Source organism: Stenotrophomonas maltophilia complex sp. Om-AH-Sm3 (assembly GCF_059337855.1).
Genome location: NZ_JBYBLQ010000001.1, coordinates 397,522 through 574,858 on the forward strand (window position 1 = coordinate 397,522; position 177,337 = coordinate 574,858).

The 177,337-nt window shown below is 66.9% G+C and carries 162 protein-coding genes, 1 tRNA gene and 1 pseudogene (1 of these 164 cut by a window edge); 91 read left to right on the plus strand and 73 right to left on the minus strand.

Annotated elements, in window-relative coordinates; translation table 11 throughout:
• Together AC10QF_RS01850 and radA are read right to left on the minus strand one after the other, a co-directional pair.
• Positions 1 to 1,664, minus strand: partial view of an ATP-binding protein gene (locus AC10QF_RS01850; RefSeq protein ID WP_494541638.1) — the 5' portion only. 193 nt of this gene lie to the left of the window's left edge; 1,664 of the gene's 1,857 nt are visible here — the first part of the coding sequence; the start codon lies at positions 1,662 to 1,664; the stop codon falls past the left edge of the window.
• A 112-nt stretch (positions 1,665 to 1,776) separates the two neighbouring features.
• A complete protein-coding gene (radA, locus tag AC10QF_RS01855) occupies positions 1,777 to 3,153 on the minus strand; it encodes a DNA repair protein RadA (RefSeq protein ID WP_005408586.1) in 1,377 nt (458 codons plus the stop codon).
• A 150-nt stretch (positions 3,154 to 3,303) separates the two neighbouring features.
• Here radA and AC10QF_RS01860 point away from each other — a divergent pair, with 150 nt between their 5' ends.
• Entirely contained in the window at positions 3,304 to 5,361 is a 2,058-nt protein-coding gene (locus tag AC10QF_RS01860) for a putative bifunctional diguanylate cyclase/phosphodiesterase (RefSeq protein WP_494541639.1), read from the plus strand.
• Between the two features lie 115 nt (positions 5,362 to 5,476).
• On the opposite strand, the gene cyoD is transcribed toward AC10QF_RS01860, so the two are convergent.
• The 4 genes from cyoD to cyoA are packed head-to-tail and all read right to left on the minus strand — an operon-like array spanning position 5,477 to position 9,493.
• Positions 5,477 to 5,818, minus strand: a complete 342-nt coding sequence (cyoD, locus tag AC10QF_RS01865) for a cytochrome o ubiquinol oxidase subunit IV (RefSeq protein WP_005415725.1) — start codon at positions 5,816 to 5,818, stop codon at positions 5,477 to 5,479.
• Positions 5,818 to 6,456 (minus strand): cytochrome o ubiquinol oxidase subunit III, encoded by a 639-nt coding sequence (cyoC, locus tag AC10QF_RS01870; protein ID WP_005408583.1) that lies wholly within the window; start codon positions 6,454 to 6,456, stop codon positions 5,818 to 5,820. The genes cyoD and cyoC overlap by 1 nt, the downstream gene beginning before the upstream one ends.
• On the minus strand, positions 6,453 to 8,450 hold the full coding sequence (cyoB, locus tag AC10QF_RS01875; protein ID WP_061479143.1) for a cytochrome o ubiquinol oxidase subunit I: 1,998 nt from the start codon (positions 8,448 to 8,450) through the stop codon (positions 6,453 to 6,455). The genes cyoC and cyoB overlap by 4 nt, the downstream gene beginning before the upstream one ends.
• Positions 8,451 to 8,452: 2 nt before the next feature.
• Positions 8,453 to 9,493: a ubiquinol oxidase subunit II gene (gene cyoA, locus AC10QF_RS01880; RefSeq protein WP_005415723.1), complete on the minus strand. Its 1,041-nt coding sequence runs from the start codon at positions 9,491 to 9,493 to the stop codon at positions 8,453 to 8,455.
• A 353-nt stretch (positions 9,494 to 9,846) separates the two neighbouring features.
• Here cyoA and AC10QF_RS01885 point away from each other — a divergent pair, with 353 nt between their 5' ends.
• Together AC10QF_RS01885 and AC10QF_RS01890 are read left to right on the plus strand one after the other, a co-directional pair.
• On the plus strand, positions 9,847 to 10,482 hold the full coding sequence (locus tag AC10QF_RS01885) for a GyrI-like domain-containing protein (protein WP_494541640.1): 636 nt from the start codon (positions 9,847 to 9,849) through the stop codon (positions 10,480 to 10,482).
• Between the two features lie 13 nt (positions 10,483 to 10,495).
• Complete coding sequence (locus tag AC10QF_RS01890; RefSeq protein WP_494541641.1) at positions 10,496 to 10,828, plus strand: hypothetical protein; 333 nt, start codon at positions 10,496 to 10,498, stop codon at positions 10,826 to 10,828.
• A 63-nt stretch (positions 10,829 to 10,891) separates the two neighbouring features.
• Here AC10QF_RS01890 and AC10QF_RS01895 read toward each other — a convergent pair.
• From AC10QF_RS01895 to AC10QF_RS01905, 3 genes are all read right to left on the minus strand, one after another.
• Positions 10,892 to 10,967: transfer RNA gene (locus AC10QF_RS01895), tRNA-Thr, on the minus strand.
• Positions 10,968 to 11,430: 463 nt separating this feature from the next.
• The gene (locus AC10QF_RS01900; RefSeq protein ID WP_494541642.1) at positions 11,431 to 12,441 is read right to left on the minus strand and encodes a 2-hydroxyacid dehydrogenase; all 1,011 of its coding nucleotides are present in this window, start codon (positions 12,439 to 12,441) and stop codon (positions 11,431 to 11,433) included.
• A 97-nt stretch (positions 12,442 to 12,538) separates the two neighbouring features.
• Positions 12,539 to 15,412 (minus strand): autotransporter domain-containing protein, encoded by a 2,874-nt coding sequence (locus AC10QF_RS01905; protein WP_494541643.1) that lies wholly within the window; start codon positions 15,410 to 15,412, stop codon positions 12,539 to 12,541.
• Between the two features lie 236 nt (positions 15,413 to 15,648).
• Here AC10QF_RS01905 and AC10QF_RS01910 point away from each other — a divergent pair, with 236 nt between their 5' ends.
• The 5 genes from AC10QF_RS01910 to AC10QF_RS01930 are packed head-to-tail and all read left to right on the plus strand — an operon-like array spanning position 15,649 to position 21,657.
• The gene (locus AC10QF_RS01910) at positions 15,649 to 16,176 is read left to right on the plus strand and encodes an RNA polymerase sigma factor (protein WP_080352916.1); all 528 of its coding nucleotides are present in this window, start codon (positions 15,649 to 15,651) and stop codon (positions 16,174 to 16,176) included.
• Positions 16,173 to 17,141 carry a FecR family protein gene (locus tag AC10QF_RS01915; protein ID WP_494541644.1) on the plus strand — a complete coding sequence of 323 codons (969 nt, stop codon included), beginning with the start codon at positions 16,173 to 16,175 and terminating at the stop codon, positions 17,139 to 17,141. Before AC10QF_RS01910 ends, AC10QF_RS01915 begins: the two co-directional genes overlap by 4 nt.
• A gap of 11 nt (positions 17,142 to 17,152) precedes the next feature.
• Positions 17,153 to 19,951, plus strand: a complete 2,799-nt coding sequence (locus tag AC10QF_RS01920; protein WP_494541645.1) for a TonB-dependent receptor plug domain-containing protein — start codon at positions 17,153 to 17,155, stop codon at positions 19,949 to 19,951.
• Positions 19,952 to 19,996: 45 nt separating this feature from the next.
• Entirely contained in the window at positions 19,997 to 20,953 is a 957-nt protein-coding gene (locus AC10QF_RS01925; protein WP_494541646.1) for a hypothetical protein, read from the plus strand.
• The gene (locus AC10QF_RS01930) at positions 20,950 to 21,657 is read left to right on the plus strand and encodes a hypothetical protein (RefSeq protein ID WP_494541647.1); all 708 of its coding nucleotides are present in this window, start codon (positions 20,950 to 20,952) and stop codon (positions 21,655 to 21,657) included. The genes AC10QF_RS01925 and AC10QF_RS01930 overlap by 4 nt, the downstream gene beginning before the upstream one ends.
• A 91-nt stretch (positions 21,658 to 21,748) precedes the next feature.
• Here the strand turns inward: AC10QF_RS01930 and AC10QF_RS01935 are convergent.
• The 7 genes and pseudogenes from AC10QF_RS01935 to murJ all read right to left on the minus strand — a co-directional run.
• Positions 21,749 to 21,991, minus strand: a pseudogene (locus AC10QF_RS01935) (lysoplasmalogenase family protein); the annotation flags it as partial.
• Positions 21,988 to 23,871 (minus strand): M61 family metallopeptidase, encoded by a 1,884-nt coding sequence (locus AC10QF_RS01940; RefSeq protein WP_494541648.1) that lies wholly within the window; start codon positions 23,869 to 23,871, stop codon positions 21,988 to 21,990. The gene AC10QF_RS01940 and the pseudogene AC10QF_RS01935, both read right to left, overlap by 4 nt.
• A gap of 181 nt (positions 23,872 to 24,052) precedes the next feature.
• The gene (gene ispH, locus AC10QF_RS01945) at positions 24,053 to 25,003 is read right to left on the minus strand and encodes a 4-hydroxy-3-methylbut-2-enyl diphosphate reductase (protein WP_005415710.1); all 951 of its coding nucleotides are present in this window, start codon (positions 25,001 to 25,003) and stop codon (positions 24,053 to 24,055) included.
• A 27-nt stretch (positions 25,004 to 25,030) separates the two neighbouring features.
• Positions 25,031 to 25,555 (minus strand): signal peptidase II, encoded by a 525-nt coding sequence (lspA, locus tag AC10QF_RS01950; protein WP_005408564.1) that lies wholly within the window; start codon positions 25,553 to 25,555, stop codon positions 25,031 to 25,033.
• A complete protein-coding gene (gene ileS, locus AC10QF_RS01955) occupies positions 25,555 to 28,386 on the minus strand; it encodes an isoleucine--tRNA ligase (protein WP_494541649.1) in 2,832 nt (943 codons plus the stop codon). The genes lspA and ileS overlap by 1 nt, the downstream gene beginning before the upstream one ends.
• Complete coding sequence (locus AC10QF_RS01960; RefSeq protein ID WP_069139084.1) at positions 28,383 to 29,330, minus strand: bifunctional riboflavin kinase/FAD synthetase; 948 nt, start codon at positions 29,328 to 29,330, stop codon at positions 28,383 to 28,385. The genes ileS and AC10QF_RS01960 overlap by 4 nt, the downstream gene beginning before the upstream one ends.
• Positions 29,331 to 29,405: 75 nt before the next feature.
• Positions 29,406 to 31,010, minus strand: a complete 1,605-nt coding sequence (gene murJ / locus AC10QF_RS01965; RefSeq protein WP_088496456.1) for a murein biosynthesis integral membrane protein MurJ — start codon at positions 31,008 to 31,010, stop codon at positions 29,406 to 29,408.
• 117 nt (positions 31,011 to 31,127) lie between these two features.
• Between murJ and rpsT the strand changes: the two genes are divergently transcribed.
• Positions 31,128 to 31,397: a 30S ribosomal protein S20 gene (rpsT, locus tag AC10QF_RS01970; RefSeq protein ID WP_005408560.1), complete on the plus strand. Its 270-nt coding sequence runs from the start codon at positions 31,128 to 31,130 to the stop codon at positions 31,395 to 31,397.
• 194 nt (positions 31,398 to 31,591) lie between these two features.
• Here rpsT and cgtA read toward each other — a convergent pair whose 3' ends face one another.
• The 3 genes from cgtA to rplU form a co-directional block, all read right to left on the minus strand.
• Positions 31,592 to 32,644, minus strand: a complete 1,053-nt coding sequence (cgtA, locus tag AC10QF_RS01975) for an Obg family GTPase CgtA (RefSeq protein ID WP_069139083.1) — start codon at positions 32,642 to 32,644, stop codon at positions 31,592 to 31,594.
• Between the two features lie 177 nt (positions 32,645 to 32,821).
• A complete protein-coding gene (gene rpmA, locus AC10QF_RS01980; RefSeq protein ID WP_005415704.1) occupies positions 32,822 to 33,085 on the minus strand; it encodes a 50S ribosomal protein L27 in 264 nt (87 codons plus the stop codon).
• Between the two features lie 18 nt (positions 33,086 to 33,103).
• The gene (gene rplU / locus AC10QF_RS01985) at positions 33,104 to 33,412 is read right to left on the minus strand and encodes a 50S ribosomal protein L21 (RefSeq protein ID WP_005408557.1); all 309 of its coding nucleotides are present in this window, start codon (positions 33,410 to 33,412) and stop codon (positions 33,104 to 33,106) included.
• Between the two features lie 317 nt (positions 33,413 to 33,729).
• On the opposite strand from rplU, the gene uvrA reads away from it, so the two are divergent.
• The 3 genes from uvrA to AC10QF_RS02000 all read left to right on the plus strand — a co-directional run bounded on the left by uvrA (position 33,730) and on the right by AC10QF_RS02000 (position 37,946).
• Positions 33,730 to 36,723, plus strand: a complete 2,994-nt coding sequence (gene uvrA / locus AC10QF_RS01990; protein WP_494541650.1) for an excinuclease ABC subunit UvrA — start codon at positions 33,730 to 33,732, stop codon at positions 36,721 to 36,723.
• A complete protein-coding gene (locus tag AC10QF_RS01995; protein ID WP_065178106.1) occupies positions 36,723 to 37,130 on the plus strand; it encodes an acyl-CoA thioesterase in 408 nt (135 codons plus the stop codon). Before uvrA ends, AC10QF_RS01995 begins: the two co-directional genes overlap by 1 nt.
• 90 nt (positions 37,131 to 37,220) lie before the next feature.
• On the plus strand, positions 37,221 to 37,946 hold the full coding sequence (locus tag AC10QF_RS02000; RefSeq protein ID WP_111175470.1) for an enolase: 726 nt from the start codon (positions 37,221 to 37,223) through the stop codon (positions 37,944 to 37,946).
• A gap of 72 nt (positions 37,947 to 38,018) precedes the next feature.
• Here AC10QF_RS02000 and AC10QF_RS02005 read toward each other — a convergent pair whose 3' ends face one another.
• Positions 38,019 to 38,465 (minus strand): copper chaperone PCu(A)C, encoded by a 447-nt coding sequence (locus AC10QF_RS02005; protein ID WP_494541651.1) that lies wholly within the window; start codon positions 38,463 to 38,465, stop codon positions 38,019 to 38,021.
• Between the two features lie 34 nt (positions 38,466 to 38,499).
• On the opposite strand from AC10QF_RS02005, the gene AC10QF_RS02010 reads away from it, so the two are divergent.
• The 4 genes from AC10QF_RS02010 (at position 38,500) to AC10QF_RS02025 (ending at position 42,182) form a co-directional block, all read left to right on the plus strand.
• Positions 38,500 to 39,276: an enoyl-CoA hydratase/isomerase family protein gene (locus tag AC10QF_RS02010; protein WP_005415699.1), complete on the plus strand. Its 777-nt coding sequence runs from the start codon at positions 38,500 to 38,502 to the stop codon at positions 39,274 to 39,276.
• Positions 39,277 to 39,363: 87 nt separating this feature from the next.
• Positions 39,364 to 40,284, plus strand: coding sequence for an acyl-CoA thioesterase II (gene tesB, locus AC10QF_RS02015; protein WP_428993228.1), 921 nt, complete (start codon positions 39,364 to 39,366; stop codon positions 40,282 to 40,284).
• A 3-nt stretch (positions 40,285 to 40,287) separates the two neighbouring features.
• Positions 40,288 to 40,782, plus strand: coding sequence for a pathogenicity-like protein (locus AC10QF_RS02020; RefSeq protein ID WP_111175476.1), 495 nt, complete (start codon positions 40,288 to 40,290; stop codon positions 40,780 to 40,782).
• Positions 40,783 to 40,964: 182 nt separating this feature from the next.
• Positions 40,965 to 42,182 carry an RNA polymerase sigma factor gene (locus AC10QF_RS02025; RefSeq protein ID WP_069139079.1) on the plus strand — a complete coding sequence of 406 codons (1,218 nt, stop codon included), beginning with the start codon at positions 40,965 to 40,967 and terminating at the stop codon, positions 42,180 to 42,182.
• A 59-nt stretch (positions 42,183 to 42,241) separates the two neighbouring features.
• Here AC10QF_RS02025 and AC10QF_RS02030 read toward each other — a convergent pair whose 3' ends face one another.
• Positions 42,242 to 42,802: an EF-hand domain-containing protein gene (locus tag AC10QF_RS02030; protein ID WP_494541652.1), complete on the minus strand. Its 561-nt coding sequence runs from the start codon at positions 42,800 to 42,802 to the stop codon at positions 42,242 to 42,244.
• Between the two features lie 156 nt (positions 42,803 to 42,958).
• Here AC10QF_RS02030 and AC10QF_RS02035 point away from each other — a divergent pair, with 156 nt between their 5' ends.
• Complete coding sequence (locus AC10QF_RS02035; protein WP_171958125.1) at positions 42,959 to 43,714, plus strand: arginyltransferase; 756 nt, start codon at positions 42,959 to 42,961, stop codon at positions 43,712 to 43,714.
• Positions 43,715 to 43,751: 37 nt separating this feature from the next.
• Entirely contained in the window at positions 43,752 to 44,957 is a 1,206-nt protein-coding gene (locus tag AC10QF_RS02040) for an endonuclease/exonuclease/phosphatase family protein (protein WP_111175482.1), read from the plus strand.
• Positions 44,958 to 45,042: 85 nt separating this feature from the next.
• Here AC10QF_RS02040 and purT read toward each other — a convergent pair whose 3' ends face one another.
• Positions 45,043 to 46,230 (minus strand): formate-dependent phosphoribosylglycinamide formyltransferase, encoded by a 1,188-nt coding sequence (purT, locus tag AC10QF_RS02045; RefSeq protein WP_494541653.1) that lies wholly within the window; start codon positions 46,228 to 46,230, stop codon positions 45,043 to 45,045.
• A 137-nt stretch (positions 46,231 to 46,367) separates the two neighbouring features.
• On the opposite strand from purT, the gene AC10QF_RS02050 reads away from it, so the two are divergent.
• The 5 genes from AC10QF_RS02050 to AC10QF_RS02070 are packed head-to-tail and all read left to right on the plus strand — an operon-like array spanning position 46,368 to position 49,066.
• Positions 46,368 to 47,249 (plus strand): SPFH domain-containing protein, encoded by an 882-nt coding sequence (locus AC10QF_RS02050; protein WP_061480381.1) that lies wholly within the window; start codon positions 46,368 to 46,370, stop codon positions 47,247 to 47,249.
• A 45-nt stretch (positions 47,250 to 47,294) separates the two neighbouring features.
• Positions 47,295 to 47,474, plus strand: coding sequence for a type II toxin-antitoxin system antitoxin (locus AC10QF_RS02055; protein ID WP_005415691.1), 180 nt, complete (start codon positions 47,295 to 47,297; stop codon positions 47,472 to 47,474).
• On the plus strand, positions 47,471 to 47,650 hold the full coding sequence (locus tag AC10QF_RS02060; protein ID WP_005415690.1) for a DUF4177 domain-containing protein: 180 nt from the start codon (positions 47,471 to 47,473) through the stop codon (positions 47,648 to 47,650). Before AC10QF_RS02055 ends, AC10QF_RS02060 begins: the two co-directional genes overlap by 4 nt.
• 3 nt (positions 47,651 to 47,653) lie before the next feature.
• The gene (locus tag AC10QF_RS02065) at positions 47,654 to 48,247 is read left to right on the plus strand and encodes a PH domain-containing protein (protein WP_111175484.1); all 594 of its coding nucleotides are present in this window, start codon (positions 47,654 to 47,656) and stop codon (positions 48,245 to 48,247) included.
• 9 nt (positions 48,248 to 48,256) lie between these two features.
• A complete protein-coding gene (locus AC10QF_RS02070) occupies positions 48,257 to 49,066 on the plus strand; it encodes a M15 family metallopeptidase (protein WP_111175486.1) in 810 nt (269 codons plus the stop codon).
• Between the two features lie 409 nt (positions 49,067 to 49,475).
• Here AC10QF_RS02070 and AC10QF_RS02075 read toward each other — a convergent pair whose 3' ends face one another.
• The 4 genes from AC10QF_RS02075 to AC10QF_RS02090 all read right to left on the minus strand — a co-directional run bounded on the left by AC10QF_RS02075 (position 49,476) and on the right by AC10QF_RS02090 (position 53,098).
• Positions 49,476 to 49,847 carry a DUF423 domain-containing protein gene (locus AC10QF_RS02075; protein ID WP_061480384.1) on the minus strand — a complete coding sequence of 124 codons (372 nt, stop codon included), beginning with the start codon at positions 49,845 to 49,847 and terminating at the stop codon, positions 49,476 to 49,478.
• A 104-nt stretch (positions 49,848 to 49,951) separates the two neighbouring features.
• A complete protein-coding gene (locus AC10QF_RS02080) occupies positions 49,952 to 51,025 on the minus strand; it encodes a polyketide cyclase (RefSeq protein ID WP_005415686.1) in 1,074 nt (357 codons plus the stop codon).
• Between the two features lie 235 nt (positions 51,026 to 51,260).
• Complete coding sequence (locus AC10QF_RS02085; RefSeq protein WP_006424175.1) at positions 51,261 to 51,902, minus strand: response regulator; 642 nt, start codon at positions 51,900 to 51,902, stop codon at positions 51,261 to 51,263.
• Positions 51,902 to 53,098 carry a sensor histidine kinase gene (locus tag AC10QF_RS02090; RefSeq protein ID WP_111175488.1) on the minus strand — a complete coding sequence of 399 codons (1,197 nt, stop codon included), beginning with the start codon at positions 53,096 to 53,098 and terminating at the stop codon, positions 51,902 to 51,904. Before AC10QF_RS02090 ends, AC10QF_RS02085 begins: the two co-directional genes overlap by 1 nt.
• Positions 53,099 to 53,249: 151 nt before the next feature.
• On the opposite strand from AC10QF_RS02090, the gene AC10QF_RS02095 reads away from it, so the two are divergent.
• Genes AC10QF_RS02095 through AC10QF_RS02115 form a run of 5 tightly spaced genes read left to right on the plus strand, consistent with a single transcriptional unit; the run spans position 53,250 to position 56,271 of the window.
• Entirely contained in the window at positions 53,250 to 53,846 is a 597-nt protein-coding gene (locus AC10QF_RS02095; RefSeq protein WP_111175490.1) for a GNAT family N-acetyltransferase, read from the plus strand.
• Complete coding sequence (gene minC / locus AC10QF_RS02100; protein WP_111175492.1) at positions 53,792 to 54,637, plus strand: septum site-determining protein MinC; 846 nt, start codon at positions 53,792 to 53,794, stop codon at positions 54,635 to 54,637. Before AC10QF_RS02095 ends, minC begins: the two co-directional genes overlap by 55 nt.
• A 35-nt stretch (positions 54,638 to 54,672) precedes the next feature.
• Complete coding sequence (minD, locus tag AC10QF_RS02105) at positions 54,673 to 55,482, plus strand: septum site-determining protein MinD (RefSeq protein WP_006424120.1); 810 nt, start codon at positions 54,673 to 54,675, stop codon at positions 55,480 to 55,482.
• 2 nt (positions 55,483 to 55,484) lie between these two features.
• Complete coding sequence (gene minE, locus AC10QF_RS02110; RefSeq protein ID WP_005408532.1) at positions 55,485 to 55,745, plus strand: cell division topological specificity factor MinE; 261 nt, start codon at positions 55,485 to 55,487, stop codon at positions 55,743 to 55,745.
• Between the two features lie 46 nt (positions 55,746 to 55,791).
• Positions 55,792 to 56,271 carry a hypothetical protein gene (locus AC10QF_RS02115; protein ID WP_005415681.1) on the plus strand — a complete coding sequence of 160 codons (480 nt, stop codon included), beginning with the start codon at positions 55,792 to 55,794 and terminating at the stop codon, positions 56,269 to 56,271.
• Between the two features lie 71 nt (positions 56,272 to 56,342).
• Here AC10QF_RS02115 and AC10QF_RS02120 read toward each other — a convergent pair whose 3' ends face one another.
• The 3 genes from AC10QF_RS02120 to AC10QF_RS02130 all read right to left on the minus strand — a co-directional run bounded on the left by AC10QF_RS02120 (position 56,343) and on the right by AC10QF_RS02130 (position 62,004).
• Positions 56,343 to 57,587: a DUF819 family protein gene (locus tag AC10QF_RS02120; protein ID WP_005415680.1), complete on the minus strand. Its 1,245-nt coding sequence runs from the start codon at positions 57,585 to 57,587 to the stop codon at positions 56,343 to 56,345.
• 140 nt (positions 57,588 to 57,727) lie between these two features.
• The gene (locus AC10QF_RS02125; protein ID WP_069139070.1) at positions 57,728 to 59,806 is read right to left on the minus strand and encodes an alpha/beta hydrolase family protein; all 2,079 of its coding nucleotides are present in this window, start codon (positions 59,804 to 59,806) and stop codon (positions 57,728 to 57,730) included.
• 233 nt (positions 59,807 to 60,039) lie between these two features.
• Complete coding sequence (locus AC10QF_RS02130) at positions 60,040 to 62,004, minus strand: OPT family oligopeptide transporter (RefSeq protein WP_494541654.1); 1,965 nt, start codon at positions 62,002 to 62,004, stop codon at positions 60,040 to 60,042.
• A gap of 199 nt (positions 62,005 to 62,203) precedes the next feature.
• Between AC10QF_RS02130 and AC10QF_RS02135 the strand changes: the two genes are divergently transcribed.
• On the plus strand, positions 62,204 to 63,352 hold the full coding sequence (locus AC10QF_RS02135) for an acetyltransferase domain-containing protein (protein ID WP_111175494.1): 1,149 nt from the start codon (positions 62,204 to 62,206) through the stop codon (positions 63,350 to 63,352).
• A gap of 79 nt (positions 63,353 to 63,431) precedes the next feature.
• Positions 63,432 to 65,186 carry a peptide MFS transporter gene (locus tag AC10QF_RS02140; protein WP_111175496.1) on the plus strand — a complete coding sequence of 585 codons (1,755 nt, stop codon included), beginning with the start codon at positions 63,432 to 63,434 and terminating at the stop codon, positions 65,184 to 65,186.
• Between the two features lie 56 nt (positions 65,187 to 65,242).
• On the opposite strand, the gene AC10QF_RS02145 is transcribed toward AC10QF_RS02140, so the two are convergent.
• Both AC10QF_RS02145 and AC10QF_RS02150 read right to left on the minus strand, forming a co-directional pair.
• The gene (locus AC10QF_RS02145) at positions 65,243 to 67,231 is read right to left on the minus strand and encodes an alpha/beta hydrolase family protein (protein ID WP_111175498.1); all 1,989 of its coding nucleotides are present in this window, start codon (positions 67,229 to 67,231) and stop codon (positions 65,243 to 65,245) included.
• A 163-nt stretch (positions 67,232 to 67,394) separates the two neighbouring features.
• Entirely contained in the window at positions 67,395 to 68,030 is a 636-nt protein-coding gene (locus AC10QF_RS02150) for a LysE/ArgO family amino acid transporter (protein WP_005415673.1), read from the minus strand.
• A 138-nt stretch (positions 68,031 to 68,168) separates the two neighbouring features.
• On the opposite strand from AC10QF_RS02150, the gene AC10QF_RS02155 reads away from it, so the two are divergent.
• From AC10QF_RS02155 to AC10QF_RS02215, 13 genes are all read left to right on the plus strand, one after another.
• Positions 68,169 to 69,074, plus strand: coding sequence for a LysR family transcriptional regulator ArgP (locus AC10QF_RS02155; RefSeq protein ID WP_005415672.1), 906 nt, complete (start codon positions 68,169 to 68,171; stop codon positions 69,072 to 69,074).
• Between the two features lie 183 nt (positions 69,075 to 69,257).
• A complete protein-coding gene (locus AC10QF_RS02160; RefSeq protein WP_494541655.1) occupies positions 69,258 to 69,704 on the plus strand; it encodes a GNAT family N-acetyltransferase in 447 nt (148 codons plus the stop codon).
• A 193-nt stretch (positions 69,705 to 69,897) separates the two neighbouring features.
• A complete protein-coding gene (mqo, locus tag AC10QF_RS02165; RefSeq protein ID WP_005415670.1) occupies positions 69,898 to 71,589 on the plus strand; it encodes a malate dehydrogenase (quinone) in 1,692 nt (563 codons plus the stop codon).
• Between the two features lie 355 nt (positions 71,590 to 71,944).
• Positions 71,945 to 74,137 (plus strand): TonB-dependent siderophore receptor, encoded by a 2,193-nt coding sequence (locus AC10QF_RS02170; RefSeq protein ID WP_494541656.1) that lies wholly within the window; start codon positions 71,945 to 71,947, stop codon positions 74,135 to 74,137.
• Between the two features lie 189 nt (positions 74,138 to 74,326).
• On the plus strand, positions 74,327 to 75,970 hold the full coding sequence (gene mdcA / locus AC10QF_RS02175) for a malonate decarboxylase subunit alpha (RefSeq protein ID WP_494541657.1): 1,644 nt from the start codon (positions 74,327 to 74,329) through the stop codon (positions 75,968 to 75,970).
• A gap of 10 nt (positions 75,971 to 75,980) precedes the next feature.
• Positions 75,981 to 76,301, plus strand: coding sequence for a malonate decarboxylase acyl carrier protein (gene mdcC / locus AC10QF_RS02180; protein ID WP_065178127.1), 321 nt, complete (start codon positions 75,981 to 75,983; stop codon positions 76,299 to 76,301).
• A complete protein-coding gene (locus AC10QF_RS02185; RefSeq protein WP_069139062.1) occupies positions 76,298 to 77,206 on the plus strand; it encodes a biotin-independent malonate decarboxylase subunit beta in 909 nt (302 codons plus the stop codon). The genes mdcC and AC10QF_RS02185 overlap by 4 nt, the downstream gene beginning before the upstream one ends.
• Before the next feature lie 2 nt (positions 77,207 to 77,208).
• On the plus strand, positions 77,209 to 77,913 hold the full coding sequence (gene mdcE, locus AC10QF_RS02190) for a biotin-independent malonate decarboxylase subunit gamma (protein ID WP_065178163.1): 705 nt from the start codon (positions 77,209 to 77,211) through the stop codon (positions 77,911 to 77,913).
• The gene (gene mdcG / locus AC10QF_RS02195; protein ID WP_494541658.1) at positions 77,906 to 78,547 is read left to right on the plus strand and encodes a malonate decarboxylase holo-[acyl-carrier-protein] synthase; all 642 of its coding nucleotides are present in this window, start codon (positions 77,906 to 77,908) and stop codon (positions 78,545 to 78,547) included. The genes mdcE and mdcG overlap by 8 nt, the downstream gene beginning before the upstream one ends.
• A complete protein-coding gene (gene mdcB / locus AC10QF_RS02200; RefSeq protein WP_494541659.1) occupies positions 78,544 to 79,401 on the plus strand; it encodes a triphosphoribosyl-dephospho-CoA synthase MdcB in 858 nt (285 codons plus the stop codon). Before mdcG ends, mdcB begins: the two co-directional genes overlap by 4 nt.
• A complete protein-coding gene (gene mdcH / locus AC10QF_RS02205) occupies positions 79,398 to 80,318 on the plus strand; it encodes a malonate decarboxylase subunit epsilon (protein WP_494541660.1) in 921 nt (306 codons plus the stop codon). The genes mdcB and mdcH overlap by 4 nt, the downstream gene beginning before the upstream one ends.
• Before the next feature lie 104 nt (positions 80,319 to 80,422).
• On the plus strand, positions 80,423 to 81,790 hold the full coding sequence (locus AC10QF_RS02210) for an SLC13 family permease (RefSeq protein ID WP_072168675.1): 1,368 nt from the start codon (positions 80,423 to 80,425) through the stop codon (positions 81,788 to 81,790).
• 105 nt (positions 81,791 to 81,895) lie between these two features.
• Positions 81,896 to 82,615 carry a GntR family transcriptional regulator gene (locus AC10QF_RS02215; protein WP_111175516.1) on the plus strand — a complete coding sequence of 240 codons (720 nt, stop codon included), beginning with the start codon at positions 81,896 to 81,898 and terminating at the stop codon, positions 82,613 to 82,615.
• A 92-nt stretch (positions 82,616 to 82,707) separates the two neighbouring features.
• On the opposite strand, the gene AC10QF_RS02220 is transcribed toward AC10QF_RS02215, so the two are convergent.
• Positions 82,708 to 83,034, minus strand: coding sequence for a hypothetical protein (locus tag AC10QF_RS02220; protein WP_494541661.1), 327 nt, complete (start codon positions 83,032 to 83,034; stop codon positions 82,708 to 82,710).
• Between the two features lie 442 nt (positions 83,035 to 83,476).
• Positions 83,477 to 84,217, minus strand: coding sequence for an SMI1/KNR4 family protein (locus AC10QF_RS02225; protein ID WP_258391579.1), 741 nt, complete (start codon positions 84,215 to 84,217; stop codon positions 83,477 to 83,479).
• On the opposite strand from AC10QF_RS02225, the gene AC10QF_RS02230 reads away from it, so the two are divergent.
• Positions 84,216 to 85,163, plus strand: coding sequence for a nucleoside hydrolase (locus tag AC10QF_RS02230; protein ID WP_494541662.1), 948 nt, complete (start codon positions 84,216 to 84,218; stop codon positions 85,161 to 85,163). The two genes, AC10QF_RS02225 and AC10QF_RS02230, sit on opposite strands and share 2 nt — an antisense overlap.
• A 4-nt stretch (positions 85,164 to 85,167) precedes the next feature.
• Here the strand turns inward: AC10QF_RS02230 and AC10QF_RS02235 are convergent, their stop codons facing one another.
• The 5 genes from AC10QF_RS02235 to AC10QF_RS02255 all read right to left on the minus strand — a co-directional run bounded on the left by AC10QF_RS02235 (position 85,168) and on the right by AC10QF_RS02255 (position 90,063).
• Positions 85,168 to 86,427 carry an MFS transporter gene (locus tag AC10QF_RS02235; protein WP_494541663.1) on the minus strand — a complete coding sequence of 420 codons (1,260 nt, stop codon included), beginning with the start codon at positions 86,425 to 86,427 and terminating at the stop codon, positions 85,168 to 85,170.
• A gap of 184 nt (positions 86,428 to 86,611) precedes the next feature.
• Entirely contained in the window at positions 86,612 to 87,925 is a 1,314-nt protein-coding gene (locus AC10QF_RS02240; RefSeq protein WP_065196563.1) for a sensor histidine kinase, read from the minus strand.
• The gene (locus AC10QF_RS02245; protein WP_005415664.1) at positions 87,922 to 88,662 is read right to left on the minus strand and encodes a response regulator; all 741 of its coding nucleotides are present in this window, start codon (positions 88,660 to 88,662) and stop codon (positions 87,922 to 87,924) included. Before AC10QF_RS02245 ends, AC10QF_RS02240 begins: the two co-directional genes overlap by 4 nt.
• A gap of 57 nt (positions 88,663 to 88,719) precedes the next feature.
• On the minus strand, positions 88,720 to 89,265 hold the full coding sequence (locus AC10QF_RS02250) for a redoxin family protein (RefSeq protein WP_069139054.1): 546 nt from the start codon (positions 89,263 to 89,265) through the stop codon (positions 88,720 to 88,722).
• 3 nt (positions 89,266 to 89,268) lie between these two features.
• Entirely contained in the window at positions 89,269 to 90,063 is a 795-nt protein-coding gene (locus AC10QF_RS02255) for an alpha/beta fold hydrolase (protein ID WP_111127863.1), read from the minus strand.
• A 342-nt stretch (positions 90,064 to 90,405) separates the two neighbouring features.
• On the opposite strand from AC10QF_RS02255, the gene AC10QF_RS02260 reads away from it, so the two are divergent.
• The 5 genes from AC10QF_RS02260 (at position 90,406) to AC10QF_RS02280 (ending at position 93,971) form a co-directional block, all read left to right on the plus strand.
• Positions 90,406 to 91,050 (plus strand): HvfX family Cu-binding RiPP maturation protein, encoded by a 645-nt coding sequence (locus tag AC10QF_RS02260; protein WP_494541664.1) that lies wholly within the window; start codon positions 90,406 to 90,408, stop codon positions 91,048 to 91,050.
• 100 nt (positions 91,051 to 91,150) lie between these two features.
• The gene (locus AC10QF_RS02265; protein WP_069139051.1) at positions 91,151 to 91,627 is read left to right on the plus strand and encodes an HvfA family oxazolone/thioamide-modified RiPP metallophore; all 477 of its coding nucleotides are present in this window, start codon (positions 91,151 to 91,153) and stop codon (positions 91,625 to 91,627) included.
• A 56-nt stretch (positions 91,628 to 91,683) separates the two neighbouring features.
• Positions 91,684 to 92,523 carry an HvfB family MNIO-type RiPP peptide maturase gene (locus AC10QF_RS02270; RefSeq protein ID WP_069139050.1) on the plus strand — a complete coding sequence of 280 codons (840 nt, stop codon included), beginning with the start codon at positions 91,684 to 91,686 and terminating at the stop codon, positions 92,521 to 92,523.
• Complete coding sequence (locus AC10QF_RS02275) at positions 92,516 to 93,250, plus strand: HvfC family RiPP maturation protein (RefSeq protein ID WP_069139049.1); 735 nt, start codon at positions 92,516 to 92,518, stop codon at positions 93,248 to 93,250. The genes AC10QF_RS02270 and AC10QF_RS02275 overlap by 8 nt, the downstream gene beginning before the upstream one ends.
• Before the next feature lie 82 nt (positions 93,251 to 93,332).
• Positions 93,333 to 93,971: a ferric reductase-like transmembrane domain-containing protein gene (locus AC10QF_RS02280; protein ID WP_494541665.1), complete on the plus strand. Its 639-nt coding sequence runs from the start codon at positions 93,333 to 93,335 to the stop codon at positions 93,969 to 93,971.
• A gap of 137 nt (positions 93,972 to 94,108) precedes the next feature.
• Here the strand turns inward: AC10QF_RS02280 and AC10QF_RS02285 are convergent, their stop codons facing one another.
• From AC10QF_RS02285 to AC10QF_RS02310, 6 genes are all read right to left on the minus strand, one after another.
• Positions 94,109 to 95,245: a metallophosphoesterase gene (locus AC10QF_RS02285; protein ID WP_494541704.1), complete on the minus strand. Its 1,137-nt coding sequence runs from the start codon at positions 95,243 to 95,245 to the stop codon at positions 94,109 to 94,111.
• 101 nt (positions 95,246 to 95,346) lie between these two features.
• Positions 95,347 to 96,888, minus strand: coding sequence for a TerC family protein (locus AC10QF_RS02290; RefSeq protein ID WP_494541666.1), 1,542 nt, complete (start codon positions 96,886 to 96,888; stop codon positions 95,347 to 95,349).
• Between the two features lie 43 nt (positions 96,889 to 96,931).
• Positions 96,932 to 97,156, minus strand: a complete 225-nt coding sequence (locus tag AC10QF_RS02295; RefSeq protein WP_061479178.1) for a helix-turn-helix domain-containing protein — start codon at positions 97,154 to 97,156, stop codon at positions 96,932 to 96,934.
• Positions 97,156 to 97,623: a DUF2975 domain-containing protein gene (locus AC10QF_RS02300; RefSeq protein ID WP_032954010.1), complete on the minus strand. Its 468-nt coding sequence runs from the start codon at positions 97,621 to 97,623 to the stop codon at positions 97,156 to 97,158. The genes AC10QF_RS02295 and AC10QF_RS02300 overlap by 1 nt, the downstream gene beginning before the upstream one ends.
• 204 nt (positions 97,624 to 97,827) lie before the next feature.
• Entirely contained in the window at positions 97,828 to 98,409 is a 582-nt protein-coding gene (locus tag AC10QF_RS02305) for an NMCC_0638 family (lipo)protein (protein WP_005415652.1), read from the minus strand.
• A 94-nt stretch (positions 98,410 to 98,503) separates the two neighbouring features.
• Positions 98,504 to 98,935 (minus strand): pyridoxamine 5'-phosphate oxidase family protein, encoded by a 432-nt coding sequence (locus AC10QF_RS02310; protein WP_053497616.1) that lies wholly within the window; start codon positions 98,933 to 98,935, stop codon positions 98,504 to 98,506.
• Between the two features lie 285 nt (positions 98,936 to 99,220).
• Here AC10QF_RS02310 and AC10QF_RS02315 point away from each other — a divergent pair, with 285 nt between their 5' ends.
• Both AC10QF_RS02315 and AC10QF_RS02320 read left to right on the plus strand, forming a co-directional pair.
• The gene (locus tag AC10QF_RS02315) at positions 99,221 to 99,658 is read left to right on the plus strand and encodes a hypothetical protein (protein ID WP_494541667.1); all 438 of its coding nucleotides are present in this window, start codon (positions 99,221 to 99,223) and stop codon (positions 99,656 to 99,658) included.
• A gap of 36 nt (positions 99,659 to 99,694) precedes the next feature.
• Positions 99,695 to 100,201, plus strand: a complete 507-nt coding sequence (locus AC10QF_RS02320) for a PaaI family thioesterase (RefSeq protein WP_494541668.1) — start codon at positions 99,695 to 99,697, stop codon at positions 100,199 to 100,201.
• A gap of 9 nt (positions 100,202 to 100,210) precedes the next feature.
• On the opposite strand, the gene AC10QF_RS02325 is transcribed toward AC10QF_RS02320, so the two are convergent.
• From AC10QF_RS02325 to AC10QF_RS02340, 4 genes are all read right to left on the minus strand, one after another.
• Positions 100,211 to 101,953: a GGDEF domain-containing protein gene (locus tag AC10QF_RS02325; RefSeq protein WP_494541669.1), complete on the minus strand. Its 1,743-nt coding sequence runs from the start codon at positions 101,951 to 101,953 to the stop codon at positions 100,211 to 100,213.
• Positions 101,954 to 102,115: 162 nt separating this feature from the next.
• Entirely contained in the window at positions 102,116 to 103,141 is a 1,026-nt protein-coding gene (locus tag AC10QF_RS02330; RefSeq protein WP_053497611.1) for an AI-2E family transporter, read from the minus strand.
• A 116-nt stretch (positions 103,142 to 103,257) separates the two neighbouring features.
• Entirely contained in the window at positions 103,258 to 104,310 is a 1,053-nt protein-coding gene (locus tag AC10QF_RS02335) for a sensor domain-containing diguanylate cyclase (RefSeq protein ID WP_111127856.1), read from the minus strand.
• 147 nt (positions 104,311 to 104,457) lie between these two features.
• On the minus strand, positions 104,458 to 105,462 hold the full coding sequence (locus AC10QF_RS02340; protein ID WP_494541670.1) for a LacI family DNA-binding transcriptional regulator: 1,005 nt from the start codon (positions 105,460 to 105,462) through the stop codon (positions 104,458 to 104,460).
• A 95-nt stretch (positions 105,463 to 105,557) separates the two neighbouring features.
• On the opposite strand from AC10QF_RS02340, the gene AC10QF_RS02345 reads away from it, so the two are divergent.
• The 5 genes from AC10QF_RS02345 to AC10QF_RS02365 are packed head-to-tail and all read left to right on the plus strand — an operon-like array spanning position 105,558 to position 110,193.
• Entirely contained in the window at positions 105,558 to 106,610 is a 1,053-nt protein-coding gene (locus AC10QF_RS02345; RefSeq protein ID WP_111175532.1) for a sugar phosphate isomerase/epimerase family protein, read from the plus strand.
• A 27-nt stretch (positions 106,611 to 106,637) separates the two neighbouring features.
• Positions 106,638 to 107,855, plus strand: coding sequence for a nucleoside permease (locus tag AC10QF_RS02350; RefSeq protein ID WP_494541671.1), 1,218 nt, complete (start codon positions 106,638 to 106,640; stop codon positions 107,853 to 107,855).
• A gap of 12 nt (positions 107,856 to 107,867) precedes the next feature.
• Complete coding sequence (locus tag AC10QF_RS02355) at positions 107,868 to 108,992, plus strand: Gfo/Idh/MocA family protein (protein WP_494541672.1); 1,125 nt, start codon at positions 107,868 to 107,870, stop codon at positions 108,990 to 108,992.
• A 19-nt stretch (positions 108,993 to 109,011) separates the two neighbouring features.
• Positions 109,012 to 109,878, plus strand: a complete 867-nt coding sequence (locus AC10QF_RS02360) for a sugar phosphate isomerase/epimerase family protein (RefSeq protein WP_111175534.1) — start codon at positions 109,012 to 109,014, stop codon at positions 109,876 to 109,878.
• Positions 109,879 to 109,896: 18 nt separating this feature from the next.
• The gene (locus AC10QF_RS02365) at positions 109,897 to 110,193 is read left to right on the plus strand and encodes a c-type cytochrome (RefSeq protein ID WP_005415640.1); all 297 of its coding nucleotides are present in this window, start codon (positions 109,897 to 109,899) and stop codon (positions 110,191 to 110,193) included.
• Between the two features lie 10 nt (positions 110,194 to 110,203).
• On the opposite strand, the gene AC10QF_RS02370 is transcribed toward AC10QF_RS02365, so the two are convergent.
• The 5 genes from AC10QF_RS02370 to AC10QF_RS02390 all read right to left on the minus strand — a co-directional run bounded on the left by AC10QF_RS02370 (position 110,204) and on the right by AC10QF_RS02390 (position 114,930).
• On the minus strand, positions 110,204 to 110,962 hold the full coding sequence (locus tag AC10QF_RS02370) for a 3-keto-disaccharide hydrolase (RefSeq protein ID WP_494541673.1): 759 nt from the start codon (positions 110,960 to 110,962) through the stop codon (positions 110,204 to 110,206).
• Complete coding sequence (locus AC10QF_RS02375; RefSeq protein ID WP_005415638.1) at positions 110,962 to 111,537, minus strand: gluconate 2-dehydrogenase subunit 3 family protein; 576 nt, start codon at positions 111,535 to 111,537, stop codon at positions 110,962 to 110,964. Before AC10QF_RS02375 ends, AC10QF_RS02370 begins: the two co-directional genes overlap by 1 nt.
• A complete protein-coding gene (locus tag AC10QF_RS02380) occupies positions 111,537 to 113,222 on the minus strand; it encodes a GMC oxidoreductase (RefSeq protein ID WP_005415637.1) in 1,686 nt (561 codons plus the stop codon). Before AC10QF_RS02380 ends, AC10QF_RS02375 begins: the two co-directional genes overlap by 1 nt.
• 27 nt (positions 113,223 to 113,249) lie before the next feature.
• A complete protein-coding gene (locus tag AC10QF_RS02385) occupies positions 113,250 to 114,155 on the minus strand; it encodes a hydroxypyruvate isomerase family protein (protein ID WP_494541674.1) in 906 nt (301 codons plus the stop codon).
• Positions 114,156 to 114,357: 202 nt separating this feature from the next.
• Complete coding sequence (locus AC10QF_RS02390) at positions 114,358 to 114,930, minus strand: single-stranded DNA-binding protein (protein ID WP_043034165.1); 573 nt, start codon at positions 114,928 to 114,930, stop codon at positions 114,358 to 114,360.
• 291 nt (positions 114,931 to 115,221) lie between these two features.
• Between AC10QF_RS02390 and AC10QF_RS02395 the strand changes: the two genes are divergently transcribed.
• The 3 genes from AC10QF_RS02395 to AC10QF_RS02405 all read left to right on the plus strand — a co-directional run bounded on the left by AC10QF_RS02395 (position 115,222) and on the right by AC10QF_RS02405 (position 120,882).
• Positions 115,222 to 116,253 (plus strand): LacI family DNA-binding transcriptional regulator, encoded by a 1,032-nt coding sequence (locus AC10QF_RS02395; RefSeq protein WP_053496894.1) that lies wholly within the window; start codon positions 115,222 to 115,224, stop codon positions 116,251 to 116,253.
• 129 nt (positions 116,254 to 116,382) lie between these two features.
• The gene (locus AC10QF_RS02400; protein WP_447900785.1) at positions 116,383 to 117,285 is read left to right on the plus strand and encodes an ABC transporter ATP-binding protein; all 903 of its coding nucleotides are present in this window, start codon (positions 116,383 to 116,385) and stop codon (positions 117,283 to 117,285) included.
• A gap of 12 nt (positions 117,286 to 117,297) precedes the next feature.
• Positions 117,298 to 120,882: an ABC transporter permease/M1 family aminopeptidase gene (locus tag AC10QF_RS02405; RefSeq protein ID WP_494541675.1), complete on the plus strand. Its 3,585-nt coding sequence runs from the start codon at positions 117,298 to 117,300 to the stop codon at positions 120,880 to 120,882.
• 115 nt (positions 120,883 to 120,997) lie between these two features.
• Here AC10QF_RS02405 and AC10QF_RS02410 read toward each other — a convergent pair whose 3' ends face one another.
• The 6 genes from AC10QF_RS02410 to AC10QF_RS02435 form a co-directional block, all read right to left on the minus strand.
• Complete coding sequence (locus tag AC10QF_RS02410; RefSeq protein WP_065177907.1) at positions 120,998 to 121,291, minus strand: hypothetical protein; 294 nt, start codon at positions 121,289 to 121,291, stop codon at positions 120,998 to 121,000.
• Positions 121,288 to 121,752: a GNAT family N-acetyltransferase gene (locus AC10QF_RS02415; protein ID WP_494541676.1), complete on the minus strand. Its 465-nt coding sequence runs from the start codon at positions 121,750 to 121,752 to the stop codon at positions 121,288 to 121,290. Before AC10QF_RS02415 ends, AC10QF_RS02410 begins: the two co-directional genes overlap by 4 nt.
• A gap of 140 nt (positions 121,753 to 121,892) precedes the next feature.
• On the minus strand, positions 121,893 to 122,279 hold the full coding sequence (locus AC10QF_RS02420; protein WP_494541677.1) for an SseB family protein: 387 nt from the start codon (positions 122,277 to 122,279) through the stop codon (positions 121,893 to 121,895).
• A gap of 121 nt (positions 122,280 to 122,400) precedes the next feature.
• Positions 122,401 to 124,116 carry an alpha-amylase family glycosyl hydrolase gene (locus AC10QF_RS02425; protein WP_494541678.1) on the minus strand — a complete coding sequence of 572 codons (1,716 nt, stop codon included), beginning with the start codon at positions 124,114 to 124,116 and terminating at the stop codon, positions 122,401 to 122,403.
• A complete protein-coding gene (locus AC10QF_RS02430; protein WP_494541679.1) occupies positions 124,116 to 125,603 on the minus strand; it encodes an MFS transporter in 1,488 nt (495 codons plus the stop codon). The genes AC10QF_RS02425 and AC10QF_RS02430 overlap by 1 nt, the downstream gene beginning before the upstream one ends.
• Positions 125,600 to 127,789, minus strand: a complete 2,190-nt coding sequence (locus AC10QF_RS02435; RefSeq protein ID WP_494541680.1) for a glucosidase family protein — start codon at positions 127,787 to 127,789, stop codon at positions 125,600 to 125,602. The genes AC10QF_RS02430 and AC10QF_RS02435 overlap by 4 nt, the downstream gene beginning before the upstream one ends.
• A gap of 237 nt (positions 127,790 to 128,026) precedes the next feature.
• Between AC10QF_RS02435 and AC10QF_RS02440 the strand changes: the two genes are divergently transcribed.
• The gene (locus AC10QF_RS02440) at positions 128,027 to 130,081 is read left to right on the plus strand and encodes a glycoside hydrolase family 97 protein (protein WP_494541681.1); all 2,055 of its coding nucleotides are present in this window, start codon (positions 128,027 to 128,029) and stop codon (positions 130,079 to 130,081) included.
• Between the two features lie 225 nt (positions 130,082 to 130,306).
• A complete protein-coding gene (locus tag AC10QF_RS02445) occupies positions 130,307 to 133,075 on the plus strand; it encodes a TonB-dependent receptor (RefSeq protein ID WP_181452168.1) in 2,769 nt (922 codons plus the stop codon).
• A 278-nt stretch (positions 133,076 to 133,353) separates the two neighbouring features.
• Here the strand turns inward: AC10QF_RS02445 and AC10QF_RS02450 are convergent, their stop codons facing one another.
• Positions 133,354 to 134,967, minus strand: a complete 1,614-nt coding sequence (locus AC10QF_RS02450; RefSeq protein ID WP_111175552.1) for an alpha-glucosidase family protein — start codon at positions 134,965 to 134,967, stop codon at positions 133,354 to 133,356.
• A 214-nt stretch (positions 134,968 to 135,181) separates the two neighbouring features.
• Between AC10QF_RS02450 and AC10QF_RS02455 the strand changes: the two genes are divergently transcribed.
• Positions 135,182 to 136,180 carry a polyprenyl synthetase family protein gene (locus AC10QF_RS02455; protein ID WP_061479203.1) on the plus strand — a complete coding sequence of 333 codons (999 nt, stop codon included), beginning with the start codon at positions 135,182 to 135,184 and terminating at the stop codon, positions 136,178 to 136,180.
• A 253-nt stretch (positions 136,181 to 136,433) separates the two neighbouring features.
• Here AC10QF_RS02455 and AC10QF_RS02460 read toward each other — a convergent pair whose 3' ends face one another.
• Positions 136,434 to 137,225: a dienelactone hydrolase family protein gene (locus AC10QF_RS02460; RefSeq protein ID WP_134955622.1), complete on the minus strand. Its 792-nt coding sequence runs from the start codon at positions 137,223 to 137,225 to the stop codon at positions 136,434 to 136,436.
• A 133-nt stretch (positions 137,226 to 137,358) separates the two neighbouring features.
• Here AC10QF_RS02460 and AC10QF_RS02465 point away from each other — a divergent pair, with 133 nt between their 5' ends.
• Positions 137,359 to 137,955, plus strand: coding sequence for an SMI1/KNR4 family protein (locus tag AC10QF_RS02465; protein WP_494541682.1), 597 nt, complete (start codon positions 137,359 to 137,361; stop codon positions 137,953 to 137,955).
• 60 nt (positions 137,956 to 138,015) lie between these two features.
• Here the strand turns inward: AC10QF_RS02465 and AC10QF_RS02470 are convergent, their stop codons facing one another.
• The 4 genes from AC10QF_RS02470 to AC10QF_RS02485 all read right to left on the minus strand — a co-directional run bounded on the left by AC10QF_RS02470 (position 138,016) and on the right by AC10QF_RS02485 (position 144,061).
• Positions 138,016 to 138,549, minus strand: a complete 534-nt coding sequence (locus AC10QF_RS02470) for a hypothetical protein (RefSeq protein ID WP_494541683.1) — start codon at positions 138,547 to 138,549, stop codon at positions 138,016 to 138,018.
• A gap of 98 nt (positions 138,550 to 138,647) precedes the next feature.
• Positions 138,648 to 140,057, minus strand: a complete 1,410-nt coding sequence (murD, locus tag AC10QF_RS02475) for a UDP-N-acetylmuramoyl-L-alanine--D-glutamate ligase (RefSeq protein WP_494541684.1) — start codon at positions 140,055 to 140,057, stop codon at positions 138,648 to 138,650.
• Complete coding sequence (gene murL / locus AC10QF_RS02480) at positions 140,038 to 141,390, minus strand: UDP-N-acetyl-alpha-D-muramoyl-L-alanyl-L-glutamate epimerase (RefSeq protein WP_494541685.1); 1,353 nt, start codon at positions 141,388 to 141,390, stop codon at positions 140,038 to 140,040. Before murL ends, murD begins: the two co-directional genes overlap by 20 nt.
• 76 nt (positions 141,391 to 141,466) lie before the next feature.
• Complete coding sequence (locus AC10QF_RS02485) at positions 141,467 to 144,061, minus strand: bifunctional aspartate kinase/diaminopimelate decarboxylase (RefSeq protein ID WP_061479209.1); 2,595 nt, start codon at positions 144,059 to 144,061, stop codon at positions 141,467 to 141,469.
• A 75-nt stretch (positions 144,062 to 144,136) separates the two neighbouring features.
• Between AC10QF_RS02485 and AC10QF_RS02490 the strand changes: the two genes are divergently transcribed.
• Both AC10QF_RS02490 and AC10QF_RS02495 read left to right on the plus strand, forming a co-directional pair.
• Entirely contained in the window at positions 144,137 to 145,012 is an 876-nt protein-coding gene (locus AC10QF_RS02490; protein ID WP_494541686.1) for a PhzF family phenazine biosynthesis protein, read from the plus strand.
• Positions 145,013 to 145,125: 113 nt separating this feature from the next.
• Positions 145,126 to 146,004, plus strand: a complete 879-nt coding sequence (locus AC10QF_RS02495; protein ID WP_494541687.1) for a PhzF family phenazine biosynthesis protein — start codon at positions 145,126 to 145,128, stop codon at positions 146,002 to 146,004.
• Positions 146,005 to 146,091: 87 nt separating this feature from the next.
• On the opposite strand, the gene AC10QF_RS02500 is transcribed toward AC10QF_RS02495, so the two are convergent.
• Positions 146,092 to 146,523 carry an OsmC family protein gene (locus AC10QF_RS02500; protein WP_494541688.1) on the minus strand — a complete coding sequence of 144 codons (432 nt, stop codon included), beginning with the start codon at positions 146,521 to 146,523 and terminating at the stop codon, positions 146,092 to 146,094.
• Between the two features lie 372 nt (positions 146,524 to 146,895).
• Between AC10QF_RS02500 and AC10QF_RS02505 the strand changes: the two genes are divergently transcribed.
• The 4 genes from AC10QF_RS02505 to AC10QF_RS02520 all read left to right on the plus strand — a co-directional run bounded on the left by AC10QF_RS02505 (position 146,896) and on the right by AC10QF_RS02520 (position 149,170).
• Positions 146,896 to 147,294 (plus strand): HU family DNA-binding protein, encoded by a 399-nt coding sequence (locus AC10QF_RS02505; protein ID WP_005415606.1) that lies wholly within the window; start codon positions 146,896 to 146,898, stop codon positions 147,292 to 147,294.
• A 293-nt stretch (positions 147,295 to 147,587) separates the two neighbouring features.
• A complete protein-coding gene (locus AC10QF_RS02510) occupies positions 147,588 to 147,896 on the plus strand; it encodes a DUF3861 family protein (protein ID WP_069139020.1) in 309 nt (102 codons plus the stop codon).
• Positions 147,897 to 147,952: 56 nt separating this feature from the next.
• Positions 147,953 to 148,492, plus strand: a complete 540-nt coding sequence (locus tag AC10QF_RS02515; protein WP_065177922.1) for a hypothetical protein — start codon at positions 147,953 to 147,955, stop codon at positions 148,490 to 148,492.
• Positions 148,493 to 148,573: 81 nt separating this feature from the next.
• Positions 148,574 to 149,170, plus strand: coding sequence for a YceB family lipoprotein (locus AC10QF_RS02520; RefSeq protein WP_005415603.1), 597 nt, complete (start codon positions 148,574 to 148,576; stop codon positions 149,168 to 149,170).
• 73 nt (positions 149,171 to 149,243) lie between these two features.
• On the opposite strand, the gene AC10QF_RS02525 is transcribed toward AC10QF_RS02520, so the two are convergent.
• Both AC10QF_RS02525 and AC10QF_RS02530 read right to left on the minus strand, forming a co-directional pair.
• Entirely contained in the window at positions 149,244 to 149,786 is a 543-nt protein-coding gene (locus AC10QF_RS02525) for a type 1 glutamine amidotransferase domain-containing protein (protein ID WP_005415602.1), read from the minus strand.
• 122 nt (positions 149,787 to 149,908) lie between these two features.
• On the minus strand, positions 149,909 to 150,376 hold the full coding sequence (locus AC10QF_RS02530; RefSeq protein WP_012479369.1) for an SET domain-containing protein: 468 nt from the start codon (positions 150,374 to 150,376) through the stop codon (positions 149,909 to 149,911).
• A gap of 211 nt (positions 150,377 to 150,587) precedes the next feature.
• Here AC10QF_RS02530 and AC10QF_RS02535 point away from each other — a divergent pair, with 211 nt between their 5' ends.
• The 5 genes from AC10QF_RS02535 (at position 150,588) to AC10QF_RS02555 (ending at position 155,891) form a co-directional block, all read left to right on the plus strand.
• Positions 150,588 to 151,043, plus strand: a complete 456-nt coding sequence (locus AC10QF_RS02535; protein ID WP_049414161.1) for an SUF system Fe-S cluster assembly regulator — start codon at positions 150,588 to 150,590, stop codon at positions 151,041 to 151,043.
• 18 nt (positions 151,044 to 151,061) lie between these two features.
• The gene (sufB, locus tag AC10QF_RS02540; RefSeq protein WP_005408435.1) at positions 151,062 to 152,537 is read left to right on the plus strand and encodes a Fe-S cluster assembly protein SufB; all 1,476 of its coding nucleotides are present in this window, start codon (positions 151,062 to 151,064) and stop codon (positions 152,535 to 152,537) included.
• A 74-nt stretch (positions 152,538 to 152,611) separates the two neighbouring features.
• Positions 152,612 to 153,376 (plus strand): Fe-S cluster assembly ATPase SufC, encoded by a 765-nt coding sequence (sufC, locus tag AC10QF_RS02545; RefSeq protein ID WP_005415598.1) that lies wholly within the window; start codon positions 152,612 to 152,614, stop codon positions 153,374 to 153,376.
• The gene (sufD, locus tag AC10QF_RS02550) at positions 153,376 to 154,638 is read left to right on the plus strand and encodes a Fe-S cluster assembly protein SufD (RefSeq protein WP_494541689.1); all 1,263 of its coding nucleotides are present in this window, start codon (positions 153,376 to 153,378) and stop codon (positions 154,636 to 154,638) included. Before sufC ends, sufD begins: the two co-directional genes overlap by 1 nt.
• On the plus strand, positions 154,635 to 155,891 hold the full coding sequence (locus AC10QF_RS02555) for a cysteine desulfurase (RefSeq protein WP_005415596.1): 1,257 nt from the start codon (positions 154,635 to 154,637) through the stop codon (positions 155,889 to 155,891). The genes sufD and AC10QF_RS02555 overlap by 4 nt, the downstream gene beginning before the upstream one ends.
• A 54-nt stretch (positions 155,892 to 155,945) precedes the next feature.
• Here the strand turns inward: AC10QF_RS02555 and AC10QF_RS02560 are convergent, their stop codons facing one another.
• Entirely contained in the window at positions 155,946 to 156,437 is a 492-nt protein-coding gene (locus AC10QF_RS02560) for a hypothetical protein (protein WP_065196581.1), read from the minus strand.
• A 68-nt stretch (positions 156,438 to 156,505) separates the two neighbouring features.
• On the opposite strand from AC10QF_RS02560, the gene AC10QF_RS02565 reads away from it, so the two are divergent.
• The 13 genes from AC10QF_RS02565 to AC10QF_RS02625 all read left to right on the plus strand — a co-directional run bounded on the left by AC10QF_RS02565 (position 156,506) and on the right by AC10QF_RS02625 (position 169,921).
• Positions 156,506 to 157,045: a GNAT family N-acetyltransferase gene (locus tag AC10QF_RS02565; RefSeq protein WP_065177925.1), complete on the plus strand. Its 540-nt coding sequence runs from the start codon at positions 156,506 to 156,508 to the stop codon at positions 157,043 to 157,045.
• Complete coding sequence (locus AC10QF_RS02570; RefSeq protein ID WP_005415593.1) at positions 157,042 to 157,374, plus strand: non-heme iron oxygenase ferredoxin subunit; 333 nt, start codon at positions 157,042 to 157,044, stop codon at positions 157,372 to 157,374. The genes AC10QF_RS02565 and AC10QF_RS02570 overlap by 4 nt, the downstream gene beginning before the upstream one ends.
• A 173-nt stretch (positions 157,375 to 157,547) precedes the next feature.
• The gene (locus AC10QF_RS02575) at positions 157,548 to 157,952 is read left to right on the plus strand and encodes a hypothetical protein (protein WP_005415592.1); all 405 of its coding nucleotides are present in this window, start codon (positions 157,548 to 157,550) and stop codon (positions 157,950 to 157,952) included.
• A 149-nt stretch (positions 157,953 to 158,101) separates the two neighbouring features.
• Entirely contained in the window at positions 158,102 to 160,393 is a 2,292-nt protein-coding gene (locus tag AC10QF_RS02580; protein WP_494541690.1) for a TonB-dependent receptor, read from the plus strand.
• Positions 160,394 to 160,463: 70 nt separating this feature from the next.
• Positions 160,464 to 161,183 (plus strand): tetratricopeptide repeat protein, encoded by a 720-nt coding sequence (locus tag AC10QF_RS02585; RefSeq protein WP_494541691.1) that lies wholly within the window; start codon positions 160,464 to 160,466, stop codon positions 161,181 to 161,183.
• Between the two features lie 10 nt (positions 161,184 to 161,193).
• Positions 161,194 to 161,871: a Fe2+-dependent dioxygenase gene (locus AC10QF_RS02590; RefSeq protein ID WP_494541692.1), complete on the plus strand. Its 678-nt coding sequence runs from the start codon at positions 161,194 to 161,196 to the stop codon at positions 161,869 to 161,871.
• A 164-nt stretch (positions 161,872 to 162,035) separates the two neighbouring features.
• Positions 162,036 to 162,437, plus strand: coding sequence for a hypothetical protein (locus tag AC10QF_RS02595; protein ID WP_053496847.1), 402 nt, complete (start codon positions 162,036 to 162,038; stop codon positions 162,435 to 162,437).
• A 145-nt stretch (positions 162,438 to 162,582) separates the two neighbouring features.
• Complete coding sequence (locus tag AC10QF_RS02600; RefSeq protein WP_494541693.1) at positions 162,583 to 165,003, plus strand: TonB-dependent receptor domain-containing protein; 2,421 nt, start codon at positions 162,583 to 162,585, stop codon at positions 165,001 to 165,003.
• Positions 165,004 to 165,169: 166 nt separating this feature from the next.
• Positions 165,170 to 165,808 carry a PepSY-associated TM helix domain-containing protein gene (locus AC10QF_RS02605; protein WP_069139011.1) on the plus strand — a complete coding sequence of 213 codons (639 nt, stop codon included), beginning with the start codon at positions 165,170 to 165,172 and terminating at the stop codon, positions 165,806 to 165,808.
• A gap of 40 nt (positions 165,809 to 165,848) precedes the next feature.
• On the plus strand, positions 165,849 to 166,367 hold the full coding sequence (locus tag AC10QF_RS02610; RefSeq protein WP_005408420.1) for a DUF2271 domain-containing protein: 519 nt from the start codon (positions 165,849 to 165,851) through the stop codon (positions 166,365 to 166,367).
• 121 nt (positions 166,368 to 166,488) lie between these two features.
• Positions 166,489 to 167,292: a DUF4198 domain-containing protein gene (locus tag AC10QF_RS02615; RefSeq protein WP_494541694.1), complete on the plus strand. Its 804-nt coding sequence runs from the start codon at positions 166,489 to 166,491 to the stop codon at positions 167,290 to 167,292.
• Positions 167,293 to 167,348: 56 nt separating this feature from the next.
• On the plus strand, positions 167,349 to 168,320 hold the full coding sequence (locus AC10QF_RS02620; RefSeq protein ID WP_053496839.1) for an FAD:protein FMN transferase: 972 nt from the start codon (positions 167,349 to 167,351) through the stop codon (positions 168,318 to 168,320).
• Positions 168,317 to 169,921, plus strand: a complete 1,605-nt coding sequence (locus tag AC10QF_RS02625; RefSeq protein WP_494541695.1) for a sulfite reductase subunit alpha — start codon at positions 168,317 to 168,319, stop codon at positions 169,919 to 169,921. The genes AC10QF_RS02620 and AC10QF_RS02625 overlap by 4 nt, the downstream gene beginning before the upstream one ends.
• 50 nt (positions 169,922 to 169,971) lie before the next feature.
• On the opposite strand, the gene AC10QF_RS02630 is transcribed toward AC10QF_RS02625, so the two are convergent.
• The 4 genes from AC10QF_RS02630 to AC10QF_RS02645 form a co-directional block, all read right to left on the minus strand.
• Positions 169,972 to 170,580 (minus strand): HutD/Ves family protein, encoded by a 609-nt coding sequence (locus tag AC10QF_RS02630; RefSeq protein ID WP_494541696.1) that lies wholly within the window; start codon positions 170,578 to 170,580, stop codon positions 169,972 to 169,974.
• Between the two features lie 34 nt (positions 170,581 to 170,614).
• The gene (locus AC10QF_RS02635) at positions 170,615 to 171,340 is read right to left on the minus strand and encodes a murein L,D-transpeptidase catalytic domain family protein (RefSeq protein ID WP_069139006.1); all 726 of its coding nucleotides are present in this window, start codon (positions 171,338 to 171,340) and stop codon (positions 170,615 to 170,617) included.
• 17 nt (positions 171,341 to 171,357) lie between these two features.
• Positions 171,358 to 172,443 (minus strand): L,D-transpeptidase, encoded by a 1,086-nt coding sequence (locus AC10QF_RS02640; protein ID WP_494541697.1) that lies wholly within the window; start codon positions 172,441 to 172,443, stop codon positions 171,358 to 171,360.
• A gap of 352 nt (positions 172,444 to 172,795) precedes the next feature.
• Positions 172,796 to 173,122, minus strand: coding sequence for a ComEA family DNA-binding protein (locus AC10QF_RS02645; protein ID WP_032953992.1), 327 nt, complete (start codon positions 173,120 to 173,122; stop codon positions 172,796 to 172,798).
• Positions 173,123 to 173,323: 201 nt separating this feature from the next.
• On the opposite strand from AC10QF_RS02645, the gene AC10QF_RS02650 reads away from it, so the two are divergent.
• The 4 genes from AC10QF_RS02650 to murU all read left to right on the plus strand — a co-directional run bounded on the left by AC10QF_RS02650 (position 173,324) and on the right by murU (position 176,953).
• On the plus strand, positions 173,324 to 174,817 hold the full coding sequence (locus AC10QF_RS02650; RefSeq protein ID WP_069139004.1) for a M20 family metallopeptidase: 1,494 nt from the start codon (positions 173,324 to 173,326) through the stop codon (positions 174,815 to 174,817).
• A gap of 69 nt (positions 174,818 to 174,886) precedes the next feature.
• Positions 174,887 to 175,156, plus strand: a complete 270-nt coding sequence (locus tag AC10QF_RS02655) for a GlsB/YeaQ/YmgE family stress response membrane protein (protein ID WP_005415577.1) — start codon at positions 174,887 to 174,889, stop codon at positions 175,154 to 175,156.
• Between the two features lie 64 nt (positions 175,157 to 175,220).
• Positions 175,221 to 176,246: an aminoglycoside phosphotransferase family protein gene (locus tag AC10QF_RS02660; protein WP_494541698.1), complete on the plus strand. Its 1,026-nt coding sequence runs from the start codon at positions 175,221 to 175,223 to the stop codon at positions 176,244 to 176,246.
• Positions 176,243 to 176,953 carry an N-acetylmuramate alpha-1-phosphate uridylyltransferase MurU gene (gene murU, locus AC10QF_RS02665; protein ID WP_494541699.1) on the plus strand — a complete coding sequence of 237 codons (711 nt, stop codon included), beginning with the start codon at positions 176,243 to 176,245 and terminating at the stop codon, positions 176,951 to 176,953. Before AC10QF_RS02660 ends, murU begins: the two co-directional genes overlap by 4 nt.
• The last annotated feature ends 384 nt before the right edge of the window (positions 176,954 to 177,337 follow it).

A 177,337-nucleotide genomic window follows, 5' to 3' on the forward strand; every position in this document is an offset into this window, starting at 1 on the left:
GCCGGGTTGTCGAGGTTGAGGTAGAGCCGCGAGGGTGCGCGTGATTCGATGCGCGCGGTGAACTGGCGCGCCAGGCGCAGCGCGGCCATCGAGACGCGCTTGTCGTTCTCGTCGTCTTCCAGCCGTTGCTTCAGCTCGGCCTCGCGGTCGGGCACTACCACCACCGGCAGCGCCTCCGGGCTGAAACGTGCGGGCAGCAGCTGCTCGCCGTCGCCCAGCTGTTCGCGCAGCCACGCCAGCTGCGCCTCGTCGAGGCTGTCATCACTGCGGAACAGTGCGCGGTTGCCCTGCTCGGTGCCGAGCTCGACCAGGCGCAGGCCCTTGGCCTGGGCCCAGCGCCGCAGGAACGGCACCACCGCGTAGCGATGGCCATGCGCGACCGGTACGCCCATCGCGCGGAACAGCATCTCTTCAAAGCCGCCGCCGTTGTCGAGGATGACATGCACGGCACCGCGCGCCGGCAGCGCACTGGCCGGCAGGTCGCCCTGCGAGGTCGGTACCCGCACATGCTCCATCAGCAGTTCGAACAGGCGCTCATCGCACAGTGCCGCACCCAGCAGGGCCTCGTTGTGGCGGGTCAGCACGCGCCGCCAGGCTTCCGGTTGCTGCTTCGCAACGTCGGCCAGGCCGTCGATCAGCGCCTCCAGCAGTGCATGCTGCGCCGCGCGGTACTGGTCATCGCGCTGCAGGTCTTCGCGGCTGGCGGTGGGCGTCAACCGCGAGGATTCGATCACTCCGCCGATGAATCCGGCCCACGGCGGCAACAGGTCGCGCGCGTCGTCATCCAGCAGCATCCCACGCACGAACACCGACAGGTTGCGGTTGTCGCTGGTGCCATAGGTGGCGCCATCCTGCACCCACAGCAGGCCAGTGGCATCGCTGTTGCCATCGGCGCGCAGCGGCACGGTGACGATCGGTTCGAAATCGTGCTCGAACCGCGCGGCGAACTGCAGCGCCTGCCGACGCGCCTGCACCGGATGCACGGCGACATCCCCCTGGCCGCGCCACGGCGGCGGCTCGGGATTGAGCGCCTCGCCCGCAGCACCGATGAAGATCGGTTCGGACAGCAACGCGCAATAGCGGCCCAGCACCTCATGCAGGCGCGCCTCGTTGGCCAGCGGCAGGAAGTCCGGATGCAGCTCCAGCTCCACCTCGGTGCCGACCGCGCGTGCAGGCACTTCGCTGACGGTGTATTGCTCGGCGTTGCTGGATACGTACAGATGGCCCAGATCCGGCGTCTGGTACGAGGTGGTTCGCACACTGACCCGGCGCGCCAGCACGAAGGCCGACAGGAAGCCGAGGCCGAACATGCCGATCAGCCCTTCATCGTCCTCACCGCCCTGGCGCAGGCCACGGGTGTAGCCGACGCCGACGGTGGCCAGGTAATCGTGGATCTCCTGGCGGGTCAGGCCGGCCCCAGTATCGGTGATGCGCAGCACGCCGGCACCGGCATCGACCTGCACCGAAATGCGCGAAGGCACGTCAACACCGGGCTGCTCGATGCGGCGGCGGATGATCGAGTCATGCGCGTTCTGCACCAGCTCACGCAGCGCCACCACCGGGGTGGAATACAGGTGCTTGCCCAGCACCGTCATCAATCCATTGAGATCGACCCCGGCGCGACGGATCTCGGCGTTGGGGGCGGTGAGTGCGGTGTCCTGCATGTAATCGTTTACTCCTGGGCACGGAAAGACGCCAGAGGGCGTCTTCGTCGAGCGGGAAAAACTAGCACAAGGAAGCTGACCGTTGCCGTGATTGACGTTTGTAGAGCCGGCCTCACGCCGCGTCGATGGCCTCGGACAGGCGTTCCACCGCGATCACCTCCATGCCTTTCACCGAACCGCCCTTGGGCGCATTGGCCTTGGGCACGATGGCGCGCTTGAAACCATGGGTGGCGGCCTCGCGCAGGCGGTCTTCGCCATTGGGCACCGGGCGGATCTCGCCGGACAGGCCCACTTCACCGAAGGCGATGGTCTTCTCCGCCAGCGGCCGATCCTGCAGCGACGACAACACCGCCAGCAGCACCGGCAGATCGGCGGCAGTCTCCTGCACGCGGATGCCACCGACCACATTGACGAACACGTCCTGGTCGCCGACCAGTACGCCGCCATGGCGATGCAGCACCGCCAGCAGCATCGCCAGGCGGTTCTGCTCCAGGCCGACCGCGACACGGCGCGGGTTCGACAGCGGCGATGCATCGACCAGCGCCTGTACCTCCACCAGCAGCGGCCGTGTGCCCTCGCGGGTGACCATCACGCAGCTGCCCGGCTGGTGGGTGCTGCCGCCGGAGAGGAAGATCGCCGAAGGGTTGGAGACCTCCTTCAGGCCCTTGTCGCCCATCGCGAACACACCCAGCTCGTTGACCGCACCGAAGCGGTTCTTGAACGCGCGCAACAGGCGGAAGCGGCTGCCGCTCTCGCCCTCGAAGTACAGCACCGCGTCGACCATGTGTTCCAGCACGCGCGGGCCGGCGATGCCACCCTCCTTGGTCACGTGGCCGACCAGGAACACGGCAGTGCCGGTCTCCTTGGCGAACCGCACCAGCCGCGCCGCACTCTCGCGCACCTGGCTGACCGAACCCGGCGCAGCGGTCAGGCTCTCGGTCCACAGGGTCTGCACCGAATCGGCCACGATCAGCCGCGGCCCAGCCCTGGAGGCATGCTGCAGGATCGACTCGACCCCGGTCTCGGCCAGCGCGTTGACCCCGTCCAGTGGCAGCTCCAGGCGGTGCGCGCGGCCGGCCACCTGGGCCAGCGACTCTTCACCGGTGACGTACAGCACCGGCAGTTCGGCCGCCATCTTCGCCACCGCCTGCAGCAGCAGCGTCGACTTGCCGATACCCGGGTCGCCGCCCACCAGCACCACCGCGCCTTCGACCAGGCCACCACCCAGCACGCGGTCGAACTCGCCGATGCCAGTGGAGACCCGGCGATGCTCGGTCTGCTCCACGTCCTTCAGCGCGGTGATCTTCGGCGGATCGATCTTGCCGGCCCAGCCCGCCCGCCGCGACGCTGGTGCCTTGGCCGCCGCCGCGCTCTCCAGCACGATTTCAGACAGCGAGTTCCAGGCGTTGCACTCCGTGCACTGGCCCTGCCACTTGCTGAATTCGGCGCCGCATTCATTGCAGACGTAGGCGGTGCGGGCTTTGGCCATCGGATGATTTCCAGCAACGGGAACAGGCGTGGCAGGATAGCCGAGCCCGGTCGCAGCTGCTGCGACCGCTCAAGTCCTGCCCACCCGCGCCGATAGGGGTCGCGGGCGTGCGCCTTGCGGGCGCCCCCTTCCTCCCCCACTGGATTCAACATGACTGGCAGTTACAGTCAGAGCCTGGTCATCATCTCCCTGCTGGTGGCCATTCTTGCTTCGTACACGGCGCTGGACATGGCCGGGCGCCTGGCCACCGCCGAGGGGCGCGTGGCGCGCTGGTGGCTGGCCGGAGGCGCGGCGGCCATGGGCCTGGGCATCTGGTCCATGCACTTCATCGGCATGCTCGCCTTCGACCTGCCGATTGCGCTGGGCTACGACCTCGGCATCACCCTGTACTCACTGGCGGTCTCGATCGGCGCCTCCGCCTATGCGCTGTGGCTGGTGTCGCGCCCCACCCTGCCGTGGCGCCGGCTGTTGGCCGGGGCCGTGCTGATGGGCCTGGGCATCGCAGCCATGCACTACCTGGGCATGGCTGCGATGCGCATGCAGCCCGGCATCGACTACCACCCGGGCTGGTTTGCCGCCTCCATCGCGGTGGCCATCGGTGCCGCTGGCGCCGCACTGTGGATCGCCTTCCGCCTGCGCGCCGAGCAGCGCCACACCCTGCTCCTGCGCGTGCTCGCATCGCTGGTGATGGGCCTGGCCATCGTCGGCATGCATTACACCGGCATGGCGGCGGCGCGCTTCCCCGAAGGCAGCATCTGTGGCGCCGTCGGCAGTGGCGGCATCGACACGCGCTGGCTGGCCGTGCTGGTGATCGTCACCACCGTGGCCACGCTGGGCATCGCCCTCGTGGCCTCGCTGTTCGACCGGCAGATGCGCGTGCGCACCGGGCTGCTGGCCGAGTCGCTGGCGCACGCCAACGACAAGCTGATCCAGGCCGCGCTGCACGATCCCTTGACCCAGCTGCCCAACCGCATGCTGCTGCAGGACCGCATCGAGCAGGCCATCGAGAAGGCGCGGCGCCGCAATCATGCGGTGGCGGTGATGTTCTGCGACCTGGATGGTTTCAAGGCGGTCAATGATGCCTATGGCCATCAGCTTGGCGACCGCCTGCTGGTGGCGGTGGCACAGCGCATCGGCGGCCTGCTACGCCCGCAGGACACGTTCGCCCGCCTCGGCGGCGACGAGTTCGTGATCGTGCTGGCCATCGACATTCCCGACGATGCGGTCGTGGTGGCCGAGCGCATCATTGCCGCCGCCGGTGAGCCGTTCACGCTGGATGCGGCCGAACTGCAGGTCAGCGCGAGCCTGGGCATCGCCCTGTACCCGGATGACGCCAGCAACGAGCGCGAGCTGATGGCGCACGCCGATGCGGCGATGTACCACACCAAGGAAACCGGGCGGAACGGCTATACCTTCTTCACGCCCTCGATGCAGCTCAGTGCCAATCGCCAGCTGCGCCTGCTGCAGGACCTGCGCAAGGCCATCGCCCGCAACGAACTGATCCTGCATTACCAGCCCAAATTTTCGGCCGCGGGCGCACCGGCCACCGGCGCCGAGGCGCTGCTGCGCTGGCAGCACCCGGAGCTGGGGCTGCTGGCGCCGGATGTGTTCATTCCGATCGCCGAACGCAGCGGCCTGATCCTGCCGATCGGTGACTGGGTACTGGACCGGGCCTGCGCGCAACTGCGGGCATGGCACGATGCCGGGCATGCGGAATGGACAATGGCGGTGAATCTATCGCCGCTGCAGTTCGCCTCGCCGGCACTGCTGGACAGCGTGCGCGAGGTGCTGGAGCGGCACCGGATCGAACCGGCACGGCTGACCCTGGAGATCACCGAGACCACGGCGATGAAGGACGTCGATGCCAGCTTGGCGATCCTCAGCGACCTGACCGCAATGGGCGTGCACATCGCCATCGATGATTTCGGTACCGGCTACTCCAGCCTGCTCTACCTCAAGCGGATGCCAGCCACCGAACTGAAGATCGACCGTGCGTTCGTGCACGACCTGGAGCGCAATGACGAGGACGCCGCCATCGTCTCGTCGATCATCGCGCTGGGCCGCACCCTGCAACTGCAGGTGGTGGCCGAAGGCGTGGAGACCCAGGCGCAGCGCGAGTACCTGAGCGAGCTCGGCTGCGACCAGCTGCAGGGCTACCATCTGGGCCGGCCGATGGAGGCCGAAGAGTTCCTGCGCCGGGTGGGGTGAGGCCCCGGTTTCGGGGTCAGAGCCCTGCCCTGCGGACAGGGATCCGACCCCATCCATCCGCCAACAGAAAGGCCGCCCGAGGGCGGCCTTTCTGCGTGGCAACGTCGCGAGGACGTCAGTGCATCATGTGCACGTTCATGTTGTGCATGACCCACAGGGTGCCGATCACGATGATGCCGATCACCACGACGGTGAAGGCCGCAGCGTTGACGTTCCAGCGGCTTTCCGAAGAGCGGTCCAGGTGCAGGAAGAACACCAGGTGGACCAGCATCTGCAGCACCGCGGTGACCGCGATCACCACACCGTTGACGGTGCGCGAGAAATCGCCCGACATCACCATCCAGAACGGGATGACGGTCAGCACCACCGCCAGCACGAAGCCGATCAGGTACGACTTCACGCTGCCGTGGCTTTCGCCGCCGGTGCCGTGGTCGTGTGCATGGTTGTCATGTGCCATTACAGCGCTCCATTGAGGTAGACGACGGAGAACACGCCGATCCAGATCAGGTCCAGGAAGTGCCAGAACAGGCTCAGGCACGCCATGCGGGTCTTGTTGGTCGGGGTCAGGCCGTACTTCTTCAGCTGCACGAACATCACCAGCAGCCACAACAGGCCGGCGCTGACGTGCAGGCCGTGGGTACCGACCAGGGCGAAGAACGCCGACAGGAAGGCACTGCGATCCGGACCGTAGCCCTGATGGATCAGGTGCTGGAACTCCCACACTTCCATGCACATGAAGCCGAAGCCCAGCAGCCAGGTGATGCCCAGCCACAGGTACATCTGGCCCATCTGCTTGCGGTGCATGGCAATCATGCCCAGGCCGAAGGTCAGCGACGAGGTCAGCAGCAGCGCGGTTTCCCACGCCACGAACGGCAGCTCGAACAGGTCCTTCGCGGTGGGACCACCATCGGTACCGCCCGCCAGCACCACGTAGGTGGCGAACAGCGAGGCGAAGATGAGGCAGTCGCTCATCAGGTACACCCAGAAACCGAAGACGGTGTTGCCGCCGGTATCGTGGTGCTCGTGGTCGTCATGGCCATGGGCCGCCGCATGCGCGGCGTGCCCGTGGCTCAGGGTCGAGGTATTGGTGCTCATGCCTTCAGCTCCGACTTCACCAGGCCCTGGGCTTCCAGGTGCTTGCGGTGTTCGTTCTCGATGCGTTCCACCTCGGCGGCCGGGACCCAGTAGTCCACGTCCTGGTCGAAGGTGCGGTAGATGAACGTGGCGATCATGCCGACGAAGCCGACGATGGCCAGCCACCAGATGTGCCAGATCATCGCGAAGCCGAACACCAGGCTGAAGGCACCGATGACAACGCCCGTGCCGGTGTTGCGCGGCATGTGGATGTCGGTGTACTTGGCCGGCTTCGGCCAGGCTTCACCCCGCTGCTTGCGCTCCCAGAAATCGTCCAGCTCGGTGACTTCCGGCAGCGTCGCGAAGTTGTAGAAGGCCGGCGGCGAGGAGGTTTCCCACTCCAGCGTACGGGCATCCCACGGGTCGCCGGTCAGGTCGACGGTCTTCTTGCGGTCGCGGATCGACACGGCCACCTGGATGATCTGGCACAGGATGCCGGCGCCGACGATGAACGCGCCGCAGGCGGCAACCAGCAGCAGCGGCTCGTAGGCCGGGTTCACGGTGCTCTGCAGGCGGCGGGTCATGCCCATGAAGCCCAGCACGTACATCGGCATGAAGGTCACGTAGAAGCCGATGAACCAGCACCAGAACGCGCACTTGCCCCAGAACTCATTGAGGCGGAAGCCGAACATCTTCGGCCACCAGTAGGTGATGCCGGCGAACATGCCGAACACCACGCCGCCGATGATGACGTTGTGGAAGTGGGCGATCAGGAACAGGCTGTTGTGCAGCACGAAGTCGATGGCCGGAATCGCCAGCATCACGCCGGTCATGCCGCCGATGACGAAGGTGACCATGAAGCCGATGGTCCACAGCACCGGGGTGGTGAAGTGCACGCGACCGCGGAACATGGTGAACAGCCAGTTGAAGATCTTCACGCCGGTCGGGATCGAGATGATCATCGTCGTGATGCCGAAGAAGGCATTGACGTTGGCACCCGAACCCATGGTGAAGAAGTGGTGCAGCCACACGATGAACGACAGCACGCCGATGCAGGCGGTGGCGTAGACCATGCCCTTGTAGCCGAACAGCGCCTTGCGCGAGAAGGTCGCGATGACTTCGGAGAACACACCGAACGCCGGCAGGACCAGGATGTACACCTCCGGGTGACCCCAGATCCAGATCAGGTTGATGTACAGCATGGCGTTGCCGCCACCATCATTGGTGAAGAAGTGCGTACCCAGGTAACGATCCAGGGTCAGCAGCACCAGGGTGATGGTCAGCACCGGGAAGGCAGCGACGATCAGCACGTTGGTCACCAGGGCGGTCCAGGTGAACACCGGCATCTGCATCAGCTTCATGCTCGGGGTGCGCATCTTGAGGATGGTGATGAAGAAGTTGATACCACTGAGCGTGGTACCCAAACCCGCCACCTGTAGGCCCCAGATGTAATAGTCCATGCCGACGCTTGGACTGTATTCGATGCCCGACAACGGCGGGAACGCCAGCCAGCCGGTGGCAGCGAACTCACCGATCCACAGCGACAGCATGATCAGCACCGCACCGGACACGAACAGCCAGAAGCTGAGCGAGTTGACGAACGGGAACGCAACGTCGCGCGCACCGATCTGCAGCGGCACGGCCAGGTTCATCAGGCCGGTGATCAGCGGCATCGCCACGAAGAAGATCATGATCACGCCGTGGGCGGTGAAGATCTGGTCGTAGTGGTGCGGCGGCAGGTAACCCTCGGAACCACCGACGGCGATGGCCTGCTGGGTACGCATCATGATGGCGTCGGAGAAACCGCGCAGCAGCATGACGAAGGCGACGATGAGGTACATCACGCCGATCTTCTTGTGATCCACCGAAGTGAACCACTCCTTCCACAGATAGCCCCACAGCTTGAACTTGGTGATCAGGGCGACGACGCCCAGGCCACCAAGAACCGCGCCGACCAGGGTGGTCAGCACGATCGGATCGTGGGGGATCGACTCAAGAGAGAGTTTTCCCAACATGTTCATTCTCCCGAACCCGCGTGGCCGGCATGGCCTGCGTGTTCGTGTTCGGTGGCATCCAGGTTTTCACCCGATTCCTTGGAATCATGCGCGTCACTCGGGGCGTGGCCCTCGTGCGCTTCATGGGTGGCGGCATCGGCAGCGGCGGCACCAGCATGCGAGTGCTTCATGCCGTAATGCTTGTTGTCGCCCATGTGCTTGGCGATGACCCAGTCGAACAAGCCTTCTTCGGTCTTGCCGAAGTAAGTGACCGGATACCACTCGGCGTTGCGTGCTTCACCCAGGGCCTTGAACGAGGCCTTGTCCAGGGTCTGCTCGCCGGCGCGGACCTGGTCCAGCCACTGGCGGTACTCGGCATCGGTGACCGAGTAGGCGGTGAAGTGCATCTTGGCGAAGCCCGCGCCGCTGTAGTGCGAGGACATGCCCGGGAATTCACCGGTCTCGTTGGCGATCAGGTGGAGCTTGGTCTCCATCGCAGCCATCGAGTAGATCATGCTGCCCAGGTGCGGGATGAAGAATGCATTCATCACCGAATCGGACGTGATCTTGAAGTTCAGCGGCGTGTTGACCGGGAACTTGATTTCGTTGACGACTGCCACCTTCTCTTCCGGATAGATGAACAGCCACTTCCAGTCCAGCGAGATCGCCTCGATGGTGACCGGCTTGACGTCCGAATCCAGCGGACGGTACGGGTCCAGTGCGTGCGACGAGCGCCAGGTCAGGACCGCCAGCACCAGCACGATCATGCACGGGATCGACCACACCACCACCTCGATCGCCGTCGAGTGGGACCACTTCGGCTCGTAGCGGGCCTTGGTGTTGGAGGCGCGATACTTCCACGCGAACGTCAGGGTCATGATGATGACCGGGATGACGACCAGCAGCATGAGCACGGTGGCCGTGATCAGCAGGGTCTTCTCATCCTGGCCGATCTGGCCCTTCGGACTGAGGATGGCCACGGCATCGCAGCCGGTGAGCATCACCAGCAACGACAGCAGCAGGCCCGGGCGCAACCAGCGCCCAAGGGTTTTCAACGGAATCATCGGTCGATCCAATTGCGAGGGAATGCCGTTCCCCGTCCCTGCCTGTTCCGGCCAAAGCCGGTCCCACCGGTCCGGAAGACAGGCAGGGAGGTGGGGTCGAGTCAGCCTTTCAATTTTAGGCCGTCACCCACCATTTAAGAAAGACATTGACAATGATCGAACGCAGGAAAGGCCCGATTCTGGCTGCGACACGTTGTCGCACCGCGCAGGCGCGGCGGGCAGAACAGCCGGGGGCGGCATCCTAGCATCGGGCGGTGGCCGGCGCTTCGCCCTCGTTCGGCAAAGTCATCTGAACCTGTTCAGGCGTGCTCGCAGGTCAGCGGCATGGGATGCTCGGCGCAGGAGGAACGCCCATGGACAAGATCGACTTCAAGAAGCGCGACCGGGCGCTCTATCAACCGCCCGCCGGCAAGTTCGTACGGGTCGATGTACCGCCTCTGCCTTACGTGATGGTCGATGGTCGCGGCGACCCGAACACCGCCCCCGACTACCTGCAGGCCGTGCAGTGGCTGTATTCGGTGAGCTATGCACTGAAGTTCGCGCTGAAGGCCGAAGGGCGCGACTACGTGGTGCCACCGCTGGAGGCGCTGTGGAGCGCCGAGGACCCGGCCAGCTTCGTCGCGCGGCGCAAGGATGAGTGGGCCTGGACCGTGATGATCCGCACACCCGAGGGCATCGGCCCTGCGCAGTGGCAAGCGGCGATCGGAAAGGCGCGCGCGAAGCTGGGAGAGGCGCCGCCCAGCCTCCGCCATGAAGTCCTTGCCGAGGGCCCCAGCCTGCAGACCTTGCACGTGGGCGCCTACGACGACGAGGGACCCGTCCTGGCGCAGCTGCATGACGAAGTGATGCCCGCACTGGGATACACCTTTGCCGGCCCCCATCATGAGATCTACCTGAGCGACCCGCGCAGGACCGACGCAGCGCGGTTGAAAACCGTGCTGCGGCAGCCGGTGCGGCCGATCGGGCCTGATGAGGATTCCCGCAGATGACACGAGGAATGCCGTGCGCCTGAACAACCGCCTGATGCACTGGACCACCCTGCCCGCCGGGCGCCGCCTGATGGCCGTGCTGGGTGCTGCACTGGTGATCGTGCTGGCCTGCAATCCGGATCTGCTGCCGTTGTTGCCGGTGGTGGATGCGCTGGGGCTGGACGTGCTGATGCTGTTGCTGGGTGCGCAGGTGGTGGCGGTACTGCCTTGGGTCCGGGAGCGGGCCGCGCGCGGGATCAGAGTGCTTGCACGCCTGATGATCGGCGCATCGGCTGGAGCCGCGGGTGGTTATCTCCGGCAGCTGGCGTGGTGGCTGGCACGGGGTGCGGTGATGGCAGGCCGTTGATGGAATCCCGCTGCTAGACGCCCAAACAAAAGCCCCGACCTGAGCCGGGGCTTTTCATGCAACTGGTGCCGGAAACAGGAGTCGAACCTGCGACCTACGCATTACGAATGCGCCGCTCTACCAACTGAGCTATTCCGGCGTAGCTGGGCATTGTAGGACTACAAGCAACATGCGGTCAATGGCCGCGCATCTACCCTCTTCATGGGCCAACAAGCGGCTATCAGCTACTGAAAGTGGCTTTCACGGATGACCCTGGAACATCGCAGGTCGAGATCAACATGAAATGACTTCAGTCCGCCTTCTGGCAGCAGAACCCTGTCATGGACGTGCTGGACTGAGAAGCCAATATCTGCGGTGCCGGAAGACTCCTCCGCAATCCGATACATCTCCCGTTTCCATCCCCTCGTCTCTTGAACGTAAGTCTCGATTGTTGTCACGCATCGTTCTAGCCCTTCCCACCCCTTCTCGCCTCGGGACTCCTCCGCTGCACAGCCGCCCGCCATCAGCAATGGAAACAGCAGCCCAACTCTCAAGGTGACTAAGCGTTTCATCTGCGCCCCTCAATGATAGGTATGAAAACGCACACCCCTCATGACTTCCAATCATCTCAGCGATGTCTCCACCCGGTTCGCACACACCCGCCCCTCGGCGAAATCCCGCAGGTTCCCCAGCGTGATTGCCGAGATCTCCTGCAGCGCCTCTACGGTGAAGAAGCCCTGGTGGCCGGTCACCAGCACGTTGGGGAAGGTCATCAGGCGCTGGAAGGCCTCATCATCGATGATCTCGCCGGACAGGTCCTGGAAGAACAGCGCGCTTTCCTGCTCGTAGACGTCGATGGCCAGATGACCCAGCCGCCGCGACTTCAGCGCGCGGATCACCGCATGGGTATCGACCAGCGCACCGCGCGAGGTGTTGACCAGCATCGCGCCGGTCTTCATCCGCGCCAGCGAGGCGTCGTTGATCAGGTGTTGGGTATCGGGCGTCAGCGGGCAATGCAGCGACACGATGTCGGCGCGCGCCAGCAGTTCATCCAGCCCAACCATGTCGCCCACGCCGGCGAAGGCCGGCGATGGATACGGGTCATGCCCCAGCACGGTGCAGCCCATGCCGTGGAAGATGCGCGCGGTGGGCAGGCCGATCTTGCCGGTGCCGACGATGCCGACCGTGCGCCCATGCAGAGTGCGGCCGAGCAGGCCATCGAGCATGAAGTTGCCCTCGCGCACGCGATTGTAGGCGCGATGGGTCTGCCGGTTGAGCGTCATCACCAGCGCCAGCGCGTGCTCGGCCACGGCTTCGGGGGAATAGGCCGGCACCCGTGCGACGAACAGCTCCAGCGCTTTCGCGGTGGCCAGGTCCACATTGTTGAAGCCGGCGCAGCGCAGCAGGATGGCGCGTACGCCCAGCGCATGCAACGCGTGCAGAACCGGCGCGTCGAGGCGGTCGTTGACGAACACGCATACCGCGGCGCAGTCCTGTGCCAACGCAGCGGTATGCACGTCCAGCGCGGCATCGAAGTACACGAATGCAAAGCCCTGCCCGGCCGCATCGCGCTGGTTGGCCTCGTCGAGGAAGCGACGATCGTAGGGGCGGGCACTGAAAACGGCGGTCTGCATGGACAGGCCTGGCTGGAATTCCCTGCCGACCATACCGCAGCACCTGCCCTGATGGGATGGTCCCGGCGATACGGATATCGCCGGGACCGAGTGCCCCTTAGAACCGGTAGCCCAGGCCCAGCATCACGCCGTTCTGGATCTGCCCGTCGCGGCGCTCACCCACGTAGTCGGCCATGATCGACAGGCGCTCGCTGGCGCGACTGGTCACGCCGACGTTCCAGGCCAGCACCTGCTCGCCCACGGCCTGGCTGCTGGCACCAAACACCAGGTCCGGGGCCGCAGCAAAGCCGGTGCTGTAGCGCGCCTGCGAATCGCCCAGCTCCTTCTGCCAGACCACGCGGGCACGCGGGGTAATGCGCTCACCGTTGTTGCCTTCGAAGGTCTTGAACAGCTGCAGGCCGGCACCCACACGAATGCTCTCCAGGCTGCCGCTGCGGCCCACCAGCGCACCGGCGCCCTGCCCTTCATTGAAACGGGTGACCGAGGTCCGTGCGTAGTCCACCACCGGCAGCAGCGGCTGGATCACCAGACCCTTTCCAGTGGTGAAGGAGAACGCATGCTCCACCCTTGCCGAGATGGCATCGTTGCTGTACTTCGCGCGCAGAGGCTGCTGCAGCCCATCAATGCCGCCGACACTGCGGCGGGTGTCATGCCGCAGGTCGGTGTAGCGCACGGCCGCCGACAGGTAGCCCCGCGAATAGGTCGCATCCAGGTGGCCGCCCACATCCAGCGCGCGTACGTCGCCACTGAAGCCGGAGCCGTCGCTGGCCTTGGTCGACATGTCGGCGGCGGCCACGCTCACGCCGAGGGTCACGCGGTCATCGGCCACGCGGGTATCGGCACCGATCACGATGCCGCCGACAGTGTGGCTCAGGCCGGCCACACCACCGTCGGCGTCGATGCGGCCATGGCTGGCGAAACCGCGCGCCCACAGGCCATGGCTGCGCCCCGCCACGCGGCTGTCGCCAGCAGCCTCGCCGGCCGGTTCAACCAGATGCATGGCCAGCTGGTTGAACAGGCTGCCATGGCGCATGCCCGGCTGCGCCGACACCGACTGCGCCGCCTGCGAAGCCAACCCGTCTGCATCGCCGCCACTGCGCATCGCTGCCTGGTGCTGCTGCACCACGTTGCCGATGCTGCCGATCAGTGCATTGTCGGCCAGGCGCAGGCTGGCATGCGCATCACCGCGCAGGGCGCCAGCCTGCTGTGCGATCACATCGCGGTCGCTGAACTGCAGCGCGCCGAGCAACGACTTCAGGCCGCTGTCCTGGCGGTCCGCTGCAGCGGCCAGCGCGCGCCCCAGGCCGTCGCCGGAGGTGCCGTTGGCGAACAGGCCCAGCTGATCGAAGCCCGGGTTGGCGGTCAGCCACAGGCCGTCGGCGGTCTGGTTGACGTTGAAGCTGAGCAGCGAATTGTGGCGCGGGCGAAACACTTCACCGGTCGTGATGCTGGCGCTGTAGCCGGCATCGCCCAGCCGCACGGCATCCTGGAAGCCCCCCTGGTAGATCGGTCCTTCCACCAGGTCGCGACGGTAGGTGCCGGCATAGAAGCCCTGGGCCACGTTCAGCGCCAGATGTGCGCCCTGCGCGATCACCAGCGCGCCCTCCTCGGAGCCGCCATCGTAGAAGCTGCCGACGCGCAGGCGGCCACTGCCGGTACCACCGGTTTCGGTAACATCGAACAGCACCTGCCCGCCGGGCATGATGTTGACGTAGCCGTGGGTCACCAGATCACCACCACGCGGCATCAACGTACCGAACACGCGCAGGCGGTTGAAGCCGTCTTCGCGGTAGGACGGGCCGGTGGCATCCAGCAACGCATCGCTGTCGGTGCCGACCGATGCGATATCACCGTGGCCGACCACGATGCTGCCCGGCATCACCCGCAGCTCTGGGGTGCGCAGTGCACCGCCCTCCAGTGCGATGGTGCCGTTGTCCACCAGAATGAAATCGGCGCCGGTGGTTTCGGCGGTGCGCCAGGTGGCGCCATTGCTGACACGGATCACGCCCGCCGAACTTGCCAGGGTCGAGGCATCCAGATCGGCCAACCGCAACTGGCCGCGCAGCTCATCCTGGAGGTCGGGATCGGCGAGCATCTGTTGCAGCGACTGCGTGCCGATGCCGTTCGGCCCCCGCGTGGAGACGTTGTACAGGCTCACCGCGTAGTTGATGTAGGTGCTGGCCCAGTCGGTGTTCCAGCGCGCGAAATCGTCGTCGACGAAGGCCTGCAGCTGGCGCGCGGTGCGCAGGTAACCCGGGTTGATGTCGCCGCTGACGTTGCTGGTGACACGGAGGGTGTCGCCCGGATCGCGATAGCCTGCCGTGTTGATGATGTTGTTGCCGCGGATGTCCTGGCCCGGGAACGACTCCAGCTTGCTGCCGCTGCCATCCGGATCGAAGGTGACCGACGTACCCGTGGTGCGCGCCGGGTCGCGGAATACCAGCAGGCCATTGGGTTGAACCACTTCATACATCGCCTTGTGCAACAGGCCCGCATCCATCCCGCCGCCGTAGTTGCCTGTGTAGATCTGGGTCATGCGCGCTGACGGCGCATAGGTGATCTTGCCGCCACTGCTGGCGGCATGGATCTGCACCGAGTCGACCAGTGGCAGATCGCCGCCGAGGTAACGGTTGACGCCACCGGACTGCATGATCGAGCAGGACGAGATGCAGTGGCCGGACACGATGGTGTCCAGGCCCTGGGTGCGGATCACCGCCTGCAGCCACTCGCCGGCGATCAGCGCGCCACCATTGGATGTGCGCAGCACGACCTCGCGGATCGGACGGCCTTCAGCCTGTGCCTTGGCCAGCAGCGCGGGCAGCGCCACCACGTCGGCGACGGTCACGCCGCCGCTGAGGAAGACGCGATCGTCCCGCACGTGATAATTCATTGCCATGACGTCATCAACCGCCGCCATGGCGGTGATGCCCATCAGCCCGGCCAGGGCCAGGCTCAACTTCGAATGCTTCATGTGTTCTCTCTCCACCCGCAACACACGGGTCAGGAGTTCAACGTCCGGGCGGCGCAAACTCCCCCAGCGCACCAGGCCCCGAAACATGAATGCATTCACAATGAAATCAGGGGCCATGCACACTCTTCCCCATCCGGTCATCGTCGCGTAAAACTCGAAGACGCACCCGCCACCGACGCCCGAGGCCAGCCCTGTCCGCCCCCTCTCCTCTGATCCATCGCGCGCCGGACCTGTCCGTGCCGACGGACGCGTTCATTGCGTTCGTACGGGAAGAACGCGCGCCGTTGTGCGCTTTCCTGCGCACGCGCGGCGTTGGGCCGGAGGATGCCGAGGACATCGCGCAGGACTGCATGGAGCGGCTGATCCGCTATCGCGCGCACAGTGCCGACGAGCTGCGGTTGCTGCTGTATCGTATCGCCCGCAACCGCCTGGCAGACCGTGGCCGCTCGTCGCAGTCGCGGCCACACCTGTCCCTTGCCGAACACGATGGCGGCGACGAGCCCTCCAGCACGTCGCCCGATCCATTGCGCCAGGCCGAGTCCGGGCAGATGCTGTCCCTGCTGCGGCAGGCCCTGTTCAAGCTGCCCGAGCGCGCGCGCGAGGTGTACCTGCTCAACCGGATCACCGGCATGAGCTATACGCAGATCGCGCGGCACTGTGGAATCACCGCCAAGACCGTGGAAAAACATATCGCCCGCGCCCTGCAGGGCCTGCGCCAGGAACTCGGATCGGATCCGCTGCACAACGACAGGGACAACGGATGAGTCACGCCAGACCCAGGGAAGACACCCTGCTGTTTGAACGCGCCAGCGCCTGGGTGGCGCGGCTGGAAGCTCCGGACTGCACGGCGGGCGAGCGCGAGGCGTTCGAGGACTGGCTGGCCGAGGACCCGGCCCATGTCAGCGCCTGGATCCAGGCCGAGACCCTGTTCCAGCGGGGCGAAGAACTGGCCGCCGACCCGTGGCTGCGCACCGCCGCAGCACGTGCGGCACGGCCGGCGCAGCGTCGCTGGCTGCCGGCAGTGGCCGCCGCCGCAGGCGTCTGCCTGGCCATCGGGATCGGCTGGATGGTCGCCATCGACGGCAACCCCACACCGCTGCGCTATGCCAACGATTCCCACCAGCCCCGGCAGCAGACGCTGGCCGATGGCAGCGTGGCCACGCTGGATGCGGGCACCACGCTGCACGCCCGATTCGGTTGGCGCCATCGCAACCTGGTGCTGGAACGGGGCCGCCTGCAGCTGCAGGTCGCACCGTCGAGCAAGGCGCTGCAGCTGCGCGCCGGCGACAGCACCATCCGCGACATCGGCACCACCTTCCAGGTGGAGCGCCTGAACGACGGCCTGGTCGAAGTCGCACTGCTGGAAGGTGCGGTGGAAGTCAGCAATGGCGGGGCCCAGCACACCCTGGCACCCGGCCAGCAGCTGCAGGTGCTGCCCTCGGGCCGCTTCCAGCCCGGCCCGGCGCTGTCGTCCAATGCCGCTGCCGAAGGCTGGCTGCAGGGACAGCTGGTGTTCGATGCCACGCCGCTGTCGATCGTGGTCGAGCGCATGAACCGCTACGGTCGCACGCCGCTGGTGATCGCCGATCCCGAGATCGCCAGCCTGGCCGTGAGTGGCACCTTCCGTGCCGGCGATGCGCAGGAACTGCTGTCGGCGCTGGAACTGGGCTGGTCGGTAGCTGGCCAGACGCGACCGGATGGCGCGCTGGAACTGCGCCGCACGTACTGAGGAGGCCTGCAGTGAAGGCAGTACCGGGCGCGCTGCGGGAGGGGCTGCTCTGCACCCTGTTCTGCTTCGCGCTGAGCATCGCCGCGCTGCCCTCTGCCGATGCAGCCGAACAGGCCGGCACCCTGGAGGTCCATGTGGGTTCAGGCCCACTCGCACCGGCCCTGCAGCAATGGGCGCGCCAGAGTGGCATCGCCCTGCTGTTCGATGCGCGTGAACTGGATGGCCTGCGCACGGCCGGCACCCATGGCCAAAGCGATGCGGCCGCGGCCCTGAAGGAACTGGTCGCCGGCATGCCGGTGACCATCCTGCGCACGCCTGCCGGTGGATTCGTCGTCCGCCGCACCCGGCCAGCACCGCCATCGCCCCCGCCGGTCGCGACGCGTGCGATGCCCGCGGTACCGTCGCCGGGCGGGGTGCCCGAGACGCCACCGCAGGTGGAGCTGGCGCCGATCCATGTCACCGGCAGCCGGCTGCCGCGCACCTCCGTGCAGACCACGCTGCCGGTGACCATCATCGACCGCGATGACATCCTGCGCAGCGGTTACGGCAGCCTGTTCGACCTGCTGCGGCACTTGCCGGGCATGAACGGCCACCCGGCGATGAGCACCTCGCGCAGTGGCGATTCGCAGTACCTGCCGGTGGGTGCGGCCACCACCACCAGCCTGGACGGCATGGGTCCGCGTGCGACCTTGTTCCTGGTCAATGGCCGGCGCCTGCCACGCTATCCGATGGTGTCGCTGGAACAGGGCGGGCTCACCGACCTGGGGGGCATCCCGCTCAGCTTCGTCGAGCGCATCGAACTGGTGCGTGGCGGTGCGTCGGCCATCTATGGTGCCGACGCGATGTCCGGCGTGGTCAACATCATCCTGCGTGACCAGGCCGATGGCCCTGAAGCCATGCTGCAGACCGGCCTGAGCGGGCGCGGCGACGCCGGCCAGTATCGCCTGCAGGCGGCCACCGGTGGCGTGCGTGACGGAGGGGACCGCTGGTTCGCTGGCGTCGACCTGCATCGCATCGACCACGTGGCCGGCGATCGCCGCGAATGGCATGCGGAAACCTCGCAGTACCTGATCGGCGCGTTCCGCGATGGACGCTACTGGCCGGCAAAGCGCTGCGAAGGGCCATTGAAACGGCGCGATGGCGCCTGCTGGTTTGACAGCGCACGCCCGCGTTCGCTGCAACCGGCCTCGGACACCGCCTCGGCCTACCTGCGCTATCGGCATGAGCGCGGCGAAGGTCGCTACGCCTACGCCGAGGCGCGGGCCAGCCACAACCGGCAACGCTTCGACCTCGGCCCGACCGCCGTAGCCATCGGGCTTTATGGGTTCACCTTCAACAGCGTGCTGCGCGAAGCCGGCAACGTGCGTCCGCATGTACGTGCCACCGATGCCGACGTCACCTTTGGCATGGGCCGCGACCAGGGCCGCCGCAGCTGGGATGCCGGCATCAGCGCACAGCGCAGCGATGTCACCCTGACGACGTCCGGCACCGTGCGCGCCCAACCACTGCTGCGCGCTGCCGAGACGCTGGATTTCCTGCCCGGCTTCACCTCGTTGCCGGCAGAGACCGCCGCGCAGTTGTTCCCGTCGATCCGCAACCGCGGGCGCACCGAGCAGTGGCAGGGCTGGTGGGGCATGCAGCGCGAGTTGATGCCATTGGCCGGCGGTGCTGCACAAGTGGCCACCGGCATCGACCTGCGCCAGGAACGCTGGACGTCGCATCCCGACGCGCTGCTGAGCCAGGGCGACCTGGCGCTGGGCCTGCCACAGGAACAACGCCACCTGTCACGCCGCAGTGGCGGTGCCTACGCCGAACTCGGCCTGCCATTGGCGCGCACGCTGCGCATGGACCTGGCAGCACGCTGGGACCGCGATGGCGATTACCAGGCTTTCTCGCCGCGCGTGGGCGTACGCTGGAGCCCGACACCGCAGTGGTCATTCCTGCTTGCCACCGGGCGCGGCTACCGGGCCCCCAGCCTGTTCGAGCAACGGCGGCCGCCGGGCTATTTCGGCGCGATCGAACTACCCGCCTCCAGCGCACTGCCCAACTGCGCGCAGAGCAACGGCAACGGACGCTGCAGCGTAACCGTGGACGTGGTGGAGAACGATGCGCTGAAAGCGGAGCGGTCGCGCAGCCATTCCCTGGGTGCGACCTGGACACCGACCGATGCGTTTTCACTGTCGCTGACCCACAACATCGTCGAACTGCGCAACGAGATCCTGGCCCTGCAACCGGCCGACGCAGTGTGGAATTCAAGCACGTGGGAGTTGGACGAGGACGGCAACCTGCACAACCTGCGCCTGTCCTTCGACAACATCGGCCGCACCACGTCGCGCAACCTTGTTCTGCGCGGGGAGTACCACATCGACACCGGCAGCACCGGCCAGTGGCTGTTCTCGCTCGATGCGCTGAAGCAGCAGGAACTGCGCCGCGAGCGTGGCCATGAAGCGACGGTGGACCTGCGTGGCCATGTCACGCCAGCGATGGCCGCCGTGCTCAATGTGCAGTGGCAGAACAGCAACTGGGACATCGCCCTGCGCGGCAACCAGGTAGGGCGCACGCGTGCCTGGCTGCCCGGTGCGGAATGCCCGGAGGAACAGCGCGAGCAGAACCATTGCATGAATCCGCGGCAGCTGCGCTGGAACCTGCACCTGGCAAGGCGGCTGGGGCCGCGCGTGGTCGCCGCGCTGGACGTGCACAACGTGCTCGACACGCAACCGGTGAACTACCTGGTCGGCAATGGCGGCCAGATGCCGGGGCTGGACGATCCACTTGGCCGCTACTTCCTGCTGACCCTGCAGATCCGCTGAGCGTAGTACCCTACGCGCCCTGTTCCATCGGTCCCCCACCACCCCATGAAGGCCTATCTCTGGTTCTGGGGCGCGTTCCTGCTGTTCTTCGCGTTGCCCTTCCCCTGCATCCTCTACTTCGGCACGTCGTGGCCGGTGCCACTGGCCGACCGCAGCGCGCCATGGCTGGCCCTGCTGCTGCTCGCCCTGTCGCTGGCCCTGTGGCTCGCGTTGCTGCTCGCCTTCCTGCACTACCTGCTACTGGGCCCGCCGCGCGCGCTGCATCGGGTGCGCACCATCCTGGCCGACGGTGAGCCGCGTGATGCGTTGATCGAACAGGCCGAGCAGACCGGCGTGCACGTGCGCGGCTTCGCGCAGTGGAGACTGAAGCTTGGCTTCCAGAACCTGTCCGGCACGCCGATCAATGAACAGATGCTGGTGGTGGACAGCAAACCGCAGCTGCAGCGTTTCGTGGCCGGCCAGCGCATCGAGGTTCGCCTGAGCCGGACGCCGGGTGCGTTCCCCAATGTGGTGCTGGAGGGCGCCCAGCCCGAACTTGATGTCGCCAGCCTCTGGCGCCGCGGCGCCGGCGTGGTCATCGGCATCGTCGTGGTTGCCAGCGCCTACGTGCTCGCCTATCGGCTGCAGAGCGAGGGCCTGGGCTGGACGTTCATGTCCTTCGGCCACCCACTGCTGGTGTGCCCGCTGGTGTTGTGCGGCTACGCCCTGGGCCTGCGCGTCCTGGGGCGCCTGCTGCAGGCTGATGCGCGCGGCGACGCGCTGAAGTACCGCGGCATCGGCGTGGATGCGAAGGTGCTGAAGCTGCGCCAGACCGGCACCTACCTCAACGAGCAGCCGCAGGTGGAGTTCCAGCTGGAGTACACCGACCGCCAAGGTGGCATACAGCAGGTGAGCGTGCGCCGCTTCATCCCGTTGATCGAGCTGGCCAACCTTCCACGCGAGCAGGTCACGCTGCTGTACGACCCGGAAGATCGCGGCAACGTTCGCCTGGAGGGTGTATGAAGCAGCCCCCCTCGACGCGACTGGTATTTTCGATGGTGCTGCTGTTGCTGGCCGGCGTCGCCGTTGCCGGCGGGGCACTGCAGACCCTTGCCGAAACGATGGGCCATTCGGTGCAGGATGACCGCGCAACCACGCCGATCACCACGCCTCCACCGCGCGAGCGGCCTGCTTCGCTCGCACCGATTCCCGAACCGCGGTCGATGCCGATGCCCGAACGCAGCAACCGCTTGTTCGATGCGGACTACCTGCTGGCCGCCCGCCAGGCACTGGAACAGATGCCAGCCCTGGCCGGGCACCGGTTGATGGTGTTCCACAGCATCCACTTCTACGATGATGGCCGCATCAATCTGGACCTGGTCGATCCGCAGCAACCTACGCACGTGGACAGCTACCACTTCGAGCACGGCCAGTGGCGCAAGGGCGACCCGGTCGATCCGCAGCGCTTCGCGCCCACCATCACCCTGCGCCGCAGCAGCACGGCGCTGGCCAACATCGATTTCGAGGCGGTGCCACGCGTCGCCCAGGCGCTGCAGGCACAGCGCAACGCATTGATGGGCACACCCGGTGAAGTCGGCCACGTCTATGTGATCGTGCGCAAGGGCGGCAGGCTGGTGTGGCTGCCGGACGAGGTCGCCGGCGATCGCCAGTCCGCACGACTCTCGTTCGACGCACAGGGGCGTTCCGGCCACGCGAACCGACGATAGTCAACGCAAAAAGGGGACGGAGGGGATTAAGTCGCAGACCGCACCAAGGCACATACGACTTAATCCCCTCCGTCCCCTTTTTCTATTTCAACGCGTCCATCGGCAGCATCAGCGCGATGTCACCCACGCACGACAGCAGCATGCCGGCCAGCACCGCGCGCCGGTAGGACGGCTGCGCAGGATCACGCACCCGCCAGGCAATGGCCGCGATCAGCAAGGTGGTCGCCGGCTTCGCCAGCCAATGCAGCCAGCGCCCGTCACCGGGCAGGAACGCGCCGATGATGGCGAGGATTGCCATCGACAGGATCACGCCATCGCGGGCGCGCGGTTTCATCGCGCCTTCCACAGGTCCGCCAGGCGGTCAGGCTTGCCGGCGATACGCTCCAGCACCGGATACTGCAGGCCACCGTGGTAGTCGATGTTCATCGTCTCGATGCGGTCGAACTGCTTCACCAGCAGGACGATCGGCGCCTTGTCCTTGGCCGCCGTCGCCACCGCATCCTTCAAGCGCTGGCTGCTGTACTCGCGCCCGCCAACCGCAATCACCTTCATGCCGGGTGCAAGACCGGCGTTGAACGCCGGGCTGTCCCAGATCACGTCGCCGACCACGCCGCTGTCGAGCACGGTCGCGCCCAGCGAATAGGCCAGCAGTGCGGCCTTGGCACGCTTTTCCTGCGCCTTGTAGGCGTCGTTCGGGGTATCGCGGTAGACCAGCTTCCAGCCCGCCAGTTCCAGCCCCCCGGTCAACGAACCGTGGCCGTCCAGGCGCCCGCGCAGGAACGTCGCCCAGTCGTACGGCACGATGCCGTTCAAGGTCGCAACCACGTCGTCGAAGGTGTAGGGGTTGACGTCCCAGTCACCGTTGCCAACCCCGAAGAAGGCGCGCGCGAAGTCATCCAGGCTGCGGCGGTTGCCGCTCAGTTCGCGCAGCTTGCCCTCCACTTCCAGCCACAGCATCTGGCCACCGGAGTAATAGTCTTCGCTCATCTGGTAGTTGCGGTACGGCAACGTCCGGCGCTGGGCGATGGTCGGGTCGTTGGTGGTGTCCTGCAACGGCCGCCAGGCTAGGCCAGGGCGGCCGCGATCATAGGTCGCGGCCACATTGGCCAGCATGTCGCGTGCCTGCGCGACCGACCACAGCCCAGAGCGCGCCGCCAACACCTGCCCCCAGAACTGGGTCTGGCCTTCGTACACCCACAGCAGGCTGTCGCCCATCGGCGTGTTGAAGTTGGCGGTGGTCAGGTCAGCGCCACGGCGGTACTTGCCGTTCCAGGAATGGGTGTACTCGTGCGGCAGCAGATCGCGCATCCAGGCGTTGTCGTCCCACTCGGTGAAGTAACCCGGGGCGGCGCTGTTCTCGCTGGAACGGTGATGCTCCAGGCCGATGCCACCAAGACGGTCGGTCAACGCCAGCAGGAATTCATAGTGGTTGTAGTGGCGCGCGCCGTAGAGCTTGTCGGCCTGCTGCACCAGTGCGCGGTGCAGGGTGATCTGTGCCTCGCTCGGCTTCAGCGACTTGGCCTCGTCGGCAAACACATTGAGGTGCACCGGCACCTTCGCGCCCGGATCGAGATCGATGCGCTGGTAGTGCTCGCCGGCAAACAACGGCGAATCGACCAGGTGATCATAGGAGATCGGCTTGAACACCACGGCATCGCCGTCGCGGCGCGCGGTTTCCAGCGCAGTGGCAAACGACCAGCCCTTGGGTAGGATCACGCTGGCCTGCGCCTGCAGGTCGCGTGTATCGACGCCGGCCGGATACAGCGAGTTGGCATTCCACTGCAGGTTGAGCATCTCCGGGGTCATCACCACCCGGCCCTGGCTGCCGCCCTGCGAGGACAGGAAGTCGAAGTGGGCGACGATCTCGCTGACGCCCTCGGGCACGTCTACCTTGAACGCATAGACGTTGTACTGGTCGCGCTGCCAGGCCAACGGCTTGCCGTTGGCGGTCACGCGCAGGCCGGCCAGCTTGTCGATCGGGCCGGTGGGCGAATGGTTGCCGGGAATCCACTGCGGGTACAGCAGGGTCATCGGACCGGGTTTGACCGGTACGGTGGCGGTCACCTTGAAGATGCGGCGAGCGAGATCGCGCGCATCCACATCGATGCGCAGCAGGCCGGGCGCCGTGGCGTTGGCCGGCGGCGAAATCTGCGCCAGTGCAGGCGAAGCAGCCAGCGCGAACAGCACGGACATCACCAGGGCTCGGGTCTTCATCGGGCAGCATCCAACAGCGGAGAATCCTCCGATGCTAGGCCTGTAAAGTGCCCTGCCCCATGGCCAAAGGTCATGGGCGGGCCGGCCATCCGCGCATGACAAAAAGCGTGCGAACCAAGGTTCGCACCCACCAGAGCAGTTTCAGTAGATCCACGCCATGCGTGGATGAGGCGCTTCCCGGTCAGTCGACCAGGCGCAGACGCAGTTCCTTCGGCAGCGCGAACACCATCGATTCCGGTTCGCCTTCCAGCTCGCCCACGCCGGTTGCACCCAGCTCGGCCAGGCGCGCCAGCACGCCATCGACCAGTACCTGCGGCGCCGAGGCGCCAGCGGTCACGCCGATGTGCTGCTTGCCCACCACCCACGCCGGGTCGATCTCGTGCGCACCGTCGATCAGGTACGACTCCACACCTTCACGGCGGGCCAGTTCGCTCAGACGGTTCGAGTTGGAGCTGTTCGGCGAACCGACCACCAGCACCAGGTCGCAGCGCTTGGCCAGGTCGCGCACGGCGTCCTGGCGGTTCTGCGTGGCGTAGCAGATGTCGTCGTTCTTCGGGCCCTGCATCGCCGGGAAACGCTCGCGCAGCGCATCGATGATGCCGCGCGTATCGTCCACCGACAGCGTCGTCTGGGTGGTGTAGGCGAAGTTGTCCGGCTGGTTGATGTGCAGCGTGGCAACCTGCTCGACATCCTCGACCAGGTAGATCTGGCCGGTACCGGCTTCGCGGTTCCACTGGCCCATGGTGCCTTCCACTTCCGGGTGACCGGCATGGCCGATCAGCACCACGTCACGGCCGGCACGGCAGTGGCGCGCGACTTCGAAGTGGACCTTGGTCACCAGCGGGCAGGTGGCATCGAACACCTTCAGGCCACGGCGCTCGGCTTCCTGGCGCACGGCCTGCGAGACGCCATGTGCGCTGAAGATCACCGTGTTGTTGTCCGGAACCTCGTCGAGCTCTTCGACGAAGATCGCGCCGCGCTGCTTCAGGTCGTCGACCACGAAGCGGTTGTGCACCACTTCATGGCGGACGTAGATGGGCGCGCCCAGCGTTTCGATCGCGCGCTTGACGATCTCGATCGCACGATCGACACCGGCACAGAAACCACGCGGGTTGGCGAGCAGCACATCCATCAGTTCAATCTCCCGGCAGCGGCCGGCTTACGGTTTCGGATTGGCATTATCCGCCTTTTTGGCGGACTTGCCGTCGAACAGGCCAAACAGGGCGATGCCGATGGCACCCACCACGATGGCCGAATCGGCGATGTTGAACGAGGGCCAGGTATAGCTGCCCACATACCACTGGATGAAATCGACCACATGGCCGTGCACCTGGCGGTCGATCACGTTGCCGATGGCACCGCCGATGATCAGCGCATACGGCACCGCGGCCTTCCAGTTGCCACGGGCGGTGCCGCGCAGCCACCAGGCCATCAGGCCGCTGATGGCGATCGCCAGCGCGGTGAAGAAGTACTTCTGCCAACCACCGGCGTCACTCAGGAAACTGAACGCCGCACCGGTGTTGTAGGTGCGGTACCAGTTCCAGAAGCCGTCGATGACCACCACCGGCTGGAACTCCGGCAGGCTCGACAGCACCCAGGCCTTGGACCACTGGTCCAGGCCGATGATGGCGGCCGACAGCAGCAGCCAGACCAGGGCGTTCGGATGCGGACGGGGCGCGGCCATCAGAACCAGCTCCGCACTTCACCGGCACCGGTGATGTTGCTCACGCAGCGGCCGCACAGTTCCGGATGGTCGGCGTTGCTGCCGACATCGGCGCGATGGTGCCAGCAGCGCACGCACTTGGTCTTGGTGGTCGGCTGGGCGCTGACGAACACCTCGTCGGTGGTCGCCGGCCGCACCTGCACGTCGCCGCTGATGAACAGGAAGCGCAGTTCATCGGCCAGCGGCTGCCACTTCGCGGCCTGCTCTTCGCTGGCGGCGATGGTGATTTCCGCTTCCAGCGCGGCACCGATCGCGCCGTTTGCACGCATCGGCTCGAGCACCTTGGCCACCTGCTCGCGCACAGCCAGCAGCTGGTCGAAATCGGCGGCGTTGAGCTGGGCACCGGCCGGCAGCGGCGCCAGGCCGTCGTACCAGGTGGTGAACAGCACATGGCCGGCACGTTCGCCCGGCAGGTAGCCCCACAGCTCGTCGGCGGTGAAGGTCAGGATCGGCGCCACCCAGCGGGTGAACGCTTCGGCGATGTGGTACATCGCGCTCTGTGCCGAACGGCGACCGTGCGAATCGGTCGGCATGGTGTACAGGCGGTCCTTGGTCACGTCCAGGTACAGCGAGCCCAGATCCACGCTGCAGAAGTTCAGCAGCAGCTGCACGATCTCGGCCATGTTGTAGCCGTCGTAGGCCGCCTTGATCTTCTCCTGCAGCTCCCAGGCGCGATGCACGATCCAGCGGTCCAGCGCGACCATCTGCTCGAGCGGTTGCAGGTGCCGGGCCGGATCGAAACCGTCCAGGTTGCCGAGCAGGAAGCGTGCGGTGTTGCGCAGGCGGCGGTAGGCGTCAGCATTGCGCTTCAGGATTTCCTGCGACAGCGACATCTCGTTGCTGTAGTCGGCCGAGGCGATCCACAGGCGCAGGATGTCCGCGCCCAGCTTGTTCATGATGTCCTGCGGCTCGATGCCGTTGCCCAGCGACTTGGACATCTTGCGGCCGTGCTCATCCACGGTGAAGCCGTGGGTGAGGCACTGCTTGTACGGCGCGCGCTTGTCGATCGCCACGCCGGTCAGCAGCGAGGACTGGAACCAACCGCGGTGCTGGTCGGAGCCTTCCAGGTACAGGTCGGCCGGCTTGCCGAAGCCACGCGCGGCGAGCACGCCTTCATGGGTCACGCCCGAATCGAACCAGACGTCGAGGATGTCGGTGACTTTCTCGTAGTCGGCCGCTTCGGCGCCGAGCAGTTCGGCGGCGTCCAGCGAGTACCACACATCGATGCCCTCGGCTTCGACGCGGTCGGCGACCTGCTGCATCAGCTCCACCGAGCGCGGGTGGATCTCGCCGGTCTGGCGATGGGTGAACAGTGCGATCGGTACGCCCCAGGTGCGCTGGCGCGAGATGGTCCAGTCCGGGCGACCGTCGACCATGCTCTGGATGCGCGCCTTGCCCCAGGTCGGGAACCAGCCGACAGTGTCGATCGCAGCCAGCGCATCGCTGCGCAGGTTGGCCTTGTCCATCGAGATGAACCACTGCGGAGTGGCGCGGAACACCACTGGTGTCTTGTGGCGCCAGCAGTGCGGATAGCTGTGGCGGATCGGGTGGAAGGCCAGCAGCGAATCATTGTCGCGCAGCACGCCGACGATGGCCTCCTGCGCCTTCCACAGGTGCTGGCCGGCCAGCACCACCTCACCGGCCGGCGGGGTCGATTCCAGGTACACGCCACGGCCGTCGATCGGGGTCACCTGCCCGGCGTTGTACTTGTCCAGCAGGCCGTACTTCTGGCTGACCACGAAGTCTTCCTGGCCGTGGCCAGGGGCGGTGTGCACCGCACCGGTACCGTCCTCGTCGGAGACGTGGTCGCCATTGAGCAGCGGGATGTCGCGCTCCGGATAGAACGGATGCGCCAGCAGCTGGTTCTCCAGCGCCGCACCGGTGGTTTCACCGTGCAGCACGACGCTCTCGACGCCGTAGCGCTGCAGCGAGCGCTCGGCCAGCGCGGCGGCCAGCACCAGCCAACGGCGCTTGCCGTTGTGGGCCGGGCCTTCGGCCAGCACATAGTTGATTTCCGCGCCCAGCGACACCGCCAGCGAGGCCGGCAGCGTCCACGGGGTGGTGGTCCAGATCGGCACGGCCACTTCGACGTCGGCCGGCACGCTCACACCGAACGCCTTGCCGATGGCCTGGGCATCGCGCGCGGCGTAGGCCACGTCGATCGCCGGCGATTCCTTTTCCTGGTACTCGATCTCCGCCTCGGCCAGTGCCGAGCCACAGTCGAAGCACCAGTACACCGGCTTGGCACCACGCACCAGGTGACCGTTGGCGACGACCTTGGCCAGCGCACGGATCTCATTGGCTTCGAAGTCGAAACTCAGGGTCTTGTACGGGTTGTCCCAATCGCCGGTCACGCCCAGGCGCTTGAAGTCCACGCGCTGGATGTTGATCTGCTCTTCGGCGAACTCGCGGCACTTCTGCCGGAATTCAACCGCATCGAGCTTGGTGCCGACCTTGCCCCACTTCTTCTCGACCGCGATCTCGATCGGCAGGCCATGGCAGTCCCAGCCCGGCACATAGGGCGCATCGAAGCCGGCCAGGTAGCGCGACTTGACGATGATGTCCTTCAGGATCTTGTTGACCGCATGGCCCAGGTGGATGCGGCCGTTGGCGTACGGCGGGCCGTCATGCAGCACGAACAGCGGGCGGCCGGCGGCGTTGTCACGCAGCTGCTGGTAGAGCCCCTGCGCTTCCCACCGCGCCAGAATGCCCGGCTCGCGCTTGGGCAGGTCGCCGCGCATCGGGAATTCGGTGGCTGGCAGGTTCAGGGTGGTCTTGTAGTCCTGGCTCACGCAGTGGCTCGCAATCTATGTTCGGAAAGGAGGGCGCGCGCCTGTTCGGCGTCGCGGTGCATCTGGTCGGTCAGTGCCGCCAGATCATTGAATTTCTCTTCGTCGCGCAGCTTGGCGACAAACTCCACGTCGATGTGGCGCCCGTACAGGTCGCCCTGGAAATCGAACAGGTGGGCCTCCAGCAGCGGCTCCACGCCGTCCACTGTCGGCCGGGTGCCGAAGCTGGACACCGACGGCCACGGCTGGTCGAACACGCCGTGCACCCAGGTCGCGTAGATGCCCGACAGTGCCGGGGTCTTCGGGAAGCGCAGGTTGGCGGTGGGGAAGCCCAGCGTACGGCCAAGCTGGCGCCCGCGCACCACCCGCCCGCTGATCGCATAGGGGCGGCCGAGCAGGTCGTTGGCGCGGGCGAAATCGCCCCCCTGCAGCAGCTGGCGGATGCGGGTGCTGGAAATGCGCTCGCCATGCAGGTCCACCGCTTCAATCTCGCCGGCGCTGAAGCCCAGTTCGGCGCCCATCTCCTGCAGCAGTGCCAGATCACCGCGGCGGCGGTTGCCGAAGCAGAACTCCGGCCCGATCCAGACTTCGCGGGCGCCCAGCCGGTGCACCAGCAACTGGCGCACAAAGGTCTCGGCCGGCATTGCCGCCATCGCCGCGTCGAAACGCAGCAGGCCGATCGCATCGACGCCGAGCTCGCGCAGGATCTCGACCTTGCTGCGCGCCAGGGTCAGCCGCGGCGGCGGCGTGCCCTGCGCGAAGAACTCACGCGGCAGCGGTTCGAATGCCACGGCCACTGCGGCCACGCCCAAGGCGCGCGCGCGGGCGACCGCGTGGCGGACCAGCGCACGATGGCCCAGGTGAAGGCCGTCGAATGCACCGATACAGACCACGCTTCCGTTGGGGAACAGCTCCCCGCCCTCGACGCTTCTGAACAGCCTGCTCATCAACTCTCGTTCCGGCCCGACCGGGGCCGCCGCTTCAATTGTGTAACCCTGAAGTATAGCCGCCACGGGCCGCGATCAATGCCCGCGCAGGTCGCGCGGGCGGAAGCCCATCGCCAGCATGGCCACCGCATAGGTCGCGCCGCCGCCGCCGACCAGCAACGCCAGGGCACCGATCCGCTCCCAGACACGCATCGCGGAGAAGCCCGGCAGCCAGTGCAGCAGCGCCAACAGCACGCCAACCATGGCCGCGCAGGCCAGCACCAGGCGCAGCAGATAGCCGCCCCAGCCCGGCCGGCGCTGGTAGACATCGGTCTTGCCCAGCCAGTACCAGAGCAGGCCCAGGTTCAGGTAACTGGACAGCGCGCTGGCGATGCCCAGTGCCAGGTGCAGGCCCGGCTGCTTGCCGATGGCCGCCATCACGCCCTGCGCCTTCAGCGCGTCGGGCACCATTACCTGGTACAGCACGGCCAGCAGGGCGAAGTTGAACACCATGTTGGCCACCAGCGCCGCCACACCGGCGCGCACCGGGGTCTTGGTGTCCTGGCGGGCGTAGAAGGCCGGCAGCACCACCTTCAGCAGGGCGAATGCCGGCAGGCCGAAGCTCAGGCCGTACACCGACAGCGCGGTCATGCGGGTGTCGAAGGCGCTGAACTGGCCGTGCTGGAAGATGGTCGCGATCAGCGGCTCGGCCAGCAGCAGCAGGCCCAGCATGGCCGGCACCGAGATCAGCAGGGTCATGCGCAGGCCCCAGTCCAGCGAGCGCGAGAAGCCCTCGCGGTCGGTGCTGACATGGTGGCGGGCCAGCGCCGGCAGGATCACCGTGCCCAAGGCCACGCCGAACACGCCCAACGGCAGCTCCAGGAAGCGGTCAGCCAGCGACAGCCACGACTGCGAGCCGTCGGTCAGCTTGGCCGCGATCACCGTATCCAGCAGCAGGTTGATCTGCGCCACCGAGGAACCAAACAGGGTCGGCACCATCAGCGTCATCACCTTGCGCACACCCGGGTGGCGCCAGCCCCAGCGCGGCAGGGTCAGCAGATTGATGCCCTTCAGCGAGGGCAGCTGGAACAGCAACTGCAGGATGCCGGCGGCCAGCACTGCCCAGCCCAGCGCCAGGATCTGCTTTTCCGGCGTACCGCCCAGCCGCGGTGCCAGCCACAGCGCGCCGGCGATCATGCACAGGTTGAGAATGACCGGGGTCAGCGCCGGCATGGCAAAGCGCTGGAAGCTGTTCAGCGCACCACCGGCCAGTGCGGTCAGCGAGACGAACAGCAGGAACGGGAAGGTCAGGCGGAACAGGTCGACCAGCAGGCCCTGCTTGACCGGGTCGGTATCAACGCCACTGGAGAAGACCGAGGCCAGCTGCGGCGCGAAGATCAGCGCCAGTGCGGTGACCAGCATTAGCACCCCGCCCAGGGTGCCGGCGGTGCGGGACATCAGTTCGCGCAGCTCGGCGTGGCTGCGGGTTTCCTTCACTTCCGTGAACACCGGCACGAAAGCGGTGGCAAAAGACCCTTCGGCGAACAACCGACGCAGGAAATTGGGTACCCTGAAGGCGACCCAGAAAGCATCAGTGATGGCGTTGGTGCCGAACGTGGTGGTCACCACGAAGTCCCGGACAAGTCCGAGAACGCGCGAGACCATGGTCATGCTGCTGAACGACAGCAGGCCCCGCAACAACTTGGGTGAACTCACTCAGCGTCCCTCTTGACAATCGACTTGACGTGCATTTCTTACGCCATCATACTAGCTAGCTTGCTGTTCCCATAACACCGATTTTTTCAGGAAACCACCACCGTGGCCAATATCAAGTCCGCCAAGAAGCGCGCCAAGCAGACCGTCGTGCGCAACGCGCGCAACGTGGCTCAGCGCTCGATGCTGCGCACCGCTGTCAAGAAAGTGATCAAGGCGCTGGACGCCAACGATGCCGCCGGCGCCGAAGCCGCCTTCGCCGTTGCCCAGCCGATCCTGGATCGCTTCAGCGCGCGTGGCCTGATCCACAAGAACAAGGCTGCTCGCCACAAGAGCCGCCTGAACGACCGCATCAAGGCCCTCAAGGCCGCCTGATCCGGCGTTGCCGCCCTGCCCTTCGGGGTTGGGCTGCAGACAAAAGCCCGGCCCCGGCCGGGTTTTTTGTTGCCCGCGATCCGGGACTTTTGACACGTCCGGGGTCAGATCCCTTTTCCAGCGGAAAAGGGATCTGACCCCGGCAACAAAAAACCCGGCCGAAGCCGGGTTTTCCGCATGGAACCACAACGCCATCATTGCGCGTCGCGGGCTTCCTGCTCTTCTTCCTTCTGGCGATCGAAGAAGGCCATGATCCGGCTCATGATCGGGAAGGTGCCTTCGCGACCCAGTGCGGAGACCAGGAACCACGGCTCCTTCCAGCCCAGCTCGGCAACGATCTGCTCGGCCGCGGCCTGCGCTTCGTCTTCGAACATCAGGTCAGCCTTGTTCAGCACCAGCCAGCGCGGCTTTTTCAGCAGTTCCGGATCGTGCTTCCCCAGCTCGCGCTCGATCGCACGCACCTGCTCCACCGGCGAGATGCCGTCCACGCCGCCTTCCATCGGCGAGATGTCCACCAGGTGCAGCAGCAGGCGGGTGCGCTGCAGGTGGCGCAGGAACTGCGCGCCCAGGCCGGCGCCATCGGCCGCGCCTTCGATCAGGCCGGGAATGTCGGCGATCACGAAGCTGCGGTGGTTCTCCACCTTCACCACGCCCAGGTTCGGGTACAGCGTGGTGAACGGGTAATCAGCCACCTTCGGCGTCGCCGCCGAAACGGCGCGGATCAGGGTGCTCTTGCCCGCGTTGGGGAAGCCCAGCAGGCCGACATCGGCCAGCAGCTTCAGCTCCAGCTTCAGCGTGCGCTCCTCGCCCGGCTCGCCCGGCAACGCCTGGCGCGGCGAGCGGTTGGTCGAGCTCTTGAAGTGCATGTTGCCCAGGCCGCCACGACCGCCCTTGGCCACCAGCAGGCGATCGCCGTGCTGGGTCAGGTCGCCGATGACTTCATCGGTCGCCACGTTGATCACCACGGTGCCGACCGGCACGGTGATGGTCAGGTCTTCGCCACCCTTGCCATAGGCCTGGCGGCCCATGCCGTTCTCGCCGCGCTGCGCCTTGAAGATGCGGTCATGGCGGAAGTCGACCAGGGTGTTCAGGTTTTCGTCGGCGCGGATGTACACGCTGCCGCCCGCACCGCCGTCGCCGCCGTCCGGGCCGCCGAGCGGAATGAACTTCTCGCGACGGAAGCCAATGCAGCCGTTGCCGCCGTTGCCGGCGAACACTTCGATTTCTGCTTCGTCTACCAGTTTCATTGTTTCGATGCCTGCGATGGGCGTGGCCTGCAGGCCGCCGCCTTGAATGTTATGCCTGCCGATGGCCGGCAGCCCGGCCTGGCCGGTCTTGCTTCAACTCTAACGAAAAGCCCCGCCGAAGCGGGGCTCTTCATGCAGCACTCCCATGCCAGGGCACGGGTGCCGGCGATGCCTGGATCAGGCGTCGGCCGAGACGATGCTGACGGTGCGACGCTTCTTGGCGCCCTTGACCGAGAACTCCACCTTGCCGTCCACGAGGGCGAACAGGGTGTGGTCGCGGCCCAGGCCAACGCCCGAACCCGGGTGGAACTGGGTGCCGCGCTGACGCACGATGATGTTGCCGGCTTCGATGGCCTGGCCGCCGAAGATCTTGACGCCCAGGTACTTCGGGTTGGAGTCGCGACCGTTGCGCGAGGAGCCTACGCCCTTTTTATGTGCCATGACTGCTTCTCCTGATGCTTAGCCGGCGATGCCGGTGATCTCGATTTCGGTGTAGTACTGACGGTGACCCTGACGCTTCATGTGGTGCTTGCGGCGACGGAACTTGATGATCCGGACCTTGTCAGCACGACCCTGGGACAGGACCTTGGCGGTGACGGCAGCGCCCTTCAGCGCATCGCCCAGCTTCACGCCGTCGCTGTCACCCAGCATCAGGATGTTGTCAAACTTGATCTCGCTGCCGACTTCGACTTCGAGCTTTTCAATGCGGAGCTTTTCGCCCTGCGCCACGCGGTATTGCTTACCGCCGGTGACCAGTACTGCGTACATGACCAGGCCTTCCTCTGTAGTTATTGTGGTCTGAGCTGCCGCCATCGAGGGCGGACAGGAGCGGGATTTTACGCAGATCATCGGGCGCGGGTCAAGTCAACCCCTGAACGCCGCAGGGGGCGGCGTCGGAACGGGGTCAGATCCCTTTTCACCCCGTGAAAAGGGATCTGACCCCTGCCTGTCGGCCTGTCTCACAAGGTGAGACACCGGGCTGGCATTGTCGCCCATTGCCCCCATCTGGTCACCTCGGTAGGCTGACCGATTGCCGTTCCCTGCTGGCCCGGCACCCAGCCAACGCCCCCACAACCGGATCCCCCATGGCGATGGATTTCATCCGCATCCGCGGCGCGCGGACGCACAACCTGAAGAACCTCGACCTCGACCTGCCCCGCGACAAGCTGATCGTGATCACCGGCCTGTCCGGCTCGGGCAAGTCCTCGCTGGCGTTCGACACCATCTATGCAGAAGGCCAGCGCCGCTATGTCGAGTCGTTGTCGGCCTATGCGCGCCAGTTCCTGAGCGTGATGGAAAAACCGGACCTGGACCACATCGAGGGCCTGTCCCCGGCGATCTCGATCGAGCAGAAGTCGACCTCGCACAACCCGCGTTCGACGGTCGGCACGATCACCGAGATCTACGACTACCTGCGCCTGCTGTACGCCCGCGTAGGCACCCCGCGCTGCCCAGACCACGGCTACCCGCTGGAAGCGCAGACGGTCAGCCAGATGGTCGACCAGGTGCTGACCCTGGACCCGGAACAGCGCTACATGCTGCTGGCGCCGGTCATCCGCGACCGCAAGGGCGAGCATGCCCAGGTGTTCGACCAGCTGCGCGCGCAGGGCTTCGTGCGCATGCGCGTGGACGGCGAGCTGCATGAGATCGACGCGGTGCCGCCGCTGGCGCTGCGCCAGAAGCACACCATCGAGGCGGTGATCGACCGCTTCCGCCCGCGCGAGGACATCAAGCAGCGCCTGGCCGAGAGCTTCGAGACCGCGCTGAAGCTGGGCGACGGCATGGCCTCGGTGCAGAGCCTGGACAACACGGAAACTGCGCCGACCCTGTTCTCCTCCAAATACTCCTGCCCGGTCTGCGATTACTCGCTGCCGGAACTGGAGCCGCGCCTGTTCTCGTTCAACGCACCGATGGGCGCCTGCCCCGGCTGCGATGGCCTGGGCATGGCCGAGTTCTTCGATCCCTCGCGCGTGGTGGTGCACCCCGAGCTGTCGCTGGCCGCCGGCGCGGTGCGCGGCTGGGATCGCCGCAACGCCTACTACTTCCAGCTGATCGCTTCGCTGGCCAAGCACTACCGGTTCGACGTCGACGCGGCCTGGAACTCGCTGCCGGACAAGGTGCAGCAGGCCGTGCTGTACGGCAGCGGCGATGAAGCGATCACCTTCACCTACTTCACCGAAGCCGGTGGCCGCACCCAGCGCAAGCATCGCTTCGAGGGCATCATTCCCAACCTCGAGCGCCGCTACAAGGAAACCGAATCGCCGGCGGTGCGCGAAGAGCTGTCCAAGTACATCAGCGAACAACCCTGCCCGGAATGCCATGGCGCGCGCCTGAACAAGGCTGCACGCAATGTGTTCGTGGCCGACCGCCCGCTGCCGGAGCTGGTGGTGCTGCCGATCGACGAGGCGCTGAAGTTCTTCAGCGAGCTGAGCCTGCCGGGCTGGCGCGGCGAGATCGCCGCGAAGATCGTCAAGGAAATCGGCGAACGCCTCGGCTTCCTGGTCGACGTGGGCCTGGATTACCTGACCCTCGAGCGCAAGGCCGACACCCTGTCAGGTGGCGAGGCGCAGCGCATCCGCCTGGCCAGCCAGATCGGCGCCGGCCTGGTCGGCGTGATGTACGTGCTCGACGAACCATCGATCGGCCTGCACCAGCGCGACAACGAACGCCTGCTCGGCACCCTCACCCGCCTGCGCGACCTCGGCAACACGGTGATCGTGGTCGAGCATGACGAGGACGCGATCCGCCTGGCCGACTACGTGCTGGACATCGGCCCGGGCGCGGGCGTGCATGGCGGCGAGATCGTCGGCCAGGGCACCCTGCAGGACATCCTGGAGGCACCGCGCTCGCTGACCGGCCAGTACCTGTCGGGCAAGCGCGCGATCGAGATCCCGGCGCGCCGGCACAAGCCGAACCCGAAGATGACCCTGCACCTGCGCGGGGCCAGCGGCAACAACCTCAAGGGCGTGGATCTGGCGATTCCGTCGGGCCTGCTGACCTGCGTGACCGGTGTGTCCGGCTCCGGCAAGTCGACCCTGATCAACGACACCCTGTTCTCGCTGGCTGCCAACGAGATCAACGGCGCCTCGCACCCGATCGCCCCGTACAAGGAGATCGATGGCCTGGACCTGTTCGACAAGGTGGTGGACATCGACCAGTCGCCGATCGGCCGCACCCCGCGTTCGAACCCGGCCACCTACACCGGCCTGTTCACTCCCCTGCGCGAACTGTTCGCACAGGTGCCCGAAGCGCGTGCACGCGGCTACTCGCCGGGCCGCTTCAGCTTCAACGTGCGTGGTGGCCGCTGCGAGGCCTGCCAGGGCGATGGCCTGATCAAGGTCGAGATGCACTTCCTGCCGGACGTGTACGTGCCGTGCGATGTCTGCCACGGCAAGCGCTACAACCGGGAGACGCTGGAGATCCTGTACAAGGGTTTCAACATCAACGACGTGCTGGAAATGACCGTCGAGGATGCGCTGAAGCTGTTCGAACCGGTGCCGTCGATCGCACGCAAGCTGGAAACGCTGGTCGACGTCGGCCTGAGCTACATCAAGCTGGGCCAGAGCGCGACCACGCTGTCCGGTGGTGAAGCGCAGCGCGTGAAGCTGTCCAAGGAGCTGTCGCGCCGCGATACCGGCCGCACCCTGTACATCCTCGACGAGCCGACCACCGGCCTGCACTTCCACGACATCGAAGCGCTGCTGGGCGTGCTGCACAAGCTGCGCGACGAAGGCAACACGGTGGTGGTGATCGAGCACAACCTGGACGTGATCAAGACCGCCGACTGGATCGTCGATCTGGGTCCGGAGGGTGGCCACCGCGGCGGCACCATCCTGGTCACCGGCACGCCGGAAGACGTGGCGGCCTGCCCGCAGTCGTACACCGGCCAGTTCCTGGCCCGCATGCTGCCTTCCACCAGCGCGCGCCCCGAGCAGCCGGCCGCCGTGGCCAACAAGCCCGACGCCCGCCCGCCGCGCAAGGTGAAGCCCGAGAAGCCGGCCAAGGTGGCGAAGAAGGCCGTGGCCGCCAAGAGCACCGGCAAGGCCAGCAAGAGCACGTCGAAGAAGAAGGACGCCTGATGAGCAGCGAACACAAGATCCTGGCCCGCATCCCGATCAGCGTGCGCTGGCGCGACATGGACAGCATGGGCCACGTCAACAACGCCAAGTACATTTCCTACCTGGAAGAAGCGCGCGTGCGCTGGATGCTGGGCGTGGACGGCGTGTCGATGACCGACCGCATCGCACCGGTGGTGGCCGCGACCAACGTCAATTACCGGCTGCCGATCGTGTGGCCCAACGACATCGTGGTCGAATTGTTCGTCGAGCGCCTGGGCAACAGCAGCGTGACCATCGGCCACCGCATCGTCGACCAGCAGGACGCGTCGAAGCTGTACTCGGATGGCAACGTGGTGGTGGTCTGGATGGATACCCAGACCGGCAAGAGCGCGCCGCTGCCGGAGGCGATCCGCAACGCTTCCACCTGAAGGTAGTGCCGGCCGCTGGCCGGCAACCTCCAGACGCTTCGCGCATGCCGGCCAGCGGCCGGCACTGCCGATCCAATTCAAAGGACTGACATGATCCACCAGACTGAACTGAGCGACCTGCTGCCCGGCATGGTCCCCTTCCCTACCGATGTCTTCCCCGCCGACCAGGCCTGGCTCGGCCAGCACCTGCTGCCGCTGCTGAAGATCGACCTCGGTGTGCTGCGCCCGGAACTGGCCGGCCAGGTGGCGACGATGCTGTGCCCGATCGAGCCGTACGACGGCTGCATCGGCGAAACCACCGAAGAACACCACAACGATTTCACCGCCACCAACTGGATCGCCTTCGAGCTGACCGCCGGCAACCAGATGCGCTTCCTCGGCAACGAGGGCTATTTCATCGGCGATGCAGTACAGGACAAGGACGCGCAGGAACACATTGCGCAGATGCGCGACAGCTACGCCAAGGCCCGCGACTACCACGCCATGCATGGCCGCCTCGCCTGCTACTCGCGCTACGGCAAGGGTGAGGCCAGCGAGCGCGCTTATCTGGATACGCTGGGGGGACAGATTTCCTGTGGCAACTGGATCGAAACGGCCGATATTCCTGCCGCCTTCACCCTGGAATTCACCGACGCCGCCAACGACCGGCATGCTCCAGATGATGCCGAACTGGCGATCATCCGCCGCGATGGCCACAAGTTCTTCGCCGTCGCCGAAGTCGCCGGCTACAACTGGTGCGCCACCGGCGCCGACGCGGTCGTGATGCTGTATGAGCCGGTGAGCCGCACGGTGCTGTTCTCGTACGACTGGTCGTAAGACCCTGCGCCAGTGCCGGCCGCTGGCCGGCATTTCCTGTGCTGCCGGCCAGCCGCCGGCCCTACCCGTTCGTCATTTCGAAGCCCTGCGCACGGTCAACGTCGCGCTCGCTTCACCACCACCTTCCAGCTGCAACTGCAGCGGCAGCGCCTGGCCTTCCTTCAGCGCGCCCCGCCCCTGCATCAGCATCAGGTGCAGGCCAGCAGGCTTGAGTTCGGCACGCGCGCCGGCTGCCAGCGGCAGGCGCTCGATCGCGCGCATCCGGCTGACGCCATCGACGATCGTGGTCTCGTGCAGCGACACGTCGCCGAAACTACTGCTGGTCGCACCGGTGATCACCACCGCCCTGCTGCAGCCGTTGTGGATCACGCCATACCCGGCAGTCATCGGCATCGCCGGATTCGGTGGCAACCGCGCCCAGCCCTGCTCCACCGTGACGCAGCGTGATTCCGCAGCCGAAGCCGATGCTGCGACCGCACACAGCACCCACAGTACGCCAACGAATGGTTTGGTTATCATCGCCCAGGTTCCTTCTTCGCAACGAGACCGCAGCATGACGACGCTCATCGAGGTGATCAACCACGGCCCCATCCGCGAACTGCGCCTGGCGCGGCCGCCGGTCAATGCACTGGACACCGATCTGTGCCGGCAGCTGATCCATGCCATCGAACTGGCCATGGCCGAAGACGCGCACGGCATCGTGCTGTCGGGCAGCGAGCGCATCTTCACCGGTGGAATGGACGTGCCGCACCTGCTCTCGCATGGCGATGACAAGCACAAGCTGCTGGACACCTGGAACGCTTTCTTTGGCGCCGTGCGCACACTGGCCGAGAGCCGCATCCCGGTGGTCGCAGCGATCACCGGCCACGCGCCGGCCGGCGGCTGCGTGCTGGCCCTGTGCTGCGACTACCGGGTAATGGCGCGCAGCGCCGATCCGTCGCGGCCGTATGCCATCGGCCTGAACGAGGTGCAGGTGGGCCTGATCGCGCCGGAGGGCATCCAGCGCCTGCTGCGCCGTGCGGTGGGCGTGCACCGCGCCGGCGTGCTGCTGACCACCGGCTCGCTGGTGCCGGCCGAACAGGCGCTGCAGATCGGCCTGGTCGACGAGCTGGCTGAGGGTGACCTGGTGGTGGCCCGCGCCGTGGCCTGGCTGCAGAACCTGCTCAAGCAGCCTCGGCAGCCGATGCTGCTGACCCGCGCCATCGCTCGCGCCGACCTGCACGAAGCGCTGCACCCGGACCTGATCCAGCTGGACCGTTTCGTCGAGGCCTGGTTCGCCCCGGACGCACAGAACGCCCTGCAGGCCCTGGCGGCGCGCCTGGGCAAGTAGCGGTTGCCCCGCCCGGGGTCAGATCCCTTTCGCCGGGCGAAAGGGATCTGACCCCTGACCGGTATAATCAGGCCCTCTTTCACTGCTGTGGCCGCCCCCTTGAACGACACGCCCGAACCCGTCGTCTCCGAGCTGATCGACCTGCTCACGCTGGAGCGGCTGGAGGACAACCTGTTCCGCGGGCAGAGCCGCGACATCGGCACCAAGTACGTGTTCGGTGGGCAGGTACTGGGCCAGGCCCTGGCTGCGGCGCAGGCCACGGTCGACAACGGCCGCCACGTGCACTCGCTGCACGCCTACTTCCTCCGCGCCGGCAACATCGACCACCCGATCGTCTACGACGTGGACCGCACCCGCGATGGCGGCAGCTTCTCGGTGCGACGGGTCACCGCGATCCAGCACGGCAAGGTGATCTTCTTCTGCGCGGCCTCGTTCCAGCAGGCCGAGACCGGCGCCGAGCACCAGCACAAGATGCCTGAAGTGCCGCAGCCGGAAGACATCGAACCAAACCGGCCGCTGCCGGCCGAAGTGCTGGAGCGGCTGCCGATCAAGGTGCAGCGCTGGCTGTCGCGTGGCGGCCCGTTCGAGTTCCGCCACGTCTACCCGCGCGACGAGTTGAACCCGCCCAAGCGCCCGCCCTACCACCAGGTGTGGCTGCGCCTGAGCGAGCCGGTCGGCGATGCCCCGGAGCTGCACCAGGCGCTGCTGGCCTATGCCTCCGACTTCCACCTGCTGGGCACGGCGACCTTCCCGCACGGCATCAGCTACTACCACCCGCACGTGCAGATGGCCTCGCTCGACCACGCAATCTGGTTCCACCGCCCGTTCCGCGCCGACGACTGGCTGCTGTACTCGCTGGACAGCCCCAGCGCGCAGGATTCGCGCGGCCTGGCCCGCGGCCAGTTCTTCACCCGCAACGGCGTGCTGGTGGCCAGCACTGCGCAGGAAGGCCTGATCCGCGTGGTTCCCGACCAGGCTGCGGCCGCCGCCGTGCCGGCCACGGAGTAACCCATGCGCCAGATCTTCAGCAGCCAGCGCGTGGAAACCGTCGAAGGCGTGGCCGAGCTCCTGCGCGGGCATGGGATCGACGTCAAGGTGACCAACGGGCGCTCGTACAAGACCCGTCGCCGCGGCCAGTTCAGTTATACCGACCTGGGCAACGCCAACGCCTATCCGGCGGTATGGGTCGTGCGTGCCGACGACCAGCCGCGCGCGCGCGAAATCCTGCGCGAGGCGCGCCTGCTCGACACTACCCGCCGTGACCACCCCACCGCCGAATTCGCCTTCCGCGACGCGCCGGAACCGGGCAGCGGCGGCCGCAGCTGGGCCTGGCGCATCCGCATCGCGCTGCTGGTGGTGATCGCTGGCGTGGCGCTGGTGATCGGCCTGCGCCATCGTGGTGCCCCGGCACCCGCCCCGCTGGCCCAGCCGCAGCAGACGCAACCGGCACCGCAGGCCGCCCCGGAAGAGGACGAAGTCCGGGTCCGCATCCAGCCCTCGAAATGACTCGCGGGTGAAAAAGGGGACGGAGGGGATTAAGTCGTTTGTGGCACAAACGACTTAATCCCCTCCGTCCCCTTTTTGTCATGAGGATGCCGGCCAGCGGCCGGCACTACCGCACAGAATGCTGGTCACACTTCGCGCGCGGCTCCGTCATGGGACACAATCCCCGCAGGAGAGCCGCCGCCATGACGACGTTCACCGCATCGATCGACCAGACCCTGGAACGCGAACTGCCCGCCGCCGCCAGCGGTTGCCAGCACGCCTACGGCCGCATCGTGCTGGCCTGCCAGAACACGGTCACCGCCATCGCGCTGGCCATCACCCGGGACCGCCAGGCCAGCGAGGACATCGCCCAGGAGGCCTTTGTGAAGGGCTGGCAGCAGCTGCACCAGCTGCGCAGCGCGACCAGCTTCCTGCCGTGGCTGCGGCAGATCACCCGCAACCTCGCCCGCGACTGGCTGCGCGCCCAGCGTGGCCGTCCACTGACCGGCGAGGCGGCCGAGGTGGCGATGGGGATGGCCGCCGATCCGTCCCCGGGCGCAGCCGATCGCCTGCAACGGGTGGAGGAAGAAATCGCCGCCGAGGACATCATCTCCACCCTGCCCGCCGACAGCCGCGAAGTCCTGTTGCTGTACTACCGCGAAGGCCAGCGCTCGCAGCAGGTGGCCGACCTGCTCGGGCTCAGCGACGCCGCCGTGCGCAAGCGCCTGTCGCGCGCCCGCGCGCTGGTGCGCGACGGCCTGCTGCAGCGCTTCGGTGAGTTCGCGCGCAGCAGCGCGCCGAGCGCCGCCTTCGCCACCGCCGTGGTGTCGATGGTGCTGGTGGCCGCACCCGGCACCGCCAGTGCCGCGATCCTGCTGAGCGCCGGCGTCGGCGTGGGCAGCAGCAAGCTGGGCCTGGGCGGGGCCAGCGTGGCCGGGGGTACAGCCATGGGCTCGGTCACCGCCACCCTGGGCTACCTGCACATGATTCCGGCCAGCACTTGGGGCGCGTTCGCTGGTGGCGTTGCCGGCGGCGTGATCGGCAGCTACCTGGGCGGTCGATTCCTGCTGTCCTATGCCAAGACCGATGCCGAACGCGCGCGGGTCTGGCGCTTTGTGCGCATGAACACCTGGACAGCCATGGCCTGCTGCCTGGCAGTGCTGGCGGTGGTACTGCTGCAGACCCCGACGTGGGTGCATCTGCTGGTGCTGGTGCTCGGCATGGGTCTGGTGAACTACCAGTGCCTGGGACCGCTGCAGCAGATCATGGCGCCGCTGATCGCGCGCGATTCGTCGCGGCGTGGGCGCACCGGCACCAACTGGGTGTATGAATCGCTGTATGGGCGTACCGGGATCATCGCCATGAACATCGTGGTGCTGGGCGTCGTGCTGTATGCCGTGGCCCATTCCAGCGGCCGCTAGGGCCTCAACGCACGACGCCGGCAGTACGCCGGCGTCGTGGTCGGTCAGCGCGCGATGAATCAGCGCTGCGACTTCGGTGCACCGCCGTCGCGCGGACCGCCTTGGCGCGGGCCACCGTGCATCGGGCCCTTGGCCGCGTCGAACTCGGCCTTGCTCAGCTGGCCATCCTTGTTGGTGTCGGCGGCAGCAAACCAGGCATCACGATGCTGCTTCATGCGCAGCTCGCGGTCAGCCTTGTCCAGGTAACCGTCCTTGTTGAGGTCGAGCCGGTCGAAGCGCGCGGCCAGGCGCGGGTCGGCCTTGGCCTCGTCGCGGCTGATGCGGCCGTCCTTGTTGACGTCCAGTCTGGCCCAGCGCTCACCGCCGTGGCCACGGCGGCCATGCTGCCAGCGCGGCATCTCATCGCGCGAGAGCTTGCCGTCCTTGTTCCTGTCCAGCTCGTCGAACTTCGCGGCCAGGCGCGGGTTGGCAGCCGCCTCGCTGCGGTCGATCACGTCGTCGCCATTGGTGTCCAGCTTGGCCGGGCGCTGCGCCGACGTGGCCGGGGTGTCGGCCGCCAGCGCGATGCCGGAGGCGGAAGTGCCCAGCAGCAGGGCCAGCAGCAGGGGGGTACGGATCATGGGGTCACTCCTGGGAATGGGAATTGCGTCGGGGTGATCACTTCACCCTCGGGGGACAACAACGCCCGGGCGCGACATCGGTTGACGCTGCTGCCAGATCCATTCATCCGGCGGACAGTCGCCGCCACTGCGACGGGCTGGGGCTATGCTGTGCCCATGGCACTACACGGCGATAGAGACGACGAACTGCGGCTTTTCCAGACCGGCGAGCACCCCTGCGGGTACTGGTCCGACCGGGTGGCGCGCGACCTGGTGCTGGATCCGCACGATCGCCGGCTGGGTGGCCTGTACCCGCTGGCACTGAGCTGGGGCTTCCGCCGCAGCGGTGATCTGGTCTACCGGCCGCACTGCGCGCACTGCCAGGCCTGCGTGGCGGTGCGCATCCCGGTGGCCCGCTTCGCCCCGGACCGCAGCCAGCGCCGCTGTGCCGCCCGCAATGACGACCTGGAGGTGCGGATCACCGCCGCCACCGCCCGTGACGACCTGTTCGCGCTGTATCACCGCTACCTCACCCACCGCCACGCCAATGGCGGCATGGACGACCATGGCCCGCACGAATTCGAGCAGTTCCTGATCGGCAGCTGGTCGCACACCCGCTTCATGGAGATGCGCCTGCCCGGCCACGACGGCCAGCCCAGCCAGTTGCTGGGGGTGGCGGTGACCGACGTCACCGAGCATGGCCTGTCGGCGGTCTACACGTTCTTCGACCCGGACCACGCCGTGCGCGGGCTGGGTACCTTCGCGATCCTCCAACAGATCGAGTGGGCGCGCCGCGAGGGGCTGCCGCACGTGTACCTGGGCTACTGGATCCGCGGGCACCAGAAGATGGACTACAAGCGCCGCTTCCATCCCCTTGAGGCCTACGACGGCCGCCGCTGGCACGATTTCGACAACGAACTGGACGGGCGCTGACAAACCGCTGACACCGGGCCGGGTGCAGAATAGGGGGATGAACGCCAAACCCCTGATCCTCGCCCTGGCCCTGCTCTGCGGCGCCACCGCCCCCGCCTTTGCCACGTCCCCCGCGATGACTGAGAAGCCGTCCACTGCGCTGCGCCTGGCCACCTACAACACTTCGCTGTACTCCGATGATGCCGGTGGCCTGATCAAGGAACTGGAGGGCGACAGCGAGCACGCACGCAAGATCGCCGCCGTGCTGCAGCAGGTGCGCCCGGACCTGGTACTGCTGAACGAATTTGATTTCGACGATGCCCATCGCGCCGCCGACCTGTTCCAGAAGCGCTACCTGGAAGTCGCCCAGCCCGGCGGCGGCAAGCCGCTGCACTTTGCCTACCGCTACCTGGCGCCGGTCAACACCGGTGTGCCCAGCGGCCTGGATCTGGACAACAACGGCGTGGTCGGCGGCGAAGGCCGCAGCCGTGGCAATGACGCGTGGGGCTACGGCCTGCATCCGGGCCAGTACGGCATGCTGGTGCTGTCGCGCTACCCGATCGATGAAACCAAGGTGCGCAGCTTCCAGCTGTTGAAGTGGAGCGCGATGCCCGGCGCCATCCGCCCGGTCGATCCGCGTACCGGCCAGAGCTTCTACAACGACCACGTGTGGTCGCAGCTGCGCCTGTCCTCGAAGTCGCATTGGGACGTGCCGGTTAAGACCCCGGGCGGCGTGGTCCACGCGCTGGTCTCGCATCCGACGCCGCCGGTGTTCGACGGCCCGGAAAAGCGCAACGCGGCACGCAACCACGACGAACTGCGCCTGTGGCAGGAATACCTGTCCAAGGGTGAGAAGCCCTGGCTGTGCGACGACAAGGGCCAGTGCGGCGGCTTGGCGGAGGACGCGCGCTTCGTGATCCTCGGCGATCTGAACAACGACCCGGTCGATGGCGATGGCCGCCACGAGGCGATCGTCGAGCTGATCGAGAACGCGCGCGTGCTGCGCTACCCCACCCCGCGCAGCCTCGGCGGCGAGCAGACCAGCCTGGCCTATGCGGCCAAGGGCATCGAACGCAAGGGCGCACCGTTCCACGCCACCGGCGATTTCGGCCCGAAGTCCGGCACCATGCGCCTGGACTACGTGCTTCCCTCGACCGGTTTCGAGTACGTGGGCAGCGGCATCTTCTGGCCGGCCAATGAAAGCCCGGAAGCGAAGATCGCCGACGGCAGCGACCACCACCTGGTGTGGGTGGACGTGCGGTAGAGTCGACTGCACGTTGAGCGTACCGACCAACGGTCGGTACCCACCGGGTTTCGGTAGGCGACGACCGTTGGTCGTCGCTCCTTTTTCAGGGGCGCAGCTCGACGCCGATGGCGTCGGCGGCATCACGCGCGATGGCGCGTGCTTCGTCGATGGTGTCCGCGCGCGCCAGGGTCACACCGACGCGGCGGTGGCCATGCACGCTCGGCTTGCCGAACAGGCGCACGGCGGTATCCGGTACCTGCAGCGCGGCGGCGACATTGTTGAAGTACGGCACACCCTCGCCGTGTGCCAACAGCGCGCACGACGCCGACGGGCCACTCTGGCGGATCACCGGAACCGGCAGGCCGAGGATCGCGCGCGCGTGCAGCGCGAACTCGCTCAGTTCCTGCGAAACCAGGGTCACCAGGCCGGTATCGTGCGGGCGCGGCGACACTTCGCTGAACCACACCTCGTCGCCCTTCACGAACAGCTCGACGCCGAACAGGCCCCAGCCGCCAAGGTCGTCGGTGATCGCACGCGAAATCTCTTCGGCACGCGCCAGTGCCGCGCTCGACATCGGCTGCGGCTGCCAGCTTTCGCGGTAATCGCCATCCTTCTGCAGGTGGCCGATCGGCGCACAGAATGAGGTGCCGCCGGCATGGCGCACGGTCAACAGGGTGATCTCGTAGTCGAAATCGATGAAGCCTTCGACGATGCAGCGGCCGGCACCGGCACGGCCACCGGTCTGTGCGTACTCCCAGGCCGGAGCGATGTCCGCTTCGCTGCGCAGGGTGCTCTGGCCCTTGCCCGAGGACGACATCACCGGCTTGACCACGCACGGCAGGCCGATGGCAGCCACGGCAGCGCGGTATTCGGCCTCGGTATCGACGAAGCGGTAGGGCGAGGTCGGCAGGCCCAGGGTTTCGGCGGCGAGGCGGCGGATGCCCTCGCGGTCCATGGTCAGGCGCGCGGCGCGTGCGGTCGGGATCACCCGCAGGCCTTGCTCCTGCTCCAGCTGGACCAGAGTCTCGGTATGGATGGCCTCGATCTCCGGCACCACCAGATGTGGCTGCTCCTGGGCGATCAGGGCGCGCAGCGCCATCGCATCGAGCATGTCGATCACGTGCGAGCGGTGGGCGACCTGCATGGCCGGGGCATCGGCGTAGCGGTCAGCGGCGATCACTTCCACGCCCAGCCGCTGCAGCTCGATGGCCACCTCCTTGCCGAGTTCGCCCGAGCCCAGCAGCAGCACGCGGGTGGCGGAGGGGGACAACGGAGTTCCAAGCTTGGCCATGGCGGTTCCAGCAGCGACGTGAAGGCGGGTGGGCATTCTAGCTGGCCGCGCACCCTGACCATGGCATCCGACGAACGGTAGTCGACAAGTGATATCAATTTGATATCTTCAATTCGAACCCTCAAGGAAGTACCGCCATGAAAGAGAAGTCGCTTGCCTCCCTCAACGGCCTGGGCACCCTGGCCGGATCCCTGCTGGTCGCGCTGGCGGGTACCGCACTGTTCGTACTCGGGGCGACGACCAGGACCGGTTCCGGCTCACCGAACCTGCTGCTGATGCTGGCCGGCATGCTGGTGATCTTCGCTGCGGTCTTCATCCTGGCCGGCCTGTACACCATCCAGCCCAACCAGGCGGCGGTGCTGAGCCTGTTCGGCAAGTACGTCGGCACCGTCAAGGACAACGGCCTGCGCTGGAACAACCCCTTCTATGCCAAGCGCCGGGTCAGCCAGCGCGTGCGCAACTTCGAGAGCGGCAAGCTGAAGGTCAACGAGCTGGACGGCAGCCCGATCGAGATCGCTGCAGTCATCGTCTGGCAGGTGGTCGATGCCTCCGAGGCCGTCTACAACGTGGACGACTACGAAAGCTTCGTGCACATCCAGTCCGAATCGGCGTTGCGCGCGATGGCCACCAGCTATCCCTACGACCAGCACGAGGAGGGACAGCTGGCGCTGCGCAGCCATGCCAGCGAGATCTCCCAGCACCTGAAGAACGAGCTGGCCGAACGCCTGGCCGACGCTGGCGTGCAGGTGATCGACGCACGCATCAGCCACCTCGCCTACGCCGCCGAAATCGCCCAGGCGATGCTGCAGCGGCAGCAGGCCAACGCAGTGATCGCTGCACGCACGCGCATCGTGGCCGGTGCGGTCGGCATGGTTGAAATGGCCCTGGCCGAACTGCAGAAGAACGGCGTGGTGCAGCTGGATGAGGAACGCAAGGCGCACATGGTCAGCAACCTGCTGACCGTGCTGTGCTCGGACCGCGGCACCCAGCCGATCGTCAACGCCGGTTCGCTGTACTGAACCACCCTCGCAACGGGGCGCCCCACCGCCCCGCCAGGAGCTTGCATGAGTGAGAAGAAAGCCTACCCGCTGCGCATCAATGCCGACGTCCTGGCCGCCGCGCAACGCTGGGCTGATGACGAGCTGCGCAGCCTCAACGCGCAGATCGAGTATGTGCTGCGCGACGCCCTGCGCAAGGCAGGCCGCCTGCCGAAACCCACGCCATCTTCAGAGGACAAGGAATGAGCAAGCGCTGGAGCTACCAGACGATCGAGGTCAAGACGTCCATGATGGGCCTGCTCAAGGCCGAGGACATCCAGAGCGAACTGAGCCGCCAAGGCCAACTGGGCTGGGAGCTGGTCAACATCATCATCCCCGCACCGATGCGCCCGGCGATGCTGGTGTTCAAGAAGGAGGCCTGAGCCATGGGCGCCAGCGATCCGAAACAGTACGAGGTGGCCGAGAGCTCGCCGTTGCGCGTGCTGTGGATCGTGCTGCCCCTGCTCGCCGCCTTCGTGGCCTGCTTGTATGCGCAGCTGTACAAGGCGCCGGCCAGTGCCCCCTGGATCGAAGTAACGCTGTCGCCGCCCTGGTTCCGGATGGGCGGCAGTGCCGCCTGGAGTCTGCTGGTGATCGCGGTACTCGGCATCGGGTTGGGCGCAGCATTCTTCCGTCGCCGGGTGGAACTGGCCGACAACGTGCTGGATGTGCGCTCGACGATGTACCGCCGCCGCGTTCCGGTGGCGCAGCTGCGGCTGGACCAGGCCGAGGTGGTCGACCTGCAGTGTGACCCCCGCTATGGCATCCGCTTCAAGACCAACGGCTACGCAATGCCGGGCTTCTATTCCGGCCACTTTCGCCTGCAGGGCGGTGCCAAGGGCTTCGCGCTGGTCACCAACCGCGCGCGCGTCCTCGCCCTGCCGGTCCGCGATGGCAGCGCCCTGCTGCTCAGTCTCGATCGGCCACAGGCGCTGCTGGAAGCACTGCGCAAGGTGGCCGTGCCGGGCCCCCGGCAGTAAGCTGCGGCGATGCAACGACGCCTGCCCCTGCTGATCAATACCGAAGCCATCGAACTGTGGCCCGCAGACCTGCTGCGTGCGCGCAGCAATCTCGACGCGCGCCTGCTGTCACGAGCGAACTGGGTGCTGCGGCGCAAGTGCGATGGCCGTTACCTGGCGGCGGTGGTGGAACAGGGCGTGCACGCCATGGTGCCGCGCCTGGCGCGCGAGCCCGGGGCCGAGGAAGCACTGGCCTTGCTGGATGCAGCCGCGGCCCGGCCATTCGGTGCAAATCTGGAAGCGCAGTGGCTGCCCCTCGCCGGCCTGCAGCAGCGCCTGCAGCAGCTCGGCCTGGATGCCCAGCGCTATGCCGACGACAGCGGCCTGCCGCTGGAACCCGAACCGTGCCTGCTGCACTTCGCTGGGCGCGACCGCTTCGCCCGCCCGCTGTGGCTGCGCCGCGGCGCTGCACAGGGCTGGCGGCGGATGCGCCTGCATGCAGCGCGCGATGGCATCGCACTGGATGCAATCTCCGGCTTCCGCAGCCATGCCTACCAGCTGGGCATCTTCGAACGGAAACGAGCGCGCGGGCTGAGCGTGACGGAGATCCTGAAGGTGAATGCCGCGCCGGGGTTCAGTGAACACCACAGCGGCCATGCGCTGGACATCGGCACGCCGGGCGATGCCCCGGCCGAGGAATCGTTCGACGCTACCGATGCATTTGCTTGGCTGCAGGCCCATGCCGGCGCGCATGGCTTCCAGCTGAGCTACCCGCGCGACAACCCGCACGGCATCGTCTACGAACCCTGGCACTGGTGCTGGAGACCGGCCAACGGCTGAGCCCCTCGTGGCGACCGCAAGGCGAAATTCATGGAGCTGCCCGGGCGGATTCCGCGCGCGCCCACCACGAGATGGAACAAGAAGGCAAAGACAGAAGCCGGTCGCTTCGCTCGAAGCCTCTACAACGGATCAGCGCGCGGCTGTTGGGTCCGCCTTCAAGCGAGCCGAGCACCGCAGGTCCGGCGAGGGTGAAGAGGTGCTTGCGATTCTGTAGAGCCGAGCCATGCTCGGCTACTCTCCGCATCGCCCCTCGACGGGCCGAGGAGCGCAGGGGACCGGTGCACAGCACCGGCTCGCGGCCGGCGGCGCGTTTCTTTTGGTTACTTTTCTTTTCGCGCGAAAAGAAAAGTAACGCCCATGAACCATCACGATCGCATCGGCATGGATCGGAGCGACAGCCCTGCGAACGTCACCGCCTCAACGCATTGATCGCCAGCAACACCCATCCGGCCATCATGCTGGTGCCACCGATCGGCGCCATCCGCGTCGGCCACTGCCACAACGCCCCACCCATCAGGCTGCCGGAAAACAGCAGGACACCCAGCAGCAGCACGTACAGCGCCAGGTGTGCGATCGCGCCCTGCGCGCGCGGCCCAAGCGCCACCAGCACCGCGCCATGCGCGAACGCATACAGCGCCGCCATGTTCAGATGCTGCTGCGCCAACGGGTCGGCCACGCCATGCGATGCATAGGCAGACAGGCCGATCGAGGCGGCAGCCAACAGCGCCCCCAGGCAGGCCAGCAGGGAAGGCTTACGTGCGCGACGTTCCAGATTGAACATGAGGGCTCCTTGCGCAGCGCCCCTTGACGGGCGCCGGATGAAAAAAAACGCGCCGCAATGAGCGGCGCGTTTTCGTGTCCAACACTACATGGGTCAGCCGGGGATTACTTGACGGCCCAGTAGATGTCGTAGGTACCTTCCGGGGTGAACGACTTGTCGATGCCGTCCTTCCAGGTTTCGTACGGACGGTCGATGACTTCGTTGCCCGAGGTCACGGCCCAGGCACGCAGGCCGTTGCGCGCCACGTCCAGACCCGCCATGTGGCCGGTGTAGGCCGCATGCGCCGAACGGTGCGGAGCAACGTGCACGTACTTGACCGGAGCGCCACCGTCGATCTTGACGGTCAGCTCGTCGGCAGCAGCACCTTCAGCACCCTTCTTCTTCACCGGCTGGGCGATGTCGAAAGCGTACTTCTCCTGGCCGAAGTCGGTGGTGATGATGCGGAACGGACCGGCAGCTTCAAGGCCATTGGCCTCCATCACGCGCTTGATCCACTCCTGGTTGTCCTTGATGGACTTGGTGATGGTGTCCTGACCGCGGTCCACGTTGCCGGCGTTGACCACCAGCAGGTTCTCGGCCGGCACTTCAACGATGGCCAGGTCGGTCAGCGGGGCTTCCGGCGTGCGGTAGTCCACGTTCGGCACGGTTGCGAGCATGTTGGCCATGCGCGACAGACCCATCTTGATGTCATCGCCGATCTGGCGGCTGACATACAGGCCGGCGTAACGGCCGAACAGGTCGAAGCCGTACTTCACCGAGTAGTCCTGGGTGATCTTGACGTTGCGACCGCCCTTGCCGGTCGGCTCCAGGTTGAAGGTGGTGACCTTGTCGTGACCCTTGGTGGCGTCCTCGATGGCGATCACAACACGCTTGTTCTCTTCGGCTTCGGTGATCTTCCAGGAACCGGTACCCAGGTCCTTGGAGGTGAAGTCGAGGGTGGCACCGACACCCGAGGCCGGGCCGGACAGCTTCAGGTCAACGGCGGGATCGCGCAGTACCAGCGGGTTCCAGTCCTTGAAGCGGCGCAGGCTGCTGACCGTGTCGTACACGATCGTCATCTTGCGGTTGGTCTCGATGCTTTCGGTGATGTGACGCTCGCCCGGCAGACATACGCCAATGATGACGAACAGGCCAGCCACGATCCCCAAGGCGATCAGGAACTCGATAATACGGGTCATTCAGAGAGTCTCCGGGGCCGATCCCACGGCCGGGTTGATTGAAGCGAAGCGCCAATCCTAGCAGGCTTCGCGGGCATTGTTTATCGGGATTGGCGCACCGGTTTCCCTGCCGGCTGCGTATTTGTATGGACAAAGGATTCGAAGGGTAACGCATACCGCTACCCGGCAAGTAGGGGGCAACCTTGGCGGAAACCCCCGACCACGACCCAAGTCTTTGTACTTGAAAGATTTTTTCTCAGACCAGCTGGAGTTCGAACGCCTTCAATACGGCACGCGTACGGTCGCGCACACCCAGCTTGGAAAGGATGTTGGACACGTGGTTCTTGATGGTGCCCTCGGCGACGCCCAGCGAATTGGCGATCTCCTTGTTGGAGAAGCCACTGGCCATCAGCCGCAGGATCTCGGTCTCGCGGTCGGTCAGCGGGTCCGGGCGGTCCAGGCTGACGAATTCATTGCGCATGTGCTCCAGGCCGGACAGCAGGCGCTGGGTTACCGCCGGCTGCACCAGCGATCCCCCGTCGGCCACGGTGCGGATGGCACCGACCAGCTGTGCCAGGGTGACGTCCTTGAGCAGGTAGCCCTTGGCACCGGCCTTGAGCCCGGCCAGCACCAGCTGGTCGTCGTCGAAGGTGGTGAGGATGATGGTCGGCGGCAGCTGTTCCTGCCTCGACAGCACCTGCAGGGCCTCCAGCCCCGACATCACCGGCATGCGCATGTCCATCAGCACCACGTCGGGGCGTACCTGGGGGATCAGCTCGACCGCCTGCCGGCCGTCGCCGGCCTCGGCCACCACCTCGATGCCGTCGTCGAGCGCCAGCAGGGAGCGGATTCCCTGCCGCACCAGGGTTTGGTCGTCGACCAGGCAGACGCGAATCATCAACGCACTCCTTCAGGAACCTTGGTAAGGGCCGCCACCAGCACCGTTGCCGGCACCGTCGCCCGCAGCCGGAAACCCTCACCGGGGCGGGTTTCGATCTGCAGCTGGCCACCACATTGTTGCAGGCGCTCGCGCATGCCGCGCAAGCCATTGCCCACATTGACCATATCCGCGCCGACGCCGTCGTCGCGGGCCTCGACCACCACCCGATCGGGGGCTTCACGGTACACCTTGATCCACAGGTGGCGGGCACTGGCATGGCGCACCGCGTTGGTGATGATCTCCTGGGTGCAGCGCAGCAGTACGTGGGCCCGCTGCGGGTCCTCCACGTTCAGCGGATCCTCGATCTGCAGCTGGATGTCCAGCGAGGGCACGTTCTCGGTCAGCGGGCGCAGGGCCGCGGCCAGATCGATCGCGCCGGTCTCGCGCAGCTGGCTCACGACCTCGCGCACGTTGCCCAGCAACAGCTTGGCCAGCGCGTGCGAGCGCTTCACGTGATCCAGGGCCTGGCCCTCGGCCAGGTGCCCGGCGACCTCCAGGTTCAGGGTCAGCGCGGTCAGCTGGTGGCCCAGCAGGTCATGCAGTTCGCGCGAAATGCGGGTGCGCTCGTTGACCCGCGCGCTCTCGGCCAGCAGGGCGCGGGTGGCGCGCAGCTCTGAATTGAGCCGGCGCTGCTCGTCGCGGGCCTCGGTCTGCTGACGCGCAACCAGGCTGGTCACGAAGATGAACATGGAGAAGCCGCCGTACAGCAGCGACTGCATCACCGCTTCGAACAGCGGGAAGCGCAGCAGCATGTAGTAGACCGGAGCCACGGCCAGCTGGCTGACCAGCAGCCACAGCACCCCCAGCCGTACCGACAGCATCCACGGAATGACCCCGGCGGCCACCATCATCAGGATGCTGCCCAGGCCCGACCCGCTGAGGAAGCTGACCCCCAGCGCCGAGACCGTCAGCAACAGCAGCAGGCCGCGGTCCAGCCAGCTGGTGTGACTGTCGCTGCGCAGGATGCGGGTCAGCCAGTAGTAGGCCGTGCCGAAGGACAGGTAGGCGACGAACAGCAGGATCGCCCAGCCGCCCATGTCAGCGCGGCTGTGCAGGTTCTCGAACTGCGAGTACGCCAGCGGCAGGCCGACCATGACCCAGGTGAACAGGCCGGCCAGGCGGAGGACGCGGGTATGGCTGAGGACTCCCAACATGCCAGCACTCTACGGGCCCGGCCTGCGTCGCGCACTCCCACGGAAGTCATGCCCCTGCAGTCGCCTGTTCATGCCGCAGCCCACCCCGGGCATGCAATAATCGTGCGCAGGGTCCCTTGATGGACCAACCGCGTTACCCCACGGAGTCACAATGTCGATTGTCATCCGCGACGTGCGCGAGCACGAGCTCGATTCCGTCCTGGCTTTGAACAACAATGCTGGCCTGGCCATCCTTCCCCTGGATGCGGCCCGCCTGCGCCTGTTCTATGAAACCGCTGAATACTTCCGCGTCGCCGAGCGCGACGGCAACCTGGCCGGCTTCCTGATCGGCTTTGGCAGCGACAGCCAGCACGACAGCAGCAATTTCGCCTGGTTCAAGCAGCAGCTGGACACCCCGTTCTTCTATATCGACCGCATCGTGGTCGCCAGCCGCCGTCGTGGCGGCGGCGTCGGCCGTGCGTTCTATGCCGACGCGCAGAGCTTCGCCGAACTGCGCTACCCGCAGATGACCTGCGAAGTCTTCCTCGACCATGGCGCCGATGCCGCCCTGCTCTTCCACGGCAGCTTCGGCTTCCGCGAGCTGGGCCAGAACACGATGCCGCAGGTCGATGTGCGCGCCAGCATGCTGGCCAAGGAACTGTGCAGCTACCCCTGGGTCAAGGAGACCTACGGCGGCAAGCTGCCGGAAGTGGCATGGACACGCGCACGGCAGCTGCCGGCGCAGGCACAGCGGCCGACGGGGACCTGAGCGTGGCGGTGAATTTCGATTACGAACAGGCCGGTGAACTGAAGATCGGCCAGGTGGGCATCGCCAACCTGCGCATCCGTACCCTTGATGTCGAACGCCTCGTGCAGGAAATGCGCGAGCGCGTGACCCGCGCCCCGAAGCTGTTCGGCCGCGCCGCGGTGATCCTCGACTTCGGCGGCCTGAGCCAGGTGCCGGATGTGGCCACCGCGCAGGCGCTGGTCGATGGCCTGCGCAGCGCCGGCGTGCTGCCGGTGGCGCTTGCCTATGGCACCAACGCGATCGATCTGCTCTCGCAGCAGCTCGGCCTGCCGCTGCTGGCCAAGTTCCGAGCGCAGTACGAGCGTGCCGAGGCCGAACCGGCCCCGCCGCCGCCTGCACCGGAGCCGCGCCGCGCAGCCCGTGCCGAACCGAAGCCGGCCCCGGCAACGCCGGTGGCCAAGGTGGCCGACGCGGCTGCACCAAAGCCGGGCCGCATGCAGCTGGGCAACGTGCGTTCGGGCCAGCAGCTGTACGCGGAGAACTGCGACCTGACCGTGATGGCCACCGTCGGCGCCGGCGCCGAGGTCATTGCCGATGGCAGCATCCACATCTACGGCACCCTGCGCGGCCGCGCGCTGGCAGGGGCCCAGGGCAACACTGCGGCACGCATTTTCTGCCGTGATTTCCATGCGGAACTGGTCGCCATTGCCGGCCATTACAAGGTACTGGACGATGTCCCGGACAACCTGCGCGGCAAGGCCGTGCAGGTCTGGCTGGAACAGGACCAGATCAAGATCGCTGCGCTGGACTGACGCAGCCCCCAAACAGAATCATCAGGAGAAGTCCTTTGGCTGAAATCATCGTAGTCACCTCCGGCAAGGGCGGCGTCGGCAAGACCACTTCCAGCGCGAGCCTGGCCTGCGGCCTGGCTCGGCGCGGCAAGAAGGTGGCGGTGATCGACTTCGACGTCGGCCTGCGCAACCTCGACCTGATCATGGGCTGCGAACGCCGCGTGGTGTATGACTTCGTCAACGTCGTGCACGGCGAAGCCACCCTCAAGCAGGCCCTGATCAAGGACAAGCGCTTTGACAACCTGTACGTGCTGGCCGCCTCGCAGACCCGCGACAAGGACGCACTGACCCAGGAAGGCGTGGGCAAGGTCCTGAAGGACCTGGCCGCCGACGGTTTCGACTACATCATCTGCGACTCCCCGGCCGGCATCGAGAAGGGTGCCTTCCTGGCGATGTATTTCGCCGATCGTGCGGTGGTGGTGGTGAACCCGGAAGTGTCGTCGGTCCGCGACTCCGATCGCATCATCGGCCTGCTCGACTCGAAGACCCACAAGGCCGAGTCCGGCCAGGACGTGCCGGCCTTCCTGCTGCTGACCCGCTACACCCCGGTGCGCGTGGAAAGCGGCGAGATGCTGAGCATCGCCGACGTCGAGGAAGTGCTCGGCCTGAAGGCGATCGGCGTGATTCCTGAGTCGGGCGACGTGCTCAACGCCTCCAACAAGGGCGAGCCGGTCATCCTGGATGTCGAATCCGCTGCGGGCCAGGCCTATGAAGACGCCGTCGCGCGCATCCTCGGCGAAGAACGCCCGATGCGCTTCACCAACGTCGAGAAGAAGGGCTTCTTCAGCAAGCTGTTCGGAGGGTAAGCATGGGCCTGTTTGATTTCCTCAAAGCGAAGAAGACCACCGCCGAAACCGCCAAGAACCGCCTGCAGATCATCATCGCGCAGGAACGCAGCCACCGTGGTGGCCCGGACTACCTGCCGCTGCTGCAGCGCGAGCTGCTGGAAGTGATCAAGAAGTACGTGAACATCGACGTCGATGCGGTGAAGGTCGACCTGGTAAAGGATGGCCAGCACGACGTGCTGGACATTTCCGTGGCGCTGCCCGAAGGTCCGGACAAGCCCTGATCCCCTGCCCCGCCCGTGCCTGCATGGGCGGGGCTGTCTGACCCGCATGACCGATACGACAACCGCCGTGGACATCACCTGCGTGGGCGACATCGCCTTCGCCGACGCGCAGCGCCTGCTCGCCGCGCATGGCCTTCGGCTGCACCACGTGGCGCCCGGCGAACCGATTCCCGGCAGTTACTGGGGCGAGCCAGAGGCCGGCATCATCGCCAGCAACGTGTACGTACGCGATGACACGCCCGTGCACTCGATGCTGCATGAGGCCTGCCACCTGATCGTACTGCCGCCGGAGCGGCGTGCGCAGGTGCACACCGATGCCACCGACTCGGTGGCCGAGGAAGACGCGACCTGCTACCTGCAGATCGTGCTGGCCGGGCAGCTGCCCGGTGTCGGCAGCCAGCGGCTGATGGCCGACATGGATGCGTGGGGATATACGTATCGGCTGGGATCTACCCAGGCGTGGTTTGAACAGGACGCCGAAGACGCGAAGGCGTGGTTGATCGAACGCGGATTGCCGGTGGCGTGATTCACCGGGAACCGGGGTCAGATCCTTTTTGCGTCGCAAAAGGGATCTGACCCCATCACCCCATCACCGTATCAGCCCTGCCCGGCCAGCGCGCGCAGGGTGATGCCGACGATGTAGGCCAGGTACGTGCCGGTGGCATAGCCCATCGTCCCCAGCAGCACGCCGACCGGCGCCAGGGCCGGATGGAACGCCGCGGCCACCACCGGCGCCGAGGCTGGGCCACCGATGTTCGACTGCGAACCGATGGCGAAATAGAAGAACGGTACCTTCAGCAGCTTGCCCAGGCACCACAGCAGCACGATGTGCACGCTGATCCAGATGATGCCCAGCAGGAACAGCCACGGGCGGTCCAGCAGCGCCAGCAGATCCATCTGCATGCCGATGCAGGCGATCAGGAAGTACAGCAGCAGCGAGCCCAGGCGCGATGCGCCCGCGCCTTCCAGGTTGCGCGCACGGGTGAAACTCAGGCTGAGGCCGAGCGTGGTCGACAGCACCACCACCCACACGAACGGCGCGTCCAGGCTGAACTGCGCAGCCCAGCTGACATTCGCCTTGAACCACGCCGCCAGCGGTGCGCCAATGGCGTGAGCCAGGCCGACACCGCCGAAGGCCACCGCCACGATCAGCATCAGGTCGGTCAGGCTGGGAATGCGTTCGTGTTCGGCCTGGAAGCGCGCAATGCGCTCCTTCAGCTCATCGATGGCCGAGGTATCGGCGCCACTGCGCGCGTCGATCTTCGCCGCGCGCCCGGCCAGGAAGATCAGCGCGGCCATCCATACGTAGCCGACCCCGACGTCGACCACCGCGAACTGTCCGAAGGTGGTCGCATTGACGTCGAACACTTCACGCATCGCCAGCATGTTGGCGCCGCCGCCGATCCAGCTGCCCGCCAGCGCGGCCATGCCGGCCCAGGTGTCTCCGGCCACGGTTTCCGGATGCACGGCACGCATCAGCAGGAACGCCACCACCGCACCGAGCATGATGCTGGCCGAGGCACCCAGGTACATCAGCACCAGCTTCGGGCCAAGCCGCAGGATGCCCTTGATGTCGACCGCAAGGGTCAGCAGGATCAGCGCCGCCGGCAGCAGGATGTCGCGCGCGATCGGGTTGTAGAGCCGGGTGTTCTGCCCGTCGATCAGGCCCACAGTGTTGTAGATGCCGGGAATCAGGTAACACAGCAGCAGGGCCGGCACGAAGGTGTAGACGCGCTTCCACAGGCCCTGCTCTCGCGAGGCGGTCCAGAACACGGCGCCAAGGGTGGCGGCGATCAAACCGAAGACGACGATGTCGTTCTGGATCAGGGCAGTCGAAGGCATGCAGGCGCTCTGGTAGAGCCGGCCGCTGGCCGGCTGCTGTTGGCGGCAGATCCGGAAGGTGCACCGACCAACGGTCGGCACCCACCGGTAAAGCAGAGGGTGAAACAAAAGCGCCGCCCCGAAGGGCGGCGCTGCAATCATCAATTGCCGATGTGCTGCTTCAGCCAGGCATTGACGGTGTCATGCCACAGGATGCTGTTGTTCGGCTTCAGCACCCAGTGGTTTTCATCCGGGAAGTACAGGAACTTCGATTCGATGCCCTGGCGCTGGGCGGCGGTGAACGCGGCCAGGCCCTGCTCGACCGGAATGCGGAAGTCCTGCTGGCCGTGGATGACCAGGATCGGCTTCTTCCAGTCCGCCACGTGGTTGACCGGGTTGAACTTCTCGTAGTTGGCGGCCTTCTGGTACGGCGTGCCGCCCTGCTCCCACTCGGTGAACCACAGTTCTTCGGTGGCGTAGCCCATCATGCGCTGGTCGAACACGCCGTCGTGGTTGACCAGGCACTTGAACGGGCCGTTCCAGTTGCCGGCGATCCAGTTGACCATGAAGCCGCCGTAGCTGGCGCCCAGCGCGCAGGCCTTGTCACCGTTGAGGAAGGAATACTTCTTCAGTGCCGCATCCCAGCCCTTCTGCAGGTCTTCCAGCGGGCGGTCGCCCCAGTGCTGGCTGATCGCATCGGTGAATGCCTGGCCATAGCCGGTGGAGCCGTGGAAGTCGATCATCACCACCGCGTAGCCCTGGCCCGCGTAGGTCTGCGGGTTCCAGCGGTAGCTCCAGCCATTGCCGAAGCTGCCCTGCGGGCCGCCGTGGATCAGGAACGCCACCGGGTAGGACTTGCCTTCCTGGTAGTTGTGCGGCTTGACCACGTAGCCGTGCACGGTGTCGTTGTTCCAGCCCTTGAACTCGAACTGCTCGTAGTCGCCGAAGGACACGTCCTTCAGCACCTCGCCTGCGGCCGGGGTCAGCGCGCGCAGTTCGCCGATGGCTTCGCCCGCGGCCGGCAGCAGGCCGACCAGCACCTGGTCGTTGCTCTTCAGGCTGTTGCGGGTGATCGCCACGCTGTTGCCGGCCACGTCGACCGCGGTCACGCTGCCGTCGCCGATCAGCTTGGTGGCCTTGCCGCTGGCCACGTCGATCTGGAACAGCGGGTGTTCGCCGAGGTCGTCGGCGGTGGTGTAGATGCTGGCGCCGTCGGCGGACAGGGTGATGCCACCGGCCGAACGATCCCACTGCGGGGCAATCTCGCGGGTCTTGCCGCTGGCAACGTCCATCGCCATCAGGCCGAAGCGGTCGGCCTCGAAGCCCGGGCGCTTCATCGCGCGGTAGAACAGCGTCTTGCCGTCGGCACTGAACACCGGGCCGGCGTCCCAGGCCGGGTTGGAGGCCGTCAGGTTGACCGGCGCCTGCTTGCCGGCGGCGTCGAAGCGGTACAGGTCGAAGTTGGTCGACCACGGCTCCTGCTTGCCGGCCACGCGGATGCTGGCCACCACGCTGGCGCCGTCCGGCGACCAAACGAAGTCGTCATTGCCGCCGAACGGCTTGGACGGCGCATCACCATCGATGGTCGCGCTCAGCGCCGAAGCGCCCTTGACCACACCGGCCTTGGCTGCCGGCAGCGGAGCGACGAACAGGGTGTTGCGGCGACCGTCGTTCCAGGTGTCCCAATGGCGCACGAACAGCGAATCCCACACCTGGCCGCTGGCCTTGGCGTCCTTCTTTTCCTTCAGCTTCTTCTCGGTGCAGGCCAGGTCCGAGGCGCACGCCTGGAACACGCCGGCGCTGAACAACACGCGGTCGTCCTGCGGCGACACACGGTAGCTGTCCACGTCGACCGGGAAGTCGGTCAGCTGGCGCGGCGTGCCGCCGCTGATCGGCTGCGCGTACAGCTGCTGGCTGCCGTTCCTGGCACTGAGGAAATACACGGTCTGGCCATCGGCCGACAGCGAAGCGGAATTGACGTTCCAGCCGGCCGGGGTGATCTGCTTCGGCGGCGCTGCGTCGCGGGTGCGCAGGTTGCGCGCGTACAGCGCGGTGGAGGCCTTGAGATTGGCATCCACGCTGCGCTTGGCGAACACCACGGTGCCGCCGTCAGCGGTCAATACCGGTGCGGAGACGCGGTCCATGGCCACCATGTCGCGGACTTCCAGGCCACGGGCAGCGGCGACGCTGGGCAGGGCGGCCAGCAGGCTCAGTGGCAGCAGGGCATGACGCAGTTTCATCGGGGTCTCCGCAGGACGGCAAAAAACCGATGGTAGGCCCGCATGGCCGGGGCTGCCAAGGCCATCGGTCATGGCTGCAGGCGGGCAATCGCCAGAAACAGCAAACCCCGCCGAAGCGGGGTTTGTGGGGACGCCGGGGTCGGATCCGATTCCGGCGGAATCGGCTCTGACCCCAGACGCCGTCAGCGCGGGGTCGGAGCCCTTCCCTGCGGGAAGGCGTCCGACCCCATTGCTCACGCCTTGGCGTACTTGCCGGTGCGGTAGATCAGCCAGCCGACCAGGAACAGCACGGCCAGGCCGATCCACTGTGCGCCCGGCAGGTGGAACGGCACCGCCAGCACGTCGGCGCGGCTGCTGACCACGATCGGAATCGCGATGGCGATGCCCATCAGTGCCTCACCGGTGATCAGGCCGGCGGCAAACAGCACGCCCGGCTTGTGCACGCGGTCGCGGCCTTCTTCGTCATCGGCGCGCACCTTGTGGAAGCGCTCGACCAGATGGGCGATCAGGCCGCCGAGGAAGATCGGCACCATCAGTTCCAGCGGCAGGTAGATGCCGATGGCGGCGGCCAGCACCGGCACGCGGAAGCGCGCGTTGCGGGACTTCAGCCAGCTGTCGAAGGCGATGATGGCAGCGCCGACCACAGCACCAATGCCGATGAAGGTCCACGGCAGTTCACCACCGAACAGGCCCTTGGCCACCGAGGCCATCAGGTTGGCCTGCGGCGCAGCCAGCGCCTTCGGGTGCAGCTCGGACTTCACGCCGATGCCGTAGGCAGTGGCCAGCAGGTTCAGTACCGGGGCCATGATCAGTGCGCACGAGAACGCACCGATGCCCAGCATCAGCTGCTGCTTCCACGGGGTGGCACCGACGATGTAACCGGCCTTGAGGTCCTGCAGGTTGTCACCACCGACCGCGGCGGCACAGCACACCACCGCGCCAATCATGATCGCGGCCACCGCGCCCAGCGGCGCCCCGCCGGCACCGACCGGCTTGAGGCCGTCAGCGCCCAGCAGCACGACCAGCACGGCCGAGGCGAACAGGATGGTGGAGATGGTGATGCCCGAGACCGGGTTGTTGGACGAACCGATCAGGCCGGCCAGGTAGGCCGAGACCGAGACGAACAGGAAGCCGGCGACGATCATGATGAGGGTCATCGGGATCGACACGTGCCACTGGCCGACGATGGCCTGATACAGGGCCAGCAGCGGCAGCACGAACGCCACCAGGGCGACCAGCATCCACTTCATCGGCAGGTCGCGCTCGGTATGCGCCAGCACCGGGCCGCCACTCTTACGGGCCGCGGCGAAGCCGCTCTTGACGCCGTTGAGCAGCGACTTGCGCAGCGAGATCAGGGTCCAGATGCCACCGATCAGCATCGCACCAACGCCCAGGTAGCGCATCTTCGCGCCCCAAATGGCGAACGCGGCCTCGGTGGAGGAAGCTGCGGCAACCGATGCGGCCAGCGCCGGATCGGTGTTCATGAAGAACGCCTGGTAGATCGGAATGGCGATGTGCCAGGTCAGGATCGAGCCGGACACCACCACGATGCCGACGTTGAGGCCGACGATGTAGCCCACGCCCAGCAGTGCAGGCGACAGGTTGGTGCCGATGAAGGCGGTGACCTTGGAGCTGCCGACATAGGCCGAGGTGGCCCAGGCGTCCGGGATCAGGCGCATGCCGCTTTCCGCGGCCAGCTTGACGAAGGCGCCGATCACCGCCGACAGGCCCAGGATCTTCAGGCCCGGACCCGGGTTCTCACCGGCCTTGAGCACTTCCGCCGCCGCCTTGCCTTCCGGGAACGGCAGCGGGTCTTCAACGATCATCGAACGGCGCAGCGGCACCGAGAACAGCACGCCCAGCAGGCCGCCCAGGCCGGCGATGCCCAGCACCCACCAGTACTTGAAGTCCGGCCAGTAGCCCATGATCACCAGCGCGGGGATGGTGAAGATCACGCCGGCGGCGATCGACGAACCGGCCGAAGCGCCGGTCTGCACGATGTTGTTTTCAAGGATGGAGCCACCGCCCAGCAGGCGCAGCACGCCCATGGAAATCACCGCGGCGGGAATGGCGGTGGCGATGGTCAGGCCTGCGAACAGGCCGAGGTAGGCGTTTGCGGCCGACAGCACCACCGCCAGCACGATGGCCAGGGCCACTGCGCGGAAGGTGAGCTGCTTGGGCGCAGCGTCGTGGTTCATGGAAGCCCCTGCTGGCAAAAAATCCCTGTCACGCTAGCGTTCAGGGCAGATCAAGTCCAGCGTGCCAAAGGATGGGGGCGTGCGCTGCAGCGCAACGGGCCAACACGTGGCCCGGCAATCGACCGACCCGGCAAGTCCGGATGGGCGTACCGCAAATGATATGTTATATCTTAATGCTACCTTGTTCTTACTGCATCGCATGCCCCCTTCCCCCTCCCCTCGCCTGGCCTCCATCGACCAGCTGCGCGGCACCGTGATGCTGCTGATGCTGCTGGACCACGTGCGCGAGACCTTCTTCCTGCAGCACCAGGTGAGCGACCCGATGGATGCAGCGACAGTCTCTCCTGCGCTGTTCGCCTGCCGCCTGCTGGCCCACCTGTGCGCGCCCGTGTTCGTCCTGTTGACCGGCCTGTCGGCCTGGCTGTACGGCCAGCGCCAGGCGGATCCGCGCCGGGCCACAGCCGCGTTCCTGCTCAAGCGCGGGCTGTTCCTTGTCGTGCTGGAACTGACCCTGGTGAACTTCGCCTGGACCTTCCAGCTGCCGCCGGACACGCTGTACCTGCAGGTGATCTGGGCCATCGGACTGAGCATGATCGCGCTGGCCGGGCTGCTATGGCTGCCACGCCCGGCCCTGCTGATGCTGGCAATCGCGGTGGTGGCCGGGCACAACCTGTTCGACGGCATGCGGGTGCAAGGCAATGGCCTGCTGGCGGTGCTGTGGAAAGTGCTGCATCAGCGCGACTGGATCGAGGCTGGCGCGCTGCGCCTGCGCACCTCCTATCCGGTGCTGCCGTGGATCGGGGTGATCGCACTGGGCTATCTGATGGGGCCTTGGTTCGCCCGCGGGCGCGCACTGGAGCAACGCCAGCGCTGGCTGCTGTGGACAGGCGTCGGCGCGCTGGCCCTGTTCGCATTGCTGCGGTTCGCCAACCAGTATGGGGATGCGCCCTGGTCGTACCAGACCACTACGCTGCGCACGTGGTTGAGCATCTTCAACGTCACCAAATACCCGCCGTCGCTGCAGTTCCTGCTGCTGACCCTCGGCGCTGGCCTGGTGCTGCTGCGCCTTTACGAATGGCCACCACTTGCGCGCGCGCTACGCCCGCTGGCCGATATCGGCGCCGCACCGATGTTCTTCTACCTGCTGCACCTGTATGTGCTGAAGGGGCTGTACCTGGCTGCGTTGGCGGCCTGGGGGCCGACCCATGGCGGGTTGTATGCCCTGGATTCGGTCAGCGGCCTGCTGCTGGTGGCCTGTGTACTGGCAGTGGTGCTGTATCCGCCGACGCGGGCCTTCGCGCGGTTCAAAGCGCGAAGGCGCGATCTGCCGTGGTTGCGATACCTGTGATCGCCCAGGCCAGTCCGGCAATCCACGCATGGCGTGGATCTACTGAAAGCGGATCAGGTCACAGGCCTATAATTCCGCGATGAATTCCACCGCTATCGCTTCCGACGACTTCCTGGGCCATCCCAAGGGCGTCTACGTCTGCTTCTTCACCGAAATGTGGGAGCGCTTCTCCTTCTACGGCATGAAGGCGCTGCTGCTGCTGTACCTGACCAAGTACCACCTGTTCGGCGACAAGGCCGGCCTGGACCTGCTCGGTGCCTATGGCGGCCTGGTGTACTGCATCCCGGTGTTCGGTGGCATGCTGGCCGACCGCTGGCTGGGCATGCGCCGGGCGGTGCTGTTCGGCGGCATCCTGCTGGTGCTCGGCCACCTCGGCATGGCCTTCGAGGGCCACGCCGCGTACCGGGTGAACGGCGAAGTGGTGCGCGACACCTCCGCACTGGCGGTGACCTACCTGTCCCTGGCGCTGATCATCATGGGCGTCGGCTTCCTGAAGCCAAACATCTCCACCATCGTCGGCAAGCTGTACGCCAAGGACGACCCCCGTCGCGACTCGGGCTTCTCGCTGTTCTACGCCGGCATCAACCTCGGCGCGCTGTTCTCTTCGCTGGTGTGTGGCTTCCTCGGTGAGGCCTATGGCTGGAAGTATGGGTTCGGTGCTGCCGGCATCGGCATGCTGGCCGGTCTGGCGATGTTCCTGTGGGGCCAGAAGTACCTGCAGGGCCACGCCGAACCACCGCAACCGGCCGCGCTGAAGCAGAAGGTGCTGGGCCTGCCACGCGAATGGCTCATCTATCTGTGCGCGGTGCTGGGTGTGCTGCCGGTGGCGTGGCTGATGTGGGCTGCCGGCAACGGCGCGTTCGCGCTGGGCGGAGAAATCAGCCTGGCGCTGATGCTGATGCTGGTGGTGCTCGGCGGCGTGCTGGTCTGGTTCGCCTGGTTCACCGGCACGAAATGCACGCCGGTGCAGCGCCAGCAGATGATCGCGCTGATGGTGCTGATCTTCATGGCGCTGGTGTTCTTCACGATGTACGAGCAGTCCTACGGCTCGTGGGTGACCTTCACCGACCGCCTGTTGACCAAGGACATCGTGCCCTCGCTAGTGATCACCGGCGGCACGCCGCTGCCGTGGTCGATCATCTCGCTGCTGCTGGCACCGCTGGGCTTCGTGATCAGCGCGCGGTTGTCCGAGCGCCGCCCGGGCTCGTCTGCGCCGCGCACGTTCTTCGCCGCCATTGTCGTGCTGATGCTGGTGCTGCTGGTGCGCGACTGCCTGGTGATCCCGCAGACCGCCGGCTCGCTCACCTATCTCGGCGGCCTGTTCCTGGTGCTGCTGGCGCCGGCATTCGCCGCGCTGTGGACGTGGATGGACCGCCGCGGCTGGGAGCCGGGCAAGCCGGTGAAGTCGGCCTGGGGCCTGGTGATCGGCGCACTGTCGTTCGTACCGCTGGCACTGGCGGCGCAGCAGGTGGGCGCCACTGGCGAGATGGCCAGCGTGTGGTGGCTGGTGCTGGCCTACTTCCTGCTGGCCAGCGGCGAGATGTGCCTGTCGCCGGTCGGCCTGTCGGCAGTGACCCAGCTGGCCGTGCCGCGGGTGATGAGCCTGATGATGGGCACCTGGTTCCTGGCCACCGCATTCTCGGAGACGCTGGCCGCGCTGTTCGGCAAGCTGGCCGCGATCGAGGTGCCGGAAGGCGAATCGCTGGACATGGTGGCCGCAGCCGGCGCCTATGCGCACCTGTTCTGGCTGCTGATGTGGATCGGCCTGGGTTGCGCACTGGCGGCCTTCATCGCCGCACCGCTGCTGAAGAAGATGATGCACGGGGTGAAGTAACCCCCGCGCTTGCGGAAAACCAGGGCGGCGGAATGATCATCCACCGCCCTGTCAGCTCAGGGCGCCTGGTCCTTGCCGGTCGCGGGCGCGGTCGTCGCAGTCTTGCCGCCCAGGCTGCGCGCCAGGAAGGCCAGCAGCTTGTCGTAGTACTCGCTGCGATGGGCCTCGGTGTAGAAGCCGTGGCCTTCGGTCTTGTAGTACAGGCTTTCCACCGGCGTGCCGGCGCGCTTGAGCGCGGCTTCCATGCGCTCGGTGTGCTGGATCGGCGCGCGCTTGTCTTCGCCACCGGCGGCCAGGAACACCGGCACCTTGATCCGTTCGGCCATGTTCACCGGCGACACCGCACCCAGCTTGGCCGGATCCCCCAGCCATTCGCGCAGATAGGTCACGCCTGAACCCCGGTCCTGGATGTCGCCACGGGTGTACATCATCGGCAGGTCGTAGACCCCGACGTAGCCCGCCGCGCACTGATACAACCCGGGTTCGCGGACGGCACCCATCATCGCCGAGTAGGCCCCGTAGCTGGCGCCGTAGATACAGATGCGACGGCCGTCGGCGATGCCTTCGCTGATTGCCCAGCGGGTGGCATCGGTGACATCGTCCTGCATCGCCGCGCCCCACTGCTGCGCCCCGGCCTGGGTGTGGGCCCGGCCGTAGTTGCCCGAACCACGGAAGTTGACCTGCAGCACGGCATAACCGGCCGCGGCCAGCATCTGCGTTTCGCGGTCGTACTGGCCGGAATCGAAGATGTCGAACGGGCCGCCATGCGGCATCACCACCATCGGCAGGTTGCGCCCGTCGCTGCCGGCCGGCAGGGTCAGGAAGCCATGCAGCGGCAGCCCGTCGCGCGCCTTCAGTGCAATCGGCTTCACGCTGGCACTACGGTCCACGTCGATCCAGTCGCTGCGGCTGATCAGGTGATCGGCCTTGCGCGCCACCGTGTCGTACACATAGAAATCGCCTGGGTTCGAGCCCGACCAGGTTTCCACCAGCACGACACGGCCATCGCGGGTGCTGGAGGTGATGTAGACGGGCCCTCCGAAGGCGGCTTCCAGGCTGCGGTACAGGCGCGCATCGGCCGAGCCTTCATCGAAGAAGCGCGTGCGCGGTTTGTCACCCAGGTACAGCGCGCCTACCGGCACATGGGTGCCGGGCCGGTGGATGATGCGGTACGGATTGACCACCTCGTCGCGCAGAAGCGTCGCGCGTTCGCCGGTCTGCGGGTTCCAGCTGACGATCGCATCCGGGCCCTGGGTCTGCTCGACGTTGAGGTAGGCCAGGCTGTCATCGGCCGAGAAGCCGAGGGCGGTTTCGATGCGCTTGCTGACTGCCTCATCATTGATCAGCTTCCAGCTGTCGCCACTGCGTTCGCGGAAATACAGCTTGTTGATGTTGTCGCTGCCCGAGCCGTGCACGAAGCGGACCTCGCCGGCGCCGTCGGTGGTGAACTCACCGCGCCGTACCGGCGAAGACGCCACCCGCGAGCGACGACCGGTGGTCACATCCATGCGATCGACGCGGGTGAATGGATCCTCGGCCAGCGGCCATACGGTCACCAGCACGTTGCGCTCGTCACCCGGCAGGTCGTCGGCCAGGAAGGCGGCCACGGCTTCGACTTTCTTCGGCTGGATGCGGGTCCCCGGGCCCTTGCTTTCGACGCGATAGCCGACCAGCAGCTCGCCACGGTTGCCATTGGCGTCGATGGCATAGAGTTCGCCGGTGGGATTGGGCTGGTCGAGCGAGCCCCACTTCTGGGCCAGCCCGATCAACAGGCGCTCGTTGCTGACCCAGTCGAATTCCTGCGCGTGGTTGCGGCTGGGTGGCCAGAAACTGCCGACCAGCTGCTTGTCCTTCAACCGCAGGATCGCGATCGCGGTGCTGTCTTCCTTCGGCACCGTTGCCGCCACGTACTCGCCCCCCGGCGAGATCTTGATGTCGGTGAAGGTCTCCCGGCGCAGGTACTGCGCCAGGTCCACCGCCCCCGCGCTGCCTGCGGCAACGCCCCCGATGACGGCCAGTGCGGCCGCCAGAATGGTCTTGTGCATCCTTCCCCTGCTCCTGTGGACACCTTGTCCTGGTGGCCGATTCTAGGCAGGGCCATGCCTTTCCCGCCAGAGCCGGAAAAGACGACGGCACCGTTGCCGGTGCCGTCGTTGCCACTACCTTGGAGAGAGAGTCAGGACGTGGGTTCGGGGGGCGTGCGCCGGGTCAGTGGACCCCGCGCACCGCCAACATGAGGGCCAGGATGCTGAGGATCACGGCGATGGTGCCGTCGAGCACGCGCCAGGTGCTGGGCTTGGTGAAGAGCGGCGCCAGCAGGCGGGCCCCGAGGCCCTGCGCGGTCAGCCACAGGCAGCTGGCGGTGACCACACCGGCGGCGAAGGCCATGCGGGCGTTGCCGAAGTTCTCGGCGATCGAGCCGATCACCATCATGTCCAGCCAGAAGTGCGGGTTGATCAGCGAGAAGCCGACCGCGGCCATCAGCACCGCGCGGCGGCTGCCGTCATCGCTGTCGGCCTCGCCCATGCCACCACCCCCGGCGATCGCACGGCGTGCCGACTTCATCGCATACCAGGCCAGGAACGCGACACCGGTCCACAGCACGGCGGTCGTCAGCCACGGCAGCGCCGAGGTGAGCGTGCGCAGGCCGGCCACGCTGGCGAAGATGAAGATGGCATCGATGGCCGCGCAGGTGGCGACCACCGGCACGATGTGCTTGCGCAGGATGCCCTGGCGCAGAATGAAGGCGCTCTGGGCGCCGACCACCGCGAACAGGCCGATGCCGGTGGCTGCACCAGAGAACCAGGCACCGAGGCCGGTGCTGGCGGAGATGACCGAGAACATGGGATTCACTGCCTTGTATTGCTTGGGGGGACGGTGCCTCGCGAAGGCGGACAGCACCGGAACGGGCGCCATTGTCGCGCCGCAACATGGAAAAGACGAGCTAAACTTCCTAAATCAACATTAGCGGAGCTTAATTCGATGCGTATCGACCATGCCCAGCTGCGCGCCCTGGCCGCGGTGATCCGCGAAGGCAGCTTCGACCGCGCCGCGCAGTCGCTGAATGTCACGCCCTCGGCCATCTCGCAGCGGGTCAAGGCACTGGAGGACCGGATCGGCCGCCTGCTGGTCAAGCGCGGCACGCCTGCCACGGCCACCGCCGAGGGGCAGCTGCTGGTGCAGCTGGCCGAGCAGACCGCCCTGCTCGAACACGATGCGCTGCACCGGATGGGCCTGGCCGATGAGGATCTGCCCCAGGCCAGCATCCCGGTGGCGGTGAACCACGACAGCCTGGAAACCTGGTTTCCGCAGGCCGCCTACCAGTTCGCGCAGACCACCGGCACCACCCTGGACCTGCGCGTGGAAGACCAGGACCACACCGTCGAACTGCTGCGCCAGGGCACGGTGCTGGGCGCAGTGACCACGCTGGACGAGCCGGTGCAGGGCTGCCAGATCCATGCGCTGGGCAGCATCCGCTACGCCGCCACCTGTACCCCCGAGTTCCGCGAGCGCCACTTCGCCAAGGGCGTGACCGCGCAGGCGCTGGCACAGGCGCCGGTATTGGTGTTCAACCGCAAGGACGAAATGCAGTCGCGCTTCGCCCGGCGCATGGCCGGCGACGACCTGCCCAGCACCGCACCGACCTGGTGGATCCCCTCCACCCGCGCCTTCGTGCAGGCCAACCTCGGCGGACTGGGCTGGACCATGAACCCGCTGCCGCTGGTCAAGCGGCACCTGGACGCAGGCCGCCTGGTCTACGTGCGCCAGCGCGCGTGGGAAGACGTGCCGCTGTACTGGCAGCACTGGAAGGGCGACGTGCAGACCATGGCCCTGCTGACCCGCGCGGTACTGGATGCGTCCTCCGCGCTGATCCGGCGCAAGCGCTGACGCCCAGCGGGAAAAAGGGGACGGAGGGGATTAAGTCGTCTTTGCCCCGGATGTCGTTTGGGTCTTAAACGACTTAATCCCCTCCGTCCCCTTTTTTGCTCCATCGGATCTCCACGTAAGCTCCACACCAGGTCCATGCGTGATGCGGATACTGGTCGGCCGATCACTGCAAGGATGCCCTGCATGCCTGTATTCGTCCGCGACGCCCGCCCCGAAGATGCCGCCGCCTGCATCGACCTGCGCGGGCGCACCCGCGAGAACGCCTTCAGTGCGGCCCAGCTGGCAGAACTGGGCATCACCGAGGACAGCTGGGCAGTCGGCATCGCCCAGGGCGATTCGATCGGCCGCGTCGCCTGGGACGGCGAGCGCATGGCCGGTTACTGCTTCGCCGATCGTGACAGCGGCGAGGTGCTGGTGCTTGCCCTGCTGCCGGACTACGAGGGCCGCGGCATCGGCCGCCAGCTGCTGCAGGACGTGGTCAGCCTGACCCGCGATGCCGGCCACCAGCGGCTGTTCCTGGCCTGCTCGGCCGACCCGCGTTCGCGCTCGCACGGCTTCTACCGCCGCCTGGGCTGGCGCCCTACCGGCGAAGTCGACGAGGCAGGCGACGAGATTCTGGAGCTGGTCTGATTGAAGGCGTCGCCAGGCATGACCTGGCGCTATGGGTGACGGGGCCGCGAAAGGTCGGATGCTGCGTTGCATCAAAAAAGGACCGGAACCGGCTAGAATCGCGCCAGGATGTTGCAAGGCGTTGTTTCTTCACGCCCTTTCCCTGCCCCACGCGCATCCTGACCCCTTCCCCTCCGCCAACGATCCCGCCCCCATGAAGAAATTTGGCAAGGCCCTGCTCGCCCTGCTCGTGCTGCTGTTGCTGGCCGCCGCGCTGTTCCTGTACTGGCCGCTGACCCAGCGCTCCGTGCCCGCCGCCAGCAACGACAAGCCCGTCGATGTTGTGCTGGTCGGCGCCGGCATCATGAGCATCACCCTGGCCACCTACCTGCAGGAACTGCAGCCGGACTGGAACATCCAGGTCTACGAACGCCTCGACGGCGTCGCCGGTGAAAGCTCCGATGGCTGGAACAACGCCGGCACCGGCCACTCGGCGTTCGCCGAACTGAACTACACCCCGGAACTGCCCGACGGCAGCATCGAGACCAAGCGCGCGGTCGGCATCGCCGAATCGTTCGAGGTCTCGCGCCAGTTCTGGTCGCACCAGGTGAAGGAAGGCCGGCTGAGCCAGCCCAGCGACTTCATCAACCCGACCCCGCACATGAGCTTCGTCTGGGGCGATGACAACATCGCCTACCTGCACAAGCGCCAGCAGGCCCTGGTGAAGAACCCGCTGTTCTACGGCATGCAGTACTCAGAGGATCCGGCGCAGATCAAGCAGTGGGCCCCGCTGCTGATGGAAGGCCGTGACCCGAAGCAGAAGGTTGCCGCGACCTGGATGCCGCTCGGTACCGACGTCAACTTCGGTGTGATCACCCGCCAGCTGACCGCCGGCCTGCAGCGCAGCCCGAACTTCAGCCTGCACCTGAACCATGAAGTGACCGCCCTGCGGCAGAACGCCGACAAGAGCTGGAACGTCACGGTGAAGGATCTCAAGGCCGGCACCGAAACCACCACTCACACCCGCTTCGTGTTCATCGGTGCCGGCGGCGCCGCGCTGAAGCTGCTGCAGATGTCGGGCATTCCGGAATCGAAGGACTACGCAGGCTTCCCGGTCGGTGGCCAGTTCCTCGCCTTCCAGGGCCAGGACGTGACCTCGCGCCATGGCGTAAAGGCCTACGGCATGGCCGAAACCGGTTCGCCGCCGATGTCGGTGCCGCACCTGGATGCACGCAAGCTGGACGGCAAGCCGGTGGTCCTGTTCGGGCCGTTCGCGCTGTACAGCACCAAGTTCCTCAAGCACGGCTCGTGGTGGGACCTGTATTCCTCGGTGACCCACAACAACGTTGGCCCGATGCTGGAAGTGGGCAAGGACAACCTGGACCTGGTGCAGTACCTGATGGGCCAGGCGCGCCTGAACGATGCCGACCGCCAGGCCGAACTGGTCAAGTACTTCCCCAATGCCAAGCCGGGTGACTGGAAGCTGGTCACCGCCGGCCAGCGCGTGCAGATCATCAAGCGCGATCCGCTGAAGGGCCCGGTGCTGCAGTTCGGTACCGAGATCGTGACCGACAAGGACCACACCATCGCCGCGCTGCTCGGCGCGTCGCCGGGCGCGTCGACCTCGCCGCCGATCATGCTGGACCTGATGGCCAAGGCCTTCCCGGACCAGATGAAGGCCGGTTGGGAAACCCGCCTGCGCGAGATCGTGCCGTCGTACGGGCGCAAGCTCAACGACAGCGCCGCACTGGTCAACGAGATCCGTACGCTCACCAGCCAGACCCTGCACCTGCCGTACCTGGAGGTGCCGGTGGATGCGAACGCGGCGGTGCCGGCTCCGGCCGCTGCGGCTCCGGCACCGGCGAAGGAAAAGCGCAATGCCAATGAGGAACTGCAGGCGCTGTAAGCCCGCGCGTTCCTTCGATGCAGACGGACGGCCACCTTCGGGTGGCCGTTTGTTTTTGTGCGAGGTGGGTCGAATCCCTCCCGCACGGGAGGGCTCTGACCTGCGATTGGGCGTCGATGATGGGGTCAGAGCCCATTGCCTGCAGCAACGGGATCCGACCCCAGCCCGCCACCGCTCTGCGCCGGGAAGCCCCTGCGCAGTGACGCGAATTGTAATGTTGTTAAGAATTATTTACATTTGCACCCTGCGCAGTGATCGCGCCGCTCCAGATGGACCTGACCGTGCCCGAAGCCGCCGCCCCGGGTGCTGGACGACTGTTGCCGCCCTTCCCCCGTTTCCAAGCCTCGAGCCCACCATGCCCCTGCCTGTCCGTAACCGCCTGCCCCGCCGCGCGCTGCTGCCGGCTGCCCTGCTTTCGTCGCTGACCCTGCTGACCACGCCCGCCGCGTTCGCCGCCACCGATGCCGCCGGCGACGCCAAGACCCTGGACCGGGTCAGCGTCCGGGCCGAGCAGTCCGCTCCGCCGGCCAGCACCACGCGCCTGCCGATCACCCTGCAGGAAACCCCGCAGTCCGCCACCGCCATCAGCCTGCAGCGCCTGCAGGACGAATCACTGTTCAGCATCAACGATGTGATGCGCAACGTGACCGGCGTCAGCGTGTCCTTCTATGACACGCAGCGCCCGCTGTACTACGCGCGCGGCTTCGCCATCACCGACTTCCAGGTCGACGGCATCCCCACCTACAGCGGCTCCACCAACCAGGAATACGACACCGCCTTCTACGACCGCATCGAAGTGATTCGCGGTGCCAACGGCCTGCTCAGTGGCGCTGGCGTGCCGTCGGCCACGGTCAACCTGCTGCGCAAGCGCCCCGGCAAGGAATTCGACGCGTCATTCGCGGTCAGCGCCGGCAGCTGGGACTTCCGCCGCATGGAAGCCGACGTGACCGCGCCGCTGACCGATGATGGCCGTTTCCGCAGCCGTGTGGTCGCCGCTTACACCGATCGTGGCCTGTATTACGACCGTTACGACGAGAACAAGATGGCCGGCATGGCGGTGCTGGAAGGCGATGTCACCGACAGCACCACGCTCACCCTCGGCTACCAGACCCAGGACAACAACCCGACCGGTTCGACCTGGGGCACCGTGCCGTTCTTCGACAACCAGGGCAATTTCGCCCATCTGCCGCGTTCGACCAACCTGTCGCCGAAGTGGAGCTACTGGAAGCGCGAGAGCAACACCGCCTTCGCCAACCTGGAACAGCGTTTCGGCGACAACTGGCTGCTGAAGATCAACACCGCCTACACCCGCGGCAACGTGCAGAACGTGCGCCTGTACGGCACCGGCAACCCGGACCCGGCGACCGGCTCGGGCATCTACCTGCGTGCCGCCGCCGGTGATTCGAAGGACACCCGCCGCAATGTCGATGCTTACCTGACCGGCAGCTTCCCGCTGTTCGGCCGCGACCACGACCTCACGATCGGCGCCCAGTGGTCGGACCTGGAAGGCACCACCAATACCGTGTCGCTGAACTTCCCGGGCGACTGGGCCACCTGCGGGCGTGAGCGCTGCTACTACATCCCCAATGTGTACTCCTGGAACGGCGACATTTCCGAGGTGACCTACACCCGCACCGGCGCACGCCGCGTAGCGAAGACCACGCAGAGCGGCGTCTATCTGGCCACCCGCCTGCACCTGGCCGATCCGCTGTCGTTGATTGCCGGTGCACGCCTGAGCCGCTGGGAAACCCTCACCCGCTCCTACAACGCCACCGGCGCCTATACCGGCACCAGCGGTGCGTACAAGGTGAGCGATGAAGTCACTCCGTACGTGGGCCTGGTCTACGAGATCACCCCGAACGTGTCGGCCTATGCCAGCTACACCGAGATCTTCAATCCGCAGAACTACAAGGACCGCAACGAGAACCTGCTGGCGCCGGTGCAGGGCTCGAACCTGGAAGCGGGCATCAAGACGCAGTGGTTCGATGGCCGCCTGACCGCAAATGCCGCTGTGTTCGAGGCCAAGCAGGACAACTACGCGGTGCGTGACATGGGTGTGCCGGAGGGTTCGCTCAGCGACGGCACCTCGGCCTACATCGGCGTCAACGGTACCAAGGCGCGTGGCTGGGAGATGGACATCAACGGCGAGATCCTGCCGGGCTGGACGGTCAATGCCGGCTACACCCACGTCAAGGTCACCCGCGCCGCCACCGACCTGCTGTACGCCAACCCGCCCAAGGATTTGCTGCAGCTCAACACCCAGCTGCAGCTGCGCGGTGCGCTGGAACGCCTGAGCGTTGGCGGTGGCCTGCAGTGGCAAAGCAAGGTGCAGGGCTACAACATCGCCTACCCGCTGGGCGGCACGGTAACGGTGAACCAGCCAGCGTATTCGCTGGTCCAGTTCAATGCCAACTACCGCATCAGCGACAACTGGACCGCGACGCTGAGCGTGCGCAACGCGCTGGACAAGACTTACTGGGCCAACCTGGACTACAACAACTACGGCGAGCCACGCTTCGTGTCGGCCAGCCTGCGCTGGAAGTTCTGAGCCACCTGCGAACCGGTGGGTGCCTGGTGGGTGCCGACCGTTGGTCGGCACGCCCTCCGCCACGACCCACCGTCGCGGCCTACCTGAATGGGCCCGCCTCCGCGCGGGCCCTTCTCTTTGCTGCACTGCAGGTTGTACACACTTCGTAATTATGCCGTAATTATCACAACACCCGTCGGAAGCCGGTCAATGAACCCGAGCTGGGATACGTTGGAACGCAGTCGCCAGGCCCGCCTGGAGCGTGCCGCGCCGTGGGCCCGGGGACGCGAGGTCGCCAGCAGCGACGTCGGCAAGTTGCTGCACGCAGTGCTGGAGCCAGGCGACAAGGTCTGCCTGGAGGGCAACAACCAGAAGCAGGCCGATTTCCTCGCCCAGGCGCTGGCCGACCTCGACCCCGCCCGCGTGCATGATCTGCACATGGTGCAGTCGGTCCTCTCACTGCCCTCGCACCTGGACGTGTTCGAGCGTGGCATCGCCTCGAAACTGGATTTCTCGTTCTCCGGCCCGCAATCGGTGCGACTGGCCAACCTGGTGGCCGAAGGGCGCATCCAGATCGGTGCCATCCACACCTACCTGGAACTGTTCGGCCGCTACTTCATCGACCTTACGCCGCGCGTAGCGCTGGTCGCCGCGCAGGCCGCCGACCGCCACGGCAACCTCTATACCGGGCCAAATACCGAAGACACTCCGGTGATCGTCGAAGCCACCGCCTTCGGTGGCGGCATCGTCATCGCCCAGGTCAACGAGATCGTTGACAGCCTCCCCCGCGTCGATGTTCCTGCGGACTGGGTCAACTTCGTGGTGCAGGCGCCGAAGCCGAACCATATCGAGCCGCTGTTCACCCGCGACCCTGCGCAGATCTCCGAAATCCAGGTACTGATGGCAATGATGGCCATCAAGGGCATCTACGCCGAGTACGGCGTGAATCGTTTGAATCACGGCATCGGCTTCGATACCGCCGCCATCGAACTGCTGCTCCCCACCTACGCCGAATCGCTCGGTCTGAAGGGAAAGATCTGCCAGCACTGGGCGTTGAACCCACACCCGGCACTGATTCCGGCGATCGAATCGGGCTTCGTCAGATCGGTGCATTCGTTCGGTTCGGAACTGGGCATGGAGAAATACATTGCCGCGCGGGGCGATGTGTTTTTCACCGGCGCCGACGGCTCGATGCGTTCCAACCGGGCGTTCTCGCAGACCGCAGGCCTGTATGCCTGCGACATGTTCATCGGTTCCACCCTGCAGATCGACCTGCAGGGCAACAGTTCCACTGCCACCCGCGACCGCATCGCCGGCTTCGGCGGCGCACCGAACATGGGCTCGGACGCGCGCGGCCGCCGCCATGCCAGCGAGGCCTGGATCAAGGCCGGCCAGCAGGCCGCACGCCCGGGCGAGATGCCACGCGGGCGCAAGCTGGTGGTGCAGATGGTGGAAACCTTCCGCGAGCACATGGCCCCGGCATTCGTTGACCGCCTCGACGCCTGGGAACTGGCCGAACGCGCGAACATGCCGCTGCCGCCGGTGATGATCTACGGCGACGACGTCAGCCATGTGCTGACCGAGGAAGGCATCGCCAACCTGCTGCTGTGCCGCACCCCCGAGGAGCGCGAACAGGCGATCCGTGGCGTGGCCGGCTATACCGCCGTGGGCATCGGGCGCGACCGCGCGATGGTGGAGAACCTGCGCGACCGCGGCGTGATCCGCCGTCCCGGTGACCTCGGCATCTCCGTGCGCGATGCCAGCCGTGACTTGCTGGCGGCGCGTTCGGTGAAGGACCTGGTGCGCTGGTCCGGCGGTCTGTACGACCCGCCCAAGCGCTTCCGCAACTGGTAAGGGGCTGAGCATGGAAACCCTCGACTATCGATTCGAAGGCCGCACCGACGTGCCGTTCGCGCGCGATGCGGTGCTGGTGGGCGTGCTGGCGTCAGGCAACCTGGAAATCCTGCTGGAACCGGCGGCGCAGCAGGGCGCGATGACGGTGCGCGTCATCACCGCCGCGCAGGGCTTCGGCAGCATCTGGCAGGCGGTGATCAACGACTTCGCACAGCGTCATCCGCTGCGCGATGTGCGCGTCTCGATCAACGACGCCGGTGCGACCCCGGCCGTGGTCAGCCTGCGCCTGGACCAGGCCGTGGAAACCCTGCTGGCCGGAGGCGCGCCATGAACCACGTACAGCGCCACAGCTATTACGAAGCCGATGCGCGCGAGCGCATCGCCGGGCTGGTCGACGCCGGCTCGTTCCACGAGTTCCTCGGCCCGGCGCGACGGATGATGAGTCCGCACCTGGCCCAGCTCGACCAGCCGGCCGCGTTCGACGATGGCATCGTCGTCGGCGAGGCCAGGCTGCAGGGCAAACACGTGCTGCTGGCCGCACAACAGGGTGAATTCATGGGCGGCGGCGTGGGCGAAGTGCATGGCGCCAAGCTGACCGGGCTGCTGCGCCGTGCGGCGTACACCCGCCCTGACGGCGTGCTGCTGCTGCTCGATACCGGCGGCGTGCGGCTGCACGAAGCCAATGCGGGCCTGATTGCGATCTCCGAGATCATGCGCGCCACCCTGGACGCGCGTGCAGCGGGCGTGCCGGTGATCGCGCTGATCGGCAGCGGCAACGGCGCCTTCGGTGGCATGGGCATCGTTGCCCGCTGCTGCACCACGGTCATCATGTCCGAGGAAGGCCGGATGTCGCTGTCCGGACCGGAGGTAATCGAAACCGTTCGCGGCGTGGAAGAGTTCGACTCACGCGATCGCGCGCTGGTCTGGCGTGTGACCGGTGGCAAGCACCGGTACCTGATCGACCAGGCGCAGGTGCTGGTGCCCGATGCCCTTGAAGCATTCGCGCTGGCCGCACGCGACGCGCTGCACCCCGATGCGGGCAGCACTGACCCGGATGCTGCACTGGCCGCATTGCAGGAACGCCATGCGGCCTTGAAGGCGGGCGTGCGGGCCTGGGGCGATTGCCGCGATGGCCTGGAGATCTGGGCGCGGCTGGGCATTGCCCACCCCGAACGCCTGCCACTGCTCGACACCGATGAATTCCTCACCGCCACCGGCGACCGGAGCCTGCCATGAGCATGCCGTTGCAGACACTGCTCGATGCCCTGTTTCCGCATGGGCATGCCATTGCGGTGAGCGATTCGGTGCTGACCGGCAGCGCCACCACCGACAACGGCGATGTGACTGTGATCGGCACCGCCAACAAGCTCGAGGTGGGCGTGGACCACGCACTGGCACTGGCCGAAACGGTGCTGGCCAGCACCGCCGCGCATCCGCAGCAACCGATCGTGATGCTGGTCGACACCGCCGGCCAGCGCCTGGCACGCCGCGACGAACTGCTCGGCATCAACGGCTGTTTCGCGCACCTGGCGCAGACGCTGGATCTCGCGCGTCGACGTGGCGCCCGACTGGTCACGCTGGTCTACGGTGAATCCGTCAGTGGCGGCTTCCTCTCGTTCGGGCTGATGGCCGACCACATCCATGCCCTGCCGGATGCGCAGGTGCGGGTGATGGACCTGCGCGCGATGGCCCGGGTGACCAAGCAGCCGCTGGATAAACTGCAGGCGCTGAGCCAGACCTCACCGGTGTTCGCACCGGGCGTGGAGAACTACGTGGCGATGGGTGCGGTGGAATCGTTGTGGGAGGGCAATCTTGCCCAGCACCTTCTGCAGGCCCTGCGCACGCCCGCCCATGGCGACCGCCGCGCAGTGCGCGGAGCCGAACGTGGCGGGCGCATGCTGGCCGCACGCGTGGCTGAAGCCGTGAGCCAGGGTGATGCCTGAGCGGCTGCCCCGACATACGCTGGTCTGGCTGTCAGCGCACGCCGGCTGGCAGGCGGACATCGCCGCGCATGAGTCGCGCTTGGCCGACTGGTTTGCACAGGGCCGGCCGGCCATCGTCGCGCGGCGTGCCGCTGACGATGCCGATCCACGCCTGCGTCTCGGCGTGCCGCTGCCGCCCGCCGAGGGCAAACTGCGCCTGGCCCTGCGCGTGCCAGCACACGATGTGCTGCGCACCACGCCGCCGCCGGCACTCCAGGCGGTGCTGAAAGGCGACGTTCCGCAGGACTGGCGGCGGCCCCTTGAAGTGCTGCAGAACATCGCTGAGGCGCGCGTATTCGGTGCCTTCGCGTGGCAGCACCTTACTGGCCTGCGCTATGTGCACGCGCGCTCGGACGTCGATCTGCTGTGGCCGATCGACACCACCGCGCAGGCCGATGCCCTGGCTGCACGGCTACAGGCATGGGAAGCCGAACACGACCGGCGGGTCGATGGCGAGCTGTGCCTGGGCGGCGACGCCGCCGTGAACTGGCGGGAGTACGCCGGACGCAGCCGCGAGGTACTGGTCAAGCGCCTCGATGGTGCCGCGCTGGAACTACGCGATGCGATGTTCGTCTCCGCCGGGGTGAGCGCATGACCGCCGTCGTGCAATCGGCAGTCAGGCCGGCAGCTGCCGTGGACAGCGCGCGCCTGGGGCGCCTCGCCGTCGCCAGCCTGCATGCGGAGCTGGCGCTGGCGCCCAAGCCCGGACTGGTCACGCCATTCGACAGCGGCAGCCATCACGACATGGACGCCGGCACATTCCTGCGCAGCCTGTTCGCGCTGCGCCACTATTTCACCGCCGTGGCCTGCCTCGGTGCAGCCGGGGCGGACTTCGACGCCTTGCGCCGATGTGGCATTGCCGCTGAAATCGCGATGCTGCGCGCAACCGCCGGCGTCAATACCCATCGTGGCGCGGTCTTCAGTCTCGGCCTGCTGGTGGCGGCCGCCGCGGCCTGTCGCTCCCGCCTGGACCATGCCGCCACGGGTGAGCAGGTCTGCCAGGAAGTGCGCCGCTGGTCTGCCGAGCTCGCCGACGCACCTCTGGATGCGAACAGCCCTGGCCAGCGCGCGCGCGCACGGCACGGCGTGCAGGGTGTGCGCGAACAAGCAGCCGCTGGCTACCCGCTGCTGCGCGAAGTGGCACTGCCTGCCCTGCGTCACGCACTGACCAGCGGCCTGCCACGCGAGGCCGCGATGTGCCAGGCCCTGATGCAGCTGGTCGCATGCGTGGATGACCTCAACCTGCTGCACCGTGGCGGCGCCGACGGCCTGCGCTGGGCACAGCGACAGGCGCATGGTTTCCTCGACGGCGGCGGTGCGTTCGTGCCCGGCTGGCAGGCACGCCTGCACGGCATCGGTGAGCGCTTCGTCGCGCGCCGCCTGAGTCCCGGTGGCAGTGCCGACCTGTTGGCCTGTGCCTGGTTCCTGCTACAGCAGGAGCGCGCATGAGCCTGGCCCTGCTCTGCCCCGGCCAAGGCGCGCAGCATGCAGCGATGTTCGACCGCGTGCGCGATCTTCCGGCCGCACGCCATACCCTTGATGTGGCCAGCACGGTACTCGGCCGCGATGTGTTTTCCGCCGCGGCGGCCGACGACCGTTTCGACAATGCGCAGGCGCAACCGCTGCTGTGCGCGGCCACTCTGGCGCAGTGGCAGGGGCTGCGCGACAACGTGCCAACGCCGACGCTGATCGCCGGCTACAGCATCGGCGAGTTGGCCGCGCATGCCATCGCCGGCAGCTTCGATGCGACCACCTGCCTTGCCCTGGCTGCGCAGCGCGCGCAGTTGATGGACGGCGCCAGCCCCGCCGATGCAGGCCTGCAGGCCGTGCTCGGCCTGGAACGCCATGTACTGCAGCCGCTGTGCGATCTGCACGGTGCGCACATGGCCATCGCCAACGGGCAGGACCATTTCATCGTGGGCGGCACGCACGCCGCATTGCAGCGGCTGGCCGGTGCCGCACGGGCGCAGGGTGCCGGCATCCGTCCGCTGGCGGTGCACGTGCCTGCCCACACGCCCTTGCTGGCGGCGGCGGTCGCACCGTTCGCTGCCGCACTCGATGCCTCGCCGCTGCAAGCCCCACGCCTGCCGCTGCTGGCCGGCATCGATGCGCGGCCTGTGCGTGATCGTGCCACGGTGGTGCACACGCTGTCGGCGCAGCTGGCGCAGACCATCGAATGGGCGCAGGTGATGCGCCAGGCCTTCGAGCGCGGCGCGCGGGTGTTCCTGCAGCTGGGCCCGGGCAACGCACTGGCGCGCATGGTCGCGCCGTCCTATCCGTGCTGCGAAGTGCGCGCGGTGGAAGAGTTCCAGAGCCTGGAAGGCGCCGCGGCGTGGGTCCGCAGTGCGCTGGAGCGGCTGCAGTAACGGGTTCCAGCAGTACGTATCACGCATCACGCAGTACGTCGCCTTACCCCGGGATGGCGGGTCTCCATCCGCGCTGTACGTGAGCCACGTGTCTGGGAGGGCGCATGAGTCCACAAATCGCAACGATCATCGGCCTGGTGATCATGTTCATCGTCGCCACGGCGATGCCGATCAACATGGGCGCGGTCGCCTTTGCGCTGGCCTTCATCATCGGCGGGCTGTGGGTCGACATGGGCGGCAAGGAGGTTTTGGCCGGCTTTCCCGGCGATCTGTTCCTGACCCTGGTCGGCATCACCTACCTGTTCGCCATCGCGCAGAAGAACGGCACCATCGACCTGCTGGTGCACTGGGCGGTGAAAGTGGTGCGTGGTCATATCGTGGCCATTCCGTGGGTGATGTTCGTGATCACCGCGGTGCTCACCGCGTTCGGTGCGCTGGGCCCGGCGGCGGTCGCGATCATCGGCCCGGTCGCGCTGCGCTTTGCCAAGCAGTACAACATCAACCCGCTGATGATGGGCCTGCTGGTCATCCATGGTGCGCAGGCCGGCGGCTTCTCGCCCATCAGCGTGTACGGCAGCATCACCAACGGCGTGGTGCAGAAGGCTGGGCTGGAAGTGACCGAGATGGCAGTGTTCCTGACCAGCCTGGGCTTCAACTTCATGATGGCGACGATCTGCTTCTTCGCCTTCGGTGGCATCGCCCTGCTGCATCGCGGCTCGATCACCGCGGCAGGAACGATCGGCAATGCCGAACTGGCGATGGCCGGTGGTCCGCAGGCGTCGTCGCGCCAGTTCGCGATCGAAGGCCATGGCGCGCTGGTCGCAGCAGGCGGCGGCACGCTCAGCAATGATCCGGCGGCACTGGATGCGGTGGGCCTGACCCGCGAACGGTTGTTCACCCTGATCGGCCTGCTCGGCCTGGGCGTGGCCGCGCTGATCTACAACCTCAACGTCGGCCTGGTCTCGATCACCGTCGCGGTGGCGCTGGCGCTGCTGTCGCCACAAAGCCAGAAGGGCGCGGTCGATGGCATCAGCTGGTCCACCGTGCTGCTGATCTGTGGCGTGGTGACCTACATCGGCGTGCTGGAACATGCCGGCGCGGTGGACTTCATCGGCAATGGCGTGTCCGACATCGGCATTCCGCTGCTCGGCGCGCTGCTGGTCTGCTACGTCGGCGGCATCGTCTCCGCATTCGCCTCGTCGGCCGCAGTGCTGGGCGCCACGATTCCGCTGGCGGTGCCGTTCCTGATGCAGGGTCACCTCAGCGCCGCCGGCGTGATCTGCGCGCTGGCGGTGTCGTCCACCATCGTCGATGTCAGCCCGTTCTCCACCAATGGCGCACTGGTGGTGGCCTCGGCAGCCAAGGAGGAACGCGAGACCCTGTTCCGCCGCTTCCTGGTCTACAGCGGACTGGTGGTGGCGCTTGGACCACTGCTGGCCTGGCTGGTATTCGTGGTGCCGGGCTGGATGTAACCACCCAACGGTAGTGCCGGCCGCTGGGCGGCAATCCCATGAAGCCATCCAGCGATCATGGGTTGCCACCCAGCGGCCGGCACTACCTGGCGGTACACTTCCTCCATGGCCATTGCCCCTGCCCAGCGGTCACCGAAGAAGCGCGCACCTCTGTATGAAGAGGTGGCCGACCACGTGCGCGAGCGCATCTACGACTACCGGCTGCCGCCGGGCGAGTGGATCGACGAGCCCGCGCTGTGCGAAGAACTGGGCATCAGCCGCACGCCGCTGCGCGAGGCGTTGAAGCTGCTGGCCGCCGAAGGCCTGGTACAGATCGACGCAGGTCGTGGCAGCCGGGTCACCCGGCTGACGCTGGAAGACCTCAACCAGCTGTTCCCGGTAATGGCCATGCTGGAAGGCCGTTGCGCGCATGAGGCGGTGAAGCACATCGACGATGCCGGCGTGCAACAACTGGAGGCCCTGCATGCGGCGATGGAAGCGGCGGCGGCCGAGGGCAACATTGCCGAGTACTACCGCAACAACTACCTGATCCACGAAACCGTGCAGCATTACGCGGGCAATCCGTGGCTGATCCGCATCACCCACGACCTGCACCGCATCCTGAAGATGCATCGCGGCCGCCAGCTGCTGACCCCGGGCCGCATGGCGCAGTCGCTGGCCGAACACCGCGAGTTGATGGAGTGCTTCCGCCGCCGCGATGCGCAGGCTGCCGAACGCACCATGGAGCGCCATCTGCTCAGCCAGGGCCAGGCATTGGCCGCCTATGTGGCAGCGGGCGGGTTGTTGAACGTGCCAGCGCCCTTGCCGACCGAAGGCGGCGGTTGAGCGGATGAGGTTGCCGGCCGGCGGCCGGCACTACCCAGCCGAGGTCACGCCCTGGTAGTGCCGGCCGCTGGCCGGCATCCTGGAACATCTCGTCAATCGCCACCACCGCAGCTGCCGCCGTCACCGCTGCCACCGTCGCTGCTGCAGTCGGAGCTGCTGTGACTGTGATGGCTGTGGTTGTCACTGGCATAGCCAACGGAGGTGTCATGGCTTCCGCCGCCATCCCCCCGGCTGCCGGAGCCATCGGCCGTGGCCACTGCCAAGCACAGGATGGCGCCGACCAGCGGCAGCAGCCATACCAGCAGCAGCTGCACCGTCCGGCCGCCCGCCGACACCTCTTCGCGCCCCAGCACCACGAAGGTGGCGACGAGGTTCAAGCCCAATACCAGGGCGACCAAGACCAGGGTTACCACCAGCATGGCGCAGCTCCTTGAGCAGGGGGGCATACCTACCGCGACTGATCCATTGGTTGCAGCGCGGCTTTTCCATCGGATTTCCGCTCGAATAAATACTCTGCGAGGCTATCGATAAATGTTGACCAAGCATTTTAGTCAGACCTGCAGGAATTCTACAAACCATCTTGCGCGAGCCGGACATCCTCCGGTTCGCTTAGCAATTCAAGATGTCTGATATAGCAGCTGGCCGCTCCTGACCTACTCCTTCTACACCGTTCTATCTCCAGCTACTTCGGCCCATCACGCAGACTTCTGACAATCCTATTCCAGTAGCGCACAGCCTCAAAATGCTGCTCTCTCGTCAACCAGGCTTTGTTCTCAGGGCTGACCGGATCACCACCAACGATAACGGGTCTAAGCTCGAACAGCTCCATGCCTTTAGGGCGTGCGTGCTTATCCAGGCCAATCATTCTCGCTCTGCCAATTGCGCAAATAAATCCGGAAGGTCGGCCGCTACCACGATGGCGTATTGACGATCCATGCCTATAAAAGGAATCATTACTACCGGCATAGCGACATCCCACATGTCGAATCCATACGCTTCTCCCCCTCCGCTGGAGCCGAACAAAAATACACCGGGCGCATCCGTCTCGACTTCATATTCACGATTGAAATCAACCAGCTCTTCCGCCTTCCAAAAAATGATGTAGTTATCGCCAATGAATCCTTCGCCGCCGTCGTGAGTCTTAAGGAATTCAAGGTAGCTCTTAGGGAGTGCCGTTCTCAATTCTTCTGGCAGGCTATCAATGGCCGAAAGTTGAGCTGGACCATTGAGCTGTCCTTCTGTTAGTTGATATTTCATCGCTATTTTCCTGAAACTCTCTGCAATTGTTTCCACCAAGGAGTCACCTCCTGCCAATGAGCCAGGTGCGCTCTTCAAATACGGAAGTGCTGCCGTTCTCTGCATAGTAGGTGTCGGCAATGCAAAGTGGCACTGGCTCATCATCAATGAAGATGGTTCGGAGTCTGGCAGGACAGCTCTCAAACGGTTCGAGTCGATACCCTGCCTTGAAGGCGATGATATGCCCCCACCGGCGCCCTGGTTCGCCCTGCCCGTCATGAAGATGGGACAATGTGGGGGCGCGCCGGCCTGCCCCGTGGCCGCCGGCGCCCCTCGCACCACACGGAAGAAGAAGAACAACAACATGCTGAAAGTCATTTTCGATACCGACCCGGGCGTCGACGACGCCCTGGCCCTGCTTTACCTGCACAAGCACGCCCAGATCGACCTGATCGGTGTCACCACCACCTTCGGCAATGCCTCGGTGGAGTCGACCACGCACAACGCGCTGTACCTGAAGCAGGCCTGGGGCTTCGCCGCCCCGGTCGCGCGCGGTGCCGATGGCCCGCTGCAGCCGGAAGCCACCCCGGAAGCGTGGCCGGTGCACATCCACGGCCACAACGGCCTGGGCAACCACCCGGTGCCGGCCAGCCTGGACGTGGCCGCCGATGCCCGCCCGGCCCATCAGCTGATCATCGATCTGGTCCGCGCCCATCCGGGCGAAGTGACCCTGATCGCGGTCGGCCGCATGACCAACCTGGCCCTGGCCCTGCAGCAGGCCCCGGACATCGCCGGCCTGGTACGCGGCGTGGTGATCATGGGCGGCGCCTTCCACGTCAACGGCAACATCACCCCGGCCGCCGAGGCCAATATCTGGGGCGATGCCGAAGCCGCCGACGTGGTGTTCACCGCCAGCTGGCCAGTCACCGCGATCGGCCTGGACGTGACCACCCGCGTGGAAATGGACCGTGACGGCCTGGATAAGCTGGCCACCATCGGCGGTGCCGACGCCGAGCTGGTCCGTGCGCTGTCGCAGGATTACGTGGACTTCTACCTGCAGGCCGGCCACAAGGGCATGGTCGTGCATGACTGCTGCGCGTGCATCGCGCTGACCCGCCCGGAACTGTTCCAGTTCGAGCGCGCCAGCGTGCGCGTGGCCACCGACGGCGTCGCCCGCGGCATGACCATTCCCAAGCCGGAAGGCCTGGCATTCGGCCCCAGCGTGTGGGACGGCCACGTGGTGCAGTCGATCGCCATCGGTGTGGATGCGGCCGCGGTACTGGCCGACATCGAGCAGACCCTGAAGGTCTGACCGGCTAGCGTCTGGCCCTGCCCGGGACCGTCTCGGGCAGGGTCCACAGCACCGGCAGCACCAGCACCGCCACCAGCGCGATCATCGCGCCCGGCGCCGCCGCCCAGCCGCTGCGTTCCACCCACCATTGCGCCAGCCACGGCGTCGCACCGCCGAACACCGCCGTGGCCATGGTTACCCCCAGTGCCAGGCCGCTGACCCGGCCTTCGCCTGGGAACTGCTCAGCCGTGGCCGGGGCCGCCACCGCGCTTACACCGCCGGCCACGCAGGCCAGCAGCACCGCCGCCAGCACGATGCCCAGCGCCGTCGCCTGTGCCATCCACGCAAACAGGGACAGCGGCAGCAGCGCTGCCAGCACGGTCAGGCCCAACAACACCGGACGTCGTCCGACGCGGTCCGACAATGCGCCACACAGGGGCGTGATCGCGATCACTGCCACCGCCGCGATCGTCGACAGCCACAGTGCGTCACCCTCATCGTGGCCCTGCGCGTGCAGGAATGCAGGCACATAGGTGATGCCCACGTAGTAAGTGATCGATCCCAGCGCCGAAATCGCGAACGTGCGCGCCACCGCCAACGGATGATGCTGCAGCACATGCCGCAGTGGTGTGGCGGGAATGCTGCCTTCGCGGCGCTGGCGCTCGAACTCCGGCGACTCGTGCATGCCCGAACGCGCAATCAGGATCACCAGCGCAAGCGCAGCGCCGACGAGGAACGGAATCCGCCAGCCCCAGCTGTCCAGCTGCGGTGTGGGCAGCAGCGCGACGGTAAGTGCAGAGATCGCCACCGCCAGCAGGGCGCCCACTTCGCTGGCGGCCGAGGCCAACGAGGTCACCAGGCCGCGTCGGCGCGCCGGTGCGCTTTCCAGCAGGTACGCCACCACGCCGGTATATTCGCCGCCCACCGAGAACGCCATCACGCAGCGCAGCACCAGCAGCAGCACGCCGGCCGTGGCGCCTGCGGTGGCCGCGGTCGGCAGCAGCGCAGTGGCCAGCATTGCCGCTGCCATCAACGCCATCGACGCGAGCAACATCCAGCGTCGGCCGAGTCGGTCACCCAGGTGACCAAAGCACAGCGCGCCCAGCGGACGCATCAGGTAGGACACCGCGAATCCGGCCAAGGTGACCAGCAACGCCTGCTCGCCACCGCCGAAGAACACCCGCGACAGCACCGTGGCGAAGTACAGGTACAGGGTAAAGTCGTACCACTCCACCACCGTGGACAGGCCGGCCACCCACATCGAGCGCTGTCGTGCCACAGTCATTGCGTATTCGCCTTCAACAGCCTCGATCCCGGATGTACAGGTTCGGCGCAGCGTGGCATGGACGGGGTGAAATGCCGGTCATCGGCTGTCGGCTGCGTGCATGCACTGAGTTTCATGACCGGTGAAGCGCTCACCGCCAAGGCCGAAGCAGAAGCATCCTTGCTGGAACACAAGGCCGGGCAACTCAGCCCGGCAGCTGCAGTTCCGCCCGCAGCCCGCCACCCTCGCGGTTGTGCAAGCGCAGCGAGCCGCCCAGCGACTGCGCCAGCTGCACCGCGATGGCCAGGCCCAGGCCGGTCCCGCCGGTATCGCGATTGCGCGAGCTTTCCAGCCGGTGGAACGGCGCCAGCACTGCCTGCAGCTGGCCCTCGGGAATACCGGGGCCACGGTCGGAAATGCTGATCCACACCCTTCCGGCCTCATCGCGACCCGCCTCGATCTCGGCGGCACCGGCGTAACGCAACGCGTTGTCGACCAGATTGCCGACCACCCGGCGCAGCGGCTGCGGCCAGGTCTGCACCACCAGTCCAGCGGGCGCACCACCAATGACCGGCTTTCCCATGTCCTCGTAATCGCCGACCACACTGGCCAGGAACGCGCCCAGGTCCATCGACACCGGCGCGCCACTGGCGACGTGGCTGCTGCGCGCATAGGCCACGCCCTCACGCACCAGTTGACCCAGGTGGTCGAGGTCGGCCAGCAGCCGCTGCTGGGTGCTGTCTTCAGGCAGGGTCTCCACCCGAAGCTTCATGCGCGTGATGGGGGTCTGCAGGTCATGCGAGATCGCGGCCAGGATCTGCAGGCGCTCACTGACATGGCCACGAATGCGTGCCTGCAGTGCATTGAGTGCAGCCGCCGCGCCGCCCACTTCCGCAGGGCCATCTTCAGGCAGTGCAGGCCCGTCCTTGCCCGGCTGCAGATGCTCCACCGCATGCGACAGCTGCTGCAGCGGGCGCAGGGCCAGGCGCACCGCCAACCACGCGCACACCAGCAGCAGCGCCAGCTGCACCAGCAGCACGGCGGGCAGCCAACGTGCCAGCGGCAGGCCCGACGGAGTGACTTCAATGGTCAAGGGTGTGCCGTCGTGCAGGCGCAGTTCCACCTCGAACCGCTCCGGCAGGCGAGCCACCTGGCGCGCCTGCAACGGATAGCGGTGCTGCAGGCTGTCGTCGATGATCGCCGTGACCTGGCGTGCACGGTCGGTCTGCAGCCCTGGTCCGGCCGCGGCCGGGCGCAGCAGGTAACGGTAGGTGCGCCTCTCCAGCCGCGGCACCCAGGCCTCACGCTGCGCCACAGGCAGGTGCTCCAGCAGCGCGACACTCACCGCCACATCCTCGTCGAGGTTGCGCAGCATCATGCTACGGGTGGACTGGTAGCGTTCGAAGAACAGCAGGCCGAAGGACAGCGCGTGGGCCAGGGTGAGTCCGCCCAGCAGGACCAGCAGCAGCCGCGCCGACAGCGTGCGCGGCCAGTGTGGACGGCGTGCGCAGGTGTTCATTCGTCCGGCCCCAGCAACTGCACCGGCACGCTGAACACATAGCCTTCGCTGCGCACGGTCTTGATGTAGGTCGGCTCGCGCGCGTCGTCACCCAGTCGCTGGCGCACGCGGCTGACCAGCAGGTCGATCGAGCGATCAAACAGTTCGGCATCGCGGCCCTGGGTGAGGCTGAGCAGCTGGTCACGGCTAAGCACCCGATTGGCGTGGTCGAGGAACACGCGCAACAGGCGGAACTCGGCGCCACTGAGCGGATACGCAGTGTCCTGCGCATCCAGCAGATGGCGCGCGGTGGTGTCCAGGCGCCACTCGCCGAAGGCGAGCTGGCGCCCGGCCTCGCTCACCTGCAGGTTCGGCGGCAGCATCTGCGTGCGGCGGATCACGGCGTTGATGCGCGCCAGCAGTTCGCGCGAGGAAAAGGGCTTGGTCACGTAGTCGTCAGCGCCCATTTCCAGGCCGATGATGCGATCGGTTTCGTCATCGCGGGCGGTCAGCAGCACCACCGGCACCGCACGATGCTTGCCGGCGCGCAGGTTGCGGCACAGGCTCAGGCCGTCCTCGCCCGGCATCATCACGTCCAGCACCACCAGATCCACCGCATGGGTATCCATCAGCGCGCGCATGGCCCGGCCGCCGTCGGCCTGACTCACGCGCAGGCCGTTGCGCTGCAGGTAGTCGGCCAGCATCTGGCGGATCTCGCTGTCATCGTCGACGACCAGGATGTGCGGTACATGGTTCATTGCGTTCTCGATGAAGACGGAGGTCAGGGCCGCGCTGCGCGGCCATGGTAGCGCGGCTCAAGGGCTGGCCAGCAGGCGCTGGATCTCGCTTTCGGTACGGGCGTAGTCGCCCTCGCCGTAATGGCGGTAGACCACCCGCCCCTGCCGGTCGAGCAGGTACAGCGCGGGCCAGAAGCGGTTGCCCCAGGCGTTCCAGATCCGGTACTGGTTGTCCTGCACCACCGGCCAGGTGATATCCAACCGCGCGATGGCCTTGCGCACGTTGCCGGGCAACCCTTCATGGGCGAATTCCGGCGTATGCACGCCGATCACCTTCAGGCCCTGCGGCGCGTAGCGTGCATGCCACTGGTGGACATACGGCGCCACGTTGAGGCAGTTGCTGCAGGTGTAGGTCCAGAACTCGACCAGCACCACCTGTCCCCGCAACTGCTTCAGTGTGAGCGGTAGGCTGTTGTGCCAGGGCCCACCACCGTCGAACCCGGTGGCGGGAACGGCCTGTGCCGGCCGCGCATCGGCCTCCGGGCTGGGCCATGCCAGCAACAACACCGCTCCGCCGAGCAGGCCCAGCAGCAGCGGCAGTGCGTACCCTCGCAGTGCGGCCATCGCTCAGCCCCCCTGCTCGGCCAGCGGCAGCTCCACCGGCTTCACCCCCGCCGCTTCCAGGATGCTGTCGGCCACCTGCGCCGGGTGCGAAAGCAGCGACACATGGCTGCTGCCGATCGATTGCAGCTGAGCACCGATGCGACGTGCGGTCGCGGCCTGCAGCTGTGGCGACAGCATGCGGTCATCACGGCTGAGCACGTACCAGCTCGGCTTGCTGCGCCAGGCCGCCACGTTCACCACCTCGCCCAGCGCGCTGGCCTTCAACGGGACCTGCGTGCTGTACAGCAGTGCGGCCGACTTTTTCATCACGTCCGGGGCGAAGTCCTGGGCGATGGCATCGGCCGGCAAGGTCAGGTAGCCATCCCTCTCCTGCAGCCGGGCCAGGCCCGGCCCGACCGGGAAGCCTTCGCCCTGTTGCGCCGAAGACTGCCCTGCATCCGGTGCGAAGGCCGCCACGTACACCAGCGCCTGCACCTTCGGGTCATTGCCCGCTTCGGTGATGACCGTGCCACCCCAGCTGTGGCCGACCAGCACCACCTTGCCAGGCGCGGCGGCAATCGCGCGGCGGGTGGCCGCCACATCGTCGGCCAGTGAGGTGAGCGGGTTCTGCACCGCCACCGCCGGCACCTTCCAGTCGTGCAGCGTGGTGAGGACCTTGCTCCAGCTGGAGCCATCGGCGAAGGCGCCGTGCACCAGGATGACGGTGGGCGGTGCAGCGGTATCGACCTGGGTAGCGAAGGCGGGGGCGGCAGCGCCGGCCAGGGCGAGAGCGGCGGCAAGCAAGGAGGTACGGATCATGGGTGTCACTCCGGTGTTGGGAGTGGCCATTTCCGCCTGCCGGTGTATCGGCGCTGTTTCTCCGTGGCGCGGAGTTGTACCGGACTGTAGGGCGCAGGCGGGTTTCTACACTGGGATACATTTGCGCGACGGGCCAGGCCGGCTACTACCGGCCGGACATCGTTCCCCGCCCGCGTGCGCACAACGCCCCGATGTGCATCCACGCATCGTCTTTGTATCGGACTGTACGAAACCCCGGTCGCGGCCACAGTCGCTGACAAAACCCCGGGCAACGGCACACGTTGCCGATACCTGCACCGCCTGGAATGGCCTCCATCGACCACTGGCCCGCAGGACACCACCATGATCAGCACCGCCTCTTCCGTGTATACCCCCCGCCTGGACGCCGTCGGCCGCTGGCTGTCGCCATTGGCGCTGCGCATCCTGCTGGCCTGGGAGTTCTTTGAGTCCGGCCGCGAGAAGCTGGGCGGCCAGAACTGGTTCGCCGACCTGGAAGGTCGCTTCCCGTTCCCGTTCTCCACCCTGCCCGCATCGTTGAACTGGCAACTGGCCACCTGGCTGGAACTGGTGGGTGCGGTGATGCTGCTGCTCGGCCTGGCCACGCGCTCGGTGGCCTACGTCTTCTGGGTGTTGACGGTGGTCGCCATCGCCGCCGTGCACTGGCCCGATCAGTGGAACGGCCTGGGTGAACTCTGGCAGGGCTACGCGATCACCGACCAGGGCTACGGCAACTTCAAGCTGCCGCTGCTGTTCCTGGCCATGCTGCTGCCATTGATCCTCAACGGCGGTGGCGCGCTCAGCGTGGACCGGCTGCTGGCCGGCCCGCAGCATGCCCCCGTCGGCAATGACGGCCTGGGCTGGGGCGTCAGCCTGATCGCCCTGTTGCTGCCGGTTGCCGCGCTGTTGCCCGGCGTCGGCTTCGGCGGCGCCCTGCTCGGTGGCGTGCTGCTACTGGGCTACGCGCTGCGCCGTCGTCGCACCGTCTGACCTGCTTCGCCCCTTCCCGCGCTTCTTCCTTTCGTTTCCGTCGCCTTCAGGCGGCGTCCATCCCGCACGCCTGGCGTGCCATCCCCAAGGAGTCACCACCATGTCCGTCTCGACCAAGAACACCCCCTCCTCCCGCCTGCCACGCATTGGTGCCATCGGCATCGCCCTGGCCGGTGGCCTGCTGCTGGCCGGCCAGGCCGCAGCGATCCAACCGCTGGCGATCAGCGCCGTCGCCATGAGCGCCGCCGCCGAAGGCAAGTGCGGCGAAGGCAAGTGCGGGGCCAACAAGGCCACCACCGGCAAGCCCGCCGGCAAGGCCAAGGTGGCCGAGGGCCAGTGTGGCGAAGGCAAGTGCGGCGACGCCTCGTTTGCCCGCACCGACCGTGACCACGACGGCAAGGTCTCGCGCGCCGAGTTCAACGCGGTGGCCGCCAAGCGTGCCGCCGAGTTCGACCGCATCGACACCGACCACGACGGTTACATCAGCGAGCAGGAAGCGCACGACTACCTGCGCAGCGTCTACACCGCCAACGGCAAGCCGATGCCGAAGGGCCTGTTCTCCCGCGTTGCCGATTGATCGACGTCCAACCGGCGCTGCCTTCAAGGCGGCGCCCTCTCTCTGGAGCATCCGCCATGTCCCTGCCCTTCAATGCCGCCGGCCTTGGCCTGCGCCGTGGCCTGATCGACGAACTGCTGGCAATGCCGGCCGGTGCCATCGACTTCCTCGAAGTCTCTCCTGACAACTGGATCGGCGTCGGCGGTGCACACGGCGCCGCGCTGCGCCAGCTCAGCGAGCGCCACCCCCTGACCTGCCACGGCCTGTCGCTGTCGCTGGGAGGTCCTGATCCGCTGGACCGCACCCTGCTGGCACAGACCCGTGCCTTCCTCGACCTGCACCAGGTGCAGTTGTACAGCGAACACCTGAGCTACTGCGCCGCCGGCGGACATGTCTACGACCTGCTGCCGCTGCCGTTCACCGCCGAAGCCGTACAGCATGTCGCCGGTCGCATCGCCCAGGTGCAGGACATGCTGGGCCGGCGCATCGCCGTGGAGAACATCTCCTACTACGCCGTTGCCGGCGCGGACATGAGCGAGATCGACTTCATCAACGCCGTGCTCGCCGAAGCCGACTGCGACCTGCTGCTGGACGTCAACAACGTCTTCGTCAACGCCTGCAACAACGATTACGACGCTTTCGAATTCCTGGCCCGCGTGCCGTCCCACCGTGTTGCCTCGCTGCATGTGGCCGGCCATTTCGATGAAGGTGATGGCTTCAAGATCGATACCCACGGCGCGCCGGTGAAAGGCGTGGTCTGGGCGCTGTTGCGCGAGGCCTATGCGCGGGTCGGCGTGCGCCCGACGCTGCTCGAACGCGACTTCAACTTTCCGCCGCTGGCGGAGTTGCTGACCGAGGTTGCGCGGATCCGCCAGGCGCAGGTCGAGGCACGTTCACCCGAGGTGGCCCATGGCTGAGTCGCTGGCTACCCTGCAACGGCGCTGGGCCGATCATGTGCGCGACCCAGCAATGGCCGCACCCGACAGCGTCGAGGCGGGCAGGCTGGCGGTATACCGCCGCCTGTGCATCGACAGCCTGGACGCCCTGCTGGCCGGCAGCCTGCCGCGCCTGCAACAGCAGTTGGGCACGCCACACTGGCGCGACACAGTGGAGCACTACTACGCCCACCACGCCTGCCAGACCCCGTTGTTCCCACAGATCGCCGGCGAGTTCACGGCCTGGCTGGCAGTGCAGGACACGCTGGCACTCCCGGCCTGGGCAGCGGAACTGGCGCACTACGAGAGCACGCTGCAGTCGCTGCACATTGAAGCGCGTGACGCCGGGCAGTCGCTGCACAGCGTTCCCGAGGGCAGCGATGTGCTGGCGGTTTCGCCGCTGGTGCGGGTGCTGGGCTACCAATGGCCGGTGCATGAGGACGAGGCCCTGGAGCCGGTGCCGAGCGCTGCGCCCACGCTGCTGCTGATCCGGCGCCTCGCCGATTTCAGCCTGCAGGTCGAGCAGCTGTCGCCGCTGGCCTACGCGCTGCTATCGATCTTTGGTGACGACGGCGCAGCTGTGGAAGCAGCACTCCGGGTGCTGTCCGGGGCACATGGCGTGGCAACGGACGCATTGCGCGCGGCCTGCGCGCCCGTACTGGGCGAGCTGTGTGCGGCGAGCGTGCTGGTTGTGCCGAACGACTGTTGAGGGTGCCGGCCAGCGGCCGGCGCTACCCACTCATCGCCCGGCCAGCGGTCGGTGCTCCCCATTCCTGCTTCGAGGTCTCACCATGCCTGCTTCCAACACTTCCTTCCTGCACGGCTGGCGCCTGTTTATGGCCATGGCCGTGGTCCTGATCGCATTCGCGCTGGCGGCCTTCGCCGTGTATCCCGATGCAGCCGAAGGCAGCCGTGCGGCGATACGGGTCACTGCACGTACATCGTTCCTGCTGTTCCTGGCGGCGTTCACCGCATCGTCGTTCGCCAGTCTTCTGCCCGGCCCGTTCACCCGGTTCCTGCTGCGCGAACGGCGCACCGTCGGTTTGTCCTTCGCGTTTTCGCACCTGCTGCATGCCATCGCCATCACCAGTTTCGGCATCCTCAACCCGGCGTTCTGGCCAGCACGATCCGCGCTGGCCAACCTCCCGGGCACGGTGGGCTACATCGCCATCCTGGCGCTGGCCATCACCTCGCATCGGGGGATCGCCCGCCGCATGGGCCCCACCGCTTGGCGTCGCCTGCACCTGACCGGCATGTGGATCATCGCGGCGGTGTTCACCTACTCGTACTTCAAGCGCGTGCCAGGCAACTTCTGGTATGCGGTGCCGTCGGCACTGCTGTTCACCGCCTTCGTGGTGCGCTGGATAGCCAAGCGGGCGCAGTCACTGCGGCGCAATGCGCATGCGCGGCCGCCGCTGCGGAGTTCTTGAGGAGGCGGTTACTTGTAGAGCCGAGCCCATGCTCGGCTGCCTCTCTGGTTCAGCCGAGCATGGGCTCGGCTCTACAGAGGGATCCCAGCGCGATAGGCAGCGAACTCCCTGCGCAAAGGGACCTGCCCCACTTCAGGTCACGGCGCGCGGCGCAATGTCACCAGGGTGATCTCCGACGGCACGCCGATGCGCGCCGGGAAACCGGCCCAGAGGCCCGCACCGTTGCCCACGTACAGCGTCATCCCATCCACGTCATAGCGGCCGGAGACAAAACCGCCATTGGCGCGCTTCACCAGCTGGTCCATGCCGATGATCTGCCCACCGTGAGTGTGCCCGGACAGCTGCAGCTTCACCCCACGCGCCGCCGCCTCGCGTGCATTGCGCGGGCGGTGATCGAGCAGGATCACCGGCGCGGACGGATCGGCACCCTCCAGTGCAGCCTGGAGATCCGGCAGCGGCAGGCCGTAGCGTGCCGCCACCGGGTCGGTGACACCGGCGATGGTGAGCGCCGCATCGCCGCGTCGTACCTGCAAATGACTGTTCTCCAGCACCTGCATGTGCAGCGCGCGGAACGCCTGCATCCATGCCTGGTACTGCGCGTAATACTCGTGGTTGCCGGTAATGGCAACGACACCGTCCGGCGCCCGCAGATCGGCCAGGGGTCGCGCGTCGTCGCGACGGGCCTCGACGCTGCCGTCGATCAGATCACCGGTGATCACGATCAGGTCCGGCTTCAGCGCGTTGCCCTGGTCCACCACCTTGCGCACCCAGTCACCTGTCAGCAGGCGGCTGGCATGGATGTCGGTCAGCTGCAGCACGCGATAGCCGTCGAACGCCGCTGGCAGCCCGGCAATGCTCACCTCGATCTGCCGCGGCTGGGGCACTGCCATGCCCTGGCTGACACCATAGCCACTGACCAGCAGGGCCAGCACGCCGGCCGCCGGCCGCAGCTGCGGTGCACGCAGGGCCGATACCATGCGCGGCCAACGCAGCAGGCGCGAAACCAGCAGGCCGGCGTCCAGTACCAGCATCACCAATGCCAGCAGCAGCACCGCCGTGGAGCCGGTGGCCAGCGTGGCGATGGCCAGTTTCGGAATTTCCGGCGACGCCATCGTGCCCCAAAAGGTCGCCACGATGCGCAGCTGCACGGCTACGCCCACCAGCAGCAGCGACAGCACGACCTTCAGCCAAGTGGGCATGCGCTGTGGCCAGAACAGGCGCCAGGCCACATACAGGCCCATCAACAAACCGATCGTACTCAGCACTGCAACCATCCATGACAGAAAGCGGGCCGCCATGGTGACGGCTGCGGGCCATGTTGTGTAGAGCCGAGCCATGCTCGGCTGCATCCCCGAAGCCCAGCATGGGCTCGGCTCTACAACGGCTGGTCGAGGTGTTCCACCCGCAGGCGGGCAATGCGGCGCTTCTCCATCGCCAGCACGGTGATGCGCACACCCGCCACCTCCACCGCATCGCCGGTGTCCGGCAGCCGGCCCAGCTGCTCCAGCACCAGCCCGGAGATGGTCATGTAGTCGGCACTGCGTGGCAGCGATACGCCGGTCAGCCGCTGCAGGTCGTCCAGGGTCAGCGCACCGTCGGCCTCCCACTGGTCCTCGCCCTGCGCGACCACGCCATAGCGCTCGTCCTGGGTATCGACCAGATCGCCGGCAATCGCCGCCAGCAGATCGTTGGCGGTCACCAGGCCCTCCACGCTGCCGTACTCATCCACCGCCACCGCCAGCGGTACCGGATGCTGGCGGATCAGTTCCAGCGCCTGCAGCGCACTGGCGCTGGACAGCACGTACTGCGGCTCGCGCAGGTTGCCTTCCAGCTGCAGCGGCCTGCCCTGCAGCAGGTCAGCCAGCAGGTCGCGGCTCTGCACCACGCCACGCAGGCTGTCCAGGTCACCATCGCCCACCAGCAGCCGGGTGTGTGGCGATGCCACCAGGCGGGCCACCACATCCTCCTGGCCCCGCGCCAGGTCGATCCACTGCACATCGGCGCGCACGGTCATTACGCTCGACACCGGCCGGTCAGCCAGGCCCAGCACGCTACGGATCATCTCGTGCTCGGCCGGCTGCAGGCGCTCTTCGGCATCTACCGGCTCGTCCACGCCGTCATCGGCATGGCCATTGGCCGGGCGCGCGCCGAGCATGCGCAGCACCGCATCAGCGGTGCGCTGCCGGAACGGCTGGCGGCGCTCGTTGCGCTCACGATTGAAACGCACCCACTGATTGAACGCCTCGACCAGGATCGAGAAGGCGATCGCCGCGTACAGGTAGCCCTTCGGGATCTTGTAGCCCAGGCCCTCGGCCACCAGGCTGAAACCGATCATCAGCAGGAAGCCCAGGCACAGCACCACCACGGTGGGGTGCTTGTTGACGAAGCGGGTCAACGGCTTGCTCGCCAGCAGCATCAGCGCCATCGCGATGGTGACGGCGGCATACATCACGCCCAGGTTGTCGACCATGCCGACCGCGGTGATCACCGAGTCCAGCGAGAACACCGCATCGAGCACCACGATCTGCGCCACCACCATTGCGAAGCTGGCGTAGACCTTCTTGCCGTCTTCGTGGTGCGCGCGGCCTTCCAGCCGTTCGTGCAGCTCCATGGTGCCCTTGAACAGCAGGAACAGGCCACCGCCCAGCAAGATCAGGTCACGCCCGGAGAAGCTGTGCTCGAACAGCGTAAGCAGCGGCTCGGTCAGTTTCATGATCCAGGCCAGCGCCGCCAGCAGCACCAGCCGCATCAGCAGGGCCAGTGCCAGGCCGATCACCCGCGCGCGGTCGCGCTGGTGTGGCGGAAGCTTGTCGGCAAGGATCGCGATGAACACCAGGTTGTCGATGCCGAGCACGATCTCAAGCACGACCAGGGTTGCAAGGCCCATCCATATCGAGGGGTCAGCCAACCATTCCATTTCAGGTCCGTTTCGTCAGTAGGTAAGGGAGAAGAACAAACACTCAGTCTGCGTCCTGCGTGTGCGACGGGTCGTACCCGAGCAGGTCGCCAGGCGTGCATTGCAGCTCCCGGCAGATTGCATCCAGCGTGGAAAAGCGGATGGCGCGCGCCTTGCCGGTCTTCAGGATCGACAGGTTCGCCAGGGTGATGTCGATGCGACCGGCCAGCTCGGACAGGGTCATGCCCCGTTCCTGCAGCACGCGGTCCAGGGTGATGACGATTGCCATCAGATGACACCGTCGAGGTCATCGCGCATCGCCGCGCCCACGGCGAAGACGCGTGCCAGCACGAACAGCATCAGCACCGCCACCAGCCCGGTGATCGACATGCCGCCGCCCACCTCCATCCAGCTGAAGTCCGGGCCCATCCAGGCCGCGTAGGCGCCGATCAGGATCGACAGCAGCTCCATCGCCAGCATCAGCCACGCCATGCGTTGCAGGCGCTGCGCATTGGCGTGGGTGAACGGCCTTTCGCGCGCCGCCGATTTCAGCAGCCGCAGCAGATGGCGCAGGAACAGCAGGCACAGCACCAGCAGCGCGACGATCACAGCCAGCCCCAGGCAGAAGTGCAGGAACAGGGCGTTGCCGTGCGCAGCAGCGGCAGCGGCATCGTGGACGCTGTCGAGCAGCCAGCGACGGTCGTGCGCGACCAGCGGCACGGCCAGCAGTGCGGCCAGGATGCCCAGCCAGCACATCGCCCGGACGGCCTGGACGGCGGCCTGGGCCAGGGTGAACAAGCCTCGCGCGGGTCTGGCGCGGGCGGGACGAGCGGTCAAGCGGCCTCCGGCATTGGGGCGGCCTCGCCGCCCCGGGGTGGATTTATCGATAAACGATATATCACAACCAGCGTGAAAGGCTGAATCGCAGGCATGGGCAGCCTGCGCGGCGCGGGGCCAGCGTTACCGACTGGGTGCAGCCTGCTCCAGCATCGCTTCGCCCGGCGTCACCGAGGCCATCGCCTGCACGCCGGCCTCGGCGGCCTGCCGCGTCACCAGCCGGAAACGCACCTGCAGCTTGGCCTGCCCGGGCGTGGCCCAGCCGTACTGGATCGCCACCTGGTCCGCCGACAACGGCCCACGGCCTGGCAGCGAGCGCGCCTGCAACGGCGTCGGCGCCGCCTGCACCAACCGGGCAAAGCCCTTCTGCACGACCGCCGCGTCGGCCTTTTCGGCGTAGACCGTGCACGTGCCATCGTCAGCCCAGCTGACTGCATAGCGGCCGCTGGCCAGCGGCACCATCCAGGCCACGCCCGACTGCCCCTGCAGCAACGTTGCCGCCTCGGCAGGCTGCAGCGGTGACAGCCCGTTGGATTCCATCAACGACTGCAACCGCGCTGGCGCGCCGATGTGCTGCATGCAAGCGGTATCGAACAACTCACTGAAAGGGTCCTGCGCTTGTGCGCTGGCCTTGGGTGCACGCGCAGGCTGCGCCGCCGCCAGGGCAGGCAGCAGGGCCAGGATCAGCCAGGAGGCAGGGCGCATTGGAACTCCAATGTACGGAACGCAGCGGGGAGGATGGCAAAGCCCGGGCGTGGCGTGCAACGGCCGCGTTGCCGCCGGCCTCCCCGCACCGGGATCAGGCCGTGATTTCGCCCTCGTCCTCGCCATCCCAGTAGTGGATGCGGCTGGCGCGCACATGGATCAGTACCAGTCCTGGTGTATCCACTCCCTGTTCGAACCACCGCTCCAGGTCCTTCACCCAGTGCTCGCGCATCGTGGCCCGATCGCGCACCAGCGCTGCCCTTCCCTGCACGTGCACGAACAGCGGCGGCTTGCCCAGCAGCGACTTGCTGCCGGAGAAACCCAGTGCGACGGCAGGGTCAGCCTCGATCTCGCGCACCATGTCGGTGTCTTCCATGGTGAAGAACCAGCTGTCACCGTCATAGTCCACGTCACCGTTGTTGCTCATGGGGCGACCGGCAATTTCTCCACCGGCGTGGGTCTGCAGCATCGTGAAATCGATGCCGGCCATTTTCTTGGCAAGTTCTGGGAGGGTGAGCTGGGTCACGGTGCGGTCCTTGATCGGAGGGACGCCCAGCGTCTGCGCAGAGCGGTGACCGGAAAGTGGATGAGCACTTGCGGCCTCTTCACGGGAAACGAGATACGCCGCATGGTCCGTGCGTGACGCACTCCACACCACCATACCCACGTTAAAAGCAGATGGAGGAACGCCCCTGCGAAGCACCACAGCCGGCTAACAGGGGGCTGCCGGAGAATCGCGCAACCCCGTGGCACGACCGGCATGGCAGCCGGCATGCGCGCGGCGACTCCTTCGCAACCGCATGGCCTCCACATGGATCTGTTCGCCTGGCTCGCGTTCGGCTGCTACCTGTTGGCGTTCTTCATTGTCTCGCTGTTTACTGCGGCCTATCTGAAACGTTCCGACTTCATGCCCTACCACGCGCAGGCCGTGGGCATGTCGTGGGCGGAGATCGAACCGCGCATGCAGGTGCTGCTGATGGCACTCATCCGCGTGGTCGGCGCCGGGTGGATCGCACTGGCCGGTGCCGGCGTGATGCTGGCCTGCCTGATCTTCTTCGGAGGCCACTTCGTACTGCCGCAGCTGCCGGCGTTCCAACTGTTCTGCCTGGTCGCCACGCTGCCGCCGGTCCTGGTCGCTTCGGGTGTGCGGAGACGCACCGGTGCACGTACACCGGTGCCCGCTGGCGCCGCAGTGGTGCTGCTGTCCGTCATCGGATTCGTGCTGGCCCTGTTGTCGCTACCAGAGTGAGTTCCTTTTCTCCCCTCTCCCCCGCGAGGCTCCACGATGAATCCCGAATCGATCTTCTACAGCGTGGTCAACGGTGATCTTCCACGCTCCCAGGCCGGCACCCTGCTCGGCTGGCGCTTCGTCGGCTATGACGATGCACTGCGCCGCATCCAGGTCGAGTTCGACGCCGGGACGGTGCTCACCAACCCGATGGGCAACGTGCAGGGCGGATTCCTGTCAGCGATGCTGGACGACTGCATGGGGCCGGCGATCTACGCCACCCTGCCAGCCAACCGCATCGCGGTCACGGTGGAGTCCAAGACCAGTTTCGTCAACCCGGCGCGGCCGGGGCGGATCATCGGCTGGGGCGAAGTCGAGCACAGCAAGGGCAGCATCGCCTTCACCCACGGCTGGCTGACCGACCCGGCAGGCAGGGTGCTGGCCACTGCCAGCGCCACTTTCCGGGTGGGTGCGCTGCGCTGGCGTGGACTCTCGGTGCCGCGTCCCATCGCGCGCCGGATGATTGCGCGCACGCTGCGGCGCGTGCATGCGCAGACCGGCTGATGGGTGCCGTCAACGTGCGTTGCGGCCGCCGCCAGCCACGCGCACGCGGTCGCGGCCCTGCGCCTTGGCCTGGTACATGGCCGCGTCGGCGGCACGCAGCAGGGTGCGCCAGCCCAGCGCGTCGGTGCCGCCCTCGGCCACACCGAAGCTGGCGGTAACCCGCAGCACCTTGCCACCGACCAGGGCGATGTCCAGCCGCTGCAGCGCCACCCGCAGCGACTCGGCCAGCCGGCGGCCACCGGCCAGATCACCGTCGGCCAGCAACACGAGAAACTCCTCGCCACCATAGCGGGCAATGCTGTCGCTGCGGCGCAGGTGGCGCTGCAGCAGCTGCGCCACCTGCACCAGCACCTCGTCACCGGCGTCATGCCCGTGGCCATCGTTGATCGCCTTGAAGCGGTCCACGTCCAGCAGGATCACCACCGCGCTGTTGCCGCCGTCGGCATGACGCTGCTGCACCAACTCGTCCAGCGCGCGCCGGTTCAACAGCCCCGTCAGCTCATCGGTGCCGGCCAGCTGGCGCAGCTCGCTGGTCAATGCCGAGCGCTCGCGTGACTTCTCGCGCAGCACTTCGATGGCATCGAACAGGCGCTGCATCTCGGCCAGCGGGTGGGTCACATGCTGCTCCGGGCCGGGGGCTTCCGAGGCGATCTGGATGACCTGCTTCTGCGCCTGCAGCAGCGGCCGCAGGATCTGCAGATGGGCGATGCGCAGCGCCACGCCCAGCACCACCAGCGTGCCCAGCACCGTCGCCACCAGCACCACCAGGCGCGTCGCTTCGCGGTTGCGGGTGCGCTCGAAACGGGCGATGGACACGCTCAGGTAACCATCACGCAGCGCTTCCAGCGACCGCAGGGTCGGCACGTAGCGCGTGGTGAACTCGGCGGCGGTCCACGGCGGCGGCACGCCCCGCCGGCCATCTTCGATCAGCTGTTCGATCATCGGCAGCGATTCGCCGAAGAACTGGCGGCGTGCCATGTCCCAATGCCAGGACAGCGTCGGATCGCTGCGGAACACGGCTTCATGGCTGCCTGCCAGCCGCCACAGCTCCAGCAGGCGGCCTTCGGTCTGCAATGCCGCCCGCACCTGTTCGTCACGCCAGGCCCCCGGTACCGCCACCGGCGCCATCACGTTCGAGGCCAGGCGGCCGCCATGCTCGCGCAGGTCGATCAGCACCTGGCCCTGCATTGCCGGGATCGCCGCTTCGCGGTCGGCACTGACCAGCACGCCGATCTGCGTCGAGGTCAACACGTGCAGGCGATCGACCACGGCGAACATGCTGCTGATCGCGCGCTCCACGTCTTCCACCCGGCGCGCGTCGTGCGGCTGTGCCGCCACCTGGTCCACTGCGGCCCGCGCCGACTGCAGGCGACGTTGCACGTCGGCCAACAGCCCATGTTCGCCGACCACGCCGGGATCGGCCTTGAACACGGTGTCCAGTTGCAGCAGGGCGGTGTCGACCCGCTTGCGCGCAACCGCCAGCTGCGCGGTCAGCCGGGCCTGTTCGGCCGCATCGGCCGTATTGGCTCCCAGCAGGCTGTTGGCGGGGCCGCGCTCGGCCGACACCCGGTTGGCCAGGTCGAAGGTCTGCTGCAGCCGGCGCAGGCTGACCAGGTTGTCCTCGGCGGCGGTGAAGCGCAGCGTGCCCTGCACCAGTGCGATGGCCATCAGCGGCAGCGTACAGACTACGAACAGCCCGGCCAGGATCCAGACCCAGGTCCGCAATCCGATGGGCGACGCCTTGCGGGCCATGCACATTTCCCCTGTCGTGCGGAACACTGTAGCGGCCGCCTGCACAGGCGCCAAGCCGCTAACGGGCCAACCGTGGCCGTGGGTACACCGTGCGCGCCGCGAACGCACCGACAAGGCCGCGCGGACGCTCGAATCGGGACAAATACGTCATGCCCCGCCGCGTCAGATCCAGCGCTGGTCGACCAGTTCGCGCTTCACGTAGGCATAGAACACCGGCGCGGCGACCAGGCCCGGCAGGCCGAAGGCCGCCTCCATCACCAGCATGGCCAGCAGCAGCTCCCAGGCCCGCGCCTGGATTTCGCCACCCACAATGCGCGCGTTGAGGAAGTACTCCAGCTTGTGGATCACGATCAGGTACAGCAGCGCCGCCACCGCCACATAGAACGAGACCGACAGTGCGACGATGGTGATGATCGTGTTGGAGATGATGTTGCCCACCACCGGCAGCAGGCCGGCCAGGAAGGTGATCAGCACCAGGGTCTTGGACAGCGGCAGGTGCACGCCGAACAACGGCAGCACGCCCAGCAGGAAGATCGCGGTGAACACGGTGTTGAGCAGCGAGATCTTCACCTGCGCGAACACCACCTGACGGAACGCGGTGGCCAGGCGGCTGGTGCGCCCGACCAGCTCCTGCGCCAGCGGACCCATCTTCGGCAGCGGCAGTTCGTCATACAGTGCGATCATCGCACCCAGCACCATGCCGATCAGTACGCGCACACCCACCTGGACCACCGAGGTACCGGCCACGCCCAGCTGGCGCTGATGCTCGGCGGCCCAGTCGTTCAGCGCCGCGCGCAGCGCTGGCATGTCTTCGGGAATGTAGGGTTGCAGCAGCGCCGGCACCTGGTGCCGCGAGGTGTTGAGGATCTCCATCAGGCGCGCCAGCAAAGCGTCCGGGCCACCGGTCTCGTTGCGGAAGAACGAGGCCACGCCGATCCCCGCCAGCACCAGCGCACTGATGATGATCGCCGACAGCACGATCACTGCGATCGCCCGTGCGCGTCCCGGCGGCAGCCTGCCTTCCACGGTGGAGGCCAGCAGGTGGGTCAGCTGGAACACCAGCAGGCCGGACAGCAGGGTGACCACCAGGCCCAGTTTCAGCGCCAGCCACATGCCCAGCAGCATCATCAGCCATGCCGCGATCCTTGGGATGGGGGGCTTGGGCTGGGCAACGAGAGCGTCTTGCATGGGAGCGCGTCCGGGCGGGGTGGCCCATGGTAGAGGATTGGCGTGCTGATTCCGCGTGCAGGATGAATGGGCATTTCATCCGCGTTCGGCGGCAGCCGTGCCGTCCCCACGCGCGCTCACTCGCCGTAGCTGGCGGTGTTCTTGCCCTGGCGCTTGGCGTGGTACAGCGCGCGGTCGGCCAGTGCCAACCAGTCCTCGACACTGCCGCCACGCGGCGTGGCCGCAATGCCGATACTGACGCTGAATTCCACCCCCGGCGTGGCCTGCCGCGCAGCCTCGAGCAGGTGCAGGCGCACCCGCTCGGCCACGTGCATCGCATCGACGGGCGCGCAGTCGCGCAGCAGCACGACGAACTCATCGCCCCCCAGCCGCGCGGGCGTATCACCTGGGCGGGCAACGGTGCGCAATGTCGCCGCGATATGCCGCAGCACCTCGTCACCGGCGCGGTGGCCGTGCGAGTCATTGATGCGCTTGAAGTCGTCCACATCGAGCATCAGCAGGCAGGCAAAGCCGCCCTGGCCCTGTGCCCGGTCCAGCGCCTGCTGCGCACGCAGGATCAGGAAGCCGCGGTTGGCCAGCTCGACCAGCGGGTCCATCCGGCTGAGACGCTGCAGCTGGCGGTTCTGCGATTTGACCCGGCGCGCCAGCTGCCAGCTGAGAATGCTCAGGCCGATGCCATACACGAACAGGAACGGGACGCTCAGCATGATCGTGCGCTGCGAGGTGACCGGCTGGTAAGGGAAGCCGAGCGCCCACCATGTGAGCGCAAAGCCCACCAGCAGGGCCAGCGTGGCGCGCATCGCCAGGCGAACGCCACCGGCAGCGATCTTGTCGGCCACCAGCAGTGCGGCGAACAGTGCACTGGGCACCGCGCTCAATGCCATGAAGGCGATCCAGCCACCGCCGAACAAGGAGTCGGCCACCATGCAGCGGAACTGGACGAGCGCGGGCTGGCCGGAGCGCTGGGTCAGCTTCAATGCCAGCGCAGGCCACGCCAGCGCGTTGAGCAGCAGCAGGGCCCATGCCAGCGGCCCATCGTGGCGCTCGAGGATGATCGAAGCGATGGGGATCGCCCCCAGCCCATTGCCGACGAAACGCATCCAGCCGATGCGACGTGCCGCGCCAATGCCTTCGACCGCGCCTTCCGCCGAATCGGTAAAGAATGGCATTGCCCCCCCTGCGCGATCACACCCGCTGCTACGGCCCTTGCCGGGCTGCCTGCGATGAGTCTGACAGCTTTGCGTCAATTCGGGATCAAGGTCGCGGGACGACGCGCGGGCCGGCCGCCCTGCTCCGGCTGCCCTGCCTCGCCTCCGCTACCGCCTGGGCACCGCCGTCGAACCGCGCAGCATGAAGCTGAACTCCAGCGTCTGCTGAAGCGGTACATCGACCTGTTCAATGATGGCGAGCAGCAGGTTGACCGCGCGCTCGCCGATTTCACGCATCGGCTGCTGGATGGTCGTCAGCGGCGGGGTGAGGTAACGCGACGAGGCCAGGTCGTCGAAGCCGACGATGGAGAGCGCTTCCGGAACGCGGATGCCCCGGTCGCGACAGGCCGCCAGTGCCCCAAGTGCCATCTGGTCGCTGAAGCAGAACACCGCGGACGGCACGGGCGTGCCGTCCAGCAGCGCCATCACCGCCGCATGCCCGGACTCAACGGAAAAGTCCCCGGGCACGATGCTCAGCTGGCGCAGGCGACCCCGCGCCTTGCCGGCGGCCCGGACCCCTTCCAGCCGCTGCTGGTGCAGGGGGTTGTCAGGTGGCCCGCCGACCACGGCGATCCGTTCGTGCCCCAGGCCGTACAGGTGCTCCATCACCGCGCGTGCGGCGGCCGCGTTGTCGATATGGACGCTGGGGATGCCCAGTGCGGGGTCGAACTCGCATCCATTGACCACCGGCGCAGCTGCGCCGCGCTGCTCGACGATCTCGCGCGCGGTCGGTGGCAGGCGATGGCCCAGCACGATCATGCCGTCTGCCTCGTTGCGCCGGAGCATCTGCGCGTAGCGCTCCTCACGATCGGGTTGATGCTGGGTATCGCCCAGCAGAACCGCGTAACCGACCGCCTGCGCGGCCTCCTCCGCACCCTGCAGGATCTGTGCGAAGAACGGATTGGCGATGTCCGGGACGGTGACCAGGATCTTGCCGCTGCGCTGGGTCTTGAGCGTGCGGGCCACCGTGTTGGGCACATAGCCCAATGCGGCGGCGGCCTGCTCGATGCGCGCACGGGTGGCCGGCAGCACCTTGTCCGGCCGGGAAAGCGCCCGTGACACCGTGCCTGCGGAGACGCCGACGTGCCTGGCGATGTCGTAGATGGTGGCCATGGCGTTAGTTCTCCTGTCCGCTGTGCAGTGCACAACAGGTCCTGCGTGCGCCCCTGCTAGGATAATGCAATCGATTGCATCGAGGGCGAATCACGTTGAAGACGCTCAAGGGTCCAGCGCTGTTCCTGGCGCAGTTCATCGGCGACACAGCTCCTTTTGATCGGCTGGACACGCTGGCCGGATGGGCCGCGGGTCTGGGCTATTCTGGCGTACAAGTTCCCACCTCCGCGCCCCACCTGTTCGATCTGGCCGCGGCGGCACGCAGCCAGGCGTACTGCGACGATGTTGCCGGCATGCTGGCCGGGCACGGCCTGCAGATCACCGAACTGTCGACCCACCTGCAGGGGCAGCTGGTCGCGGCCCATCCCGCCTACGACAGCCTGTTCGACGGATTCGCACCCGCCGACGTGCACGGCAACCCGCCCGCGCGCCAGGCCTGGGCCGTGGAGCAGCTGCGGCTCGCCGCGCAGGCCAGCCAGCGCCTGGGGCTGACCGCGCACGCCACCTTTTCCGGTGCGCTGGCCTGGCCCTACTTCTATCCGTGGCCGCAGCGCCCGCCGGGCCTGGTGGAAGAAGCCTTCGCCGAACTGGGCCGCCGCTGGCGCCCGATCCTGGATGTGTTCGACGCCTGCGGCGTGGACCTGTGCTTCGAACTCCATCCCGGCGAGGACCTGCACGACGGTGCGACCTTCGAGCGCTTCCTCGATGAGGTCGACCATCATCCCCGCGCGAAGATCCTGTACGACCCCAGCCACCTGCTGCTACAGCAGATGGACTACCTCGGCTTCATCGACCGCTACCACGCCCGCATCGGCATCTTCCACGTCAAGGACGCGGAGTATCGCCCCAGCGCGCGCAGCGGCGTGTATGGCGGCTACCAGGACTGGATCGATCGTCCGGGCCGGTTCCGCTCACCCGGTGACGGCCAGATCGACTTCAAGGCGATCTTCTCGAAGTTCGCCCAGTACGACTTCCCCGGCTGGGCGGTGCTGGAATGGGAGTGCTGCCTGAAACACCCGGAGGACGGCGCGCGCGAGGGTGCCGCCTTCATCCGCGATCACATCATCCATGTGACCGAACGCGCCTTCGACGACTTTGCCGGGAGCGACACGGACGCTGGATCACTGCGCCGCATGCTGGGAATCTGAGCCACGACCGCCCCGGGAGGGCAAGCCATGACGCACGCCATGTCGCGCCTGGGCGCGATGATGTTTCTGCAGTTCTTCATCTGGGGGGCGTGGTTCGTCACCCTGGGTACCTACCTGGTACAGGGCCCGCTGCAGGCCAGCGCAAGCCAGGTGGCAACGGCGTTCCTCAGCCAGTCCATCGGCGCCATCGTGGCGCCGTTCCTGGTCGGCCTGATCGCAGACCGCTACTTCGCGGCGCAGCGCATCCTGGCGATACTGCACCTGGCCGGCGCGGTGCTGATGTGGCTGGCGTCCACCGCCACCAGCTTCAGCATGTTCTCCGCCTGCGTGATGGGCTACATGCTGCTGTTCATGCCGACGCTGGCACTGGCCAACAGCGTCGCCATGCGGCACATGCAATCGCCGGAGAAGCAGTTCCCGCTGGTACGCGTGGCCGGCAGCATCGGCTGGATCATCGCCGGGGTGCTGATCGGCTGGCTGGGCTGGGAACAGGCGCACCGGCTTGAACTGACCTTCCGCATGGCCGCATTGGCATCGCTGGTGCTGGGCCTGTATGCGTTCACCCTGCCGCACACGCCGCCGCTGGCGCAGCAGCGCGATGCCGGGCTGGGACAGATCCTGGGGCTGGATTCATTGCGGTTGCTGAAGTCGCGCGCCTACCTGGTGTTCTTCCTGGCTTCCATCGCCATCTGCATCCCGCTGTCGTTCTACTACAACTTCACCAATCCGTATCTCAACGACCTCGGTGTGCACGGCGCCGCCGGACTGCAGTCGCTGGGCCAGGTCTCCGAAGTGCTGCTGATGCTGGCCATGCCGTTCCTGTTCGTGCGGCTGGGGGTGAAGACCATGCTGGCGGTCGGCATGGCGGCCTGGGTCGTGCGCTACGCGCTGTTCGCCTTCGGCGATGCGGGCAGTGGCTTCTCCCTGCTTGTGATCGGCATCGTACTGCATGGCATCTGCTACGACTTCTTCTTCGTCACCGGCCAGATCTACACCGATGCCCACGCCGGCCCCGCCGCGCGCAGCAGCGCGCAGGGCTTCATCACCCTGGCCACCTATGGCGTGGGCATGCTGATCGGCACCTTCCTGTCCGGCGCGGTAGTGGAGCACTTCACCACTGCAGCGGGCCCGCACTGGCAGCAGATCTGGTTGTTCCCGGCCGGCGTCGCACTGGTCGTGCTGATCGCCTTCCTGCTGCTGTTCCGCGACCGCCCGGTAGCTGCGGCCGCGTCGTCCACCGCCTGAGGAGACCGGCCGATGCCCCCGCTTGGAATCGCCATCATTGGTACCGGCATGATCGGTGCGGTGCATCGCCGCGCGGCACTGCTGGCTGGCGCCGAGGTGCGCGGCGTGGCCGCCTCGTCGCCGCAGCGCGCGCGCGAGGTGGCGCACGCGTGGAATGTCCCGCGCGCCTATCGCGATATCGAGGACGTCGTCGCTGATCCCCAGGTACAGGTCGTGCACATCTGCACGCCCAATCATCTGCACCGCACGATGGCGCAGGCCGCACTGGAAGCCGGCAAGCACGTGATCTGCGAGAAACCGTTGGCGACGACGCTGGACGATGCGCAGGCGCTGGCGGCGCTGGCCGCCTCGACCGGATTGGTCGCCACCGTCCCCTTCGTCTACCGCTACCACCCGGTGGTCCGCGAGGCACGTGCACGCATCGCGCAGGGCGATCTGGGGCCACTGCACCTGATCCATGGCAGCTACCTGCAGGGCTGGCTGCTGGACCCGGCCAGCAACAACTGGCGGGTTGACCCGGCACTGGGTGGTACATCGCGCGTGTTCGCTGACATCGGGTCGCATTGGTGCGACCTGGTTGAATGGGTCAGCGGCGAGTGCTTCGCCGAAGTGAACGCGGCGTTTGCCACGGTGATCGCCGAACGCAGCGCAACCACCTCCCAGAGTTTCAGCACGCCGGCGACAGACGGCGCAAAGCAAGCGGTCGAGAGCGAGGACGTGGCCGCAGCAATGTTCAGGACCGGCGCGGGCACGCTGGCGTCATTGACGGTCAGCCAGGTCTCGGCCGGACGCCACAACCGGCTCTGGTTCGAGATCGACGGCGCCAACGCCAGCGTGGCGTTCAACCAGGAGGATGCCGAGCGGCTGTGGATCGGCCTGCCCGAACAGCGCGAGGAAATCTTCGTGCGCGGCCCGGGCGCCGGCAGCGCCGAACAACGCCGGTTGTCGCCGCTGCCAGCGGGGCACGCACAGGGCTACGGGCAGTGCTTCGAAGCGTTCGTGGCCGACACGTATCGCGCCATTGAAGGCGAGCGGCCGCAGGGCCTGTCCACCTTCGAAGACGGCCTGCGCTCGGCGCGGATCGTTGATCGTGTCATTGCATCGGCCAGGTCACGCACCTGGACCGCCATCGGTTGAATCCCGGGAGGATCTGTTGATGAACATCCCTGTCCGTAGAACTGCAACCCTCGTCCTGCTGCTGCTCGCAGTCCTGCCCGCCTTCGCAGGAAACACAGCCGGTGCGCAGAAGCCCATCGCCGTGCAGATGTACACGCTGCGCAATGCCGGGCCGCTCGACCAGCAGCTGAAGATCGTCCACGACGCGGGCGTGCGTGCGGTGGAGACCGTCGGTACGCAGAATGCAAGCGCTGCGGAACTGAAACAATTGCTGGACCGTTACTCGATCAAAGCCGTTTCGTCGCACGTTCAGCTGGCCGAGCTGCGCGACAACCTGGATGCCGTGTTGGCCTTCAACCGCTCGATTGGCAACAGCACGCTGGTGGTGCCCTACCTAGACCAGAAGGACCGCCCGCACGATGCCGCCGGCTGGACCGCATTGGGACGGGAGCTGGGCCGGATTGCCAGGCAGGTGCGCGGCAAGGGGATGCAGCTGGCCTACCACAACCACGACTTCGAGCTGGTCGACTTCAATGGCAGGACCGGACTGGAGCTGCTGTTCGACGCCGCCGGCCCCGAGCTGCAGACCGAACTGGACCTGGCCTGGGTCGCGCGCGCGGGCCTGGACCCGGTCGTGATGCTTGGCAAGTTCCGCGGCCACGTATTTGCGGTACACGCCAAGGACAATGCGCCCAAGGGCCAGGCCGAGGACGAAGGTGGATTCGCTGCGGTCGGCCAGGGCGTGCTGGACTGGAACGCGATCCTGCCAGCCGCCGCCAACGCTGGCGTGCAGTGGTACATCGTGGAACACGACCAGCCACGCGACCCTGCCAAGGTCATCCAGGCCGGCGCGGACTACCTGCGTGAACACCTGACTACCAACCCGCCCACCCGTGCCCACCGCTGACGCATCAAGGAGCCCCACATGAAAATGATCCTGGCAGTGGCCGTGGCCCTGGGCGGCATGAACGTTGCGACGGCAGCGTGGGCCAAGGACGACCCGGCCGCGGGTGCGAAACTCTACGCCCAGCACTGCACTGCCTGCCACGGTGCTGAACGCACCGGTGTACCACCGACGTTCCCGGCGCTCACCGATGTCGGCAAGCGGCTGCAGCCCGCCCAGGTCAAGGACAGGATCAGGAAGGGCGGCGGCCTGATGCCACCCTTCCCGCAGCTGTCACAGCAGGAGATCGATGACATCGCCAGCTACCTGGCGAAGTAGCCGGTGAGCACTACAGCTCGCGCACCCAGATGTTGCGGTAGCTGACCTTGGAGTCATGTTCCTGCAGATACAGCGGCGCGCACCCATGCGGTGCGTACGAAGGCGCACCGATGTATTCGGTCCTGCCCGCCAGCACGGTGTCGTCCTGTACCAGCACGCCGTTGTGCAGCACGGTGATCCGTGCGGGCGACGTCAGGCCGCCGCCCGGCGAGAAGCGCGGGGCCTTCCAGATGATGTCGTAGACCTGCCACTGGCCCGGTGCGCGCGAGGCGTTCACCCGTGGCATGGCCTGCTTGTAGATGGAACCCGCCTGGCCATTGGCATAGGTCGGGTTGTGGTAACTGTCGAGCACCTGCAGTTCATACAGTTCCTGCAGGAAGATCCCGCTGTTGCCCCGATTCTGGCCGTCGAAGCCCTTCGTTTCGGTGGGCGTTCGCCACTCGACATGCAGCTGGACATCGCAGAAGCGTTGCCGGGTGCGGATGCCCTTGCTGCCCGGAACGACAGTCATGGCGCCATCGGCCACCTCCCAGGGCACGCGGCCACCCTGCTCCGCCTCCCACGCGGAGACATCCTTGCCATCGAACAGCACGATCGCATCGGACGGTGCCTTGCCAGGTGGCGTTGCCACGGTCGCGGGCACAGGACTCCACACTTCGGTCTTCTTCGGGTCACGCACAGCGTCGGCACCGTCCTGTGCGAACGCAGATGCAGCGGCCAGCAGGCCGGCGGTGATCAACGCAGGGCGGATCATCAGGTTGGTGTCCATCAGCTGGTCCCCCAGGCAGGTGTGCCGGGGACATAGGCGAGGTCACCGTCGTAGCGCCCCGGCACGGCGACGTACTGCAGCACCCCGGTCGCACCGACCTTGGAGGTGAAGAAGCCGAAGATGGCCAGCTGCTTGATCATCGTGAAGTAATGCGGCATGGCTTCGCCCTCTTCGGGCGTTCCGGTCTCGGTCACGTCTGCATTGCGCGCCTTGGCTTCGGCATCCAGTGTACGCAGCAACCCGGTGCGCGCCTCCGGCGTGAGCGACACGAAGCGGCCACCGGCGCGCTTGTCGATGTCCGCCAGCCCGGCGCGGAACACCGCCTGCTGCCTGGCGGTGTAGCAGTCGCTGACGAACGTCGCCATGAACGCACCGGCGCCCGCGTCCTTCGCCCCGGGTGTCCGGGTCCGCGGCAGGATGGTTTCGGCAATCTCGTCCAGCGTGCCGATTTCGGCATCGGAGAACGCGGCCATCATCCCGGCCGCTGGTGCTTTGCCATGCACCAGCGCTGGCAGGCCAACCATCGCCGCACCGGTGGCGGCGACGATCATCTTCAGCAGTTCGCGGCGATCCATCACAGGTTCCCCGCTTTCAGTTCGCGTACCGCGTGGTCGGCCGCACGCGCGGTCAGCGCCATGTAGGTCAGCGACGGATTCACGCAGGCGCTGGAGGTCATGCAGGCACCGTCGGTGACGTACACATTGGGGGCATCCCAGACCTGGTTGTGCGCGTTCAATACCGAGCTCTTCCGGTCCCGTCCCATACGCGCAGTCCCCATCTCATGGATGCCCTTGCCCGGGGCGTAGTCGTTGTCGTGCATCTTCACGTCCTTGACCCCGGCCGCCTCCAGCATCTCGGCGGCGTCAGCAGCCATGTCCTTGCGCATCGCCAGTTCGTTGGCGCGCATGGACACATCCATCGCCAGCACCGGCAGCCCCCACTTGTCCTTACGGTCGCGGTCCAGGTGGATCGTGTTGTCGTGGTGCGGCAGCATCTCACCGAACCCGGTCATGCCGATGCGCCAGTCACCCGGCACGGTCAGCGCCTCCTTCAGGTCGGCACCGATGTTCAGCTCGGCGATCTCGCGCGACCAGCCGGTGCGGCTGGCACCGCCCTGGTAGCCGAATCCGCGCAGGTAGCCACGCTTGTCGGCGGCGACATTGCGGAACCGCGGAATGTAGAAGCCGCACGGACGGCGGCCGAAGTAGTACTTGTCTTCGTAGCCCTCGACCCGGCCCGAGGCGCCCGCACCGAAATGATGGTCCATCACGTTGTGCCCCAGCTCGCCCGACGAAGAGCCCAGCCCGCCTTCCCACACATCGGTGGCCGAGTTCATCAGCAGCCAGGTCGAGTTGAAGGACGATGCGTTGAGGAAGATGACCTTGGCCGTGTACTGATAGGTCTGCCCGGTCTCGGCGTCGATCACCTCCACGCCACGCGCGCGCTTGCGATCCTTGTCGTAGAGCACTTCCTTGACGATCGAGAACGGCCGCAGGGTCAGGTTGCCGGTCTTCATCGCCGCCGGCAGCGTCGCCGACTGGGTGGAGAAGTAGGCACCAAAGGGACAGCCCAGAATGCACTTGTTGCGATACTGGCAGTTCACGCGCCCCTGCTCGGGCATCGGCTGGGTGATGTTGGCAGTGCGCGAGTGGATCATGTGCCGCGTGCCGCCAAAGGCCTTCTTGATCCGTGCGGCCACGTCCTTCTCGACGATGTTCAACGGGATCGGCGGCAGGAACTCACCATCCGGCAGCACGTCCAGTCCCTCGCGCGTGCCGGCGATGCCCGCAAACTTTTCCACATGGTCGTACCACGGCGCGATGTCGGCATAGCGGATCGGCCAATCGGTGGCGATGCCCTCCTTGAGGTTCGCCTCGAAATCCAGGTCGGAGAAGCGGTAGCTCTGACGGCCCCACAACAGCGAACGGCCACCGACGTGGTAGCCGCGGAACCAGTCGAAGCGCTTGGTCTCGATGTAGGGCGAGTCCTGCTCGTTGGCCCACATTCCTTCCAGGTTCTCGGCGAGGCCATAGTCGCGCATCAGCACCGGGAAGTCGGCCTTCATCGCCTGCGTTGGCCGGTTGCGATGCGGGAAGTCCCACGCTTCCTTCATCGCATTGACGTAGTCCTTGACGTGCTCGATGTTGCGTCCGCGTTCCAGCATCAGGACCTTCAGGCCCTTCTCGGTCAGCTCCTTCGCTGCCCAACCGCCACTGATTCCCGAGCCAACAACAATGGCGTCGTAGTGATTATCTGCCATGGGTTTCTCACCTGGGTGGATATCGTTTCAGACGTCGCAGAGGCGGATCGCCTCGCGCAATGAGGCAACGGGATCGGGCGCGGCAGGCATGAACTCCTGCGCCAGATACCCCTTGAAACCGGTGTCGCGGATCGCGCGACAGATGGCCGGATAGTTCAGCTCCTGCCGGTCCCCGATCTCGTTCCGGCCGGGCACCCCTGCCGTGTGGTAATGCTTGAAGCAGGCGTGGTGTTTCCCGATGGTGGCGATGATGTCGCCTTCCATGATCTGCATGTGGTAGATGTCGTAGAGCAGGCCGAAGTTGTCCGAGCCGAGCCGCTGGCACAGCTCCACGCCCCAGGCAGAGTGGTCGCACAGGTAGTCGCGATGATCGACCCTGGAGTTCAGCAGTTCCATCACCAGCACCACGCCGCGCTTCTCGGCATGCCCGAGGATGCGCTTGAGTCCTGCCTCGGCATTGGCCATTCCGTCATGGGGATCCATGCCGTTGCGGTTGCCCGAGAAGCAGATGAGATTGCGATAGCCGGCATCGGCGACCAGGTCGATGTGCCGCGTGTAGCGCTCCACCAGCGGGTCGTGGAACTCACGGCCGGCAAAGCCCTTGGTCAGGCCCAGCTCCGCACCGTTGCACATCGAGCTGTAGACGCCGTGGGCTTTCAGCGTGGGCCAGTCATCCGGGCCGACCAGGTCGATGGCGGCGAAACCGATGTCCTTCACCGTCGTGCAGAGCTGGGCGACCGACAGCTGCGGGAAGGTCCAGCGGGCCACGGCGTGCTTCAGGTTGCCCTTCAGCGGTGCAGTGGCGGCGAATGCGGGCAACGCCCCCGCGGTCGTCACGGCCCCCAGGCCAATGCTGCCGGCAACTGCGAGGCGCAGCGCATCGCGCCGCGTGAGCCCCGTCGCCGGGGCCGGTCTGATCGAATGGATGGACATCCATCTGCCGGCCTCCCAACCGGTATCAAACGCAACGATTCACAGCAATGCAATCGATTGCACCATAGGGGAGGAAATTGCATGCTTGCAAGTTGCGGTGCACGAAAATTCAATGCTGCGGGGCACAACTCCGCAGGAATCGCGGACAAAGAAAAGCCCCGCATGAGCGGGGCTTTCTTTTCTGCTGCGCGCAAGCGGTCGATCAGAACGGAATATCGTCGTCAGCGAAGTCGTCCATCGGCGGCGCCTGCTGCGGCTGCGGACGCTGGTTGCCTCCCTGGTTGCCGTAACCGCCACCCTGGTTGCCGCCCTGGTTGCCATAGCCACCGCCCTGGCCACCACGCTGGCCGCCGCCACCGCCGCCGTACTCCTGGCGCGGTGCCTGCTGGCGCTGCGGACGATCGCCGCCGTAGTTGCCGCCACCGCCGCCACCGCCTTCACCGCGGCCGCCCAGCATCTGCATTTCATCGGCGATGATGTCGGTGGAGTACTTCTCCACGCCGTCCTGGCCGGTGTACTTGTCGTAACGCAGGCTGCCTTCGACGTAGACCGAGCTGCCCTTGCGCAGGTATTCGCCAGCGATCTCGCCCAGCTTGCCGAAGAACACCACGCGGTGCCATTCGGTGCGCTCCTGCTGGTTGCCATCCTTGTCCTTGCGGACGCTGGTGGTGGCCAGGCTGATGCGGGTGATCGCCATGCCGCCCTGGGTGTACTTCACGTCCGGGTCGTTGCCGAGATTGCCGACCAGGATGACTTTATTGATGCCGCGCGCCATAGGTACCTTCGTCCGTTGTCCAAGGGCAGACCGCCAGTGATAGCACAGCCCCGGGCGGGGTGCAGTACGCTGGGCCGCCCCTGGTGAAATTTGGGGGAATGCGAGAACGACGCATCTTACCATTGCCGCCGCCGTCCGCCCGGTCAGGAGACCCCGATCGCACCGAAGGATCAGGCTGATTTCCTTGTCCGGCAATGACTTACCTGCGCCCCGACCGACGTTCAGAGGGGCATTCGCGTCTGCGCATGGCATCATGCCCGGGCACCTTCCACCTGCCCGCTCCGCCCGCACATGACGATCAAAGGCAAAGCCACCTCCCTCGACATCGCCCACCTGGCCGGGGTCTCCCAGCCGACCGTGTCGCGGGCCCTGCGTGGCAGCCCGATGGTCAACGCCGAGACCCGCGAGCGCATCCTGCGCATCGCCCGCGAGCTGAATTACAAGGTCGACAAGAACGCCTCCAGTCTGCGCCTGCGCAATGCCGGCACGCTGGCCCTGCTGTTCTTCGAGGATCCGACCAACGACGATTCGCTGATCAACCCGTTCTTCCATTCGATGCTGGGCTCGATCACCCGCGCCTGCGCCCTGCACGGGCAGGACCTGCTGGTGTCGTTCCAGCAGCTGTCCACCGACTGGCAGGCCGATTACGAAGACAGCAACAAGGCCGACGGCATCATCCTGCTCGGCTACGGCGACTACCACGAATCGCGCGACCGCCTGCAGCGGCTGGTCGAACAGGGCACGCACTTCGTGCGCTGGGGCGCCGCCCTGCCTGGCCAGCCCGGTGTCTCGATCGGCAGCGACAACTTCCAGGGCGGGCATGACATCACCACCCATCTGCTGCTGCAGGGCTGCCGCCGCATCGCCTTCCTTGGCCATGCCTCCAGCCACTACCCCGAATTCCAGGAGCGCTACCGCGGCCATGTCGCGGCCCTGCAGGACCACGGCCTGGCCGCCGAACCGGCGCTGCAGCACGATGCGATCACCACCGAGGCCTCCGGCCAGGAGGCCTGCCAGGCCCTGCTGGCGCGCGGCGAGCCGATCGATGCGATCTGCGCGGCCAGCGACCTGATCGCCATCGGTGCGATGCGCGCCCTGCGCGAGGCCGGACTGCGGGTGCCGCAGGACGTGGCGGTGACCGGCTTCGACGACATCCCGCTGGCCGCTTCGGTGTCCCCGGCGCTGACCACGGTGCAGCAGGACACCAAGCAGGCCGGGCAGCTGCTGGTGGAACGCCTGCTGGCGCTGATCGGGCGGCAGCCGGTGGACAGCCAGAGCATCCCGGTGAAGCTGGTCGTGCGCGAATCATCCCTGCGCGGGTAGGCGCCGCTGGGCCGGCGCTCCGGCCAACGCACGATGGCGGGGTTCTCCCCCCATGACCAACGGCGGATGCGCACGGACGCGGTTGCGCGGATAACGCGCAGACATTGCCCATGGAAAGGTGTACGTCGCATGCTGAAGATCGATTCGCTTTCCAAGACGTACGCCAACGGCGTGCATGCCCTCAACAACGTCACCCTGGACATCCCGCGCGGCATGTTCGGCCTGCTCGGCCCGAACGGCGCTGGCAAGTCGTCGCTGATGCGCACGCTGTCCACCCTGCAGGAGGCCGACAGCGGCACGGCGACGCTCAGCATTCCGGGCGAGGCGCCGATCGACGTACTGCGCGACAAGGATGCGGTGCGCCGCCGGCTGGGCTACCTGCCGCAGGATTTCGGCGTGTACCCGAAAGTCAGCGCGCTCGACCTGCTGGAACATTTCGCGGTGCTCAAGGGCCTGACCCAGCGCGCCCAGCGTCGCGAGTTGGTCGATGGACTGCTGCAGCAGGTGAACCTCTGGGACGCGCGCAAGCGCAAGCTGGGCACCTACTCCGGCGGCATGCGACAGCGCTTCGGCATCGCTCAGGCGCTGTTGGGTGACCCACGCTTGGTAATCGTCGACGAACCCACCGCCGGCCTCGATCCGGAGGAACGCAACCGCTTCCTCAACCTGCTGGCGGCGATTGGCGAGAACGTGGCGGTGATCCTGTCCACCCACATCGTCGAGGACGTGACCGACCTGTGCCCGACGATGGCGATCATGAACAAGGGCCAGGTGCTGCTGACCGGGCGACCGGCCGATGCCATCGATGCCCTGCAGCAGCAGGTCTGGCGCAAGCAGGTCGATCCTTCGGAACTGGCCGACCATGAAGCACGCTACGTGGTGCTCTCGACCCGCCTGGTCGGGGGCCGCCCAGTGATCCACGTGCACAGCGCCAACGACCCCGGCGATGGCTTCGCGGCCGTGGCTCCCGACCTTGAGGACGTGTACTTCCAGCGCCTGCGCCTGCAGGCCCGTGCCCGCGCGGCAGCCTGAGCGGAGCACACCATGATCCTCGATTTCTTCCGTTTCGAGCTGCGCGAGCAGCTGCGCTCCCCGCTGCTGTGGCTGCTGGCCGGGCTGTTCGCCCTGCTCGCCTTCGCCGCCGCCTCCAGCGATGCGGTGCAGATCGGTGGCGGTAGCGGCAACGTGCACAGCAACGCGCCCACCGTGATCGCGCAGATGCTGGGCATCTTCACCCTGCTCGGCATGCTGGTCACTGCACTGTTCGTCAGCAATGCGCTGCTGCGTGACTTCGAACTGGGCACCGCCGAACTGATCTTCGCCAGCCCGGTGAAACGCCGCGACTACCTGGCGGGGCGCATCGCCGCTGCCCTCGCCGCCGGGCTGCTGGTTTACGTGGTGATCGCGTTCGGGCTGTGGCTGGCACCGTTCATGCCGTGGGTCGATCCCGAGCGCATGGGCCCGATCAGCTGGCAGGGCTATGCGTGGACGTTCGCGGTCATCGTCATTCCGAACCTGTTGTTCACCACCGCGCTGCTGTCACTGCTGGCGGCACTGACCCGTTCGATCCTGTGGGTCTACATCGGCCTGGTGGCCTACCTGGTGCTGTACGGGGTCAGCGCGGCCCTGCTGCGTGACATCGACAATACGTGGATCGCGGTGCTGAGCGAACCGCTGGGCATGCGCGCCCTCGGCCGCACGATCCGCTACTGGTCCACCGCCGAACGCAACAACGGGATTCCCGAGCTGGCCGGTTACCTGCTGGTCAACCGTGCTCTGTGGTTGGGTGTGGCTGCCGCGCTGTTCGCCGCCACCTTCGCGCTGTTCCGTACCGAACGCAGCGGCAGTGGTCGTCGGCGCTGGGGCCGCAGGCAGGCGCCACCGGTTGCCGATGCCGCCAGTGTCCGCCCCACCCGCGCAGCACTGCCGCGCGTGGTGCCGGCGTTCACCGCCACCACGGCGTGGCGGCAGTTCCTGCGCCAGGTGCGCTTCGATACACGCGGCGTGCTGCGCAGCGTGCCGTTCATCGTGCTGCTGGTGCTGGGCCTGGCCAACTTCCTGCCCAGCGCGCTGTTCCGGCAGACCCTGTACGGCACCTCGATCTGGCCGGTCACCTCGCAGATGATCATGGCCCTGCAGGGCGCCTTCAGCTGGCTGCTGGTGATCATCGTGCTGTTCTTCGCCGGTGAACTGGTCTGGAAGGAACGCAGCGCGCGTATCAACGAAGTGACCGATGCCATGCCGGTGCCGAACTGGGTGCCACTGCTGGCCAAGTTCACTGCGCTGCTGGCGGTGATCGTCTGCTTCCAGGCCGCCGGTGCGCTGGCCGCGATGGGCGTGCAGCTGGCCAAGGGCTACACCCATCTGGAGCCGCTGCTGTACCTGCGCAGCCTGGCGCTGGATTCGGTGGTCTACATCCTGATGGGGGGCCTGGCGCTGGTGCTGCAGGTACTCACCAACAACAAGTTCGTCGGTTACGCGCTGCTGATCGTGGTGATGATCGGCCAGGGCGTGCTCGGCCTGCTCGACTACACGCAGCACCTGTACAACTTCGGCAGCTGGCCCAACGCGCCCTATTCGGACATGAACGGCTACGGCCACTTCCTGCCGGGGCAGCTGGCCTTCCAGGGTTACTGGGCGCTGTTCCTGCTGACGCTGATGTGCCTGGCGTCAGCCTTCTGGGTACGCGGTGTCAGCCAGGGCCTGCGCCAGCGCCTGGCGCTGGCTGGCCGTCGGCTGCGCGGCCCTACCGGCGCCTTTGCGGCGCTGGCAGCAGTGGCGTTCGTCGGCGTGGGCGGCTGGCTGTACTGGAGCACCAACATCCGCAACGAGTTCATCCCGCCCGACCAGCAGCTGGACCTGCAGGCCCGCTACGAGCGCGAGCTGTCGAAGTACCGCAACCTGCCGCAGCCGCGCATTGTCGCCGTGGACAACCGCGTGGACCTGTTCCCGGAATCGCAGTCAATGGTGATCGATGCGAACTGGACCATCCGCAACCTGCACGCGCAGCCCATCCAGGACCTGCATGTCTCAATGGGCGACGACAAGCAGCTGCTGGCCGCCGACCTCGGCGGGCAGAAGCTGACCTTCCACGACAAGGATCTCGGCTACCGCATCTACCGGCTGGACAGGCCGCTGCAACCGGGCGAAACCCGCAGCGTGCATTTCCGGGTGGTGCAGAAGCCCAACGGCATCACCGCCGGCCAGGCCCCGAGCAACATCGTGGACAACGGCACGTTCTTCAACAGCCGCGTACTGCCGTCCTTCGGCTATAACGAGGGCGCCGAGATCAGCGACCGCAACGAACGCCGCAAGCGCGATCTCGGTGAACCGCGGCGCATGCCCAGGCTGGAAGACGAGGCAGCGCGGGCCAGCACCTATATCTCCAATGATGCCGACTGGCTCGATTTCCGCACCACGGTGTGCACCGCGCCGGACCAGGTCGCGCTGGCGCCGGGCTACCTGCGGCACGAGACCACGGTGAATGGCCGGCGCTGCTTCAGCTATGCCATGGACCGGCCCATGCTGAACTTCTACGCGTATCTGTCGGCACGCTGGGAGGTGCGCAAGGCGAAGTACAAGGACATCCCGATCGAGGTCTACTTCGACCCGGCGCACGGCTACAACGTGGACCGGATGATCGAGGCGGTGCAGAAATCACTGGCCTACTACGAGGCGAACTTCACGCCGTACCAGCACCGCCAGGTACGCATCATCGAGTTCCCGGGCTATGCCCGCTTCGCGCAGTCGTTCGCCAACACCATCCCCTACTCCGAGGCCATCGGTTTCATCGCTGACCTGCGTGACCCGGACAAGGTGGACTACGTGTTCTACGTGACCGCGCACGAGATCGCACACCAGTGGTGGGCGCACCAGGTGATTGGTGCCAACGTGCAGGGCGCAACGGTGCTGTCCGAATCGTTGTCGCAGTACTCGGCGCTGATGGTGATGGAGCAGGAGTACGGCCGCCAGCATATGCGCCAGTTCCTCAAGCGCGAGCTGGACGGTTACCTGTCCGGCCGCGGCGGCGAGGCCATCGAGGAACAGCCGCTGGAGCGCGTGGAGAACCAGCAGTACATCCACTACCAGAAGGGTTCGCTGGTGTTCTATCGGCTGCGCGAGGAAATCGGCGAGCATGCCCTGAACCGGGCGTTGAAGCGCTTCCTGCAGGACAAGGGCTACCAGCAGCCGCCGTACACCACCTCGCGCGAGCTGCTGGGCTACATCCGCGCCGAGACCCCGGCTGACCGCCAGCAGCTGGTCACCGATCTGTTCGAGAAGATCAGCTTCTACGACAACCGGGTGATGGCCGCCAGCGCCCGCAAGCGCGATGACGGGCGCTACGACGTGACCCTGGACCTGCACGCCGCCAAGCAGTACGCCGATGGCAAGGGCAAGGAGAGCGACGCGAAGATGGATGACTGGGTCGAGATCGGCGTGTTCGCCAACGGCCCGTCGGGCAAGGAGCGCGACCAGAAGGTGCTGTACCTGCAGCGTCACCACATCACCAGCGCCGAGCCGAAGATCACGGTGACGGTGGACGAGAAGCCGGATGAAGCGGGCTTCGATCCCTACAACAAGCTGATCGACCGGGTGAGCGATGACAACCGGCGCAAGGTGACGATGTGAGGGAGGGGGCGCCGGCCTGTGCGCCGGCGCTCCACGCAACGCGTGCGGGCTTGGCTCGGCCTTGCTGTGGTGCCGAGCCCTGCTCGGCACCTTGTCCAGGACAGCCGGCGAAGGTTCAGCGCACCGGGGACTTCGGCCCCAGCAACGCCAACAGCACATACACCACGATCGAGGCGACCGTACCTAGTGCTGCCGGTACCCCGAACGCCCAGCCCGAGCGCCCCTGCTGGCGCGCCCACTGGGCCAGATGCCAAGCCGCGCCCAGGTTGATCAGCCAGGCGATGACAAACACCGGCCACTGCACCATGCCTACCGCGCGCAGCAGGGGCATGGCCACCAGGGCCGCAACGATGGCCACGATCAGGAAGATCAGGGCCGAGCGGGAATGGCGTACCGTGGATGCGCTCATGCGGCCAACCTGCGCACCATCACCAGCACGCGATGGCTGCGGTTGTCGGCTTCCTGCACCGGCTTCCAGCCCAGCCGAGCGTACAGGCCGCCATCCAGCGCTTCGGTCTGTAGATACAACTCGGAAACGCCCATCCGAACCGCCTGCGCCGCTGCCTGCTGGACCAGCCCACTGGCCAGCCTGCGGCCCCGATGGCTGTCGGCCACGAACACGCTGCCCAGCCAGTGTTCATACTGCGGGAATGCCTGCATCTCCCTGCGCTTGAGCTGCACGGCACCAACCAACTGGTCTCCATCGAAGGCGGCGATCAGGTGCGGGAAACCTCCGGCGTCCTGCGGCGGATTGAGCCGCTGCAGTTCCTGTTCCAGCGACAGGCCCGCGTCCTGGCCCCATTGTGCGTGGTACCACTCGGCCAGTTGCTGCCGTTCCGGTGCGCCAGCGGGTAATACCCTGAATTCCATGGCAATGCCTTGATCCCGATATTGCCCAAGAGGATCACGGACGGCGCTCGAAGGGAAGCCTTCTGTAGAGTCGCGCCGTGCTCGACTGATCCGGCATTGCGCGAACGGCAGCCGAGCATGGGCTCGGCTCTACATGACAATCAACCCTGCGCGAAGTCCTTCAGGATCTCGCCGACGCCGCTGGGCGAGATCTCGAAACCCAGCTGGGTGCCCGGGTTGATCACCACGCCATAGCCACCCGGCACGCGGCGCAGCACGTCCAGCATCCGCCAGCGGATCTGGTGTTCGGCCTGCTGGCTGTAGATGCCCGCCCGCGACGGATCGGTGAACACGGCCACGTGCAGGGTGCCCTGCTTGTCGAACAGCAGCGGGTCGAAGCCGCTGCCATCGGGGGTCACCAGGCTGCCGGTCAGCAGTACCACCTCGGAGGCGACGAAGGCTTCCATGAAGGCGCGGATCGGCACCGCCCCATCCATCGCCGCCTTCAGCAGGGTTTCGATCGGGGTCTGCGGGGCGAGGTCGGTCATGGCGGTACGGCGGGGCGTGAGGGGGGCCTATTGTGCCGGATGTGGTCCCCCCGGTAGTGCCGGCCGCTGGCCGGCACCTGAAGGGACCATGGATTCATGAGTTGCCGGCCAGCGGCCGGCACTACCGCCCCAGACGCACGTCCCGCGCCTTCTGGTCGGCCATCGCCTTGTCCAGTTCGGCCTGCAGTGCCGGCTGCTGCACGGTGGCGTCCAACACATAGACCTTTACCCCATGCGCCGGCACGTCAGTCTTCAGCTGCCGCTCGACCTTCACCGTGCCGCCACCCAGCGCGTCACGCCAGGTGCCGGCTTGCAGGTAGCGATCCACCTCGAAGGTGCGCGCCACATCGCCCTTGTTCAGCAGCACCAGCGCAGTCTGCGCCACGTCACCGTGCTGCAGCACGCGGAAGAACACCGCCTCATTGCCCTGCAGGCGTTCGTTCACCTGCAGGCCGCGCTGCAGGGCCGGGGTGGCCTCGCGCAGCTTGGCAATGCGCTGCAGCGGCGCGAAGATCGGGCTCTGCGGTGCAGCGTCCACGCGCGGCTGGCCGAAGTAGGCACGGTTGCCGGCGTGCTCGGCGCGGCCGCGCATGAAGCCGGTTTCCGAACCGTAATAGACCACCGGAATGCCGCGCGCGGTGAACAGCCAGTTGTGCGCGTCGATGAAGCCGGTGTCGCTGGCCTGAAGGCGCGGCATGTCGTGGTTGTCGTAGAAGCTCATCAGCTCGTACGGATTGGCATACGGGCCACCGCTCAGATGCAGTGGCTCAGCCAGGGTCTCGAAGCCCTTGTTGGCGGTGCCGAAGGTCTGCTCCAGTGCGCCGCGCAACGGGAAATCGAGCACGCTCACGTTGGCATTGGATGGCCAGGTGTGCTCGGCAATGGTCGCCGCGTTGTAGTCGAAGGCTTCGCCAAACATGAACATGCCCGGGTGCTCGGCACGGATGCGCTTGACGAAGGCATGCCACCACGGGTGCGGCAGCCAGCCGATGGTGTCGATGCGCAACGCGTCCACGCCCTGCGCGGTCCATTGCAGGTAGGCACCGACCAGGTAGTCCATCACCGCCGGATTGTCCTGGTTGAAGTCGGACAGCTCAGCCAGGTTGCCATCGAAGATCGAGCCATCCTTGCTGTCGACCGGTCCAATGTTGTTGTAGAACGCGTGCAGCGGGTTGTGCTTCGGATCCAGTTTCTGCGGCGGCAGGTTCTGGTGGTCGGCAATCAGCGTTCCGTCCTCGTCGAAGATCTGGCCAAACTGCGGCTGCCGTATCGGCATGGTCCAGGCCGGCGAACCGTGGTTGCCCACGATATCCAGCACCACCTTCAAGCCGGCGCCGTGCAGGCCCTTGGTCAGCCCGGCGAAGTCCAGGTCCCTGCTGGGCAGGTGCTCATCGAGCTTGTAGAAATTGATGCCCCAGTAGCCGTGGTAGCCGGTCTTGCCGCGGTCGGTCAGCGTGCTGGTGCAACTGATCGGCTTGCTGCCGGTAAAGGCCTCGTCCGGGTTGTCGACGATGGGCGTGATCCACACCGCGCCGAAGCCCAGATTGCGGATGTACTCCGCGTTGTCGAGTACGCCACGGAAATCACCGCCGAGATAGCCGATGTTGCCGTCCACCTTGTCCGGGCATGGCACCGGGATGTCGAAGGTGCGGTGCGCGCCACCCTGGTCGCGATGGTCATTGGATGGATCACCGTTGACGAAGCGGTCGGTGACCACGAAATACACCGCATCGCTGGCGAACGGTTCGGTGGTGCCGACGTAGTCCGGGCGCGGCGTGGCCACGGCCTGGCCGGCGAACAGGGCAAGGGAAACGGCAACAGCCAGGACACCACGCATCACACCACCTCCGGACGGGACGGAACCCGCAGCACGCACAGGCCGGCGACGAACAGGCTGCAGCCGCCCAGCACCAGCACATGCATCGGCTGGCCACCCAGCCATGCGCGCAGGGCAAAGCCGAGCGCACTGGCCGCCACCAGCTGCGGGATCACGATGAAGAAATTGAAGATGCCCATGTACACACCCATCTTCGACGCCGGCACGCTGTCGGACAGCAGTGCATACGGCAACGACAGGATCGATGCCCAGGCAAAACCCACACCCACCATCGACAGCAGCAGCCAGTGCGGGTCGCGGATGAACATCAACGAGACCAGGCCGGCAGCGCCCAGCCACAGGTTGACCAGGTGGCTCCAGCGCAGGCCGATCGCACGCACCATCGGCGGAATCAGCACCGCCGCCAGCGCGGCGAAGCCGTTGTAGGCGCCAAACAGCACGCCCACCCAGTTGGCACCTTCGTTGTAGGCCGCCGACTGTGGATCGGTCGAACCGAAGTGGGTACCGGCCACCGCAGCAGTGGTGTAGATCCACATGGCGAAAAGCGCGAACCATGAGAAGAACTGCACCCACGCCAGGCGGCGCATGGTCACCGGCATCGCGCGCAGGTCGCCGACGATGGCGGCCAGCATATGCGTGGCCGGCAACGCGCGCGCGGCCGCCAGCAGCAGGCCGTAGCCGGCGCACAGGCCTGCCAGCACGTACAGCATCCTGTCGCCTTGTCGCCAGGTGATCAGCAGCGCCAACAGCACACCCAGCCCTAGCCACAGGGCCACCCGCGTCCATGGAGCCGGGCCGTTGATCACCGCTCCCGCATGATGCGCCGGCGGTTCGGCATCATCGAAGGCAGCCAGTTCTGCTGGTGAATATTCGCGGGTACTGACCACCGTCCAGGTGATCGCCGCCAGCAGCACCACCGCGCCGAAGTAGAACGCATAGCGCACGGTGTCCGGCACCTCACCGGCGGCGGCCGTATTGGCGACCCCGAAGTGGGCCAGGATGAACGGCAGGAAGCTGGCGACGATGGCGCCCACGCCGATGAAGAAGCTCTGCATCGCGTAGCCGGCCGGACGCTGGCGTGGCGCCAGCTGGTCGCCGACAAAGGCACGGAAAGGCTCCATCGATACGTTGATCGAGGCATCGAGCACCCACAGCGTGCCGGCCGCGATCCACAGCGTCGGCGAATTCGGCATCACCAGCAGGGCCAGCGTGGTCAGCACCGCACCGATCATGAAGAACGGACGGCGCCGCCCCCAGCGCGTCCAGGTGCGGTCGGACAGGTAGCCGATCACCGGCTGCACCAGCAGGCCGGTCAGCGGCGCGGCGATCCACAGCCCCGGTACCGCGTCGATGTCCGCGCCCAGCGTCTCGAAGATACGGCTGGCGTTGGCATTCTGCAGGGCGAAGCCGAACTGGATGCCGAGAAAACCGAAACACATGTTCCAGATCTGCCAGAACGACAGCTGGGGTTTGGCGGGGCGATTCATCGTGCGCCCTCTACAGCCACGGGCGCCACCGTCAGCGCCTGCACCTGCGCTTGGTTGAGCACGCCGTCGCGCCCGCCCTTGCCCCCGGTGTAGTGCGCGAAATGCTGCAGTGTGCTCATGTTGAAGCCCTCTTCAAGCGTAACCGCGCATCGGCCCTTCGGCACCGGGAACGTCGCCGAGGTCGAGTCCTGCACGGCCACGCTGTGCGGCAGGGTGACGGTGTGCCGCTGCAACGGCTGGCCAGGGCACTGCAGCGCCAGCTGCTTCACCGCGGCGGTCACGCCCGTGTTGATCGGCCCACTCGCGTTGCTGTACTGCAGGCGCAGGCGCACCTGCCCCGCCTTGGCCGAGGTGAACTGCCAGCGCTCGGCACCCTTCAGTCGCTGCTGCGGACCGACGCAGACCATCGGACTGTGCAGCGATTCCAATGCGCCGTCGCGCCGGGTCAGGCTCAGGCAATGCTGCAGGCCATCGTCACCGATGCGTGCCAGACCATTGCTGGCGGTGAGCGCGCGACCGTCCTGCCACAGCACCTGGCCGGCAGCGACCTCGACGTTCCAGCCCCTGCCCTTGCGTTGCGCCTGCGGTGCGGCCGGCGTGGCCGGTGCGCGCGCATTGGCGTCGGCCGTCGTCGCCACGCTGCGCGGTGCCGCTGCGGTGGCCACCAGCTGCACGGTGGTGGTGGCACCACGCGTCTTTACCTGGCCCGCCACCAGCAGGCCATCACCCACCTGCTTCGGCCGCTCCAGCACATAGCGCTTGCCATCGGCCTCCAGGGAGATGCGGCGCTGCTTGCCGAACAGTTCGGGGACCAGCGCGGCTGGCAGCTTGGGCTGCACGCGGCCGTCAGCCTGTACGCCGAATACGCCTTCGAGCACCATCGACAGATACCCAGCCACCGACCACAGCTGGCGCTCCGAATTGACCACCGGCCCGCTGAGCGCGCCTTCATCGACATGCACGGCCTGGCTGACCAGCTCGTAATTCTCCATGTTGGAACCGGCCAGCGCGGCACCCTGCATCAGCGAGCGGATCTCGGCGGCGATGCGCGGCGCATCGTCCAGCTGCCGCGCCGCACGCAGCGAGTAGGCACTGACGAACGGCCAGATCGCCCGGTTGTGATAGATCGGCTGTTGTGCTTCCTGCGGCCAGACCACCGGGCTGCCAGCCGGGCCCATCGGATACGCCGCCAGCGCACGCCGCGCGCGCTCGGGCGGCAGCACCTCGGCGAGGATGCCCAGCGAGAGGCCGAGCAGATCGACCTTGGCGTACGGCACCGGGTGCGCGGCTTCGCCGATGTAGCTCATGTACTGGCCGATATCCTCGCGCCAGAAGCGCGCATCGATCTGCTGGGCCAATGCATCGGCCCAGGCCTTGTAGTCGGCCGCGCGGGCATCGCCGCGCTGCCCGGCCAAGCGTTCGGCCAGGCGCAGTGCCTGATAGTGCAGCACGTTGGTGGACAGTGCATAGGAATCACCGATGAAGCGCACGTCCTCGCGGGTCCAGTCCGGATAGGTCTGCTCACGCCAGTCCAGGAACGAAGTCTCGCCACGGTACAGGCCCATCTGCGCGTCGAACACCATCGCGCGGTCCTGCGCCAGCGTGCCCTGCAGCGCCTGCCAGACCTGGTCGGCAAATGCGCGATCCTCCAGCAGCTGGCGAGCCGCCAGGAACCACACCACGCGGTCGCTGCTGATCGGCCAACTGCCACCGGAACCGGTGTCCTGCGCCACAAACAGGCCGGGCGTGTGCCCATCGCGCGCCGCCGACAGCTTGAACTGCAGCGACTGCCGGGTGCGCTTCGGGTCCAGGCGTGCGAGCGCCAGATCGGCGGCAAAGCTGACATCGCGCGTCCACACATAGGGCCAGCGCGCGCCGGTCTGGAAGCACTCGCACGGCACCGGTCGGCCTTCGTCGAACGCGGGATCGCGAATCGCGTCCACACGGTCCTGGTCCATCTCCTGCTGGGCCAGCGCGAACAGTGCATCGAACATCACGCTGCCGGTCTGGCTGCGCATCGGTGCGGCTGCGATCTGCACTGCGCCCTTCGGCGCATGCAGCACGAAGCTGCCCTTGGCAGCGGCTTCGGCGCGCGCATGGCGGCCGTCGAATTGCAGGTCGGCCGCCTGCGCGGTCGTCCCCAGCGCTGCCCCCAGGGCAGCGGTCAGGCAAATGATCTTCAGCATCGAAGCGGCGGACCGGCTTGCGCCCGTCGGCCTCCCTCCCTCTCTGCACGCGTTGTAGGTCCGCACCGTCGTTGCAGGCGGGCGGGCGCGGCCCCTCCCTCAAGGTGCCTGGGCCCCATGGTAGACGCGGGGCTGTCGACTGCGTCCAGTTGCATACGTATTCATGGCGTCACGCGGTAGCGCGCCCGCCGCGCTGGCTTATGGTCCGGGTCTGCCAACGGCGCCTTGGGAGGGGAATTGCCGATGTCATCCACTGCTGTACGCGCGGTGTTCGCGCACATGCTCGGCCTGGCCCTGATCGGGTGGGCGACGCTGGTACAGGCCACGCCGCAGGTGGCCAGCGTCGAATCGCCGGGCAAGGTATTGAAGGTCAGCCTGGTGCTGGACGGCGGCACCGCGCGCTACCGCGTCGAGCGTTTCGGCGAACCCGTGGTGGAGGATTCGAAGCTTGGCTTTGCCCTGCGCGACGGCCGCCTGGACCGCGATTTCGCCCTGCTTGGCCAGCAGCGGCGCAGCGTCGATGACACTTGGGAGCAGCCGTGGGGCGAGCGCCGGCTCACCCGCAACCACTTCAACGAGCTGACCGTGCAGCTGGCCGAAACCACCGGCAGCAAGCGTCGGCTGGATGTGGTGTTCCGCGCCTACGACGATGGCCTGGGCTTCCGCTATGTGTTCCCCGAACAGCCGAACCTGCACGAGGCGATCATCGATGACGAACTGACCGAGTTCGCCATCGCGCCTGAATCCACCGCTTGGTGGATCCCCGCCGGCGAACCGATCCACTACGAATACCTCTACCAGCGCACGCCGCTACGCGAAGTACCGCTGGTGCATACGCCGATGACCCTGCGCAGCCGCGATGGCCTGCATCTGGCGATCCACGAGGCGGCGCTGGTGGACTATGCCGGCATGTGGCTGCGGCGCACCGAGGGGCAGCGCCTGCGCGCGCAGCTCTCGCCCTCGGCCGAAGGCTGGAAGGTACGCCGCGCCCTGCCCTTCGCCACGCCGTGGCGCACGCTGCAGATCGCCGACCGCGCCGGTGGCCTGGTCGAATCGGACCTGATCCTCAACCTCAACGAACCCAACGCGCTGGGCGATGTGAGCTGGGTGAAGCCAGCCAAGTATCTGGGCGTGTGGTGGTCGATGCACCTGGACAACGAGAGCTGGGCGACCGGGCCGAAGCACGCGGCCACCACCGCCAAGACGAAGAAGGTGATCGACTTTGCCGCTGCGCACGGCTTCCGTGGCGTGCTGGTGGAAGGCTGGAATCCGGGCTGGGACGGTAACTGGGTCGGCAATGGCTACGACTTCGATTTCACCCGTGCCACGCCCGATTTCGACATCGAAGCGCTGTCGGCGTATGGCCTGAACAAGGGCGTGCACCTGATCGGTCACCACGAAACCGGCTGCGCCATCGAACATTACGAGGCCCAGCTGGGCGCCGCGCTGGACCTCTACGCACGACTGGGCGTGGACCAGTTCAAGACCGGCTACGTCTGCGACGACGGCCAGGTCGACCGCCGCAATCCCACGGGGGGCCCACTGTGGCGCGAGTGGCATGACGGGCAGTTCATGGCCCGCCACCATCTGAAGGTGGTGCAGGAAGCCGCGCGCCGGCACCTGTCGGTGAACCCGCATGAGCCGATCAAGGATACCGGCCTGCGCCGCACCTATCCCAACTGGATCTCGCGCGAAGGCGCTCGCGGCATGGAGTACAACGCCTGGGGCCAGCCACCGAACCCGCCTGAGCACGAGGTCAACCTGGTGTTCACCCGCATGCTGGCCGGGCCGATGGATTACACCCCCGGCATCCTCAGCCTGAAGGGCCGCCACGGCCAGGCCATCCCCAGTACGTTGGCGCGGCAGCTGGCGCTGTACGTGGTGCTGTACAGCCCGATCCAGATGGCCGCCGACCTGCCCGAACACTACCTGCAGCATCGCGAGGCGTTCCGTTTCATCGAGGACGTGGCGGTGGACTGGGAGCAGAGCCGCGTGCTCGATGGCGAAGTGGGTGACTACGTGACGATCGTGCGCCGCGACCGCAACAGCCGCGACTGGTTCCTCGGCAGCATCACCGATGAACACGGCCGCGTGCTGCCGGTGTCACTGGGCTTCCTGGAACCTGGCGTGCGCTACCGCGCCGAGATCTACCGTGATGGTGAAGGTGCGGATTTCCGCAGCAACCCGTTCGCGTTCGCACGCGAAACCCGCGAAGTGACCAGCGCCGATGCACTGACGCTGGTGCTGGCACCGGGCGGTGGCCAGGCCATTCGCTTCACGCCATCGGATTGATGAACGCCCCCGCGTGCCGCTCGCCGGGCATGGCCCGGCGCTACCGTGGCGGGGGTCTGAAAGCGATTACATCCCTGCAAACGCCATTGAATACGTATGCAGGGTGATTCCCGCGAAGAACGCGCTGCCTACCATAGCGGCGACGACAGCGGCCACCGCGTCGCACGTTCACGGCGCCGCCGGAACGCTCACAAATCGATCTGCAACATTGCCTGGGAGGGGAAAATGTTGAACCACAAGCGCAGCGCGCTGAGCATCGCGCTGGCCGTTGTCCTGGCGCCGACACTGGCGTCGGCACAGTCCACGCAGAACACCACCACACCGGCCGGCACCGCCGCCACCAACCTCGATACGGTGCAGGTCACCGGCATCCGCCGCGGCATCGAGAGCGCGATCGCGGTCAAGCAGGACGCCACCTCGGTGGTCGAAGCGATCTCCGCCGAAGACATCGGCAAGCTGCCCGACGTCAGCATCGCCGAGTCCATTTCGCGCCTGCCCGGCCTGGCCGCCCAGCGCGTGGCGGGCCGCGCGCAGGTGATCAGCGTCCGCGGCCTGTCGCCGGACTTCGCCACCACCCTGCTCAATGGCCGCGAAGTGGTCAGCACCGGCGACAACCGTGGCGTCGAGTTCGACCAGTACCCGTCCGAACTGGTCAACGGCGTGACCGTGTACAAGACCCCTGACGCGGCACTGGTCGGCCAGGGCCTGTCGGGCACCATCGACATGCAGACCGCGCGCCCGCTCAGCTTCGGCGAGCGCGTGATCGCGGTCAGTGGCCGCTACCAGAAGAGCTCGCTGGGCCGCGCCGCCAACACCGATCCGTACGGCAACCGCTTCAGCGCCAGCTACATCGACCAGTTCCTGGACAAGACCCTGGGCATCGCCATCGGCTATGCGCACAGCGACATGCCGATCCAGGAGAACCAGGTCGGTCTGTACGAGCCGTGGACCACCGAGCACACCGACAAGGGCGACCGTCCGGGCGTGGGTGCCGGCACCTACTTCTCCGATGGCATCAAGGCGCTGCGCCGCACCGGCAACAACAAGCGCGACGGCGTGATGGCCACGATCCAGTTCCGGCCGAACAACAGCTGGACCAGCACCTTCGATGCATTCCACACCGAAGCCGAGCAGATCGACACCGCCAACCAGTTCGAGCTGAGCCTTAGTGGCAATGGCGAGGACAGCAACAATCCCAACGCGATCCTGCCGGTGTTCAGCAATGTCGGCCGCAATGCCGATGGCAGCTTCACCGGTGGCACGATCAGCAATGCGTACCCGCTGGTCCGCGGCATGTACAACAAGCGCAAGGACAAGATCGACGCGTTCGGCTGGAACAACGAGTTCAACGTCGGCGGCGTGAAACTGGTCGCCGACCTGAACTACTCGAAGGCGACCCGCCGCGAGATCAACCTGGAAAACAACCTGCAGCTGGTGCCGCGCCCGCAGTTCGACACGATCGGCCTGGTGGTGAACAACAACAGCTTCTCGCAGATCACGCCGGGGCGTGACTATTCCAGTCCGGACAGCCTGTTCCTGACCAATACGATCTATGGTTCCGGCTACGGCAAGGTGCCGGAGGTCGAAGACCGCTTGAAGGGCGCCAAGCTGGCGGCGACGCTGCCGGTTCCCGAGGCCATGTCCAGCTGGTTCTCGGATGTGGACGTGGGCGTGAACTATGCCGACCGCCGCAAGCAGAAGGCCCAGGCCGAAGGCAACATCCTGCTCGGCGCCCAAGGCGAATCCACCATCGCCCCGGACCTGCAGTACCGCCCGGTCAACCTCGGCTTCGCCGGCATCGGCTACATCCCGTCGTGGAACGTGCCGGCAGCAGTGGGTCGCTACATGACCTTCAAGCCGGTCGACAATCTGGACTACCTGATTCCCAAGTCGTGGACGGTCGAGGAGAAGATCACCACCGCGTGGGCACGCCTGAACATCAACACCGACATCGGCGTGGTCGGCGTGCGCGGCAATATCGGCGTGCAGATGCAACACACCGACCAGAGCTCGGATTCGCGCTACTGGGACAGCTCGCAGCCGGTGGGCAGCAACATCCAGCCCTTCTCTGCCGGCAAGACCTACAAGGATTGGCTGCCGAGCTTGAACCTGGTGTTCCTGTTCCCGCATCAGCAGACGCTGCGCTTCGCCGCCGCCAAGCAGGTCGCGCGCCCGCGCGTGGACCAGATGCGTGCCGGCCTGGAATTCGGTGTGGATACCAACAACGGCCGCCCCGGTGGCAGCGGCGGCAATCCGTTGCTGGATCCGTGGCGCGCGACCGCGCTGGACCTGTCCTATGAGAAGTACTTCGGCGAGAAGGCCTACGTCGCAGCGGCGATCTTCTACAAGGACCTGAAAAGCTACGTCTACACGCAGTCGGTGGACAATTACGACTTCAGCGGCCTGCTGGGCAACTACGTGCCGCCACCGGGCATGACCGCACCGGTGCTGACCACCGGCACCTTCTCCACGCCGCAGAACGGCAAGGGCGGTACGTTGAAGGGGCTGGAGCTGACCGGGTCGTTCCCGCTGGAGATGCTGACCGACAGCCTGCGTGGCTTCGGCGTGCAGGCCAGCGCGACCTTCAACAAGAGCGACATCACCATCCTAGATCCGGAAAGCGCCTCCAGCGTGGGCAGTGACCCGATCAGCCTTCCCGGCCTGTCCAAGCGTGTCTACAACTTCACCGCCTACTACGAGCGCAGTGGCTTTGAAGCACGCGTGAGCCAGCGCCGCCGCTCGGACTTCATTGGTGAGATCGGCAACTTCAACGGCAACCGCACGCTGCGTTACGTGGTGGGCGAGAACGTGACCGATGCACAGGTCAGCTACACCTTCAGCGACAGCAGCAGCCTGCGCGGGCTGACCCTGCTGCTGCAGGGCAGCAACCTGACCAACGAGCCGTACCGCACCTATGCCGGCAGCAAGGACCGCCCGCTGGAGTACATCGAGTGGGGCCGCACCTACATGCTGGGCGTGAACTACAAGTTCTGATCACGACCGGGTAGTGCCGGCCGCTGGCTGGCACCCCGAACCCGGTAGCGCCGGCCGCTGGCCGGCAACACAAAGGGAGCAGGACCGGAAACCCGCTGCGCAGGCAGCGGGTTTTCTTTTGCGCGGATGCCGGCACGTCATCAGCAAGGCCCATGCAGCGACGTTCCAAGCCGTAGATCCACGCCATGCGTGGATGCCGTTCACCGGAATTCCAACCACAAAAAAGGGACGGGGCGCTTCGGCCCCGTCCCCGCAAGTACCGCCACCGGAGAAAACGGTCAGCTGCGTCGGGCGCAATACACCGCGCGCGGCGGCAGCTGGAGTTCATTGCCCTCCACCGTGCCCGCATCCGGGCCCGGTACCGCCACCTGCTGCCAGTTGCCCGGCGGCAGCGGATGGGTCACTGCCTCGGCCGACAGGTTGAAGGCCAGCAGGAGGGTTTCATCTGCAAGCATACGCTCGAACAGCAGCACGGGCTCGGCGCTTTCAAGGAATCTGATGCTGCCATGCAGAAGCGCCGGCTGGGTATGCCGCCAGGCCAGGAACGCCCGGAACGCCGCCAGCACCGAATGCGGGTCGCGTTCCTGCACGGCCACCGCCGCCGCCCGGTGCTCGGCCGGAATCGGCAGCCAAGGCTGGCCGCTGGTGAAACCTGCTAACGGCGCATCGGTCCATGGCAGCGGGGTGCGGCAGCCATCACGGCCCTTGAAGTTCGGCCAGAAGGTGATGCCGTAGGGGTCCTGCAGTGCCTCGAACGGTACCTCGGCCTCGGCCAGGCCGAGCTCCTCGCCCTGGTACAGGCAGACCGAACCGCGCAGCGAGCACAGCATCGCCACCAGCATCCGCGCCAGGCGCGGGTCAGCCGGGTGGCCGCCCCAGCGGCTGACCGCCCGCTCCACGTCGTGATTGGAAACCGCCCAGCACGGCCAGCCTTCGGTCATCGCCGCTTCCAGGCGTGAGACCGTGTCGCGGATGTAGGCCGCGCTGTAGTCGTTTACCAGCAGCTCGAAGCTGTACCCCATGTGCAGGCGGCCATCGCGGGTGTACTCGGCGGTGGTCGCCAGCGAGTCCTCCGAGGAGATCTCGCCCAGGCTGACCGCGCCCGGGTACTGATCCAGCAGCGCGCGCAGGCGCTCCAGGAACGGCAGGTTCTCCGGCTGCGTGTTGTTGTAGTAGTGGTACTGGTAAGCGTACGGGTTGTCCGGGCTGAAGCCGCGCCCCACCCGCTTCTCCGCCGGCTTGGGCGGGTTGTCACGCAGCTGCGCATCGTGGAAGCAGAAGTTGATCGCATCCAGGCGGAAGCCATCCACGCCGCGATCGAGCCAGAAGCGGACATTGTCCAGGGTGGCCTGCTGCACGTCCGGGTGATGGAAGTTCAGGTCCGGCTGGTCGACCAGGAAGTTGTGCAGGTAGTACTGCTCGCGGCGCGGCTCCCATTGCCAGGCACAGCCGCCGAACAGTGACAGCCAGTTGTTGGGCGGGGTGCCGTCCTCGCGCGGGTCGGCCCAGACGTACCAGTCCGCCTTCGGATTGCTGCGGTCCTGGCGGCTCTCGCGGAACCAGGCATGCTCGATCGAGGTATGGCTCAGCACCTGGTCGATCATCACCTTCAGGCCCAGGCCGTGGGCCTTGGCCAGCAGGCGGTCGAAGTCGTCCAGGCTGCCGAACAGCGGGTCGACGTCGCGGTAGTCGGCGATGTCGTAGCCGAAGTCGGCCATGGGGGACTTGAAGAACGGCGAGATCCAGATCGCATCCACGCCCAGCGCGGCAATGTGGTCCAGGCGCTCGATGATGCCCGGCAGGTCGCCCACCCCATCGCCGTTGGCATCGAGGAAACTGCGCGGGTAGATCTGGTAGATGACGGCTCCGCGCCACCATGGATAGTGCGACATCGACAGCCCCCCTCCGGGCATGCGGGACCCGCCGGCAGCGGGCCGAAATCCTGATCCGGCAAGCTTAGCGGTGGCCTCGCGGGCATGGCGCAACCTGCATACGTATTCACGCGAAGGGCCGCGCAGGCCGGGCTGGAATTGCCGCTCGGGCCAGTTTGCGCCCGAATTCACGGCCAGCGCCTATAATCGATGGTGAGCCTGAAAGCCTGATCGCATGACCATCACCGAAGACACCCGTCCCGCCCTGGGCCTGCCCCAGATCCAGTCGCTTGCCGCGGCCGACATGGCCGCCGTCGACGCCCTGATCCGGCGCCGGCTGTCCTCGGACGTCGTGCTGATCAACCAGATCGCCGACCACATCATTTCCGCCGGCGGCAAGCGCCTGCGCCCGATGCTGGTGATGCTGGCCGGCCACGCGGTCGGCCAGGCCGGCCCGGAGCACCACCAGCTGGCGGCGATCATCGAGTTCATCCACACCTCTACCCTGCTGCACGACGACGTGGTGGACGAGTCCAGCCTGCGGCGTGGCCGCAGCACCGCCAACGCGCTGTGGGGCAACGCGCCCAGCGTGCTGGTGGGCGACTTCCTGTACTCGCGCAGCTTCCAGCTGATGGTCGAGCTGGAGCGCATGCCGGTGATGCAGATCCTGGCCGATGCCACCAACCGCATCGCCGAGGGTGAAGTGCTGCAGCTGCTGCATGTGCACAACCCGGACACCGATGAAGCCGCCTACCTGCGCGTGATCGAGCGCAAGACCGCAGTGCTGTTCGCCGCCGGCACCCGCCTGGGCGCGCTGGCCAGCGGCGTGGACGAAGCCACCCAGCAGGCCCTGTTCGACTACGGCATGCACCTGGGCTATGCGTTCCAGATTGCCGACGACGTGCTGGACTACTCGGCCAACGCCGAGGAGCTGGGCAAGAACCTGGGCGACGACCTCGCCGAGGGCAAGGCCACGCTGCCGCTGATCCACGCGATGGCCCACTCCGACGACGCCACCCGCGAGCGCCTGCGCACCATCGTGCAGGACGGCGACGCCTCGGCAATGCCGGAAGTGCTGGCCGCGATCCGCGCCACCGGCGGCCTGGAGTACAGCCGCCGCCGTGCCGAAGAGTACGCCGAAGCCGCCGAGCGTGCGCTCGACGGCCTGGGCGACAATGACGCCGTGGCTGCCCTGCGCGGCCTGGCCCGCTACGCGGTGCAGCGCTCGCATTGACCGGTAGTGCCGACCAACGGTCGGCACCTACCAAACCGGCATTCCGGTGGGTGCCGACCGTTGGTCGGCACTGAAACGGTCGCATTGACCGCATCTGGTAGTGCCGGCCGCTGGCCGGCATTGAAGCATCGGTAGGTGCCGACCGTTGGTCGGCACTGAAGCATCGGTAGTGCCGGCCGCTGGCCGGCATTCCCGATGACATCCGCAGCATCATGAGGTTGCCGGCCAGCGGCCGGCACTACCGCTGCACGAATCAACGTTTTTCGAAGCGCTCCTCGAAGAACTCATCCAGCGCCTTCCACGCGCGCTTTGCCGCCCGCTCGTTGTACTGGCACCCCGGCGGGCTGTTGGCGTCGCGCTCGGCGAAGCAGTGCACGGCACCGCTGTAGTTGGTGAACTCCCAATCGACCTTGGCCGCGTCCATTTCCTTCTGGAAAGCGGCGATGTCCTCGGCGGTCACGCTCTTGTCATCGGCCCCATTGAGCACCAGCACGGACGGATGGGTGCCACCGGCCTGCGCCGGCAAGGGCGAACCCAACCCACCGTGCAGGCTGACCACAGCGGCCAGCGGCGCACCGGCGCGGGCCAGCTCCAGCACCGTGGTGCCACCGAAACAGAAACCGACCGCACCGATCCGGCTGGCATCCAGCGGCACCTTGCCGGCCTGCGCCTTGAGCACGTTCACCGCTTCCAGTGCACGCGCACGAAGCAGCGGCCGGTCATTGCGCAGCTTGCTGGCCACCGGCCCCGCCTCCGCATCACTCTTCGGCCGCACGTCCTTGCCATAGACATCGGCCACCAGCACCACGTAGTCATCACCGGCCAGCTGCTTGGCCTTCTCGATGGCCGACTCGTTCACGCCCTTCCAGTTCGGCACCATCACCAGGCCAGGGCGCTTGTCATGCTCGCCGTCGTCATAGACCAGCACGCCACTGAAGGTCGTGCCCTGGTGCTTCCATTCCACCGGCTGCGTCTTCATCGCCGCCCACGCCGGCATCGCCGCCAGCCCCAGCATCACCGCCACACCGCATCGCCAACGATTCATGCGCCTGCTCCGCAAGAAAAAGGGGACGGAGGGGATTAAGCCGTATTCGCCCCTCCCGCGTCGCATTCTGCATTGGCGGCGTGACGCAGGTGTGGTTGGATACGACTTAATCCCCTCCGTCCCCTTTTTTCGCATGAATCTTGTTGATCGCTTTCTGTCTGGCCTGATCCCGCGTTTGCCTGCCGAGGATGCCCCGCAGTGGGCACATGTCCAGGGCGCCAGCGCCGAGGACCTGCAGCGCCTGCGTGCGCAGTGGCCGCAGGTGCCGGACAGCCTGGTGGAACTCCTATCGCGCGTGGATGGCACCCACTACCGGGAGTACCCCGGCGGCAAGGTCTGCGTACTGATGCTGGGCTCGGACGTGGAGGACGGTGGCTACCCGTACTACCTGCGCTCGGTCGCGCAGATCTTCGAGGACCAGCAGCAGTGGGACGACAGCATCCGTTCCATCTACGAAGAGTGGCTGGATGAGGAGCCGGAGATCCTCGGTGAAGGCATCGACGGTGATCTGCCGATGAGCAGGCGCCTGTGCTTCTCGCACTGCATGAACAACGGCGGCACCTCGATGCTGTACCTGGATTTCGATCCGGCACCGGGTGGTACGGTCGGCCAGGTGGTGCGCTACCTGCACGATCCGGACAGCTACGCAGTGATCGCCCCCAGCTTCGACGCGTACCTGCAACAGATGATTGATCGCGATTATGCGTTCATCGACCAGGACGAGGATTGAAACCCAGCCGAGCATGGGCTCGGCTCTACAGTAGATTCACGCCATGCGTGGATGGCGATCTCACCCGCGTTCGATCCAGTGCAACGTGCCGGGCGCGAACGCCAACAGATCCGCTGCGGCCAGCTGATCCCGCGACCAGCGCCGTTCCGGCGGCTTCGGCTGCCGGGCACCCACCGAACCGTCATAGTCGCGCACCAGCAGGCCGATGCGCGCGGCCCCAGCCTGCAACAGCGCGTCGATACGCTGCAACCACTGGCCGGCATCGTCCAGAGCTTCATCGCGGCGTGCCTGCTGATCCTGTTCATGCTGCGCCGCCTGCGCCGCCAACGCGCGCGCGATCTTCGCTTCGCTCCAGCCCTTCCTGCGCCAGCGTTCGGCATCGCCGTTCCACTCACGAACCGCCTGCGCCGAGGCCAGCGACGTGCCGCAATCGCAGTGCGCGGCACTCAGCCACGGCTGCCAATCCGGGCCCACCACTGACTGCAGGCTGGGCGAATCCTGCGCAAACAGGCGCCGGCCACTGCGCTGCATGATCGCGGCGGCTTCAACGTGCGATAAGGATGCGGGCAGGAACAGGGTAATGAAGGTGCACATGCGGGCATCCGGGTCCGTCCGGGGATGCCTGCATGATAAATGCACGATGGGGTCAGAACCCTTTCCTGCGGAAAGGGATCCGACCCCGATCCCGCCGGTCAGGCGATGCCCAACCCCGGAATCGCGCTGATGCTGTCCGGATCGAACCCAGCCAGTTCGGCGAAATGGCGGCCACGCGCCACGTAGTCGCGGTAAGCACCAAAGCTCGGCGCACCCGGCGACAGCAGCACCACCCCGCCCTGCGCGCCCAGCGCCGTGCGCGCCAACGCCATCGCCTCGGCAAGATCGCCCGCAGCGTGCAGGCCGAAGCGGCCGGCGTCGGCCAGCGGCTGCAGCATCGCGTGGATGCGCGGGCCGTTGCTGCCCATGGTCACGATCTCCACCGGCGGCACATCGTGCGCCATGTGCTGCATGAAGTCGGTCCAGTCCAGGCCACGGTCGTGCCCGCCCACCAGCAGCGCGATGCGCTGCCCGGCGAAGCACTCCAGCGCAGCCAGGCTGGCATGCGGCGTGGTGCTGATCGAATCGTTGACGTAGGTCAGGCCATCGGCCAGGCCAATCCGCTGCAGGCGGTTTGGCAGCGGGCGGAAATCCTGCACCGCCGGCGCCAGCGCCACCGCGTCCAGCCCCAGTGCCTCCAGCGCGGCCAGCACCGCGCACAGGTTGCCGCGGTTGTGGCGCCCCGGCAGCGGCGTGTTGCGGGTATCGAACACCGCCTGTTCGCCGCGATGCACGATGTCGCCCCGCATATGCCAGCCCTGCGGCTGGTTGAACCAGACCACCTCACTATCGGGCAGCGACAGTGCCGCCAGGTGCGGATCGGCGGCATTGAGCACGGCGATGCGCGGTGCGGCTTCAGTCACCAGCCGCAGCTTGTCCTCGATGTAACGTTGTTCGCTGCCGTGCCAGTCCAGGTGTTCGGGGAACAGGTTCAGTACCACCGCCACCTGCGGGCGGGCGCCACTGCGCGCTACTTCACCGGTCTGGTAGCTGGACAGTTCCACCGCCCAGTATTCCGGCGCGGGTTGCGGATCCAGCACTTCCAGCAGCGGCAGGCCGATGTTGCCGACCAGTCCGGTGCGATGCCCGGCGGCCCGCAGCAGGTGCGCGACCAGCGCGGTGGTGGTGCTCTTGCCCTTGGTACCGGTCACGCACACGGTGTCGTGCACGATGCCGTCGTCGGCCGCGTGTTCGGCAAACCACAGCGCGGTGCCGCCGATGAAGGTGGTGCCCTGCTCTGCCGCCGCCAGCGCGATCGGCTGGTAAGGGCTGATGCCGGGCGACTTGATCACCACATCGAACGCGGCCAGCGCTTCGGCCGAGGGGTCGCCAAGTACCTGCAGCGCGCCCTGCGTTTCCGCACGCGCGGCTTCGGCTTCAGCGGCCGGGCAGAACAGGCTCAGGCCAAGCGTTGGCAGGCGCTCACGCAGCACCGCAAACGCGGCGCGGCCCTCGCGGCCCCAGCCCCACAGCGCGACGCGCTTTCCTTCAAGCTTCGAAATCTTCACGCACCCGTTCCCACAGCGCAGCCGGAACGCGGTGCTCGCCCTGCAGCTGCAGCAGCGGTGCCAGTTCCAGTTCGGCGGCATCCAGCTGCGGCTGGATCTCATTGCAGAAGCGCTTCACCAGCACGTCTTCCTTCCATTCCGGGCGCTGGGCCAGCGTCGCCATCGCCGCACGCGATTCGCGGCCTTCGCCCACGCACTCGAACGGCTTGTGGTCCTGGAATTCCAGCAGCGCGTCGAAGCCACCGGCCTGCTCGGCATCGTCCAGCAGGTTGCGGCCGAAGATGCGCACCAGGCGCGTCTTTGGCATGAACGGGGCCAGCGCCAGGAACACGAAATGGCACTTCGGGCAGACGCCGCACCAGCGGTTCACCGGGCGCTCGCCAAGGATGTGGAAATTGCGGTTGCAGCTGGAGAAGTGCGCGTCGTAGAAATCAGTCTTGGCGAACTGGCGGGCCACCGCCAGCTCGGACATCGGGCGCAGCAGCGAGTAGTACTGCAGATCCGCCGCCACGTACTTCCGCACATGGCTGCCGAACGCCTGCTCGCAGGCCCAGCCCTTGGACCACTGGTGATTCACTTCGCCGGTGCCCGGAATCTGGCTGCCGTAGCTGGCCGAACGCTCGTTGGAGAACACGACCTGGTCCACGCCGTGCAGCAGGGCGGCCAGCACCATGATTGCCGAGTTCACCACCGTCACCGGGATATGGCCGTTCCAAGCGCCCTGGCGGTTCAACTCGAACAGTTCCGGCGCCAGCGTGCGGCCCAGGTTCAATGTCGGCAGGCCGGTGCGCTCGGCGCACGCACGGATCAGCTGCGAGCCACCGATCCAGGTCACGGTCTCGTCCACGCCGGCACGGCGCAGCGCTTCGATGCTCACCAGCGAATCCTTGCCGCCGCCGATGGCCACCAGCGCGTGCGGCCGCAGGCCCAGCGCCGGCGCCTGCACGGCCTCGCCCTGCACCGGCAACCGGAAGCGGCCGCGCAGGTTCAGGCCGTTGCGATAGGCGAATTCGCCCAGGCCATTGAGGTAAATGGTCTCCACCAGTGCGGCGGTATCGGCATCGATGCTGTAACTGTCGATGCTGACCGTATCCGGTACGCCGGCCTTGTAGTAGCTGACGCCGGCGATCAGGTGCAGCAGCTGCAGCGCACGCTGCACGGCGGCGGCACGCGCCTCGTCCAGCACGAACGGGGCGCCCGGCACGGTGATGGTTTCCACCATCTCCGGGCCGTCGTCGAAGGCGTAGACCAGCCGGGCCACGCCGGTATCCGCTGCGAAGTCGCAGTGGACGAAGCGGAAGCGGGAAACCTGGTGTTTGTCGAAAGCAGTCATGGTGTATCCGGTCAGGCACGGGCCCGCGCGAAGGCGCGGGGCGTGTCGGTGGGCGGGTGCAGGGCGCGGGCGGTGGTCATTCGATCACGTCTTCGCGCGGCAGCATCCGCTGGTTGTAGGTGTTGGCCATCACATAGCCGTAGGCACCGGCATCGGCTATCAGCATCACGTCGTCCGGCGCGGTCGACACCGGCAGCTTGCGGCGCTTGCCGAACACATCGCTGGATTCGCAGATCGGCCCGACCACATCGAACGCCGCTTCGGCATAACCGCCCTGGCGGCTGAGGTTCTCGATGTCATGCCAGGCGTCGTACAGCGCCGGGCGCATCAGTGCGTTCATGCCGGCGTCCAGGCCGACACGGCGCACGCCGTCCTTTTCCACCACCTGGGTGGCATGGGTCAGCAGCACGCCCGATTCGGCCACCAGGTAGCGGCCCGGCTCGATCGCCAGGCGGAATGCCGGGTGCAGTGCCTTGACCTCGGCCAGGCCCTCGGCCCAGGCGTCCAGGTCGAAGGGTTCGTCTTCGTCGCTGTACGGAATCGGCAGGCCGCCACCGATGTCGATGGTCTGTACGCTGCCGATGCGGCGGGCGAAACCGGCCAGCTCATCGCACATCAGGCGCCAGTGCTGCGCGGTTTCCACGCCGCTGCCCAGGTGCGCATGCAGGCCCACCACGCGGCTGCCCAGTTCGGTGGCCGCGCGCACGAACTCGTCGACGCGGGCGATCGGCAGGCCGAACTTGGACTCCTTGCCACCGGTACGGACCTTGGCGTGGTGGCCCTCACCCCGGCCCAGATCGACGCGCAGCCACAGCTCGCGGTTACGGAACAGGTCCGGCCAGCGCTGCAGCGCTTCCACGTTGTCGACGGTCACGGTCACGCCCAGCGCAAACGCCGCCTCGTACTCGCTGCGCGGGCAGAAGCTGGGGGTGAACAGCACGCGCTTGGGCGACAGTTCCGGCAGGTGCTGGAACACATGCTTCAGCTCGCCATGCGACACGCACTCCAGGCCGAAGCCTTCGGCTTCCAGCAGCTGCAGGATGGCCGGGTGGCTGTTGGCCTTGATCGCGTAGTAGCGCTGGTCGATCGGCTTGATTGCGGCCAGTGCACGGGCGCGGGCGCGCACCGTCGGCAGGTGGTAGACGTAGCGCGGCGTACCGGCATCGGCCAGCTGCAGCAGGTGCGCACGCTGGCCGCGCCACCACGGCGTGCCGCGCGGGCGCACGGTGCCGGCAATCTCGCGCCAGCGCGGGCCGAACACTTCGGTCTCTTCCACCGGCATCGCGCCGCTGTCGATCAGCTCTGCGTGCAGGATCGGCAGCAGGCCATCGGCATCGGCCTCGTCGATGACGAAGGTCAGGTTCAGGTCGTTGGACGACTGCGAGATCATGTGTACGCGCTCGCGGCCGAAGGTCGCCCACACGTCCGACAGCTTGTGCAGCAGCGACCGCATGCCGCGGCCCACCAGGGTGATCGCCGCGCACGGCACGATCACCTTCACCTTGCAGATCTGCGACAGGTCGGCCGACAGCGCGGCCAGCACATCGGTGTTGACCAGGTTCTCGGACGGGTCCAGCGACACGGTGACGTTGGTCTCGGCCGAACCGATCAGGTCCACCGACAGGCCGTGCTTCTTGAACAGGTTGAACACATCGGCCAGGAAGCCGACCTGCTGCCACATGCCGATGCCTTCCATCGACACCAGCACGATGCCATTGCGGCGGCTGATCGCCTTCACCCCCGGCACCGGTGCGGCGCTGCCATCGATGCTGGTGCCCGGCAGTTCCGGGCGCTCGGTATCGAGGATGGCCATCGGCACGCCGGCATCGCGGCACGGCTTGATCGAGCGCGGGTGCAGCACCTTGGCGCCGGTGGTGGCGATTTCCTGCGCCTCGTAATAGTCCAGGCGGGTCAGCAGGCGCGCGTCTGGCACGTCCTTCGGATTGGCGCTGAACATGCCCGGCACATCGGTCCAGATCTCCACCCGGCTGGCGCCGAGCAGCGCACCGAAGTACGCCGCCGAGGTATCCGAGCCACCACGGCCGAGGATGGCGGTACCGCCATCGGCATGCCGCGAAATGAAGCCCTGGGTGATCAGCAGGCGGGTCGGCTGCGCGCGGAAGCGCTGCATCCACTCCGCGTCGGCGCGCCACTGGCAGTTCACCGACAGCCGCTGCGACCAGTCGCTCTGGTTCGGCTGCGGCGGCATCGCGTCCAGCCACTGGCGGGCGTCCATCCAGCCCATGTCCAGGCCCGAGGCGCGCAGATAGGCCGCGCCCAGGGTGGAGGACAGCAGCTCGCCCTGGCCCAGCACTTCGGCCTGCCAATCCAGCGGACGGGTAGCCGCCCGCGCATCGTCGAGCAGGCCCTGCAGCGCCGCCAGCCGTTCGGCCAACACCTCGCGGCCCAGGCCGAGTTCGGCCAGGAAGCCCTCATGGCGCTCGACAAGCGCTGCCACCCGATCACCGCTGTCCGGCGCGCCGTCGGCAATCGCGGTCAGTTCGTTGGTGACCCCGGACAGCGCCGATACCACCACCAGCACGCGCGATCCGGTCTCTTCCGCGCGTTTTTTCGCCAGCTTCCCGATCGTGTCCCAGCGGTGACGACGCGACACCGAAGTGCCGCCGAACTTCAGTACGATCCAACGATCGACAAGGGGGGAAGCTGACATGGATTGGCTATGTAGAATGTGGGGAAGCCGCCCTCGGGGGCGGAACCTTTGATTCTAAGCGCAATATCCCCGTAGATGGCCGTCCTCCGTTACCTGCAGCTCGATGTCTTCGCCCCCCGCCCCGGAACCGGCAACCCACTGGGCGTCATCCTGGACGCCGACGCGCTCTCCAGCAGCCAGATGCAGGCCCTGGCTACCTGGCTGAACCTGTCCGAGACGGTGTTCTTCCTGCGCCCCACCGCGCCCGGCGCCGATTACCACATCCGCATCTTCACCCCGACCCGCGAGCTCGCCTTCGCCGGCCACCCCAGCGTCGGCGCCGCCTGGGCGACGGTGACCTGCGGCCTGGCCCAACCGCGCGACGGCGCCCTGCTGCAGCAATGCGCGGCAGGGGTGCTGCCAGTACGGGTGAGCGGTCCGGCCGAGGCACTGGAGATCCAGCTGGCCAGCCCGCCGGCACGGCAACTGGACACGGAGGCAGACGGAGCGCCCGCCGCGCTGTTGGCGCTCGCTGCCGACGGGCAGGTGCCCGAACTCTGGGACAACGGCGCACGCTGGTGGCTGCTGCCACTGCGCGATGCCGCCGCCGTTCGCGAGCTGGCACCGGACATGACCGCGCTGGCCGACTGGAGCCTCGCCACCGACGCTACAGGTCTGGCCGTCTTCGCCGATGAAGCCGGCACCGGCCACACCCGCGTGGTGCGTGCCTTCTGCCCCGCTGATGCGCCCGCCGTGCCCGAGGATCCCGTGACCGGCAGTGCCAATGCACTGATCGGCGCCTGGCTGCGGCAGCGCAATGCCCTGCCCGGCCGCGAGGGCCGCTACGTGGCCAGCCAGGGCCGCGAAGTGGGCCGCGATGGTCGCGTGCAGGTACAGGTCGATGCGCAGGGCACGGTGTGGATCGGCGGCCAGGTGCAGCCGGTCATCGACGGCCAGATCCGTTGGCTGTAGAGCCGAGCCCACGCTCGGCTGCTTCTTCTCACACCCCGACACAGCCGAGCATGGGCTCGGCTCTACAACCGCGCGTTAAGCTGCGCGCCACCCGATCCTGGAGTTTCGCCCCGATGACCACCCGCCGTTTCCTGCAGCTGGATGTGTTCTCCCCGCGCGCCGGCGCTGGCAACCCGCTGGCCGTGGTACTCGATGCCGAAGGCCTGGACGACGCCAGCATGCAGGCCATCGCACGCTGGACGCGCCTGCCCGAGACCACCTTCGTGTTCCCGCCCCAGGCCGCCGGTGCCAGCTACCGGCTGCGCATGTTCAGCCCGCAGAAGGAAGTGCCGTTCGCCGGCCACCCCAGCGTCGGCACGGCGCATGCGGTGCTGCAGGCTGGCCTGGCCACACCGATCGACGGCGTGCTGGTGCAGGACGGCATTGCCGGTGTCCTGCCGCTGCGCGTCAGCGGTGAGGGCGCGCAGCGGCGCATCGCCATCCGCACACCGCGCGCGCAGTTGGCGGAGACCGCTGAAGCCTCCGACCCGCGCCTGCAGGCAGCACTGAAGGACTGGCCACTGGGCTCGCTGCCGGCGGCGCGCATGCAGGGCGGACGCAGCTGGTGGGTGGTGCAGGTGGCCGATGAAGCCGCGTTGCGTGCCCTGCATCCGGACTGGGACGCGGTGGCTGCGCTGGCCGAGTCCACCGACAGCATGGGCGTGTTCGCCTATGCCTTCAGCGATGGCAGTGAGGGATTCGATCTGGCCGTGCGCGCTTTCGTCGGCAATGGTCGGCGCTTCGAGGACGCCGCCTCGGGGGCCGCCAATGCAGTGCTGGCCGCGTGGCTGGACCTGCGCGACGCGCTGCCACGTGGCCGTGCACCGTTCGAAGTCAGCCAGGGCCGCGAAGTCGGCCACGATGCGCGCCTGACCCTGCGGGTCGACGAGGACGGCGAGGTCTGGTCGGGCGGCCAGGTGCAGACGGTGATCACCGGCACCCTTGATTGGTGATCGCGCTGGGAGGTAGAGCCGGCCGCTGGCCGGCTGCTACATGGACCTCGGCATCATGCGGTTGCCGGCCAGCGGCCGGCACTACCCTCAGCCCAGCTCGGCTTCCAGGCTGATCGGCACCGCGCTCAGCGCCTTGGATACCGGGCAGTTCTGCTTGGCATCATCGGCAATGGCACGGAACTGCGTCGCATCGATGCCGGGCACCACCGCCCTGACCTTCAGGCGGATCTGCGAGAACTGCGGACCGCCTTCCAGGGACAGGTCGACCTTGGCTTCGGTGTCCAGCGAGGTCGGGGTGAAGCCTGCTTCGCCGAGCTTGGCTGACAACGCCATGGTGAAACAACCCGCGTGCGCGGCGGCAATCAGCTCTTCCGGATTGGTGCCCTTTTCGTCGCCGAAGCGGCTGTTGAAACCGTAGCGGGTCTTGTCCAGCAGCCCACTCTGCGGCGTGCTCAACTGCCCCTTGCCCGTCTTCAGATCGCCTTCCCAGTGCGCGGTGGCGTGTCGCGAGATTCCCATTGTGCTGCTCCTGCGTGGCGGTGATGAACGGCTACCCTCGCACGCCACGCGTTAGCCCTGCGTCGCTCCGCCGCACGCCGGACGTCGCCCCCGAGTCCGGCGCGTGGACACTTCCTCGCCAGCCCGGAACGCATTTTCCTCTTGTTTTCAGTGGTTTCGCGCGCCCCACCGATCGGCGGGCGCCGGCGATCGAACACGCTGGCGTGCCCCCATCCCCCACCGCCGACCATGTACTGAATCGGCCTGGATATGAAAAAACATGCACTTTCCGCGCTTCGGGCTATTGGCGGCGCCCAAGAGTTGCCCTACATTGCGCTTGCCGACGGGGTTCGGCGCCGACCAAACAACCAACCGTTCACGGAACAGGAAACCATGGCAAAGACCGCTAAGAAGGCTGCCCCGAAGAAGGCAGCGAAGAAAGTCGCGACGAAGGCAGCCGCCAAGCCGGCCGCTCCGAAGCCGATCAAGGAAGTGCTGACCAAGTCCGGCCTGGTTGCACACATCGCTGAAGCCTCCGGCGTCATCGCCAAGGACGTCCGCGCTGTGCTGGCCTCGCTGGAAAGCGCCGTCGCCTCCTCGGTGCACAAGAAGGGCGCTGGCTCCTTCACCCTGCCGGGCCTGCTGAAGATCACCACCGTCAATGTGCCGGCCAAGCCGAAGCGCAAGGGCATCAACCCGTTCACCAAGGAAGAGCAGTGGTTCGCCGCCAAGCCGGCCACCACCAAGCTGAAGGTGCGTCCGCTGAAGAAGCTGAAGGACGCCGCGCTGTAAGCGCGCGCCCCAACGTGGATTCCGACGGGACGGCTCTGGTCGTCCCGTTTTTTTTGCGTGCCCGGCGGTAGATCCACGCCATGCGTGGATGCGTCGCGCTGTGGCAATCCGCAACACAGCGTTGCCGCCTCCCCGGGAATGCCCGTACAGGCCCGTCGCCACTGGCCGAGCGCGGCCTGGGCAGGTGCTGGAACGTACCGGGTGGAACACTGCGTGCAGCGCCGGCCGTCGCCTCAGGCCGTGGCCTTGCCTATGGTGGGCACATCCTCCACAGCTACGGCGAGCACACCCTCATGGCCAGCCCCTCCACCCGCTACCGGATCTCGGTGACCCCCATCGAAAAGGACGGGTTGCAGTGCACCGGGCGCTGCACCATCGAACTGGAACATCGCGCCAGCCGCGACCTGATGCGCCTGCTGGAGGGGGCCCCGCGTACCGCCGGTATCAGCGGCGACGAGCGCGCGACCCTGGTGATCGCCACCCAGCTGCTGCGCGATATCGTGCAGCGCCATGCCGAGACCGGCGGCCACGCACTGGCGGCCATCGCCGGCCAGGTCCTGCCAGCGCTGGACGCTCTGGATCAGCTGCCCTCCTCCCGCTGATCCCGGCGCAATCGCTACACTGCCGCCCTCCAGGTTGCCTCGCGGAGGAGGCAGACATGCGCAGGAACCTGTTGCTGATCGCACCCTTGGTGCTGCTGGGCTGTTCACGCCCGGCAGCACAGACGACCGGCGACATCGCGGCAGCGTCCGCTCCCGTCGCTGCCACCGCAGCCGCGGACACTCGCACCGGCCCCGATCCCGCAGCAGTGCAGGCAAGTGAAATGCCGGTGCTGTCTGCTGTCGCCGACGGTGCCGAGCCGCCATCGACGATGCTCAACCGCTACGTAGCGGCGTTGCTCAACCGCGACCGCGCCGCCAGCGATGCCGCCTGGACGATCCCGCCCAGCGACCCGCGGCATGCGGACGACGCCGCGCTGCGGCAGCTGCAGGACCTGCGCACCCTGCGCCTGCACAGCGATCCCCCGCTCGCCCGCGACGATCGGCAGCCACCACAGCTGCTTGAAGTGCCGGTGCAGATCCGCGCGGTCACCGCCAACGGTACGTTCCGCTTCGGTGGCTGGTACCGCGTGCAACCCAGCAGCGATGGCAGCGCCTGGCAGATCCAGTCGGCGCAACTGCGTCCGATGCTGGACTGAACCGTTACAGCCGCATGCACGCGCGATTCAGCCTGCACGGCTACTCTTTGATCCATCCATTCCCTGCCATCGGTCACCGCCATGCGCCTGCGTTCCCTGATGACCCGCCTCGCTGCCTCCACCGTACTGATCGCCGCTGCGATCGGCGCGCAGGCGGCTCCCTCCATTTCCGGCCGCGAACTGTCGGTGGGTGCCAGCGACGTGCAGCAGTACCTCGATGGCAGCTTCCCGCGCACCCAGGACGCCCTTGGCGGCCTGATCTCCCTGACCATGAGCCATCCTCAGCTGAGCCTTCCGGCCGGCGAGCGCTTGAACCTTGGCATGGACGTGGCACTGGCCACCGCCGGCGGCAACCCGGCCAAACTGGGTACGGTGAAGCTCAGCAGCGGCCTGCGCTACGACGCGCAGACCCAGGGCTTCCACCTGCAGCAGCCCAGCGTGGATGACTTCACCCCGGCCAACCAGGGCGGCCGCCTCGACTCACGCACCCGCGGCCTGCTCAATGCCTGGCTGAGCGACTACGCCCAGCGCGAACCGATCTACAAGCTGGACCCGGCCGTGGCCGGGGTGCTCGGCGCGCTGCAGGTGCAGGCGGCACAGGTCAAGAACGGCAAGCTGGTGGTCACCTTCAACCAGAACCTGGGCAACCTGGTGCCGGCAGGCCTGCTGGGCAAATAAGGTAGTGCCGGCCGGCGGCCGGCAGCGCAGACTGCATCTGCCGGCCAGCGGCCGGCACTACCGGCATAGCGGATCACGCGGCAAGCGCTTTTACCACCGCCTCGCTGAAAGCAGGAATGTCATCCGGCTTGCGGCTGGTGATCACGTTGCCGTCGACCACGACCTCGGCATCGCGCCAGTTCGCGCCCGCGTTGGCCAGGTCCTGCTGAAGGGAGGGCCAGGAGGTCAGCTCGCGGCCATCTGCCAGCCCGCTGTTGATCAGCAGCCACGGACCATGGCAGATCGCCGCGACGGGCTTGCCGGCTTCATCCACTGAGCGGATGAAGCTGAGCACCGCGTCGTCGGTGCGCAGTGTGTCCGGATTGATGACGCCCCCTGGCAGCACCAAGGCATCAAAGCCCGCCGGATCCGCCTCGTCCAGCGGAATGTCGACCGCGACGGCGTCGCCCCAGTTCTTCTCTTTCCAGCCCTTGATGGTCGCCTCCTTTGCGGGCGACACCACGCTGACCCGCGCACCTTCCGCTTCCAGCAGCCGTTTGGGCTCGGTCAATTCGGACTGTTCAAAGCCGTGGGTCGCGAGGATTGCGATCTGTTTGCCCTTCAATCGCTCTGCCATGGGTGCACTCCAGTTGGGGGAGTGCACAGCGTGGACGAACGGCCCTTGCACGGCGGTGACCCTGCCGTGCACGGCAGGTGGAGAGGACCCGTGCCGGCCAGCGGCCGGCACTACCGGAAGGATCAGCGCTTGGGCTGCAGCATGGTGCCGGTGCACTTGGGCGAGCCGCAGCGGCATTCCCAGATCTTCTTCAGCTTGGCGGTGTGGCGCTCGGCCAGCGTGATGCCGTAGTTGTAGGTCAGCTCTTCGCCAGCCTTGATATCGCGCAGCGCCTCGATGAACACCTTGTCGCCACGGCTGTCGCCGTCCTCATCCTCCTCGATCACCGCCTCGCAGTTCGGGTCGCAGCTGTGGTTGATCCAGCGCGCATCGTTGCCCTTGTAGTTGGCGTCGATCACCCAGTCGTCATTGAGGGTGAACAGGAAGGTATGGCCGCTTTCGACGTCGCCGCTGTCATCGGCATCAACGTCGCCATGGCTGCGCAGCAGGCCCTTGTACTGGATCACGCGCTCGCCCTGCTTGATCGGGGCGACGGCGAACACGCCGTTGCCATGGATGGCGGACTTGCGGGCTTGGATCTTCTTCGGCATCGGCACGGGCTGTTTGCAGCGGATGGAACAGGGATTCTCGCCCATTCCGGGTGATTGCGAAAATCACCCGGTTGGCGCAGCATGGCGCCCCCGGCAGCGCCCGCTGGCAAAGCCTCCCGGCCCGGCCCCAGCGCCGGCTGAATGCCCGGGTTGGATGGTGGCGAATAAAAGCGTACAATTTCAGTCCGCTTTAAGAACCACTCGCATCCCCATGTTGCGCGTCACCAAGCTCACCGATTACGCCACCGTCGTGCTGACCGTGCTCGCCGCCCGTCCGGGCGAGGTGCTCAGTGCCACCGAACTGGCCGAATTCACCGGCCTGGAGCCGCCCACCGTCAGCAAGGTACTCAAGCCGCTGGCCCAGGCCGGCCTGGTCGAAGGCCTGCGCGGCGTCCGTGGCGGCTACCGGCTGACCCGCCCGGCCATCGAGATCTCGCTGTTCGAAGTGGTCGAAGCGATGGAAGGGCCGCTTGCCCTGACCGAATGCAGCCACGACCACCACCAGTGCGGCATGGCACCCAAGTGCGGCGCGCGCAGCAGCTGGCGGTTGATCAACGACGTGGTCTCCGAGGCCCTGCGCGACGTCAGTCTTGCGCAGATCCTGCCCCCCCTTCCCCTTGCCGATGACGAACAGCGCCGCACTATCGCTGTCGACGTCGTCTCCTGATCCACAGGCAGCCCCCCCATGGCCACCGAAACCATCGAAAACGTCGCCCACGACGACACCCCCAACCGCGAGATCCACGAGCAGCTCGGCCGCAAGTATTCGGCCGGCTTCATCACCGAGATCGAGTCGGACTCCCTGCCGCCGGGCCTGGACGAGGACACCATCCGTGCCCTGTCGGCCAAGAAGGACGAGCCGGAGTGGATGACGCAGTGGCGCCTGGACGCCTACCGCCACTTCCTGACCATGCCGATGCCGGACTGGGCCAAGCTGGAGATCGCCCCGATCGACCTGCAGGCGCTCAGCTACTACTCCGCGCCGAAGGGCCCGAAGTACGCCTCGCTGGACGACGTGCCGAAGGAACTGCTCGACACCTACGACAAGCTGGGCGTGCCGCTGCACGAGCGCGCCAAGCTGGCCGGCGTGGCGGTGGATGCGGTGTTCGACTCGGTCTCCGTGGGTACCACCTTCCGCAAGGAACTGGCTGAGAAGGGCATCATCTTCTGCTCGATGTCCGAGGCCATCAAGGAACACCCGGAGCTGGTGCGCCAGTACCTGGGCACCGTGGTGCCGGTGGGTGACAACTACTTCGCCGCGCTCAACTCGGCGGTGTTCTCCGATGGCAGCTTCGTGTTCATTCCCAAAGGCGTGCGCTGCCCGATGGAACTGAGCACCTACTTCCGCATCAACGCCGGCCACACCGGCCAGTTCGAGCGTACCCTGATCGTGTGCGAGGACAAGGCCTACGTCTCCTACCTGGAAGGCTGCACCGCGCCGATGCGCGATGAGAACCAGCTGCACGCTGCGGTGGTCGAACTGGTGGCACTGGAAGACGCGGAGATCAAGTACTCCACGGTGCAGAACTGGTACCCGGGCGACGAGAACGGCGTCGGTGGCATCTACAACTTCGTCACCAAGCGTGCCGAATGCCGCGGCGCGCGCAGCAAGGTCACCTGGACCCAGGTCGAGACCGGCTCGGCGATCACCTGGAAGTACCCCTCGTGCGTGCTGCTGGGCGACGATTCGGTCGGTGAGTTCCACTCGGTCGCGCTGACCCATCACCGCCAGCAGGCCGACACCGGCACCAAGATGATCCACGTCGGCAAACGCACCAAGAGCAAGATCGTCAGCAAGGGCATCAGCGCCGGCCGCGGCCAGAACACCTACCGCGGCCTGGTGCGCGTGGACCGCAATGCCGACGGCGCGCGCAACTACACCCAGTGCGATTCGCTGCTGATCGGCAAGCAGTGCGGCGCCCACACCTTCCCCTACATCGAGGTGAAGAACCCGGGCGCCACCGTCGAGCACGAGGCCACCACCTCCAAGATTTCCGACGACCAGCTGTTCTACTGCCGCGCCCGTGGCATCAGCCAGGAAGACGCGGTGTCGATGATCGTCGACGGCTTCTGCAAGCAGGTGTTCCGCGAACTGCCGATGGAGTTCGCGGTGGAAGCCAAGAAGCTGCTGGAAGTCTCGCTGGAAGGTTCGGTGGGCTGACCGCCCGCCCCTGCCCCTCGCAAACGCATTCTCTTTACCGGCGGGCCCAGGCCCGCCCCACGGAAACCCCCACCATGCTGAAGATCGAAAATCTCCACGCCCGCATCGGCGACAAGGAAATCCTCAAGGGCCTGTCGCTGGATGTGAAGCCCGGCCAGGTGCACGCCATCATGGGCCCGAACGGCGCCGGCAAGTCCACCCTGGGCAATGTCCTGGCCGGCCGCGACGGCTACGAAGTGACCGAAGGCAGCGTGCAGTTCGACGGTGTCGACCTGCTGGAGCAGGACCCGGAAGCGCGTGCCGCTGCCGGCCTGTTCCTGGCATTCCAGTACCCGGTGGAGATCCCGGGCGTGAACAACACCTACTTCCTGCGCGCGGCGCTGAACGCCCAGCGCAAGGCACGCGGCGAGGACGAACTCGACTCCATGCAGTTCCTCAAGCTGGTGCGGCAGAAGCTGGCCGTGCTGCACCTGAAGGACGAGCTGCTGCATCGTGGCGTCAACGAAGGCTTCTCCGGCGGCGAGAAGAAGCGCAACGAGATCTTCCAGCTGGCCGTGCTGGAACCGAAGCTGGCCATCCTCGACGAGACCGACTCGGGCCTGGACATCGACGCGCTGAAGAGCGTGGCCGACGGCGTCAATGCGCTGCGCGCCGCCGACCGTTCGTTCCTGGTCATCACCCATTACCAGCGCCTGCTGGACTACATCAAGCCGGACGTGGTGCACGTGCTGGCCGATGGCCGCATCGTCAAGAGCGGCGGCCCCGAGCTGGCGCTGGAACTGGAAGCGCACGGCTATGATTTCCTGAAGGACCGGGTCGTGCCCGAGGCGGCGGTCTGATGAGCGCCCTGCTCGACTCGATGGCCCAGGCCTTCTGCGGCAGCGATGCGCGCCGCGAAGTGCTGGATGCGGCCCTGCGCGATGGCCTGCCGGCCGCCCGCAATGAAGCCTGGAAGTACACCTCGCTGCGCCAGCTGGAACGCCGTGCGTTTGCTGCGGCACCGCTGCAGGGCCCGGCGCTGGACGCCGCGCTGCTGGATGACATCCCGGCACCGCGCCTGGTGTTCGTCAACGGCCGCCTCGATGCCACGCTGAGCGACGTGCAGGCCCTGCCGGCCGGCGTGCAGCTGCAGCCGCTGTCGGCCGCACTGGCCTGCGGCGAAGACGCCGTGCGTTTCCTTGGCCGCCGCTACGAGCGCAGCGAGGAGATCTTCGCCCGCCTCAATGCCGCGCTGGCCGATGAAGGGGTGGTGCTGCGCGTGGATGAAGGCGTGCAGGTCGAAGCGCCGCTGCAGCTGGTGTTCGCCAGTGTGGCCGGCGAGACCGACCTGGCCTGGCATCACCGCCACCTGATCGAACTGCGTGCCGGCGCCAGCCTCGGCGTGGTCGAGCACCGCTTCAGCGTGGGTGACTCCGCCCACCTGGACAACACCGTGCTGCATGCCCACGTCGCGCGCGACGCCGTGCTCAAGCACGCCCGCGTGCAGGCCGGCAGCGCGCGCCAGACCAGCTTCCTGCGCACCGACGCGGTGCTGGCCCGCGACGCGCAGTACCACCGCGTCGACCTGGAACTGGGCGCCGCGCTCAGCCGCCATGAACTGAACGTGCGACTGGAAGGCGACAACGCCCGGCTGACCGCCAACGGCGTGCTGCTCGGCAATGGCCGCCGCCACGTCGAAACCCGCCTGGGCATCGACCACATCGCGCGCGATACCGCCTGCGAACTGCTGTGGCGCGGCGTAGCCGCCAACCGCAGCCGCGTAGTGTTCCATGGTGGCATCCAGATCCGCGAAGGCGCCGATGGCACCGACGCGAACCTGTCCAACAAGAACCTGCTGCTGTCGGCGGACGCCGAGATCGACACCCAGCCGACGCTGGTGATTGACGCCGATGAAGTGAAGGCCGCGCATGGCGCGACCGTTGGCCAGCTCGATGCCAACGCGCTGTTCTACCTGCGCTCGCGCGGCCTGCCGCAGGCACAGGCGCAGGCGCTGCTGAGCGCCGCGTTCTGCCATGAGCCGCTGAAGATCCTGCCGGAAGCCCTGCGCGAGCAGCTGGCACGCCGTTTGGACAAGGCCCTGGCCGAGGCAGGTGTGGCATGAACCTGTCCACGCCGCGCCCGATCGAAGAACGCACCGGCGCCCCCGACTGGGACCGCGTCCGCCTCGACTTCCCGCTGCTGATGCGCGAAGTGCACGGCAAGCCGCTGGTCTATTTCGACAACGCCAACACCGGCCAGAAGCCGGTGCAGGTGATCGGCGCGGTGGACGAGTTCTACCGCCGTTACAACGCCAACGTCAGCCGCGCGGTACATGCACTGGGGAGCGAAGCCACCGATGCCTACGAAGGTGCGCGCAACACGCTGGCGCGCTTCCTCAACGTTCGCCCCAGCGACCTGGTGCTGTGCAGTGGCACCACCTTCGCCATCAACCTGGTGGCGTATTCGTGGGCGTTGCCGCGGCTGAAGGCCGGCGACGTGATCCTGGTGTCGCGCATGGAGCACCATGCCAACATCGTGCCGTGGCAGCTGGTCGCGCAGCGTACCGGTGCCACCATCCGCGTGGCCGAGATCACGCCTGACGGCGCGCTGGACCTGGATGCGCTGCGCGCGGCGATGACCCCGGAGGTCAAGCTGCTGGCGGTCACCCATGTCTCCAACGTGCTGGGCACGGTCAACCCGGTGCGCGAGATCTGCCGTGAAGCGCGCAAGCGCGGCATCATCACCGTGGTCGATGGCTCGCAGGCAGTACCGCACCGCAAGGTCGACGTCGCCGCGATCGGCTGCGACTTCTACGCGATCACCGGCCACAAGATGTGTGGTCCGACCGGCACCGGCGCGCTGTGGGCCCGTCGCGAGCACCTGGACGCGATGCCGCCGTTCCTCGGCGGCGGCGAGATGATCAAGGAAGTCAGCTTCGACGGCACCGTGTTCAACGATGCCCCGCACAAGTTCGAAGCCGGCACCCCGAACATCGCCGGTTTCATCGGCCTGGGCGTGGCCGCCGACTACCTGCAGCAGCTTGGCCAGGACAACGTGGAGGCGCGCGAAGCCGAACTGCTGGCGCACTTCACCGAAGAGCTGCGCCGCGTCGATGGCCTGCGCATCATCGGCCAGGCACCGGAGAAGGCCGCCGTGGTCTCGTTCCTGATCGATGGCGCGCATGCCCACGACCTGGCCACCCTGCTCGACCTGGAAGGCGTGGCCGTGCGCTCGGGCCAGCACTGCGCACACCCGCTGCTGCAGTACTTCGGCGTCGCCGCAACCTGCCGTGCCTCGCTGGCGTTCTACAACACCCACGCCGAGATCGAGCGCTTCATGACCGCGCTGACCAAGGTACGCAAGCTGCTGGGGTAAGACTCACAGCGCAGCCGGAAGCAACGAGAACGCCGCGGGAAACCGCGGCGTTTTTCATGGCGCCGCCAAGGGCAGGATCGAAGACACGCAGAGCTCCGCAGGCCATTGCCCAAGGTGCCCCTTGCCGTAAGGGAACGCGGGTTGGCCCGCCGATACGATTCCGGTGAGTTCAACCGCCTGCTCCGACGGCAGCGCCGTGACGGGAATTCCATTCACCCACACGCCGTCGGCCGCCCATGGATCCTGCACCGGTGGCCCCGGGTGCAGCGCAGACATTTCGAAGCTCTCAACGTAGGCACCCCGTACGCGCACCAGTCTGCCGTGATAACGCATGGGATCGGCACGCAGCGCCTCCACCGTCACTGGCAACGCACGGGACGCACTGAAACGCGGGCACCCCAGGCCGTTGGGCGCGATGCCGCCACTCTCCTCGTGCGCCGGCAGGCAAGCCAGAAGAGCCACAAGCAGGACAGTTGCGGCCAGCGCGATTCCCTTCGGTATGCCCACCCCTGCACTCCGCCTGGCATTTGAAGAATGCACGAGCATAGCGGTTGCCAGGACCGCCGAGGGTCTCCCCCATTTGCGCCCGCCCACTGCCCACCTAAAATGCCCCCATGAGCACCCTGACCTTCCGCGCCGCCACGCCGGCCGACATCCCCGCCCTGATCGCCCTCGTCACCTCGGCCTACCGTGGCGACGCCAGCCGCGTGGGCTGGACTACCGAAGCCGACCTGCTGGATGGCGCCCGCATCGACGCCGAAGGCATCCAGGCCGACCTGGACCGCCCCCGCTCCACCATCCTGCTGGCCGAGCGCGAAGGCGTTCTTGTGGCCTGCGCCCACGTTGCCGACGTTGAGGGCAAGGGCTACTTCGGCATGTTCTCGGTCGACCCCGCACAGCAGGGCGGCGGCGTCGGCAAACAGCTGATGGACGCCGCCGAAGCCCACGCCGCACGCGAATGGAACGTGCCGGTGATGCAGATGACGGTGATCGACGTACGCGACGAACTGATCGCCTTCTACGAGCGTCGTGGCTACCAGCGGACCGGCATCAAGAAACCCTTCCCATATGGCGACGAACGCTTCGGCATCCCCAAGCGTGACGACCTGCGCTTCGAGATCCTGGAAAAACCGCTGGCCGGAGCGGCCGCGTGAGCGACACCTGGACCTTCGTGTGCGCCAGCAACGAGCTGCTGCCCGGTGAAATGAAGAGCGTGTTCGACGAGGTGACCGGCACCCCGATCGTGGTGTTCAACCTCGACGGCGAGCTGTACGCGCTGGAAGACCAGTGCACGCACGAGGAATTCGAGCTGTCCTCGGGCGAGTTCAACACCGCCGAAGGCAGCGTGGAGTGCGTGCTGCACGGCGCGCGCTTCGACGTACGCGATGGCCGCGCCCTGTGCGCACCGGCCTATACCCCGGTGCCCAAGTTCCCTGTGAAGCGCGAACACGACGCCGTCTGGACGCGCGACGACCGGGATTGAGGCGGCGCCCCGACCTGGGGGTATCCTCCCTGGGCTGGATCTGCAGGAGGCCCCGCAAGGGCCTTCGCAGGGCGTTCCCCGGCCGCCCCGGCGTCCCGCAGCACCCCGTACATGCGAATCATTATCGTTGATGTTATTCTACGTAACATCTTCGTAACGACTTCCCTCGCGCCATGGCTTCGCCCGCGCCCACTGCCACGTTGTGCCAGCTCGCCCGCCAGGGGTGGCCACTGGCCGTGGCCGTTCTGCTGACGCTGCTGCTGGGCTGGTCGGCGCTGCACGAAGGACGCAGCAACGCCCCGACTACCCAAGGGTGGCAGGCACATGCCGAAGGGTTGCGCCAGGTCATGCCATTGCCGGCGCCGTCGGCAGACGAATGCCCGCAACATGCTGCACCTGCACCGGAGCCGCCGCTTGAGGGTGAGGGCAACACGCCCTGCACCGGAGTGGCACCCCTGCGCGCGCCCCTGGTCGCACATATCCCGCTATGGCGCTCCGATGCCCTGCGCCGGCAACTGCACGATCCCGCACTGCGCTTGAACCCCGGCCACGCGCCACCCGCACCGCACGCCAGCTGAGGCGCCCTGCGGCTGTTGCCGTGCGCCTGAAGTCGTTCGCCGCATCGCCGGGCATCAGCTCGGCTCTACAGAAGACGCTCCCTCCCTGTCGTCGCGCTGTCTGCGCTTCGGCCTTCGCCGTTTCCCGATCCACGCCACTACCCAAAGCCATGACCCACATCACGTCCCGCAAGCACGCCCCGCGCGTTTCCCTGCTCGCCACCGCCACCCTGGCCGCAGGCTTCGCGCCGCTGGCCGCGCAGGCTGCCGACAGCGCTGATGCCGCATCCAGCAAGGCCACCGACCTGGACAAGGTGCAGGTGCGCGGCAGCTGGTTCAATCCGTCCTCGCCGAAGTTCACCGCCGAACTGCTGGACACCCCCAAGTCAGTGTCGATCGTGTCGGAGAAGCTGATCGCCCAAACCGGTGCGACCAACCTGCAGGATGCGCTGCGCATGGTGCCGGGCATCACCTTCGGTGCCGGCGAAGGCGGCAACCCGACCGGCGACCGCCCCTTCATCCGTGGCTTCGATTCGCAGAGCAACGTCTTCGTCGACGGCCTGCGCGACGTCGGCTCGCAGACCCGCGAGATCTTCGATCTGGAGCAGGTGGAAGTGGTCAAGGGCCCGAGCTCGGCCTACGGTGGCCGTGATTCCGGTGGTGGCAGCCTGAACCTGGTGAGCAAGACGCCGAAGCTGAAGAACGAGACCAGCGCCAGCATGGGCATCGGTACCGACAGCTACGCACGCGGCACCGTGGATGCCAACTACGTGCTGGGCGATGGCATCGCCGCCCGCCTGAACCTGATGAAGCACGAGTCGGACATCCCCGGCCGTGACGCTGCCAATGTCAGCCGCTGGGGCATCGCACCGTCGATCGCGTTCGGCCTGAACGGCCCGGCGCAGCTGATCGCCAGCCACTACCACATGCAGAGCGATGACCTGCCGGACGCGGGTGGCTTCCCGTATGGCAACCCGAACGGGGCGCCGGCCTCGAAGTGGGTCGATGGCCGCCCGATGGTGCCGGACCGCAACAACTACTACGGCCTGGTCGATCGTGACTTCCAGCGCACCCGCGCCGACATCAGCACCCTGGATGCCAGCTACGATTTCGGCGGCCACAAGCTGCGCAACATCGCGCGCCTGGGCAACACCAGCAACGATTACCTGTGGACCCAGCCGGACGACAGCCAGGGCAACCCGAACAACTACGGCACCCTGTGGCGCCGTACCAACGCCCGCGCCGTCGACGTCAAGAGCTTCGCCGACCAGCTGGGCCTGACCGGTGCCTTCCAGACCGGCGCGCTCAAGCACAGCTACAGCGCTGGCGTGGAATACAGCGACGAGAAGATGACCCGCGGCAGCTACCTGATGACGCCGGGCACCAGCAACCCGCTCACCGGCAACAGCAAGTGCCCGACCACCGGCGCGGCCACCGGTTACAACTGCACCGATTTCGCCAATCCGGATCCGCGCGATCCGTGGGCAGCCACCCATTCGGTGTACCGCAGCGACAAGGCACTGGACGTCGAGCAGCGCACCAGGACCACCTCGGCCTACGTGTTCGACACCATCGAGCTCAATGAGCAGTGGATGATCAACCTCGGCCTGCGCTACGACGACTTCCGCACCACCCTGACCACCCCGGTGGCCGGCAAGGCACCGACCCGCGTGCGCAACAGCAATGACTTCCTGAACTACCAGGCCGGTGTGGTGTTCAAGCCGGCCGCCAACGGCAGCATCTACCTGTCGTGGGGCACCTCCTCGACCCCGCCGGGCATGGACGGTGGTGACGGTTCGGACGGCCTGAGCGCCGCCGTGGCCGACCTCAAGCCGCAGGACACGAAGAACCTCGAACTGGGCACCAAGTGGGACCTGTTCGACCAGCGCCTGAACCTGACCGCAGCGATCTTCCACACCGTGATGAACAACGCACGCGTGACGGTCGACAATGGCACCAGCCAGAACGCCGGCAAGAAGGAGATCAACGGCTTCGAACTGGGCTTCACCGGTCAGCTGACCGACGCCTGGAGCCTGTACGGCGGCTACACCTACCTGGACTCGGAACTGAAGGACAACGGTTTCGTCTGTGGCGCACCGGTGGGCCGCACCTGCCCGTCCAACGTGTACGTGCCGTCGCCATACAACGGCAACGTGTTCCCGAACACTGCCAAGCACAGCGCCAACCTGTGGACCACCTACCGCTTCCCGATCGGCCTGACCCTCGGCGCCGGCGCGTTCTACTCGGACAAGCAGTACGGTGATGTCGCCAACACCAAGTGGATCCCGAGCTACACCCGCTTCGACGCGATGGCCAGCTACGCGATCCAGGACAACATCAGCCTGCAGCTCAACGTGCAGAACCTGACCGACAAGACCTACTTCACCAAGGCCTATGCCTCGCACTACGCGAGCATCGCCCCGGGTCGCTCGGCCACCCTGGCACTGAACGTCAAGTTCTGATGTAACGGCGCTCCACCACGGCGGCAGGCGCTCTCCTGCCGCCGTTTTTGTTTCCGGCGATACTCACCCCATGGCAACCCGTACCCCCATCGACAGCGACGCCCTGGCCGAGCTGCTCCAGCAGGATCCACAGGCTGCGTTCGCACGCGTGCGCGACGCCGCACAGGCCGGGCAGGTCGAGGCGCAGCTGCTGCTCGCGCAGATGCACATGGAAGGTAAAGGCACCGCGCAGGACGCCTCGGCTGCGCTGCTCTGGTACGAAACCGCCGCCAACAACGGCGCGCCGATGGCGATGAACATGCTCGGCCGCTGCCATGAGCTGGGCCAGGGCACCACGCCCGATCCCACGCTGGCCGCGGTGTGGTACCGGCGCGCGGCCGACACCGGCCTGGACTGGGGCCTGTACAACCTGGCCAACCTGCTGGCCACCGGCCGCGGCGTGCCCCAGGACCGCGCGCAGGCACTGGCCCTGTACACCCGTGCCGCGCACCTGGGCCATGCCAAATCGATGAACCTGCTGGCCCGCCACCTTGAAGACGGCCTGGAGATCGAGCGCGATCCGCAGGCCGCCCTGGGCTGGTACCGGCGCGCGGCCGAGGCCGGTGATTTCCGCGGCCAGGCCAACTACGCCTCGATCCTGCTGCAGGCCGGCCAGGTCGAGCAGGCCGTGCACTGGCTGCGGCTCGCCCTGGCGCACGGCAGTCCGGCGTTCATGGCGCACATCGTGCCGGAACTGGCCGCGTCGCCGCATCCCCAGGTGCGCGCCCTGATCGCACCGCCGTCCCTCTGAGGAGTCCCGCATGCTGCTGCACATCCCCGACATTCTCAGCGCCGATCAGGTCGCCGGCTTCCGCCGCCGACTGGATGCCGCCGACTGGACCGATGGCCGCGAAACCGTGGGGCATCTGGGCGCACAGGCCAAGCACAACCAGCAGCTGCCCGAGGCTTCCCCGCTGCGCCGCGAACTGGGCGAGATCATCCTCGTCGCGCTGGCCCGGCACCCGCTGTTCTTCAGCGCCGCGCTGCCACTGAAGTACCTGCCACCGCGCTTCAACCGCTACAGCGGCGGCGGCACCTACGGCTTCCATGTCGATGGCGCGGTGATGAACCTCGCCAATGGTGAACAGCTGCGTTCGGACATCTCCTGCACCCTGTTCCTGTCGGCGCCGGATGAGTACGAGGGCGGCGAACTGATCATCAGCGACACCTACGGCGAGCACGAAGTGAAGCTGCCGGCCGGCGACCTGGTCGTGTACCCGTCCAGCAGCCTGCACCAGGTGCGGCCGGTTACCCGTGGCGCACGCGTGGCTTCTTTCTTCTGGGTGCAGAGCATGATCCGCGACGACGTGCAGCGCCGCCTGCTGTGGGAAATGGATGGCTCGATCGAGCGCCTGCGGCAGACCGGCGGCGACGCCGAGGCGATCCTGCAGCTGACCGGCGTGTACCACAACCTTTTGCGGCGCTGGAGCGAAGTCTGAGCCTTGCCGGGCCGGCCTGCGGCATTTTGGCAATCATTCTCATTTGCAACAGCTAACGGCTCTCATTACAATCACGCCCCGTTGATGCCGGCCGCTGCCGGCAGACCCCTGGGGACCCCTGCTTGCTGCGTCCGCTTCGCCCTCGCCCACTCATCCATCGAAAGATGGGCACCGCCATGCGCGGCCAGCGTCCGGCGCTGGCCAGCCTGCTGGCATGGGTGGCGATGCTGGCGTTGCTGCTGGGCACCCTGCCACTGCTGCCACAGGCCCAGGCCGGAATGGCCATGCAGATGCCGCTGGAAGAGCGCGGTGGCGAAAGCCCCCTGCAGGAAGAGGCGCCGGCCAAGCTGCGCCGCTGTGCCGCCACCCCGGTGAAAGCGGCCGAGCAGGCACACCCACCGTTGCTGCTGGCCAGCCACTGGCTGCGCACTGAACTCGAACTCGTACCCGCCACGCCGGCCATGCCCGGCGTGCGCCCGGACTGGCCGCTGGCCGCTCCGGACACGCCCTGGGCCGATGCGCCCGGGCGCCGCCAGCAACGCGGCCAGGCGCCGCCGCTCGCCTGATCCACGGCCTGGCGTGACCGCCTGCGCGGTCGCGCCTGCACGCCGCTGTCTGCTTCATCCCTGCCGCCCCTGACCGGGCCTTCCGTGCCTGCCGCGCCCTTCGCGCACGGCATCGCGCCACCCTGCATCCTTCGAGGTAACTGCCATGGCCCAGCGCCATCGTGTCCGTTCGTCTCTGTCCCGTACCCTGCTGACCAGCGCCGTGCTGGCGGCTTTCGCCAGCCCCGCCTTCGCCCACGGTGACGCCGCCGGCGCCCCGCAGACGCTGGACAAGGTGGTGGTCACCGCCTCCGGCTTCGAACAGAAGGTGATCGATGCCCCGGCCAGCATCAGCGTGGTCAGCCGCGAGGAACTCAGCAAGCGCCCCTATACCAGCCTGGTCGACGCGCTGCGCGACGTCGAAGGCATCGACGTGGGCCTGGAAGCGACCGACAAGAACGGCCGCGCCACCGTGTCGATGCGCGGCCTGCCGTCCGAGTACACCCTGGTGCTGATCGACGGCCGCCGCCAGAGCAATGTCGGCCAGATCTATCCGAACAACTTCGGTGGCGGCCAGTTCGCCTACCTGCCGCCGCTGGAGGCGATCGAACGCATCGAAGTCGTGCGCGGGCCGATGTCCACGCTGTACGGCTCGGACGCGATGGGCGGCGTCATCAACATCATCACCCGCCGCAACCAGGACAGCTGGCACGGCTCGGTGACCCAAGGCTTCACCGTGCAGCAGGACGACCAGTTCGGCGATGCGCGCACCACCGACCTCTACCTCAGCGGCCCACTGCTGAAGGACCGCCTCAGCCTGGCACTACGCGGCAGCTACTACGATGCCAAGGCATCGAACCCGGAATGGGATGCACTGACCCTTCCCGACGGTACGCCGTGGGAGCGCAGCATCGGCTTCGGCGGTGGCGGCAAGTCGGTCGCCAACACCAACTGGAACACCGGTGTGCGCCTGGACTTCCGCATCAACGACGATCACGAACTGTGGCTGGACTACGACGTGTCTCGGCAGAAGTACGACAACCGCGAAGGCCAGACCGGCACGCTGGACAGCCTGGCCAGCCTGTGGCGCGTCGGCAATGCGGTCATCCCCAACCCGAACGGCAGCGGCACCGTCACCCGCCGTGTGGTGCAGCCGCGCGTGGGCTATACCGCCTACCAACGCTACGAGCGCGATCAGCTGTCGCTGACCCACCAGGGCCGCTACAGCTTCGGCACCTGGCAGACTTCGCTGACCCACAGCAAGAGCAGCAACCTGGGTCGTTCGCTGCCGCTGACCCTGGACGAGCGCGCCAACCTGCAGACGCTGTGGAATGACGTCTGCCGTCGTACCGGTGCTGCCAACAACTGCGCGGCCGGCCGTGGCAATGCGCTGACTGCGCTCAATCCCAGCGAGATGGCGCGCCTGCAGGCGTTCCTGCCGCGCCCGCTGCGCACCATGGAACTGGAAGACTACGTGCTCGACACGATGCTCGACCTGGACTTCGGCGCGCACAAGCTGACGGTGGGTGGCCAGTACAACAACACTGACATGGTCGACGGTGTGTTCGGCATGGACGGCGCCGGCTACCGCAGCAACGTCAAGCAGAAACACCGCATGTGGGCGCTGTTCGCCGAGGACAACTGGGCGCTGACCGACACCCTCACCGCCACCTTCGGCCTGCGCTACGACGACCACAACGTGTTCGGCAGCCACGTCAGTCCGCGTGGCTACCTGGTGTGGAACGCCAGCGATGCGTGGACCTTCAAGGGCGGCGTCAGCACCGGCTACAAGACCCCGCGACCGGACCAGCTGTTCCCGGGCATCACCGGCTTCGGTGGCCAGGGCGTGCTGCCATTGGTCGGTTCGCCGAACCTCAAGCCTGAAACCAGCACCAACTACGAGCTGGCCGCCTACTACGAGGGCCAGCGCTGGGGCTTCAACGTCACCGGCTTCTTCAACACGTTCGAAGACAAGATCGCCAGCGGCGGCACCTTCCCCAACTGCGAAGTGGCGCGCGTCGGCAGCGGCTACTGCGTGGACATCGGCCCGGGTTGGGCGGCACTGGGCTACAGCACCTTCACTCAGAGCGTGAACATCGACAAGGCCGAGACCCGCGGTGCCGAACTGGCCGCGCATGTCGACCTGCTCGATACCCTGCAGCTGCGCGGCAACTACACCTGGACCAGGAGCGAGCAGACCAGTGGCGCACAGAAGGGGCTGCCGATCAGCGGCACCATGCCGGCAAAACACATGGCCAACGCCAGCCTCAACTGGCAGGTCAACGAAGCGGTCAGCCTGTCGCTGATCGGCGAGGGCCGCTACGACCGCTACCGCGACACGCTGCTGGACGCCAACGGCGCCAGCCACACCCGCTACTACGAGGACTACACGATCTTCCATTTCGGTGGCAGCTGGAAGGCCACGCCCTGGCTGACGGTGAACGCACGGGTCAACAACCTGTTCGACAAGGATTTCGTCTCGCAGTCGTGCCTGTTGATCAGCCAGAGCGAGTTCAACTGCGTGGACGACTATGCGACCAAGGATCAGCGCCGCAGCTACTGGATTTCGCTGAACGCGAAGTTCTGATCGCCGCGTCCTGCTCCTGCTTCACGCATGGCGTGGATCTACCGATCGGTAGTGCCGGCCGCTGGCCGGCAACCCGAAACAACTCCGGGATACAGAACGACACGCAATTGCGAGCTATTCTCATCAATGATGTAATGGGCAGTCCCCGTCCGCCTCGAACCGTGCCGTGAGCCGTCCCGCCCTTTCCACCGTGCAGCAGCAACAGAACCGTGGCTTCTGGCTGCGGACGCTGCACCAGTGGCACTGGATCAGCTCGGCGGTGTGCCTGATCGGCATGCTGCTGTTCGCGGTGACCGGCCTGACTCTTAACCATGCCGCGAAGATCGAGGCCAAGCCCGAGGTGCAGAACCAGCATCTGGAACTGCCGGCCGCGCTGCTGGGCCAGCTGGGCACGCGCGAGGATGGCAACGCGCCGATTCCGCGCCCGGCCCGGCACTGGCTGGACACGCAGCTGGGCATCGCCATCGGTGGACGCCCGGCCGAGTGGTCGGCCGAGGAGATCTACCTGTCGCTGCCGCGCCCCGGTGGCGACGCCTGGCTGAGCATCGACCGCGAAACCGGCGCGGTGGAGTACGAATCGACCTCGCGCGGCGTGGTCTCCTACCTCAACGACCTGCACAAGGGCCGCAACGCAGGCCCGGCGTGGGGATGGTTCCTGGACCTGTTCGCCGTGGCCTGCCTGGTGTTCTGCATCACCGGCCTGTTCCTGCTGCACCTGCATGCGCGGCAACGGCGCATGACCTGGCCGCTGGTCGGCCTCGGCCTGATGATCCCGCTGTTGATCGCCCTGCTGCTGATCCACTGACTTCCACCGTGAATTCCATCCGTTCCTCCGGAGCCGCCCCATGCGCGTCACCCTGACCATCGCCCTCAGCGGCCTGCTGGCCACCTCACCGGCCTATGCCACCACCCTCGACATCAACGTCGAAGTGCCCAAGCTCAACGTGGCCGAATACCACCGCCCGTATGTGGCGGTGTGGCTGGAAGGCGCCGACCAGAAGGTCGCGGCCAACCTGTCGGTCTGGTACCAGCAGACCAGCAACAGCGAAGGCCACGGCACCAAGTGGCTGCCCGACCTGCGCCAGTGGTGGCGCAAGAGCGGCCGCACCCTGCAGGTGCCGGTGGACGGCGTGACCGGCCCGACCCGCCCGGCCGGCAAGCACGCGCTGTCGTTCAACGACAGGCAGCCGGCACTGAAGCAGCTGGCCCCGGGCAACTACACCCTGGTGGTGGAGGCGGTGCGCGAAGTCGGCGGCCGCGAACTGCTGAAGATCCCCTTCACCTGGCCGGCCACCGCCGCGCAGAACGGCAAGGCGCAGGGCGCCACCGAACTGGGTCAGGTCACCCTCGCCGTCAAACCGTAATTGTCTGAGCCGGGGTCGGATCCCTTCCACAGGAAGGGCTCTGACCCCATCGCCACATCCCCGGGATCAGAGCCCTTTCCGTTGGAAAGGGATCCGACCCCTTCCAACTGGAGTCTTCCGCATGAAGCGCACGCTCGTCCTCGCCGCCGCCCTGGCCGCTGCCCTTCCCTTCTCCGCCCTGGCCCACAAGGCCTGGCTGCTGCCCTCGCAGACCGTGATCGCCGGCAACGCACCGTGGATCACCGTCGACGGTGCGGTCTCCAACGACCTGTTCTACTTCAACCACGTGCCGCTGCGACTGGAATCGCTGGTGATCACCGCGCCGGACGGCAGCACCGTGCAGCCGCAGAACGCGACCACCGGCAAGTACCGCAGCGTGTTCGACATCGAACTGAAGCAGCCGGGCACCTACCGCATCGCGTCGGTCAATGACGGCCTGTTCGCCACCTACGAGCAGAACGGCGAGCGCAAGCGCTGGCGCGGCAGCCTGGCGACCCTTGGCGAACTGCCCAAGGACGCGAAGAAGCTGGAACTGAGCCAGTCGGTGGGCCGCGTGGAGACCTTCGTCACCAACGGTGCGCCGAACGACACCGCGCTGAAGCCGACCAACCGGGGGATCGAGCTGGTCGCTGTTGGCCACCCGAACGACCTGTTCGCCGGCGAGGAAGCCACCTTCCGCGTGCTGGTCGATGGCAAGCAGACCGCTGGCCTGGAGTTCGAGATCGTGCGGGGCGCCACCCGCTACCGCAACGCACAGGACGAACTGAAGCTCACCAGCGACGCCAAGGGCGAGATCAAGGTGACCTGGCCGGAAGCCGGCATGTACTGGCTGGAAACCGGCACCGAAGACAACAAGACCTCGGTGAAGCAGGCCGCCAAGCGCCGCCTGAGCTACGTCGCCACGCTGGAAGTGTTGCCGCAGTAATAGATGTGGACCGCGATGCCGGGCAGGCCCCGGCATCGTGCCTGCGGTAGACCACCATGACCGATCCCCAGCTCGACATCGCCCGCCTCGGCGGCACCACCATGGGCACCACGTGGAGCGTGTCGCTGGTCGCGCCGCGCCAGCGCGACCTGCATCCACTGCATGCCGGCATCCAGGCGCGGCTGGATGCGGTGGTGGCGCAGATGAGCACCTGGGAGCCCGGCTCGAACCTGAGTCGCTACAACCGCGCCAACGCGGGCCAATGGTGCGTGCTGCCGGCCGAGACCCGCCACGTTCTGGCCTGCGCACAGGCCATCGCTGCCGCCAGTGGCGGCGCCTTTGATCCCACCATCGGTCCGCTGGTTGCGCTGTGGGGCTTCGGTGCACACGCCGGCGAACGCCGCCAACCCGATGCCACCACCGTACAGGCCACGCGCGAGCGCTGCGGTTGGCAGCGCCTGCAATGGCGCGGCGATGCGCTGCTGCAGCCGGGCGGACTGCAACTGGATCTCTCTGCGATCGCCAAGGGCTTCGGCGTCGATCACGTGGCTGCCTGGCTGCGTGGTCAAGGCATTGCGGCAGCGCTGATCGAAGTCGGCGGCGAGCTGGCCGGCTACGGCCGCAAACCGGATGGCCATCCCTGGCGCGTGCTGGTGGAATCCGCACCCGAAGAAGACGCGCACACCGAAACACCACTGCGGGTGCTGGCGCTGGATGGCAAGGCGGTCGCCACCTCCGGCGATCGCTGGCATCAGTACCAGGCCGATGGCGAGGCCTACAGCCACAGCCTCGACCCGCGCAGCGGCAGGCCGGTTCGCCAGGTTGCAGCGGCGGTGACGGTGGTCGCCGACGACGCGATGCATGCTGATGCCTGGGCCACCGCACTGACCGTACTCGGCCGCGAGCACGGCATGGCGCTGGCCGAACGCGAAGGACTGGCCGCGCGCTACCTGCATCGCGCAGCGGATGGCCCACTCGAATTTCTCAGCAGCGCCTTCCAGCGCCTGCTCGACGAGCAAGGCGCATGAGCACCCGTCCGTCGCGCGCGTGGCTCGGCAACGCTCTGGTGCTGTTCCTGCTGGCAGTGATCGGCTGGGCGCTGCTGAGGCTGCATCTGGGCGAAGCCTGGTGGCAGGGCGCGCCACCGGCGCGGCAGTCGCAGATCGCGGTGCTCGCTACGGCGTTGTATGCGCTGGCCTGCGCCGCACTGTGGTGGCGTGGGCGACCGCGCGACCATGCTGCCTCTGGCGATGCCGCACCGATCCTGCTGGTCTGGTCCAGCCAGACCGGTTTTGCCCGCGACCTGGCCGAACGCAGTGCCGAGGCATTGCGTGGTGCCGGCGTGCCGGTGCGCGTGCGCGGTCTGCATGAGGTCGACGCCGCCTTGCTGGCCGGCAGCCAGCGTGCATTGTTCATCGCCAGCACCACCGGTGAGGGCGATCCGCCTGACCACGCGCTGCCGTTCCTGCGCGATGTCATGGTCTCGCCGCCTTCACTGCAGCACCTGCACTACGGCGTGCTCGCGCTGGGCGACCGCAGCTACGGCCACTTCTGCGGATTCGGCCACCAGCTTGACCAATGGCTGCGGCAGCACGGCGCGCATGCGCTGTTCGATGTGATCGAGGTCGACAACGCCGATCCGGCAGCGCTGCGTCATTGGCAACAGCTGCTGGGACAACTCGGTGGTGGCGCCAGTGAACTGCCCGACTGGAGCCCGGCCGAATATCAGCCGTGGACGCTGCTGCAGCGCGAACATCTGAACCCGGGCAGCCCCGGCGGTCCAGTGTACTGGTTACGCCTGCGGCCACCGGCCGGCGCAGATGTGCAGTGGCAGGCCGGCGACATCGCCGAGATCGGCCCGCAGCATGCGTCGCACACCGTGCGTGCCTGGCTGGACGCACAGCGCTTCGATGCGGACAGGGTGCTGGACGACGGGCAGACGTTGCTGGCACGCGTCGCGCGCTCGCACCTGCCTTCATTGGTTCCCCCGGGTGATCTGCCCGCGCTGCTGGCGACCCTGCAGCCGCTGCCGCATCGCGAGTACTCCATCGCCTCAGTGATGGCCGACGGCGCGGTGGAGCTGCTGCTGCGTCGCCAGCTTCGCGCCGATGGAACACCCGGCATCGGCAGCGGCTGGCTGTGCGACCACGCCGCACTTGGCGAACCGGTGCAGCTGCGCCTGCGCCGCAACGACAATTTCCACGGCGTCGCCGCCGAGGTACCGCTGCTGCTGATCGGCAACGGCACCGGCATCGCCGGCCTGCGCGCACACCTGCACGAACGCGCACGCAGTGGCGCGCGCCGTACCTGGCTGCTGTTCGGTGAGCGCACCGCCGCGCATGACTTCCATTTCGGCGAAGAGCTGCAGGCAATGCTGGCCGACGGCACGCTGGCGCGGCTGGATGCTGTGTTCAGCCGCGATGGCGGTGTGCATCGCTATGTGCAGGACCGCCTGCTGGCCGAAGCAGCAACACTGCGGCAGTGGGTGGATGAAGGCGCGACGATCCTGGTCTGTGGCAGCCTGCAGGGCATGGCCCCGGCGGTGGATGCGGTGATCGAGCAGGTGCTGGGGACTGCGGACAAGGAAGCGCTACTGCTGGCCGGTCGTTACCGGCGCGATGTGTATTGAGGTCGCCGCATCCACGCATGGCGTGGATAGCGCCCACCGGCGCCGAGGAATCATCCCACCGCCGCACTGACCCGGATCGCCAGCAACTCGCCACCGCCCTGCAACGCATGCCTTTGCCGTTCACCGGCCGCCAACCACGCGGTATCGCCAGCGTGCATCGGCGGCAGACCGCTGTCAGCCCCAAATTCGGCATGACCGGCCAACAGGTAAAGCGCCCAGGCAACACCTGGTTCGCAGAAGAAGAACATGCTGCCCACCAGTGGCCGGTGCAGGAGTTCGGCCTGCAGCAGGTCGCGCTTCCACATCAGGTTGAAGTCGTGGGTGGTGCCGTCGACCAGTTCGCCGTGCAGCGTTTCCTCGCCGGCAAAGCGCACGCGCCCGTGCGGCGGCAGGACTTCCGCCACACGGCCATCCTCGAAGCGAAGACGCACGCCATTGCCCTGCAGCAGCACCAGTTCGCGCTCCACGCCGGGGAAGGCGGAGAACGCCGCGTCCTGCTCGATCTCGGCCACCGACAGGCGCAGCGCCCAGTCATCCCCCTGCGCGGGCAGGCGCAGGATCTCGCGGGTCCAGCCCAGGCCGTTGCGCCAGCGTTCGCGGCGGTAGTCCAGGCGTGAGATGACCTGGCTCGGAGTGTGCAGCAGGGAGTCGACGTTCATCGGCGCATTGCATCACGCCGCGCGCCATCGTGCATCACCGCGTGGCCAGCGTGCCCTGGCCGCCGCACCCGCCGGCCAGCAGCTGCGAGTGTTTCAACCAGTCCTGGTCGGGGTAATAGGCGAACACCATCGTGCCGCCACGCAACGCATCGATCAGTGGCTTGGCCACCGACAGGCGCACCGCCGGGCAGCCCAGGCTGCGGCCCAGCCGCCCCTGCAGCTGCGCGGTGGCCGGGTTCACATATGGCGCGCCGTGGATGACGATCGCGCGTTCGCGCGCGCGGTCATTGAAGCCCGGTTCCAGCCCGGCCAGGCGCAGCGAATACCCGTTGCCGCCCATGTAGGTCTCCTGCGCGGTGAACGCGCCGAGGCTGGACATGAAACTGCCATCGCGGTTGGAGAAGTGCTCGGTGCGGTTCTCGCCGCTGTTGCGGCCATGCGCCACCCATTCCTCGAACAGCAGGCGCTGGTGGGCCAGGTCGAACACCCACAGGCGCGGCTCGGTGGACGGTCGCGAGTAATCGATAACGCTCAGTCGATCACCGTTGATGCCAAGCTCCGGCCGCTGCAACGCACAGCGCATGGCGTGCGCCGCCAGCTGCAACACGTGGCGGTCGGCCTTGGGCGCACTGCGCGACAGCAGGGCAGCCAGATCATCGGCACTGGTGGCGAGGGCGGGCGTCTGTGCCAGCGCCGGGGCGCTGGCGGAGGTCGCCAGCAGGCCGAACGCGGCCAGCCGGCACAGGCGGGATGCAGTCATGGGCACAACGAAGGGACTCAGTTACCCTCGAGGGTGGACCCTGGCGGCTCGGATTCCAAGACCGGCTGCATTCCGGATTCAGCCGGGCTTGGGCGGACCGCCGGCAGCGAGGTCACCAGCAGGGTCGTCCCCGGCACCAGTACCTGGTACAGCTGGCGGGCGAACTCGGCCGGCAGCGCCATCGGCAGCGAGGGCGTGGCCAGCAGGTCCGGGGTGGCCCGGGCGCGGTCCTGGCCCAGCAACGGGTAGGCCGTCCACTGGTGCAGGCGCTGGTTCGCGTCCAGCGGGCTGGGCGTATCGCTGAAACCCTGCCCCATCACGAACAGGGTGGTGCCCTGGAAGGCCGGCAGCGCGTCGGCCTTCAGCGGCGACTCGCCGATCATCACGCCATCGCGCAGCACGTACAGGCGCTGGTCGTGCAGGCTGACCAGGATGCCGACCTGCCCGGTCGGCGCCGCGCTGCCGTTCCACCAGGCCTGTGCCGGCGCCCCACCCTCCGTCTCCGGCAGGACCTGGCCGCGTGCATTGACCGGTGCCAGCACCGACGGATAGGCCAGGGTCATCGGCGAGCTCTTGGCATCGGCCACCACGACGGTATCGCCACGCTGGGTTTCGCTGAACAGCTTCTGCGCGAAGGCCTGCGGCAGGCGCACGCAGCCGTGCGAGGCCGGATGCCCGGGCAGGCTGCCGCCATGCAGGGCGATGCCATCCCAGGTCAGCCGCTGCATGTACGGCATCGGCGCGCTGTTGTAGAGGTTGGACCTGTGGTCCTTGTCCTTCTGCAGGATGGTGAACACGCCGGTCGGTGTCTCGTGCCCGGCCTTGCCCGAGCTGATCGTGGTCAGGCCGATGGCAATACCGTTGCGGTAGACGTAGGCACGCTGCTCATCGAGGCTGACCACCAGCACGATCGGGCCGGTCGGCGAGATTTCCGGATGCCACAGGTATTCGCCCGGCTTCAGGTCGGTCGGCCCGCGCACCTCGGCGGTGCCGGCGGTGGCAGCTGCGGGCTTGGCAGCCGGTGTCGTCGCAGCGGCATGGGCCAGCAGCGGCAGGGCCAGTGCCAGGGCGAGCATCAGGGTGGTGGGGCGGTGCGGAAGCATCCAGCGGGGGGCCTTTCCATGCGGTGCAGCCACCGTACACCATAGGCCCGTGGTGGCTGCGGCAAAACCAGGCGCCGGAAATGAAACTGCCCGGCGACACAGCCATGTGTCGTACCGGGCAATCGTTACGTCCTTGTCGGCCTGCTGCCGCCCCCTCGCATCCTGCGCTGTGGGGGTAGCGTTGCATCCTGCACGCGGCCGCGTCTGTCCTGTTTGTATCTCAGCCCCTTCCACAGGTCTGTGATGCCACCATCCTGGTGATTGGTGCCGCGTCCTGCGGCGGTCGGTGGTCACGGCCTTCCTGTCCGCGACCGGTGAACCAGCCTCCTGCCGGTTCCGACGATTCCTGCTGTCAGCGCCTAGGTACGGTCCGCACCGGTACCGATCCGGGTACCGGATCCGCCGGCAACAACCTGTTGCCTACGGTGATCCGCTGTCGATTCCGTTCGACGATCGCTTTCCCTATCCCCTTCACCTGCGCCAGGTCCTCGACGCGATGAAACGGGCCGTGTCTGCGCCGGTGCTCGACGATCGCCTCGGCCTTGGCGGCTCCGACCATCGTCAATCCCTGCTGCAGCGCCTGGGCATCGGCGCGGTTGATGTCGATCGGTTCGGCGGCATGCGCCCCAGCGATCCCCACTACCAGCACCAGTGCCCTCAACACGACACTCCAAGGCACGACGTGTATCTCCCTGTGATTCTGGCCGCCCCGACCGGCAATCCCGTCGGCAGGAACAGTGTCCGTCACCACATGTGCACAGCCTATCGGTTTCCCGGATTTCCGTAAGCCAGCCAAATACCCGACGTGATGTAGGAAAAACCCTACCCGCGGCACAGGCGTAGAATGGCGCGATCACAGCTCATGCAACCGGAGTTTCAGATGGACAGCGCCAAGCTCGGCCAATTCGTCAATGACAAGTGGGACAGCGAAATCGTCCCGCAGTTGGTCGACTACATCCGCATTCCCAACAAGTCGCCGATGTTCGACGCCAATTGGGTGCAGAACGGCTATATGGAACAGGCGGTCACCCTGATGGAGAACTGGGCCAGGGCCCAGCAGCTGCCCGGCCTGAAGGTTGAAGTGGTGCGCCTGGAAGGCCGCACGCCGCTGATCTTCCTGGAAATTCCAGCGACCGGCGCCGAAACCGGCGACGACACCATCCTGCTCTACGGCCATCTGGACAAGCAGCCGGAAATGACTGGCTGGGATGACGATCTCGGCCCGTGGACGCCGGTCCTTCGCGGCGACAAGCTGTATGGCCGCGGCGGTGCGGACGACGGCTACGCCATCTTCGGCTCGCTGGCCGCGGTGCTGGCGCTGCAGGCCCAGGGCCTGCCGCACGCCCGCTGCGTGGTGCTGATCGAGGCCTGCGAAGAGTCCGGCAGCTACGACCTGCCGGCCTACGTCGACCACCTGGCCGAGCGCATCGGCAAGCCCTCGCTGGTGGTCTGCCTGGATTCGGGCTGCGCCAACTACGACCAGCTGTGGTGCACCACCTCGCTGCGCGGCCTGACCGGCGGCAACTTCACCGTGAAGGTGCTCAACGAAGGCGTGCATTCCGGCGATGCCTCCGGCGTTGTGCCGTCCAGCTTCCGCCTGCTGCGTCAACTGCTGTCGCGCATCGAGGACCAGGACACCGGCCGCATCCTGATCGACGGCATGAACGTGGAAATCCCGGCCGAACGCCTGGAACAGGCCAAGCGCGCGGCCGAAGTGGTCGATACCGAGATCTTCGAGAAGTTCCCCATGGTCGACGGCCTGCGTCCGATGAACGAGGACCTGACCGAGCTGGTGCTCAACCGCACCTGGCGCCCGGCCCTGTCGGTCACCGGCGTGGGCGGCATGCCGCCGCTGGAATCGGCCGGCAACGTGCTGCGCCCGCAGACCTCGGTGAAGCTGTCGCTGCGCCTGCCGCCGACTGCCGATGGCAAGACCTGCGGCGAACTTCTGAAGGAAGCACTGCTGCGCGACCCGCCGAACGGCGCGCAGGTCACCTTGGACCTGGAAAAGGCCTCCACCGGCTGGAATGCCCCGGCCATGGCGCCGTGGCTGACCCAGGCCATCGACGATGCCAGCCAGGCCTTCTTCGGCAAGCCGGCGATGTACATGGGCGAAGGCGGCTCGATCCCGTTCATGGGCATGCTCGGTGAGAAGTTCCCGGGTGCGCAGTTCATGATTACCGGCGTGCTCGGGCCACACTCCAATGCGCACGGCCCGAATGAGTTCCTGCACATCCCGATGGGCAAGAAGGTCACCGCCTGCGTGTCCAAGGTGATCAGCGAGCACTACGCCGCCAGCCTGCGTGGCGAGACCAGCGGTTCGCCGGTGGCTGCCGACAGCGGCACCCGCCACGGCGACCACGGCTGCTGCTGATCCGGCACCGATGACGGACGCAGCCTGGCCTTGCTAGGCTGCGTCCACACTCAAGCGGAATCCGCGCGCATGAATGGTCTGTTCGGCAGCAGCAGCTGGTTGTACATCCTGCTGGTCGGCTTCTTCGTCGGCCTGCTCGGGCGTTTCTTCATGCCCGGCAACAACCGCATGGGCTGCCTGCTGACCATCGTGCTGGGCATCCTCGGTGCGCTGCTGGCCGGTTGGTTCGGCCAGTACATGGGCTGGTACGCCCCCGGCGAACCGGCCGGTTTCCTCGGTGCGGTGGTGGGCGCGGTGGCCGTGCTGGCCGTCCTGCGCCTGTTCAGCGGCCGCCGCTGACCCCGTCCCTCCTTCCCCTCCTGTTCCCGACGTTGGCGCGCCCAGCGCCCCCGGATATGCCCGCATGACCGAACCCGCCTCCGATCCCCAGCGCAGCGCGCGGCGCCTGCAGTGGGCCCGTACCCAGCTCGACGATGCCAGCGCGGTGGTCGAGCGCGCTTCGGTCGATGCCGGCATGCGCAGCTACTGGCGCACCACCAGCACCCGTGGCAGCCACATCGTGATGGACGCCCCACCGGGGCTGGAAGATCCGCGGCCGTGGCTGCGCATGCGCGGCCTGCTGCACGACCACGGCCTGCGCGTGCCCGCGCTGTTGGCACAGGACCTGGAGGCCGGCTTCCTGCTGCTGGAAGATCTCGGCGGCCCGACCCTGGCCAGGATCCTCGACGAGCGCAATGCCGATGAATGGTTTGGCCGCTCGATCGAACAGCTGCTGCGCCTGCAGGCGATTGCGGTGCCAGCCGACTTCGGCCAGTTCGGCGAGGCGCTGCTGCAACGCGATGCCGGGCTGTTCGACGAATGGTTCCTGCAGCGGCACCTGAACCTGGAACTGGACTGCGGTGAGCTCGAGGGGCTGCAGCTGGTGCATCGCCGGTTGATGGACAACGCGCTGGGCCAGGCCCAGCTGATGACCCACCGCGATTACATGCCGCGCAACCTGATGCCGGTCGACGACGGCCCCGCGGTGCTGGATTTCCAGGACCTGGTGCGTGGCCCGATCGCCTACGACGCGGTGAGCCTGTTCAAGGACGCGTTCCTGAGCTGGCCGCTGCAGCGCGTTGACGAGTGGCTGGCGCAGTACCACGAACGCGCGCGCGACGCCGGCCTGCCGGTGCCCGACCGCGCCACCTTCCTGCGCGATGCCGACTGGATGGGCATCCAGCGCCACGTGAAGATCCTCGGCCTGTTCTGCCGCCTGCGCTACCGCGACAACAAGGGCCATTACCTGGACGACGCACCACGCTTCATCGGCTATCTGGATGAAGTGCTGCCACGCTATCGCGAGCTGGCCCCCCTGCAGCAGCTGCTGGAAAACCGCATCAAGCCGGCGCTGGCCGACCTGGGCGCACCAATGCGCGTGGCCCGATGAAGGCGCTGGTGTTTGCCGCCGGGCTCGGCGAGCGCATGCGCCCGCTGACCCTGCACACACCCAAGCCGCTGCTGGAAGTGGCCGGCAAGCCGTTGATCGTCTGGCACCTGGAACGCCTGGCGGCGCTCGGCGTGCGCGAGGTAGTGGTCAACACCGCGTGGCTGGCCGAGCAGTTCCCGGCGACGCTGGTTGATGGCAGCCAGTGGGGCCTGCGTCTGCATTTCCTTTACGAAGGGCAGACCCCGCTGGAAACCGGCGGCGGCATCCTCAACGCATTGCCGGTGCTGGGCGATGCCCCGTTCCTGGTGGTGAACGGCGATATCTGGACCGATTTCGATTTCGCCACGCTGCCGCGCGAGCCGCAGGGCCAGGCACACCTGGTGCTGGTCGACAATCCGGCGCAACACCCCGACGGTGACTACCGACTCGATGCGCAGGGCCTGCTGCACCACGACCGCGCAGGGCCGTGCCTGACCTATGCCGGCATCGGCGTGTATCGCCCCTCCATCGTGGCCGACTGGCGCACGGTGATCGGCGATGCGCCGGGTAGCGAGCGTGTTCCGCCGAAGTTCTCGGTGGTGCCGCTGCAGAAGCATTTCATGGCGCAGGGGTTGATGACGGGGCAGCACCATCGCGGGCGTTGGACCGATGTCGGGACCGTGGATCGGCTGCGCGCGCTGGATGCTGAGTTGGCGGCGAACGGCTGAGCCCCTCGTGGCTGGATGTTTTGAGAGCAGAAGCCTTGCTTGGCCGGGCGGGGTGGATTCGCGGGGGACGCCATGAACCCGTCCCTGGGGGCTTGGCCGCGGCATCCATGCCGCGGACACCCCCGCGAACCCACCCCGCCCGGCCTCTGACAGTTTCCGTGCGCGTCCAGCCACGGAAGAAAGAAAGAAGAGCAAAAGCGTGTCGCTTCGCTGCGCTTGCTCCGGTGACGACCAACGGTCGTCACCCACCACAAGCAAGACACGTGTCGACCAAGGTCGACACCCACCAACAGCAGTGCAGTACGCAGTCCCGGCAGATCGCGGGAAGCTGTCGAAGGCGGGGTGGGTCCGGTTGCGGGGGCGTGAGCCGCATGGATGCGGCGA

Excerpts from the sequence above, each read along its gene's own strand:
- radA (WP_005408586.1), bottom strand. The coding sequence starts at position 3,153 with ATGGCCAAAGCCCGCACCGCCTACGTCTGCAATGAATGCGGCGCCGAA.
- AC10QF_RS01860 (WP_494541639.1), top strand. The coding sequence starts at position 3,304 with ATGACTGGCAGTTACAGTCAGAGCCTGGTCATCATCTCCCTGCTGGTG.
- cyoD (WP_005415725.1), bottom strand. The coding sequence starts at position 5,818 with ATGGCACATGACAACCATGCACACGACCACGGCACCGGCGGCGAAAGC.
- cyoC (WP_005408583.1), bottom strand. The coding sequence starts at position 6,456 with ATGAGCACCAATACCTCGACCCTGAGCCACGGGCACGCCGCGCATGCG.
- cyoB (WP_061479143.1), bottom strand. The coding sequence starts at position 8,450 with ATGTTGGGAAAACTCTCTCTTGAGTCGATCCCCCACGATCCGATCGTG.
- cyoA (WP_005415723.1), bottom strand. The coding sequence starts at position 9,493 with ATGATTCCGTTGAAAACCCTTGGGCGCTGGTTGCGCCCGGGCCTGCTG.
- AC10QF_RS01885 (WP_494541640.1), top strand. The coding sequence starts at position 9,847 with ATGGACAAGATCGACTTCAAGAAGCGCGACCGGGCGCTCTATCAACCG.
- AC10QF_RS01900 (WP_494541642.1), bottom strand. The coding sequence starts at position 12,441 with ATGCAGACCGCCGTTTTCAGTGCCCGCCCCTACGATCGTCGCTTCCTC.
- AC10QF_RS01905 (WP_494541643.1), bottom strand. The coding sequence starts at position 15,412 with ATGAAGCATTCGAAGTTGAGCCTGGCCCTGGCCGGGCTGATGGGCATC.
- AC10QF_RS01915 (WP_494541644.1), top strand. The coding sequence starts at position 16,173 with ATGAGTCACGCCAGACCCAGGGAAGACACCCTGCTGTTTGAACGCGCC.
- AC10QF_RS01925 (WP_494541646.1), top strand. The coding sequence starts at position 19,997 with ATGAAGGCCTATCTCTGGTTCTGGGGCGCGTTCCTGCTGTTCTTCGCG.
- AC10QF_RS01930 (WP_494541647.1), top strand. The coding sequence starts at position 20,950 with ATGAAGCAGCCCCCCTCGACGCGACTGGTATTTTCGATGGTGCTGCTG.
- AC10QF_RS01940 (WP_494541648.1), bottom strand. The coding sequence starts at position 23,871 with ATGAAGACCCGAGCCCTGGTGATGTCCGTGCTGTTCGCGCTGGCTGCT.
- ispH (WP_005415710.1), bottom strand. The coding sequence starts at position 25,003 with ATGGATGTGCTGCTCGCCAACCCGCGTGGTTTCTGTGCCGGTGTCGAT.
- lspA (WP_005408564.1), bottom strand. The coding sequence starts at position 25,555 with ATGGCCGCGCCCCGTCCGCATCCGAACGCCCTGGTCTGGCTGCTGCTG.
- AC10QF_RS01960 (WP_069139084.1), bottom strand. The coding sequence starts at position 29,330 with ATGAGCAGGCTGTTCAGAAGCGTCGAGGGCGGGGAGCTGTTCCCCAAC.
- cgtA (WP_069139083.1), bottom strand. The coding sequence starts at position 32,644 with ATGAAACTGGTAGACGAAGCAGAAATCGAAGTGTTCGCCGGCAACGGC.
- rpmA (WP_005415704.1), bottom strand. The coding sequence starts at position 33,085 with ATGGCACATAAAAAGGGCGTAGGCTCCTCGCGCAACGGTCGCGACTCC.
- rplU (WP_005408557.1), bottom strand. The coding sequence starts at position 33,412 with ATGTACGCAGTACTGGTCACCGGCGGTAAGCAATACCGCGTGGCGCAG.
- uvrA (WP_494541650.1), top strand. The coding sequence starts at position 33,730 with ATGGCGATGGATTTCATCCGCATCCGCGGCGCGCGGACGCACAACCTG.
- AC10QF_RS01995 (WP_065178106.1), top strand. The coding sequence starts at position 36,723 with ATGAGCAGCGAACACAAGATCCTGGCCCGCATCCCGATCAGCGTGCGC.
- AC10QF_RS02000 (WP_111175470.1), top strand. The coding sequence starts at position 37,221 with ATGATCCACCAGACTGAACTGAGCGACCTGCTGCCCGGCATGGTCCCC.
- AC10QF_RS02005 (WP_494541651.1), bottom strand. The coding sequence starts at position 38,465 with ATGATAACCAAACCATTCGTTGGCGTACTGTGGGTGCTGTGTGCGGTC.
- AC10QF_RS02010 (WP_005415699.1), top strand. The coding sequence starts at position 38,500 with ATGACGACGCTCATCGAGGTGATCAACCACGGCCCCATCCGCGAACTG.
- AC10QF_RS02020 (WP_111175476.1), top strand. The coding sequence starts at position 40,288 with ATGCGCCAGATCTTCAGCAGCCAGCGCGTGGAAACCGTCGAAGGCGTG.
- AC10QF_RS02025 (WP_069139079.1), top strand. The coding sequence starts at position 40,965 with ATGACGACGTTCACCGCATCGATCGACCAGACCCTGGAACGCGAACTG.
- AC10QF_RS02030 (WP_494541652.1), bottom strand. The coding sequence starts at position 42,802 with ATGATCCGTACCCCCCTGCTGCTGGCCCTGCTGCTGGGCACTTCCGCC.
- AC10QF_RS02035 (WP_171958125.1), top strand. The coding sequence starts at position 42,959 with ATGGCACTACACGGCGATAGAGACGACGAACTGCGGCTTTTCCAGACC.
- AC10QF_RS02040 (WP_111175482.1), top strand. The coding sequence starts at position 43,752 with ATGAACGCCAAACCCCTGATCCTCGCCCTGGCCCTGCTCTGCGGCGCC.
- purT (WP_494541653.1), bottom strand. The coding sequence starts at position 46,230 with ATGGCCAAGCTTGGAACTCCGTTGTCCCCCTCCGCCACCCGCGTGCTG.
- AC10QF_RS02050 (WP_061480381.1), top strand. The coding sequence starts at position 46,368 with ATGAAAGAGAAGTCGCTTGCCTCCCTCAACGGCCTGGGCACCCTGGCC.
- AC10QF_RS02055 (WP_005415691.1), top strand. The coding sequence starts at position 47,295 with ATGAGTGAGAAGAAAGCCTACCCGCTGCGCATCAATGCCGACGTCCTG.
- AC10QF_RS02060 (WP_005415690.1), top strand. The coding sequence starts at position 47,471 with ATGAGCAAGCGCTGGAGCTACCAGACGATCGAGGTCAAGACGTCCATG.
- AC10QF_RS02065 (WP_111175484.1), top strand. The coding sequence starts at position 47,654 with ATGGGCGCCAGCGATCCGAAACAGTACGAGGTGGCCGAGAGCTCGCCG.
- AC10QF_RS02070 (WP_111175486.1), top strand. The coding sequence starts at position 48,257 with ATGCAACGACGCCTGCCCCTGCTGATCAATACCGAAGCCATCGAACTG.
- AC10QF_RS02075 (WP_061480384.1), bottom strand. The coding sequence starts at position 49,847 with ATGTTCAATCTGGAACGTCGCGCACGTAAGCCTTCCCTGCTGGCCTGC.
- AC10QF_RS02080 (WP_005415686.1), bottom strand. The coding sequence starts at position 51,025 with ATGACCCGTATTATCGAGTTCCTGATCGCCTTGGGGATCGTGGCTGGC.
- AC10QF_RS02085 (WP_006424175.1), bottom strand. The coding sequence starts at position 51,902 with ATGATTCGCGTCTGCCTGGTCGACGACCAAACCCTGGTGCGGCAGGGA.
- AC10QF_RS02090 (WP_111175488.1), bottom strand. The coding sequence starts at position 53,098 with ATGTTGGGAGTCCTCAGCCATACCCGCGTCCTCCGCCTGGCCGGCCTG.
- AC10QF_RS02095 (WP_111175490.1), top strand. The coding sequence starts at position 53,250 with ATGTCGATTGTCATCCGCGACGTGCGCGAGCACGAGCTCGATTCCGTC.
- minC (WP_111175492.1), top strand. The coding sequence starts at position 53,792 with ATGGACACGCGCACGGCAGCTGCCGGCGCAGGCACAGCGGCCGACGGG.
- minE (WP_005408532.1), top strand. The coding sequence starts at position 55,485 with ATGGGCCTGTTTGATTTCCTCAAAGCGAAGAAGACCACCGCCGAAACC.
- AC10QF_RS02115 (WP_005415681.1), top strand. The coding sequence starts at position 55,792 with ATGACCGATACGACAACCGCCGTGGACATCACCTGCGTGGGCGACATC.
- AC10QF_RS02120 (WP_005415680.1), bottom strand. The coding sequence starts at position 57,587 with ATGCCTTCGACTGCCCTGATCCAGAACGACATCGTCGTCTTCGGTTTG.
- AC10QF_RS02125 (WP_069139070.1), bottom strand. The coding sequence starts at position 59,806 with ATGAAACTGCGTCATGCCCTGCTGCCACTGAGCCTGCTGGCCGCCCTG.
- AC10QF_RS02130 (WP_494541654.1), bottom strand. The coding sequence starts at position 62,004 with ATGAACCACGACGCTGCGCCCAAGCAGCTCACCTTCCGCGCAGTGGCC.
- AC10QF_RS02135 (WP_111175494.1), top strand. The coding sequence starts at position 62,204 with ATGCCCCCTTCCCCCTCCCCTCGCCTGGCCTCCATCGACCAGCTGCGC.
- AC10QF_RS02140 (WP_111175496.1), top strand. The coding sequence starts at position 63,432 with ATGAATTCCACCGCTATCGCTTCCGACGACTTCCTGGGCCATCCCAAG.
- AC10QF_RS02145 (WP_111175498.1), bottom strand. The coding sequence starts at position 67,231 with ATGCACAAGACCATTCTGGCGGCCGCACTGGCCGTCATCGGGGGCGTT.
- AC10QF_RS02150 (WP_005415673.1), bottom strand. The coding sequence starts at position 68,030 with ATGTTCTCGGTCATCTCCGCCAGCACCGGCCTCGGTGCCTGGTTCTCT.
- AC10QF_RS02155 (WP_005415672.1), top strand. The coding sequence starts at position 68,169 with ATGCGTATCGACCATGCCCAGCTGCGCGCCCTGGCCGCGGTGATCCGC.
- AC10QF_RS02160 (WP_494541655.1), top strand. The coding sequence starts at position 69,258 with ATGCCTGTATTCGTCCGCGACGCCCGCCCCGAAGATGCCGCCGCCTGC.
- mqo (WP_005415670.1), top strand. The coding sequence starts at position 69,898 with ATGAAGAAATTTGGCAAGGCCCTGCTCGCCCTGCTCGTGCTGCTGTTG.
- AC10QF_RS02170 (WP_494541656.1), top strand. The coding sequence starts at position 71,945 with ATGCCCCTGCCTGTCCGTAACCGCCTGCCCCGCCGCGCGCTGCTGCCG.
- mdcA (WP_494541657.1), top strand. The coding sequence starts at position 74,327 with ATGAACCCGAGCTGGGATACGTTGGAACGCAGTCGCCAGGCCCGCCTG.
- mdcC (WP_065178127.1), top strand. The coding sequence starts at position 75,981 with ATGGAAACCCTCGACTATCGATTCGAAGGCCGCACCGACGTGCCGTTC.
- AC10QF_RS02185 (WP_069139062.1), top strand. The coding sequence starts at position 76,298 with ATGAACCACGTACAGCGCCACAGCTATTACGAAGCCGATGCGCGCGAG.
- mdcE (WP_065178163.1), top strand. The coding sequence starts at position 77,209 with ATGCCGTTGCAGACACTGCTCGATGCCCTGTTTCCGCATGGGCATGCC.
- mdcG (WP_494541658.1), top strand. The coding sequence starts at position 77,906 with ATGCCTGAGCGGCTGCCCCGACATACGCTGGTCTGGCTGTCAGCGCAC.
- mdcB (WP_494541659.1), top strand. The coding sequence starts at position 78,544 with ATGACCGCCGTCGTGCAATCGGCAGTCAGGCCGGCAGCTGCCGTGGAC.
- mdcH (WP_494541660.1), top strand. The coding sequence starts at position 79,398 with ATGAGCCTGGCCCTGCTCTGCCCCGGCCAAGGCGCGCAGCATGCAGCG.
- AC10QF_RS02210 (WP_072168675.1), top strand. The coding sequence starts at position 80,423 with ATGAGTCCACAAATCGCAACGATCATCGGCCTGGTGATCATGTTCATC.
- AC10QF_RS02215 (WP_111175516.1), top strand. The coding sequence starts at position 81,896 with ATGGCCATTGCCCCTGCCCAGCGGTCACCGAAGAAGCGCGCACCTCTG.
- AC10QF_RS02220 (WP_494541661.1), bottom strand. The coding sequence starts at position 83,034 with ATGCTGGTGGTAACCCTGGTCTTGGTCGCCCTGGTATTGGGCTTGAAC.
- AC10QF_RS02230 (WP_494541662.1), top strand. The coding sequence starts at position 84,216 with ATGCTGAAAGTCATTTTCGATACCGACCCGGGCGTCGACGACGCCCTG.
- AC10QF_RS02225 (WP_258391579.1), bottom strand. The coding sequence starts at position 84,217 with ATGTTGTTGTTCTTCTTCTTCCGTGTGGTGCGAGGGGCGCCGGCGGCC.
- AC10QF_RS02235 (WP_494541663.1), bottom strand. The coding sequence starts at position 86,427 with ATGACTGTGGCACGACAGCGCTCGATGTGGGTGGCCGGCCTGTCCACG.
- AC10QF_RS02240 (WP_065196563.1), bottom strand. The coding sequence starts at position 87,925 with ATGAACACCTGCGCACGCCGTCCACACTGGCCGCGCACGCTGTCGGCG.
- AC10QF_RS02245 (WP_005415664.1), bottom strand. The coding sequence starts at position 88,662 with ATGAACCATGTACCGCACATCCTGGTCGTCGACGATGACAGCGAGATC.
- AC10QF_RS02250 (WP_069139054.1), bottom strand. The coding sequence starts at position 89,265 with ATGGCCGCACTGCGAGGGTACGCACTGCCGCTGCTGCTGGGCCTGCTC.
- AC10QF_RS02255 (WP_111127863.1), bottom strand. The coding sequence starts at position 90,063 with ATGATCCGTACCTCCTTGCTTGCCGCCGCTCTCGCCCTGGCCGGCGCT.
- AC10QF_RS02260 (WP_494541664.1), top strand. The coding sequence starts at position 90,406 with ATGATCAGCACCGCCTCTTCCGTGTATACCCCCCGCCTGGACGCCGTC.
- AC10QF_RS02265 (WP_069139051.1), top strand. The coding sequence starts at position 91,151 with ATGTCCGTCTCGACCAAGAACACCCCCTCCTCCCGCCTGCCACGCATT.
- AC10QF_RS02270 (WP_069139050.1), top strand. The coding sequence starts at position 91,684 with ATGTCCCTGCCCTTCAATGCCGCCGGCCTTGGCCTGCGCCGTGGCCTG.
- AC10QF_RS02275 (WP_069139049.1), top strand. The coding sequence starts at position 92,516 with ATGGCTGAGTCGCTGGCTACCCTGCAACGGCGCTGGGCCGATCATGTG.
- AC10QF_RS02280 (WP_494541665.1), top strand. The coding sequence starts at position 93,333 with ATGCCTGCTTCCAACACTTCCTTCCTGCACGGCTGGCGCCTGTTTATG.
- AC10QF_RS02285 (WP_494541704.1), bottom strand. The coding sequence starts at position 95,245 with ATGGTTGCAGTGCTGAGTACGATCGGTTTGTTGATGGGCCTGTATGTG.
- AC10QF_RS02290 (WP_494541666.1), bottom strand. The coding sequence starts at position 96,888 with ATGGAATGGTTGGCTGACCCCTCGATATGGATGGGCCTTGCAACCCTG.
- AC10QF_RS02295 (WP_061479178.1), bottom strand. The coding sequence starts at position 97,156 with ATGGCAATCGTCATCACCCTGGACCGCGTGCTGCAGGAACGGGGCATG.
- AC10QF_RS02300 (WP_032954010.1), bottom strand. The coding sequence starts at position 97,623 with ATGTGCTGGCTGGGCATCCTGGCCGCACTGCTGGCCGTGCCGCTGGTC.
- AC10QF_RS02305 (WP_005415652.1), bottom strand. The coding sequence starts at position 98,409 with ATGCGCCCTGCCTCCTGGCTGATCCTGGCCCTGCTGCCTGCCCTGGCG.
- AC10QF_RS02315 (WP_494541667.1), top strand. The coding sequence starts at position 99,221 with ATGGATCTGTTCGCCTGGCTCGCGTTCGGCTGCTACCTGTTGGCGTTC.
- AC10QF_RS02320 (WP_494541668.1), top strand. The coding sequence starts at position 99,695 with ATGAATCCCGAATCGATCTTCTACAGCGTGGTCAACGGTGATCTTCCA.
- AC10QF_RS02325 (WP_494541669.1), bottom strand. The coding sequence starts at position 101,953 with ATGGCCCGCAAGGCGTCGCCCATCGGATTGCGGACCTGGGTCTGGATC.
- AC10QF_RS02330 (WP_053497611.1), bottom strand. The coding sequence starts at position 103,141 with ATGCAAGACGCTCTCGTTGCCCAGCCCAAGCCCCCCATCCCAAGGATC.
- AC10QF_RS02335 (WP_111127856.1), bottom strand. The coding sequence starts at position 104,310 with ATGCCATTCTTTACCGATTCGGCGGAAGGCGCGGTCGAAGGCATTGGC.
- AC10QF_RS02340 (WP_494541670.1), bottom strand. The coding sequence starts at position 105,462 with ATGGCCACCATCTACGACATCGCCAGGCACGTCGGCGTCTCCGCAGGC.
- AC10QF_RS02350 (WP_494541671.1), top strand. The coding sequence starts at position 106,638 with ATGACGCACGCCATGTCGCGCCTGGGCGCGATGATGTTTCTGCAGTTC.
- AC10QF_RS02355 (WP_494541672.1), top strand. The coding sequence starts at position 107,868 with ATGCCCCCGCTTGGAATCGCCATCATTGGTACCGGCATGATCGGTGCG.
- AC10QF_RS02360 (WP_111175534.1), top strand. The coding sequence starts at position 109,012 with ATGAACATCCCTGTCCGTAGAACTGCAACCCTCGTCCTGCTGCTGCTC.
- AC10QF_RS02365 (WP_005415640.1), top strand. The coding sequence starts at position 109,897 with ATGAAAATGATCCTGGCAGTGGCCGTGGCCCTGGGCGGCATGAACGTT.
- AC10QF_RS02370 (WP_494541673.1), bottom strand. The coding sequence starts at position 110,962 with ATGGACACCAACCTGATGATCCGCCCTGCGTTGATCACCGCCGGCCTG.
- AC10QF_RS02375 (WP_005415638.1), bottom strand. The coding sequence starts at position 111,537 with ATGGATCGCCGCGAACTGCTGAAGATGATCGTCGCCGCCACCGGTGCG.
- AC10QF_RS02380 (WP_005415637.1), bottom strand. The coding sequence starts at position 113,222 with ATGGCAGATAATCACTACGACGCCATTGTTGTTGGCTCGGGAATCAGT.
- AC10QF_RS02385 (WP_494541674.1), bottom strand. The coding sequence starts at position 114,155 with ATGTCCATCCATTCGATCAGACCGGCCCCGGCGACGGGGCTCACGCGG.
- AC10QF_RS02390 (WP_043034165.1), bottom strand. The coding sequence starts at position 114,930 with ATGGCGCGCGGCATCAATAAAGTCATCCTGGTCGGCAATCTCGGCAAC.
- AC10QF_RS02395 (WP_053496894.1), top strand. The coding sequence starts at position 115,222 with ATGACGATCAAAGGCAAAGCCACCTCCCTCGACATCGCCCACCTGGCC.
- AC10QF_RS02400 (WP_447900785.1), top strand. The coding sequence starts at position 116,383 with ATGCTGAAGATCGATTCGCTTTCCAAGACGTACGCCAACGGCGTGCAT.
- AC10QF_RS02405 (WP_494541675.1), top strand. The coding sequence starts at position 117,298 with ATGATCCTCGATTTCTTCCGTTTCGAGCTGCGCGAGCAGCTGCGCTCC.
- AC10QF_RS02410 (WP_065177907.1), bottom strand. The coding sequence starts at position 121,291 with ATGAGCGCATCCACGGTACGCCATTCCCGCTCGGCCCTGATCTTCCTG.
- AC10QF_RS02415 (WP_494541676.1), bottom strand. The coding sequence starts at position 121,752 with ATGGAATTCAGGGTATTACCCGCTGGCGCACCGGAACGGCAGCAACTG.
- AC10QF_RS02420 (WP_494541677.1), bottom strand. The coding sequence starts at position 122,279 with ATGACCGACCTCGCCCCGCAGACCCCGATCGAAACCCTGCTGAAGGCG.
- AC10QF_RS02425 (WP_494541678.1), bottom strand. The coding sequence starts at position 124,116 with ATGCGTGGTGTCCTGGCTGTTGCCGTTTCCCTTGCCCTGTTCGCCGGC.
- AC10QF_RS02430 (WP_494541679.1), bottom strand. The coding sequence starts at position 125,603 with ATGAATCGCCCCGCCAAACCCCAGCTGTCGTTCTGGCAGATCTGGAAC.
- AC10QF_RS02435 (WP_494541680.1), bottom strand. The coding sequence starts at position 127,789 with ATGCTGAAGATCATTTGCCTGACCGCTGCCCTGGGGGCAGCGCTGGGG.
- AC10QF_RS02445 (WP_181452168.1), top strand. The coding sequence starts at position 130,307 with ATGTTGAACCACAAGCGCAGCGCGCTGAGCATCGCGCTGGCCGTTGTC.
- AC10QF_RS02450 (WP_111175552.1), bottom strand. The coding sequence starts at position 134,967 with ATGTCGCACTATCCATGGTGGCGCGGAGCCGTCATCTACCAGATCTAC.
- AC10QF_RS02455 (WP_061479203.1), top strand. The coding sequence starts at position 135,182 with ATGACCATCACCGAAGACACCCGTCCCGCCCTGGGCCTGCCCCAGATC.
- AC10QF_RS02460 (WP_134955622.1), bottom strand. The coding sequence starts at position 137,225 with ATGAATCGTTGGCGATGCGGTGTGGCGGTGATGCTGGGGCTGGCGGCG.
- AC10QF_RS02465 (WP_494541682.1), top strand. The coding sequence starts at position 137,359 with ATGAATCTTGTTGATCGCTTTCTGTCTGGCCTGATCCCGCGTTTGCCT.
- AC10QF_RS02470 (WP_494541683.1), bottom strand. The coding sequence starts at position 138,549 with ATGTGCACCTTCATTACCCTGTTCCTGCCCGCATCCTTATCGCACGTT.
- murL (WP_494541685.1), bottom strand. The coding sequence starts at position 141,390 with ATGACTGCTTTCGACAAACACCAGGTTTCCCGCTTCCGCTTCGTCCAC.
- AC10QF_RS02485 (WP_061479209.1), bottom strand. The coding sequence starts at position 144,061 with ATGTCAGCTTCCCCCCTTGTCGATCGTTGGATCGTACTGAAGTTCGGC.
- AC10QF_RS02490 (WP_494541686.1), top strand. The coding sequence starts at position 144,137 with ATGGCCGTCCTCCGTTACCTGCAGCTCGATGTCTTCGCCCCCCGCCCC.
- AC10QF_RS02495 (WP_494541687.1), top strand. The coding sequence starts at position 145,126 with ATGACCACCCGCCGTTTCCTGCAGCTGGATGTGTTCTCCCCGCGCGCC.
- AC10QF_RS02500 (WP_494541688.1), bottom strand. The coding sequence starts at position 146,523 with ATGGGAATCTCGCGACACGCCACCGCGCACTGGGAAGGCGATCTGAAG.
- AC10QF_RS02505 (WP_005415606.1), top strand. The coding sequence starts at position 146,896 with ATGGCAAAGACCGCTAAGAAGGCTGCCCCGAAGAAGGCAGCGAAGAAA.
- AC10QF_RS02510 (WP_069139020.1), top strand. The coding sequence starts at position 147,588 with ATGGCCAGCCCCTCCACCCGCTACCGGATCTCGGTGACCCCCATCGAA.
- AC10QF_RS02515 (WP_065177922.1), top strand. The coding sequence starts at position 147,953 with ATGCGCAGGAACCTGTTGCTGATCGCACCCTTGGTGCTGCTGGGCTGT.
- AC10QF_RS02520 (WP_005415603.1), top strand. The coding sequence starts at position 148,574 with ATGCGCCTGCGTTCCCTGATGACCCGCCTCGCTGCCTCCACCGTACTG.
- AC10QF_RS02525 (WP_005415602.1), bottom strand. The coding sequence starts at position 149,786 with ATGGCAGAGCGATTGAAGGGCAAACAGATCGCAATCCTCGCGACCCAC.
- AC10QF_RS02530 (WP_012479369.1), bottom strand. The coding sequence starts at position 150,376 with ATGCCGAAGAAGATCCAAGCCCGCAAGTCCGCCATCCATGGCAACGGC.
- AC10QF_RS02535 (WP_049414161.1), top strand. The coding sequence starts at position 150,588 with ATGTTGCGCGTCACCAAGCTCACCGATTACGCCACCGTCGTGCTGACC.
- sufB (WP_005408435.1), top strand. The coding sequence starts at position 151,062 with ATGGCCACCGAAACCATCGAAAACGTCGCCCACGACGACACCCCCAAC.
- sufC (WP_005415598.1), top strand. The coding sequence starts at position 152,612 with ATGCTGAAGATCGAAAATCTCCACGCCCGCATCGGCGACAAGGAAATC.
- sufD (WP_494541689.1), top strand. The coding sequence starts at position 153,376 with ATGAGCGCCCTGCTCGACTCGATGGCCCAGGCCTTCTGCGGCAGCGAT.
- AC10QF_RS02555 (WP_005415596.1), top strand. The coding sequence starts at position 154,635 with ATGAACCTGTCCACGCCGCGCCCGATCGAAGAACGCACCGGCGCCCCC.
- AC10QF_RS02560 (WP_065196581.1), bottom strand. The coding sequence starts at position 156,437 with ATGCTCGTGCATTCTTCAAATGCCAGGCGGAGTGCAGGGGTGGGCATA.
- AC10QF_RS02565 (WP_065177925.1), top strand. The coding sequence starts at position 156,506 with ATGAGCACCCTGACCTTCCGCGCCGCCACGCCGGCCGACATCCCCGCC.
- AC10QF_RS02575 (WP_005415592.1), top strand. The coding sequence starts at position 157,548 with ATGGCTTCGCCCGCGCCCACTGCCACGTTGTGCCAGCTCGCCCGCCAG.
- AC10QF_RS02580 (WP_494541690.1), top strand. The coding sequence starts at position 158,102 with ATGACCCACATCACGTCCCGCAAGCACGCCCCGCGCGTTTCCCTGCTC.
- AC10QF_RS02585 (WP_494541691.1), top strand. The coding sequence starts at position 160,464 with ATGGCAACCCGTACCCCCATCGACAGCGACGCCCTGGCCGAGCTGCTC.
- AC10QF_RS02590 (WP_494541692.1), top strand. The coding sequence starts at position 161,194 with ATGCTGCTGCACATCCCCGACATTCTCAGCGCCGATCAGGTCGCCGGC.
- AC10QF_RS02595 (WP_053496847.1), top strand. The coding sequence starts at position 162,036 with ATGGGCACCGCCATGCGCGGCCAGCGTCCGGCGCTGGCCAGCCTGCTG.
- AC10QF_RS02600 (WP_494541693.1), top strand. The coding sequence starts at position 162,583 with ATGGCCCAGCGCCATCGTGTCCGTTCGTCTCTGTCCCGTACCCTGCTG.
- AC10QF_RS02610 (WP_005408420.1), top strand. The coding sequence starts at position 165,849 with ATGCGCGTCACCCTGACCATCGCCCTCAGCGGCCTGCTGGCCACCTCA.
- AC10QF_RS02615 (WP_494541694.1), top strand. The coding sequence starts at position 166,489 with ATGAAGCGCACGCTCGTCCTCGCCGCCGCCCTGGCCGCTGCCCTTCCC.
- AC10QF_RS02620 (WP_053496839.1), top strand. The coding sequence starts at position 167,349 with ATGACCGATCCCCAGCTCGACATCGCCCGCCTCGGCGGCACCACCATG.
- AC10QF_RS02625 (WP_494541695.1), top strand. The coding sequence starts at position 168,317 with ATGAGCACCCGTCCGTCGCGCGCGTGGCTCGGCAACGCTCTGGTGCTG.
- AC10QF_RS02630 (WP_494541696.1), bottom strand. The coding sequence starts at position 170,580 with ATGAACGTCGACTCCCTGCTGCACACTCCGAGCCAGGTCATCTCACGC.
- AC10QF_RS02635 (WP_069139006.1), bottom strand. The coding sequence starts at position 171,340 with ATGACTGCATCCCGCCTGTGCCGGCTGGCCGCGTTCGGCCTGCTGGCG.
- AC10QF_RS02640 (WP_494541697.1), bottom strand. The coding sequence starts at position 172,443 with ATGCTTCCGCACCGCCCCACCACCCTGATGCTCGCCCTGGCACTGGCC.
- AC10QF_RS02650 (WP_069139004.1), top strand. The coding sequence starts at position 173,324 with ATGGACAGCGCCAAGCTCGGCCAATTCGTCAATGACAAGTGGGACAGC.
- AC10QF_RS02655 (WP_005415577.1), top strand. The coding sequence starts at position 174,887 with ATGAATGGTCTGTTCGGCAGCAGCAGCTGGTTGTACATCCTGCTGGTC.
- AC10QF_RS02660 (WP_494541698.1), top strand. The coding sequence starts at position 175,221 with ATGACCGAACCCGCCTCCGATCCCCAGCGCAGCGCGCGGCGCCTGCAG.
- murU (WP_494541699.1), top strand. The coding sequence starts at position 176,243 with ATGAAGGCGCTGGTGTTTGCCGCCGGGCTCGGCGAGCGCATGCGCCCG.